This window comes from Halopseudomonas salegens (genome assembly GCF_900105655.1).
Lineage (GTDB): Bacteria > Pseudomonadota > Gammaproteobacteria > Pseudomonadales > Pseudomonadaceae > Halopseudomonas > Halopseudomonas salegens.
Genome location: NZ_LT629787.1, coordinates 516,800 through 746,267 on the forward strand (window position 1 = coordinate 516,800; position 229,468 = coordinate 746,267).

The 229,468-nt window shown below is 58.0% G+C and carries 219 protein-coding genes, 2 pseudogenes and 1 riboswitch (2 of these 222 cut by a window edge); of the genes and pseudogenes, 140 read left to right on the forward strand and 81 right to left on the reverse strand.

The window, feature by feature from the left end:
- Positions 1–609, reverse strand: partial view of an NCS2 family permease gene (locus BLU07_RS02230; protein WP_092383717.1) — the 5' end (the start) only. The gene continues 684 nt to the left of window position 1, outside the view; 609 of the gene's 1,293 nt are visible here — the first part of the coding sequence; its start codon is at positions 607–609; the stop codon falls past the left edge of the window.
- Between the two features lie 160 nt (positions 610–769).
- On the opposite strand from BLU07_RS02230, the gene BLU07_RS02235 reads away from it, so the two are divergent.
- From BLU07_RS02235 to cgtA, 5 genes are all read left to right on the forward strand, one after another.
- Entirely contained in the window at positions 770–1,378 is a 609-nt protein-coding gene (locus BLU07_RS02235; RefSeq protein WP_092383719.1) for an FKBP-type peptidyl-prolyl cis-trans isomerase, read from the forward strand.
- A 121-nt stretch (positions 1,379–1,499) separates the two neighbouring features.
- Positions 1,500–2,468: a polyprenyl synthetase family protein gene (locus BLU07_RS02240; protein ID WP_092383721.1), complete on the forward strand. Its 969-nt coding sequence runs from the start codon at positions 1,500–1,502 to the stop codon at positions 2,466–2,468.
- Between the two features lie 195 nt (positions 2,469–2,663).
- Positions 2,664–2,975: a 50S ribosomal protein L21 gene (rplU, locus tag BLU07_RS02245; protein WP_092383723.1), complete on the forward strand. Its 312-nt coding sequence runs from the start codon at positions 2,664–2,666 to the stop codon at positions 2,973–2,975.
- Positions 2,976–2,998: 23 nt separating this feature from the next.
- Positions 2,999–3,256, forward strand: a complete 258-nt coding sequence (gene rpmA / locus BLU07_RS02250) for a 50S ribosomal protein L27 (protein WP_092383725.1) — start codon at positions 2,999–3,001, stop codon at positions 3,254–3,256.
- 132 nt (positions 3,257–3,388) lie between these two features.
- Positions 3,389–4,609 carry an Obg family GTPase CgtA gene (gene cgtA, locus BLU07_RS02255; protein ID WP_092383727.1) on the forward strand — a complete coding sequence of 407 codons (1,221 nt, stop codon included), beginning with the start codon at positions 3,389–3,391 and terminating at the stop codon, positions 4,607–4,609.
- Positions 4,610–4,686: 77 nt separating this feature from the next.
- Here the strand turns inward: cgtA and BLU07_RS02260 are convergent, their stop codons facing one another.
- Positions 4,687–5,967, reverse strand: a complete 1,281-nt coding sequence (locus tag BLU07_RS02260) for an HlyC/CorC family transporter (protein ID WP_092383729.1) — start codon at positions 5,965–5,967, stop codon at positions 4,687–4,689.
- A gap of 31 nt (positions 5,968–5,998) precedes the next feature.
- Entirely contained in the window at positions 5,999–6,799 is an 801-nt protein-coding gene (locus BLU07_RS02265) for a cytochrome C assembly family protein (protein WP_092383731.1), read from the reverse strand.
- A 154-nt stretch (positions 6,800–6,953) separates the two neighbouring features.
- On the opposite strand from BLU07_RS02265, the gene ffh reads away from it, so the two are divergent.
- The 6 genes from ffh (at position 6,954) to ispH (ending at position 11,515) form a co-directional block, all read left to right on the forward strand.
- Positions 6,954–8,366 carry a signal recognition particle protein gene (gene ffh / locus BLU07_RS02270; protein WP_092383733.1) on the forward strand — a complete coding sequence of 471 codons (1,413 nt, stop codon included), beginning with the start codon at positions 6,954–6,956 and terminating at the stop codon, positions 8,364–8,366.
- Between the two features lie 154 nt (positions 8,367–8,520).
- Positions 8,521–8,769, forward strand: a complete 249-nt coding sequence (gene rpsP, locus BLU07_RS02275; protein ID WP_092383735.1) for a 30S ribosomal protein S16 — start codon at positions 8,521–8,523, stop codon at positions 8,767–8,769.
- A 1-nt stretch (position 8,770) separates the two neighbouring features.
- The gene (gene rimM, locus BLU07_RS02280; protein WP_092383737.1) at positions 8,771–9,313 is read left to right on the forward strand and encodes a ribosome maturation factor RimM; all 543 of its coding nucleotides are present in this window, start codon (positions 8,771–8,773) and stop codon (positions 9,311–9,313) included.
- A gap of 3 nt (positions 9,314–9,316) precedes the next feature.
- Entirely contained in the window at positions 9,317–10,066 is a 750-nt protein-coding gene (trmD, locus tag BLU07_RS02285; protein WP_092383739.1) for a tRNA (guanosine(37)-N1)-methyltransferase TrmD, read from the forward strand.
- A 32-nt stretch (positions 10,067–10,098) separates the two neighbouring features.
- The gene (gene rplS / locus BLU07_RS02290; protein WP_092383742.1) at positions 10,099–10,446 is read left to right on the forward strand and encodes a 50S ribosomal protein L19; all 348 of its coding nucleotides are present in this window, start codon (positions 10,099–10,101) and stop codon (positions 10,444–10,446) included.
- Positions 10,447–10,558: 112 nt separating this feature from the next.
- Positions 10,559–11,515, forward strand: a complete 957-nt coding sequence (gene ispH, locus BLU07_RS02295; RefSeq protein WP_092383745.1) for a 4-hydroxy-3-methylbut-2-enyl diphosphate reductase — start codon at positions 10,559–10,561, stop codon at positions 11,513–11,515.
- A 259-nt stretch (positions 11,516–11,774) separates the two neighbouring features.
- Here ispH and umuC read toward each other — a convergent pair whose 3' ends face one another.
- The 5 genes from umuC to BLU07_RS02315 form a co-directional block, all read right to left on the reverse strand.
- The gene (umuC, locus tag BLU07_RS02300) at positions 11,775–13,046 is read right to left on the reverse strand and encodes a translesion error-prone DNA polymerase V subunit UmuC (RefSeq protein WP_092383747.1); all 1,272 of its coding nucleotides are present in this window, start codon (positions 13,044–13,046) and stop codon (positions 11,775–11,777) included.
- 6 nt (positions 13,047–13,052) lie between these two features.
- Positions 13,053–13,484, reverse strand: a complete 432-nt coding sequence (locus BLU07_RS02305; protein WP_092383749.1) for a LexA family protein — start codon at positions 13,482–13,484, stop codon at positions 13,053–13,055.
- A 69-nt stretch (positions 13,485–13,553) separates the two neighbouring features.
- Entirely contained in the window at positions 13,554–14,414 is an 861-nt protein-coding gene (gene asd, locus BLU07_RS17700; protein WP_197675045.1) for an archaetidylserine decarboxylase, read from the reverse strand.
- A gap of 9 nt (positions 14,415–14,423) precedes the next feature.
- Positions 14,424–15,233, reverse strand: coding sequence for a rhodanese-like domain-containing protein (locus BLU07_RS17705; RefSeq protein ID WP_197675046.1), 810 nt, complete (start codon positions 15,231–15,233; stop codon positions 14,424–14,426).
- Between the two features lie 15 nt (positions 15,234–15,248).
- Positions 15,249–16,865, reverse strand: a complete 1,617-nt coding sequence (locus BLU07_RS02315) for a histidine kinase (RefSeq protein WP_157719060.1) — start codon at positions 16,863–16,865, stop codon at positions 15,249–15,251.
- Positions 16,866–16,990: 125 nt separating this feature from the next.
- Between BLU07_RS02315 and motA the strand changes: the two genes are divergently transcribed.
- A complete protein-coding gene (gene motA / locus BLU07_RS02320) occupies positions 16,991–17,845 on the forward strand; it encodes a flagellar motor stator protein MotA (protein WP_092383753.1) in 855 nt (284 codons plus the stop codon).
- A 3-nt stretch (positions 17,846–17,848) separates the two neighbouring features.
- Positions 17,849–18,826 carry a flagellar motor protein MotB gene (motB, locus tag BLU07_RS02325; RefSeq protein WP_092383755.1) on the forward strand — a complete coding sequence of 326 codons (978 nt, stop codon included), beginning with the start codon at positions 17,849–17,851 and terminating at the stop codon, positions 18,824–18,826.
- Between the two features lies 1 nt (position 18,827).
- Here the strand turns inward: motB and rsgA are convergent, their stop codons facing one another.
- Positions 18,828–19,862, reverse strand: coding sequence for a small ribosomal subunit biogenesis GTPase RsgA (gene rsgA / locus BLU07_RS02330; protein ID WP_092383757.1), 1,035 nt, complete (start codon positions 19,860–19,862; stop codon positions 18,828–18,830).
- An 82-nt stretch (positions 19,863–19,944) separates the two neighbouring features.
- Between rsgA and orn the strand changes: the two genes are divergently transcribed.
- Positions 19,945–20,487, forward strand: coding sequence for an oligoribonuclease (gene orn / locus BLU07_RS02335; protein ID WP_092383759.1), 543 nt, complete (start codon positions 19,945–19,947; stop codon positions 20,485–20,487).
- 47 nt (positions 20,488–20,534) lie between these two features.
- Here the strand turns inward: orn and BLU07_RS02340 are convergent, their stop codons facing one another.
- Positions 20,535–21,017 (reverse strand): asparaginase domain-containing protein, encoded by a 483-nt coding sequence (locus BLU07_RS02340; RefSeq protein WP_092383761.1) that lies wholly within the window; start codon positions 21,015–21,017, stop codon positions 20,535–20,537.
- Positions 21,018–21,040: 23 nt separating this feature from the next.
- Here BLU07_RS02340 and BLU07_RS02345 point away from each other — a divergent pair, with 23 nt between their 5' ends.
- From BLU07_RS02345 to BLU07_RS02365, 5 genes are all read left to right on the forward strand, one after another.
- The gene (locus BLU07_RS02345) at positions 21,041–21,421 is read left to right on the forward strand and encodes a GIY-YIG nuclease family protein (protein ID WP_092389520.1); all 381 of its coding nucleotides are present in this window, start codon (positions 21,041–21,043) and stop codon (positions 21,419–21,421) included.
- A complete protein-coding gene (locus tag BLU07_RS02350; RefSeq protein WP_092383763.1) occupies positions 21,418–22,353 on the forward strand; it encodes a glutathione S-transferase family protein in 936 nt (311 codons plus the stop codon). Before BLU07_RS02345 ends, BLU07_RS02350 begins: the two co-directional genes overlap by 4 nt.
- 71 nt (positions 22,354–22,424) lie before the next feature.
- Positions 22,425–23,360 carry an ABC transporter ATP-binding protein gene (locus BLU07_RS02355; RefSeq protein WP_092383765.1) on the forward strand — a complete coding sequence of 312 codons (936 nt, stop codon included), beginning with the start codon at positions 22,425–22,427 and terminating at the stop codon, positions 23,358–23,360.
- Positions 23,357–24,118 (forward strand): ABC transporter permease, encoded by a 762-nt coding sequence (locus BLU07_RS02360; RefSeq protein ID WP_092383767.1) that lies wholly within the window; start codon positions 23,357–23,359, stop codon positions 24,116–24,118. The genes BLU07_RS02355 and BLU07_RS02360 overlap by 4 nt, the downstream gene beginning before the upstream one ends.
- Before the next feature lie 71 nt (positions 24,119–24,189).
- Positions 24,190–24,675 carry a GNAT family N-acetyltransferase gene (locus BLU07_RS02365; RefSeq protein ID WP_092383769.1) on the forward strand — a complete coding sequence of 162 codons (486 nt, stop codon included), beginning with the start codon at positions 24,190–24,192 and terminating at the stop codon, positions 24,673–24,675.
- On the opposite strand, the gene yejK is transcribed toward BLU07_RS02365, so the two are convergent.
- The 6 genes from yejK to BLU07_RS02395 form a co-directional block, all read right to left on the reverse strand.
- Complete coding sequence (yejK, locus tag BLU07_RS02370) at positions 24,676–25,683, reverse strand: nucleoid-associated protein YejK (RefSeq protein WP_092383771.1); 1,008 nt, start codon at positions 25,681–25,683, stop codon at positions 24,676–24,678.
- A gap of 78 nt (positions 25,684–25,761) precedes the next feature.
- On the reverse strand, positions 25,762–27,588 hold the full coding sequence (locus BLU07_RS02375; RefSeq protein ID WP_092383773.1) for an SLC13 family permease: 1,827 nt from the start codon (positions 27,586–27,588) through the stop codon (positions 25,762–25,764).
- 24 nt (positions 27,589–27,612) lie between these two features.
- On the reverse strand, positions 27,613–30,462 hold the full coding sequence (locus BLU07_RS02380) for a valine--tRNA ligase (protein ID WP_092383775.1): 2,850 nt from the start codon (positions 30,460–30,462) through the stop codon (positions 27,613–27,615).
- A 104-nt stretch (positions 30,463–30,566) separates the two neighbouring features.
- Positions 30,567–31,094, reverse strand: a complete 528-nt coding sequence (locus tag BLU07_RS02385) for a hypothetical protein (RefSeq protein WP_092383777.1) — start codon at positions 31,092–31,094, stop codon at positions 30,567–30,569.
- A gap of 3 nt (positions 31,095–31,097) precedes the next feature.
- Entirely contained in the window at positions 31,098–31,529 is a 432-nt protein-coding gene (locus tag BLU07_RS02390) for a DNA polymerase III subunit chi (protein WP_092383779.1), read from the reverse strand.
- A gap of 78 nt (positions 31,530–31,607) precedes the next feature.
- A complete protein-coding gene (locus BLU07_RS02395; RefSeq protein ID WP_092383781.1) occupies positions 31,608–33,101 on the reverse strand; it encodes a leucyl aminopeptidase in 1,494 nt (497 codons plus the stop codon).
- 170 nt (positions 33,102–33,271) lie between these two features.
- On the opposite strand from BLU07_RS02395, the gene lptF reads away from it, so the two are divergent.
- From lptF to BLU07_RS02415, 4 genes are all read left to right on the forward strand, one after another.
- A complete protein-coding gene (gene lptF / locus BLU07_RS02400) occupies positions 33,272–34,378 on the forward strand; it encodes an LPS export ABC transporter permease LptF (protein ID WP_092383783.1) in 1,107 nt (368 codons plus the stop codon).
- Positions 34,365–35,429, forward strand: coding sequence for an LPS export ABC transporter permease LptG (gene lptG / locus BLU07_RS02405; protein ID WP_092383786.1), 1,065 nt, complete (start codon positions 34,365–34,367; stop codon positions 35,427–35,429). Before lptF ends, lptG begins: the two co-directional genes overlap by 14 nt.
- 77 nt (positions 35,430–35,506) lie before the next feature.
- Positions 35,507–35,723, forward strand: a riboswitch (cobalamin riboswitch).
- A 120-nt stretch (positions 35,724–35,843) separates the two neighbouring features.
- The gene (locus BLU07_RS02410; RefSeq protein ID WP_092383788.1) at positions 35,844–38,609 is read left to right on the forward strand and encodes a ribonucleoside-diphosphate reductase subunit alpha; all 2,766 of its coding nucleotides are present in this window, start codon (positions 35,844–35,846) and stop codon (positions 38,607–38,609) included.
- A 180-nt stretch (positions 38,610–38,789) separates the two neighbouring features.
- A complete protein-coding gene (locus BLU07_RS02415) occupies positions 38,790–39,839 on the forward strand; it encodes a ribonucleotide-diphosphate reductase subunit beta (protein ID WP_092383790.1) in 1,050 nt (349 codons plus the stop codon).
- Between the two features lie 22 nt (positions 39,840–39,861).
- On the opposite strand, the gene ppnN is transcribed toward BLU07_RS02415, so the two are convergent.
- The 7 genes from ppnN to folE all read right to left on the reverse strand — a co-directional run bounded on the left by ppnN (position 39,862) and on the right by folE (position 44,618).
- Positions 39,862–41,232, reverse strand: a complete 1,371-nt coding sequence (ppnN, locus tag BLU07_RS02420; protein WP_092383792.1) for a nucleotide 5'-monophosphate nucleosidase PpnN — start codon at positions 41,230–41,232, stop codon at positions 39,862–39,864.
- An 88-nt stretch (positions 41,233–41,320) separates the two neighbouring features.
- A complete protein-coding gene (locus BLU07_RS02425; protein WP_092383794.1) occupies positions 41,321–41,959 on the reverse strand; it encodes a TIGR04211 family SH3 domain-containing protein in 639 nt (212 codons plus the stop codon).
- A gap of 219 nt (positions 41,960–42,178) precedes the next feature.
- Positions 42,179–42,673, reverse strand: a complete 495-nt coding sequence (locus tag BLU07_RS02430; RefSeq protein ID WP_092383796.1) for an RDD family protein — start codon at positions 42,671–42,673, stop codon at positions 42,179–42,181.
- A gap of 3 nt (positions 42,674–42,676) precedes the next feature.
- Positions 42,677–43,012 carry a HopJ type III effector protein gene (locus tag BLU07_RS02435; protein WP_092383798.1) on the reverse strand — a complete coding sequence of 112 codons (336 nt, stop codon included), beginning with the start codon at positions 43,010–43,012 and terminating at the stop codon, positions 42,677–42,679.
- Positions 43,009–43,302, reverse strand: coding sequence for a DUF1244 domain-containing protein (locus BLU07_RS02440; protein WP_092383801.1), 294 nt, complete (start codon positions 43,300–43,302; stop codon positions 43,009–43,011). Before BLU07_RS02440 ends, BLU07_RS02435 begins: the two co-directional genes overlap by 4 nt.
- A 74-nt stretch (positions 43,303–43,376) precedes the next feature.
- Positions 43,377–44,054, reverse strand: a complete 678-nt coding sequence (locus tag BLU07_RS02445; RefSeq protein ID WP_092383804.1) for an SDR family NAD(P)-dependent oxidoreductase — start codon at positions 44,052–44,054, stop codon at positions 43,377–43,379.
- A gap of 9 nt (positions 44,055–44,063) precedes the next feature.
- Positions 44,064–44,618 (reverse strand): GTP cyclohydrolase I FolE, encoded by a 555-nt coding sequence (gene folE / locus BLU07_RS02450; RefSeq protein WP_092383807.1) that lies wholly within the window; start codon positions 44,616–44,618, stop codon positions 44,064–44,066.
- A 257-nt stretch (positions 44,619–44,875) separates the two neighbouring features.
- Between folE and BLU07_RS02455 the strand changes: the two genes are divergently transcribed.
- A complete protein-coding gene (locus tag BLU07_RS02455) occupies positions 44,876–45,163 on the forward strand; it encodes a hypothetical protein (RefSeq protein ID WP_092383810.1) in 288 nt (95 codons plus the stop codon).
- Positions 45,164–45,169: 6 nt separating this feature from the next.
- Here BLU07_RS02455 and BLU07_RS02460 read toward each other — a convergent pair whose 3' ends face one another.
- Complete coding sequence (locus tag BLU07_RS02460; protein ID WP_092383813.1) at positions 45,170–45,598, reverse strand: thiol-disulfide oxidoreductase DCC family protein; 429 nt, start codon at positions 45,596–45,598, stop codon at positions 45,170–45,172.
- A 101-nt stretch (positions 45,599–45,699) separates the two neighbouring features.
- On the opposite strand from BLU07_RS02460, the gene BLU07_RS02465 reads away from it, so the two are divergent.
- Positions 45,700–46,662: a MerR family transcriptional regulator gene (locus BLU07_RS02465; RefSeq protein WP_092383816.1), complete on the forward strand. Its 963-nt coding sequence runs from the start codon at positions 45,700–45,702 to the stop codon at positions 46,660–46,662.
- Between the two features lie 206 nt (positions 46,663–46,868).
- On the opposite strand, the gene BLU07_RS02470 is transcribed toward BLU07_RS02465, so the two are convergent.
- Complete coding sequence (locus tag BLU07_RS02470) at positions 46,869–47,312, reverse strand: PAS domain-containing protein (RefSeq protein ID WP_092383819.1); 444 nt, start codon at positions 47,310–47,312, stop codon at positions 46,869–46,871.
- Positions 47,313–47,449: 137 nt separating this feature from the next.
- Here BLU07_RS02470 and BLU07_RS02475 point away from each other — a divergent pair, with 137 nt between their 5' ends.
- The gene (locus tag BLU07_RS02475) at positions 47,450–47,902 is read left to right on the forward strand and encodes a flavodoxin domain-containing protein (RefSeq protein ID WP_092383822.1); all 453 of its coding nucleotides are present in this window, start codon (positions 47,450–47,452) and stop codon (positions 47,900–47,902) included.
- Here BLU07_RS02475 and BLU07_RS02480 read toward each other — a convergent pair whose 3' ends face one another.
- Positions 47,903–48,625 carry a Crp/Fnr family transcriptional regulator gene (locus BLU07_RS02480; RefSeq protein WP_172830085.1) on the reverse strand — a complete coding sequence of 241 codons (723 nt, stop codon included), beginning with the start codon at positions 48,623–48,625 and terminating at the stop codon, positions 47,903–47,905.
- Between the two features lie 139 nt (positions 48,626–48,764).
- On the opposite strand from BLU07_RS02480, the gene BLU07_RS02485 reads away from it, so the two are divergent.
- Together BLU07_RS02485 and BLU07_RS02490 are read left to right on the forward strand one after the other, a co-directional pair.
- Positions 48,765–49,538, forward strand: a complete 774-nt coding sequence (locus tag BLU07_RS02485) for a class II aldolase/adducin family protein (protein ID WP_092383828.1) — start codon at positions 48,765–48,767, stop codon at positions 49,536–49,538.
- Between the two features lie 5 nt (positions 49,539–49,543).
- Positions 49,544–50,443, forward strand: a complete 900-nt coding sequence (locus BLU07_RS02490; protein ID WP_092389522.1) for an alpha/beta fold hydrolase — start codon at positions 49,544–49,546, stop codon at positions 50,441–50,443.
- Here BLU07_RS02490 and yaaA read toward each other — a convergent pair.
- The 9 genes and pseudogenes from yaaA to BLU07_RS02535 form a co-directional block, all read right to left on the reverse strand.
- Positions 50,431–51,207, reverse strand: a complete 777-nt coding sequence (gene yaaA / locus BLU07_RS02495; RefSeq protein ID WP_092383831.1) for a peroxide stress protein YaaA — start codon at positions 51,205–51,207, stop codon at positions 50,431–50,433. The genes BLU07_RS02490 and yaaA overlap by 13 nt on opposite strands.
- A gap of 158 nt (positions 51,208–51,365) precedes the next feature.
- Complete coding sequence (locus BLU07_RS02500; protein WP_092383834.1) at positions 51,366–52,748, reverse strand: PhoH family protein; 1,383 nt, start codon at positions 52,746–52,748, stop codon at positions 51,366–51,368.
- Between the two features lie 621 nt (positions 52,749–53,369).
- A pseudogene (gene rhlB / locus BLU07_RS02505) lies at positions 53,370–54,794 on the reverse strand (ATP-dependent RNA helicase RhlB); the annotation flags it as partial.
- Between the two features lie 96 nt (positions 54,795–54,890).
- Positions 54,891–55,550: an alpha/beta hydrolase gene (locus BLU07_RS02510; RefSeq protein WP_092383840.1), complete on the reverse strand. Its 660-nt coding sequence runs from the start codon at positions 55,548–55,550 to the stop codon at positions 54,891–54,893.
- A 104-nt stretch (positions 55,551–55,654) separates the two neighbouring features.
- Complete coding sequence (efpL, locus tag BLU07_RS02515) at positions 55,655–56,221, reverse strand: elongation factor P-like protein EfpL (protein ID WP_092383843.1); 567 nt, start codon at positions 56,219–56,221, stop codon at positions 55,655–55,657.
- Between the two features lie 151 nt (positions 56,222–56,372).
- On the reverse strand, positions 56,373–59,654 hold the full coding sequence (gene mscK / locus BLU07_RS02520) for a mechanosensitive channel MscK (protein WP_092383845.1): 3,282 nt from the start codon (positions 59,652–59,654) through the stop codon (positions 56,373–56,375).
- 121 nt (positions 59,655–59,775) lie between these two features.
- Positions 59,776–61,578: an acyl-CoA dehydrogenase gene (locus BLU07_RS02525; protein WP_092389524.1), complete on the reverse strand. Its 1,803-nt coding sequence runs from the start codon at positions 61,576–61,578 to the stop codon at positions 59,776–59,778.
- 86 nt (positions 61,579–61,664) lie between these two features.
- Entirely contained in the window at positions 61,665–62,642 is a 978-nt protein-coding gene (locus BLU07_RS02530) for a serine/threonine protein kinase (RefSeq protein ID WP_092383847.1), read from the reverse strand.
- A gap of 76 nt (positions 62,643–62,718) precedes the next feature.
- On the reverse strand, positions 62,719–63,456 hold the full coding sequence (locus BLU07_RS02535; RefSeq protein WP_407920088.1) for a ComF family protein: 738 nt from the start codon (positions 63,454–63,456) through the stop codon (positions 62,719–62,721).
- A gap of 44 nt (positions 63,457–63,500) precedes the next feature.
- Here BLU07_RS02535 and bioB point away from each other — a divergent pair, with 44 nt between their 5' ends.
- The 8 genes from bioB to BLU07_RS02575 all read left to right on the forward strand — a co-directional run bounded on the left by bioB (position 63,501) and on the right by BLU07_RS02575 (position 71,473).
- Complete coding sequence (bioB, locus tag BLU07_RS02540; protein WP_407920089.1) at positions 63,501–64,601, forward strand: biotin synthase BioB; 1,101 nt, start codon at positions 63,501–63,503, stop codon at positions 64,599–64,601.
- A 121-nt stretch (positions 64,602–64,722) separates the two neighbouring features.
- Positions 64,723–65,898 carry an 8-amino-7-oxononanoate synthase gene (bioF, locus tag BLU07_RS02545; RefSeq protein ID WP_092383851.1) on the forward strand — a complete coding sequence of 392 codons (1,176 nt, stop codon included), beginning with the start codon at positions 64,723–64,725 and terminating at the stop codon, positions 65,896–65,898.
- A complete protein-coding gene (locus tag BLU07_RS02550) occupies positions 65,891–66,622 on the forward strand; it encodes an alpha/beta fold hydrolase (RefSeq protein ID WP_092383853.1) in 732 nt (243 codons plus the stop codon). The genes bioF and BLU07_RS02550 overlap by 8 nt, the downstream gene beginning before the upstream one ends.
- A complete protein-coding gene (gene bioC, locus BLU07_RS02555; protein ID WP_092383855.1) occupies positions 66,615–67,403 on the forward strand; it encodes a malonyl-ACP O-methyltransferase BioC in 789 nt (262 codons plus the stop codon). Before BLU07_RS02550 ends, bioC begins: the two co-directional genes overlap by 8 nt.
- A 14-nt stretch (positions 67,404–67,417) precedes the next feature.
- Positions 67,418–68,113 (forward strand): dethiobiotin synthase, encoded by a 696-nt coding sequence (gene bioD / locus BLU07_RS02560; protein WP_092389528.1) that lies wholly within the window; start codon positions 67,418–67,420, stop codon positions 68,111–68,113.
- A 63-nt stretch (positions 68,114–68,176) separates the two neighbouring features.
- A complete protein-coding gene (locus BLU07_RS02565; RefSeq protein WP_092383857.1) occupies positions 68,177–68,488 on the forward strand; it encodes a hypothetical protein in 312 nt (103 codons plus the stop codon).
- A gap of 46 nt (positions 68,489–68,534) precedes the next feature.
- Entirely contained in the window at positions 68,535–69,374 is an 840-nt protein-coding gene (locus tag BLU07_RS02570) for a putative metalloprotease CJM1_0395 family protein (protein ID WP_092383859.1), read from the forward strand.
- Between the two features lie 296 nt (positions 69,375–69,670).
- The gene (locus tag BLU07_RS02575) at positions 69,671–71,473 is read left to right on the forward strand and encodes a phenylacyl-CoA dehydrogenase (protein ID WP_092389530.1); all 1,803 of its coding nucleotides are present in this window, start codon (positions 69,671–69,673) and stop codon (positions 71,471–71,473) included.
- 53 nt (positions 71,474–71,526) lie between these two features.
- On the opposite strand, the gene yjgA is transcribed toward BLU07_RS02575, so the two are convergent.
- Positions 71,527–72,045 carry a ribosome biogenesis factor YjgA gene (gene yjgA / locus BLU07_RS02580; protein WP_092389532.1) on the reverse strand — a complete coding sequence of 173 codons (519 nt, stop codon included), beginning with the start codon at positions 72,043–72,045 and terminating at the stop codon, positions 71,527–71,529.
- 115 nt (positions 72,046–72,160) lie between these two features.
- On the opposite strand from yjgA, the gene pmbA reads away from it, so the two are divergent.
- Both pmbA and BLU07_RS02590 read left to right on the forward strand, forming a co-directional pair.
- A complete protein-coding gene (pmbA, locus tag BLU07_RS02585) occupies positions 72,161–73,522 on the forward strand; it encodes a metalloprotease PmbA (protein WP_092383861.1) in 1,362 nt (453 codons plus the stop codon).
- A 45-nt stretch (positions 73,523–73,567) separates the two neighbouring features.
- The gene (locus tag BLU07_RS02590) at positions 73,568–74,041 is read left to right on the forward strand and encodes a DUF4124 domain-containing protein (RefSeq protein ID WP_092383863.1); all 474 of its coding nucleotides are present in this window, start codon (positions 73,568–73,570) and stop codon (positions 74,039–74,041) included.
- 29 nt (positions 74,042–74,070) lie between these two features.
- On the opposite strand, the gene BLU07_RS02595 is transcribed toward BLU07_RS02590, so the two are convergent.
- The 10 genes from BLU07_RS02595 to BLU07_RS02640 form a co-directional block, all read right to left on the reverse strand.
- Positions 74,071–74,343, reverse strand: coding sequence for an HPr family phosphocarrier protein (locus BLU07_RS02595; RefSeq protein WP_092383865.1), 273 nt, complete (start codon positions 74,341–74,343; stop codon positions 74,071–74,073).
- 6 nt (positions 74,344–74,349) lie between these two features.
- A complete protein-coding gene (gene rapZ / locus BLU07_RS02600) occupies positions 74,350–75,204 on the reverse strand; it encodes an RNase adapter RapZ (protein WP_092383867.1) in 855 nt (284 codons plus the stop codon).
- Positions 75,205–75,209: 5 nt separating this feature from the next.
- A complete protein-coding gene (ptsN, locus tag BLU07_RS02605; protein WP_092383869.1) occupies positions 75,210–75,668 on the reverse strand; it encodes a PTS IIA-like nitrogen regulatory protein PtsN in 459 nt (152 codons plus the stop codon).
- An 18-nt stretch (positions 75,669–75,686) separates the two neighbouring features.
- Positions 75,687–75,995 (reverse strand): ribosome hibernation-promoting factor, HPF/YfiA family, encoded by a 309-nt coding sequence (gene hpf / locus BLU07_RS02610; protein ID WP_092383871.1) that lies wholly within the window; start codon positions 75,993–75,995, stop codon positions 75,687–75,689.
- Positions 75,996–76,068: 73 nt separating this feature from the next.
- Complete coding sequence (locus BLU07_RS02615) at positions 76,069–77,583, reverse strand: RNA polymerase factor sigma-54 (RefSeq protein WP_092383873.1); 1,515 nt, start codon at positions 77,581–77,583, stop codon at positions 76,069–76,071.
- 131 nt (positions 77,584–77,714) lie between these two features.
- Positions 77,715–78,440: an LPS export ABC transporter ATP-binding protein gene (gene lptB / locus BLU07_RS02620; protein ID WP_092383875.1), complete on the reverse strand. Its 726-nt coding sequence runs from the start codon at positions 78,438–78,440 to the stop codon at positions 77,715–77,717.
- A gap of 2 nt (positions 78,441–78,442) precedes the next feature.
- Entirely contained in the window at positions 78,443–78,955 is a 513-nt protein-coding gene (gene lptA, locus BLU07_RS02625) for a lipopolysaccharide transport periplasmic protein LptA (protein WP_092383877.1), read from the reverse strand.
- Positions 78,942–79,517, reverse strand: a complete 576-nt coding sequence (gene lptC / locus BLU07_RS02630; RefSeq protein ID WP_092383879.1) for an LPS export ABC transporter periplasmic protein LptC — start codon at positions 79,515–79,517, stop codon at positions 78,942–78,944. Before lptC ends, lptA begins: the two co-directional genes overlap by 14 nt.
- 2 nt (positions 79,518–79,519) lie before the next feature.
- Entirely contained in the window at positions 79,520–80,047 is a 528-nt protein-coding gene (locus BLU07_RS02635; RefSeq protein ID WP_092383881.1) for a KdsC family phosphatase, read from the reverse strand.
- Positions 80,044–81,027 carry a KpsF/GutQ family sugar-phosphate isomerase gene (locus BLU07_RS02640; protein WP_092383883.1) on the reverse strand — a complete coding sequence of 328 codons (984 nt, stop codon included), beginning with the start codon at positions 81,025–81,027 and terminating at the stop codon, positions 80,044–80,046. The genes BLU07_RS02635 and BLU07_RS02640 overlap by 4 nt, the downstream gene beginning before the upstream one ends.
- A 169-nt stretch (positions 81,028–81,196) precedes the next feature.
- On the opposite strand from BLU07_RS02640, the gene BLU07_RS02645 reads away from it, so the two are divergent.
- From BLU07_RS02645 to argJ, 10 genes are read left to right on the forward strand one after another with little or no spacing between them, the layout of a single operon-like run.
- A complete protein-coding gene (locus BLU07_RS02645) occupies positions 81,197–82,015 on the forward strand; it encodes an ATP-binding cassette domain-containing protein (RefSeq protein ID WP_092383885.1) in 819 nt (272 codons plus the stop codon).
- A gap of 5 nt (positions 82,016–82,020) precedes the next feature.
- Complete coding sequence (mlaE, locus tag BLU07_RS02650; protein ID WP_092389534.1) at positions 82,021–82,794, forward strand: lipid asymmetry maintenance ABC transporter permease subunit MlaE; 774 nt, start codon at positions 82,021–82,023, stop codon at positions 82,792–82,794.
- Positions 82,795–82,811: 17 nt separating this feature from the next.
- Positions 82,812–83,273, forward strand: a complete 462-nt coding sequence (gene mlaD, locus BLU07_RS02655; RefSeq protein ID WP_092383887.1) for an outer membrane lipid asymmetry maintenance protein MlaD — start codon at positions 82,812–82,814, stop codon at positions 83,271–83,273.
- A 13-nt stretch (positions 83,274–83,286) separates the two neighbouring features.
- Positions 83,287–83,934: an MlaC/ttg2D family ABC transporter substrate-binding protein gene (locus tag BLU07_RS02660; RefSeq protein ID WP_157719062.1), complete on the forward strand. Its 648-nt coding sequence runs from the start codon at positions 83,287–83,289 to the stop codon at positions 83,932–83,934.
- The gene (locus BLU07_RS02665; RefSeq protein ID WP_092383891.1) at positions 83,931–84,263 is read left to right on the forward strand and encodes an STAS domain-containing protein; all 333 of its coding nucleotides are present in this window, start codon (positions 83,931–83,933) and stop codon (positions 84,261–84,263) included. The genes BLU07_RS02660 and BLU07_RS02665 overlap by 4 nt, the downstream gene beginning before the upstream one ends.
- Complete coding sequence (locus BLU07_RS02670) at positions 84,264–84,503, forward strand: BolA family protein (protein ID WP_092383893.1); 240 nt, start codon at positions 84,264–84,266, stop codon at positions 84,501–84,503.
- 24 nt (positions 84,504–84,527) lie between these two features.
- Complete coding sequence (murA, locus tag BLU07_RS02675) at positions 84,528–85,793, forward strand: UDP-N-acetylglucosamine 1-carboxyvinyltransferase (RefSeq protein WP_092383895.1); 1,266 nt, start codon at positions 84,528–84,530, stop codon at positions 85,791–85,793.
- Positions 85,794–85,802: 9 nt separating this feature from the next.
- Entirely contained in the window at positions 85,803–86,447 is a 645-nt protein-coding gene (gene hisG / locus BLU07_RS02680; RefSeq protein ID WP_092383897.1) for an ATP phosphoribosyltransferase, read from the forward strand.
- Between the two features lie 33 nt (positions 86,448–86,480).
- Entirely contained in the window at positions 86,481–87,794 is a 1,314-nt protein-coding gene (hisD, locus tag BLU07_RS02685; RefSeq protein WP_092383899.1) for a histidinol dehydrogenase, read from the forward strand.
- Positions 87,795–87,837: 43 nt separating this feature from the next.
- The gene (argJ, locus tag BLU07_RS02690; RefSeq protein ID WP_092383901.1) at positions 87,838–89,055 is read left to right on the forward strand and encodes a bifunctional glutamate N-acetyltransferase/amino-acid acetyltransferase ArgJ; all 1,218 of its coding nucleotides are present in this window, start codon (positions 87,838–87,840) and stop codon (positions 89,053–89,055) included.
- Between the two features lie 153 nt (positions 89,056–89,208).
- On the opposite strand, the gene BLU07_RS02695 is transcribed toward argJ, so the two are convergent.
- Complete coding sequence (locus BLU07_RS02695) at positions 89,209–89,739, reverse strand: GspH/FimT family pseudopilin (protein WP_092383903.1); 531 nt, start codon at positions 89,737–89,739, stop codon at positions 89,209–89,211.
- 221 nt (positions 89,740–89,960) lie between these two features.
- On the opposite strand from BLU07_RS02695, the gene BLU07_RS02700 reads away from it, so the two are divergent.
- Genes BLU07_RS02700 through BLU07_RS17945 form a run of 6 tightly spaced genes read left to right on the forward strand, consistent with a single transcriptional unit; the run spans position 89,961 to position 95,918 of the window.
- Positions 89,961–90,443: a GspH/FimT family pseudopilin gene (locus BLU07_RS02700; protein WP_092389536.1), complete on the forward strand. Its 483-nt coding sequence runs from the start codon at positions 89,961–89,963 to the stop codon at positions 90,441–90,443.
- 2 nt (positions 90,444–90,445) lie between these two features.
- A complete protein-coding gene (gene pilV, locus BLU07_RS02705) occupies positions 90,446–90,937 on the forward strand; it encodes a type IV pilus modification protein PilV (protein WP_092383905.1) in 492 nt (163 codons plus the stop codon).
- On the forward strand, positions 90,934–91,734 hold the full coding sequence (locus BLU07_RS02710) for a PilW family protein (protein WP_092383907.1): 801 nt from the start codon (positions 90,934–90,936) through the stop codon (positions 91,732–91,734). The genes pilV and BLU07_RS02710 overlap by 4 nt, the downstream gene beginning before the upstream one ends.
- 2 nt (positions 91,735–91,736) lie before the next feature.
- Positions 91,737–92,258 (forward strand): pilus assembly PilX family protein, encoded by a 522-nt coding sequence (locus BLU07_RS02715; protein WP_092383909.1) that lies wholly within the window; start codon positions 91,737–91,739, stop codon positions 92,256–92,258.
- 16 nt (positions 92,259–92,274) lie between these two features.
- Positions 92,275–95,499 (forward strand): PilC/PilY family type IV pilus protein, encoded by a 3,225-nt coding sequence (locus tag BLU07_RS02720; RefSeq protein ID WP_157719063.1) that lies wholly within the window; start codon positions 92,275–92,277, stop codon positions 95,497–95,499.
- Positions 95,500–95,504: 5 nt separating this feature from the next.
- Entirely contained in the window at positions 95,505–95,918 is a 414-nt protein-coding gene (locus BLU07_RS17945; protein WP_092389538.1) for a type IV pilin protein, read from the forward strand.
- Between the two features lie 56 nt (positions 95,919–95,974).
- Here the strand turns inward: BLU07_RS17945 and BLU07_RS02730 are convergent, their stop codons facing one another.
- Positions 95,975–98,353: a DUF6351 family protein gene (locus BLU07_RS02730; protein ID WP_197675048.1), complete on the reverse strand. Its 2,379-nt coding sequence runs from the start codon at positions 98,351–98,353 to the stop codon at positions 95,975–95,977.
- 85 nt (positions 98,354–98,438) lie between these two features.
- Here BLU07_RS02730 and BLU07_RS02735 point away from each other — a divergent pair, with 85 nt between their 5' ends.
- Positions 98,439–98,759 (forward strand): NGG1p interacting factor NIF3, encoded by a 321-nt coding sequence (locus BLU07_RS02735; RefSeq protein WP_092383913.1) that lies wholly within the window; start codon positions 98,439–98,441, stop codon positions 98,757–98,759.
- Between the two features lie 51 nt (positions 98,760–98,810).
- Here BLU07_RS02735 and BLU07_RS02740 read toward each other — a convergent pair whose 3' ends face one another.
- The 3 genes from BLU07_RS02740 to BLU07_RS02750 form a co-directional block, all read right to left on the reverse strand.
- On the reverse strand, positions 98,811–99,806 hold the full coding sequence (locus tag BLU07_RS02740; protein WP_092383915.1) for a cytochrome-c peroxidase: 996 nt from the start codon (positions 99,804–99,806) through the stop codon (positions 98,811–98,813).
- A gap of 82 nt (positions 99,807–99,888) precedes the next feature.
- Positions 99,889–100,398, reverse strand: coding sequence for a L,D-transpeptidase family protein (locus BLU07_RS02745; protein ID WP_092383917.1), 510 nt, complete (start codon positions 100,396–100,398; stop codon positions 99,889–99,891).
- Positions 100,395–100,949 carry an NUDIX hydrolase gene (locus BLU07_RS02750; protein WP_092383919.1) on the reverse strand — a complete coding sequence of 185 codons (555 nt, stop codon included), beginning with the start codon at positions 100,947–100,949 and terminating at the stop codon, positions 100,395–100,397. The genes BLU07_RS02745 and BLU07_RS02750 overlap by 4 nt, the downstream gene beginning before the upstream one ends.
- 128 nt (positions 100,950–101,077) lie before the next feature.
- Here BLU07_RS02750 and BLU07_RS02755 point away from each other — a divergent pair, with 128 nt between their 5' ends.
- From BLU07_RS02755 to proB, 6 genes are all read left to right on the forward strand, one after another.
- Complete coding sequence (locus tag BLU07_RS02755) at positions 101,078–101,668, forward strand: CoA pyrophosphatase (protein ID WP_092383921.1); 591 nt, start codon at positions 101,078–101,080, stop codon at positions 101,666–101,668.
- 9 nt (positions 101,669–101,677) lie between these two features.
- On the forward strand, positions 101,678–102,202 hold the full coding sequence (locus tag BLU07_RS02760; protein WP_092383923.1) for a gamma carbonic anhydrase family protein: 525 nt from the start codon (positions 101,678–101,680) through the stop codon (positions 102,200–102,202).
- A gap of 2 nt (positions 102,203–102,204) precedes the next feature.
- Positions 102,205–102,405, forward strand: a complete 201-nt coding sequence (locus BLU07_RS02765; RefSeq protein ID WP_092383925.1) for a DUF1289 domain-containing protein — start codon at positions 102,205–102,207, stop codon at positions 102,403–102,405.
- The gene (gene purT, locus BLU07_RS02770) at positions 102,402–103,586 is read left to right on the forward strand and encodes a formate-dependent phosphoribosylglycinamide formyltransferase (RefSeq protein WP_092383927.1); all 1,185 of its coding nucleotides are present in this window, start codon (positions 102,402–102,404) and stop codon (positions 103,584–103,586) included. Before BLU07_RS02765 ends, purT begins: the two co-directional genes overlap by 4 nt.
- A gap of 29 nt (positions 103,587–103,615) precedes the next feature.
- Positions 103,616–104,311: an SGNH/GDSL hydrolase family protein gene (locus tag BLU07_RS02775; RefSeq protein WP_231701674.1), complete on the forward strand. Its 696-nt coding sequence runs from the start codon at positions 103,616–103,618 to the stop codon at positions 104,309–104,311.
- Positions 104,312–104,428: 117 nt separating this feature from the next.
- Complete coding sequence (gene proB, locus BLU07_RS02780) at positions 104,429–105,547, forward strand: glutamate 5-kinase (protein WP_092383931.1); 1,119 nt, start codon at positions 104,429–104,431, stop codon at positions 105,545–105,547.
- 89 nt (positions 105,548–105,636) lie between these two features.
- On the opposite strand, the gene rpsT is transcribed toward proB, so the two are convergent.
- Positions 105,637–105,909, reverse strand: coding sequence for a 30S ribosomal protein S20 (gene rpsT / locus BLU07_RS02785; RefSeq protein WP_092383933.1), 273 nt, complete (start codon positions 105,907–105,909; stop codon positions 105,637–105,639).
- A gap of 195 nt (positions 105,910–106,104) precedes the next feature.
- Here rpsT and murJ point away from each other — a divergent pair, with 195 nt between their 5' ends.
- From murJ to BLU07_RS02835, 10 genes are all read left to right on the forward strand, one after another.
- Complete coding sequence (gene murJ / locus BLU07_RS02790) at positions 106,105–107,673, forward strand: murein biosynthesis integral membrane protein MurJ (protein ID WP_092383935.1); 1,569 nt, start codon at positions 106,105–106,107, stop codon at positions 107,671–107,673.
- 90 nt (positions 107,674–107,763) lie between these two features.
- Complete coding sequence (ribF, locus tag BLU07_RS02795; RefSeq protein WP_092383937.1) at positions 107,764–108,696, forward strand: bifunctional riboflavin kinase/FAD synthetase; 933 nt, start codon at positions 107,764–107,766, stop codon at positions 108,694–108,696.
- A gap of 36 nt (positions 108,697–108,732) precedes the next feature.
- On the forward strand, positions 108,733–111,558 hold the full coding sequence (gene ileS / locus BLU07_RS02800; protein WP_092383939.1) for an isoleucine--tRNA ligase: 2,826 nt from the start codon (positions 108,733–108,735) through the stop codon (positions 111,556–111,558).
- Positions 111,551–112,048: a signal peptidase II gene (lspA, locus tag BLU07_RS02805; RefSeq protein ID WP_092383941.1), complete on the forward strand. Its 498-nt coding sequence runs from the start codon at positions 111,551–111,553 to the stop codon at positions 112,046–112,048. Before ileS ends, lspA begins: the two co-directional genes overlap by 8 nt.
- Before the next feature lie 55 nt (positions 112,049–112,103).
- Positions 112,104–112,535: an FKBP-type peptidyl-prolyl cis-trans isomerase gene (fkpB, locus tag BLU07_RS02810; protein WP_092383943.1), complete on the forward strand. Its 432-nt coding sequence runs from the start codon at positions 112,104–112,106 to the stop codon at positions 112,533–112,535.
- Between the two features lie 9 nt (positions 112,536–112,544).
- Positions 112,545–113,456 carry a site-specific tyrosine recombinase XerD gene (gene xerD / locus BLU07_RS02815; RefSeq protein WP_092383945.1) on the forward strand — a complete coding sequence of 304 codons (912 nt, stop codon included), beginning with the start codon at positions 112,545–112,547 and terminating at the stop codon, positions 113,454–113,456.
- 49 nt (positions 113,457–113,505) lie between these two features.
- Positions 113,506–114,240, forward strand: a complete 735-nt coding sequence (gene dsbC / locus BLU07_RS02820) for a bifunctional protein-disulfide isomerase/oxidoreductase DsbC (protein ID WP_157719065.1) — start codon at positions 113,506–113,508, stop codon at positions 114,238–114,240.
- 45 nt (positions 114,241–114,285) lie between these two features.
- Complete coding sequence (locus tag BLU07_RS02825) at positions 114,286–115,590, forward strand: homoserine dehydrogenase (RefSeq protein WP_092383949.1); 1,305 nt, start codon at positions 114,286–114,288, stop codon at positions 115,588–115,590.
- A 96-nt stretch (positions 115,591–115,686) separates the two neighbouring features.
- Positions 115,687–117,096 carry a threonine synthase gene (thrC, locus tag BLU07_RS02830; protein ID WP_092383951.1) on the forward strand — a complete coding sequence of 470 codons (1,410 nt, stop codon included), beginning with the start codon at positions 115,687–115,689 and terminating at the stop codon, positions 117,094–117,096.
- 171 nt (positions 117,097–117,267) lie between these two features.
- Positions 117,268–118,557: a pyridoxal phosphate-dependent aminotransferase gene (locus BLU07_RS02835; RefSeq protein ID WP_092383953.1), complete on the forward strand. Its 1,290-nt coding sequence runs from the start codon at positions 117,268–117,270 to the stop codon at positions 118,555–118,557.
- A 13-nt stretch (positions 118,558–118,570) separates the two neighbouring features.
- Here BLU07_RS02835 and BLU07_RS02840 read toward each other — a convergent pair whose 3' ends face one another.
- Complete coding sequence (locus BLU07_RS02840) at positions 118,571–119,677, reverse strand: DUF2855 family protein (protein WP_092383955.1); 1,107 nt, start codon at positions 119,675–119,677, stop codon at positions 118,571–118,573.
- 106 nt (positions 119,678–119,783) lie between these two features.
- The gene (locus BLU07_RS02845; RefSeq protein WP_092383957.1) at positions 119,784–120,698 is read right to left on the reverse strand and encodes a DMT family transporter; all 915 of its coding nucleotides are present in this window, start codon (positions 120,696–120,698) and stop codon (positions 119,784–119,786) included.
- A 96-nt stretch (positions 120,699–120,794) separates the two neighbouring features.
- Between BLU07_RS02845 and BLU07_RS02850 the strand changes: the two genes are divergently transcribed.
- From BLU07_RS02850 to BLU07_RS02915, 14 genes and pseudogenes are all read left to right on the forward strand, one after another.
- Entirely contained in the window at positions 120,795–121,751 is a 957-nt protein-coding gene (locus BLU07_RS02850; RefSeq protein ID WP_092383959.1) for a LysR family transcriptional regulator, read from the forward strand.
- 67 nt (positions 121,752–121,818) lie between these two features.
- Positions 121,819–123,189 (forward strand): membrane-bound lytic murein transglycosylase MltF, encoded by a 1,371-nt coding sequence (mltF, locus tag BLU07_RS02855; RefSeq protein ID WP_092383961.1) that lies wholly within the window; start codon positions 121,819–121,821, stop codon positions 123,187–123,189.
- A 50-nt stretch (positions 123,190–123,239) separates the two neighbouring features.
- Positions 123,240–123,902, forward strand: coding sequence for a PIN domain-containing protein (locus tag BLU07_RS02860; RefSeq protein WP_197675049.1), 663 nt, complete (start codon positions 123,240–123,242; stop codon positions 123,900–123,902).
- A gap of 301 nt (positions 123,903–124,203) precedes the next feature.
- On the forward strand, positions 124,204–125,829 hold the full coding sequence (locus BLU07_RS02865) for a wax ester/triacylglycerol synthase family O-acyltransferase (protein WP_157719066.1): 1,626 nt from the start codon (positions 124,204–124,206) through the stop codon (positions 125,827–125,829).
- Between the two features lie 57 nt (positions 125,830–125,886).
- Positions 125,887–127,344, forward strand: coding sequence for a DUF3336 domain-containing protein (locus tag BLU07_RS02870; protein ID WP_092383965.1), 1,458 nt, complete (start codon positions 125,887–125,889; stop codon positions 127,342–127,344).
- Positions 127,345–127,416: 72 nt separating this feature from the next.
- A complete protein-coding gene (locus BLU07_RS02875; protein WP_197675050.1) occupies positions 127,417–128,262 on the forward strand; it encodes a uroporphyrinogen-III synthase in 846 nt (281 codons plus the stop codon).
- Positions 128,263–128,325: 63 nt separating this feature from the next.
- Positions 128,326–130,755 (forward strand): Lon protease family protein, encoded by a 2,430-nt coding sequence (locus BLU07_RS02880; protein ID WP_092383969.1) that lies wholly within the window; start codon positions 128,326–128,328, stop codon positions 130,753–130,755.
- Positions 130,756–131,355: 600 nt separating this feature from the next.
- Positions 131,356–132,183: a GIY-YIG nuclease family protein gene (locus tag BLU07_RS02885; protein WP_092383971.1), complete on the forward strand. Its 828-nt coding sequence runs from the start codon at positions 131,356–131,358 to the stop codon at positions 132,181–132,183.
- Positions 132,180–133,721: a cryptochrome/photolyase family protein gene (locus BLU07_RS02890; RefSeq protein ID WP_092383973.1), complete on the forward strand. Its 1,542-nt coding sequence runs from the start codon at positions 132,180–132,182 to the stop codon at positions 133,719–133,721. Before BLU07_RS02885 ends, BLU07_RS02890 begins: the two co-directional genes overlap by 4 nt.
- Positions 133,721–133,870, forward strand: coding sequence for a DUF2256 domain-containing protein (locus BLU07_RS02895; protein WP_197675104.1), 150 nt, complete (start codon positions 133,721–133,723; stop codon positions 133,868–133,870). Before BLU07_RS02890 ends, BLU07_RS02895 begins: the two co-directional genes overlap by 1 nt.
- A gap of 221 nt (positions 133,871–134,091) precedes the next feature.
- A pseudogene (locus tag BLU07_RS02900) lies at positions 134,092–134,976 on the forward strand (ATP-binding cassette domain-containing protein); the annotation flags it as partial.
- The gene (locus BLU07_RS02905) at positions 134,973–135,707 is read left to right on the forward strand and encodes an ABC transporter permease subunit (RefSeq protein ID WP_092383979.1); all 735 of its coding nucleotides are present in this window, start codon (positions 134,973–134,975) and stop codon (positions 135,705–135,707) included. The pseudogene BLU07_RS02900 and the gene BLU07_RS02905, both read left to right, overlap by 4 nt.
- Before the next feature lie 18 nt (positions 135,708–135,725).
- A complete protein-coding gene (locus BLU07_RS02910) occupies positions 135,726–137,567 on the forward strand; it encodes a GldG family protein (protein ID WP_092383981.1) in 1,842 nt (613 codons plus the stop codon).
- A gap of 10 nt (positions 137,568–137,577) precedes the next feature.
- The gene (locus BLU07_RS02915) at positions 137,578–138,549 is read left to right on the forward strand and encodes a DUF4340 domain-containing protein (protein WP_092383983.1); all 972 of its coding nucleotides are present in this window, start codon (positions 137,578–137,580) and stop codon (positions 138,547–138,549) included.
- Between the two features lie 46 nt (positions 138,550–138,595).
- Here BLU07_RS02915 and BLU07_RS02920 read toward each other — a convergent pair whose 3' ends face one another.
- The 5 genes from BLU07_RS02920 to BLU07_RS02940 are packed head-to-tail and all read right to left on the reverse strand — an operon-like array spanning position 138,596 to position 142,636.
- Positions 138,596–138,967, reverse strand: coding sequence for a hypothetical protein (locus BLU07_RS02920; RefSeq protein WP_092383985.1), 372 nt, complete (start codon positions 138,965–138,967; stop codon positions 138,596–138,598).
- 10 nt (positions 138,968–138,977) lie between these two features.
- On the reverse strand, positions 138,978–139,781 hold the full coding sequence (locus BLU07_RS02925) for a putative RNA methyltransferase (protein ID WP_092383987.1): 804 nt from the start codon (positions 139,779–139,781) through the stop codon (positions 138,978–138,980).
- The gene (dapE, locus tag BLU07_RS02930) at positions 139,781–140,917 is read right to left on the reverse strand and encodes a succinyl-diaminopimelate desuccinylase (protein WP_092383989.1); all 1,137 of its coding nucleotides are present in this window, start codon (positions 140,915–140,917) and stop codon (positions 139,781–139,783) included. Before dapE ends, BLU07_RS02925 begins: the two co-directional genes overlap by 1 nt.
- Before the next feature lie 55 nt (positions 140,918–140,972).
- Positions 140,973–141,914 carry a 23S rRNA (adenine(1618)-N(6))-methyltransferase RlmF gene (gene rlmF, locus BLU07_RS02935; RefSeq protein WP_092383991.1) on the reverse strand — a complete coding sequence of 314 codons (942 nt, stop codon included), beginning with the start codon at positions 141,912–141,914 and terminating at the stop codon, positions 140,973–140,975.
- Positions 141,914–142,636 carry a spermidine synthase gene (locus BLU07_RS02940; RefSeq protein ID WP_092389543.1) on the reverse strand — a complete coding sequence of 241 codons (723 nt, stop codon included), beginning with the start codon at positions 142,634–142,636 and terminating at the stop codon, positions 141,914–141,916. Before BLU07_RS02940 ends, rlmF begins: the two co-directional genes overlap by 1 nt.
- A gap of 398 nt (positions 142,637–143,034) precedes the next feature.
- Between BLU07_RS02940 and tcdA the strand changes: the two genes are divergently transcribed.
- Entirely contained in the window at positions 143,035–143,823 is a 789-nt protein-coding gene (tcdA, locus tag BLU07_RS02945; protein WP_092383993.1) for a tRNA cyclic N6-threonylcarbamoyladenosine(37) synthase TcdA, read from the forward strand.
- 135 nt (positions 143,824–143,958) lie between these two features.
- Here tcdA and dapD read toward each other — a convergent pair whose 3' ends face one another.
- Genes dapD through map form a run of 5 tightly spaced genes read right to left on the reverse strand, consistent with a single transcriptional unit; the run spans position 143,959 to position 150,072 of the window.
- Positions 143,959–144,993 (reverse strand): 2,3,4,5-tetrahydropyridine-2,6-dicarboxylate N-succinyltransferase, encoded by a 1,035-nt coding sequence (gene dapD / locus BLU07_RS02950; RefSeq protein ID WP_092383995.1) that lies wholly within the window; start codon positions 144,991–144,993, stop codon positions 143,959–143,961.
- A 21-nt stretch (positions 144,994–145,014) separates the two neighbouring features.
- The gene (locus tag BLU07_RS02955) at positions 145,015–145,359 is read right to left on the reverse strand and encodes an ArsC family reductase (RefSeq protein WP_092383997.1); all 345 of its coding nucleotides are present in this window, start codon (positions 145,357–145,359) and stop codon (positions 145,015–145,017) included.
- 2 nt (positions 145,360–145,361) lie between these two features.
- Positions 145,362–146,558, reverse strand: coding sequence for a succinyldiaminopimelate transaminase (dapC, locus tag BLU07_RS02960; RefSeq protein ID WP_092383999.1), 1,197 nt, complete (start codon positions 146,556–146,558; stop codon positions 145,362–145,364).
- Between the two features lie 10 nt (positions 146,559–146,568).
- Entirely contained in the window at positions 146,569–149,265 is a 2,697-nt protein-coding gene (locus BLU07_RS02965) for a [protein-PII] uridylyltransferase (protein WP_092384001.1), read from the reverse strand.
- An 18-nt stretch (positions 149,266–149,283) separates the two neighbouring features.
- The gene (gene map, locus BLU07_RS02970) at positions 149,284–150,072 is read right to left on the reverse strand and encodes a type I methionyl aminopeptidase (RefSeq protein WP_092384003.1); all 789 of its coding nucleotides are present in this window, start codon (positions 150,070–150,072) and stop codon (positions 149,284–149,286) included.
- Positions 150,073–150,397: 325 nt separating this feature from the next.
- Here map and rpsB point away from each other — a divergent pair, with 325 nt between their 5' ends.
- The 23 genes from rpsB to ispD all read left to right on the forward strand — a co-directional run bounded on the left by rpsB (position 150,398) and on the right by ispD (position 175,957).
- Positions 150,398–151,141: a 30S ribosomal protein S2 gene (rpsB, locus tag BLU07_RS02975; protein WP_092384005.1), complete on the forward strand. Its 744-nt coding sequence runs from the start codon at positions 150,398–150,400 to the stop codon at positions 151,139–151,141.
- Between the two features lie 138 nt (positions 151,142–151,279).
- Positions 151,280–152,149: a translation elongation factor Ts gene (tsf, locus tag BLU07_RS02980; RefSeq protein ID WP_092384007.1), complete on the forward strand. Its 870-nt coding sequence runs from the start codon at positions 151,280–151,282 to the stop codon at positions 152,147–152,149.
- A gap of 188 nt (positions 152,150–152,337) precedes the next feature.
- Positions 152,338–153,072: a UMP kinase gene (gene pyrH / locus BLU07_RS02985; protein ID WP_092384009.1), complete on the forward strand. Its 735-nt coding sequence runs from the start codon at positions 152,338–152,340 to the stop codon at positions 153,070–153,072.
- Between the two features lie 6 nt (positions 153,073–153,078).
- A complete protein-coding gene (frr, locus tag BLU07_RS02990; protein ID WP_092384011.1) occupies positions 153,079–153,636 on the forward strand; it encodes a ribosome recycling factor in 558 nt (185 codons plus the stop codon).
- A gap of 21 nt (positions 153,637–153,657) precedes the next feature.
- Positions 153,658–154,410 carry a polyprenyl diphosphate synthase gene (gene uppS, locus BLU07_RS02995; protein ID WP_092384013.1) on the forward strand — a complete coding sequence of 251 codons (753 nt, stop codon included), beginning with the start codon at positions 153,658–153,660 and terminating at the stop codon, positions 154,408–154,410.
- A gap of 8 nt (positions 154,411–154,418) precedes the next feature.
- Complete coding sequence (locus tag BLU07_RS03000) at positions 154,419–155,234, forward strand: phosphatidate cytidylyltransferase (RefSeq protein WP_092384015.1); 816 nt, start codon at positions 154,419–154,421, stop codon at positions 155,232–155,234.
- The gene (gene ispC / locus BLU07_RS03005; protein WP_092384017.1) at positions 155,231–156,415 is read left to right on the forward strand and encodes a 1-deoxy-D-xylulose-5-phosphate reductoisomerase; all 1,185 of its coding nucleotides are present in this window, start codon (positions 155,231–155,233) and stop codon (positions 156,413–156,415) included. The genes BLU07_RS03000 and ispC overlap by 4 nt, the downstream gene beginning before the upstream one ends.
- 42 nt (positions 156,416–156,457) lie before the next feature.
- The gene (rseP, locus tag BLU07_RS03010) at positions 156,458–157,819 is read left to right on the forward strand and encodes a sigma E protease regulator RseP (protein ID WP_092384019.1); all 1,362 of its coding nucleotides are present in this window, start codon (positions 156,458–156,460) and stop codon (positions 157,817–157,819) included.
- Between the two features lie 84 nt (positions 157,820–157,903).
- Positions 157,904–160,297, forward strand: coding sequence for an outer membrane protein assembly factor BamA (gene bamA / locus BLU07_RS03015; protein WP_092384021.1), 2,394 nt, complete (start codon positions 157,904–157,906; stop codon positions 160,295–160,297).
- Positions 160,298–160,342: 45 nt separating this feature from the next.
- Positions 160,343–160,849, forward strand: a complete 507-nt coding sequence (locus BLU07_RS03020; protein ID WP_092384023.1) for an OmpH family outer membrane protein — start codon at positions 160,343–160,345, stop codon at positions 160,847–160,849.
- A 7-nt stretch (positions 160,850–160,856) separates the two neighbouring features.
- Complete coding sequence (lpxD, locus tag BLU07_RS03025) at positions 160,857–161,918, forward strand: UDP-3-O-(3-hydroxymyristoyl)glucosamine N-acyltransferase (RefSeq protein WP_092384025.1); 1,062 nt, start codon at positions 160,857–160,859, stop codon at positions 161,916–161,918.
- Positions 161,919–161,967: 49 nt separating this feature from the next.
- A complete protein-coding gene (fabZ, locus tag BLU07_RS03030) occupies positions 161,968–162,405 on the forward strand; it encodes a 3-hydroxyacyl-ACP dehydratase FabZ (protein ID WP_092384027.1) in 438 nt (145 codons plus the stop codon).
- Complete coding sequence (gene lpxA, locus BLU07_RS03035; protein ID WP_092384029.1) at positions 162,402–163,178, forward strand: acyl-ACP--UDP-N-acetylglucosamine O-acyltransferase; 777 nt, start codon at positions 162,402–162,404, stop codon at positions 163,176–163,178. The genes fabZ and lpxA overlap by 4 nt, the downstream gene beginning before the upstream one ends.
- A gap of 2 nt (positions 163,179–163,180) precedes the next feature.
- On the forward strand, positions 163,181–164,347 hold the full coding sequence (gene lpxB, locus BLU07_RS03040) for a lipid-A-disaccharide synthase (RefSeq protein WP_092384031.1): 1,167 nt from the start codon (positions 163,181–163,183) through the stop codon (positions 164,345–164,347).
- Positions 164,344–164,952, forward strand: a complete 609-nt coding sequence (gene rnhB / locus BLU07_RS03045) for a ribonuclease HII (protein ID WP_092384033.1) — start codon at positions 164,344–164,346, stop codon at positions 164,950–164,952. Before lpxB ends, rnhB begins: the two co-directional genes overlap by 4 nt.
- A gap of 91 nt (positions 164,953–165,043) precedes the next feature.
- Positions 165,044–168,568, forward strand: coding sequence for a DNA polymerase III subunit alpha (gene dnaE / locus BLU07_RS03050; RefSeq protein WP_092384035.1), 3,525 nt, complete (start codon positions 165,044–165,046; stop codon positions 168,566–168,568).
- 164 nt (positions 168,569–168,732) lie between these two features.
- The gene (gene accA, locus BLU07_RS03055) at positions 168,733–169,689 is read left to right on the forward strand and encodes an acetyl-CoA carboxylase carboxyl transferase subunit alpha (protein WP_092384037.1); all 957 of its coding nucleotides are present in this window, start codon (positions 168,733–168,735) and stop codon (positions 169,687–169,689) included.
- 3 nt (positions 169,690–169,692) lie between these two features.
- A complete protein-coding gene (gene tilS, locus BLU07_RS03060; RefSeq protein WP_092384039.1) occupies positions 169,693–171,036 on the forward strand; it encodes a tRNA lysidine(34) synthetase TilS in 1,344 nt (447 codons plus the stop codon).
- Between the two features lie 121 nt (positions 171,037–171,157).
- Positions 171,158–172,789, forward strand: a complete 1,632-nt coding sequence (locus tag BLU07_RS03065) for a CTP synthase (protein WP_092384041.1) — start codon at positions 171,158–171,160, stop codon at positions 172,787–172,789.
- 9 nt (positions 172,790–172,798) lie between these two features.
- A complete protein-coding gene (gene kdsA / locus BLU07_RS03070; protein ID WP_092384043.1) occupies positions 172,799–173,644 on the forward strand; it encodes a 3-deoxy-8-phosphooctulonate synthase in 846 nt (281 codons plus the stop codon).
- A 52-nt stretch (positions 173,645–173,696) separates the two neighbouring features.
- The gene (gene eno / locus BLU07_RS03075; protein WP_092384045.1) at positions 173,697–174,986 is read left to right on the forward strand and encodes a phosphopyruvate hydratase; all 1,290 of its coding nucleotides are present in this window, start codon (positions 173,697–173,699) and stop codon (positions 174,984–174,986) included.
- Between the two features lie 12 nt (positions 174,987–174,998).
- Positions 174,999–175,271, forward strand: coding sequence for a septum formation initiator family protein (locus tag BLU07_RS03080; RefSeq protein ID WP_092384047.1), 273 nt, complete (start codon positions 174,999–175,001; stop codon positions 175,269–175,271).
- Positions 175,268–175,957, forward strand: a complete 690-nt coding sequence (ispD, locus tag BLU07_RS03085) for a 2-C-methyl-D-erythritol 4-phosphate cytidylyltransferase (protein ID WP_092384049.1) — start codon at positions 175,268–175,270, stop codon at positions 175,955–175,957. Before BLU07_RS03080 ends, ispD begins: the two co-directional genes overlap by 4 nt.
- Positions 175,958–175,984: 27 nt before the next feature.
- Here the strand turns inward: ispD and BLU07_RS03090 are convergent, their stop codons facing one another.
- Genes BLU07_RS03090 through ygfZ form a run of 5 tightly spaced genes read right to left on the reverse strand, consistent with a single transcriptional unit; the run spans position 175,985 to position 179,641 of the window.
- Positions 175,985–176,950, reverse strand: coding sequence for a Nudix family hydrolase (locus BLU07_RS03090; RefSeq protein WP_092384051.1), 966 nt, complete (start codon positions 176,948–176,950; stop codon positions 175,985–175,987).
- Complete coding sequence (gene yacG, locus BLU07_RS03095) at positions 176,947–177,138, reverse strand: DNA gyrase inhibitor YacG (RefSeq protein WP_092384053.1); 192 nt, start codon at positions 177,136–177,138, stop codon at positions 176,947–176,949. The genes BLU07_RS03090 and yacG overlap by 4 nt, the downstream gene beginning before the upstream one ends.
- Positions 177,135–177,767, reverse strand: a complete 633-nt coding sequence (coaE, locus tag BLU07_RS03100; RefSeq protein ID WP_092384055.1) for a dephospho-CoA kinase — start codon at positions 177,765–177,767, stop codon at positions 177,135–177,137. The genes yacG and coaE overlap by 4 nt, the downstream gene beginning before the upstream one ends.
- Before the next feature lie 6 nt (positions 177,768–177,773).
- Positions 177,774–178,607: an HDOD domain-containing protein gene (locus BLU07_RS03105; RefSeq protein WP_092384057.1), complete on the reverse strand. Its 834-nt coding sequence runs from the start codon at positions 178,605–178,607 to the stop codon at positions 177,774–177,776.
- 23 nt (positions 178,608–178,630) lie between these two features.
- Positions 178,631–179,641, reverse strand: coding sequence for a CAF17-like 4Fe-4S cluster assembly/insertion protein YgfZ (ygfZ, locus tag BLU07_RS03110; RefSeq protein ID WP_092384059.1), 1,011 nt, complete (start codon positions 179,639–179,641; stop codon positions 178,631–178,633).
- Positions 179,642–179,766: 125 nt separating this feature from the next.
- Between ygfZ and BLU07_RS03115 the strand changes: the two genes are divergently transcribed.
- Both BLU07_RS03115 and BLU07_RS03120 read left to right on the forward strand, forming a co-directional pair.
- Positions 179,767–180,024, forward strand: a complete 258-nt coding sequence (locus tag BLU07_RS03115; protein ID WP_092384061.1) for an FAD assembly factor SdhE — start codon at positions 179,767–179,769, stop codon at positions 180,022–180,024.
- Positions 180,008–180,460 (forward strand): hypothetical protein, encoded by a 453-nt coding sequence (locus BLU07_RS03120; RefSeq protein WP_092384063.1) that lies wholly within the window; start codon positions 180,008–180,010, stop codon positions 180,458–180,460. Before BLU07_RS03115 ends, BLU07_RS03120 begins: the two co-directional genes overlap by 17 nt.
- Here BLU07_RS03120 and nadB read toward each other — a convergent pair.
- Positions 180,429–182,042, reverse strand: coding sequence for an L-aspartate oxidase (gene nadB / locus BLU07_RS03125; protein WP_092384065.1), 1,614 nt, complete (start codon positions 182,040–182,042; stop codon positions 180,429–180,431). The genes BLU07_RS03120 and nadB overlap by 32 nt on opposite strands.
- A 400-nt stretch (positions 182,043–182,442) precedes the next feature.
- On the opposite strand from nadB, the gene rpoE reads away from it, so the two are divergent.
- From rpoE to acpS, 13 genes are all read left to right on the forward strand, one after another.
- Positions 182,443–183,018, forward strand: a complete 576-nt coding sequence (gene rpoE / locus BLU07_RS03130) for an RNA polymerase sigma factor RpoE (protein ID WP_092384067.1) — start codon at positions 182,443–182,445, stop codon at positions 183,016–183,018.
- Between the two features lie 54 nt (positions 183,019–183,072).
- Positions 183,073–183,684 carry a sigma-E factor negative regulatory protein gene (locus BLU07_RS03135; protein WP_092384069.1) on the forward strand — a complete coding sequence of 204 codons (612 nt, stop codon included), beginning with the start codon at positions 183,073–183,075 and terminating at the stop codon, positions 183,682–183,684.
- A complete protein-coding gene (locus tag BLU07_RS03140) occupies positions 183,684–184,622 on the forward strand; it encodes a MucB/RseB C-terminal domain-containing protein (protein ID WP_092384071.1) in 939 nt (312 codons plus the stop codon). Before BLU07_RS03135 ends, BLU07_RS03140 begins: the two co-directional genes overlap by 1 nt.
- Positions 184,619–185,095, forward strand: coding sequence for a SoxR reducing system RseC family protein (locus BLU07_RS03145; protein WP_092384073.1), 477 nt, complete (start codon positions 184,619–184,621; stop codon positions 185,093–185,095). Before BLU07_RS03140 ends, BLU07_RS03145 begins: the two co-directional genes overlap by 4 nt.
- Before the next feature lie 16 nt (positions 185,096–185,111).
- Positions 185,112–186,533, forward strand: a complete 1,422-nt coding sequence (locus BLU07_RS03150; RefSeq protein WP_092389545.1) for a DegQ family serine endoprotease — start codon at positions 185,112–185,114, stop codon at positions 186,531–186,533.
- A 191-nt stretch (positions 186,534–186,724) separates the two neighbouring features.
- Positions 186,725–188,524: a translation elongation factor 4 gene (gene lepA, locus BLU07_RS03155; protein ID WP_092384075.1), complete on the forward strand. Its 1,800-nt coding sequence runs from the start codon at positions 186,725–186,727 to the stop codon at positions 188,522–188,524.
- A 17-nt stretch (positions 188,525–188,541) separates the two neighbouring features.
- Positions 188,542–189,420: a signal peptidase I gene (gene lepB / locus BLU07_RS03160; protein ID WP_092384077.1), complete on the forward strand. Its 879-nt coding sequence runs from the start codon at positions 188,542–188,544 to the stop codon at positions 189,418–189,420.
- Between the two features lie 73 nt (positions 189,421–189,493).
- Positions 189,494–189,871, forward strand: coding sequence for a DUF4845 domain-containing protein (locus BLU07_RS03165; protein WP_157719067.1), 378 nt, complete (start codon positions 189,494–189,496; stop codon positions 189,869–189,871).
- Positions 189,868–190,557: a ribonuclease III gene (gene rnc, locus BLU07_RS03170; RefSeq protein ID WP_092384082.1), complete on the forward strand. Its 690-nt coding sequence runs from the start codon at positions 189,868–189,870 to the stop codon at positions 190,555–190,557. The genes BLU07_RS03165 and rnc overlap by 4 nt, the downstream gene beginning before the upstream one ends.
- A complete protein-coding gene (gene era, locus BLU07_RS03175) occupies positions 190,550–191,452 on the forward strand; it encodes a GTPase Era (protein WP_092384084.1) in 903 nt (300 codons plus the stop codon). The genes rnc and era overlap by 8 nt, the downstream gene beginning before the upstream one ends.
- A gap of 2 nt (positions 191,453–191,454) precedes the next feature.
- Complete coding sequence (recO, locus tag BLU07_RS03180; RefSeq protein WP_092384086.1) at positions 191,455–192,165, forward strand: DNA repair protein RecO; 711 nt, start codon at positions 191,455–191,457, stop codon at positions 192,163–192,165.
- Positions 192,158–192,892: a pyridoxine 5'-phosphate synthase gene (gene pdxJ, locus BLU07_RS03185; RefSeq protein WP_092384088.1), complete on the forward strand. Its 735-nt coding sequence runs from the start codon at positions 192,158–192,160 to the stop codon at positions 192,890–192,892. Before recO ends, pdxJ begins: the two co-directional genes overlap by 8 nt.
- The gene (gene acpS, locus BLU07_RS03190) at positions 192,889–193,269 is read left to right on the forward strand and encodes a holo-ACP synthase (RefSeq protein WP_092384090.1); all 381 of its coding nucleotides are present in this window, start codon (positions 192,889–192,891) and stop codon (positions 193,267–193,269) included. The genes pdxJ and acpS overlap by 4 nt, the downstream gene beginning before the upstream one ends.
- Here acpS and BLU07_RS03195 read toward each other — a convergent pair.
- Positions 193,258–196,041 carry a response regulator gene (locus BLU07_RS03195; protein WP_092384092.1) on the reverse strand — a complete coding sequence of 928 codons (2,784 nt, stop codon included), beginning with the start codon at positions 196,039–196,041 and terminating at the stop codon, positions 193,258–193,260. The genes acpS and BLU07_RS03195 overlap by 12 nt on opposite strands.
- A gap of 112 nt (positions 196,042–196,153) precedes the next feature.
- On the opposite strand from BLU07_RS03195, the gene cysM reads away from it, so the two are divergent.
- The 4 genes from cysM to mazG are packed head-to-tail and all read left to right on the forward strand — an operon-like array spanning position 196,154 to position 201,490.
- On the forward strand, positions 196,154–197,056 hold the full coding sequence (cysM, locus tag BLU07_RS03200; protein ID WP_092384094.1) for a cysteine synthase CysM: 903 nt from the start codon (positions 196,154–196,156) through the stop codon (positions 197,054–197,056).
- Entirely contained in the window at positions 197,053–198,426 is a 1,374-nt protein-coding gene (rlmD, locus tag BLU07_RS03205) for a 23S rRNA (uracil(1939)-C(5))-methyltransferase RlmD (RefSeq protein ID WP_092384096.1), read from the forward strand. The genes cysM and rlmD overlap by 4 nt, the downstream gene beginning before the upstream one ends.
- Positions 198,426–200,672: a GTP diphosphokinase gene (gene relA / locus BLU07_RS03210; protein WP_092384098.1), complete on the forward strand. Its 2,247-nt coding sequence runs from the start codon at positions 198,426–198,428 to the stop codon at positions 200,670–200,672. The genes rlmD and relA overlap by 1 nt, the downstream gene beginning before the upstream one ends.
- The gene (gene mazG / locus BLU07_RS03215; protein WP_092384100.1) at positions 200,669–201,490 is read left to right on the forward strand and encodes a nucleoside triphosphate pyrophosphohydrolase; all 822 of its coding nucleotides are present in this window, start codon (positions 200,669–200,671) and stop codon (positions 201,488–201,490) included. Before relA ends, mazG begins: the two co-directional genes overlap by 4 nt.
- Positions 201,491–201,512: 22 nt before the next feature.
- Here mazG and BLU07_RS03220 read toward each other — a convergent pair whose 3' ends face one another.
- Positions 201,513–201,860, reverse strand: coding sequence for a pilin assembly protein (locus tag BLU07_RS03220; protein WP_092384102.1), 348 nt, complete (start codon positions 201,858–201,860; stop codon positions 201,513–201,515).
- Positions 201,861–202,013: 153 nt separating this feature from the next.
- Here BLU07_RS03220 and ppc point away from each other — a divergent pair, with 153 nt between their 5' ends.
- The 4 genes from ppc to BLU07_RS03240 all read left to right on the forward strand — a co-directional run bounded on the left by ppc (position 202,014) and on the right by BLU07_RS03240 (position 206,664).
- A complete protein-coding gene (ppc, locus tag BLU07_RS03225) occupies positions 202,014–204,650 on the forward strand; it encodes a phosphoenolpyruvate carboxylase (RefSeq protein ID WP_092384104.1) in 2,637 nt (878 codons plus the stop codon).
- Between the two features lie 209 nt (positions 204,651–204,859).
- Positions 204,860–205,507, forward strand: a complete 648-nt coding sequence (adk, locus tag BLU07_RS03230; RefSeq protein ID WP_092384106.1) for an adenylate kinase — start codon at positions 204,860–204,862, stop codon at positions 205,505–205,507.
- A 10-nt stretch (positions 205,508–205,517) separates the two neighbouring features.
- Positions 205,518–206,189 (forward strand): tRNA (adenosine(37)-N6)-threonylcarbamoyltransferase complex dimerization subunit type 1 TsaB, encoded by a 672-nt coding sequence (gene tsaB / locus BLU07_RS03235; protein ID WP_092384108.1) that lies wholly within the window; start codon positions 205,518–205,520, stop codon positions 206,187–206,189.
- Positions 206,190–206,340: 151 nt separating this feature from the next.
- On the forward strand, positions 206,341–206,664 hold the full coding sequence (locus BLU07_RS03240) for a hypothetical protein (RefSeq protein ID WP_092384110.1): 324 nt from the start codon (positions 206,341–206,343) through the stop codon (positions 206,662–206,664).
- On the opposite strand, the gene BLU07_RS03245 is transcribed toward BLU07_RS03240, so the two are convergent.
- The gene (locus tag BLU07_RS03245; RefSeq protein ID WP_092384112.1) at positions 206,655–207,491 is read right to left on the reverse strand and encodes a hypothetical protein; all 837 of its coding nucleotides are present in this window, start codon (positions 207,489–207,491) and stop codon (positions 206,655–206,657) included. The two genes, BLU07_RS03240 and BLU07_RS03245, sit on opposite strands and share 10 nt — an antisense overlap.
- A gap of 91 nt (positions 207,492–207,582) precedes the next feature.
- On the opposite strand from BLU07_RS03245, the gene BLU07_RS03250 reads away from it, so the two are divergent.
- The gene (locus BLU07_RS03250) at positions 207,583–208,365 is read left to right on the forward strand and encodes a class I SAM-dependent methyltransferase (RefSeq protein WP_231701675.1); all 783 of its coding nucleotides are present in this window, start codon (positions 207,583–207,585) and stop codon (positions 208,363–208,365) included.
- A gap of 2 nt (positions 208,366–208,367) precedes the next feature.
- Here the strand turns inward: BLU07_RS03250 and BLU07_RS03255 are convergent, their stop codons facing one another.
- From BLU07_RS03255 to BLU07_RS03265, 3 genes are read right to left on the reverse strand one after another with little or no spacing between them, the layout of a single operon-like run.
- A complete protein-coding gene (locus BLU07_RS03255; RefSeq protein WP_092384114.1) occupies positions 208,368–209,477 on the reverse strand; it encodes a methyltransferase in 1,110 nt (369 codons plus the stop codon).
- A complete protein-coding gene (pap, locus tag BLU07_RS03260; RefSeq protein ID WP_157719068.1) occupies positions 209,474–210,925 on the reverse strand; it encodes a polyphosphate:AMP phosphotransferase in 1,452 nt (483 codons plus the stop codon). The genes BLU07_RS03255 and pap overlap by 4 nt, the downstream gene beginning before the upstream one ends.
- Before the next feature lie 7 nt (positions 210,926–210,932).
- Positions 210,933–211,697: an EAL domain-containing protein gene (locus tag BLU07_RS03265; protein ID WP_197675052.1), complete on the reverse strand. Its 765-nt coding sequence runs from the start codon at positions 211,695–211,697 to the stop codon at positions 210,933–210,935.
- Positions 211,698–211,907: 210 nt separating this feature from the next.
- Between BLU07_RS03265 and BLU07_RS03270 the strand changes: the two genes are divergently transcribed.
- The 3 genes from BLU07_RS03270 (at position 211,908) to radA (ending at position 215,204) form a co-directional block, all read left to right on the forward strand.
- The gene (locus tag BLU07_RS03270) at positions 211,908–213,191 is read left to right on the forward strand and encodes a glycosyltransferase family 4 protein (RefSeq protein ID WP_231701676.1); all 1,284 of its coding nucleotides are present in this window, start codon (positions 211,908–211,910) and stop codon (positions 213,189–213,191) included.
- Positions 213,160–213,717 carry a phosphatase PAP2 family protein gene (locus BLU07_RS03275; protein ID WP_092384120.1) on the forward strand — a complete coding sequence of 186 codons (558 nt, stop codon included), beginning with the start codon at positions 213,160–213,162 and terminating at the stop codon, positions 213,715–213,717. The genes BLU07_RS03270 and BLU07_RS03275 overlap by 32 nt, the downstream gene beginning before the upstream one ends.
- 116 nt (positions 213,718–213,833) lie before the next feature.
- Positions 213,834–215,204 (forward strand): DNA repair protein RadA, encoded by a 1,371-nt coding sequence (radA, locus tag BLU07_RS03280; protein ID WP_092384122.1) that lies wholly within the window; start codon positions 213,834–213,836, stop codon positions 215,202–215,204.
- A 139-nt stretch (positions 215,205–215,343) separates the two neighbouring features.
- Here the strand turns inward: radA and BLU07_RS03285 are convergent, their stop codons facing one another.
- From BLU07_RS03285 to ettA, 3 genes are all read right to left on the reverse strand, one after another.
- Positions 215,344–215,700, reverse strand: coding sequence for a PilZ domain-containing protein (locus BLU07_RS03285; RefSeq protein ID WP_092384124.1), 357 nt, complete (start codon positions 215,698–215,700; stop codon positions 215,344–215,346).
- A gap of 91 nt (positions 215,701–215,791) precedes the next feature.
- The gene (gene gdhA, locus BLU07_RS03290; RefSeq protein ID WP_092384126.1) at positions 215,792–217,132 is read right to left on the reverse strand and encodes an NADP-specific glutamate dehydrogenase; all 1,341 of its coding nucleotides are present in this window, start codon (positions 217,130–217,132) and stop codon (positions 215,792–215,794) included.
- Positions 217,133–217,376: 244 nt separating this feature from the next.
- Positions 217,377–219,041, reverse strand: a complete 1,665-nt coding sequence (ettA, locus tag BLU07_RS03295) for an energy-dependent translational throttle protein EttA (protein WP_092384128.1) — start codon at positions 219,039–219,041, stop codon at positions 217,377–217,379.
- Positions 219,042–219,654: 613 nt separating this feature from the next.
- On the opposite strand from ettA, the gene BLU07_RS03300 reads away from it, so the two are divergent.
- The 3 genes from BLU07_RS03300 (at position 219,655) to BLU07_RS03310 (ending at position 225,010) form a co-directional block, all read left to right on the forward strand.
- Positions 219,655–222,720 carry a bifunctional diguanylate cyclase/phosphodiesterase gene (locus BLU07_RS03300; RefSeq protein ID WP_172830086.1) on the forward strand — a complete coding sequence of 1,022 codons (3,066 nt, stop codon included), beginning with the start codon at positions 219,655–219,657 and terminating at the stop codon, positions 222,718–222,720.
- Positions 222,721–222,853: 133 nt separating this feature from the next.
- A complete protein-coding gene (glyA, locus tag BLU07_RS03305; RefSeq protein ID WP_092384133.1) occupies positions 222,854–224,110 on the forward strand; it encodes a serine hydroxymethyltransferase in 1,257 nt (418 codons plus the stop codon).
- A 159-nt stretch (positions 224,111–224,269) separates the two neighbouring features.
- Complete coding sequence (locus BLU07_RS03310) at positions 224,270–225,010, forward strand: substrate-binding periplasmic protein (protein WP_092384135.1); 741 nt, start codon at positions 224,270–224,272, stop codon at positions 225,008–225,010.
- Positions 225,011–225,047: 37 nt separating this feature from the next.
- Here the strand turns inward: BLU07_RS03310 and mqo are convergent, their stop codons facing one another.
- Complete coding sequence (gene mqo, locus BLU07_RS03315; protein ID WP_092384137.1) at positions 225,048–226,535, reverse strand: malate dehydrogenase (quinone); 1,488 nt, start codon at positions 226,533–226,535, stop codon at positions 225,048–225,050.
- A gap of 376 nt (positions 226,536–226,911) precedes the next feature.
- Between mqo and thiO the strand changes: the two genes are divergently transcribed.
- Positions 226,912–228,012 carry a glycine oxidase ThiO gene (gene thiO, locus BLU07_RS03320; RefSeq protein ID WP_092384139.1) on the forward strand — a complete coding sequence of 367 codons (1,101 nt, stop codon included), beginning with the start codon at positions 226,912–226,914 and terminating at the stop codon, positions 228,010–228,012.
- Between the two features lie 115 nt (positions 228,013–228,127).
- Here the strand turns inward: thiO and BLU07_RS03325 are convergent, their stop codons facing one another.
- Positions 228,128–229,468: the 3' portion of a sigma-54-dependent transcriptional regulator gene (locus tag BLU07_RS03325; protein ID WP_092384141.1), read on the reverse strand. Its footprint extends 6 nt past the window's final position; the window shows 1,341 of its 1,347 coding nt (coding positions 7–1,347); its start codon lies off the right edge, out of view — the gene reads right to left on this strand; the stop codon is at positions 228,128–228,130.

Below are 229,468 nucleotides of genomic sequence, written 5' to 3' on the forward strand. Positions count from 1 at the left end.
GGCGGTGACCACCAGAATGCCGATCATGACCGCGCCGGTGACGCGTTTGAAGGCCAGTGCCACGATCAGCACAAAGCCCAGTGCAGCCAGAATGGGTGCGGGCTGGGTCATATCACCCAGGCCGACCATGGTGGCATCGTGGGGCACGACAATACCGGCGTTTTTCAGCGCGATCAGCGCGAGAAACAGGCCGATACCGGCGGCAATGGCCGAGCGCAAGGGCATGGGGATACTGTTGATGATCCACTCGCGGATCTTGAACACGCTGAGCAGGAAAAACAGAAAGCCGGAGAGAAAGACGGCGCCCAGCGCGACTTCCCAGCTGTAACCCATGGAGCCTACGACGGTGTAGCTGAAGAAGGCATTCAGCCCCATGCCCGGGGCCAGGGCAATCGGGTAGTTGGCCCACAGCCCCATGATCAGGGTACCCAGTGCGGCGGCCAGGCAGGTGGCGACAAAGGCGGCGCCTGGATCAATGCCGGCATCGGCCATCATCGCCGGGTTGACGAAGATGATATAGGCCATGGTCAGGAAGGTGGTCAGGCCGGCAATGATCTCGGTCTTGATGTTGGTGCCGTTCGCGCTGAGTTGAAAAAGTCGTTCCAGCATCGGGATAGCCTGCGGCAAATGGGAGGGGAAAACCGGCGATTTTAACGCAAAATGCCGCTCGAAGGGGAGTGTGTTGCGGTTTTTGTCGTGCGCCGGGGTGGGCAAACGCGGCCGCACTGTGGCAGGCTTGTTGACCTATTTTCCCAGGAGGCCTTGCCTTATGAGCTTTGAAACCGAATCCCAGCGCGTCAGTTACGGCATTGGCCGTCAGATGGGCGACCAGCTGGCCAGCAGCAATATTCCCGATCTGGATCTTGATGGTGTTGCTGCCGGCCTGCGCGATGCCTTCAATCAGTTGCCCAGCCAGGTGGCTGAAGCTGACTTGCAAGCGGCTTTCCAGAGCTTGCAGGCAAAAATGCAGGCGCAGGCTGATCAGGCAGCCGGCGCCATGCGTCAGGCAGGCGAAGAATTTCTTGCCGAAAACGCCAAGCGTGAGGGTGTGGTCACCCTGGCTTCCGGGTTGCAGTACGAAGTGATCAATGCCGGTACCGGCGCCACGCCGAGTGCCAGCTCCACGGTACAGACGCATTATGAAGGCACGCTGATCAACGGTGACGTATTTGATTCTTCCTACAAGCGTGGCCAACCGGCTGAGTTCCCGGTAGGTGGCGTAATCGCTGGCTGGACAGAGGCACTGCAGTTGATGCAGGAAGGGGCCAAGTGGCGTCTGTTTATCCCGTCCGATCTGGCCTATGGCGAGCGGGCTGCCGGCAGTATTCCGCCGCACAGCACCCTGGTGTTTGATATCGAGCTGCTCAAGGTCCTCTGAATCCGGCTTGAGCGATATCCCTGCACTCCGCCCTGCGGCGGGGTGCAGGCGTCTTCTGATTCTTGACAGCGCGAGGCCTGCCACCTAGCATGCCGCCAACCTTTCTGAAAATGTGCTGTCAATGTCCACCCTGCCTTTCTATGCTCCTGTTAGCGATGACTTTGAAGCCGTCAACGCACTGATTCTGCGGCAATTGCACTCGCGGGTGCCTTTGGTCGAAAAAATCGGCGAATACATCATCAGTGCCGGTGGCAAACGCCTGCGCCCGCTGGTGGTCTTGCTGGCTGCGCGGGCCTGTGGTGAAGAAACCGGTCGACAGCACAGTCTGGCAGCGATCATCGAATTCCTGCATACCGCGACCCTGCTGCACGATGATGTGGTGGATACCTCCGACATGCGACGTGGCCGCTCTACCGCCAATGCCCTGTGGGGTAACGCGCCCAGTGTGCTGGTGGGTGATTTTCTTTACTCGCGTTCATTCGAGATGATGGTGGCGCTGGGGTCGATGGGTGTGATGCAGATTCTGTCGCGGGCAACCAATGTGATCGCCGAAGGTGAAGTGCTGCAGCTGTCCAAGGTGCGTGATGCGAGCACGGATGAGGCAACCTATATGGAAGTCATCCGCAGCAAGACAGCCATGCTGTTTGAGGCCTCCAGCCATAGTGCGGCGGTGCTCGCCGGTGCTGCCGATCCGGTCGCCGAGGCGCTGCGCGTCTATGGTGATGCCCTCGGGGTGGCCTTCCAGTTGATTGATGACGTGCTGGATTATCGCGGCGATGCCGATGCCATGGGCAAGAATGTGGGTGATGACCTGGCCGAAGGCAAGCCGACCCTGCCGCTGATCTATACCATGCGCGAAGGCACTGCCGAGCAGGCGCAACTGGTGCGCACCGCAATCCAGAAGGGTGGCAGCGAGCAGATCGTTGCGGTCCAGGCCGCGGTCAGGGACTCGGGTGCGCTGGACTACACCGAAGGGTTGGCGCGTGAGCAGGTCGAGCGGGCAATTGCTGCGCTGGATGTGCTGCCGGTGTCGCCCTATCGCGAGGCCCTGGAGCAATTGGCCCGTTTTGCCATTGAGCGTCAGTACTGAGCGGCTTTTGCCGCTTTTACGCTTGCGTCAGCGGTCGTGAAAGGCTAGAATCCTCGCCCCTGAAAAACCGATTTACAGCATCCCTGTTTTGACAATGGCAAGGTAGGGCCCGATGGGCGGGTTCACTTGCAGCCATGCCGGCCACTAAATATTATACCCAAGCGCCGGGTGAGCAGGATTACGGAGAAAGCAAACATGTACGCAGTGATTGTTACCGGTGGCAAGCAGTACAAGGTCGCTGAAGGTGAATACCTTCGCGTAGAGAAACTGGAAGCCGAAACCGGTTCCAGCATTGAATTCGATAAAGTGCTGCTGGTTGGCAACGGCGATGACATCAAGATCGGTGTTCCGGTTGTCGATGGCGCCAAAGTTACTGCCGAAGTGACCGAGCACGGTCGCGGCGACAAGGTCCGCATCATCAAGTTCCGTCGTCGCAAGCACCACATGAAGCGTCAGGGCCACCGTCAGTGGTTCACCGAAATCAAGATTACCGGCATTTCAGCCTAAGCCGATTCTGGAGGTACTTACTCATGGCACACAAAAAAGCAGGCGGTTCCACACGTAACGGCCGCGATTCAGAATCCAAACGCCTTGGTGTGAAAATGTTTGGTGGCCAGGCGGTCAACGCCGGCAATATCATCGTTCGTCAGCGTGGCACTCAGTTCCACCCCGGCAAGAATGTTGGTATCGGCAAGGATCACACCTTGTTTGCCAAGGCAGAAGGCGTGATCAAGTTTGAAGTCAAGGGCAAGTTCGGTCGCCGCTACGTGAACATCGTAGCCGCCTAAGCGCCGCCTTGTACGAAAAGCCCTGTCATACGACGGGGCTTTTTTGTTTGTGAGTGGTGGGCCTTGGGGCCGATTCGGCGCTAATCTGACAGTGTCCAGAACCTTAACCCATCCCGCGAGGGAGGGAGAACGATGAAATTTGTTGATGAAGTATCCATTACGGTCAAGGCCGGTGATGGTGGTAACGGATGCATGAGCTTCCGTCGGGAAAAGTTTATTCCCAAGGGCGGCCCGGATGGCGGCGATGGCGGTGATGGCGGTTCCATCTATCTGGAAGCTGACAGCAACCTGAATACCCTGGTGGACTACCGCTATACCCGCCGTTTCAACGCCAGGCGCGGTGAAAACGGCCGTGGCAGCGACTGTACCGGCGCCAAGGGTGAAGACATGGTGCTCAAGGTGCCGGTCGGCACGACCGTGGTCGATGCCGGTACCCAGGAAATCATTGGTGATCTGACCAAAGAGGGCCAGCGCCTGCTGGTTGCCCAGGGTGGTTTTCATGGTCTGGGCAACACCCGTTTCAAATCCAGCGTCAACCGCGCGCCCCGGCAGACCTCTCAGGGCAGCCTGGGTGAGCAGCGTGATCTCAAGCTGGAAATGAAAGTGCTCGCCGATGTTGGCCTGCTCGGCTTGCCCAACGCCGGCAAGAGTACGCTGATCCGCGCCGTTTCCGCGGCCAAGCCCAAGGTGGCGGATTATCCCTTTACCACCATGGTGCCCAACCTGGGTGTGGTGGACGTGGGGCGGTTGCGCAGTTTCGTGATTGCCGATATTCCCGGTGTGATCGAAGGGGCGGCTGAAGGCGCCGGTCTGGGTACGCGCTTTCTCAAGCATTTGTCGCGTACTCGCCTGTTATTGCACCTGGTGGATATGGCGCCGCTGGATCAGTCCGATCCGGTCGAGGCGGTGGAAACCATCGTGCATGAGCTGGGCAAGTTCAGCCCGGCGCTGACCATGCGTGAGCGCTGGCTGGTGCTGAACAAGTGTGATCAGTTGCTGGAGGACGAGCAGCAGACGATTCTCGATGATGTGGTTGAGCGCCTGGAATGGGAAGGGCCGGTATTCGTGATTTCGGCGGCTGATCGTCAGGGTACCGAAGAGCTGGCCAAGGCAGTGATGAACTGGCTGGAAGAGCGTCAACGGCGCATTGCCGAAGATGAAGATTATGCGGCTGAAGTCGTTACCCTTGATCAGCAGGTCGAGGATGAGGCGCGCGCGCATCTGCAGTTGCTCGATGATCGCCGTGCCCTGCGCAAGCAAGGTCTGCTCAAGGACGATGCTGATGACGACGACTTCGACGATGAAGATGATGACGGCGACGAGGACGGTCCGGAAGTTATCTACGTGCGCTAACCTGTCAGTTACCCTGGCGATGCCGCCGGGGTGCTTTGACGGGTAACTTGCCCGGGCAGCCTGTTCGGCTGCCCGGGTCAGGCTTGCTGGATATGGGCCTTGTCGAGGCTGGTCCAGATGCGCACATTCTTCACCATATTGTCCTTGGTTTGCAGTATTTCCATGCGGTAAGGGCCAATACTCAGGCAAACGCTGGTTTCCGGAATATGCTCCAGATGTTCTGTGATCAGACCGTTTAGCGTTTTGGGGCCATCTTCGGGCAGCGTCCATTGCAATTGGCGGTTGATGTCGCGTATCGATGTTGCAGCATCGATGACATAGCTACCATCTTTCTGAGGGTGTACATCTGGGCTCAGCAGCATCATGTCGGTGGTAAATTCGCCAACGATCTCTTCCAGGATGTCTTCCAGGGTTACCAGGCCGATCACGTCGCCATATTCATCAACCACAATGGCAATTCGCCGCTTCTGCTTCTGAAAGTTGAACAGTTGGGTATGCAGCGGGGTGCTTTCCGGAATGAAGTAGGGTTCGCGGCATGCGCCGATCAGTGCGTCTCTGGTCAGATTGTCGCGACTCAGCAAGCGGGCAATCGAGCGCATGTGCACGATGCCGGTAATATGGTTGATGTCACCGCGATACACGGGCAAACGGGTATGGTGGCAGTTGTGCAGTTGAGTGAGAATGCTCGACATCTCGTCTTCCAGATCGATACCCACCGCTTCGTTGCGCGGGATCATGATGTCGTTGACGGTGATCTTTTCCAGATCGAGGATGCCCAGCAGCATGCTCTGCCGGCTGCGGGTTATGCTCAGGCCAGCCTCACGCACAACGGTACGCAGCTCCTCGGTGCTTAACTGGTCGTCACCCTTGTCGGCCGGGTCGACGCCGAGCAGGCGCAGCAGAACGTTACTGATCACATTGCTCAACCACACCACCGGGTACAAGGCACGTTGCAGGATGATCAGGATCATGCTGGCAGGGAAGGCAATGCGTTCGGGGCGCAGGGCGGCAAAGGTTTTGGGTGTTATTTCCCCGAAGATCAGGATAACAATGGTCAGCGCGATGGTGGCAATGGCAATGCCCGCGTCACCCCAGATGCGAACGGCCAGAAGAGTCGCCAGCGAGGCGGCAAGAATGTTGACGATATTGTTGCCGACCAGAATGGTGCCAAGCAGGCGATCAGGGCGCTCAAGCAGCTTCACGGAGCGCTTGGCGGCACGATGTCCTTCCTTGCTCAGGTGTTTGAGCCGGTAGCGATTCAGGCTCATCATGCTGGTTTCCGAACTGGAAAAGAAGGCTGACAGCACAATCAGTAGCGCCAGAAAGCCGAGCAGAAAACCCGTAGAAGCTTCGTTCACAGCAATGCCTCATTGGCAGTAGAGGTGGACATCAGAATGGCAGCAGGAATTCGCGGACCAGCTTGCTGCCGAAGTAGGCCAGCATGAGTAACAGGAAGCCGGCCAGTGTCCAGCGGATGGCATTGCTGCCGCGCCAGCCACGGAAATGCCGGCCCCAGAGCAGAATGCTGAATACCACCCAGGCAAGGCATGAGAGCAGCGTTTTGTGGGCCACTTCCTGTGCCAGCATGCTGTCGAGAAAGACAAAGCCGGAGATCAGTGCCAGCGTCAGCAGCAGCACACCACAGAGGAGAAACTGGAACAGCAGGCGCTCCATGGTTTGCAGTGGCGGAAAGGTCCGGATCAGGCGGGTTGGATGCTTGTGCTTGAGCTGGTAGTTCTGCACTGCCAGTAAAACCGCCTGGAAAGCGGCAATGGTGAGAATGCCGTAGGCCAGGATCGACAGCAATATGTGCACCAGCAAGCCTGGTTGGCCGGCAATCAATGTGGTTGCCTGGTCGCTTTGAAGACTGGCCAACAACACCGTAACCAATGCCATGGGGTAGAGTCCGAGCAGTAGAGTGGTCACAGGGGCACGCATGCTGGAAACCAGGGTCACGGCAATCACCAGCCAGGCAATCAGTGACGCGGCATTGAAAAAGCCCAGTGCAAGGCCGTGTGCCGTCAGCAGCTGCAAATACAGGCTGGCGGCATGCGGCAGCAGGGCGATCAGGCCGAGCCCGCGCAACAGGTCAACCCTGACTGGCTGACGGTTGCGCAAGCAATGGATATGGTAGAGCAAGCCACTCAAGTAGAGAGCGGCGGCCAACAAGCTGGGAATGAGGGCTGTCATACGTCCTTGCGCGTTACTGGCAACAAAGTAGCAGTGTGGCACAAGCGCGACGCTGGATAAAGCGTCTCGCTGTTATCCCTGAGGGCATCACGGTATACTTTGTGGCTGATTCGCTTCCACCCCTGCCGGGTGTCAGAAGCCAAGGAGAGTTGTGATGTTCGAAAATCTTACCGATCGCCTGTCACACAGCCTTAGCGGCGTGACCGGCCGGGCCAAGCTGACTGAAGACAATATCAGGGATACCCTGCGCGAAGTGCGTATGGCGCTGCTGGAGGCTGATGTTGCCTTGCCGGTGGTCAAGACTTTTGTCGATCAGGTTCGTGATCGTGCGGTAGGGCAGGAAGTCTCGCGCAGCCTGTCGCCGGGGCAGGTCTTCGTCAAGATCATCAAGGCCGAGCTGGAAGCTATCATGGGCGAGGCTGAGGGCCTCAATCTGGCGGTCAAGCCACCGGCCGTCATCCTCATGGCTGGCTTGCAGGGTGCGGGTAAAACCACCAGTGTCGCCAAACTGGCGAAAACCCTGCGTGAGCGTGAGAAGAAAAAGGTCATGGTGGTCAGTGCCGACGTTTATCGTCCGGCAGCCATCAAGCAGCTGGAAACCCTGGCAACAGAAGTCGGTGTTACCTTCTTTCCGTCTGACCTGAGCCAGAAGCCGGTCGCCATCGTCGAGGCGGCGCTGGCCGAGGCGCGCAGCCGCTACATGGATGTGCTGATTGTCGACACCGCTGGTCGTCTGCATATCGATGCCGACATGATGGGCGAGATCAAACAGGTTCACGCGGCGGTCAATCCGGCGGAAACCCTGTTTGTGGTCGATGCCATGACGGGTCAGGACGCGGCCAATACCGCGCAGGCGTTCAATGAGGCGTTACCCCTGACCGGGGTAATTCTCACCAAGGTTGACGGTGACGCGCGCGGTGGTGCTGCCTTGTCGGTCCGGCAGATTACCGGCAAGCCGATCAAGTTCCTCGGTGTCGGCGAAAAAATCGACGCACTCGAGCCTTTCCATCCTGACCGTATTGCTTCGCGCATTCTCGGCATGGGTGACGTGCTCAGCCTGATCGAGCAGGCCGAGCAAAAGCTGGACAAGGACAAAGCCGAAAAACTGGCCAAGAAGCTGAAGAAAGGCAAGGGCTTTGATCTGGAAGATTTTCGCGACCAGTTGCAACAGATGCGCGGCATGGGCGGTCTTGGTTCGATGATGGACAAGCTGCCGATGATGGGCAAGATGAACCCGGGGCAGATGGAAACGGCCCAAAGTGCCGCGGAGCAGCAGTTCACGCGGATGGAAGCGATCATCAACTCGATGACCCCGGCCGAGCGACGCAATCCGGATATTATCAGTGGTTCGCGCAAGCGCCGGATTGCGGCTGGCTCGGGTACCCAGATCCAGGATATTGGCCGCGTCATCAAGCAGCACAAGCAGATGCAGAAAATGATGAAGAAGGTCAGCGGCAAGGGCGGTATGGCCAAGCTGATGCGCGGTATGGGTGGCTCCGGCGGGCCTGGTGGTATGGGTGGCCCGGGTGGTATGTTGCCGCCGGGCGGCGGTATGCCCAGGTTCTGACGGTATCCCGTACGGTGCACGGGAAAAAAGAGTTTTCAATGGCCGCAATATTCCGTAGAATACGCGACCTTTCGGGTACGAGGCCTGCTGCGTTGTAGCGCCCGGCCTGTATTGAACATTTGAGCGTTATACAAACACAGGAAACGATGTCCACATGGTAACCATTCGTCTTGCTCGTGGTGGCTCCAAGAAGCGCCCCTTTTATCACCTGACAGTCGCCAACAGCCGCAATGCCCGTGATGGCCGCTTTGTTGAGCGCGTAGGCTTTTTCAACCCGATCGCCAACGGTGGTGAAATCCGCCTGTCAGTGAATCAGGAGCGGGTTGATTACTGGCTGAGCCAGGGCGCCCAACCGTCTGAGCGTGTTGCAGCCTTGCTGAAGGACAACCAGGCTTCTGCCTGAGATGGCCGTTGATCCGGTAGCGGAGTCGCAACCGCTGACAGTGATGGGCGAGATAGTTGCGGTGCACGGTATTCGTGGCGCCGTCAAGATCTACTCACACACTGATCCGCTCGACAGTCTGCTGGATTACACCGGTTGGGTGCTGCGCCAGGGCGCGCACCAACATGCAGTAAAAGTGGTCAGTGGTCGCTTGCAAGGACGTGTTCTCATCGTCCAGCTCAAAGGCATCAGTGATCGCAACCAGGCGCTGGAACTGGTCGGCCATGAGGTCTGTGTGCCATCGACCAGTCTGCCTGACCTGGAGCCAGGTGAGTACTACTGGCATCAGTTGCAGGGTTTGCAGGTGTTCACCCTGGCCGGGGAGTTGCTCGGTGTGGTGGATCACTTGCTGGAAACCGGCGCCAATGACGTGCTGGTGGTCAAGCCTTGCGCGGGTAGTCTCGATCAACGTGAGCGCTTGCTGCCCTATCTTCCGGAAGACTTCATCCGCGAGATTGATCTGGTAGCGGGTCGCATGCAGGTTGACTGGGATCCGGAGTTTTAACAGGTGTGGGCCGGCATTGTCAGCCTGTTTCCGGAGATGTTTTCGGCTCTGACCGAGCATGGTGTAACCGGACGGGCAGTCCGTCGCGGACAGTTGCAGGTAAGCTTCGGCAACCCGCGTGACTTTACCCATGACAAGCATCGCACGGTGGATGACCGACCCTTTGGTGGTGGTCCCGGCATGCTGATGAAGGTCGAGCCTCTGCAGCAGGCATTAAGTGCCATGCAGGAGCAGGCACCAGCCGGCACCCGGGTGATTTACCTGTCACCCCAGGGCCAGCCGCTGACTCAGGCCAAGGCGCAGTCATTGGCCGGGTTGCCGGGTATGATCCTGCTCTGCGGACGTTATGAAGGGATTGATGAACGGATCATCGAAACCTGTGTTGATGAAGAGATTTCCATCGGTGATTACGTATTGTCCGGTGGCGAGTTGGGTGCCATGGTCCTGCTGGACACGGTTACCCGGCTGATTCCCGGGGTACTGGGGCATGCTGCATCGGCTGAAGAGGATTCCTTTTCAGAGGGGTTGCTGGATTGCCCGCATTACACTCGGCCTGAAGAGTTTGCCGAGCAGCGCGTTCCGGAGGTGCTGCTCAGTGGTAATCATGAACGTATCCGGCGCTGGCGTCTCAAGCAGTCACTGGGCAGAACCTGGCAACGCCGGCCAGAGTTGCTCGACCGACTGAATCTGAGCGAAGAACAGCAACAGCTGTTGGCGGAATTTATCCGCGAGCAGGAAACCGATAACCATTGAAGCAAGTCCGGCGGCTTGTGCAGGAGTGTGTAATGTCCAATATTATTGCCCAGATCGAAGCTGAACAGATGAGCAAGGAAATCCCGGCTTTTTCCCCGGGTGACACCATCGTCATTCAGGTAAAAGTAAAGGAAGGTGATCGTCAGCGCCTGCAGGCCTTTGAAGGCGTGGTTATCGGTAAGCGTAACCGTGGTCTGAACTCGGCTTTCACTGTGCGCAAGATCTCCAGCGGTGTTGGCGTTGAGCGTACTTTCCAGACCTACTCGCCGCTGATTGACAGCATCAGCGTCAAGCGTCGTGGTGATGTACGCAAAGCCAAGCTGTACTATCTGCGTGCCCTGTCCGGCAAGGCAGCCCGCATCAAGGAAAAACTCAACTGAGTTTATCCCGGTGTTACAAAAAAGCAGCCTGCGGGCTGCTTTTTTGTTGGCTGCAGCAGTTAAACATGGATAATACCCGAGTAATTCACTCCGTTTTGAGCCGAGGCTGAGCATGCAGATCAAACTGGCCAATCCCCGTGGTTTCTGTGCCGGGGTTGATCGCGCTATCGAGATCGTCAACCGGGCGCTGGACGTGTTCGGTCCGCCCATCTATGTGCGCCACGAAGTGGTACACAACAAGTTCGTGGTTGAGGATCTGCGTAGCCGGGGGGCAATCTTTGTCGAGGAAATCGATCAGGTGCCGGATGACGTTATCGTGATCTTCAGCGCACACGGGGTCTCCCAGGCAGTACGCCAGCAGGCGGCTGATCGCGGACTCAAGGTGTTCGATGCTACCTGTCCGCTGGTGACCAAGGTGCATATGGAAGTGGCGCGATACAGTCGCGATGGCCGCGAATGTATTCTTATCGGCCATGCCGGACACCCGGAAGTGGAAGGCACCATGGGCCAGTATGATGCCAGCAATGGCGGGGCCATTTACCTGGTTGAAGATGAAGCCGATGTGGCCAGCTTGCAGGTGCGGCATCCCGAGCGACTGGCCTTCGTGACCCAGACTACCTTGTCCATGGACGATACCGCACGGGTCATTGATGCCCTGCGGGCACGTTTTCCGTCAATCAATGGGCCGCGCAAGGATGATATCTGCTATGCCACGCAGAATCGTCAGGATGCGGTCAAGCAATTGGCCGCTGACTGTGATCTGGTGTTGGTGGTCGGTAGCCCGAACAGTTCCAATTCCAACCGTCTGCGCGAGCTGTCCGAGCGTATGGATACACCGGCTTACCTGATTGATGGCGCCGGTGAGATCCAGCGTGACTGGTTGCAGGGCGTGAACACTATCGGCGTCACCGCCGGTGCTTCGGCGCCGGATGTGCTGGTGCGCGAGGTGATCCAGCATTTGCACAGCTGGGGAGCGAGCGGTGCGGAAGAGCTGGCTGGGCAGGAAGAGAATATCGTTTTCAGTATGCCCAAGGAATTGAGGTTGGTGGATGCGAGTGAGGTTCATTAAATTATTGGCTTTGTGTGAATGTGTCAGCCATTAATGCAGCGTGTTTGGGGAAGCACTGATTAAGTCGGCTCCGTGTTTCAGCCCGGTTGTCGCTGACCGGTTCTGGACACGCCGTAAACCCTTCCCTGGGGGCTCGTAGATGCCATCCCTGGCATCTAACGATCCAGAACCGGTCAGCGACAACCAGGCTGCCAAAGATGTGTGCTGTTAATCAGTGCTTCCCACCCGGCTCCAGCGCATTAGCTTTTGGGATCTTCTTCTACCGCGCTCGCGGCAAATCCTTCCACTGCGTGGTATACGCAGGGCTTTTGAAGGCCTGTCGCATGCGCCAGGCCGGATTGGCGGGTAGTCGGCCGATGCGGATGCTGCCGCGACCCTGGTAGTGGTTGATCCTGTCCATCACCGCCATCAACTCGTCGCTGCCGCGTCTTGGCTGTGGCTTGAACAGGTCCGGAGTGTATTGGCCCGGTTCGATCAGTTCCATCAGTATCACCCCCGCTTTGGCGTAACCGGTACCCGGGCGGTAGATCTGCCTGAGTCCGTGCAGCGCCTGTTGCACCAGGTCACGGGTGTCGGCGGTGGGGTAGGGCAGCTCCAGGGTGATCTGCTGGCGCTGGGCCTGGGCGCCGTCGTAAGCACCGGTGCGGATAAACAGGTGCAGTACCTGACACAGGCTCTGTTGTGCGCGAAGTTTCTCTGCTGCGCGCGAGGTGTAGAGGGTAATAGCCTCGGCCAGACCGGCCTGTTGGTATACCCGACTGGAAAAGGAGCGGGTACTGGCGATCATTTTCTTTCGTTCAGGACCATCTTCCAGGGGAAAGCAGGCTTCACCGGCCAGTTCCCGGGCGGTGCGTTGCAGTACACTGTTGAAGCTGCGCTTGAGCAGGCGCTGATCATGGCTGGCCAGGTCACCGGCCTGTTCGATGCCGAGCAAGCGCAGGCGTTGGGATAATCGCCGGCCGACTCCCCAGACCTGTTCCACCGGCGCCAGTGCGAGTAGCTTGCGCTGGCGTATCGGGTCGCGCAAGTCGACTACGCCACCGGTTTGCGGCCAACGTTTGCTGGCCCAGTTGGCCAGTTTGGCCAGTGTCTTGCTCGGCGCCAGGCCGATACTGACCGGGATGCCGGTATGTTGCAGCACCTGCGCCTTGAGTTCGACAGCCCAGTGTTGCAGGTCATGTTCCTCGCCCAAACCGCTGATATCGAGAAAGCTTTCATCGATCGAGTAGCGCTCAATCGCTGGCACCGTCGCAGCCAGGGTATTCATCACGCGGTCCGACAGGTCGGCATAGAGGGCATAGTTGGAACTGAAGACTTCAATGCCGTGGCTGCGGATGGCGTCCTGAACCTGGAATAGCGGCACGCCCATGGCGATGCCCAGGGCCTTGGCTTCGTCGCTGCGACTGACCACGCAGCCATCATTGTTGCTCAACACCACAATCGGGCGCTGGCGCAGGTCGGGACGAAACAGGCGCTCGCAACTGACATAGAAGTTGTTGCAGTCCACCAGGGCGTACAGCGGTTTACCCATGGCGACTCAACGGAAGCGGTGCTTGTGCAGGCTGTGGGTGACCACGCCCCAGACTTCCAGCGCGCCGGCTTGCTGCAGGCGCAGTGGCGGGAAGCGTGGATTGGCTGGCATCAGTACCGGCAGGCCAGCCTCATAGGTCAGTGTCTTGACGGTGAATTCGTTATCTATGCAAGCAATGATGACATCACCGGGCAAGGCACGCACGGCCCGGTCTACCACCAGAATATCGCCATCGTAGATGCCGGTGCCCTGCATGCTGTCGCCCTGGGCGCGGAGCAAAAAGGTATGTGCGGCCTGGGCATTGACCAGTTGGTCGAGTGACAGCGCGGCGTCGCGGTGGTCATCCGCCGGGCTGGGAAAGCCGGCAGCTACCCCGTGCGAAAACAGGGGCAGGCGCAGTCGGCTGGCGGGGGTGGGGCCAAGCAGGGTGGCAGACATGACGAACCTATCCGTTACTGTTTAAATATACAGTAAAGATAAGTCGTCATTGCCTGCGGGTCAAGTTGCTTATGCGGGTTTGCTGCGCCGTTGGCCGAGTTTTTCACCCATGCTGACGCCGCTGCCGGCCACCAGATGACTGGCCCAGTCGACCTGCTGCGGGCCGAACAGCACGATGGCGGTGGAACCGAGTTTGAAGCGGCCCATTTCAGCGCCGTGGCCGAGCTGTGGCGCGGTCTGGCCATAGTGCTGGGCCTGCAGTCGCCTGCGTGGCGGCGCGACCAGTCCGGCCCAGACGGTTTCCACTGAGGCAACGATCATGGCACCGACCAGCACCACGGCCATGGGGCCGGCTTCGGTGTCGAACAGGCAGACTACGCGCTCGTTGCGGGCAAACAGCTCGGGAACATTTTCTGCGGTGGTCTGGTTGACTGAAAACAGCTTGCCCGGCACGTAGATCATATCCGTCAGGGTGCCGGCCAGCGGCATGTGTACACGGTGGTAGTCCTTGGGTGACAGGTAAACGGTGGCAAACTGGCCACCCTGGAAGGGCGCGGCATGTTCGGGGTTGCCGCCCAGCAGTTCGAGCAGGCTGAAGCTTTGCCCCTTGGCCTGGAAAATTCGTCCGTGTTCGATGGTGCCCAGTTGGCTGATGCTGCCATCAGCCGGGCAAAGTACGCTGTCGGCCCCGCTGTCCAGGGGGCGGGCGTCATCTTTCAAGGCGCGGGTAAAAAAGTCATTGAAGCAGGCGTAGGTGGTCGGGTCGGGTTCGGCTGCTTCGCTCATGTCGACCTGATAACGCTTGATGAACCAGTTGATAAAGGGTTGCTTTACCCAGTTCCAGCGGCATTCAGCCAGTGCGCCAGCAGCACGTGACAGTAATTGCTGGGGTAACAGATATTGCAGGATGATGAATAAACGCTCGCGCATGACGCTTCCTTAAACTTCTACTGGGGTGTCAGGGTGGTTGCCCCATTCCGACCAGGAGCCGGCATAGGCCTTGACTCTGGGGTAGCCGAGCAGGCGGGCTGCCAGATAGGTAAAACCGGAACGGTGGTGGGTCTGGCAATGGGTGACGACTTGCTTGTCCGGGGTGATGCCCTGGGCGGCCAGCCATTCGGCCATATCGGTACGCAGACGCAGGCCACGGGCCGGATCCATGCCCTGAGTCCACTCACAGTTGATCGCACCGGGGATATGTCCGCCTTTTTTCGCCAGCACCTTGTCACCCTGGTATTCGGCGGGGGAACGGGCGTCCCAGATCACCCGGTCCGGGTTGTCCAGATCACTGAGCAGTTCGTCCACGCTGATGGTCGGGGCCGAGCTGATGATCAGTTCGGGCTGGCTGGCAGGGACATGTTGTACCTGGGTTTCCAGTGCCAGGCCGTCGGTTTGCCAGGCTTTGAGACCACCATTCAGGTAGCTGTAATGCGCATGGCCGATGCTGTCGAGCAGCCAGATAAAACGACCGGCCCAACCACCCCCTTCATCGTCATAGACCACATAATGCAGTTCCGGATGATGACCGATGTCGGCGAACAGTGCGGTCAGACTGGCCTTGTCGGGCAAGTGACCGGGTGTGGGCGGCGGTGATTGCAGCCGTTTGGGGCTGATGTGGACGGCGCCGGGGATATGTCCGGCCAGGTACTGTTCATCACTGCTCAGGTCGAGGATGCGCACCTGCGGTGTGTCAAGACGAGTGACCAGGTACTCGGGTTCGAGTAGCAATGGCAGTCGTGGTTCAGCCATGAGAATCTCCGGAGTTCAAGCCTGACGCTTGGATGAGAAAGTGACCAGTGCCTGGCTCAGGCACGCGGCAGTTTTGTGCAGTGCTTGCAGGCGTTTGCCGCTGAGCAGTCGGCCGCCGCTGTGTACTACCAGCAATCCGATCAGCCGGTCATTGGACAGCAGTGGCAAGAGATGGGCCGGTTGGTTGGCCAGCAGGGTTTTCAGGCTGGCGGGCAAGCGGTTGCTCAGTTGCTGCTGGGCCTGCGGGTCCAGATCCAGGCATGGACTGCTGCGCAGCCAGTCCCAGTTATTCTGTCGGGCATTGCCCAGTTCAGCGCCCAGGCAGCGCCGGTCGTTGTCAGTGTGCTGGGCGGCAGTTATCACCAGTTGCTGTTTGCGGCCATTGTACAGCGCCACCCAGCAGGCGGGTATGCCAAGTCCCTGGTGCAGCGCCAGCAGGCCACTATTGAGCAGGCTGGGCAGGTCCTTGAATGGGCTGGGAACCTGCTCGAGCAAGATACACTGGCGGCGCCACAGCGCCGCATCCGCCCCGGGAGTGCCCGCGGCGACTGGCTTGGCCGTGCCTTTCCGGGCTGGTGCTTTACTGGCGGCGGGTGTGCGGGCCGTCAGCGGGCCGAAGCTGGTTGGTTGGCGGCAGGTATTCGGTGGCCAGAGCAGGGCCTGGGCCGGCAACCAGAGACCGGGCTGCGCCGAATGATTATCCTGGGCGCTGCTGACGGCATGCTGATGGCTGGCAGTTTGTGCTTCAGCCAGGCTGCAACCCAGGTAAAGCGCAGTGAATTGCTGCCAGCGCAGGGTATGCTGGGCATACCAGTCATGGTGCGCGCCTACGGCAATGCCATTGGCCATCAACAGGCTGTTGTCGGGGCGGGTCAGCCAGCGCAACAGACGCGTGTCGGCATCCAGCGCCATTTGCTGGTCATGCGGATGTTCGCTGTCACGGGCAATATGCAGTGCCTTGACCATCAGACGTCGGCTGTCGATCAAGGAACGGTAGCCCTGTCGGATCCACAGTGGCAGGTTCCAGTCTTCAACCAGCTGCTGGGACAGCTTGAGCAGTTGCTCGCTGCCGAGCAGTTGAGTGGGTGGCCGGCCCTTTCCGGCGTTGGCGCCCAGGTGCCAGGCTTCCCATTCGCGGAACAGCTCGGGATGGCGATACACCAGGACCCAGCTGGGCGACATGAACAACAGGCAGGCCAGGGCCAGTTCCTGCCACAGGCGCGCCATGCGTTGACCAAAGAGTCCCCGAGCCTGGGTCAGGGCATGTTCACTGATACTCAGCATCTGTCGGAACCCGAGCGGCTGTTCAGCCAGGGGTTGCAGCGGCAACTCCCTGAGCAGTTGCCCGATACGCTGAGTGCCGAGCAGATTGCAGGCCTGTTCCAGGTTGAGTACATCGCCATCGCGTCGGCGCACAGCTTCGCCGGCAGCGCGGCAAATGGTCAGCGCGGCTACCGGCACTTGCAGTATGCTGTTGGATAGCTCGGTAAAGCTGAGCATATTGTCGTCCAGGCGCTTGATCAGCCGGTCGCGTTGCTGTTGATCAATTGGCAGGCGCACAGCACTCAGGATTCGGCTCATCTGGCCGATAGAAGGGGCATTGGCTGTTTGCTGGGCTTGATCTGGGCGCATGTGGCTAAAGGGCTTTATACTGAGTCGGCAAAGCTGACTATAACGCGAATAAACGGGTTTTGCTGCCTGAGACGCCAGCCGTGTATGTGGCCAGGCATTCTTCGAGTGAATGGATTACGGATATTATGCTGAAAATTGCTGGTTTCATTACCGTTATTGTCTGTGTTTTGGGGGGGTTTACGTTGTCAGGGGGGCATCTTGCTGCGCTCTGGCACCCGTTTGAGATCCTGATTATTGGCGGTGCTGCTACCGGCGCTTTTATGGTTGCCAACAGTATGGCAGTCGTGAAAAAGACGCTGAAAAAAGTCCCCATCATCATTTTTGGCCATCGTTTCAATAAGCCCTTCTATCTTGATGTGCTTGGCTTGCTCTATGAAATTCTGAACAAGAGCCGGCGTGAGGGCATGATGGCGATTGAGGTGGATCTTGAGGAGCCTGAACAGAGTCCGATTTTCAGCAAGTATCCTGCGATAATGAAAGATTCGCACATGGTTTCCTTCATTTGCGACTATTTGCGCATCATGGCCAGCGGCAATATGGCTCCACACGAGCTGGAAGCGCTGTTCGACGTGGAAATTTCCAGCCTGACCGAAGAACTCAATGAGCCGGCACATGCGGTGACACGGGTGTCTGATGCCTTGCCAGGGTTTGGTATTGTCGCGGCGGTGCTGGGTATCGTGATTACCATGAGCATTCTGGGTGACGCGGACAATACCCAGATCGGCCAGAAGGTGGCGACTGCGCTGGTCGGCACCTTTCTCGGTATCTGGGCGGCTTATGGTTTTGTCGGGCCTTTTGCTGCAGCCATGACGCATGAGGCAGCGGAAGAGGCCAACACCTACGAGTCGATCAAGATGTGTCTGGTTGCCAGCGCACAGGGATTACCACCGGCCCTGGCGGTCGAATTCGGGCGCAAGGCGTTGCTACCCGAGCATCGACCCAGCTTCAGCGAACTGGAAGAATCGGTCAAGGGGCGCTAAGCGGTGGACAACACACAGCCGATCATCGTCAAGCGCATCAGTCGCAAAGCCGATGGGCACCACGGAGGGTCGTGGAAAATCGCCTTTGCCGACTTTGCCGTCGCCATGATGGCATTTTTTCTGGTGATGTGGCTGCTGACAACGGCAGATGAAACCCAGTTGCAGATGATTTCCGGCTATTTCAATGACCCGATCAACTTTGATACCAGCGGCAGTCCTTTTGTCATTGATCTGGGTGGCACACCGGAAATGGGCCCTGAGCAAAGTATTCGTGATCAGGAGGCGACCAGTCTGGATGCGGAAACCATAGAATCTCTCGCGGAACAGCTGGAGCGCATGGAGCTGGATTTGCTCTTGCAGGAATTGCAGAACCGAATCGATACCGAGCCGGTATTGCAAAGGTTTCGTGAGCAGATTCTGCTGGAGATTACCGCGGACGGCTTGCGTATCCAGATCGTTGATGCCGAGAACCGGCCGATGTTTACCAGTGGCAGCGCACGTTTGCAGGACTATTTCGAGGAAATTCTGCTCGCGCTTAGCGACACAATCGCCAAGGTGGAAAACAAGATCAGTATCAGCGGGCATACCGACGCCCAGCCGTTTACCGTTCGCCGTGATTACGGGAATTGGGAGCTGTCTGCTGATCGTGCCAATGCCGCTCGTCGTACCCTGCTGGCTGCTGGCTATCCGCAAGAGCAGATTGCCCGAGTGGTTGGCTATGCTGACTCAGCGCCCTTTGATGCCGATAATCCGCTGAACCCGATCAACCGTCGTATCGAAATCGTGGTGCTGAACAAGCGTGCCGAACGCATGATGGTTGATTCGACACGGGGCGACATGCAGCCAGTGCCGGAGGAACAAACACAAGATCAGCCTGACGAGCCCACAGCGGAGCCCGAGTCGGTTCCGGCCGCCCCCGAACCTGAGCCGCCGGCAAATCTGTTCGAGGATGCGGGTTCACTGGAACGCCTGCGCGAATAACTCAGTAGCTGTCGTGTTCACCCAGGCTGGAGAGAATATGTCGGTAGCTGTCCATTCGCGCCTGACTGATCTTGCCCTCATTGACGGCCCCCAGCAGTGCGCAGCCGGGTTCGTGCAGATGCTGGCAGTCGCGGAAACGACAATAGCCGAGCAAGGGACGAAACTCGATAAAGCCATACAGCAGGTCATCATGGCTGATGTGCGTCAGGCCAAACTCGCGAATACCGGGCGAATCAATCAGGTCGCCCCCGGCAGGGAAGTGAAACAGGCGCGCTGTGGTGGTGGTATGCGTGCCTTTGCCGGTGCTGTCGGACAGAGCCCCGACGCGCAGGTCAGTGCCGGGCAGCAAGGCATTGATCAAGGATGATTTACCCACCCCCGATTGCCCGACAAAGACACTGATCTGGTCACGCAGGCGCGCCTGCAGCTGGTCCAGACCCTCGCCGGCGCTGGCTGACAGGCGCAACACCGGGTAGCCCAGTGCCTGATAGCTGTCCAGCCAACCCAGCAACTCGGCGTCCCGTTCGGGGTCGAGTAGATCCGCTTTGTTCATGACCAGCAAGGGCGCCAGTCCAGCTTGCTCCGCGGCCACCAGATAGCGGTCGATCAGCACACTGTAAGGGGTTGGCAGGGGAGCAAAGACAATGACCAGCAGATCGACATTGGCTGCGACCGGCTTGAGTTGACCGCGCATATCCGGACGGCACAGCTCGGAGCTGCGCGGCAGCTGGGCAACGATCACACCGCCCTGCAGGTTGTCGGCCCGCCAGACCACTCGGTCGCCTGTCACCAGCGCTGGCAGATTTGCCCGGCGGTGACAACGGCGGACCTCGCCGGCCAGTTCGCCCTGGGTGCATTCGACATCAACCTGCACGCCGAAATGGGCAATCACCAGGCCTTCCTGCTCCGGGCCGAGATCACTGGCACCGAGTTGCTCTTCGGCCTTTTCCGCACGTTTGTTCGCGCGCTCGGCACGTTCGTCCTGGATTTTCTGGATGCGCCAATTCTGGCGCCGGGTCAGATGTCGCTTGGCCATGGCAGATCGCTTGCTGGGAATGGCCGCAGTGTAGCACTCTTGCCGCTATACTGTCGGACTCTTCACCTGTTTTGGAGCACGCATGCAAGATGCCAATAATCTGATCTGGATCGATCTGGAAATGACCGGCCTGGATCCGGACAATGATGTGATCATCGAGATTGCCACCGTGGTGACTGATGCCAACCTCAACGAGTTGGCTGTGGGTCCGGTGCTGGCGATCAACCAGCCGGCGGTGGTGATGCAAGGGATGGATGAGTGGAATACCCGCCAGCATGGTCAATCGGGACTCACCCAGCGTGTACTGGATAGCCGCATTACGCTGGCTGAAGCCGAGCGTCAGACGCTGGAATTTTTGCGCGAATGGGTGCCGGAGCGGGTGTCACCCATGTGCGGCAACAGCATTTGCCAGGATCGGCGTTTCCTCCATCGTGGCATGCCACTGCTGGAGAAGTATTTCCACTACCGGCATATCGATGTCTCAACATTGAAAGAACTGGTTGCTCGCTGGGCCCCGGAACTCAAGAAGGGCGTCAAGAAAAGCAGCAGTCATCTGGCGCTGGATGATATCCGCGATTCGATCAGTGAGCTGCAGTATTACCGCGAGCACTTTATCAAGGTCTGATGCATTCGGCCGGTGACCTCAAGTGTCGGCGTGTTTGAACAAAGGTTTTATTTGGACTCAAACACCCCGGCAATCCGGTTTTTGGCCACTCCGTCAGCAGCAAAAATGCGCCCGCTCATGGCAATCCAGACGCCATCAGGGCAGGTATTCAATGCCCCCACCGCCAGGCCCAGGTTGAACGGGGCATCGCTGTCACGAAAGCGTGCGGGCTGCATGGCCCCGGTGAGAACGATCACCTTGTCTTCAATATCTGCCAGCGTTGCTGCGGTGACCGTCATGGTATCGGTGCCATGGGTAATCAGGATATGCCGGTGCGGGCAGGCGCTGACGGCCGCGTGAATCAGATCGCGATCGGCATCGTTCAGCTCCAGGCTGTCCTTCTTGACCAGTGACTGCAGGGCAAAGTCGCCATTGATGCGCGCCTGCTGCAGCAATTCGCCAGCCTGGGGTTCGCCGATCTGGTAATCACTCAAGGCATCAAAATAGACCTTGTCGAAGGTGCCGCCAGTGGTGAAAATCTGTATAAACATCTATGACTCCCGCAATCCTGAGCATGCCTTTGTCGTCCTGCAAGCATACTGCCGAACCCCCTGTCGCTGCACCTGTCTGGTGGGTCTATATGGTGCGTGCCGCCAACGGGCACCTGTACACGGGCATCAGCACTGATCCGCAGCGGCGCTTCGAGCAGCACCGCAATGGCCGTGGCGCCCGCTTTTTCAACCGCAGCCCGGCGCAGGCGCTGGTCTGGCAACGGCGCTGCACTGACCACGGATCTGCCCTGCGCGAGGAAATCGCCATCAAGCGTCTCAAGCGTGCTGCCAAGGAGCGACTGATCAGTCAGTTCGATGCGACACTATCAGTAACGGCGAATAGCTGTGCAGCCGGGCAAGCAACGACTAAGCTGGGCGCAAATAACACGGAGACCCCCTCATGAGTGATCTGATTCTGCACCATTACCCGCAATCGCCTTTTGCTGAAAAAGCCCGCCTGATGCTGGGTTTCAAGGGGTTGTCCTGGCATTCGGTGATGATTCCGCCGGTCATGCCGAAGCCTGACCTGACCGCGCTGACCGGCGGTTACCGGAAAACACCGGTGATGCAGGTGGGGTGTGATATCTATTGCGATACCGCGCTGATTGCCCGCCGCCTGGAGCACGAGAAGGCCATGCCGGCGCTGTTCCCGGAAGGCCGTGAAGCGGCTGCCAGCGGGTTGGCGCAATTTGCCGATCAGGTGCTGTTCCAGCATGCCGTTGCCATCAACTTCCAACCCAAGGGTCTGGCCGAGCGTTTCGGCAGTTTGCCGGAAGCGGTCGCCAAGGCTTTTGTCGCTGATCGTCAGGCACTGTTTGCCGGTGGTACCGCTACCCGTCTGGAAACTGAGGTGGCGCTGTCGCAGTGGCCCAGCCTGCTTGGCCGGCTGGAGACCCAGCTGGATCGCGATGGCGATTTCCTGCTGGGTGATACCCCAAGTGTTGCGGACTTTGCCTACTACCACCCACTGTGGTTTGTTGCCAGCAACAAGGCGGTGGCTGAAGCGCTGGACCCTTACCCGGCAGTACAGGCCTGGATGCGTCGCATGGCTGATGTGGGGCATGGTGCGCATAGCGAGATGAGCGGTGAAGAAGCGCTGCGCATCGCCCGCGAAAGCGATCCCGAGCCGTTGCCGGATACGCCTTTTGCCAGCCCGGGCGATTTCAGCAAAGGCCAGACGGTCAGCGTCAGTGCGGTGGATTACGGGACTGACCCGGTGACCGGCAGCCTGGTGCATGAGGACGCCGATGAAATCATTATCGAGCGTACGGATGAACGTGCCGGTACTGTGCGGGTGCACTTTCCGCGCTTCGGCTTCAGAGTCGTGGCGGGCTGACCTGTCAGCGCCCGCCCGGAGTATCCGGTGCGGGCGCGCCTGCCTGATGGCATTCCCCTGATGGAGACACCGTGGACCCCATTATCCAGATCAGTGGCCTGAGCAAGACCTACGAGTCCGGTTTTCAGGCCCTGAAACAGCTTGATCTGAGCATTCGCCGCGGAGAGATCCTCGCCTTGCTCGGCCCCAACGGTGCGGGCAAGACGACGCTGATCAGTATCATCTGCGGCCTGGTCAATGCCAGCAGCGGGCAGGTACTGGTCGACGGTCACGACACTGTGCGTGACTACCGCGCCGCGCGGCAGCTGATTGGTCTGGTGCCGCAAGAGCTGACCAACAACATGTTCGATACCGTCTGGGCGACCCTCAAGCTCAGCCGCGGCCTGTTCGGCAAGCGACCGGATGCGGTCCATCTGGAGCGTGTGTTGCGTGACCTGTCGCTGTGGGACAAGCGTGACGAGCGCATCATGCACCTGTCCGGTGGCATGAAAAGGCGGGTGTTGATTGCCAAGGCGCTGGCGCATGAACCCGACGTGCTCTTTCTGGATGAACCGACTGCCGGGGTGGATGTCGAGCTGCGGCGCGACATGTGGGCCCTGGTGCGGCGATTACGTGATCAGGGTGTCACCATCATTCTGACCACGCACTACATTGAAGAGGCCGAAGAAATGGCCGATCGCATCGGTGTCATCCGTCAGGGTGAACTGATGCTGGTGGAAGACAAGCAAGTGCTGATGCAGCGGCTCGGTAGCAAGCAGCTGAGCGTTCATCTGCAGCAGCCATTGCGCGAGATTCCCACCGCATTGGCAGATTTACCGCTGAGCCTGACGGATGCGGGTTACCAGCTGGTCTACACCTATGACGCCCATGCCGAGCGCAGCGGCATTGCAACCCTGTTGCGCCTGCTGGGCGATGCAGGTATCGAGTACAAGGATCTGCATTCCAGTCAGAGTTCGCTGGAGGATATCTTTGTCGAGCTGGTGCACGGCGAGCAGGAGCCGACATGAACGGATTGGGTATCTGGGCGATCTACACCTTCGAGCTGGCACGCTTGCGCCGGACCCTCTGGCAGAGCATTGCCTCGCCGGTGATTTCCACCACCCTCTATTTCGTGGTGTTCGGCGCAGCTATCGGTGCACGCATGACCGACGTCAATGGCATTGGTTACGGCGCCTTTCTGGTACCGGGCCTGATCATGCTGATGCTGCTGAATGAAAGCATTTCCAACGCGTCTTTCGGAATCTATATGCCGAAGTTCACCGGGACCATCTACGAGGTGCTCTCGGCGCCGATATCCCCGGCGGAGATCGTCATTGGCTACGTCGGCGCGGCCGCCACCAAGTCAGTACTGCTCGGCATTCTGGTATTGGTGACCGCACGCTTGTTCGTGCCCTACGAGGTGCAGCACCCGGTGTGGATGCTCGGCTTTCTGGTGCTCACCGCAGTGACCTTCAGCCTGTTTGGTTTTATCATCGGCATCTGGGCGGACGGCTTCGAGAAGCTGCAGATCATCCCGCTGATGATCGTCACTCCGCTGACCTTCCTCGGTGGCAGCTTTTACTCGATCAGCATGCTGCCACCCTTCTGGCAGAAGGTCAGTCTGTTCAACCCGGTGGTCTATCTGATCAGTGGTTTTCGCTGGAGTTTCTATGGCAGTGCCGATGTGCACATCGCCGTCAGCGTCGGCATGACCCTGGTCTTTCTTGCCGTCTGCCTGTTGCTGGTCTGGTGGATCTTCCGTACCGGTTACAAGCTCAAGCCCTGAGCCAAGGTCGCCAGGTTAGCGTGCACAGCCCCGGCGGCGCTATACTGCCTGTTTTGCCGAGACGTTCTGCCATGTCGATCACTATCCTGCGCGCCGATTACCGTAACCCCGAGCATGCCACGGCCATTGCCGAATTGCTGGATGCCTACGCCCGCGACCCTATGGGCGGCGCTGAGCCGCTGCCTGCGGTCGTCAAGGAAACCCTGGTGCCGCGCCTGGCTGAACTGCCCCATGCGTTCAGTGTGCTGGCGTATGCGGGCGAGCAGCCGGTGGGGCTGGTCAATTGCCTGATGGGCTTTTCCACCTTTGTCGCTCAACCGCTGGTGAACATTCACGATGTGGCGGTGCTGCCGGACTATCGTGGCCAGAGCATCAGCCAGTTGATGTTGGCCGAGGTGGAAAAGATTGCGCGTGAGCGCGGCTGTTGCAAGCTGACCTTGGAAGTACTGGAAGGGAATGTGCCGGCGCAGAAGGCCTATGCAAAGCTGGGCTTTGCCGGGTACGAACTGGACCCGGCGATGGGCCGGGCCATGTTTTGGCAAAAAAAACTGAATTAATCAGCGGCGCTTGTTGCGCAGCTGCTGCACCAGCCCTTTCGGTGGGTGTTTGATCACGAGGGCGTCGCCGCCTTCATCGTATTCCACCCGTTCACCGAGCAGGTGGGCTTCAAAGCTGATGGATAGCCCGTCCGCCTTGCCGTAAAAACGCATGAAGTTGTTCATGGTTTTCTTGTCCGGTGGGATTTCCGGTGACAGGCCGTAATCCTTGTTGCGGATGTAATCATAGAAAGCGCGCGGCTGTTCTTCATCAATCAGGCCGGACAGCTCTTCCAGCGCGACCTTCTCACCCTGACGGGCCTGGCCATTGACGTAGCCGCCCATTGCTTTGCTTTTGGTCTTGATGTCGTCGCCCGGCATGTCGGCTTCGCCGACGTAATCCTGAAATGCCTGTAGCAGGGTGTTGGTTTCGGTTTCCGGATTCGGCCCTTCCTGGCAACCGATAAAGTCACGGAAGTAATCCGACACCCGCTTGCCACTGCGCCCGCGAATAAAGGAAATGTACTGTTTGGAGGCGCTGTTCTGTTTCCATTCGGTCAGGTTGATGCGGGCCGCCATGTTCAGGCTGCCCAGATCCAGATGGCGGGCACTGGCCACATCCAGCTGGTCGGTCACGGTTACACCTTCGGTATGATGCAACAGGGCAATGATCAGGAAGGCGGTCATGCCCTGGCGGTAGCGAATGAACAGTACATGGCCACCGAGGGCCAGATTTGAAGCTTCCATCAGGGTTTTCAGCTGTTCACTGGCCTGGGCAGAAAAGCTGACGAAATCCAGTTCCTGATCGAGCAGTTGCTGCAGCCAGCCACTGAAGGGGTAGGCGCCGCTTTCCTCGTGGAAATACCCCCAGGCCTTGTTCGGCTTGCTGTTGTACGCCTCGATCAGACCGGCGAGCAGTTGTTCCAGCGCGTCGGAGTTGGCCAGCTCAGCCTCACGCAAGGTCAGGCTGGCGGGCTGGCCATCCGGCTTCTTGTGAATCTGGTGAACGATGCTGTTGTCGATGGGCATAGTGAGTCCGCTGCGCGTGTGTTCAATATCGGGCTGAGCAAGGTACTCCAGATGCTGGCGACTGGCAATTGCTGTGGTTTAAAGCGGAAACAGCAAAGGTACCAGCAGCACGGTCACCACCAATACGAGCAAGGTAAAGGGAATGCCGATGCGCATGAAGTCGGTAAATTTATACCCGCCGGGGTCAAGTACCAGGGTGTTTACCGGTGAGGATACCGGTGCCATGAAGGCTGCCGAGGCGGCCAGCGCCACGGTCATGGCGAAGGGGTAGGGCGAGGCATCTACCGCCTGGGCGGTGGCAATGGCTACCGGAGCCATCAGCACGGCAGTGGCGGTATTGGAAATAAACATCCCGATCAGTGCGGTGGCGGCAAAGAGCACGGCCAGCAGCGTACGCGGCCCGGCATTACCAAAACTGTCCAGCAGAACACTGACGGCCAGATCGATCCCGCCGGTTTCTTCCAGCGCCAGGGCAAAGGGCAGCATGCCGATGATCAGTAACAGGCTTGACCAGTGAATCGACTTGTAGGCCGAGTCCATGGTGATGCAGCCAAACACCCCCATCAACAGGCAACCGATCAATGCCGCCATCAGGTTGGGCACCAGGCCACTGACCATCAATATGACCATGATGCCCAGACTGAGCAGGGCAAAGGGGGCCTTGTCCTTGGCCGGAGCAACTTCGTCGATTTCAGCCGGCAGGTTGAACAGCATGAAATCACGCGTCTGACCATACAACTGGTTGATATCTTCCCAGGTGCCGGCCACCAGCAGGGTATCCGCCGATTTGAGCGGTTCGTCAACCAGCAGCCCCGGTAGTGCCTTGCCTTGGCGCCTCAGTCCGACCACGTTGAGGCGGTATCGGCTGCGGAAATTCAATTCCTGGATGGTTTTGCCCGGCAGGGCGGACTCCGGTGGCAGGGCGACTTCGGCCAGGCCCATTTGCTGGGCGTAAATGCGGTAATAGGAAATCGGCAGTGGGCGGGGTTCCAGGCCCAGTTCCTCGTAGGCACCTGCCAGCGCAATCGCCGGGCTGGCCAGATCGATCAGCAAGGTATCCCCGGCACGAATCCGGCTGTGCTTGGTGGCCATCTCCAATACCCGACGGAATTTGCGTGGATGCTCTATGGCAATCACATTGATACCGTACTGCTGACGCAACTCCAGTTCATTCAGTGGGCGATTGACCAACGGCGAGTCGGCCAGCACCAGCAGGCGGCGTTCCCTGACTGTCAGCCCGTAGGCATCGGCCAGGTCGGACAGGGTGTCGCGTTCACCCGCAGGTGCAGCCGGTTTGGAGCCGCCTAGCCAGCGTCGGGCAAACAGCATGTAGATGATGCCCAGAGTCAGGATCACCAGACCAATCGGCGTGAAACTGAAGAAGGAAAATCCGTCGATGCCGCTGCGTGCCAGTTCCGCGCTGACCACCATGTTCGGTGGTGTGGCGACCAGGGTCAGGGTGCCGCCAATCAGGCCGGCAAAGCTGAGCGGCATCATCAGATGTGACGGTGAGCTCTGCATGCGCTTGGCAATGGTCAGCACGATAGGGATGAAGATTGCGACCACCCCGGTGGAGCTCATTATCGAGCTGAGCAGGGCAACCGAGGCCATCAGGAACACCAGTAGGCGGATTTCACTGGTCGCGGCATGTTTGACGATCAGATCACCCATTTGATAGGCAATCCCCGTGCGCACAAGGCCGTGGCCGATAATAAACAGACTGGCAATCAACAGCACTGCCTGGTTACTGAAGCCGGCGATACTCTGTTGCAGCGTAATGATGCCGGTCAGCGGCAGACCAATGATTACCAGCAGGGCGACCACGTCCATGCGTGGTCGTCCGCGGATAAACAGGCTCATGCTGATTGCCAGCATGAGCAGGACCAGTGCCAGTTCCGGATTCATCTGGGCAGTCTAGTCCAGTTTGGCTCAGAGGTCGGCGATATGCGCACGCTGCTCACTTAGCTGGGTCAGTGCTTTTTCTGCCTCAGCCAATTTGCCGCGCTCCTTGTCGATGACAGCGGCTGGAGCCTTGTCGACGAAGCCGGGATTGCTCAGCTTGCCGCCAATGCGCTTGACCTCACCCTGCAAGCGGCCAATTTCCTTGTCCAGGCGCGCCAGTTCGGCGGTCTTGTCGATCAGCCCGGCCATGGGGACCAGTACTTCCAGTTCGCCAACCAGCGCGGTGGCAGACAGGGGCGCTTCCTCGCCGTCTGCCAGCACGCGGACGCTCTCCAGCTTGGCCAGCTTTTTCAGGAAAGTGTCATTCTCCTGCAGGCGACGCACATCTTCGCTGCCCGCCTTGCGCAGAAGTACTTCCAATGCCTTGCCCGGCGCCACATTCATCTCGCCACGGATATTTCGCACGCCAAGGATCAGTACCTTGAGCCATTCGATATCGCCTTCGGCAGCCGCATCAATGCGGCTGTCATCGGTTTCCGGCCAGGGCTGCAACATGATGGTCGGGCCATTTTTGCCGGCCAGGGGAGCGATCTTCTGCCAGATTTCTTCGGTGATAAAGGGCATGAAGGGGTGCGCCAGGCGCAACGCCGCTTCGAGTACCCGTACCAGGGTACGGCGGGTACCGCGCAGGCGCTCGGCGGGGGCGTTTTCATCCCAGAGCACCGGCTTGGACAGTTCGAGGTACCAATCACAATACTGGTTCCAGATGAATTCGTAGAGCGCGGTGGCGGCCAGGTCGAAGCGGAACTGGTCGAGCTGACGCGTCACTTCAGCTTCGGTGCGCTGCAGCTGCGAGATAATCCAGCGGTCTGCCAGGGTCAGTTCGACGGCTTCATCATTGACCCCGGTATCCTGGTCTTCGCACTGCATCATCACATAACGTGCAGCATTCCAGATCTTGTTGCAGAAGTTGCGGTAGCCTTCCACGCGGCCCATGTCGAACTTGATGTCGCGGCCGGTGGAGGCCAGCGAGCAGTTGGTAAAGCGCAAGGCGTCGGTGCCGTAGGCGGCGATGCCGTCGGGGAATTCGGCGCGGGTCTGCTTCTCGATCTTTTCCGCCAGCTTGGGCTGCATCATGCCGCTGGTGCGTTTCTTCACCAAGGCTTCCAGATCAATACCATCGATGATATCCAGCGGATCAAGCACGTTGCCCTTGGACTTGGACATCTTCTGGCCCTGGCCATCACGTACCAGACCATGCACATACACGGTCTTGAACGGTACCTGGGCACTGCCGTCATCATGCTTCATCAGGTGCATGGTCAGCATGATCATGCGTGCGACCCAGAAGAAGATGATGTCGAAGCCGGTGACCAGCACGTCAGTCGGGTGGAAGGTGTCCAATGCCTTGGTTTTTTCCGGCCAGCCAAGGGTGGAGAAGGTCCACAGGCCGGAGCTGAACCAGGTGTCCAGTACGTCGTCGTCCTGACGCAATGGGGTATCACCGAGATTATGTTTGGCGCGCACTTCGGCTTCATCACGACCGACATAAACCTTGCCGGACTCGTCATACCAGGCCGGAATACGGTGGCCCCACCACAGCTGGCGGGAGATACACCAGTCCTGGATGTCACGCATCCAGCTGAAATACATGTTTTCGTATTGCCTGGGCACAAACTCGATGCGGCCGTCTTCCACGGCAGCGATGGCGGGTTCGGCCAGGGGTTTGGTCGAGACGTACCATTGGTCGGTCAGCCAGGGTTCGATTACTACGCCGGAGCGGTCGCCCTTGGGCACCTTGAGTGCGTGAGGTTCGATGCTTTCCAGCAGGCCGGCAGCCTCGAAGTCCACCACGATTTGCTTGCGCGCCTCGAAACGGTCGAGCCCGGCATAAGCGGCAGGCAGGCTGGCGTCGAGCTCGCTGTTGACGCTGCCGTCAATATTGAATACTTGCGCCTTGGCCAGTACGGCGGCGTCCTTGTCCAGCACATTGATCAGCGGCAGGGTGTGACGCTTGCCGACTTCATAGTCGTTGAAGTCATGCGCCGGGGTGATTTTCACACAGCCGGTGCCGAATTCCGGGTCACAGTAGTCATCGGCAACAATCGGAATGCGTCGGCCTACCAGTGGCAGCTCGATACACTTGCCGATCAGTGACTGATAGCGTTCATCGTCCGGGTTTACCGCCACCGCACTGTCACCCAGCATGGTTTCCGGGCGGGTGGTGGCGACGACCAGATAGTCTTTGCCTTCGGCCGTTTTTTCGCCATCCGCCAGCGGGTAACGCAGGTTCCACAGCGAGCCGGTTTCGTCATGGTTTTCCACTTCCAGATCGGAAATGGCGGTGTGCAGCTTCGGGTCCCAGTTGACCAGGCGTTTGCCACGGTAGATCAGGCCGTCTTCATGCAGGCGCACAAAGGCTTCCTTGACCGCTTCCGACATGCTGTCGTCCATGGTGAAGCGTTCGCGGCTCCAGTCGACCGAGCTGCCGAGGCGGCGGATCTGGCGGGTAATGGTGCCGCCGGATTCTTCCTTCCATTCCCAGACCTTGTCGAGAAACTTCTCGCGGCCCAGGTCATGGCGGTTGATGCCTTGAGCGCCCAGCTGGCGTTCCACCACCATCTGGGTGGCAATGCCGGCGTGGTCGGTACCGGGTTGCCACAAGGTATTGCGGCCCTGCATGCGGCGGAAACGGATCAGTGCATCCATGATCGCATTGTTGAAGCCATGGCCCATGTGCAGGCTGCCGGTCACATTGGGTGGCGGCAGGGCAATGGTGTAGGACTCGCCGGAGCCCTGAGGGGCAAAATAGTTGTTTTGCTCCCAGTTCTGGTACCAGGAAGTTTCAATGGCGTGCGGCTGATAGGTCTTTTCCATGGGTGCTCTGGCTGTCCGGTTGGTCGGGCGGCGATTGCCGGGCGACGATTATCGCAGAAAAACGGCCATTATAACGGGCTGAGGGCGTGCCGGCACCCGCTGTCTTAGCGGGTTTTTTGCAGGTGCTCGTGAACGATCTGTTCCAGGCGCTTGCGCAGGCGACTTTGCAGCTCTTGTTCCAGACTGGGGAGCATTTCGTTGAGCAATTCCTGCATGATCAGTTGTGCTTCAGTCTGCAGGCGCGAAGTCAGGCGCAGCTGCTCGGCATCTGCCTTGCTGGCCAGGCTTTCCAGTTGTGGACCAAGCAGACGGTCGAGCTGCTGGCGCTCGGCAGCCAGCTTGGCCAGCGAGTCGTAAGGCAGGAAAGGGTTGTGCGGTTTTCCTCTGCCTGGCTGGTCCGCAGCAGGTAAAGGCTCAAGGCTCGGTTGTTCGTCGACGATGTCCTGCAACAAGGGGATATCCAGTTGGGCTTCGGTAGGCACTACTGGATCGGACGGTGTTGCGGGTTTTACAGGGCGAGAGGCAGGTGGAGTGGGCGTATCATCGGCGTGCGGGTCCTCATCCAGCAGGTTGCGGATGGACTCGAGGTCTTCCAGCAATTTAGAGGGTGCCGAACGATCGCGCTCTGCCATGATTCATTCCGCCGTCCTTATCGGGTGAGTCTGCAAAGCATAGCCTTTATCGCGATAAAAGCGAAAACGTTCGCGCGCGGGCAAGCGCACTGGATCATGCTCGATGACGATTTCTGCCAGGCGACGGAAGCGGCTGAAAAAAGCCGGCTGCTGATCACTCAGGTTGATCAGCAGGTCATGCTGCAGCCCGGGGTCGTCAGCACAGCTGCAGACCACCGGGTTGCGACTATCCCGCGGGTCGCTGCCATGGGGCAAAAAAGCGTCGGCCCGAAAACGCCAGAGCAAGCCGTCCAGCTCTGTGACCTGATCTTCATCACTGCAATGCAGATAGACCTGATGCCCTTTACTCCACGCCTTGTAGGCCAAACGGCAGGCATAATCCAGCCGCGCCAGTGGAGCGGCGCTGGAAAGCAGGTAGAAGTCAATACGGGTCATGGCAATCTTGTTCAGTTGGCAACCGTTGACAGGGCATGCCGGCAATGGGCGACGTGACGCCAATTGCCGGTCTCAGGCTCAGGCCTCGATCTGGTCCAGCAGATACTGCACCAGCATGGGTACCGGGCGGCCGGTCGCGCCTTTGTCCTTGCCGCCACTGGTCCAGGCGGTGCCGGCAATATCCAGGTGCGCCCAGGGATAGGCCTTGGCAAAACGCGACAGGAAGCAAGCGGCTGTGATGGTGCCGGCCTTGGGGCCGCCGATATTGGCGATGTCGGCAAAGGGGCTGTCCAGCTGTTCCTGGTATTCGTCATACAGGGGCAATTGCCAGGCCCGGTCATTGGCCTGCACGCCGGCTTTCAGCAGTTGCTGAATCAGGGCTTCATTATTGCCCAGCAGTCCCGTGGTATGGGCGCCCAGAGCAACTACACAGGCACCCGTCAGGGTAGCAATATCGACCACACTGGCCGGCTTGAAGCGTTCGGCATAGGTCAAGGCATCGCACAGCACCAGACGGCCTTCGGCATCGGTATTGAGAACTTCAATAGTCTGGCCGGACATGCTGGTGACAATGTCGCCGGGTTTGGTCGCGGTGCCGCTGGGCATATTCTCTGCGGCGGCAACCAGAACGACCAGGTTGATCGGCAGTTTCAGGCTGACAACGGCTTTCATGACGCCGAATACAGTGGCGGCGCCGCACATGTCGTATTTCATTTCGTCCATGTTGGGCGCAGGTTTCAGGCTGATGCCGCCGGTATCGAAGGTTATGCCCTTGCCAATCATGACATGCGGCTGTTGCTTGGCCTTGCCACCGTTATAGCTGAAGCGGATCAACTTGGCGGGCTCGGCACTGCCGTTGGAGACTGACAGCAGCGAGCCCATGCCCAGTGCTTTCATGTCTTTTTCTTCCAGCACTTCAACGTCGAGTTCCTTGTGCGCCTTGCCCATCGCCTTGGCTTCTTTCGCCAGGTAGGTCGGCGTGCACACATTAGCCGGCAGGTTGCCCAGGGTACGGGTCAGGTCCATGCCGGCGGCAATCGCCTGGCCATGCTCGACAGCCAGTTGCAGTGGCTGGGTGTCAGCCTTCTCTTCCGCCCACAAAAAACACTTCTTCAGCTTCGGCTTGTCGGCTTTCTTGCTCTTGAACTGGTCGAACTGATACAGCTCGGCAGCAATGGTTTCAACGATCAGGCGAGAGCTGGCGTAGGCATCGCGACCGCTGACATTCAGGGCGCTGAGCGTCAGCACAGCATCGCCGGCACCTCGGTCCTTGAGGGTGCTGATGGTTTTTTGCACCAGCTTGCGCAGGCCGCGCTCATTCAATTCGTCGGCCTTGCCGGCACCGATCAGCAGTACGCGCTGCGCGCTGATACCGGCCAGGCCGAACAGCATGAGGGTTTGCCCGGCCTTGCCGCTGATGTCACCATGCTTGATGGCGGCACTGATCTGGCCATTGCAGGACTGATCCAGTTCGGCCACCGGGCCGGTGAGTTGGCGGCTGTCGTGAATGGCTACGACCAGGCAGCCAGTCTTGATCGTTTCCAGCTTGCCGTGCTTGACGTTGAACTCCATGGTGCTCCCCGAGACAAAACGATTGGTTTGACTGATAATACGCCCCACAGCGTTGCAAGTGTGGCGCGGCTGTCGACAAAATCTGTTGAAAAACCTTTCCAGCTGCGGTGGTCTTTCAGGTCATGCCAGCATTCTGGCCTATTATCACCGCTTGAGCCAAGGACCCGATCGTGATTGTTTTTCGCTACCTTAACCGCGAAATCCTGCAAACCCTGCTAGCCGTCAGCGGGATCCTGCTGCTGATCATCATGAGCGGGCGCTTTATCAAATATCTTGCCCAGGCCGCCGCCGGCCAGCTGGATGCCAGCATCCTGTTTCTGATCATGGGCTATCGCCTGCCGGACTTCCTGGTGCTGATTCTGCCCCTGGGCATGTTTATCGGCATTCTGCTGGCATACGGGCGCATGCATCTGGACAGCGAAATGACCGTGCTGTCCGCCACCGGTATCAGCGAGCGCAAGATTCTGCTGTATACCCAGGGCGCAGCGGTGCTGGTCATGCTTTGTGTCGGCGTGCTCAGCTTCCTGTTGGCACCTGCTGGCGTTTACAAAACCCAGCAAGTGTTCAATGAGCAGGATGCCATGACCGAGTTTGATACCCTGGTGGCCGGTCGTTTCCAGTCGATTGGTCGTAATGCGCAACGGGTGACCTATGCTGGCGGATTGAGCGATGACCGCACCGAGTTGCAGGATGTATTCATCGCCGAGCGTCAGGGCAGTGGTGCCGATGCCCGTATTGGTGTACTCGTTGCCGAGTCCGGAAGGCAGCAAATGAACCCGGATGGCAGCCGTTATCTGATCTTGTTCGACGGTTACCGATATGACGGTCGCCCCGGCGCGGCTGATTTTCGTACCATTGGCTATCAGAGCTATGGTGTGCTCTTGCCCCGCCCCGAGGTGGTGACTGAGGTTACCGACCGTGAAGCGTTGCCCACGCTGAGTCTGTTCGGTAGCGATGATCTTCGCCTGCAGGCCGAGCTGCAGTGGCGCATAGCGATACCGCTGCTGGTGCCCATCGTTGCGTTTTTTGCCGTTCCGCTGGCGCGGGTCAATCCCCGGCAAGGACGCTATCTCAAACTGTTGCCGGCGATTCTGCTGTACATGAGCTACCTGGCATTACTGATTACCGCACGGAGTTGGCTGGAAGAAGGCCGAACCCCGGCCTGGATTGGATTGTGGTGGGTGCATGCCCTGTTCCTCTGTGTGGGGCTGGTACTCAACCGACAGGCCTTCTGGCAGCCCCGTGCCGGCAAGGAGGTCAGTCATGCGCCGGCTTGATCGCTACATTGGCAGGGCGGTGCTGTTCAGCATTCTGGTTGTATCCATGATTATCCTCGGGCTGGATGTCCTTTTTGCCTTCATCAATGAACTCGATACCCTGCAAGGCAACTATGGTTTGTCTGAAGCCATAGGTTATGTCCTGTTGACTGCCCCTCGACGCCTGTACGACATGCTGCCGCTGGCTGCCTTGATCGGCTGCCTGGTAGGTCTGGGTACGCTGGCGGGCAATTCCGAATTGACCGTTATGCGTGCTGCCGGGGTGTCCTTGACGCGCATCACGGTGGCTGTGATGAAACCCTTGCTGGTGCTGATGCTGGCCGGTGTGCTGATTGGTGAGTATGTGGCTCCCTTCAGTGAAAACCTGGCCGAAAGCCGCCGCGCTGTTGCGCAAAGCAGCGGTGAAGCGATCAGTTCATCCCGTGGGCTGTGGCACCGCGAAGGCAATGATTTTATTCATATCAATGCGGTGCAGCCGAATGGGGTTCTGCATGGTGTGACCCGGTACCGCTTTGATGACCAGCGTGACTTGCTGGAAACCAGCTTTGCCCGACGGGCCACTGTGCAAACGGAAGGTTGGCGGCTAGAAGAAGTTGAAAGCACCCTTTTTCAGGCGGATGGGCGGACTGAGGCGGTGGTCAGCGAAGAGCAGGTGTGGGCGCTTGAGCTGACACCGGAACTGTTGCGCGTGGTCGTGCTGGATCCCGATGTGCTACCGATAAGTGGTCTCTGGCAGTACCAGCGCTACCTGGCGGAACAGGGGCTGAACAATAGTCTGTACTGGCTGTCTTTCTGGAAGAGATTATTCCAGCCGTTGGCGACAATTGCCCTGGTTTTCGTCGCCATTTCCTTTGTTTTTGGCCCCTTGCGCTCGGTTACGCTGGGTCAGCGGGTGTTTACCGGTGTACTGGTCGGTTTCAGCTTCCAGATTCTGCAGGATTTGCTGGGGCCATCCAGTCTTGTATTCGGCTTTTCGCCACTGATTGCCGTGCTCTTGCCGATCATTGGTTTGCTGCTGATGGGCGCTTGGCTGATGCGGCGCGCGGGCTGAAGCGCGCTTTCCGCGCCAATCGGAAAGTGTGTGCAGGACAGGTTTATTGTTGACTTGTATCCATCGTTTTATCTGTATATAGTGATTTCAATCTTGGTTATCTACCACATATAGTGATCATTCGCTGATCAGGTGGTAGAGGGAATCCGGTGAGAATCCGGAACTGACGCGCAGCGGTATAGGGGAACGCGTGTGGCAGCATGACACTGGCGTAGGCCGGGAAGTCGCCACACAAGGCCGAATCACTGATTCACGCCCCTGAGTCCGAAGACCTGCCAGGAGGAGAAGCTACGGCTTCTGAACTGCACCTTCGCGATTCAAGGTGAGCAGCGTGAGCCTCCCGGTACCGTGCCCGGGTGCGCACCTGTTTACGCGAAGGCAATGGAATTCAACGCGTATACAGGAAAAATTATCATGTCTGCTTCCGCTCTTGCTGCTGCTCCACCTTCCGCCGCAGCCGATACCCATACCCTGCAAGTGATCAAACGCAATGGCACCCTGGTGGGTTTCAATGCGTCCAAGATCAGTGTTGCCGTGACCAAAGCCTTTCTTGCCGTACAGGGGGATCAGGCGGCAGGGTCGGTGGCGCTGAATACGGCTGTGCGCGAGGTGACCGAGCAGGTTGTCCAGGCGATTGGCCGGCGCTTGCAGGCGGGCGGCAAGGTGCATATCGAAGACATTCAGGACCAGGTTGAGCTGGCGCTGATGCGCGCGGGTGAGCAAAAGGTTGCCCGCGCCTACGTACTTTACCGTGAAGAGCAGTCACGCAAGCGTGCGGTTGATGCGCCGATGGAAGCGCATCCGCACCTGACGGTGAAAAAGGCCGATGGCAGCTCGGCGCCGCTGGATCTGGGCCTGATGAAGCTGCAGGTGGAGCAGGCCGCGACCGGTTTGCAGGGCATTGATTCGGCTTCATTGCTCGAGGACGCGCTGCGTAATCTGTATGACGGCATTGAAGAAACCGAAGTGCTGGAAGCGCTGATCATGACGGCGCGCAGCCGCATCGAGCAGGAGCCGGATTACAGTCAGGTCACCGCGCGTTTGTTGCTCGAGCAACTGCGTCTGGAAGCCGCACTGGCGCTGGGTTTGCCGCAGAATCAGAGTCTGGCTGAGCTGTATCCGCAGGCATTGGCTGCCTTTGTTGATGCCGGCGTTGGTTACGAATTGCTGGATGAGGCCATGCTCGGTTTCGATCTGCCGCGTCTGGCCGAGGCGCTGCGCCCCGAGCGCGACCTGCAGTTTGGCTTCCTCGGTTTGCAGACCCTGTATGACCGGTATTTCCTGCACTGGAACGAGGCTCGGCTGGAGCTGCCGCAGGTGTTCTTTATGCGTGTGGCCATGGGCTTGTCGCTGCGCGAAGACGATCCCAATGCGCGCGCTATCGAGTTTTACAACCTGCTGTCGAGCTTTGATTACATGGCCTCGACGCCAACGCTGTTCAACAGTGGAACACGGCATTCGCAGCTGTCGTCCTGTTACCTGACCACCGTGCAGGATGATCTGGAAGGCATTTACGGTGCGATCAAGGACAACGCACTGCTGTCAAAATGGGCGGGTGGTCTGGGTAATGACTGGACGCCCGTGCGTGCCCTGGGTTCACACATCAAGGGTACCAATGGCCAGAGTCAGGGCATTGTGCCTTTCCTCAAGGTGGTCAACGACACAGCCGTGGCGGTGAACCAGGGTGGCAAGCGCAAGGGTGCGGTCTGTGCCTACCTGGAAAGTTGGCACATGGATATCGAGGAATTCCTCGAGCTGCGCAAGAACACCGGTGACGAGCGCCGCCGTACCCATGACATGAATACCGCCAACTGGGTGCCGGACCTGCTGCTGGAGCGGGTGCGTGATGACCGCGAATGGACCCTGTTCTCACCCAGTGACGCACCGGATCTGCATGACCTTTACGGCAACGCCTTCCGCACCCGTTACGAGCATTACGAGGCGCAGGCGGCAGCGGGCAAGATCAAGCTGTTCAAGCAGATCCCGGCCAAGCAGTTGTGGCGCAAGATGCTCACCGTGCTGTTTGAAACCGGTCACCCGTGGATCACTTTCAAGGACCCGTGCAACCTGCGTTCGCCGCAGCAGCACACTGGCGTGGTGCACAGCTCCAACCTGTGTACGGAAATCACCCTGAACACCAGCGCTGAAGAAATTGCCGTGTGCAACCTGGGCTCGGTCAATCTGGCCGCGCATATCCGTGACGGCAAGCTGGATGTCGAGCGGCTGGAGCGCACCGTCAACACCGCCGTACGCATGCTGGATAACGTCATCGACATCAACTTCTACGCCGTACCCCAGGCGCGTAACGCCAACCTGCGTCACCGCCCGGTCGGTCTGGGTCTGATGGGCTTTCAGGATGCCTTGTATCAGTTGGGACTGCCTTATGCCTGTGCCGAAGCGGTCGAGTTTGCCGACACCAGCATGGAGCAGTTGAGCTATTTCGCCATTCGCGCCTCGGCGCAACTGGCCGCTGAGCGCGGCGCTTATGCAAGCTACGAAGGTTCCTTGTGGCAACAGTGCATTCTGCCGATTGACTCGGTTGGCCTGCTGCAGGAAAACCGCCGCCCCGGCGAGTTGGTCACTGATCAGCAAAGCCACCTGGACTGGGCGCCGGTACGCGAACTGGTGGCCCGTCACGGCATGCGCAACAGCAACGTGATGGCGATTGCACCGACTGCGACCATTTCCAATATCGTCGGTGTTTCCCAGTCCATCGAGCCGGCGTATCAGAACCTGTTCGTCAAATCCAACCTGTCCGGCGAATTCACCGTGGTCAATCCGTCACTGGTGCATGATCTCAAGGCAGTCGACCTGTGGGACAAGGTCATGGTCAACGACCTCAAGTTCTATGACGGCAGCGTGCAGCAGATTGAACGCATGCCGGAAGAGCTCAAGGCGCGCTATGCCACCGCCTTCGAAATCGACGCTCGCTGGCTGGTGGAAGCCGCAGCGCGCCGGCAGAAATGGCTGGATCAGGCGCAGAGCCTCAACCTGTATATGGCCGAACCAAGTGGCAAGAAGCTCGACGCGCTCTACCAGCTGGCCTGGGAACGCGGCCTGAAAACCACCTATTACCTGCGCTCGCTGGGCGCTACCGGCGCCGAAAAGTCCGCCCCGGTTGCGGCACCGCAGCCGCAGGTGTGCTCGATTGATAACCCGGATTGTGAGGCGTGTCAGTAGCGGGGCAGGCGCTCACGCCGGACAGGATTTATACGTTCCCTCTCCCCTTGTGGGAGAGGGTTAGGGAGAGGGGGAGGTGCTTGAGCGAAAGCTCGGTTTTTTCTGCCCCCCCCTCACCCCCAACCCCTCTCCCGCAAAGGGGAGAGGGGAGCTAGCTAAGACAATTTGCGAGGAACAGTTATGCTCAACTGGGACGATGAACCCAAGCAAGCAGCAAGTACCAGCGGCCCCGCGCCGGTCAATGTGAATGACAAGCGGGTGATCAACGGCAATACCGACATCAACCAGCTGGCGCCCTTCAAGTATCCCTGGGCCTGGGAATACTTCATGAACGCCAACAAGAACCACTGGACGCCCCTGGACGTCAACATGGCCCAGGACGTTCATGACTATCACCACCGCCTGAACCCGGCGGAAAAGCACGTCTATGAAAACGTCCTCGCCTACCTGACCACCTCGGACATCCTCGCCATGCGCAATATCGGCCTGGCGGTGATGGAAAAGATGAGTGCGCCGGAGCTGCAGATCTATCAGGCGCGTCAGGTGTATGAAGAAGCGCTGCACACCTGGACCTACCAGCACTGCATCGAAACCCTGAATCTGGACCAGAGCGAAATCTACAATCGCTACCGCGTGGTGCCGGAAATCAACGGCAAGATCCAGATGGCCAACCGCCGCCTGGACGCGGCCATGCGTCCGAACATGAACCTGCGAAACCGTGATGATCTGGAAGAGTTCATCATGTCTTACCTGTTCTTCGCCGCCGTGTTCGAGGGCTGCTGGTTCTACAACGGCTTCAGCCCGATCTTTGCCCTGCAGCGGCGCGGCCTGATGCGCGGCACCGGCGAGCAGTTGCAGTACATTCTGCGCGACGAAGCCATGCACTTCTCCTTCGGTCTGAAAGTGGTCAATCAGATTCTGGAAGAGGAAAATGTCACCCTCGACCCGAAAGCTGTCAGCGAGATGTGGGAAGAATCCGAAGCAGCAGAAACCACCTACGCCAATTACATCCTGCGTGACCCGATTCTTGGCTATTCGGCGGAATACCACAGTGAACAGTTCCGCTTTGTTGCCAATCGTCGTGCTCGGACCGTGGGCATGCCGGAGCCTTATCCGGGTGCGCGCAATGTCTCACCCTGGCTGGACGAGCAGGCGACCATGCGCAAGGAAAAGAACTTCTTCGAAACCCGGGTCATCGAGTATCAGACCGGCGCCCAGCTGGAGTGGTAAGCCGGGCGCGCTCCGGGTGCTGTCAGCTGACTACCTGATAGCAGGGTTCGTAGGCCATGCCGCTTGGCAGCTTCATCCGCTGCTGGGCGACAAAGGCCTGGAGTAGCGCATCCAGTGGCTCCATAATGCTCTGCTCGCCGCGAATCTGGTACGGGCCGTGCTGCTCGATCATACGGATACCGCGGTCCTTGACGTTACCGGTGACAATGCCGGAAAAAGCCCGGCGCAGATTGGCCGCCAGCTCGTGCTTGGGCAGGCTGGTGCTGAGCTGCAGGCTGGCCATGTTGGCATGGGTCGGATCAAAGGGTAGCTGGAACTCGCTGGCAATTTTCAGTCGCCAGTTGAAATGGAAGGCGTCACGCTGCTCGCGGCGGAACTCCTTCACTTTCTGCAGGCCCTGGTTCATTGCCCGGGCTACCGCACTGGGGTCGTCGATGATTACCTGGTAGCGCGCCTGAGCTTCGGCCCCCAGGGTCGCGGCAACGAATTCGTGTATTTGCTCCAGGTAGGCTGCCGCGCCGACCGGGCCGGTGAGAATCACCGGAAAGGGCAGGTCGGCATTGTCCGGATGCAACAGAATACCCAGCAGATATAGGAATTCTTCGGCAGTGCCGACCCCGCCGGGGAAAATGATGATGCCGTGGCCAACGCGGACAAAAGCTTCCAGGCGCTTTTCGATATCCGGCATGATGACCAGTTCATTGACGATCGGGTTAGGTGCTTCGGCGGCAATGATGCCGGGTTCACTCAGGCCCAGATAACGGCCTTCGGTAATACGCTGTTTGGCGTGGGCGATGGTGGCGCCTTTCATCGGGCCTTTCATTACCCCCGGACCACAGCCAGTGCAGATATCCAGCCCACGCAGACCGAGCTCGTGGCCGACCTTCTTGCTGTACTTGTATTCCGCCTGATTGATCGAATGGCCACCCCAGCACACGACCATGTTTGGCTCAACGCCCGGGCGCAGGGTGCGTGCGTTGCGTAGCAGGTGAAAGACATACTCGGTGATGCCCTGGGAATTATCCGGAATGGTGCGGGGACGGCCTGCGTCGCTGTCGCTGTAGACGATATCGCGCAAGGCACTGAACAGCATTTCCCGTGTGCTGGCAATCATCTCGCCATCGACAAAAGCATCGCCCGGGGCGTTGATCATTTCCAGGCAGACGCCACGATCCTGTTGATGAATGCGCACATCAAAGTCGGCGTGGGCTTCGAGGATGGTCTTGGCGTTATCGATCTGCACCCCGGTATTGAGAATGGCCAGAGCGCATTGCCTGAACAGGCGATAGGTGCGGCCAGAGCCGACTTCACTGAGTTGTTGTACTTCCAGTTGCGACAGGGTTTCCAGACTACCTTTGGGGTAGACGGTGGTATTCAGGGTATTGCCTGGCATGGGTGGTTTCCGGCCAATGGGTGATGGCTTATTTTAACATTGCTGTTACCCGATAGTATGACGCCGGCTGGACCGGCGCCACTGGCATTCACACCCAGACGTCACTGCTGCGTTTCTTGCGGCGTGTCAGTGAGGGCAGAATCAAACCGACCAGCAAGCCTGCGCCGGCAATGCCGCCACCATAAAGCATGTAGCGCAGCAGGGCTTCCTGACTTTCATCACCGAGCCTGGCTTGTGCGCTGCGCAGTTCCGACTGGGCGTCGGTCAATTGGTCGTTCAGTGTCAGGCGTTGCGCTTCCAGTTCATCGATCAGCACTTTTCGCGATTCGAGGGTTTCCTGCATGCCCTGTACGCGCAACTCCCAGCTCTCGTTGATACTGTTGAGTTCAGTGCTCAACTCAGCCAGTTCTGCTTCCAATTGCGGGATGCGCTCGGCCTGGCCGGGCACATCCTGCAAATCGGCGTCGGGAATCCAGACCGTGCTGCCGGACTCCGTACGTATCTGGGCGTAGTTGCCCTGACGGGTAATCAGCGTGACCTGGTCGCCGGAGCGCAAGGCACCAACGATCCGGTGGCCATCGGTCGGGCCGCTGCGCACATAGGTATTCAGGCTGTCACTGACCCAGCGGGCATTGTTGGCGGGTTCATCAGCCTGGGCCGGCGCAAGCATAAGGGCGCTCAGGGTAAACGGGAGAACAGACGCAAGAGTGGCACGGAATGAAGTCATTATGTTGGGTCGCAATCAGGTTTCGGTGGTCGTCGATACCGGTGTCGGCGCATGTGGTTCAGCCAACTGACCACGTGTTTATGGGCAAGTTCATTGCCCCGGGGTTGCTGGCTGACTGGCAGCATTATGCGGGCATGTGGCGCTGAGGGCAAAAGTGGCACTTTGCGAGTAAAAAAAACTGTTCTGATCCAGCCGCGCTGAAAGGCCGCTGTGGACCGCTCAGCGCCAGAGATCTTTCGGCAGCGTGACCAGTTGCGTATTCGAGGCAATGTCTTGCCAGGTACGCGACTGTTTATCGAACAACATCCACCACAAGCCCAGGCCACCGCAGGCAAGGGCGAAAAAGCCAACCACAAAACGCAGCAAGGCTTGCTTCCAGGTGATCGAGTTGCCGTTCAGCTGCTGTGCGCGCACGCGCCAGGCCTGCATACCCAGCGTCTGACCTTTCAATGTCCACATCCAGGCCAGATATCCGAACAGGCTCAGCAATACGATGACAGCCAGCAAGGGGTCCCGGTCCAGGGCACCGGCCTCGGACAGGGCTCGCAGGCGCTCACCTCCATATATCTGACGCAGGATAACCTGCTGGTAAAACAACGTCAGACACATGACCAACGCAATGCCGAGCAGCCAGTCGTAGAGTAGTACACCGAACCGGCGCGTCAGGGTGGTGGCAGGGAATTCACCGCTGGGCTGTAATTGTTTGACTGTCATGAATCAGACCCGGATAAGCGGACTATGGGTGAATCTCACCTGGCTCAGGCCGTGTTGCATCAGGGCTCGGATATTGCCATGTTTATTGCCGTGTGGATCTGCAAGCACGGACTGGTAGTGCTCGGCAAAACATTGAAGAGCCTGTTGATTACTCAGTTCCAGGTCCAGCGCCAAGGCCAGTACCTTGCACGACCCCTGATTCTGCTCGGCGGTATTGTGCAGCGGACCATTATCGAAAGCACTGGGAGTGAAGGCATAGTGCTGTTCAATAAAGCTCAGGGTATCGGCAAAGGTGTGCCCGGGTTGGCCGAGTCGGGCAATAAAGGTCGCGGGTGTCATGGTTGTTTCGCATTCTCGAAGGCTGCCAGCTGCTCTGGCGTCGCCTCTTTCTGGTATTTTTCTTTCCACACGCTGTAAGGCATGCCGTAAATGGCTTCGCGGGCTTCATCGGGACTGACATCAATCTCGAGATCATCCGCTGCGGCCTTGTACCACTTGGCCAGGCAGTTGCGACAAAAACCGGCCAGAGTCATGAGTTCGATGTTCTGGACATCCTTGCGGCTATTCAGGTGCGCCAGCAGGGTGCGGAAGGCGGCAGCTTCCAGTTCGGTGCGTTCTTGCTCGGTCATGATCCACTCCGTTTGCTATGGGCTGGGCGGATTTTAGCAGAACCCCGGCTGATCACAGCAGTCTTCAGTGAATATCACCTGACGTGCCGGCCACCATTGACCACTATATTGGAGCCAGTGACAAAATCAGCCCGTAACAGGTAGTCGACAGTGGTGATGACTGGTTCGGCTTTGGGTTCGTACTGGATTTTGGATTTCTTGATGGTTTTCGCCTGATAGCTTTCGTCACTGCCTTCCTTCAGGTAGAGCAAGCCAGGGGAAATTGCGTTCACGCGTACCGTCTCCGGGAACAGTTTGGCAAACGACAATGTGGTATTGAGCAGGGCGGTTTTTGCTGCGGCATAACCGACATGATTCTTGCTGCCACGGGTCGCGGTGTCATCACAGATGTTGATGATATCGAAGCGCGGGGCCCGGGTAATCAGCTCGCTCAGGCCGAGATTGATCTTGATCGGGGTCGCCACATGCAGGGCCAGCATGGCGTCGATGTTGTCCTCAAGATCATCCAGCCATAATGAGGCATTGTGTATGATGGCGCGCAGGTTCGGGTGCTCTTGCCGGATATGGCTGATCAAGGCGTCGACATCGGCACTGCGGGTCAGATCTGCGCTGCGGTAATCTACTCCGGGGATTGGCTCGCATGGCGGGCGCCGCGACACCCCGACTATCTGATAGCCCGACTGTTGCAGGTGCAGTGCCAGATCATGGCCGACGCGTTTACTGCATCCGGTGATGAGAATGGACTCTGTCATCAGACTGGATCAACTGATCAGTTGCAAAAATTCTTGCCGTGTATTCACCGACTCGCGGAACATGCCGAGCATGACCGAGGTGCGCATCAGTGAATTCTGTTTCTGCACCCCGCGCATCATCATGCACATGTGTTTCGCTTCAATGATCACGGCAACCCCCTTGGCATTGGTGACCGACTGTACGGCATTGGCGATTTGCAGCGTCAGGTTTTCCTGAATCTGCAGCCGGCGGGCATACATGTCGACAATACGCGCGACTTTTGACAGGCCGACAACCTTGCCTTGGGGCAGGTAGGCAACGTGCGCCTTGCCGATAAACGGCAGCATGTGATGCTCGCACATTGAATAGAGTTCAATATCCTGGACGATGACCATCTCGTCGTTATCTGAATCGAACAGCGCACCGTTGACGATTTCTTCCAGCGTTTGCTGGTAACCATGGCAGAGAAACTGCATCGCCTTGGCCGCCCGCTTGGGCGTGTCTTTGAGTCCACCGCGCTCCGGGTCTTCGCCCAGGTTGCACAAAATCTGGTGGTAGTTGTCAGTCAATTTTTCCAGGCTCATGCTGATCTCGTCATGGGTATCAATTGAGGGCGACAATGCTAGCACGCTTTGGAAAATCGAGGGCGAGCCAACATCGTGTGGAATCAGGTTCAGGCCATGGCCAGCACTATCGGGGTACCGCTGGCAAGATAGCGGTGGTCACGACCTGAACACAGGTTATACTATGTACAAGACTTGTGCAGCAGTTGTTTGCTGTAAAAGTATTGTGCTGGATATGTCAGCGCGTCTGGCTATTGGCTATTACCGCAGGAGGAGTCATGCAGTTGTCCCAGCTGAAGAGCATCCGGCAAGCGCAGGCAGGAGCTGCCGTGGAGATCGTCAGTCATAGCTGTATGAGTGGCTTTCTGGCTCGTTTACGCCTGGATAGCGGCAAGCACATCATCCTGCATGATCGCAGCGGCAAGCCCAGGGTCTGGCTGGCGCTGGATCAACTAAAGCGTGATTTGCGGCGCCAGGGCATTACCTCTACCGAGCTGCACCTGTGCGTCGCTCAGGACGAAGTCATTCGCCAGCCGGGTATGCCGACCCAGGCCTGGGACAGCTGAAAGCGGCTATTCGACTTTGTCCCGTTTGATCGCGCACTGGTCACTGCCACAGCGTTCTTCCGTTGGCATCGGAATGAGCCTGGCCAGCCCGGGACGCAAGCGGCAGAAACCCCGGTAGGTCGCTTGCCACAGTGGCCGAGCCCAGCGCCAGCGTAACGGACGTACCAGCCAGCCAAGGCCGACGGCTCGATAGCTCCAGTAGGTGGCATCGATGCCGGTAACCAGCTGCTGATCGGCAAACCGGGCATGCAGACAATCCAGCATTGCTTGCCGGCTGCGGCCGGGCAGGGGAGATGTGGCCGGGTTGCTGATGTCAACAAGTTGCAAACGATCGTCCGCTTTGCGTCGTCGAAACATGCGGATTTCACGCACGCACAAAGGACACTCACCGTCGTAATACAAGGTCAATGGCCAATCAGGTTTGAATGCCGCCATAGTCGTGTCCTCATGTAACAAAGTTCTGTACAATACCGGTACAATCTAGGGTGTTGCCTGCCACAGGTAAAGTCACACGTTTGCAGGGTGCGTAAGTAAATATGACCGATGACAACCAGGACGAATTCGCGCCGACCGGCGATCTGCTGGATGATGCCGATCTGTTTCCGATTCGTGAGGTGTCGCGCATGACCGGGGTCAATCCGGTGACCTTGCGTGCCTGGGAGCGGCGATATGGTCTGTTGACGCCACATCGGACCGAGAGTGGCCATCGACTGTATTCCATGGCCGACGTCGAACGGGTACGTGCCGTTATGGCCTGGATCGAGCGTGGGGTAGCCGTCAGCAAGGTGGCTACCATTATTGATCGAACGCCGCGTCCGGAAAGCATGCCGCGCCCTCTGGCCAGCCCACCTGCGGACGTGCCCCAGGGGTCGGAAATGGACGCCTGGCAAAATCGACTGGCCCAGGCCGCGAATGACGGTAATTTGCGTCAGATCGACAGCATATATGGCCAGTTGCACGCGAGTTTTCCGCTGGCAGTCGTGATCTGCGAGGTTCTGCGGCCGGTTTGGAAGCGTTTGCGTGGCAAGAGCGGTAGCCAGCCTGGTGTTGCCTGGTTACTGCTTGACAGCTTTCTGACCGCACGTCTGACGCAGCGCGCCAGCTATATGGCCGGTCATCGACACGTCTTGCTGGTCAACCTGTCTGGCCCCCAGCAGCCATTTGACCTGCTTTGTGCTGCCAGCCTGATTACCGCAACGGAGACCGATGTGGTCTGTCTGCGTGAAGCACCCGCGCTGCTGGACCTGGCCGTGCTGGCTGAGCGCACTGATGCGGCAGCCGTCATTCTGTTCAGTGACCGAGCGCAGGATAATGACATGCTGGGCAAACAGTTACCCCGTCTGGAACAGACCCTGGCATGCCCGCTGGTTATGCTGGGTGATTGCTGTGAAGCAAATGAGTCGGCACTTGAGCAGGCGGGATTGCATGTACTGGGTGAGGTGTCCAGCGCCTTGCCACGACGGCTGTCGGCCTTGCTGGCCGGGCGGTTGGACCATTAAGACATATCTTGTTGCCAGGTTGGGCGCTAAAATCTATTCCTAAACTGTACAAAAGCAGCCTTTCTGTATACTGTTTGTATATGGTCTTGGTCTGTTCCAAGACCGCTTCTGAGATATGACTGCGCACTCCGGTAGCCGCCTTCCCCTTTGGGCTGCCGGAGCTTTTTAACTCAGGTGTCCTGTTTCACCCGCCCCTTTGGCTCCCATCAGCTGGAGCCGTCTTTGCTCTGCTTCAGGAGTCGTAATTCTTCCTGCAGTTCATCGACCCGTTGCTGGGCTTCTACTTGCTCGGTGACGTCTTTCTGAATGCCGATGAAGTAGGTCAGTTGGTCTGTTTCATTGTGCACCGGAGTGATTGACAGCTCGTTCCAGAACATCGAACCGTCCTTGCGGTAATTGCGCAAGACCTGTCGACAGGGTTTGCCGGCCTTGACTGCTTCGCGAATGGCGTGCAGGCCGGGCTGGTCACGGTCGTCCATTTGCAGGAAGCGGCAGTCCTGATAGAGGATTTCCTCTGAGCTATAGCCGGTCAGGTCCTCGAAGGCCTTGTTGACGTAGATCAGGATGTTGTCATCACCTTCCTGTTCAGCAACAACGATGCCGTCATTCGATGCGTTGACGACAAGTTGCAGTAATTTGGCATTGATCATTGCAACAGCATTCCCCCTGAGTTAGATACACATTCTATCGTATAAGTCCGGACTGTCTAGGGAAGCGCCTCTCCGGGCTGCAAAATTCGCTACATGCGGCATAATGCCGGGCAAATCACAGTAGCAGGAGGCGAATCATGCGCTTGACCCTTTTGACCGGTACCGTATCCGGCACCGCCGACATGGTGGCAGATGCCGCTGAAAGTCGTTTGATCGAGGCCGGTGTGCAGACCACGCGGCTGAGCGGGGCCAATGTGGAAGAATTTCTTGCCAGTGCGCCAGAGGCCATTCTGGTGGTCACTGCGACCACTGGCATGGGGGAAGTGCCTGATGATTTGCTGCCCTTGCAGCTGGAACTGAATGACCGCTTTCCGTTGCTGACCGGCATACCTTTCGGGGTCATCGGTCTGGGTGACTCATCTTACGACGACACCTTTTGCCAGGGTGGTCGCGATATGCGCGAATTGCTGCTTGAGCTGCAAGCACGCGAAGCACTGCCAATGCTGGAGCTGGATGCCAGTGAAACCGTCAATCAGGATGAAGATGCCGAGCCCTGGGTCGCCGAGTTTCTGAAAGCGCTGGGGCGCTGATTACCAGTCGGCAGGAAGCTCGCCACCGGCCATGCGGTTCAGTGCCGGCTCATCGAGAATAACGATCTGCCCGTAACGTACTCGCAGCCAGTCAGCCTGTTCCATGCGTTTGAGCAGTTTGTTGACGCTCTGGCGCGAGCTGTTGAGCATCAATCCAAGTGACTCCTGGGACAATTGCACTGCCAGGTGGTTGCCGTCCGGCTCGGTCTGGCCATAGTTGTGGGCATGCATCAGCAGGCGTTTGACCAGGCGAGCGGGCAAGGGCAGCAGGGCGCTGTCTTCCTGCACGGCGAAGGTCACCCGCAGGCGGCGGCAGAGCAGGCGCATGAACAGGGGATAGAGTTCAGGATGGCGGTCAAGGAGTTGCTGGAAGTTTTGTCGTGAGAGAAACAGCAGCTCAGTGGGGCCACTGGCGTGAGTATCATGCGAACGGGGCAGGCCGTCTATCAGGGATATCTCGCCAAACCAGCTCCCCGGGCTGAGAATCGCCAACACAGCCTCGCGCCCATCCAGACCGATATTACTGATACGTGCCGCACCACTGACCACGCCGTAGAGGCCATCCGGCAAATCGCCTTTGGCGTAGACGCACTCGCCGTCACCCAGGTGCCGGTGCCGCACCTGAGCACGTATATCGCTGATCACGCTGGCAGGCAGCTCGCTGAACCAGCGGTTCTTTCCCAGCAATCTGGCCAGTGATGGATCATCACTGTTGCTCGACACTGTAAGATTCGAGACAGTCCGCTTCGCAGTCACCGTCTAGACTCCCTGAATGACTTGATCACGACAGTATGCCCCAAGTAATGTAGATGTCGATGATCAGCATACCTACAACAATATTGATCGCTTGAGGAGTTGCCTTATGAATGTCGCACAGAAATTGCCGGAAACCAGTGTCAAGGATCAGGTCAGTGCCGATGAATGGCAGGCCCGAGTCGATTTGGCTGCCTGCTATCGATTGGTTGCGATGTATGGCTGGGACGACGTGGTGTTTACCCATATTTCGGCCAAGATCCCGGGCACTGAAGAATTTCTGATCAATCCCTATGGCTTGATGTTCGAGGAAATTACCGCCTCCAGCCTGGTCAAGATTGATTTGCAGGGCAACGTGCTGATGGATACGCCGTACCAGATCAATCCGGCCGGGTTTACCATTCATAGTGCGGTGCATGAAGCGCGCCATGACGTTGCCTGTGTATTGCATACGCATACCAATGCGGGTGTTGCAGTATCCGCTCAGAAAGAGGGTTTGCTGCCAATATCCCAGCAAGCACTTTTTGTGCTCTGCAGCCTGTCCTATCACGATTACGAGGGTGTTGCCCTGCGTGAGGACGAAAAGGTGCGCTTGCAGGGTGATCTGGGCAACACCATGAGCATGATTCTGCGCAATCATGGCTTGATGACCTGCGGCCGCAGTATCCCCGAGGCTTTTTCGAATATGTACATTCTGCAGCGGACCTGTGAAATCCAGGTGCAGGCACAGGCAGGCGGTGGTGAGCTGATTCCGATTCCCCAGCAGATCCTCGACGGCGCCAGAGAAAGCATGCGCAAGGTCACCCATGGCTCTGGAGCCAATCTTGCCTGGCCGGCGTTAATGCGCAAGATTCAGCGCGTCAATCCAGGCTTCGACCAGTGAGTGAGATGCTCCGGGGTATCGCGTTGTCCGATTGGCAGGCCCGGGCGAAAACCTTTGAGTACCGGGGGCAGACTGTTTGCTACTGGACAGCAGGTCAGGGTGAGCCTCTGCTGCTGATCCATGGCTTCCCGACCGCTGCCTGGGACTGGCACTATCTTTGGGATGCTCTGGCTGAACGTTATCTGGTGATTGCCTGTGACATGGTCGGCTTCGGTTTCTCGGCCAAACCGCAGGAATACGATTACAGCCTGCAGGATCAGGCTGATTTGCAACAGGCCTTGCTGGCCCACCTGGGTGTACGGCGTTGCCATGTGTTGGCGCATGATTATGGTGACAGCGTGGCGCAGGAATTGCTGTCGCGTGATCTGGAAGGGCCGCAGTGGCTGGATTCCATGTGTTTTCTCAATGGTGGCCTGTTCCCGGAAACGCACCATCCGGTATTGATGCAGCAAATGCTGCTATCACCCCTGGGTTTCTTTTTCGGGCGTTTGACCAGTCGGCCGCGACTGGCCAGATCGATGCGCCAGGTTTTCGGTGCCGAGACCCAGCCAGCGGATGTGGAACTGGAAGCTTTCTGGCAGCTGATTGCGCATGACAATGGCCCGTCAGTCATGCACAAGTTGATTCGCTATATCCCCGAACGACGGGTATATCGCGAACGCTGGGTCAGTGCCATGCAACAGACCGAGGTGCCCATGCGTGTAATTGATGGTGCTGACGATCCGGTATCCGGAGCGCATATGGTCGCTCGCTATCGCGAACTGGTGCCCGAGGCGGATGTGGTTATGCTGGAAGATATCGGACATTATCCGCAGATCGAGGCACCCCGTCAGGTTCTGGATGCCTATCTGGAATTCCATGATGGCCTGAGGGCGAGTGAGCGGTCAGTGGCTCAGGCCGGTTGATCGCGCAGGAACACCAGCTTGTCGGGTGACGAGCTGGTGGCATCGTAGTAGTAGCCATCCAGATTGAAATCCTTCAAACCTTCCGGGTCACGCAGGCGCTCCTTGATCACGTAGCGGGCCATCAGCCCACGGGCTTTTTTCGCGTAGAAGCTGATGATCTTGTATTGACCGTTTTTCTGATCTTTGAACACGGTATCGATCACCCGCGCTTTCAGCGCCTTGGGTTTGACCGCGCCGAAGTATTCCTGCGAGGCCAGGTTCAGCAGCACATCATCGCCCTGGGCAGCCAGGTCCTGGTTCAGCCATTCACTGATACGCTCACCCCAGAACTGGTACAGGTCCTTGCCGCGCGGATTGGCCAGACGAGTGCCCATTTCCAGTCGGTAGGGTTGCATCAGGTCGAGGGGCCGCAACAGGCCGTAAAGACCCGACAACATGCGCAAGTGGTCCTGCGCAAAGGCAAAATCATCGGCATCGAAGCTTTCCGCATCCAGCCCGGTATAGACATCACCCTTGAAGGCCAGCAAGGCCTGCTTGCTGTTCTTCGGCGTCGGCGTGGGCTCCCAGCTGCCATAGCGGGCAACATTCAGGCTGGCCAGCTTGTCCGACAGCTTCATGAGGTTGGCGATATCCTGCGGTGATTGTTCACGCAGTACGTCGATCAGCTGTTCGCTGTGCTCGAGAAAACGCGGCTCGGTGGCTTTGTCGATAACCGGCGGGGTGTCGTAATCCAGCGTTTTGGCTGGGGAAATGACCAGCAACATGGCATACCTCCATTCAACAGTAGCGCCATTATGCCGCAAGTCAGGCTTGATCGGATGTATGGGGGTGATAGATCGGGGTAATGGATGTGGTTGACCGCCAGCCCTGGCCCAACTGCTCGGGTCGGGCTGGCGCTGGCGGTGAATGGAAGGTGGGTGGTTTAGAGGTGGCTTTCGGCGTACTCCGCGAGTATCGAGCGCGGTACGCCCTGCAGGTGAATGTGCACGCCGTGGGGGAAGTCCTTGAAGCATTCGGTCAGGTAAGTGAGGCCGGAGCTGGTGGCGTTCAGATAGGGCGTATCTATCTGCGCGAGGTTGCCCAGGCAGACCACTTTCGAGCCGCTGCCGGCGCGGGTGATGATGGTCTTGATCTGGTGCGGAGTCAGGTTCTGGCTTTCGTCGATCAGGATGAAACTTTGCTGAAAGCTGCGGCCACGGATGTAGTTCATGGATTTGAACTGCAAGGGAACGCGGTCGAGGATGTAATCGACGCTGCTGCGGCTGCATTCATCGTCCATGTGCAGGGCTTCCAGGTTGTCGGTGATGGCGCCCAGCCAGGGTTCCATTTTTTCTGCCTCGGTACCTGGCAGAAACCCGATATCTTCATCCAGGCCCTGGGTGCTGCGAGTGGCGATAATGCGTCGATAGGTCTTGCTGACCATGGTCTGCTCGATGGCAGCGGCCAGGGCCAGAATGGTTTTCCCCGAACCGGCGGCGCCGGTCAGGTTGACCAGGTGAATGTCAGGGTCAAGCAATGCGTACATGGCCAGGGCCTGAAAGATGTCCCGGGGTTTCAGCCCCCAGGCCTGTTGGTGCAACAGGGGTTCCTGATGCAGGTCGCGCAGTTCGATGTGTTTGCCATCAATCTGTTTGACCCAGCCAACAAAGCCCTGCTCATCAATGATGAAGTCATTCACATGCAGGGGTGGCAAGCCTTCCTGGCGTTGCAGCCGATGACAGGTCTGGCCATTGAGTTGCGTTGTGTCTACCCGGTTGACGGCATCCCAGAATGAGCCGGGCACCTGATGATAGCCCTGGGCGAGCAGAGAAATGTCATCGAGCAGTTGGTCGGTGTGGTAGTCCTCGGCATCGATGCCGCAGGCACGCGCCTTGAGGCGCATATTGATGTCTTTGGAGACCAGCACGATGCGACCATCAGGGTAGCGGTTCTGTAGCTGGCATAGCTGGTTGATGATCTTGTTGTCGTTGAGGTCGTTGGGCAGGCAGTGCGCGGGGAGCGGGGCTTTGTCCATCAGAATGGCGAGGCTGCCATTGAAACCCAGTTTGTCGCGGTTGATGGGGACGCCTTGTTCTACCTGATCGGGTGGGGCGTCGGCGAGGGTTTTGTCAATCAGGCGGATGGCCTGGCGACAGTCGGCGGCGGTACTGGATTTGCCGGATTTGAGTTTGTCGAGTTCTTCGAGGACGGTCATCGGGATGATGACCTGGTGTTCTTCAAAATTGAGTAAGGCGTTGGGGTCGTGGATAAGGACGTTGGTGTCGAGTACGTAAAAGGTTGGTCGTGTGGCTCCGCACGCTTCCATAGGCCTGGTACCTCGCAAGGTCGATTGCTCCTGGCGGCACAGCGCTGTCATGCCGCCTGCTACGGTGCGCCCGAACCTGGTCTGTGCAGGTTGATTGGCGCGCCGTTAACCCGGTTTTAACCCAGCATTGATGTCATTCACAAGCATTAAAAAGAGAATTTCGTAACCCGACGAATGACCCTGTGCGGCAACAAAAAAAGCGCGTTATAGTGGAAGGCCGAGTTAGTGATGTTTGTCTGTCGAGTGCGGTGTGTTGCAGCATTGCCGGCCACCTGCCCCAGACACGCTACAAGCACATCCCTGGGGCTCGACGATGCCCGCAGAAAATTGCTCCTGCATTTTCTGCGCTTCCGCCATCCCTGGCGGTCGCCTGGCATCTAACGGTCCAGAGCCAGTCAGCAGCAAACAGGCCCCAGAGACATGTGCAATTAATCAGTATTTCCTGGGTAATATTCCTGCCAGCGTACTTTTGCTGTCCTTCCCCGAACTGAGCGCTTACCGCCGTGGTCGGCCACCGCCGCCATCACGACGCCCGCTGGCGCGTTTGCGGTTGCGTGCGGCCGCATCGGCCTGTTCCGCTTCATTGGCGTCACTGGCCGCTCTCTGCTCGGCTGTTTGCTGGCGCTGGGGCAGAGGTTTCAGATAGCGTTCTTCCGGCGGAATGCACTCCAGCTTTCCGCCCAGGAGTTCCTCGATTGGCGGGATCTGGAAGGCATCGTCTTCGCCGGCAAAGCTGATCGAGGTGCCTTTGGCACCGGCACGACCGGTACGGCCGATACGGTGAACGTAATCTTCCGGGTCCTCCGGCAGGGTAAAGTTGATGACGTGGCTGATGCCGTCGATATGAATACCGCGTCCGGCGACATCGGTTGCTACCAGCACGCGGAGTTTTCCGCTTTTGAAGTTGTCCAGGGTTCGCACGCGCTTGTTCTGCGGTACATCGCCAGACAGCTGCGCGGCATCGATGCCATGACGGACCAGGCGTTCCTGAATGCGGCGCACTTCATCCTTGCGGTTGGCGAACACCATTACCCGTTCCAGATCCAGTTGAGTGACCAGGTTGAACAGTAGCTTGAACTTGTCGCTGCCGCTGACGGCATAGACCAGTTGGGTAACATTTTCCGAGGCAGGGCGCTCGGGTTCGATCTCGACAATGGCCGGATTGACTGTCCATTGGCGTGACAGGTTCATCACGTCGTCACTGAAGGTGGCAGAGAACAGCAGGGTCTGGCGATCCCCTTTGCGTGGGGTCTGGCGAATGATCTGGCGTACCTGGGGAATAAAGCCCATGTCGAGCATGCGATCGGCTTCATCGAGGACCAGAATCTCGATCAGGTCGAGGTGCACTTCGCCGCGGTTGCAGAAGTCGAGCAGTCGGCCGGGTGTCGCGACCAGGATGTCGCAGTAGCGCTGTTCCAGTTGGCGCAGCTGCTTGTCGATATCCATGCCGCCGACAAAGGTCATGACGTTGAGATTGCAATGCTTGGTCAGGCCTTCGGCGTCATTGGCAATCTGCATCACCAACTCACGGGTGGGGGCAATAATCAGCGCCCGTGGCTCACCCATATAGCGTTCATCCGGCGCCGGGGTGTCGAGCAACTGGGTGATGGTTGAAATCAGGAAGGCGGCGGTCTTGCCAGTGCCGGTCTGGGCGCGACCGATGGCGTCCTGGCCAATCAGGGTTTTGCCCAGTACTTCGGCCTGAATAGGCGTGCAGTAGCTGAACCCCTGATCGTGAATGGCGCGCATCAGGCTGTCAGCCAGCGGGAAGTCGTGGAAGCGGGTTTTACCTTCAGCCGGTGGTACCTGGAAGTCATTCAGACTCCAGGGTTTCTCGACAGCGGCTTCAGGCCGCTTGCGCGGATGGCGCTTGGGTTTGATCGCGGGTGGGGGGGCGTCGGCCTGCTTTGCTGCAGGCTCGCCGGGTTTTTTCTGCGCCGGTTTGCGTGGGCTGGCGGCGTATTCTCTGGCCAGCAGTTGCTCCAGTGTTTCTTCTTCCAGGGGTTCCCCGGGTTTGTTGAACAGTTTCTTCAGTGCTTTCAGCACAGGCTTCTCTCGGCAGTTGACCAGTAAAATTATTTTGCCAGTGTACTGGAGGCGCGTGCCAACTCCAAGCGCTGCAGCTGCCGTGATTGCTGGGCTTCAGATATCCAGTTGTTGATTGATCCACAGGCGGATATCGTTGATTTCCGCCGGGCAGACTTCATGCGCCATGGCATATTCATGCCAGCTGACCCGATGACCAACTGCCTGCAGCCGTTCGAAAGCTTCGCGACCCATGCTTGGGCGGACCATGTCATCATGTCGCCCGTGGGCAAAAAAGATATCCAGTGCTGGTGGGTTGTTGTTGTCTTCGAGCAGGGTGTCCAGTGTCGGGCCATAGGTGGACAGCGCCATCAGGCCACCAAGTGGCCACTGATTCTCTGCTGCGGCGTGCAGTACGACGGCACCACCCTGGGAGAAACCGGCAAGGATGATGCGGTTCAAGGCGATGCCATCAGCCAATTGAGCTTCTACCAGGTCTTTGATGCTGTCGGCAGCGCTTTGCATATGCTCGTGGTTGATGGCGCGGGCCGGTGACATGCCGAGGATGTCATACCAGCAGGGCATGGGGAGGCCGCCGTTGATGGTCACCGGACGGGAGGGAGCCTGCGGAAAAATGAATCGCACGCTATGGTTGGCCGGCAGGCCAAGCATTTCCACAACGGGCACAAAGTCGAAACAGTCAGCTCCCAGACCATGCAGCCAGATGACACAGGCGGTAGCTGGACGGTTGGGTTCGATAATGTGCGGGGTGGTCATGGGCGCTCCTGTTGTTGCAGCGGCAAGCCGCAAGCGGTAATCAGCAAATGTTGTCAGTCGCCATTTTAACCCGTTTTAGCCTTCGCTTGCAGCTTGCAGTGGTTTCACGCGCGGGACATGAATTTTCCGCTGTCGGTATTGATGCGAACGACTTCACCGGTTTCCAGGTATTCGGGTATCTGAATTTCCAGTCCACTGGCGAAAGTAGCCGTTTTGGTCCGCGCGCTGGCGGAGGAGCCTTTGATCGCCGGCGGGGTTTCGATAATGGGCATTTCTACCACCGCAGGCAGTTCGATGCCGACCAGGTTGCCTTCGACGATCAGGCCATACAGGCCCTCGATGCCGTCGTGCAGGTAGGGCAGTGGTTCTTCGACCTGCTCTGCGCTCAGGGTAAATTGGGCGAAGTCTTCGTTGTCCATGAAGGTGAAGCCTTCGCTGTCCTGATAGAGGAACTGGATAGCGCGCTTCTGGAAGTCGATAGGGGTAAGAAAGTCATCGCCGGTGAGGCTCTGGTCGAGTTTCTGCTTGGTCTGCACGTGGTTGAAACGCACTTTATACAGGGTGGTACCACTGCGTGAAGACGGGCTCTTGACGTCGATGTTGGAAACAATATAAGGCTGGCCATTGATCTGGATGATATGACCTTTTTTCAGTTCGGCAGCTTTCGGCATTGCGGGCGCTCGTTAAAGGGTGATGGCGCGTATTTTCCTGTGCGGTGGGGGATGCTGGCAAGCGTTATACGATCAGCAGTGCGCGCAATGCCGGATGATGAATCCACGGAATCCAGTCGGGGTTGTCACTCTGAGCCTTGGCAGGCAGCTATTAAACCTTGCGACTCTCAATCAGCTTCTCTACCCCATCGCTGTTGCGCAGATAGACATCCAGCTGACGGAACGCAATTTCGATGCCGTTTTCGCGGAACAGACGGTCAACTTCGCGATTGATTTCGTCGATTGAGGGGTTGCGATCACCCAGTTGGCCGACGTGGTAGCGTAGTTCATGATCGAGTGTGCTTTCACCGAAATTGAGGAACAGTACTTCGGGCTCCGGATCAGCGAGCACGCGTTCATTGGCGTGAGTGATCTGCAGCAGCAGCTGTTTGATTTTCGCCAGGTCCGAGTTGTAGGCGACACCGAGCTTCAGGATGACGCGAGTCACGGTATCGGACAGCGACCAATTGACCAGATGGCTGGTGACAAAGGTTTTGTTCGGGACAATGATTTCCTTGCGATCAAAGTCGCTGATGGTGGTGGCGCGGATGCGGATGCGGTTGACCGTTCCGGACAGATTCCCGATGGTGACTACATCACCAATGCGGATCGGGCGCTCGAACAGCAGGATGATGCCGGAGACGAAGTTGGCAAAAATCTCCTGCAAGCCGAAGCCAAGACCGACGCTGAGGGCGGCTACCAGCCATTGCAGCTTGTCCCAACTGACGCCCAACGTCGACAGACCGACGATAATGCCGATGCTGACGATAACGTAGCTGAGCAGGGTAGTGATGGCATAGCTGCTGCCCTGCTGCAGTTTGAGCTTGGACAGCAGCAGGATTTCCAGCAGGCCGGGCAGGTTGCGCGCCAGAGTAATGGTAAGCACGACAATGATCAGGGCGCCAAGAACGTCGGCAACGCTGATCGGCACCATGTTGGGAAATTCGGCACTGCCGCTGTTGTATTGCCACAGGGTGAAGCTGTTGAGGTAAGTGGCAGCACTGAGCAGATCGGACCAGATCAGGTAAACCACTACACCGAAGACCAGCATCAGGCTGAGCTTGGCCAGGCGCAGGGATTGCTGGTTGATCTGTTGCAGGTCCATTTTAGGTACTTCGACGGCCATGTCCTGGTCCGTCTGATCGTTGGCTTGGCTGTTTTCCCGCTTGCTCAGGGCGCGCTGGTAAGCCAGTCGCCGTCCGGCGACGTTCAGGTTGCGCACTGCAGTACCGTCGAGCAGCAGCCAGAGGACGATGACATACAGGGTGTCGATAAAGCGATCAGCCAGCTTGATGGCGGTGTAGTGATACCCCCAGAAACTCATGCCGGCGAGAATGACCGGGGTCAGGGCAAGTGCCAGGGTCGCGATCGAGTGAATTACCCGTGAACTGTACAGTGGTTTGGTGCGTCGCATCAGGTTGCCAAGCAGCCCTCCCAGTACCAGCAGGCAACTGATCATCAGCAGGCGGCCGATAGCGTCGGCATCCAGCACTTCAGGGCTGTGTTCCCCCAGCGCGACGATGACAACCAGAGGCAACAGGATAAAGGCGGTGTGCTTGGTTAGCCGGTGCAAGCGGGAGACGCGGTCGGCTTCCCAGCGAAAATGCCGTTCGGCAATTCCCTGATTATCAAATACCCGGTAAAGCAGATGCAGCACCAGCCAGGCAAGGGCGGCATACAAGGCGGCGATGCCGAATGCAGGTATTGCTTTACCGTCATGGCGCATCAACAGCAGGCCGCAACCAGCCAGCAATAATGGAATAATGCTGACGCGGAACAGGGTCAGCAGCAGTGCCAAAGGGGTATGCCGGGTAGTGTCGCGGCGAAAATGACCGACATCGGCATGCAGGGTTTGCAGCTTGCTGTTGATTCTCGGGCGTGCCAGCAAATAAATAGCCAGCAGCAAGCCAAGGCCGATCAGACCTGGCCATTGTTTGATCAGGTGTGGCGGGATCTGACGCAGATGAGTCAGGGGTTGTAGCTGTTCCCATTGCTGGCTGAGCTGTTGAGGCAGGGATTGCAGCCAGTTGCGATCAATCGGCCGGCTGCTGGCGACCCAGAACAGCTGGTCATCGATAGTGCGCTGCAAATCACTGCTGAGTTGCTGCAATTGCCGCTGACTGATCTGCAGGGTAATCGCCTGGCTGAGCAGGTTGTTGATATTGGTGCCCAGTTGCTCGACCAGCTGTACCCGGTTGGTGATCATCACTTCAAGATCGTTGCGCAGTTGTTCCTGCTGGGCTGCAGGCAGGCGATCGAGCAAGCGCTGCAGGTAGGCTTCAGGGTGGGTCAGTTCTTCTCGCAGTTGGTTCAGCTCGAACTGACGCAGGCGCAAGTCAGCAATCCGGTCGGGTAGGCCATGATCAACGTCCACGCGTGGCAAGGTGCGTTTTTGCTGGTGCAGGATGCGTGACAGCAACAGGCTGCCTTCCAGTACGCTGATCTGCTGTTCCAGCGCCCGATCCACCTGGGTCAGGCTGTCAATCTGTTGCCGGGTCTGGATGTTCTTGCGCGTCAGTTCGCTGATCTGGGTGGTCGCGCGCAGCAGGCTTTCACTCAGTTGGCGGTTCAGGCTGCCCTGTTCGCGCAGTAATTGGTGGTCACTCGACTCGGCGGCCAGGCTGACATCGTCAACAGCTTGCTCGGAAGCGCTCAAGCGCTTGTCATGAATCACGTCCTGCAGCACCTGAATATCCATGTCGATCACTGCGGTTTGCTGATTGAGCAAGTCACGCTCATGGCTGGCCAGTTCCTGGAGCACATTATTGGCATTCAGGCGTTGGCGCATCAGTTCGTTGGCTCGTTGCAGACTGGCGGTTTCGGCGCGCAGCATAGCGATGCGCGCATCACGCACAAGGCTGGCCGGCTGGCGTTGCAGGCTGCGAATCTGCTCGCTGATGGCCTGTTCGCGGGTCTGGTTGGCACTGACATTGGCCTGAGTGCGCTCCGGACGGGTCTGAGCGCCGATCAGCTCACTGTTGATGCGGGTCAGCTCGTTTTGCCAGGCAAACATGCGCGCGACTTTTTCGCTGAGTTGGTCTTCCAGCTCACTCAGTGGAAGATTCTCCAGCTGTTGGCGCAGGGTATCGGCTTCGATCACGCTGATCTGGTCGATTTGTCGGCGCGTGGCGCTCATGCGTGCAGGCGCTTCATCCAGTTGTTCATCCAGCTCGGCCTGCTCTTTGTCGAGTTGTTGCTGGCGCTGCAGATGACTCAGAGTGCTTTGATAGATTTCCTGCAGCTCACGTCGTTCCGCCTCGCTGCCTCCACTCTCGGTTAATGCCTCGAGCTGGTCGCGCACAGTATTGATGGCCGTATCCAGTTCGCTTTGTGCGAGCGCCGGCAGGCTGAGGCTGAAGCACAGGAAGAGCAAGAAGACGCGCAGCAGGGGCATGGCAGGTTTCCACAGAAATTACTCTGTGCAGGTTAGTCGTAGCGGGCAGGGATGGGAAGGGGGAGGCGCTGTGGTGTGAAGGATGCGGTAGCGAGCGGGGTGCTCGCTACCGCAATCGGGATCAGAACCAGCTGTCCTGCATATCCATGCAGGTCGGGTCCAGAGACTCCAGCAGATCCAGCGCGGGGTGACAGCTTGGAACTTCCCAGGTCAGGAAGTAACGGGCTGCCTGCAGTTTGCCGCGATAGAAATCGGCATCCGCCGGGTTGCCCTTGTCCAGGCCTTCCTGCGCCTTGACGGCTTGTTCCAGCCAGCGCCAGCCGATGACCATGTGGCCAAAGGTGTTCAGGTAGAGCGCGGAATTGGCCAGCGCTTCGTTGATCTTGCCCTGGCCCAGATTGCCGAGCAGGGTCATGGTCACCTTGCCCAGGCGCGCATGCAGTTTTTCCAGCGGTTCGCGCAGTTGGTTCAGGCTGTCATGGTCGCGGGCGCGGCCACAGGTGTCCTGAATCAAGGCCGACAGCTGCTTCAGTGCGCTGCCGTTGTTCATCACGACCTTGCGACCCAGCAGGTCCAGTGACTGGATGCCGTTGGTGCCTTCATGGATCGGGTTCAGGCGGTTTTCCCGGTAGTACTGCTCGACCGGGTACTCGCGGGTATAGCCGGCACCACCAAGAATCTGGATCGCCAGTTCGTTGGCCTTGAGGCAGTAATCCGACGGCCAGGCCTTGACGATCGGGGTCAGCAGATCAAGCAGTTCAAGCGCTGTTTTGCGCTCTTCTTCTGTCGGCAGGGTCTCGGTGTCGTCAAACAGGCGGGCAGCGTACAGACCGAGGTCATAGCCACCTTCGACATAGGCTTTCTGCGTCAGCAGCATGCGCTTGACGTCAGTGTGCTCGATGATCGAGACCTGCGGGCTGCTCGGGTCCTTGCCATCGGGCAGGCGACCTTGCGGGCGGTTGCGCGCATAGTCCAGTGAATACTGGTAACCCGCATTGCCGAGCATGACCGCGCCCATGCCAACGCCAATGCGCGCCTCGTTCATCATCTGGAACATGTAGTTCAGGCCGTTGTGCGGCTTGCCCACCAGATAACCGACACAGTTACCTTTCTCACCGAAGTTCAGAGCGGTGGAGGTGGTGCCGCGCCAGCCCATCTTGTGGAACAGGCCAGCCAGGGCAACGTCGTTGCGCTGGCCCAGGCTGCCGTCATCGTTGACCAGGAACTTGGGCACGATAAACAGGCTGATACCCTTCACGCCGGCAGGAGCGTCGGGCAGTTTGGCCAGCACCATGTGCACGATATTTTCCGACAGCGGGTGATCGCCACCGGAGATATAGATCTTGTTGCCTTTCAGGCGGTAGCTGCCGTCATCAGCCGGTTCGGCCTTGGTACGGATATCCGACAGCGAGGAGCCGGCATCGGGTTCGGTCAGCGCCATGGTGCCGAAGAAGCGGCCTTCAATCATCGGCTGCAGGAAGCGCTGCTTCTGTTCGTCACTGCCGAAGTTTTCGATCAGGTTGGCCGCGCCCATGGTCAGCATGGGATAGGACGAGGTGGCAATGTTGGCCGCCTGGAATTGGGTAAAGCAGGCCTGTGACAGCAGGGTGGGCAACTGCATGCCGCCCTGTTCGAAGCTGCGCGTGGCATTCAGGAAGCCGGCTTCAAGGAAAGCCTCGACGGCGGGCTTGACCTCGGGGATGAGCTCGGCTGCACCGTCAACGAACTTGGGCTCGTTCTCGTCGCTTTTGCGGTTGTGCGGCAGAAAGAATTTTTCCGCGATGGTGCGCGCGGTCTCGATCGAGGCGTCGAAGGTTTCCCGGTTGTGCTCGGCGAAACGTTCGCGCTGGGTCAGGGCTTCTGCATCCAGCACTTCGTAGAGTTCGAAGGCCAGGTTGCGGGCATCAGGCAGGATATTGGACATGGTGATTACCTCGAATTTGATCGCCGGCATTGTATGCGCTCGCGGCGTGACTGGAAACGGCCATTGATGACCGTTATGTAACCAGATCAGAAGGTGCGCAGCGCGGGTTCATCCAGTGCGGCGCGTTGTTCGCGCAGGGTCAGCACCTGATCAGCCCAGTAACGCTCGCTGGCAAACCAGGGGAAATGCCGCGGAAAGGCCGGGTCTGTCCAACGCCGTGCCAGCCAGGCACTGTAATGGACCAGTCGCAGGCTGCGCAGGGATTCGATCAACGGCAGCTGGCGCGGGTCGAAGTCGTGAAATTCGTTATAACCATCCACCAGTTCGGCCAGCTGCCCCTGGCGCTGGTCGCGTTCACCGGAGAGCATCATCCACAGATCCTGGATCGCCGGGCCCATGCGGCAGTCATCCATATCCACCATATACAGCAGCTCGTCACGCCAGAGCAGGTTGCCGACATGCAGGTCACCATGCAGGCGGATGGGCTGAAACGGGTGTTGCAGCCAGCGAACGTCAATTTCAGCGAGCAGGTCGCGGGCCACGGAAAAATAGGCCGGGCGCAGGTTCTCCGGCACGCAACCGGCCTGTTCCAGCCAGTCGACACTGGCATGGCCAAAGCTGGCCGGGTCCAGGGTCGGACGGTGCTCAAAGGGGCGCATGGCCCCGACGGCATGCAGGCGACCGAGCAAGCGGCCAAGCATCAGCAGGTGGTCAGGGTTGTCGAATTCCGGTGCGCGGCCACCAAAACGCTTGAACAGGGTGAAACGAAAGCCGGCATGCTCGAACAGGGTTTCGTTATCGATCTGCATGGGGGGAATCACCGGGATTTCGCGCTCGGCCAGCTCGATCGAAAACTGGTGCTCCTCGCGAATCGCGGCATCGCTCCAGCGGTCGGGGCGGTAGAATTTGGCGATCAGGGGTTGCCCGCCTTCAATGCCGATCTGGAATACCCGGTTCTCGTAGCTGTTCAGCGTCAGCGTGCGCGCGTCGCTGAGAAAACCCAGCGACTCTACCGCATCCAGCACGGTATCCGGGGTCAGGGCAGCAAAGGGGTGATCGGACATGGGGCAACTCCAGCAAGACTCGACCCGCAAGCTTCAAGCCTTCGGCGGTTGGCTGCAAGGATTTTGTTGCCCGGGGTCAGGGCGTGCGGGCCAGTGCCCAGATGCTGATACTGGCGGCACCGGCCTTCAACAGCGTGCGGCTGACTTCATTGGCGGTGGCGCCGGTAGTGACCACATCATCAAGGACAGCCAGGTGAAGGCCATGGATCTGTTCCGGCTGAGGGCAATGAAAAGCGTCTTGCAGGTTGCGCCGGCGTTCATTGGCGCTAAGGCCCTGTTGTGCTGGCGTGCTTTGGCGACGAAGCAGGCTGTGACGGTCAAGCTGGATGCCGAGCGCTCGGGCTACCGGGCGGGCCAGTTCAAAGGCCTGGTTGTAGCCGCGCTGGGCCTGACGTTGGCGATGCAGTGGCATCGGCAGCAGTCTCTCGGGCAAGGCCTGGTCATACTCGTTGTGGTGATGCTGTATTGCTTGTATCAGGGCGGGCACCAGCAGGCGGCCGGAGGCCAGTTGATTGTGATACTTAAAAGCCGGGATCAGACTGTCGAGTGGAAAACGGTAGGTGAAAGGTGCAATTACCTGCCGGAAGGCCGGTGGTTGCTGCAGGCATTGGCCACACAGGGTGCCGGGGGATGTGTCATGCAGTGGGAGTGCGCATTGTGCGCAGTGGCTGCCCAGCCAGGGCAGTTCAGCCTGACAGGCGCTACATATATCACTGTGGCTGTCACTGGGGCCAAGGCATAACTGGCAGTGGCGGGAAAACACAGTCAGCGCCTGATTAAAAAGTGATCTAATGTAAACCTGTCGGATTTGCATCGGTTGACAGCCTCCATGCCGCCGTTATCATTTGAAACATTGCCATGTTGCCGGCCACGTACTGCCGCAACCTATCCATCCAGCCAAGGATTTTCTGCATGACCGCTTCCGTAACCCGTCACGACTGGACCCCCGCCGAGGTATTGGCCCTGTTTGAGCAACCCTTCAACGATCTGTTGTTCCAGGCACAAACAGTACACCGGCAGCATTTTGATGCCAATCGGGTGCAGGTGTCGACCCTGTTGTCGATCAAGACCGGCGCCTGTCCGGAAGATTGCAAATACTGTCCCCAGTCCGGCCACTACAACACCGGGCTGGACAAGGAAAAACTGCTGGAAGTGCAGAAAGTACTGGATGAAGCCGCTGCCGCCAAAGCCATCGGTGCGACCCGTTTCTGTATGGGCGCGGCCTGGAAGCACCCGTCGGACAAGGATATGCCCTACGTGCTGGAAATGGTCAAAGGCGTGCGCAAGCTGGGTCTGGAAACCTGCATGACCCTGGGCAAGCTGACCAAGGAGCAGACTGCTGCGCTGGCCGATGCCGGGTTGGACTATTACAACCACAACCTGGATACCTCGCCGGAGTTCTACGGCAACATCATTACCACGCGCACCTATGGTGACCGTCTGGAAACCCTGGCCTACGTGCGGGACGCCGGGATGAAAATCTGTTCCGGTGGCATTCTCGGCATGGGCGAAAGCCTGCGTGACCGTGCCGGTCTGCTGATTCAGCTGGCGAACCTGCCGGAGCATCCGGAAAGCGTGCCGATCAATATGCTGGTCAAGGTCAAGGGCACACCGCTGGAGAACGAGGAGGATGTGGATCCTTTCGACTTCATTCGTACCCTGGCGGTCGCTCGTATCATGATGCCGAAATCCCACGTGCGCCTGTCTGCCGGGCGCGAGCAGATGAACGAGCAAACCCAGTCACTGGCCTTCTTTGCCGGTGCCAACTCGATTTTCTATGGTGAGCGCTTGCTGACGACCGGCAACCCGCAAGCGGAGAAAGACATGCGCCTGTTCGAACGCCTCGGCATCAAGCCGGAAGAGCGTGAAGAGCACGATGATGAAGTGCACCAGGCGGCCATTGAGCAGGCTTTGGTGGAGCAGCGCGAGAGTGAGCTGTTTGTGAATGCAGCGGGCTGAACCCCGCTGCAGCGGCCAGCTTCAGGCAATCAGCTGCACGCTGGCCGCAACCGCTGTGACGATGCAGTAAATCCACCCGCACGACTTGGGCGTCATGTCTTGCCGTCGCCTTGAGGCCCCTATGCCCTTTGATCTCTCCTCACGCCTGGCCGAGCGCCGCGCTGCCCATTTATATCGCCAACGCCCCTTGCTGGAGTCGCCGCAAGGGGTGCGGGTGATGGTTGATGGGCAGCCGTTATTGGCCTTCTGCAACAATGACTATCTCGGTCTGGCCAATCATCCCAAGGTGGTTGAGGCCTTTACCCAGGGCGCACAGCGTTGGGGTGTTGGTGGTGGTGCTTCGCACCTGGTGATTGGCCATAGTGGCGCGCATCACCAGCTGGAAGAGGCGCTGGCGGCGTTTACCGGTCGGCCGCGTGCCTTGTTGTTGTCCAGTGGCTACATGGCCAACCTGGGCACGGTCACTGCGCTGGTCGGGCAGGGCGATACGGTATTGCAGGACCGGCTGAATCACGCCTCGCTGCTCGATGCCGGCCTGCTCAGCGGCGCGCGCTTCTCGCGGTATCTGCATAACGATCCCGAGAGCCTGGGCAGTCGCCTGGCCAAGACCAGCGGCAATACCCTGGTGGTGACTGACGGCGTGTTCAGTATGGATGGCGACCTGGCGCGCTTGCCCGAGCTCTGTGCGCGGGCCAAAGCGGCAGGTGCCTGGGTGATGGTGGATGATGCCCATGGCTTTGGTTGTCTGGGCCCGCAGGGCGGCGGCATTGTTGAGCATTATGGCCTCGGCAGCGAGGATGTGCCGGTGCTGATCGGTACCCTGGGCAAGGCCTTTGGCACCAGTGGCGCCTTTGTCGCCGGTAGTGAAGAACTGATTGAAACTCTGATCCAGTTTGCGCGGCCCTATATCTACACCACCAGCCAGTCGCCAGCACTGGCCTGGGCAACGCTGACCAGTCTGCAATTGCTGCGGGATGAAAACTGGCGACGCGAGCATCTGCAGCACCTGATTGCGCGCCTGCGCCAGGGCATCCAGTCCCTGGGCCTGCAGCTGATGGACAGCCCGACACCGATCCAGCCGGTGCTGGTCGGCTCCAGCGCCCGCGCCCTGATGATGTCAGCCGCGTTGCGTGAGCAGGGTATTCTGGTCACCGCGATCCGCCCACCCACGGTACCCAAAGGCACTGCCCGCTTGCGCATAACCCTGTCTGCCGAGCACAGCCTGGCCGATGTCGACCACTTATTGACCGCGCTCGAACAAGCCAATCGGCGCGTCAGCGGAGCGTTACATGACTGATGTGAGTACTGCCGACATGACCCTGCTGCCGGGTTGGGCACTGGATGCCGCCAGCCTGCAGCCACTGCGGCAGGCGCTGTCGGAGACACTGCCGAGCGCGCAGATTGATCTGGCCAACCTGCCGGCCCTGCGCATGGCCGAGTTGGAGCCCGGTTTGAGCCAGTGGGCCGAACAGTTGCGACCGGGTGTTCTGGTGGGTTGGTCCCTGGGCGGTATGCTGGCTTTGCAATTGCAGCGACGCTTTCCCGAGCGCTTTCCGGCAGTGGTCACCCTGGCCAGCAATGCCTGTTTCGTGCAGCGCAAGGACTGGTCTGCGGCGATGCCGGCGGCGACCTGGAAGACCTTTTACGCAGACTTTTGCGACCAGCCGGAGAAAACCCTGAAGCGCTTCGCCCTGCTGGTGACCCAGGGCAGTGAGGATGCACGTGCCCTGGCCCGGGCTCTGCCCTGGGACAGGCACACTACCGAACAACGGCTGCATTTGCTGGCCTTGCTGGGCGTGCTGGATAACCGCGCCTTTCTGGCCCGTGCCAATGCGCCGGTATTGCATTGTCTCGGCGCTGGCGATGCGCTGGTGCCAGCCGCTGCGGCTGAAGGCCTGCAAGCCCTGGCTCCCTCAGCGCGTATTCGCCAGCACCCTGAGGCCAGTCATGCGCTGGCGCTGGAGCAGCCGGCCTGGGTCGCTGAGCAGATTGCGACTTTTCTGGAGTCGCTGCATGAGTGAGGCGGTAATCGACAAACGCCAAGTGGCAGCATCCTTCAGCCGTGCGGCCTCCAGCTATGATCAGGCGGCAGCTTTTCAGCGTCAGGTCGGCGATGATCTGCTGGCGGTGCTGCCTGCCATGCAGCCACGTCATGTGGTGGATCTGGGCAGTGGCACCGGGTTTTTTACCCGTGCCTTGCACGCGCGTTATGCGGCACAGGTATTTGGCCTTGATCTGGCTGAAGGCATGGTGCGCCTGGCGCGGCAGCAACCGCCGGCCGTGCAGGGCTGGGCGGTGGCCGATGCCGAGCACCTGCCACTGCGCAGCGCTAGCCTGGATTTGCTGTTTTCCAGCCTGGCGGTGCAATGGTGCCCACGGCTGGATCAGGTATTGGCGGAAGCCCGTCGTGTTCTGCGCCCCGGCGGCTACCTGGCTTTTACCACCCTGGTCGATGGCTCGCTGCACGAGCTGCGCCAGGCCTGGCAGGCGGTAGATGGTTTTGTGCATGTGAACCGCTTTATGCCGGCGGCTGACCTGCAAGCGTTACTGACTGACAGCGGCCTGCGCATCCAGCATTGTCAGGTGCAGCCGTACGTCTTGCAGTACCAGCAGCTGAGTGAGCTGACCCGCGAGCTCAAGGCGTTGGGCGCCAACAACAGAAATCCGGGGCGCCCCGGTGGCCTGACTGGGCGCGCACGCTTGCGTGCCCTGACGCAGGCTTATGAGCGTTTTCGGCAGGCTGACGGGACCTTACCGGCAACCTATCAGGTAGCGCAGGTGATCCTGCAGGTGCAGGAGTGAACGAGGAAATGACGATGGCACAGGTGTTTTTTGTTACCGGAACAGATACTGAAATCGGCAAAACCACTATTGCTGCGGGCTTCTTGCACGCGGCGCGACAACAGGAATTGACGACGGCGGCGGTCAAGCCGGTCGCTGCCGGTTGCGAGCGAACCGCTGAGGGTTTGCGCAATGATGATGCCCTGACCCTGCAGGCGGAATGTCAGCCTGCGCTGGCCTACGACCTGATCAACCCGGTAGCACTCGAAGCGGCCATTGCCCCGCACATTGCAGCGGCTGAATCCGGGGTAACCCTGACAGCGGCTGCTTTGCTGGCCGGTTGTCAGCCGGTATTGCAGCAGCAGGCAGACCTGACCCTGATCGAGGGAGCCGGCGGCTGGCTGGTACCCCTGAGCGGCAGTGAAACCCTGGCTGACCTGGCAATTGCTTTGCAGTTACCGGTGATTCTGGTCGTCGGCATGCGCCTGGGTTGCATCAATCACGCCCTGTTGACGGCCAAGGCGATCCGGGACAGCGGTTTGCATCTGGCTGGCTGGGTCGCCAATCAGATTGATCCGCAGATGAGCCGGCCGCAAGAGAACCTGGCGACCTTGCAACAATTGATGTCAGCCCCTTGCCTGGGCGTGGTGCCCAGCCTGGCAAACGCCAGTGCTGCAGCGGTTGCCGGGCACCTGAAACTGAGCGACCTGCAGTCACATCAAACTGACTGACGGTCGTGCAAAAATTAACCAGATATGCCATTATCAGTGTAAATCCCACATCAGGAGGTTGTTATGCCTTCAGTTGATCTTGTTTCCAGTGGACTGGCCACCGTACGTCAGGGCCAGAGCCGCATGACCAGCGCCGCCAGCGATATTGCCCGGGCCGGCCAGCAGCCCGATCCGGCGCAACAGCAGCAAGCTCTGAGTCAGGTTGGCAATGGCCAGCAGGCTCCAGCAGCTGCGCCTTTGGAAACCAGCCGACCGGTCAACCTGGTCGATAGCCTGGTTGAATTGCAACAGGGTCGTCAGGAAGCCGAAGCCGGCGCTTCCGTTATTGATACGGCCGATGAGGTGCTGGGCACCCTGTTGGACGTTAGTGCTTGAACATGACGGCTGGTACTGACCAGCCGTTGCCATTGAGCTGAAACCCATGCTGCTTTCTGCCGCGCTCAGCGGTGCAGTTACTCCTCCTTCCTATACCGCCAGGCAACCTGATTTGCCGAGCGTCTCCCCGCGTGTTCCCGATGCCGCCGTCAGCGCTGTTGGCGTTTCTGGTCAGGCGGTCAGTAATCGGCAAGCCATATCGCCCGCTGGTGTCGGCACGTCGTCCGCCTCCTCACCGCCAACCAATACAGAGCGCGAGGGGGATGGTGATGCCGAGGCTGCGCGTGCCGCTGAACTGGAACAACGTGCGGCGTCTGCCGAAGCTGAAATGCAGCGTTTGTTGCAGCAGGAAATCCGTACCCTGGCCCAGCGTGACCGAGAAGTACGTGCCCATGAACAGTCGCACCTCGCCGTGGGTGGGCAGTATGCCGGCCCGGTAAGCTATGACTTTCAACGTGGCCCGGATGGTCGCCAATATGCGGTAGGTGGCTCGGTAGCGATCGATGTGTCTCCGGTTGCGAACAATCCGGAAGCCACGTTGCAAAAAATGCAGCAGGTGCAGCGTGCTGCGCTCGCGCCTGCGGAGCCTTCGCCGCAAGACCTTGCGGTTGCCGCTCAAGCGGCACAGCAAGCTGCAGCGTCCCGCGCCGAGCTGGCACAGGAAAGCCTGTCCACTGACGCTGACGATGAGGACGACAGTGCCAGTGCGGTGTCGGGTAATGCGGATGCTGACGATGAAGGTGTGACAGCGGGTGAGTCCTCCAGTGAAAGCGCGGCAGCCGACAGAGTCGATGACTCCACCCTGCGCAGTCGTTCCGCTCTTGCGAGCTATCAATCCGCTGAGCAGGGTGCCAACCTGTCTTCGTTACTGGATCTTCGCGCCTGATTGCTGACTGACACGCCTGACATGAGCGGTGATTGAGTCTGCAAGTCTGCTATCTGAGTGTATTCGACTCCTCTTTATTCGCTGGCCGGATGCCGGCGCTGCGGTTGATTTCCTGCAGCGGATGCCTGCTGTCGCTGAAACAATTTTCCTTGCCTGCTGAAGGGGAAAAAGGGTTGACATGGGTGCTCCATAAACGTATGTTTCAAACGTCTGTTTGAATTGCCCGATGAAGGGCAACCTTAACGTGCAGCCAACGGCTGCTCTTGAACACCGATAACACCATTGAGGTCAGCACCATGCCAGACTACAAAGCTCCCCTTCGTGATATCCGCTTTGTACGCGACGAACTGTTGGGTTACGAAGAACATTACCAGAGCCTGGGTTTTGAAGACGCTTCACCGGATATGGTCAATGCCATCCTGGAAGAAGGCGCCAAGTTCTGTGAGCAGGTCATTGCCCCGCTGAACCGTGTTGGCGATACCGAAGGTTGCACCTGGTCCCCCGAGGGCGTGAAAACTCCCACCGGTTTCAAAGAGGCCTACCAGCAATATGTTGAAGGTGGCTGGCCGAGCCTGGCGCACAACCCGGATCACGGCGGCCAGGGTCTGCCCGAGTCACTGGGTCTGGCGATCAGCGAAATGGTTGGTCAGGCCAACTGGTCCTGGGGTATGTACCCCGGCCTGTCACACGGCTGCATGAACACTCTGGATACCCACGGCAGTGACGAGCAGAAGCACACCTTCCTGCCCAAGCTGGTATCTGGCGAGTGGACTGGCACCATGTGTCTGACAGAGCCGCATTGCGGTACCGATCTGGGCATGCTGCGCACCAAGGCAGAGCCGCAGGCCGATGGCAGCTACAAGGTATCCGGCACCAAGATCTTTATCTCCTCTGGCGAGCACGACATGTCAGAGAACATCATTCACATCGTGCTGGCCCGCCTGCCCGATGCACCGGCCGGTACCAAAGGTATCTCGCTGTTCATCGTACCCAAGTTCGTGGTCAATGCTGACGGCGAGAAGGGCGAGCGCAACGGTGTGCATTGTGGTTCGCTCGAGCACAAGATGGGCATCCACGGTAACGCCACTTGTGTGATGAACTTTGACGACGCTACCGGTTATCTGATCGGTGAGCCGAACAAGGGTCTGAACGCCATGTTCACCTTTATGAATACCGCCCGTCTGGGTACTGCGCTGCAGGGCCTGGCCCACGGCGAAGTCGCCTTCCAGGGTGGCATCAAGTATGCCCGCGAGCGCCTGCAAATGCGTTCACTGACCGGTAACAAGGCCCCTGAAAAGCCGGCTGATCCGATCATTGTGCACCCTGACGTACGTCGCATGCTGTTGACCATGAAAGCCTTCAATGAAGGCAACCGTGCCATGGTTTACTTCACCGCCAAGCAGGTGGATATCCTGAAGAACAGCCAGGACGAAGAGCAGAAGAAAGCCGCTGAAGCCATGCTGGCCTTCCTGACGCCGATCGCCAAGGCCTTCATGACCGAAGTCGGTTTTGAAGCAGCCAACCACGGTGTACAGATCTATGGTGGCCATGGCTTTATTGCCGAGTGGGGCATGGAGCAGAACGTGCGTGATGCGCGTATTGCCATGCTGTACGAAGGCACCACCGGTATTCAGGCCCTCGACCTGCTGGGTCGCAAGGTACTGATGACCCAGGGCGAAGCACTGAAAGTCTTTACCAAGGTCGTGCACAAGTTCTGCCAGACCAACGAAGGCAACGAGAACATTCAGGAATTCGTTGCGCCGTTGAACCAGCTGAACAAGGAATGGGGCGAGCTGACCATGAAGATTGGCATGGCCGCGATGAAAGACCGCGAAATGGTCGGCGCGGCTGCAGTTGATTACTGCATGTACTCCGGTTATGCCTGCCTGGCTTACTTCTGGGCTGACATGGCTCGCGTTGCCAGCGAAAAACTGGCTGCCGGTACCAGCGACGAGGCTTTCTACAAGGCCAAGCTGCAGACTGCGCGCTTCTACTTCCAGCGCATCCTGCCGCGTACCCGCATGCATGTAGACGCTATCCTCTCAGGTGCGGATAACCTGATGGATATGGCTGAAGAGGACTTTGCTCTGGGCTTCTAAGCCAGTGCGATAACAAAAACCCCGGTCACTGACCGGGGTTTTTTGCGTCTGGCTCAATCGTTTTCGACGATTTCGCGGATGCGTTTGAAAATCTTGCGCGAAGCGGCGGGTGGCTTGTTTTCCGCCGCTTCTTTGGTAGCCTGACGAATCAGCTGCCGCAAGGTCTGACGGTCATCTGCAGCCTGCGGGTAGGACGCGATAAAGGCTTCCAGCTCATCCGGTTTGCCACTGACCAGCCGATCGCGCCAGCGCTCCAGTTGATGGAAGTACTCGGCATGCGCCTGGCTGCTGCTGTCCATGCGTTCGATCAGCGCGCGAATGCTGTCGATGTCTTCATCGCGCACCAGTTTGCCGACAAAACTCAGATGCCGTTTCAGCGCACCACGTGCGGTGTGGCGCGGGGCTTCTTCCAGCGCCAGGCGCAGCTTGGGCTTGAGGTTGAGCTTGTCCAGCTGCTCGGGCTTGAGTTCGGTCAGGCGCTGGCCCAACTCACGCAGCTCGTGCAGCTCACGTTTTATCTGGGATTTGCTGGGGCCTTCGTCAAGCTGTTCTTCATCTTCAAAGTCTGTCATCGTCAACCTTTTGCGCGAATCAATAGCGGTTGCCGCCATGATACCGTGCTGCCGCAACGCTGTCCGCAAACCGGGTCGCAGTAGGTTAAACTGTCGCACCACCAGAGGAGAACCCATGAGCCAGAACCCGACATCACCCAGCCAAAGCCCGGAACAATTGCGCAGTGAACTGGAGCAGCGGGTCGACTTTATCCTGCAGGAAGCCAGCAAACAGGGGGCAAGTGCCTGTGAGGTTGGTGTCAGCCACAATACCGGGCTGTCAGTGGGGGTGCGACAGGGTGAAGTGGAGACAGTCGAGTTCAATCGCGATCAGGGGTTTGCCATCAGTCTGTATGTTGGTCAGCGCAAGGGGTCGGCGAGCACCTCGGATACCTCGGATGAAGCAATTCGTACCACGGTGTCGGCTGCCTTGGCGATTGCCCGTCATGCCTCAGAAGACCCCTATGCCGGGCTGGCGGATGCGGCGCTGATGGCCAGGTCCAGTGAGCTGCCGGATCTGGATCTGTATCACCCCTGGGAACTGAATGCAGAAAAGGCTATTGAGCGCGCGCTGGCCTGTGAAGCCGCCGCGCTGGCTAAAGATGCACGCCTGACCAGTGACAGCGCCAATGTCAGCACTCAGCAGGGTTGCCGGGTTTATGGCAACAGTCATGGCTTTATCGGCAGCGCGATTGGTACCCGCCACAGCGCTTCGGCAGTATTGATTGCTGCCGACGAGCAGGGTATGCAGCGTGATTATTGGTACAGCATTGATCGTCGTGCCGACCGCTTGAGCAGTGCCGAGGCCCTTGGCGAGCGGGCTGCAGAACGTACCCTGGCGCGCCTGGGTGCGCGTAGCGTGAAAACCGCCAAGGTGCCGGTGCTGTTCGCTGCCGACCAGGCTGCGGGTTTGCTGGGTCAGTTGATGGGTGCGATTGCTGGTGGCTCGGTCTACCGTGAATCCACCTTCCTGCTGGATGCCATGGGCCAGCCGATATTTCCGGACTGGGTCACCATTGATGAGCGTCCGCATCTACCTCAGGCCCTTGGCAGTGCGGCCTTTGATGGTGAGGGGCTGGCAACCCGGGCCAAGTCATTTGTCGATCAGGGTGTGCTGCAAAGCTGGATGCTCAGCAGTTATTCCGGGCGCAAACTTGGCCTACCCAGCACCGCCAATGCGGGCGGGGTGCATAACCTGCATATCACGACCAATGCTGGCAATCTCGATAGCTTGCTGAAAGAGATGGGCACGGGGCTGCTGGTGACCGAGATGATGGGGCAGGGCGTAAATATGGTCACCGGCGATTATTCGCGCGGGGCCGGTGGTTTCTGGGTAGAGAATGGCGAGATCGCCTATCCGGTCAAAGAGATTACCGTGGCCGGCAACATGCGCGACATGTTCACGCAATTGCGTTGTGTGGGTAGTGACACCGAACGCCGTGGCAATTACCTGACCGGCAGCTGGCTGGTCGATGGCATGACCGTTGGTGGAGCCTGACAAACGCGGTTTTGCACGGAAGCAACGACAGGCAGGAGGCCTGACATGAAAAACGCTACACTGGGCGTCACCCTGACCTTGATTGTGGTTGCACAAGTGCAGGCTCAGCCTGTGTACCAGTGCACCGGGCCAAACGGCGAAAAGGTATTCAGTCAAATTGCCTGTCCGGACGGCTCGGCGGGTACCGAAGTCACTGTCCACAACCCTCCCCCCAGCGGTGATGGTGAACTGATACCCTGGGGGACGCCACAGGTTCAATCGAAGCCTGATACTGAGCCCCGAGCACGGGTGACCGTGGTTGGCGAGCAAAGAACATGTGACATTGACCTGTCAGCTCAGGAAATCCGGACAGCCATGGTCAAAAAGGAGGTTGTCGTTGGCATGACGACCGCCGAGGTCAAACGGGCGTTGGGTCAGCCGCTTGCCATCAACAGGAGTTCTCGAGGCGATGACCAGTGGGTGTACCCGGGCATTTACCTCTACATAGACAAGGATGGTTGCCTTGTCTCATGGAACTGACTGTATATCGGGCTGGCAAGGGTGAACCCTTACTCACCCTCGCCAAAATAATCGTTGATCAATGCTTGCAGATCATCCAGCGCCTGTTCGGCGTGTTCGCCTTCACAGCAGATGCACACCTCGGTGCCTTTACTGGCGGCGAGCATCATGACCTGCATGATGCTTTTGCCGTCGACCAGGCTGTTGGCACATTTTCCGACCTGCACCTGGCAGTCATGTTGTTGCGCGACGGCAACGAATTTGGCTGCAGCGCGGGCGTGCAGGCCGAGTTTGTTGATAATGGTAAGAGTACGGGTCGGCATGGGGTTTCAATGTAGGTCGCGATGGCGAAGCAGCAGGTTTTTGGTGTGTGAAGCGAGTTCCCTGACCAGACGTTCGGCAATATAGACCGAACGGTGGTGGCCGCCCGTGCAGCCGATGGCGACAGTCATATAGCTGCGTTCACCGGCGGCGTAGCGGGGTAGCCACTTGCGCAGGAACTGGTAGATGTCCTGGTACATATCCTCGACCTCAGGCAGCGCATCCAGATAGGTACGGATTTCCTCGTCACGCCCGGAAAATGGACGTAGTTCCGGTTTCCAATAAGGATTGGGCAGGCAACGAACATCGAATACCAGGTCCGCATCGACCGGTACGCCACGCTTGAAGCCAAAGGATTGCACCTGAATGGAAACGCCCTGGCCCTGATTGGTCAGCAAGCGTTGTTTAAGCTCGTCACGGAGCTGATAAAGCGTCAGGTGGCTGGTGTCTACTTTCAGGCTGGCCAGGTCGATGATGGGTGCCAGCAGTTCCAGCTCCTGAGCGATGGCTTCAGGCAGTGACAGATTTTCATCGGTTAACGGGTGCTTGCGCCGGGTTTCGGAGAATCGCTTGATCAATACTTCGTCTGTGGCGGCAAGAAACAGCACGTCGCATTGAATACCTGAGGCACGCACCTGCCGCAGTAGCTCGGGAAATCGCGCCAGATCACTGGGCAGATTGCGAGCATCAATGCTGACGGCTACCTTGGGCAGCTGTGTATGGTGATTCTTGGCCTGATTCGCCAGTTCCGGCAGCAGGCCAGCGGGCAGGTTGTCGATACAGTAAAAGCCGTTGTCTTCCAGCAGGTGCAGCGCAGTGCTCTTGCCCGAACCGGAACGACCACTGACGACCACCAGACGCATGTCGCCTAGTCTCCGCTGCCGGCGTCAACCATGACCTGATAGAGGTCTTCGGCATTCGCGGCTTTGCGCAGGGCGGCCCGCAGAGTGGGTTGGTCCAGCCGTTCGGCCAGCATCTTGAGAATCTGCAGGTGCTCTTCGGTGGCTTCCTCCGGGACCAGCAAAACAAATATCAGGTCAACCGGTTCACCATCAAGGGCATCGAAGTCGATTTTGCCATCCAGTTGCAGCAGTGCGCCAACCGCTTTACTGCAGCCGGACAGGCGACAGTGGGGGATGGCGATACCATGTCCAAAGCCGGTAGAGCCGAGTTTTTCCCGGGCAATCAGGCTTTCGTAAATGGCGTCAGCATCAAGGCTGGTGTGCTGGGCAACCAGTTTCCCGGTCAGCTCCAGCACGCGTTTTTTGGAAACGCCCTGAACACCGGCAAAGGTACGATCAGGGCTGAGGATTTGTGATATTTGCATGGGGTATGCGTTCAGGCCTTAGCGCGCATGGGCGCCTTGTTGGCGGTCAATGGTCTTTTCCTTGTGCTTGATCAGTTGGCGATCGAGCTTGTCGGTCAAGAGGTCAATAGCAGCGTACATGTCTTCATGGTCAGCGTTGGCAACAACTTCGCCACCGGCAATGTGCAGTTTGGCTTCCGCCTTCTGACGCAGCTTTTCCACTTCCAGGGTAACTTGCACGTTGGTGATCTTGTCGAAATGGCGCTCCAGGCGGGCCATTTTTTCGGTAATGTAGTCGCGCAGGGCGTCAGTAACATCAAGCTGGTGACCGCTGATATTTAGTTGCATAGAGTGCCTCCTGATTGGCGTTTTTGCTGTGGGCAACGCATTGCCCGGTGCTGCACTGCAAATCGGGGCTGGCTTAAACCAGCCGCTTGCGTTCACTCGATGGGGCGATATTGAGCGACTCGCGGTATTTGGCGATGGTGCGCCTGGCCACATGAATTCCCTGTTCTTCCAGTAAACCAGCGATCTTGCTGTCACTCAATGGTTTCTTTGGGTTTTCTGTCGCCACCAGTTTCTTGATCAGGGCACGAATGGCGGTAGACGAGAATTCACCCCCTTCACTGGTGCTGACATGGCTGGAGAAAAAGTACTTCAATTCGAAGATGCCACGGGGCGTATGCATGAATTTCTGCGTGGTTACACGGGAAATGGTTGACTCGTGCATGCCCACGGCTTCGGCAATATCGTGCAGTACCAGCGGCTTCATCGCTTCTTCACCCTGCTCGAGGAAGTCTCGCTGATGCTCGACGATCTGGCTGGCCACTTTCATCAGGGTTTCATTTCGGCTCTGCAGGCTCTTGATGAACCAGCGCGCTTCCTGCAAGTGGTTGCGCAGGTAAGTGTTGTCGCTACTGCTGTCGGCACGGCGAACCATGGCAGCGTATTGGCCGTTGACGCGTACCTTGGGTACTGCCTCCTGATTCAACTCAACCACCCAGCGGTCTTTTTCCCGGCGCACGATGACATCCGGGATCACGTATTCTGCTTCGCCTGAGGCAATTTCGCTGCCGGGGCGGGGATTCAGCGTCTGGATCAGGTTGATGACGTCACGTAGCTGCTCTTCCTTCATCCGCGTGCGGCGCATCAGGGTCGTGAAATCACGGCTACCCAGCAGCTCCAGGTGATCCTTGACCAGGCGCAGGGCCTGCTCCAGCAGGGGAGTGTCGGCTGGCAACTGGCGCAATTGCAGACTCAGGCATTCGCTCAGACTGCGTGCGCCAACACCGACGGGCTCGAATTGCTGGATCCGGTGCAGGACCATTTCCACTTCATCGGCTTCGATGTCCAGCATGGGGTCGAAGGACTCCAGAATGTCTTCCAGACTTTCTTCCAGATATCCGTCAGCACTGATCGCATCAATCAGCGACTCGGCAATCAGGCGGTCGGTATCCGACAGGGGGATCAGGTTGAGCTGCCACTCCAGGTGGCTTTGCAGGGTTTCACCGGTGCCGGTACGCGAGGTGTAATCCCACTCCTCATCATCCTGGTTCGGCAATGAGCTGGCCGAGGTCTGGTAGACATCTTCCCATTGGGTATCTACCGGCAGGTCGGTAGGGATTTCGTCAAACTTGCCTTCCGGTGCGTCAGCATTCGGTTGCCGTGATTCAAACTCAACCGGATCGGGCAAGGTAACGGCCGGAGCCTCTTCACCATTGTCATGATCGCCGCCTTCACTCTGCTCATTTTTACCGGCAGCGGTATAGTCGTCGTCGCCGTCGTCGGCCATTTCCAGCATCGGATTGACTTCCAGCGCTTCCTGGACCTCCTGTTGCAAGTCCAGGCTGGATAGCTGTAGCAGTCGGATGGCTTGCTGCAGCTGCGGCGTCATGGTCAGCTGCTGCCCCATCTTGAGGACGAGTGAGGCTTTCATCGGTGGGTGTTCAACCTTGGCTGCAAAATGTTTCTACCTGTGTCATAGCATGCCTGAAATCAAGGCGCTTTTACATAGCTGCGCCGGCTTGCAGGTTGCTGGAATGAAGCGGAACAGGGCGGATGCGCTGGTCACAGGCGGAAGCTGTGGCCAAGGTATACATCACGCACTACCTGACTGGCGAGCACATCGTCGGCTGAGCCCTCGGCAATGATGACCCCATCGTTGAGGATGTAGGCCTTGTCACAGATATCAAGCGTTTCGCGTACGTTGTGATCGGTTATCAGCACACCGATACCCTTGTCCTTGAGATGCTCAATGATTTGTTTGATGTCGTTGACTGAAATCGGATCGACACCGGCAAAGGGTTCATCCAGCAGGATGAAGCGTGGCTCGGTAGCCAGCGCGCGTGCAATTTCTGCCCGCCGGCGCTCACCACCGGACAGGCTCATGCCCAATGTGTTGGCCAGATGATGTATGTGAAATTCGCGCAGCAGTGATTCCAGTTTGCCTTTGCGACCCTCGCGGTTGAGATCCTTGCGGGTCTCCAGAATCGCCATGATATTCTCCGCGACGGTCAGCTTGCGGAAGATCGAGGCTTCTTGTGGCAAATAGCCGATACCCGCCCGTGCCCGCCCATGCATCGGCAGTGCGGTAATATCCCGACCATCAATAGTGATCTTGCCTTGATCGGCTTTGACCAGGCCGACAACCATGTAGAAACAGGTGGTCTTGCCGGCGCCGTTGGGGCCAAGCAGGCCGACCACGTCTCCGCTGCTGATGCCAATGGATGCATCACGGACGACTTGTCGCCCTTTGTAGGCTTTGGCCAGGTGCTGGGCTTCGAGGGTGGCCATGATCAGTTTTCACCATCGCGATTGCGTGGCTGGATGGTGATCTCGATGCGTTGATCACTGCCGTTGGCGCCGTCCCGTTGACCGGCATCTACCACGCGGCGGTTGATATCGTAGGTGATCAGGTCGCCGCTGAACGTATCCCCTGCCTGATCCAGATGGCTGCGTTCTATCAACACCACGCGCTGGGCGTCGGCATGATATTCAATGGTTTGCGCGCGGGCGTTGATCTCACCGCGCCCGTCTGGCGGGTCCTGTCGCCAGGTTGCTGGGCTACCGGTCGAAACCAGCTTGCTGACCTCGCCATTGCTGTCCATGGACAGCGTCACCTGGCTGCCGGTGAGACGCATACTGCCTTGGGTCACGATAACGTCACCACGATATACAGCACTATTGCGGGCATCATCGAGCGTGGCACTGTCTGCCTGGATATTGATTGGCTGCTGGCTGTCAACTGCCAGCACAATCGGGCTGGCTAGCAAACAGGTAGCCAGTAACAGAGTATTAATCGACCTCATGTCGGCCTCTTACCGTGGACAGCAGCTCTACACGGCTGTCATTGAGAAAAACCTGCATGCCGCGGGCGGTAGTTGCGCTCTCAGCATACTCAATTCTAACGTCCTCAGCGGTTTCCGCATAATCGCGCGCCGGGTGCAGCGTTAGTGCATCGGTCAGCAGGCGGCGTTGCTGGCCGTTGGGGAGGGTCTGCTCGATCACAACGTTGTCGGTCAGTTCGACCTGGTCACCTTCGGCACTGATCAGAGCACTGGCCGCCTGCAATTGCCAGGGGGGTTCTGGCTCTGGCCGGTACAACGTCAGCTCTGGCTGGCTCAGGCGACTCTGGCCAGTCGTCAGTTCATGGGTGGTACGCAGGCTCTGCAAGCGGTAGCTGGGCTGACCATCATCGTCGCGCACCAGTGTCCAGGCCGGGCCGATGATGAAATCGGGTTGCCCGGAGTCGCTGATGACCAGGGTGGGCACAAAGCTGGCCGGGCGGATATTCCAGTAGCCGACGGCCAGTGCCAGGGCAAGAATCAATATGCCGATGACGCCGGTGACGAGGTAGCGGGGCAGGCGCATGGTCACAGGTATGCAGCCTGTGCCGCATTCAGCGTGCCCTGGGCGCGCATGATGAATTCGCAGAACTCGCGGGCGGCGCCGGCACCACCACTGGCGGCGGTTACGCCATGGGCATGCTGACGAACAAAGGCGTCAGCATTGGCTACCGCCAGGCCCAGACCTACCCGGCGCATTACCGGGAGGTCCGGCAGGTCATCGCCGAGGAAAGCAATTTCTTCCAGCTCGACGCGAACACTCTGGCGCAGCTCGTCGAGGGCATTGAGTTTGTCTTCGCGGCCCTGAATCAGATGACGAATACCCAGATTGGCGGCGCGGCGCTCAACCAGCGGTGACTGGCGACCACTGATAATGGCAACTTCGACGCCGCTGTTGATCAGCATTTTGATGCCGTGCCCGTCAAGGGTGTTGAACGATTTGAATTCTGTGCCGTCAGGCATGAAGTACAAGCGGCCATCAGTCAGTACGCCATCAACATCAAAGACAGCCAGGCGGATGGCGGCGGCGCGTTGTTGTAACTGGGCCTGGTTCATACCACCCCCGCGCGCAGCAGATCATGCATGTTCAGTGCTCCTACCGGTTTGCCGTCAGGGTCGACCACAAAGAGCCCGCTGATTTTACCGTCATCCATGATTTTCAGCGCTTCTGCCGCGAGAGCACCCTGGTGGACTGTTTTGCAGCGCCGGGTCATCAGGGTGTCGATACGCACTTGATGAATATCGATTGGCTGGTCCAGGGTACGACGCAGGTCGCCGTCGGTAAAGATTCCGGCCAGGCTGCCGTCGGCGGTCAGAATGCCGGTCAGGCCGAGCCCCTTGCGCGTCATTTCCAGCAAGGCATCGCGCAGGGATGTGTCGGTGCTGACCAGCGGCATCCGCTCGCCGGCATGCATGATGTCGTCGACCAGCAAGAGTAGTCGCCGTCCCAGGCTGCCGCCGGGGTGTGAAAAGGCAAAGTCTTCAGCACTGAACCCCCGGGCTTCCAGCAAACCGATAGCCAATGCATCACCCATCACCAGAGCAGTGGTGGTGCTGGAGGTGGGTGCCAGGTTGAGTGGGCAGGCTTCCTGTTCGACACCCGTGTCGAGATTGGCGATAGCTGCCTTGGCCAGAGTCGATTCCGGGTTGCCGGTCAGACTGATCAAGGGGACGCCCAGACGCTTCAGTAGTGGCAGCAGGGTGACGACTTCGTTGGTATTGCCCGAGTTGGACAAAGCAATAACGACATCCTCTCGGGTAATCATCCCCATATCGCCGTGGCTGGCTTCGCCGGGATGGACAAAAAAAGCCGGTGAGCCGGTGCTGGCCAGGGTCGCCGCGAGTTTGTTGCCGATATGTCCGGATTTGCCCATGCCGGTCACAATAATTCGTCCGTTACAGGCCAGCAACGTCCTGCAGGCCCTTTCAAAGGCGGAGTCCAGACGATTCAGCAGACTGTTTACGGCATCTCTTTCCAGGCCGATGGTGCGCTGGGCAGAGGCAATGTAGTCAAAATCGGGTGTCGGTATCGGCATTACGGTCGCGTTCTGAAGCAATGTGCCGGGCAGTATACCCAGTAATCGGGGTTTTCTCATCCTGCAGTCATGTCTTGCAAGCAGTGCAGCTTGGGCGCAGACGGCCAAGCTGGTATATTAGCGCGTTCGTTACTGCGGTAACGCCAACTCGCACTCAGAGCCGTGTCCGATGACCGATGCAAACGACTACCTTGTAGAGCTGAATGATGTGACCTTCAAAAGGGGTAGTCACAGCATTTTTGATGGCGTCAATATTCGCATTCCTCGCGGCAAGGTCACGGGCATCATGGGGCCTTCAGGCTGTGGCAAGACCACCCTGCTACGTCTGGTGGGAGCCCAGCTGCGGCCACAGAGTGGTCAGGTACTGGTCAACGGGCAGAATATCCCTGATCTGGGACGCAAGGAATTGTTTGCCGCGCGTCAGCACATGGGCATGTTGTTTCAGAGCGGTGCGCTGTTTACTGATCTCAGTGTGTTCGAGAATGTGGCTTTCCCGTTGCGGGTGCACACCGATCTGCCGGAAGACATGATTCGCGACATCGTCATGCTCAAGCTGCAGGCAGTCGGCCTGCGGGGAGCCTGGAAACTGGCGCCGGATGAGCTGTCCGGTGGCATGAAGCGCCGCGTGGCTCTGGCTCGTGCAATTGCGCTGGATCCGCAACTGATGATGTATGACGAACCTTTCGTTGGGCAGGACCCGATTTCCATGGGAGTACTGGTGCGCCTGATTCGCTTGCTGAATGATGCGTTGAATCTGACCAGCATCGTCGTTTCGCATGATTTGGCAGAAACCGCCAGTATTGCCGACTACCTGTATGTGATCGGTGATGGTCAGGTGCTGGGTGAGGGGGAGCCGGAAGCATTGATGCAATCGGATAACCCGCGCATTCGTCAGTTCATGCAGGGTGAGCCGGATGGCCCCGTGCCCTTTCATTACCCGGCGAATGATTATATTGAAGACCTGCTCAAGGGAGAGCACAAATCGTGAGTGGCATGATGGATCGATTGGCTGCTCTCGGGCGCTTGGGGCTGGATGTGCTGGCTGCTATTGGCCGTGCCGGCATATTTTTGCTGCATGCCCTGGTCGGGCGTTCATCTTATGGCAGCAGTTTTTATCTGCTCTGTCGCCAGCTGTACTCTGTCGGTGTACTGTCGCTGCCGATTATCATTGTGTCAGGCCTGTTTATCGGTATGGTGCTTGCCTTGCAGGGCTATAACATCCTGGTTGATTTCGGATCGGAGTCCGCGGTGGGCCAGATGGTTGCCCTGACTATTCTGCGGGAATTGGGGCCGGTAGTTGCTGCGTTGCTGTTTGCCGGCCGTGCCGGCTCGGCGCTGACGGCAGAAATCGGTTTGATGAAAGCCACCGAACAGTTGTCCAGCCTGGAAATGATCGGTGTTGATCCGCTGAAATACGTCATTGCCCCGCGTCTGTGGGCCGGCTTTATTTCCTTGCCGCTGCTGACCGCGATATTCAGCGTGGTCGGCATCTGGGGCGGCGCCATGGTGGCCGTCGACTGGTTGGGCGTATACGCCGGCTCTTACTGGGGCAATATGCAGGCTTCGGTATCTTTTGGTCACGATGTAATGAACGGCATGGTCAAGGCATTGGTATTTGCCTTTGTCGTTACCTGGATTGCGGTATTCCAGGGATATGACTGCGAACCCACTTCCGAGGGCATCAGCCGGGCCACCACGCGCACTGTGGTTTACGCTTCGCTGGCTGTCCTCGGGCTGGACTTTATCCTGACGGCTTTGATGTTCTGATTGGCAAGGAAACTGACATGCGTACCCGTACTCTGGAACTGACAGTCGGCGTTTTCATCCTTATCGGGGTGTTGGCGCTGCTGGTGCTGGCCCTGCGCGTCAGTGGCCTGACCCTAAGCGCGCCGGGCAATACCTACACGGTAGTGGCTTATTTCGACAATGCGGCCGGACTCACGTCACGTGCCAAGGTTACCTTGTCTGGCGTTACCATCGGCCAGGTAGGGCAAGTGAGTTATGACCGCGATCGTTATTCGAGCCGGGTTGAACTGGTCATCAACAGTGAGGTCAACAACTTACCCACTGACAGCAGTGCGTCGATTCTGACTGCGGGTCTTCTGGGCGAAAAATACATTGGTTTGTCGATTGGTGGTGAAGAAGAGGTATTGAGCGACGGTGACGAGATTTATGACACCCAGTCTGCTCTGGTGCTGGAAGAAATGATTGGCCGGTTCCTGATGAACACGACCAGCTCGGACTGAATGGAGAATGCCCATGCGTAGCCTTATCAATTATTCGTTTGCTCTCTTGCTGCTGTTGCCTCTGTTTGCCCAGGCCGGGGCCAAATCAGCGCAAGCCGTGGTCGACGATACTGCCAGCCAGATCATGACCTTGCTTAACGAGAATCGGGATGCCTACCGGGATGACACCGACGCTCTGGTGAGAGATCTTAGTGATGTGCTGGACCCGGTGGTCGACTTTCAGGGCTTCGCGCGCAGCGTGATGACGGTGCGCTACAGCCGTAATGCATCGCAGGATCAGATCAATCGTTTCATTGACTCTTTCAAGAGCAATATCGCCGAGTTTTATGGCTCGGCCTTGCTGGAAGCCAATGGCGGCGAGTTGACTGTGCTTGAGCCTCGTGACCGGGACCAGCAAGGCCCGGATCGCACCATGGTGCACATGGATATCGTGTCGCCGAGCGGCGACAATTACCGCGCCTCCTATACCATGGTGAAGATCGATGGGCAGTGGAAAGTGCGCAACGTGGTCGTTGAAGGCTTCAATGTCGGTTTGTTGTTCCGCGACCTGTTTGCCCAGGCCATGCAGGACAAGGGCAATGATCTGGATGCGGTCATTGCCGACTGGGGCTCGGTGATTGCCGCGTCGCGTGAGGAAATCGAACAAGAGGTCGAGGAGTGAGCGCCGAACTTGTCCAGCAGTCAGATCTAATCAGCCTGCGAGGTGAAATCGATTTTGCCAATGCCAGGTCCCTGCAAGAGCAGCTGAGTGCTGCTGTTGCCCGGGCCGGCAATAATGTGCGCGTCGACCTGTCAGGCGTTGATCATGCCAATAGCGTTGGCTTATCCCTGCTGCTGAGCACGGCGCGGAACGCTGAAGCCAATGGCGTGACCCTTGGCTTCAGCGGCTTGCCGCAACAATTGCAAAGTATGGCCGCCGTCTGCGGTCTGGAAGACTGGCTGGTGGAAAACGCCGCCGCTGAACCCGCCGGGCAACAGGAGAATGTGTGAATGCATGCCGCTGAAGTCAAGCAACTGATCGAAGAGCAAGTACCCGATACCCAGGTTGAAGTCGATGGCGAAGGCTGCAACTTTCAGCTCTTCGTCATCAGTGACGAGGTGGCAGCCTTGTCTCCGGTCAAACGTCAGCAGGCCATCTACGCCGTGCTCAACGACGCCATTACCGACGGCCGCATACATGCGGTAACCATGAAATTCTTTACCCGCCAGGCGTGGGATAATCGCGCCTGAGAGCGCGCAGACCGAGATTCCGATATGGATAAACTGCTCATCACCGGCGGCCAGCGACTGGACGGCGAAGTACGTATTTCTGGTGCGAAGAATTCGGCTTTGCCGATTCTGGCGGCCACCCTGTTGGCTGATGATGCAGTGACCATCTGCAACCTGCCGCACCTGCATGACATCACTACCATGATCGAGCTGTTTGGCCGTATGGGCGTGCAGCCGGTGGTTGATGAGCGGCTGAATGTGGAAGTGGATCCGCGCTCCATCTCCACCCTGGTCGCCCCCTATGAACTGGTCAAGACCATGCGCGCCTCGATTCTGGTGCTGGGGCCCATGGTGGCGCATTTCGGTTATGCCGAAGTGGCTCTCCCCGGTGGCTGCGCCATCGGTTCGCGGCCGGTAGATCTGCATTTGCGTGGTCTTGAAGCCATGGGTGCGGAGATTGATGTTGATCAGGGCTACATCAAGGCGCGCGCGCCGGAAGGTGGCTTGCGTGGTGCGCACTTCTTCTTTGATACCGTCAGCGTGACCGGCACGGAGAATATCCTCATGGCCGCCACCCTGGCCAAGGGCAAAACCGTGCTGGAGAACGCCGCCCGTGAGCCGGAAGTGGTTGACCTGGCCCAGTGCCTGATCGCCATGGGTGCGAAAATCAAGGGTCATGGTACTGCGACCATCGAGATTGAAGGTGTCGAGCGTTTGCATGGTGCGCGTTATGCAGTGATGCCCGACCGGATTGAAACCGGCACTTTCCTGATCGCTGCAGCCATTACCGGGGGGCGGGTCAAATGCAAGGATACCGATCCGGCTACGCTGGAAGCGGTACTGCTCAAACTGGAAGAAGCTGGCGCGCTGATCGAAACGGGCAAGAACTGGATCAGTCTGGATATGAAGGGTCGTCGACCGCGGGCGGTTAATGTGCGGACCGCGCCATATCCCGCTTTCCCGACCGATATGCAGGCGCAGTTTGTAGCACTGAATGCGATTGCCGAAGGTACCGGTACCGTGATTGAAACCGTGTTCGAAAACCGTTTTATGCACGTGCAGGAACTGATCCGCATGGGGGCGCATATACAGGTTGAAGGCAACACTGCGGTGATCACCGGCGCCGACAAGCTCAAGGGCGCGCCGGTCATGGCGACCGATCTGCGGGCATCAGCCAGCCTGGTATTGGCTGCTCTGGTGGCTGAAGGCGACACCCTGGTTGATCGCATTTACCATATCGACCGTGGTTATGAATGTATTGAAGAGAAACTGCAGTTGCTGGGCGCCAGCATCCGCCGCGTTACGTCCTGAGAGGCCGACATGACCCAGACACTGACCATTGCCCTGTCCAAGGGGCGTATTCTTGATGACACGCTGCCGTTGCTGAAACTGGCCGGCATCGAGCCGACCGAGGACCTGGAAAAGAGCCGCAAGCTGATTTTCCCGACCACCGATCCGACTGTGCGGCTGTTGATCGTACGTGCCACCGATGTGCCGACCTATGTCGAGCAGGGGGCTGCCGACCTGGGCGTGGCAGGCAAAGATGTGCTGATGGAATACGGTAGCCAGGGCCTGTACGAGCCGCTGGATCTGAAGATTGCCATCTGCAAGCTGATGACCGCCGGCCCGCTGAATACGCCGGAACCGGGTGGCCGTCTCAAAGTTGCCACCAAATTTGTCAATGTCGCGCGTCGCTATTATGCCGAGCAGGGCCGTCAGGTAGAATTGATCAAGCTGTACGGCTCCATGGAGCTGGCACCGCTGGTCGGCCTGGCAGACAAGATCATCGATGTGGTGGATACCGGCAACACCCTGCGTGCCAATGGTCTGGAGCCGCAGGAACTGATTGCTGATATCAGCTCCCGGCTGGTGGTCAACAAGGCCTCGATGAAAATGAAGCACGCCCGCATCAAGACATTGATTGATGCCCTGGCCGCTGCGGTAGAACAGCGCAGCGCCGCCTGAAACCGATGTAGTCAACCTGAACAGGACCTGATCATGAACGCCAAGCCCGTCAAAATCGCCCGTTTGAACGCCAATCAGGCTGATTTCGACCAGCATCTGGACAAGTTGCTGGCCTGGGAAGGCGTATCGGATAAAGCCGTCAACGAGCGGGTGGAAGAGATCATTGCTGCCGTGCGCGCCAAGGGTGATGCGGCCCTGATTGAATACACCGCACGCTTTGATGCGCTGGATGTCGCCAGCATGGCCGATCTGACCCTGGATCGTGCACGCCTGGAACAGGCACTGGAGCGCATCAGCTCGGAGCAGCGGCAGGCGCTGGAAGTGTCCGCCGAACGCGTGCGCCTGTACCACGAAAAACAGCAGCAGCCATCCTGGCGGTATACCGAAGCCGACGGCACCGTCCTGGGTCAGCAAATCACCCCGCTGGACCGGGTCGGTATCTATGTGCCGGGTGGCAAGGCCTCTTATCCCTCATCGGTACTGATGAACGCTATTCCGGCCAAGGTCGCCGGTGTCCCTGAAGTCGTTATGGTAGTGCCGACCCCGCGCGGTGAAATCAACGAGCTGGTGCTGGCGGCTGCCTGTATTTCCGGGATCGACCGGGTATTTACCCTGGGTGGCGCGCAAGCCGTTGCTGCCTTGGCCTACGGCACCGAAACCGTACCGCGGGTGGACAAGATCGTTGGCCCCGGGAATATCTATGTAGCCACCGCCAAACGCGCGGTCTTTGGCCAGGTCGGTATCGATATGATTGCCGGCCCATCAGAGATTCTGGTGATCTGTGACGGCCAGACCGACCCGGACTGGATCGCCATGGACCTGTTTTCCCAGGCCGAACATGATGAGGATGCCCAGTCGATTCTGTTGTCGCCGGATCAGGCGTTTCTCGATGCCGTGCAGGCGAGTATTGACCGCCTGCTGGGCGAGATGGAGCGCGCCGACATGATGCGCATCTCCCTGGAGACGCGTGGCGCACTGATCAAGGTCGATAGCCTGGAACACGCCTGCGAGCTGAGCAATCGTATCGCACCGGAACACCTGGAGCTGTCCGTGGCTGACCCGGATGCCTTGCTGCCGCAGATTCGCCATGCCGGCGCCATCTTTATGGGCCGTTTCACTCCGGAAGCGCTGGGTGATTATTGCGCCGGGCCGAACCACGTGTTGCCAACCTCCGGTACAGCGCGTTTTTCCTCGCCGCTGGGTGTCTATGACTTCCAGAAGCGCTCGTCGATCATTTTCTGCTCGCCGGATGGCGCCTCTGAGCTGGGCAAGACCGCCTCTGTGATGGCCCGTGGCGAAAGTCTCACCGCCCACGCGCGCAGTGCCGAATACCGCATCAAGAACTGAATTATTGCGCTGCGCAGGCAGCTTATATTGCAAGGAGTTACCCATGGCAGTCGGACTTGGCCCCCTACCTGAAATGCGTCCCGTCCCTGGCTTGCGCCTGGGTATCGGCAGTGCCGGCATCAAGCGGGCAGGGCGCAAGGATGTCGTGGTCATGGAGTTGGCTCCCGAAGCCGTGGTTGCCGGCGTATTTACCACCAACGCCTTCTGCGCCGCCCCGGTCACCCTCTGCCAGCGCCGGCTGTCAGAGCACCCGCGTTATCTGCTGGTGAATACCGGCAACGCCAATGCCGGTACCGGCAAACCGGGTATGGCTGCTGCCGAGAAAACCTGCCATGCCCTTGCTGAGATGACCGGCGTCAAAGCCGAGCAGGTCCTGCCGTTCAGCACCGGCGTCATCGGTGAGCTGCTGCCTGCTGACAAGATCATTGCCGCCTTGCCTGAGGCATTGGCTGACCTGCGCCCGGACAACTGGCCTGCCGCTGCCAGCGGCATCATGACCACGGATACCCTGCCCAAGGGCAGCAGCCGTACTGTGCAGCTGGCCGGCACCACAGTCACCATCACCGGCATCTCCAAAGGCGCCGGCATGATTCGCCCCAATATGGCGACCATGCTCGGCTATATCGCCACCGACGCCCGTATCAGCCAGGCCTTGCTGCAGCACATGGTGAAAACGGGGGCTGACCAGTCGTTCAACCGCATCACCATTGATGGCGACACCAGTACCAACGACAGTTGCATGCTGATTGCCACCAACCAGGTGGATATGACCGAAATCACCGATGTCGACAGCGCCGAATACGCCGCACTGGCGCAGGCAATCAATGAGGTGATGCGGGAACTGGCGCAGTTCATCGTGCGTGACGGCGAGGGCGCGACCAAGTTCGTCACCATTCAGGTCAACGGCGGTGGTAACCGCGACGAGTGTCTGGATGTCGCCTACGCCGTCGCCCATTCACCCCTGATCAAGACAGCCCTGTTCGCCTCCGACCCCAACTGGGGGCGCATCCTCGCCGCTGTTGGCTATGCCGGCGTACCGGAACTGAATGTCGCGCTGATCGACGTCTACCTGGATGACGTCTGCATTACCCACCAGGGCAGCCGCGCCGACAGCTACACTGAAGATCAGGGTGCCCGCGTCATGCAGCAGGCAGAAATCGCCATCCGCATCGAGCTCAACCGCGGCGACTTTAGCGAAACCCTCTGGACCACCGACCTGTCCCACGAATACGTCCGCATCAACGCCGAATACCGCACTTAATAACGTATCCCTAAGCCCCCCCCCCTCTCCCCTCGCGGGAGAGGGGGGGCGGTCCGACGGGTCGTAGAGGGGGGGCAGGCTTTAAGCGAAGCACTGCTTCGCCCGCCCGAACGCACCGAACTTGCGAGGGGCCGAGGCCAAAGGTGGGCATCATTACCCCTCACAATACTCCCAACCAATCACCCCCCGCTCCACCCTTACCCGGCCAACCCGGTTAATCACCATCTTCACCCCGGGCCGGGTCAGATCCTGTGGACAAAAACGGAAGGTTCCCGCCTGAAAGCCACCATTCAGAAGCTGTGACTGGCCTAGTGCGTTATAACGTACATAGCGTGACAAGGGGGTGTTTGCCTTGATAGCAGAATTGCCGCTGCCTTCGTAGGCGCGCAACAGTGGCTCGTTCTTGTCCAGTTCGCCATTGTGGTTGCGATCAACAAATACGACCCAGCCGCGGTTCCAGTCTTGCGCGGTCAGCGGTGCAACGGTCAGCGTCTGGTTGCCGCGCACCGCCTCCTGGCGAGCAAAGCGCAAGGTGCGTAACAGTTCGCTGGCATCCGCATCCATGCGAGTGCGGTCGATGAGATTGCCAAACGCAGGCAGGGCGAGTACCAGTAGCACAGCAACAACAGCGAGCGCGACGACAAGTTCGATAAGGGTGAAACCCTTGCGGTGAAAAAAGATCATCCGTGATCTCCCGTCTGAGGATGGTTTAAGATCGAGGCTAACGTCAACAGGGGGCAAACGCTATATTCGCCGGGCGGGACTGTGACGGAGTTGACGTTTTATCACGCATATAGCGTGTCGTTGCGGCTCACCTAAGAGGCGAAATGGCAGCCGGTCAGCGCATTTTTACCGGCTATCTGCCGGGGCGAGCATTCACTAGCAGTGCGTTCTAGGATCAGTATATGAAAAAAGCGGAGATTTTCAGCATGCAGCGCATTCGGGGCTTCACCTTGCTTGAGTTGATGATAACGCTGGTGGTTGTGGCGGTTATCCTCGGTCTGGCTGTGCCATCCTTTCAGACGACGATCGCTAAGAATGCGGTGAAATCGGCCACGCGTGATCTGGTCGCCACACTGAATACGGCGCGAGCGCAGTCCATGAGTTCCCGCACTCCGGTCACGGTTACCCCTGAGAGCGGTGGTTGGAACAATGGCTGGACATTGGCGTACGGCTCGTCAGTCGAAAGTGGTGAAACCTATGTGCCGTCGAGCAAAGTCCGCATCAGCAGTTCAATTACTTCCCTGACCTTTCGTCCGCAGGGTGGGTTGTCCGCTCCGGCCAGCAGCCTGACTGTCTGCCACGCTGATTCCAGCATACCTGGCCGTAAAATCACGGTTTCCTTTCTCGGCCGGGTCAGTACTGAAGAAGTGACAACGGGGTGTTAACCATGAAGCGTACCAGTACCCGTCATGCCCAGCAGGGCGTTTCGATGATTGAAGTTCTAATTGCCATCGTCGTTCTGGCCGTAGGTGCGCTGGGCTTTGCCGGCGTCCAGGTGGTGGCCATGCAGAAATCCGAAAACGCCAATTATCGCAGCAATGCGATGCTGATAGCCCAGGATGCGGTTGAGCGTATGCAGGCAAATTCAGAGGATATAGATGGGGACGGATATTTGCAGGGCGCAATTGAGCTAGACGGTACTCCGGACCAAACCTGTGCCAGCAGCTGCGATATTGTTGATCTGGACACGCAGCAACTGGCTTGGTCTGCCAATCAGAGCTTGCCCAATGGTGAAATCATGATTGCTGAGTGCGCTTTCAATGGCTTGAATTGTGTCGTCCTGAGTTGGGGTGAACAGGATATTGATGCCTGTATGACCGCTGATGGAATCAATCTGTCTGACGACGCCAATTGTCTGGTGATGGAGTTCGGCCGATGAAACGTTCGCAAATGGGTCTTACCCTGATTGAGTTGATGATTGCTCTGTTGCTCGGTTTGCTGTTGAGTCTGGCGGCCGTGCAGCTGTTGCTGAGCAATCAGCGAACCTTTTCCCTCCAGGAAGCGGTTACCAGTGTGAATGAAGACGGTCAGATGGTGCTTCGCTATATTGCCGCTGATATTCGCAATGCGGGTCGTGGCAGCCAGATTGAAGGGTATATCCAGCCCGTGGTACTCAGCCTGTCAGCGGAAGATTCCGAAGGCGAGACGGTTACCTTTGAGTCCACAGATGGCGGCTCTGGTGGAAACGATACCCTGGTAGTCAGTTACCTCGGTAGCAGTGCCTGCCAGGGTGCAGACCTGACGGCAGGAGGTACCAAGCCCGAGGGAGAGGTGGTCGTCAATAGATACTATGTTTCTGATGGCAGTCTGTGGTGCTCCAGTCTCAAGCAGACCGGGCTGGGCGCGGGTAGTTACGAGTTGTTGACCCCGGGTTCAGTCGAGCTGATTTCCGGGGTGGAAAGCTTTCAGGTGCTTTACGGTGTTGATGGCGATGTAAACAATGAGATCGGTACGACAAAATTCGTTACAGCAACCAATCTTGTTGCCGCTGATTCAGTCGTGGCAATTCGTATCGGGCTGCTTTTGCGCAGCAATGATTCGAGTTTGACGGTACCCACTGACAGTCAGACATTGACCGTATTGGATGAAGATATTACTACCCCGAGTGACAGGTCCATCCGCAGGGTGTTCACGACCACAGCTCAGGTACGCAATGTTTACTGGGAGGGGATTTGACCATGCGGCACAAACCATATTCTGCAAACAACCAGCAAGGTGCTGTTCTGGTTGTAGCTTTGATTATTTTGTTGATGGTGTCTGTTCTGGGTCTGTCAGCCATGCGAGCCAGTATTTTCTCTTCCAAGGTTTCTACCGGTATACAGGCAGATACCATGACCTTTGATGCCGCCGAGTCTGCTGTAGCCATGAGCCTTAACAAGTTGCGCGGTTTCAATGATTCACAATTGGCTGCTGCCGTGTTGAACGGCCAGTCCATGGAGACATGCTTGCTGTCCGACGGCACCCTGAAAGAAACGGCTTGCGGGGATACGGACAAGATGGATTCACGTGAATTGCTGCGCGCTGGAAGCTACATGGTACATCGTAAAAATCGCTGTCGCATGGTTGCAGGTAGTGATGTGGAAGTCTATCGGGATTATGTGATCGATGTTCTGGGGGAAAGTGATATGCAGTCCTACGGAATTGAAAACAATCACCTGCAGGAAGCCCTTAAAGTGGGCTTGGACTGCATCGAGATCTGAAATTGAGGTAATGACTATGAAACTCATGACCCATATCATTCCTGCCGCCTTGATGACGATGGCGGTAGCAATTACCCCGTCCAGCCTGTTGGCAGAAGATATTGAAGTCTATTATTCCGAAGTATTGTCGGATGATTCGGTGAACAAGAATATCGCCAACGTGATGATCATGCTCGATACTTCGGGCTCCATGCGCAACTGCGAGGCCGGTAGTGGTTCGAACTGGTGTACGGGAAATGACTGGAGAGAGCGCCGAATCAATCTGTTGCATGAGGCCATGGAAGGTATCCTGGATGATGCCGACGAAAATGTGAAGATTGGTTTGGGGCGTTTTAACAGTGACAGTGATGGCGGCTATATCATGTTGCCAGTGATGACGGTCAACGAAAAAACCCGTTCGTTATATGACGATGCTCTGAGTTCGATCAACCCCAGTAGAGATACCCGATATCCAAGCGGTGGTATGCCCAGTGGCGGGACGCCGACCTCACTCGCCTATGAGGAAATGGCCCGGTACATGTTGGGTGGTAGTCGGGGTGAATGGTATGGCGCCGATGGCGGGCAGTTCTGTATAGAAGATGAATACGAAGAGCAGTGCACAACGGATGTTGAGTATTCAGATGGAGTAGAAGTCGACTCTTGTGATACGAATGAGCCCGGATGTAGCATCAATCTGGGTTCTTGGCAAAATCTTCCGGTTTCGCAAAGTTGCGACACCGGCGATGATAACTGTCGATTTTTCTGGAGTGGTTGGAGAAGCGGTTCGTGTCCATCAGGAGCTGTTCAATGTCAGTCATATTATGGGTGGTATCATAACCTTGGCATATATCAACAACGCTCCGTGACCTATACGCAAAGTGAAGTTCTTAACGAAGTCACTTATTGTGAAATGGTCAAAACCGGCGATTGTGCCGAATATGCTCAGATTGCCGATGGTTCCAGCTACAAATCGCCGATCGTTGAAGCCAATCAATGTGAGTCCAATCACATCATTCTGTTTACTGATGGCGCACCCTCGGGGGATGATCCGGGTGATGTTGACCTGGTTTCCTGCTCGGGTGGTTCTTACAACTGTCAGGTCAAAATTGCCAACTACCTGAATAGTGATAACAACTCGGCCAATCGACAGATCAAGACCCATAATATCGGTCTTTATATGGGAGATAGCACGCTAAATAATATGCAGAGCGTTTCATCTGCCGGTGGCGGTGCCACCTATAACTCTGATAATGCGGCCAGCCTGCTGTTGGCCTTCAAACAGACGCTCGATCTGATTGCAGATGAAGCCAATACCATGGTGTCGCCTGGTGTGGCCGTCAGCCAGAGTGAGCGCTTCCAGCATCTGGACGAGATGTATTTTTCCCTGTTCAAACCCCTTCAGAGCAGCTTTTGGCAGGGTAATCTCAAGCGGTATCGTGTTGATGTCAATGACGGTGAAGCCGATTTTTATGATGTCAACGGCAATAATGCCATGGATGGTGAGGTATTCTCACCCGATGCGCGAAGCTGGTGGAGCACGTCGGCCGATGGCGCAGACGTAGTAAAAGGTGGTGCCAGGGACCGTTTGCAAGCGACCTCCCGCCGCTTGTTTTATTCACCGTCGCCGGGTGGCACCCTGCGTCAGTTTGACCTGTCTGATTTCAGCAACAGTGATCTGCTGCTGCCGGCGGAGGCAACGGATGCAGTACGCGGGAACGTGGCCAATGAATTGATGAATATGTGGGGTGATCCACTTCATAGTCGACCGATCATGGTCAACTATGGTGGTGCTACCGTAGGTGAGGAGTTTGTCGAAGACAATGTGGTCTTCGTCTCCACCAATGCCGGTATGTTGCATGCGATCGACACCAGTAATGGTGACGAAAAATTTGCCTTCATGCCTCACGAAATCATCTCCAAAGCTTCCAGCTACACGGTGAATCGTCTGCCGCTGGCTTCGGGCAACAAGCGTCAGACCTATGGGTTGGATGGTACCTGGACGGCCTGGCGGCAACGGGGTGCTACGCTGGAAGATCCCCCTAGCAAGGTAATGATCTACGGTGGCATGCGCCGTGGCGGTAACCAGTATTATGCGCTGAATGTGACCAATGTCAGCAGCCCCACACTGGCGTGGCAGATCTCTGGTGGTACGGGTGACTTCAAGGATCTTGGCCAGACCTGGTCAACTCCCAAGGTTGCTCGATTCCCTGACGGGGCTGGTGGCAGTATTCCGGTGGTTATCTTTGGTGGTGGTTACAGCCCTGAAGATCACGATGATCACATGGGACGTCAGAGTCAGGATGCCAAAGGCAACGCTATCTATGTAGTCAATGCCGATACCGGCGAGCTGGTCTGGTCGGCGGGCGGTCGCAGTTCCAACGTGACAACGCACGTCAGCACCATGACCCATGCCATTCCGGGTAGTGTGGCAGTTGACCTGGATTCCAACGGGGTAGCCAATCACCTGTATTACGCTGATCTGGGTGGCCAGGTGTTCCGTGCAGATCTGGATACCTCGGCCGACAAGGCTCACAGTGTGACGCGATTGGCGGCCGTGGGCGGCACGGGTGCCAACCACCGTCGTTTCTTTGAGCAGCCCACTGTTGCTTATGTGCGTGACGGTGCCTCTTCGGCGCTCTTTGTTACCATGGTTTCCGGTTACCGTGCGCATCCTCTCGATGTGGCCACTCAGGAAGGCATCTTTGTCTTGCGTGACCAGGGACCCTTTGGCCGTTCAGCCGAAGCAGTTGCCAACATCGGCGACTTCAGTAACGTTGCCGGCGGTAGCCTGCCAGATTACACCAAGCGTGGCTGGTACTATCCGTTGAATCAATCGGAAGGTGAAAAAGGTCTTTCGTCACCGGCTGTCTTTGATTATGAAGTGTTGTTCACTACCTACGCGCCCAATGCTGACTCGGGCGTAGAGCGTGATCCCTGCTCAGTCAACTACGGTCAGTCCTATCTGCATCGGGTTGATCTGAAAACCGGACAAGGCGAGCGTTATGCGCTTGATCAGCCAGGTCTTCCGCCGGGTGTGACCGTACTCTTTGGCGAAGATGGTGATACCGCCATTGTTGTGGGCACCGAAGCTATTCCTGTTCCTCCTGCGTGCGAAGGTGATGATTGCCCAGAACCTGAGTGCCCTCCAGGTGAGAAGTGTGGCTTGGAAAGCTTACGTCATGGCCGCTGGATGCAGCTTACTCCAGATGCTGCCGGTGCCATCAAGTTGCCGGAAGATGAAGAAGAAGGGACGGGAGACTGATGATGATGTTCAGACCTGTATCACAGCAACGCAGCCGGGGTTTCACGCTGATCGAAGTGATGATTGTGGTGGTGATCGTGGGCATTCTGGCTGCGGTCGCTTACCCCTCTTATACCCGGTATATGCAGAGCACCCGTGCCGAGGAAGCCAAGGCAATGATTATGGATTATGTCAGCGCACTGGAAGGCTTCCGGGCCAAGAACTTTGCTTATCCTGCGGATAACAATGCAGCCAAAACGCTTGCGCCCGAACTCTATACCAGTGATTTCTATACGCCAAACTATACCCGTAACAGCCAGCATGATTTTACTATCACGGCGGCTCCCAAGGGGATGATGTCTGGTTGCCAGAGCATGCAGTACAGTTCGGGTGATGGTCTCAACCAGCACGGGAGTTGGGACGACGATAAACATTGCTGATTGGCTGCGTTAAATAAAAAACCCCGCCATTGCGCGGGGTTTTTTTTGGCTGAGGTTTACCAGGGTCTGCCCTGATCTGCCGCGTTGTAGTCACATACGCCATCCGGGAATATTTCGTTCAGCTCAGTGATCTGCGCCGGGCTGGGTTGCCAGCTGCCATAGGTGCCGTCATTCAGGGCGGAAGCGACTGGTTTCAGGCTGCACTTGAATATACTGCCTGCAATGGGTCCACCGGCGACCATGCGTGAGGTGGTGTAGGTCGGGAACTGCTGGGTGCAGCTGCCGTCCAGTTGATTGTCGATAATACCATTCCATACCCCCTCGCCAGCTTCGATCAGACTGCCATCACTATTGAAACAACTGTCAACAGCGGCGGCCGGGCGGTTCTCACCAATGCTGCGCTCGGGATTATTCTGGATATTGGTGACCCAGTCGTGCAGCACCTCAAGCGCTTCCCAGGTCTGATCGTGGGTATCGTTGGGGCGCGGACGGTTGGGGTCATTGGTATTGGTCGGCCGTGCGTCGGTAAACCAGATCACCTGACTGTCGCTGTTACCCATGCGGTTGATGATACGTTGGCGTGCGGAGAAAGACTGGTGGCTGTTGTGCATATCCAGCACCTCTTCCAGATAATGCCGCCAATCAATAACGGGAATATCCAGCTGCCCGTCGAACACCATGCCTGATTGGTAGGCAGCCTGAATGGCTTGCAGGTCACCTTGTGTCCGCGGAGCAGGTTCACCGTTGCCCGGGCTCAGCAGCATATTGGCACTGCTCCAGGGGTCAAAGCGTATCTGACCAGCCAGTACATCAGCCTCGGAGCCAAGGAAAGGAAAGCCTTCCTGTATCATGTCTTCAGGTTGCTTCCAGCCACCAACATAGCGGTTCAGGTGAAGGAATTCGCTGGCGCTGATGTTGCCCTCTTTAAGCGCTTGCAAGCCGTATTGCACACCAACATTGTCAAACAGGGTGCGCGGATTGCCGTTACCATCAACACCGTAGATGTTGCGCAAATCGTCGTAGTGGGTCCAGTTGACCCCGGCCATGATCTCCGCTGGCTGCATCTTCTCCTGATTGCGTGCCTGGCCGTAAAGTGGGTTCATCACCAGGGGTGTCAGGCCTCGCCAGGCCGGTACGCATTCGGTCATGCCGGGGGCGGATGAGTAACCGAGCATCTGCTTGGCACCAAAGAAGGGGTCGGGATAGTCATCAGTGGCATTCAGACCGACCAGAAGACTACGGTTTTCGGTGGTCTGCCAGCGAGGATTGCTGCGATCGGTGGCATCCATGTAATACTCAAGGAGCTCACAGTCACCGATGTGGATGGTCTGGGTCACCATGTCGGGATAGGAGTATTGTGGTACCCCCGCGTCTAGAAGGCCGGGGTGATTCTGTGCATAGACGTATTGCTGGATGCCGCCACCGGAGCCACCGATAGCCACGGTGTAGTCCGGCACGCCGAAACGTTTGATGAAGTGCTCCTTGGTCATCAGGGCTGTTTCGCCACCTACTTGCAGGTTGTAATGGGTACTGGTGCGCGTGCCGGTGGAGTAGATAACCGCATAGCCTTTGCCGAGGGCATTCGGTTCCAGCGCACGTCCACTGACGCGGCCCTGGGAGTGGCCAATGGCAACGCCCCCTTCGAAGTGAAACAGCAGGCGCCCGTTCCAGTTGTCGGTAGCGGTGTCCTCGGGGCTATCCCCCAGGTTGGCCAGAGTGGCAAAGCTGTAGATAAAGCGGTTAATGGTGCCGACCTCGCGGCGTACGATGAAATCAACGGTGCGCCCATCGGTCAGCGTGGTTGTGGCCATGTCGGCCGGGCGCGATCCATCACTGGGCAGTGGCTGGTAGCTTCCGCCAGTAGTGCGGTAGAGGAAGGATATCTCGGGCTGGATACTGCAATCCTTGCTGTAACCGATCAGATTGTCATCCGGGTCATACACGGGGTAGCCGCCTTCGTTGTTGTCCACCAATGGCTGAATACCAAGCTCTTCCAGCGTGCTGCAAACAAAGGGGTATTGCTGTGGACCGGAGAAAATCGGACCGGAAATCGGGTGATTGGTTACTGCCAGGTCGTGTAATTTGCCGAATGTTGTGTGGTGCAGTTCGAGCTGGTTGTCACCCGCATCGAGCCCGTCAATCAACACTTCCAGGCGACCATTGCGGGTGCGCAGTTGCACAGGTTCGATGATTTGATCATTGAGCCAAAACTCAAGATTATCCATTTCTGCATCAATTCGGGGTTGGTCGCCGGCGATACTCAGTAGCAGATTTCCGCCGGAAACCTGCTCAGCCGAGCTGGACAAGGCATTGAGTGTGAAGTCTGGCGGGGTGTCGGATGAAGAGCTGCTACCCCCTGAACTGAGACAGCCGCCGAGAGCCAGACTGGCGGCGCTGAGAATACCGGGTAGCACATAAAAGCGTAGATATGACATTACGGTTCCCTCGTTGTTGTTGTTGATATTGCTTATTGATGGTAGACCGTCTCAATAGGCTTGCAATAAAAACAGATGAGGCGATATGTATAAGTTATGCTTTTTCGTTCCCGAGTCCCATGTTGAGACAGTCAAGGAGGCTATCTTTGCGACGGGTGCCGGGCAGATAGGTGATTACGCGGGCTGCTGCTGGCAAGTGCTGGGTCAAGGACAGTTTCGGCCTCTGGCGGGCAGCCAGCCTTTTATAGGGCAGCAGGGAGAGTTGGAGCGGGTGATGGAGTATCGGGTTGAGTTGGTCTGCAGCGATGCAAGCATCAGGGCCGCAGTGGCCGCCTTGCGTGCGGCTCATCCCTATGAAGAGCCCGCATTTGATGTTATGGCGTTGGTGGATACCCGTCAGTGGTAAAGCGAGGAGAGGTTACCCGGCAGCAAAGCTGCCGGGTAATTCAGGCACAGCTCAATCGAAGGGACGTGGCCGTGGCGTGTCGTTGGTTGACGGTGGCAGATTGGGCAGAATGAAATCTGGCTGATCGCCGGTCAGGGTTTTGAGGAAGGCAGTCATGTTGTTGATGTCTTCGTCAGACAGTTTGCGACCGAGTTGCAGGCGGGCCATCACGTCCACAACCTTTTCCAGCTCCCAGTAAGCGCCATCGTGGAAGTAGGGGTAGGTCAGCTCGACGTTGCGCAGGGTAGGCACCTTGAAGTTGAAGCGGTCTGCATCTTCCCCGGTTATCGCGACACGGCCTTCGGCCGGGTTGTCGGTTACATAGGGCTCAACCACACCCATACGCTGGAACGACGTGCCACCTGCTGCCGGGCCGTTGTGGCAGGCAGTGCAACCGATGCTCTTGAAGGTTTCATAGCCGGCCAGTTCGTTGGCAGTCAGCGCATCATCGTCACCTTTCAGCCACTGGTCAAAGCGCGAGTTCGGTGTCACCAGGGTTTCCTCAAAGGCGGCGATCGCATCAGTGACTTGATCGATATCGATTTTTTCCGTGCCATAGATATCGGCAAACATCTGCCGGTATTCCGGAATGGACTGCAATACGTCAATCGTCAACAGGTGACTGAAGGCCATTTCCATCGGGTTCGCGATCGGTCCGCCGGCCTGTTCACGCAGGTCGGCAGCGCGGCCGTCCCAGAACTGGGCCACACTCATGCTCGAGTTGAGTACGGTCGGCGAGTTGATCGGCCCTTCCTGCCAGTTGTGGCCAATCGAGGTCGGCAGGTTGTCACTGCCACCACGGCTCAGATTGTGGCAGGAGTTGCAGGAAATAAAGCCGGAGGCGGACAAGCGTGGCTCGAAGAACAGTTTTTTGCCCAGTTCGACTTTCTCAGGTTCGGTTACTTCATGGGGTTCAATGGGTTGGATGGGTTCGGTACTGGCACGGTCTGCCCAGACGGGGGCAACCAGGCTGCCAGCCAACAGCAGGCTAATCAGTGGACTTTTCATTTTTGGCTCCTTGATGTAACGGTATGCTCCGTTCATTCAAGGCTAGTATCACTCAGGTGATCCTACCAAGACTTGACCTGTATCAAGGTCGAATTTCAACCAGGGTGCCATTGGGTACAAGATCCCAGAGTTCCTGCATGTCAGCATTGGGCAGGGCAATGCAGCCGTCGGTCCAGTCCAGGCCATGAAAGAACCACTCCGGGTAGTCTTCGTCAATGGGTGTGCCGTGGATCATGATCATGCCACCTGGATCGACGCCATTTTCGAAGGCGGTGGCGCGGTCCTTGAGGTTGGGGTAATCAATGTGCATGCTCAGGTTGAACTGGGCGCTGTGATGGCGCCAGTCGATAGTGTATAGGCCTTCAGGGGTTCGCTGATCGCCTAGTTGCTGCTTGTGTCCTTCGGGTTGTTTGCCCAGAGATACACGGTACTGGCGGATCACTGTTCCCTGGCTGATAACCTGCAGTTGGCGTTCATGCTTGAGAATCAGCACCTTGTCGATCGGCTCAGGATTTGCGGCCAGAGGCAGGCAGATACTCAGGAGTACCCCGATGAGGGCTGCCCGCAGGTAGCGGAGAGTCGGAGCAGTCATCTGATGGGGCGGTTTCCAGGTTGATAGGTGATGTCTTCCATACGGACAGGGTAGTGTTCCTGTTGTCGATCATCAAAGTACCGGCGCAGGGTTTTGCCAACGGTGGGAAAGGCCAGTTCGTTCCAGGGAATATCCGCTTCATCGAACAGCTGCACGTCCAGGCTTTCTTCGCCGGCGGAAAAATCCAGATCACTCAGCTGGGCGCGAAAAAACATATACACCTGATTGATGTGCGGCAGGTTGAACAGCATGTACAGCTGTTGCTGATGCACCCGCGCGCGGGCTTCTTCCCAGGTTTCGCGCAGCGCAGCCTGTTCCGTGGTTTCACCGTTCTCCATATAGCCGGCGGGTAGCGTCCAGAAGCCGTGGCGCGGTTCGATGGCTCGTTTGCACAGCAGGACCTGTTTTTCCCAGGTAACCAGGCAGCCGGCTACAATGCGCGGATTCTGGTAGTGCACGGTGTCGCAATGGTCACAGATATAGCGCTGGCGATCATCCCCTTGCGGGATGCGCGCGCTGACCGAGTTGCCGCAATGGCTGCAGAATTTCATGACGTATGTCGGGCCCTCGCATGGCTCTGTTTATAGTCGTACATCTTGCGACGCAATGAGGCTGTCGGCAACTGGTTATGGACCGGTGATCGTGACATCATTGCAAGAAATTATTTGAGGAAGCGCGCATGTTGGAGCAGATTCGCATGCGAGTGACGCAACACCAGCCGCGTCAGGTGGAAACCCAGGGTTTGCCGGAGGCTGGCGTGTTGATTCCGGTGACCTCTACGGCGCAACCGGAAATTATTCTGACCGTTCGCTCGCAGAAGTTGTCGACGCACTCCGGAGAGGTGGCCTTCCCTGGCGGCCGACGTGATCCCGGGGATGTCGACCTCTGTTACACCGCACTGCGTGAAACCCATGAGGAAATCGGTCTGGCTCCGGACCTGGTCGATGTGATCGGGCCTATGGGCAGTCTGGTCTCGCGTTTTGGTATCAAGGTCACGCCCTATGTGGGCGTGGTCCCGGAGCAGTGTGTGCTCTGTGCCAATGAACAGGAAATCGCGCATATTTTTCGTGTGCCGGTGGAGTTTTTCCTGGAAGACCGGCGCGAAATGACCCACCGTATCGATTATGAAGGGCGCAGTTGGTATGTGCCCAGCTACCGTTTTGAGGGTCACAAGATATGGGGGCTGACTGCCTTGATGTTGGTCGAGTTTGTCAATATCGCCTTTGATGCCGATATTCCCCTGCGCACCCCCTATGAGCTGGAACGCTGAGGAGTTGTTATGAAGTACCGTTTGGGAGACAGCCGTGTCGACATGGCTGATGATGCCTGGATTGCCGAAACCGCAGCCGTGATCGGCAAGGTGCGGCTGGATGCCGGCGCCAGTGTCTGGTTTGGCGCGGTTCTGCGCGGTGACAATGAGTTGATCCATATTGGCGAGCAGAGCAACGTGCAGGATGGTGCGGTCATGCACACGGATATGGGCTATCCACTGACCCTGGGCAAGGGTGTGACCGTGGGCCACAACGCTATGCTGCACGGTTGCACAGTGGGTGATTACAGCCTGATCGGGATCAACGCCGTCGTACTGAATGGTGCAAAAATCGGCAAGCACTGCATCATCGGGGCCAATGCCTTGATCCCGGAAGGCAAGGAAATTCCGGATGGCTCGCTGGTGATGGGGGCGCCGGGCAAGGTGGTGCGCGAGCTGAACGAGCAACAGAAAAAGCTGATTGAAGCGGGTGCCGCACATTATGTGCATAATGCCCAACGCTATCAGCGAGACCTGGTTCCGCAGGAGGATTGAGCATGGTGCGCTCGCCTTGTATCGCGGTTTGCAGTCTGGATGAGCAGGATATGTGTATCGGCTGCCAGCGTACCGGTGATGAAATTACCCGCTGGGGGCGCATGACCGATGACCAGCGACGTGCCGTGTTGACGCTGGTTGAACAGCGTGCCCGGGCACAGGGCCTGATGATGGATTCGTTGGGTCGCAAGGAGAGCAAATGAAAACGCAAATCGGCACTCCGATGAGTGCGACGGCAACCCGTGTCCTGCTGTTGGGCAGTGGTGAGCTGGGCAAGGAACTGGTCATCGAGTTGCAACGCTATGGCTGTGAGGTGATTGCTGTTGATCGCTATGCCAATGCGCCGGCGATGCAGGTTGCGCATCGCGGTCACGTAGTCAATATGCTGGATGGAAAGGCCCTGCGAGAGGTGATCGAGCTGGAGCAGCCGGACTATATCGTTCCGGAAATCGAGGCTATCGCCACGCCGACCCTGCTCGAGCTGGAGCGGGAGAGCTATCATGTGATCCCGACGGCGCGTGCCGCCTGGTTGACCATGGACCGTGAAGGCATTCGCCGTCTGGCTGCCGAAGAGCTGGCGTTGCCCACCTCACCCTACCGTTTTGCCGATACCCAGGGGGATTACCTGGCAGCGGTGGCTGCCATTGGTCTGCCTTGCGTGGTCAAGCCGGTAATGAGTTCGTCCGGCAAGGGACAGAGTTTGCTGAAAACCGAGGCGGATATACTGCCGGCCTGGGAGTATGCGCAGGCCGGGGGCCGCGCCGGGCAGGGGCGAGTCATCGTCGAGGGCTTTGTCGACTTTGATTATGAGATTACTCTGCTGACTGTGCGGCATATAGGGGGCACCGATTTCTGTGCGCCGATCGGTCACCGTCAGGCCGGCGGTGATTATCAGGAATCCTGGCAACCTCAGGCAATGAGCGAAGCGGCATTGGTCGAATCGCAGCGGATCGCGCGCAAAGTGACTGATGCCCTTGGTGGGCGTGGCCTGTTTGGCGTCGAGCTGTTCGTCAGGGGCGATCAGGTCTGGTTCAGTGAGGTTTCACCGCGACCGCACGATACCGGGATGGTTACCTTGATTTCCCAGGATTTATCCGAGTTCGCATTGCATGCCCGGGCCATCCTCGGTTTGCCGATTCCGGCGATACGTCAGTTGGGGCCGGCGGCTTCAGCGGTGATTCTGGTCAATGGCGAGTCACAGCAAGTCAATTTCGGTAATTTGCAGCAAGTGTTGAGTCAGCCGGATACCCAGTTGCGCCTGTTTGGCAAGCCGGAGGTCAGCGGCCAGCGGCGTATGGGTGTGGCCCTGGCCCTGGGCGAAACCATCGAAGCTGCACGCGACGTCGCCAGCCAGGCGGCGAATGCAGTGGAGATCAGCCTCTGAGCCGCTGGTGGTATCTGGCCGCGCCGGCTTTGCCGCTGTTATTGCCTCAGGCGCTCTGGGTCAAGCGGACTGCGTTGCGTTTGCCCGATGCCGCACCTCCCTGGCGGGGGCTGGTTGCATCGCCAGGGTCGGTTGCTGGAATCACCGAGCCGTTGCGTTTGCTGATCCTGGGTGAGTCCACGGTAGCCGGCGTCGGGGTAGCTGATCAGACGATGGCCTTGAGTGGTCAATTGGCGCAACACTGGTCGGCACAGCGGCAGCGTCCGGTGGAGTGGGTAGCCTGTGGTCGCAATGGAGCCCGGGCACGGGATTGTCTGCGTGACCTGCTGCCGGAAGTGGCCGGGCAGTATTGGGATATGGTGGTGATTGTGCTCGGGGTGAATGACACCACTCATCTGACCGGCCGCTCCCGATGGCGACGGGAAATACGCGCCTTGCTCGCCAGCTTTTCTGCTTGCAGTCAGCAACTGGTCCTCACTGCTGTACCACCGCTGGCTCACTTCCATGCTTTGCCGCAGCCTTTGCGTGGCTGGTTTGGTTTGCGTTCCGGATTGCTTGATCAGGACCTGCGTGCAGAGGCAGAGACTGCTGGCGCCGCGCATATTGCCTTTGATTTGCCGATGCAGTCGAGGTATCTGGCTGAAGACGGGTATCACCCTTCGGCGCAGGGCTATCAGCTCTGGGCCCGGGGCATCGTGCGGCAACTACCCATGACGGTGAAATAGTTCGTTGCAGCGTCTGGCAGGGCACTGCTTTCCTCATCATCAGCGTTACACCAATTGCTCTGATGCCCTACAATAGTCGGCCTTAAACCTCTTGTTGTCAGTTATGGAATCATCAGTATGCGTGAAAAGGTAACTAATGCCCGACGCTGGGTCGTCAAGATTGGCAGTGCGTTGCTGACTGGCGACGGACGTGGCCTGGATCAGCATGCCATGCGCATCTGGGTCGAGCAGCTGGTCGCCTTGCGCAACAGTGGGGCCGATCTGGTGCTGGTCTCATCCGGCGCTGTTGCTGCCGGCATGAGCCGGTTGGGCTGGGTCGAACGGCCGAAAACCATTCACGAATTGCAGGCTGCTGCGGCGATCGGCCAGATGGGGCTGGTACAGGCCTGGGAATCCAGTTTTCAGGCGCATGGGTTGGCGACTGCGCAGGTGCTGCTGACACATGATGATCTGTCTGACCGCAAGCGCTACCTGAACGCGCGCAGCACCCTGCGTGCGCTGCTGGATCTGGGAGTGATTCCGGTGGTCAACGAAAACGATACCGTGGTAACCGATGAAATTCGTTTCGGTGACAACGATACCCTGGGTGCCCTGGTAACCAACCTGGTCGAGGCCGACTTGCTGGTGATCCTGACCGACAGGGATGGCTTGTATACCGCTGACCCGGGCCGTGATCCAGATGCCGAGCTGATTGCTGAAGCCATGGCCGATGATGCCCGGCTGGATGCTATGGCTGGTGGGAGTGCCGGTGCGCTGGGGCGTGGAGGCATGCTGACCAAGTTGCGCGCCGCTCGCCTGGCGGCGCGCTCGGGTGCCGGTACGGTCATTGTTGGTGGTCGTATCGAGCGGGTGATTGACCGTCTGCAAGCCGGAGAAGCACTGGGGACTTTGCTGTTGCCGGAAAAAGGTCTGTTGGCTGCACGCAAGCAGTGGTTGGCCGGGCATTTGCAGATTCGCGGCCGTTTGCTGGTGGATGCCGGAGCCGTGCGTGCCCTGACCAGTGGTCGTCGCAGTTTGTTGCCAGTCGGTGTGACTGCGGTGGAAGGCAGCTTCCGCCGTGGTGAGATGGTGGCCTGTGTGGGGCCGGATGGGCGCGAAGTGGCGCGCGGGCTGGTCAATTACGGGATTCAGGATGCCCAGCGAATTATTGGTCAGCCGACAGAAACGATCAGCAGCATTCTTGGTTATATCGATGAACCTGAGCTGGTCCACCGCGACAATCTGGTCCTGCTGTGATTGAGCGGGCTGACTGAACAGGGCGGCCTGTTTCGGCAGACACAAAAAAACCGGCCAGGGCCGGTTTTTTTACGACAACTGCTACAACATCAAGCGGCTTCAGCCAGCGCCTTGATGTGTGCATTCAGGCGGCTCTTGTGGCGAGCGGCCTTGTTTTTGTCGAGAATGCCCTTGTCAGCCATGCGGTCGATGACCGGAACGGCTGCGGTATAGGCAGTCTTGGCTTGCTCGAGATCTTTGGCATCAATCGCCTTGATCACGTTCTTGATATAGGTACGGACCATGGAGCGCAGGCTGGCATTGTGGCTGCGGCGCTTCTCGGCCTGCTTGGCGCGTTTCTTGGCTTGAGGTGAGTTGGCCACCGTCGTGCTCCTCAGAAATACTGAATGAATAAGGGTCTAATAAGGCCGCGTACTATGCCGCCGGGCTTGGCGATTGTCAAGCCCGCTGCACGGTATAAAGCGGCGGATTCCGATTGCCGGTTATCAGGGCGCACAAGGGGTGCCTTGTAGCCCTGCATCGGGCTATTATCGCGGTTTTTGCCACGCGGATAAACCATGACGACAAGCACGCCTCCACCAGCAGCGGAACCCAGGGCACCCGGCCTGCTGCGTTCGGGCATGGTGGTCAGCATCATGACCCTGTTGTCACGGGTGCTGGGCATGGTGCGTGATGTGGTGGTGGCCAATTATTTTGGTTCCAAATCGGAAGCCGATGCCTTTTTTATCGCCTTCAAGATTCCCAATTTCCTGCGCCGGCTGTTCGCCGAGGGGGCCTTTGCCCAGGCCTTTGTGCCGGTGTTGTCGGAATACCGCACCAGGCGCAGCCTGGCCGAGGTCAAGCAGTTGGTCGACCGGGTGGCGGGTACGCTGGGGCTGAGTCTGGTGGCGATTACCGCGATAGGGGTGGCTGGTGCGCCGGTACTGATTACCCTGTTTGCGCCGGGGTTCCATGGCGATGCCTACAAGCTCGGTCTGGCCACCGATATGTTGCGCATCACCTTTCCCTACTTGCTGCTGATTTCGCTGACGGCCTTCTGTGGTTCGATTCTCAACAGCTATGGACGTTTTGCGGTGCCGGCTTTTACTCCGGTGCTACTTAATCTGTGCATGATTGGCGCCACTGTGCTGCTCAGTCCCTGGTTCGAACAGCCAATCATGGCCCTGGCATGGGGCGTATTTGTTGCCGGGGTGGCTCAGTTACTGTTCCAGGTGCCGTTTCTCTGGCGCATCCGGCTATTACCGGTGCCGCGCCCGAATCGGCATGATGAAGGCGTCAAACGCATCATGACCTTGATGGTGCCGGCCCTGTTTGCGGTGTCGGTCAGTCAGATCAATCTGCTGCTGGATACGGTACTGGCGTCCTTTCTGCAGACCGGCAGCATTTCCTGGCTGTATTACGCCGACCGTTTGTCCGAGCTGCCACTGGGGGCCTTCGGTATCGCCATTGGTACGGTGATCCTGCCGGCGCTGTCGCGCCAGCACGCCGGGGCTGATCCCAAGGCCTTTGCCGCTACCCTGGACTGGGCCATCCGTATGGTCCTGCTGATCGGGGTGCCGGCGGCGCTGGCGTTGTTGTTGCTGGCCGAACCCTTGATTGCCACGCTATTCCATTACGGTGCCATGACCGATCGCGATGTGTTGCAAGCGTCCGCTGCCTTGCGTGCCTACGCGGTGGGGGTCATGACCTTTATGCTGATCAAGGTACTGGCACCGGGTTACTTTGCCCGCCAGGATACCAAGACTCCGGTCAAGATCGCCGTTCTCTGCATGATCGCCAATATGGTCCTGAACCTGATCCTGATCTGGCCGCTGGCACACGCCGGTCTGGCGTTGGCGACCTCATTGTCGGCGCTGCTGAACGCCGGCCTGCTCTGGTGGGGGCTGCGCAAATCAGGCGTTTATCTGGCCCAGCCGGGCTGGGGGGTATTCGCTCTGCGTCTGCTGCTGGCCAGTCTGGCCATGGTGCTGGTGGTTTATTGGCTGGCGGCCGATGTCAGTCTATGGCTGCAGTGGGGTTGGCAGCAGCGGGTCGGGCAGATGAGTCTGCTGGTTCTGGCCGGTGCTGCTGCCTATGGCGCAGCTCTGCTGCTGGCTGGCCTGCGTCCGCGCCATCTGCGTAATTGATTCGGTTCCGACGCCGAAAGGCGCTGGTGGCTTGCCCGTCGCCCCATGAGGTATACTGCGGCGCTTCATACATCCATCACGACGAGCATTATGGAACTGGTCCGCGGCCTTCACAATCTGCGGCCCCGGCATCGGGGCTGTGTGGCAACCATCGGCAATTTTGACGGTGTGCATGCCGGCCATCAGGCCATCCTCAAGCGTTTGCGGGCACACTCCCGGCGCTTGGGCCTGCCCGGCTGCGTGGTGATTTTCGAACCACAGCCGCGCGAATATTTTGCCCCGCAGGCAGCTCCTCCGCGTCTGACCCGTCTGCGAGACAAGTTGGCCTTGCTTGAAGCCGAGGGGGTTGATCGCGTGCTCTGCCTGGCTTTCAACCACCGTTTGCGCAGCCTGAGCGCCGACGCTTTTGTCCAGCAGGTATTGCTGGATGGTCTCGGTGTCAAGCATCTGGAAGTGGGTGATGATTTCCGGTTTGGTTGCGATCGCTCGGGGGACTTTGCCTTTTTGCAGGACAGTGGTGCGCGCCATGGTTTCAGTCTTGAGGCGGCAAGTACCGTAGCTGATTGTGGCGAACGCATCAGCAGTAGCCGGGTGCGTCAGGTGCTGGCCGAAGGCGACTTCGAGCAGGCCGAACGGTTATTGGGGCGGCCCTTCAGCATCAGCGGCCGCGTGCTTTACGGCAAACAATTGGGCCGCACACTGGGTGCGCCGACGGCCAATGTGCAGCTCAAGCGCTTGCACGCCCCGTTGAGTGGTGTGTATCGGGTCAGCGCGGTGATCGATGGCAGTGGTGAGGCACTGAAGGGCGTCGCCAACATCGGTCGTCGCCCAAGCGTGGGTGACGACGGCCAGGCCCACCTGGAAGTTCACCTGTTTGATTTCAGCGGTGATCTTTACGGCCACCGACTGACTGTCTTTTTTCATGAGAAATTGCGTGACGAGCAGCACTTTGATTCGCTGGATGCCTTGAAGAAAGGGATCCAGAATGATTTTGCCAAAGCCCGCGCCCAGTGGGGCATTTAACTTACTTTTGCGTATTCACGTCTGGACTCAATCGATATGACCGATTACAAAGCGACACTGAATCTGCCAGCAACCGACTTTCCGATGAAGGCCGGTCTGCCAACGCGCGAGCCCGCTACCCTGCAGCGCCTGGATGGCCTGTATCAGCGAATTCGCGACGTCAGTCAGGGCCGCCCGCAATTTATTCTGCACGATGGCCCGCCCTACGCCAACGGCAGCATTCATATCGGTCATGCGGTCAACAAGATCATCAAGGATATGATCATTCGCTCCAAGACCCTGTCTGGCTTTGACGCGCCGTACGTGCCCGGCTGGGACTGCCATGGCCTGCCGATCGAACACAAGATCGAGACCACCCATGGCAAGCACCTGGAACCGGCCAGAACGCGGGAATTGAGTCGCAGTTATGCCGGCGAGCAGGTCGAGGGTCAGAAGGCGGACTTTATCCGCCTCGGCGTCCTGGGTGACTGGGACAGGCCCTACCGCACCATGGATTTCAGCAATGAAGCGGGAGAAATTCGCGCGCTGGGCAAGATGGTCGAGAAGGGTGTGGTGTTCAAGGGCCTGAAGCCGGTCAACTGGTGTTTCGACTGTGGTTCGGCGCTGGCCGAGGCGGAAGTCGAGTACGCCGACAAGCAGTCGCCGACCATTGATGTCGGCTTTTTCTGTGCCGAGCCGGAGAAGCTGGCGACTGCCTTTGGTCTGGATGCGCTGAGCAAGCCGACCCAGGCGGTGATCTGGACCACCACCCCGTGGACCATCCCGGCCAACCAGGCGCTGAATTTTCACCCGGAATTCGACTACGCGCTGGTGGATGTCGGTGATCGGGTGTTGCTGCTGGCTGAAGAGCTGGTGGACAGCTGCCTGCAGCGCTACGGTCGTGAAGGTCAGGTGTTGGCCACCACGACTGGCGATCAGCTGGAATGGATCAATTTCCGCCATCCTTTCTACGATCGCCTGTCACCGGTCTACCTGGCCGATTACGTCGAGCTGGGTGCCGGCACTGGTATCGTGCATTCGGCTCCTGCCTATGGTGAAGACGACTTTTACACCTGCAAGCGCTATGGCATGCACAACGACGAGATTCTCAATCCGGTGCAGGGCAATGGCGTCTATGCCGAGTCGCTGGAATTTTTCGGCGGCCAGTTCATCTGGAAGGCCAACCCCAACGTGGTAGCCAAACTGGATGAAGTCGACTGTCTGCTGGCACACGAACAGGTCAGCCACAGTTACATGCATTGCTGGCGGCACAAGACCCCAGTGATCTACCGCGCCACGGCGCAATGGTTTGTTGGTATGGATGTGCCGGTAGCCGGTGGCGAGACCTTGCGTGAGCGCGCGCTGAAGGCCATCGAAGACACCCACTTCGTACCCGACTGGGGCAAGCAACGTTTGCACAACATGATTGCCGGTCGCCCGGACTGGTGTATCTCGCGCCAGCGTAACTGGGGTGTGCCCATCCCGTTCTTCCTGCACAAGGAGAGTGGTGATCTGCACCCGCGCACCCTGGAGCTGCTCGAGCAGGTAGCGCAGAAAGTCGAGCAGCAGGGCATTGATGCCTGGTTCCAGCTGGATGCCGCCGGGCTGCTGGGTGACGAAGCGGCTGACTACGACAAGATCAGCGATACCCTGGATGTCTGGTTTGATTCCGGTACGACCCACTGGCACGTCATGCGTGGTTCACACCCGATGGGGCATGCCCAGGGTCCCTTGGCGGATCTGTATCTGGAAGGCTCTGACCAGCACCGCGGCTGGTTCCATTCGTCCTTGCTGACCGGTGCCGCGATCGACGGTCACGCGCCCTACAAGGGGCTGCTGACGCACGGTTTTGTGGTGGATGAAAATGGCCGCAAAATGTCCAAGTCGCTGGGCAATGTGATTGCTCCGCAGCAGGTTACCGACAGTCTGGGCGCCGACATTCTGCGCCTGTGGGTCGCCTCGTCGGATTATTCCGGTGAGATGGCGGTGTCCCAGCAGATTCTGCAGCGCAGTGCCGATGCTTACCGACGCATCCGCAATACCGCACGCTTCCTGCTCTCCAACCTGAACGGCTTTGACCCCAAAGAGCACTTGTTGCCGGCCGAGCAGATGCTGGATCTCGACCGCTGGGCCGTGGATTACACCTTGCGCCTGCAGCAGGAGATCAGCGAGGCTTACGACAGCTACCGGTTCTGGAACGTGTACCAGAAGATCCACAACTTCTGCGTGCAGGAGCTGGGTGGCTTCTATCTGGACATCATCAAGGATCGCCAGTACACCACCCAGGCCGATAGCGTCGCCCGCCGCTCCTGCCAGAGTGCGCTCTATCATATCGCCGAGGCGCTGGTGCGCTGGATTGCACCGATTCTGTCGTTTACTGCCGAAGAACTGTGGCAGTATCTGCCGGGTGAGCGTGACGAGTCGGTCATGTTGACCACCTGGTATCAGGGCCTGCATGCCCTGCCGGCAGATGCTGAACTCGGCCGGGATTTCTGGGATCAGGTGATTGCGGTAAAAACTGCCGTCAACAAGGAGCTGGAGAACCAGCGCAACGCCAAAGTGATTCGCGGCAATCTGCAAGCCGAGCTGGTGCTATTTGTGGATAGCGATTTGCAGGCGACCCTGGAGCGACTCGGCGATGAGCTGCGCTTTGTGCTGATTACCTCGGAGGCCACGCTGGCTCCCCTGGCCTCGGCACCAGCCGATGCGGTGACGACAGAACTGAATGGGCTCAAACTGCAGGTGATGAAATCCGGGCACACCAAGTGTGAACGCTGCTGGCATTTCCGTGCCGATGTCGGCAGCCATGCCGGCCATGAAACCATCTGTGGCCGCTGCGTGGACAACATCGAGGGTGCCGGTGAGGTACGCCGACATGCCTGAGGCGCTGCGTAGCCTAGCCTGGTTGTGGCTGTCTGCCGGCATTCTGGTGCTGGACCTGCTGACCAAGTGGCTGGCCGAAGCCTACTTGCTGCCTTACCAGCAGGTGCCGCTGATTGACGGTCTGTTCAGTCTGATGCTGGCTTACAACCCGGGTGCAGCTTTCAGTTTTCTGGCTGGTGCCGGGGGCTGGCAGCGCTGGTTTTTTTCCGCTGTAGCGGTGGTGGTCAGCATTGTACTGGTGATCTGGTTGGCCCGCCTGAGTCGAGACAAATGGGTTGAATCAATGGGGCTGGCCCTGATTCTCGGCGGTGCGCTGGGTAATTTGTATGATCGTGTTGTGCACGGTCAGGTGGTGGACTTCATTCTGGTACATTGGCAGCAAGACTGGTTTTTTCCGGCGTTCAATATTGCAGACAGCGCAATTACCGTCGGTGCCATTCTGTTGATTGCCGATATGTTCTGGCCACGCAAGGCTGCCAATACGGCATGATCCATCCGCCACGCGGTGCGTGGCCACTGTTCCACTCATTTGTCAGGTCCCGCGCATGAGCGAAAATCGCATCAATCAAGACAGTCAGGTTACCCTGCATTTCACCCTGAAGTTGCCCGATGGCGAGGTGGTCGACAGCACTCTGAACAAGCAGCCAGCCAGCTTCAAGGTCGGTGATGGCAGTCTGTTGCCTGGCTTCGAGCAAGCGCTTTATGGCCTCAAATCAGGTGACAAGCGCAGTTTCGAGATTGATCCGGAGCAGGGGTTCGGTCCCGGTAATCCGCAGAATATCCAGGTGATGCCGCGCGACAGTTTCAATGAGATGGAGCTGGAAACCGGTCTGCTGGTGATTTTCCAGGATGCCGCTGGCGGTGAGCTGCCGGGTCTGGTGAAGACAATTCACGACACCACGGTCGAGGTGGATTTCAATCATCCGCTGGCTGGCAAGGTAGTGACCTTTGAGGTCGAGATTATTGCCGTTGCCTGAGGCGCACCCATGCCAGCCACAACGCTACCTGTCAGTGAAATCGACCTGATCAGTCGTTATGTTGATTTGCTCTGGCTGGAAAAAGGCTTGTCTGCCCACAGCCTTGACGCTTATCGCAGTGACCTGAGCAAGTATGCGGGATATCTGGCAGCCCATGACAGTCACCTGCTGGCCGGCCGGCGGGAAGATTTGCTGACCTATTTGCAATGGCGTTTGCAGCAAGGTGTCAGTGCGCGTTCCACGGCGCGTGCCTTGTCGTGTTTGCGCGGCTTCTATCGTTATGCGCTACGTGAGGCGCTGATTATTGAAGACCCCTGCCGTGATGTGGCTATGCCGCAATTGGGGCGGGCCTTGCCGAAAGCACTCAGCGAGGCGGAGGTTGAGGCTTTATTGGCGGCCCCCAATTGTGATGATGCGCTGGGACTGCGTGATCGGTGCATGCTGGAAGTGCTGTACGCCTGTGGCCTGAGGGTCAGTGAGTTGGTTGGCTTGCGTCTGGATCAGCTGAATCTGCGTCAGGGGGTGGTCAGGGTTACCGGCAAAGGCAATAAAGAGCGACTGGTGCCATTGGGTGACGAAGCCCTTGATTGGCTGGCCCGGTATCTCCAGCATGCGCGTGACAGCCTGCTGGCCGGGTCGGGCGATGATATTGTCTTTCCGAGTCGACGCGGACAGCCGATGACAAGGCAAGCCTTTTGGCATCGGATCAAGCAGCATGCCAGTCATGCCGGAATCCTCAGTCCGCTTTCACCGCATACCTTGCGGCATGCCTTTGCCACCCATTTGATCAATCACGGGGCTGATTTGCGGGTGGTTCAGTTGCTATTGGGGCACAGCGACCTGTCTACCACACAGATCTATACCCATATCGCGCGTTTGCGCTTGCGCGAGTTGCATGCCAGCCATCATCCGCGTGGATGATGGTGCCGGCTTTCGTGTTAGACTCGGTCATCTTTCGGAGGAGTTTGCCATGCGTATTTCTACCCTGCTGGTCGCTTTGCTGAGTCTGGTATTCAGTAATGCCCAGGCGGATGTTGAAGAGGATATTACCAACAAACTTGGTCAGATAGCCCCAGATATGAGGGTATCCGAGATCAGCCCGGCGCCGATTGCCGGCTTGTATCAGGTGCTGCTGGAAGGGGGGGGAGTGCTCTATGTGAGTGCTGATGCGGGTCACCTGATCCAGGGGACCCTGTTTGACATCAGCGGCAACCAGCCCAGAAACCTGACTGCAGAGGCCGAGGCGGTGATTAACACGCAGGCCCTGGAAGCCCTGGATCAGGATCAGTTGGTGATTTTTGCGCCACAGGAACCCAAGACGCATGTGACCATTTTTACCGATGTTGATTGTGGTTACTGTCGCAAGCTGCATGAAGAAATTGACGAGCTGCAGGCACTGGGTATTGAAGTGCGATACGCTGCTTTTGTTCGCGCCGGGCTCGCGTCGCAAACGGCGGAGACCATGGAGTCCGTGTGGTGTGCCGATGATCGCCAGCAAGCCATGACCAAAGCCAAACGTGGCGAAGCCATCCCGATGGCTGAGTGCGACAACCCGCTGCAAGAACAGCTGGAGTTGGGCAAGCGATTGGGTGTGCGGGGGACGCCGGCTATTTTCTTCGCCAACGGCATCATGTTGCCGGGTTACAAGCCAGCCGAGACATTGGCAGCCGAAGCCATGGCGAATCAGGCGACGGCCGAAGAGTAAGCTAATAATCAAGACGATCAGCAGACGAACGTGGGGAGTCATTGCTTGAAACCGGTTAACGTAGGAATTTGTGGTCTGGGCACCGTCGGTGGCGGTACCTTCAACGTATTGCAACGCAACGCAGCAGAAATTGCTCGCCGTGCCGGGCGTGGAATTGAAGTCGGTCATATTGCTTCGCGGCATATCAACCCGGCCTGTGATGTGGGTGATACCCCGGTAACGGATGATGTGTTTGCTGTGGTCAACAACCCGGATATCGATATCATCGTCGAGTTGATTGGTGGTTATACCGTGGCCAGGGAAGTAGTCATGCAGGCTATCGCCAATGGCAAGCACGTGGTTACTGCCAACAAGGCGCTGATTGCTGTGCATGGCAATGAGATTTTTCAGGCAGCCAGTGACAAGGGCGTAATGGTGGCCTTTGAAGCCTCGGTTGCCGGTGGTATCCCCATCATCAAGGCAATCCGTGAAGGTCTGGCGGCCAATCAGATCGACTGGGTCGCGGGTATCATCAATGGTACGGGCAACTTCATTCTGACCGAAATGCGCGAGAAGGGCCGTACCTTTGATGACGTGTTGGCTGAAGCGCAGGCACTGGGCTACGCCGAAGCCGATCCAACCTTTGATGTTGAAGGTACCGATGCCGCGCACAAGCTGACCATTCTGGCCTCGATTGCCTTCGGTATTCCCTTGCAGTTCGACAAGGCGTATACCGAAGGCATTACCCGACTGACGACTGCTGACGTGAACTACGCCGAAACACTGGGTTATCGCATCAAGCATCTGGGTATTGCCCGGCGCACCGAGCAAGGTGTCGAGCTGCGCGTTCACCCGACGCTGATTCCGGCTGACCGCTTGCTGGCCAATGTGAACGGCGTGATGAACGCGGTCATGGTACAGGGCGATGCTGTCGGTCCGACGCTGTATTACGGTGCCGGCGCTGGTGCCGAGCCCACAGCGTCGGCGGTAGTGGCTGATATCTGTGATGTCGTGCGCACCCTGACCAGTGATCCGAACAACCGCGTACCGCACCTGGCATTCCAGGCCAATGCACTGTCGGATCATCCGGTATTGCCGGTCGATGAAGTGGATACTGCCTACTACCTGCGCTTGCAGGCACAGGATCAGCCGGGTGTACTGGCCAAGGTGGCGACCATTCTGTCCGAGCGGGGCATCAACATTGAGTCGATCATGCAAATGGAAGCAGAAGCCCAGGGTGGCCTGGTGCCGATGATTCTGTTGACGCACCGGGTCAAGGAAGCCTCGATGAATGTGGCGATCGCCGACATTGAAGATCTGGAAGATATTGCCGGACCCATCATGCGGATCCGGGTTGAACAACTCAATTAACATCAGCTGCAAGCCGCAAGGGCAAGTTTCAAGCCGGTCTATGGCCGCTTGCAGCTTGCAGCTTGCGACTTGAAGCTCAAACCGAAGGTTTGAGACATGCGTTATATCAGCACCCGTGGCCAGGCTCCGGCCCTGAATTTTGAAGATGTATTGCTGGCTGGTCTGGCCAGTGACGGTGGCCTCTATGTGCCGGAAAACCTGCCGCGTTTTACCCAGGAAGAGATTGCCTCCTGGGCCGGCTTGCCCTATCACGAGCTGGCCTTCAAGGTCATGCGCCCCTTTGTCACCGACTCCATCAGTGATGCCGATTTTCAGGCCATCCTCAAAGATACCTATGGCGTTTTTGCCCATCAGGCAGTAGCACCACTGCGTCAGTTGGACGGCAATGAATGGGTGCTGGAGCTCTTCCATGGCCCGACCCTGGCATTCAAGGACTTTGCCTTGCAGCTGCTGGGACGCTTGCTGGATCATTTCCTGCTCAAGCGCGGTGAGCGGGTGGTGATCATGGGGGCCACATCGGGTGATACCGGCTCGGCAGCCATCGAAGGCTGCAAGCATTGCGAAAACGTGGATATTTTCATTCTGCACCCGCACAACCGTGTGTCCGAAGTCCAGCGTCGGCAGATGACCACCATCCTCGGTGACAACATCCACAATATCGCCATCGATGGCAACTTCGATGACTGCCAGGAAATGGTCAAGGCCAGCTTTGCCGATCAGGGTTTCCTCAAGGGTACTCGCCTGGTCGCAGTCAACTCGATCAACTGGGCGCGCATCATGGCGCAGATCGTCTATTATTTTCATGCGGCCCTGCAGCTGGGTGGTCCGGCGCGGTCCATGGCGTTCTCGGTACCGACCGGCAACTTTGGCGACATCTTTGCCGGCTATCTGGCGCGCAATATGGGGCTGCCGATCAGTCAACTGGTTGTTGCCACCAACCGCAATGACATCCTGCACCGCTTCATGAGTGGCAACCAGTATGACAAGGACACGCTGCATCCGTCCCTGTCGCCCTCGATGGATATCATGGTGTCGTCCAACTTCGAGCGTTTGCTGTTTGATATGCATGGGCGCAATGGAGCCGTCGTGGCCGAGCTGATGGCGACCTTCAAGCAGACCGGCAAACTCAGTGTTGAGGATGAGCGCTGGACCGAAACGCGCAAACTCTTTGATTCACTGGCTGTCGATGATGATGCAACGTGCAGCACTATCGCTGAAGTCTTCCGTGATACCGGCGAGTTGCTCGATCCGCATACGGCTATCGGTGTGCGTGCTGCCCGTGAGTGTCGACGCAGCCCGAGTATTCCGATGATTACCCTCGGGACCGCCCATCCGGTCAAGTTTCCTGATGCCGTGCGTCAGGCTGCGGTTGGTGAAGAGCCAGCACTTCCGGCGCACCTGAGCGATCTGTTCGAGCGTCAGGAGAAATTTACCGTGCTGGATAATGAACTCCCGGCAGTGCAGGCATTCGTTGCCAAGCATGGTAATCGCGGCAAACCGCTGTAAGTCTTCAAAGGTCTTGCGTTAGCGTCCTGCGGTCGCGGTATGTCGTGACCGCAGGACTCTGTGTCAATGCACATATCCCTGCCCAACATCGCCCACCCCGGCATTCCAGAAAAGCCTGATCCCGTCGACTGGCCTATACTCGCGTCATCAACTCATTACCAGCGGGGCTCTATGGATCAGCAGCATTTCGCCATCAATCTCAATGTCCGTGGTATTCAGCCGTCGGCTACCCTGCGTATCAACGAGCTGAGCAATCAGCTACGCAGTGAAGGCCGCGACATCATCAAGCTCGGTTTGGGGCAGTCGCCTTTCCCGGTGCCCGAGCGCGTGGTCGATGCGCTAAAAACCCATGCCCATGAAAAGGATTACTTGCCGGTCAAAGGGCTCAAGGCATTGCGCGAGGCCATTGCCGGTTACATCAACCGCAGTGAGCGTATGCGTTGTGGCTGGGAAGATGTGCTCATCGGGCCCGGTTCCAAGGAGTTACTGTTCATCCTGCAACTGGCCTATTACGGCGATTTGCTGATTCCGCGTCCCAGCTGGGTGTCCTACGCGCCACAAGCACGGATTATCGGGCGCTCGGTGCATTGGCTGCCCACCCATGCTGACAACAACTGGCAACTGACAGCCGAAGAGCTGGATATCATTTGTCGCGATGATCCAACGCGGCCGCGCATCCTGATCCTGAATTACCCGTCGAACCCAACGGGCTGTACCTATACCGATGACCAGTTGTTGGCTCTTGCCCATGTGGCGCGCAAGTACCGGATTATTCTGCTCTCCGACGAAATCTACGGTGAAGTGCACTTTGCCGGCCAGCACAAGTCGATTGCCCGCTACTACCCCGAAGGCACCATTATCAGTACCGGTCTGAGCAAGTGGGCCGGGGCGGGAGGCTGGCGCCTGGGAACCTTTATCTTCCCGCCGCAACTACGTGCCTTGCAGGATGCCATGGCGATCATTGCCAGCGAAACCTTTACGGCCACCAGTGCGCCCATTCAGTACGCCGCGGTAGCGGCTTTTGACGGCGGCAGTGATATTGATGATTACCTGCTGCATTCGCGACGGGTGCTCAAGGTGATCGGAGAGTATCTGCACAGTCGCCTGATTGCCATGAATATTGAGGTGCAAAAGCCGGAGGGTGGTTTTTATCTGCTGCCGGATTTCGCAGCCTACCGCAGTGTGCTGGAAAAAGCGGATATCAAGACCAGTGCCTCGCTGTGTACGCGTTTGCTCGAGTCGACCGGTATCGCCATATTGCCCGGCAGTGATTTTGGCTTTAGCCCGGATCAGTTATTCGCCCGTCTGGCTTTCGTCGATTTTGATGGTGCTGCGGCATTGGCGCTGAGCGCAGAGGAGTACGCCGGGCGCGATCTGGATGAGGCTTTTGTGGCCAATGCTTGCCCACGGCTGACAAGAGCCATGGACAAACTGCAAGACTGGCTGAGCCGAGTGGGCTGAGCCGGGCTCTGGCTCATAGCTGCATGATCAGACCCTGTTGCGGATTGACGCGGCCAGCCAGGGTGTCCTGGTAGGCAGCGGCGATTGCTTCGGTGCCGGTGACCGTCTTGATCTCCATCCATTGCTCGACGGAGTGCACCAGGGGCGACCAGAGTGCGGCAAATTGCTGCATCAGCACGCCATTACCGGACTCCTTGGCCCGCTGCGCCCAGTAACCGGGGGCGAAGAAGACCTCGGGGGCTGGCCCCGGCAATTCCTTGCTGCCGCCACGCTGATCCCAGTGTGCCGCACCCACCAGTGAGCTGAAGTACAGGTTGTCGGCAAACTGTTGGTGGATCCTGCCCAGCACATCGCTGTTGCCGGCAAAGTCGACCACCACACTACGGCGCTGCGGATCCATCTGCTCGATCTCGTCATAGCCCACTACGTCATCGTAATACCCCAGCCCAGCGACAAAGTCGCGGTTGCCCGCCGAGGTCAACCCGACAATGCGTTGCGGCTTGTCGCGCTTGCCTTTCTGGTGGTGCAGCATAAAGGCCAGGCCCAGTGCGGTCTTGCTCGAGGCGCTGGTCAGGAGGATGTCATCGGCGTCGAAAAAGTCTTTGGCCGCCAGAAAGTCATCCAACAGGAAAGAGGTGATCAGCAGCGGGCGCAGCAGCATTTGCAGGGCTTCATGCTCGCGGCGGTAGGCCGGGTCGTTGGCGGTGAACTGATACTGGTTATAGGCCAGCGCCAAATGACTGCGATGCTCACTGATATCGACAAAGCTGCTGTCGGTAATCTGGCCTGGCTGGACTCTGAGCTGTTTGCTCATTGGCAGATAACCATAGACGCGGGTACCCACCTTGATCTCAGGGTGCCGCGATGCCGTCACATCGGCAAAGCCCCAGACCGGAATTTGCCCCCAGGGTGCCGGTGCTGGAAAGAAGTCCCAGTATTGAAAGCGCTTGCCCAGGGCTGCGTAAGTGATGTTGTTGGCGGTAAAGGAAAAGCGGTCCACTGCCAGCAAGGCCTCACCATCAGCCAGATCGGCTGCTGTCAGCAGGGGTTGCTCCAGCAGGTCGGTCTGTTGGATATCATCCTTATGGACTACAAAAACGGGATTGTTGTGCGCGCTCATGCCAAGGCTCCGAAACGGGTTTGCGTTCAGTCTAGCCTGCCGCACAAAGCAGCGTTGGTCTGCCTGCAATCAGCCGACAAATGCCATGTGATAACGCTTGCCGAGATCAGCTTGATGCGGACTGTTTGCGTACCGGGTGATAGCGGGTATCCGACAGGTGATGATTGGCGATGCGTACGCGTTTGCGGTGTTGCAAGCCAATCAGAATCAGTGGCAATACGATCATCAGGCTACCTGAGAGGAACCACAGATCCGGCACCTCGGCGAACCAGATCCAGCCTATCGCCACCGCCCACAACAGCCCGGTATATTCGGCGCTGGTAATCTGATTGGCGTCTACCTGACGATACGCCAGTAGCACGCTGATATTGTAGCCGAGGATAAATATCGCCGAGCCCAGGGCGCTGAACAAAACTCCCCAGCTCCATTGCGCGCCTTCCCAAAGCATCAATGCCGCGCACAGGGGCAGTATCATCAAATAATTCAGCACCAACTTGTGCACCGTTGACTGCTGCGCTGGCAGGCGACGAACCAGGACGGCGTTGATGGCCAGTGTCAGCGCAGTAGCCAGAGCGGCCAGTGCAGCCCAGGAAAAATCGACCGGCCGCAAAATGACCAGAATGCCGGCAAAACCGCTGAATACAGCAAGCAGGCTGAGTCCGGTCAAACGCTCTTTGAAGAACACGACAGACAGCAACATGACGATGATAGGAGCAGCATAGAACACCGCGTTGGCCGTTGCCAAAGGCAGATTGAGCAAGGCATATACCATGCACAGCATACCGATCAGATGCAGGTGCGCTCGGGAAAAGTGCAAGCTGGCTCCGGCGAACAAGTGCTTGCGATCAATGTGCCGGTAGAAGGGCAACAGCACGACCAGAGTGATCAGGCTGCGCAGGAAGACAAACTGAAAAATGGGTGCATCGGCTTCCAGTAGCTTGATCATTACATCGGAAACAAGTGCCAGTGCATTGCCAATGACCAACAAAAAAATAGCACTGTTGACCGTTTTTCCGGACATGATTCGACTCGCGACAATGGAACAGCTGGCGAGTGTAAAAGACTTTGAGTATTCGATAAAATGATGTTTATTTCTTAACTATTAGAAAATTAGATAATGAAATTGCCACCCCTGAAAGCCTTGCCCGTATTTGCCGCAGTAGCTCGTTGCAACAGCTTTTCGCGTGCCGCAGAAGAGCTGTCGGTAACCCAGAGTGCAGTCAGTCATCAGATCAAGCAGCTGGAAAACTATCTGGGAGAGTCACTGTTCGTTCGTACCGGTCGATACCTTCAGTTGACCGAGCAGGGAAGGCAGTATGCCGAAGCGATCGGCGCTGCTCTGCGTCAGATCGAGCAGGCCAGTGAACAACTGCGTGGACATGAGCGGGCACAAATTCGCCTCTCGGTATTCAGTTCCTTTGCCGTGCGCTGGTTGGTACCCCGCTTGCCTGACTTGCAGCAGGCCTATCCGCAACTGGATCTGGCGCTGGAGATGAGCAGCGAGATACCGGAATTGTCCGACCGGGTAGCAGATTGCTTTATCACCGTCCGGCCGGACTCCACGGCCTACAGTTACGACTTGCTGTATACCGAGCGCCTTTTCCCGGTTTGCAGCCAGCGTCTTTGGCAGCAGATATGCCAGCGAGTCGGGCTGGATCCGTTGTCGGCACATGCCGACAGCAATCAGTTGACCGCGCATGAATTGGCCGGCTTCCCGCTACTCTCTACACACAGTATCTATAATCGCGCAGCGGGAGACTGGCAGGCCTGGTTTGCCGCTGCCGGGCTGGTAATTCCGGCCGCTACCCGGCTGCAGCACTTCAGTCATATGCTGCTGGCACTGGAAGCTGCGCGTTACCATCAGGGTATCGCCCTGACCAACGATTACATGCTCAGTACACGAGCTGATTCAGCGGATTTTGTGCGTTTGCCGGCACACTTTGTGGTAACCGGCGATGTCTTCTATTTCGCCTGGAAGAGCAGTCGGAGACAGGAAGCGGGTATTCAATTGCTGCGTCGCTGGCTCAGCAAGGAAACTATCGAGTCAGGCTTGCGCAGTCATGCGATGACATGACTTCGCTTTGCAGTGGGCATAATCAGTGTGCTATCACTGGAGGCAAGCCCATAACAGCGAGACTGATATGCCAAGACTTTGCCTGCCGATTATTCTGTTGTTCCTGCTGCCCGGCTTGAATGCCTGCTCGGACTCGACGGCCCCGGCATTGGAGTCCCCAGGTGATTCAGGCATCCTCAAGGTCGTCAGCCGAAACAGCTCCACCACTTATTATCTGGACCGGCATGAACAGGCGATTGGCCCGGAATATCAGTTGGTGACTGACTTTGCTGCGGCGCAGGGATGGGACGTTGAGTGGACGCTGGTTGATTCTACTGCCGCCGTTCTGGCTACCCTCGAGGAAGGCCGAGTGCATCTGGCTGCCGCCGGCCTGACGCATTTGCCGGAACGTGACGAGCGTTTCCATCCCGGTGCGGTCCATACCCGGGTCAGCGAACAGCTGGTCTGCTCGCGCAGCTTGCGGCAGTTGCCGGACAGTCCGGCAGATATGGTCGGTCTGACAATACGGGTAACGGCAGAATCCAGTTACATTCAGACCCTGACTCGGCTGCAGGAAGCCGAGCCTGCCATGGAATTCGAAGCGGACAACGAGCGGACTACCGAAGTTCTGCTGGCGGACGTGGCCAGTGGCGAGGTGGATTGCACGGTAGCTGACTCCAATATCGTGCAGGTCATGCGCAGGCAGTTTCCGGCGCTGAGCATTGCCATGGACTTGCGCGAAGGTGAACAGCTGGGCTGGTATACCGCTCGCGGTCAGCGAAGCCTGGCTCGCCAGAGCCGTCGCTGGATCGACTCCGGTGACGGAGAGTTATCGGTAACCTTGATGCAGCAGCGTTACTACAACTACATCGGCGATTTTGATTTTGTCGACTTCCGGGCCCTGAATCGCCGGATTGCCGATCGACTGCCGCGGTATATGGATGTGTTTGTCAGTGCTGAAGAGCAGACCGGTATGCCGGCTGATCTGTTGGCTGCACTGGCATATCAGGAGTCGCACTGGGACCCTCAGGCGGTATCACCAACGGGCGTGCGCGGGATCATGATGTTGACGCAAAACACTGCCAGTGATGTAGGGGTCAGTAACCGCCTCGACCCTGAGCAATCAATCTTCGGGGGCGCGCGTTATCTGGCTGATCGACATGCTCGCTTGCCGGAGGATATCCCCGAGCCGGATCGTACCTTCCTGGCCCTGGCCAGCTACAACATTGGTCGCGGGCACCTGCTGGATGCACGCCAACTCGCCCGCGAGCTGGGCAAGGACCCTGACTCCTGGGTTGACATGCGACAAGTGCTGCCGCTCAAAGCTGACAAACGCTACTATCCTGATACCCGTTACGGCTATGCACGGGGTTATGAGCCGGTCCACTATGTGCAGCGCATCCGCAATTATCGTGATGTGATTGCTCCGGCTTTTACGGTATACACTCAGGCTGATTGAATCGCAGGCTTGCGGGCCTATTCAACCGCAAGTCCAGGACAGGAGTTCGTATGGGGGACATCAGTGAAGCCTCAGATAGCAGCGGGCATGCTACGGAGCATGAGACCAGCGTGCTGTTGCTGGATCTGGAAAATTGCCCCCATCATCTGAACCACCTGCCGAAAAGTCTGGAGCAATTTGATCGAGTAATCATCTGCTACGCTCAACGCGGTCCCAAGGTGCCGCTGGATTGGCTGGTGCCATTGTCCAAAGCCCTGCAGCAGGAGCGTTTGACCATTCACAAGATGGACCAGACCGGCAAGAACTCGGCTGACTTCGGCATCTGCTTTTTTGCCGGCTTGCTGGCGCAGGAGTTGCCGCTGGATACCCACTTCGTCATCGTTTCCAATGACGGCGACCTGGATCACGCTATTCAACTGCTGCACCGGATTGGCCGCTCAGCCGAGCGGGTTGGCTCCCAGAAGGTCGAACCGAACAGCGAGAGCGATGATGATCAGGCATTGGCACGCTACTGTCGGCACCTGACCACCTACCGCAAGAATCGTCCTGCGCGCGAAGATACCCTGCGCAACAGTATCCGCAACAAGTTCAAGGCCGATCCCGCGCTGGCCGGACGCCTGTATGAGGCCCTGGTTCGCGAAGGGGTGATCATCATTGACGGGGGACGGGTGCAATACAACGATGAGGCAATTGCTCGTTTGTTGCGCAACTAGCTCCTTCAATCGCCTGCCCCTTCCGATTCACGCTCCTGTTCTTCAGTTCACCTTCATCACCGGTAAATCCATTGCCCGGTCATGCGCGGTTGCGCACATTTCGTGCAAAGATGACCAGTAAGTTCTATACTACGTTTAATAAAAATATCTCCATCACAGGTTAAAGTCATACCTGTCTCTTTTCTGTCTTATACGCTATTTATGTATTGATTGATTACAGTCAACGTAGTTGTACGAAATAGCAACGACAATAATATCTGCCAATTTCCGCAACGCGTACTTTTCAGCGAGGGTCGACTCTGTGAAACAACTAACACCAATGGATTCGCAATTTTTCTACTTTGAAGCGCCCAACCAGCCGATGATGATTGGTAGCCTCTGGCTGTGTGATCAGACTACTGCACCCGATGGTCTGGTTAGGCACAAGGACATCCTGCAGTACATTTCTGACCGCCTGAATACCACGTCGTACTTTCGTCGCCGCCTCGAGCAGGCACCTTTCCAGCTGGACGACCCCTACTGGCTGCAGGATGAAAACTTTGACGTCGAGTATCACGTGCGCCATGTCGGTTTGCCGCAGCCGGGCGACTGGCGTCAGCTGTGTATCTTTACCGCGCGCACCATGTCGCGCAGCGTGGATATGGAGCGGGCACCCTGGGAAATTTATATTATCGAAGGGGTCAACAACGTCGAGGGCGTGCCGCCGGGCAGCTTTGCCGTATTGATCCGTTTTCACCATGCCTATGTTGACGGCAAGGCTGGCCTGGAGCTGACCACTGCGCTGTGGGAAGACACACCGGACCACGAATACGGTCGCCGTGATCTGGTTGAAGTTGCCGAACGTCCGCCGACTCGGCTGGAAATGTGGGCTCGTACTGCCCCGCGCATGATCGGTCAATCTTTCCGCAGCATGCGTGCCGGTATCGAGATCACGCGCAAGAGTTACGAGCTGGCCAAGCGCCTGCGCGGTGACGCTCGCCCGGAACAACGCCGTGTACCGAAGACTATTTTCAATACCACCATCAGTCCTCACCGCAGTTATGCCGGATACGAGCTGACCATTGCCGAGCTGAAACGGATGCGTCAGCTGTGTACCGGGTCCAGCCTGAACGATGTCATCATTTCCTTGATCGCCGGTGGCATGCGCCGCTATCTGAATGCCCATAATGCGCTGCCGAGCAATGAGTCACTGGTATCCATGTGCCCGGTGTCGATTCGCCCGGAAGACGCCCGTAAAGACGGCGGCAATCTGGTGTCCGCCATGTTTGTCGGTATCGGTACCGATATTGCCGACCCGGTTGAGCGCCTGAAAGCCGTTCAGCGCCGCACCCAGCACGGGATTCCGCTGGCCAAAGAGGTGCTCTGCGATCTGAATAATGCCTATGGTGATATGGTGCCTGCTTATATGCGCAATATGGGCGCTGCCCTGAGCAACAAGCTGCGTCTGGCGGGTAAATACCCGATGGTCAATACCATTATTACCAACGTGCCGGGTATTCCCGGCATGGTGCCGAAGTATTTTGCCGGGGCGACCATTCGGGCAGTTTCGCCCATCGTGCCTATCTCGGACGGTGTGGCGATCAGTCATGGTATTACCGGTATTTATGACCGCATCTGCATCGGTATTCTGGCGGATCGCAAAGTGGTACCGGATATGGATTTTTATGTCAGCTGCCTGGCGGAATCCACCCGTGAGTACCTGGCTGCAACCGAAGCGGTGGAAGAAGCCAAGGCCGCGGCGGCGAAAGAAGTGACTGCGGTAGTCGAGCCCAGCAGTGACAGCAAGTCAGGCAAGTCGACGGCCACTAAAACGACTACGCGCAAGGCCGCCAATACCGCTGACAAGCAGGCAGCAGAAAAGGCTGCCACTAAAGGGGATGACGCCGTGGTTGAAGCGGGTCGGCGCACGTCCGCCAATGGCGGCTGAAGTTTTGTCCGGGTGCTGAGTCCTCAGCACCCAGAGTCCAAGTAGTGGGGATAGCAGATGATCAAGTTGATGCAGCGAAACCAGGGCAAACGCCTGTTGAAAGAAATGGAGCAGGCCGAGAGCTATGAGGAGTGGGTAGAGCTGGCCGGTGCCTATGACCATGAAATGGGTCTGGATGAATGGAAACAGGATGACGCCTGTGAGAGCTATGACTACCGTGCCATTCGTCAGCGGCTGGATCAATTACGCGATCTGCGCTTTCGCCGGGACTATCCACAATTGTTGTTTATCCTTAATGAAGGTATTCACGGCAATCTGGGAGGCATGGGCAAGCCAGCGTTGTACAGCAAGGCAAAGCTGGGTACCAAGAACCTGATTACACGCTATATCGATGAGTTGTGCGGTGCTCTGCATGATCTCAATGAAGTGGATGAGAAGATCATCTCACTGGAGGAAAAACAGGATTTTTTCCAGCGCGCCAGCCACTGCTATGGTCGTTCTGCTCTGATGTTGAGTGGAGGAGCGGTACTCGGGTTTTTCCATGCCGGGGTGCTCAAGGCATTGTTTGATCGTGGCCTGTTGCCGGAAATCATTTCAGGCTCCAGTGCCGGCTCGATCCTTGCCGCGACAGCCTGTACCCATGCTGATGACGAGCTGAAAGAACGTTTGAATCTGGATAATCTGCACCATGAGGTCGACGAAGCCGAGCAGATTCGCCCGGTTTTGTCATTGCTTGGTAATGGCCGGCCAAATATGGATGCGGACAACCTGCGCGATTATTTGCAGCACATCGTTCCTGATCTGACCTTTCAGGAAGCCTTCGAACGAACCGGCCGCAAGCTCAACATCACGGTGACCGGACTCAGTCCGCGTCAGGCGCCGCGCCTTTTGAACGCCATTACTGCGCCCAATGTACTGGTACGCTCTGCAGTTATGGCGTCATGCGCCATTTATGGCATTTACCCGCCAGTAACCCTGATGTGCCGCAATGCGTCCGGTGAAACGGCGCCTTACCTGCCAGACGAGAAATGGATAGATGGTTCCTTCGCGGATGACCTTCCAGCCAAGCGGTTGGCCCGTTTGTATGGCGTCAATCACTTTATCTCCAGTATGACGAACCCCGCCGCGTTGGCGATTACCCCGGACCCTGACCGGCCGAGCAACCCGGTGCGCAGCGTACTCAATTTCCAGGGTCGACTGTTGAAGCTGGGGACAGCGGAAACTCTGCGCTTCAGCCGTCAACACGTTCGTATCAAGTCACCCATGCTGAGCCTGGTTCAACACCTGACCTATGGCATTCTGGCGCAGGAATATACTGCCGACATCAATATATTCCTGCGCAATCGTTGGGATCATCCGCTCCGATTGCTGGCACCACCCTCCCGCGAAGCCATGCATCGCTTGATTTATGAAGGTGAGCGCTCAACCTGGGACCGTATCGAGATGGTGCGCAACTGTACTGCTGTCAGCCGAACCCTGGATGGTATCCTGCATCAGCGCGGTTGGGAGGTCTGAGCAACACGGAACAGGGGCTTTCAACGGCGGCTTGGTGCGCGCGATAATGCCGTTTTTTATCAAGGAATGCCGATGACTGCCCCTTTGCCACTGCACGCCTGTCATATAGCTTTGCCGGAAAGTCGCGAGCTTGACCTGTTCGCCGATATGCTGATCAAGCGTGGCGCCCAGGTTCTGCGTTGCCCGTTGGTATCCATTCATGATGCGCCGGATCAAACGCCGGTGCGGCAATGGCTGCAGGAATTTATCGCCACTCCTCCGGATGATCTGGTTCTGCTGACCGGTGAGGGGTTGCGTCGTTTGCTCGCCGCTGCCGAGCGTGTGGACGAGTCCCTGCGAGACAGCTTTATTGCTGCTCTGGGCAAGGTACGCACAATTACCCGAGGCCCGAAACCGGGTGCTGCGCTGCGCAAGATTGGCCTGAAACCCGATCTGCTGGCAGACGAGCCGACCACTGCCGGAGTGATTGCAACGCTCAATCGGGAAGACCTCGGCGGACGGCAAGTAGCCGTGCAGCTATACGGCACCGACCCCAATCACACCCTGATCGATTTTCTGCACAAAGCCGGTGCGCGGGTACGCACAGTCGCTCCCTATGTGTATGCCGATGATGTGGAAGATGTCCAGGTCAGTGCTTTGATCCAGCGCTTGCAGGCAGGTGAGCTGAATGCAATGGCTTTTACCAGCGCCACTCAGGTACGCCGGTTGTTCCAGATTGCACGGCGCCAGCCTGAAGGTGAGCAAGGCCTGCGCAAGGCACTTGCCGCTCTCTGTGTGGCTGCAGTGGGTCCAGTCGTTGCTGATGAGCTCAGCGCTCGCGAGGTACAGGTCAATCTTATGCCGACCAGCAGCTTTTTTATGAAGCCTCTGGTGCGTGAGCTGGTCAAAGCCTTCAATCCATCGGCAGTTGATGATTGACCACAAGGGGCCGGCACAGCAACAATGCGGCTGACCTGACGTTTACTTACCCAAGGATGCTTGATGAGCACAGAGCCGGCCGCCCTGCAACTGACCCCTGACCAACTTACCATGCCGATCGATCTGCAAGCGCTCGGATTTACTACCACCGATGACCTTGAACCCTTTCGCGGAATACTTGGTCAGGAACGGGCGGTGGAAGCACTGCAGTTTGGTGTCGCCATGCATCGCCCGGGCTATAACGTGTTTGTCATGGGAGAGCCGGGTACTGGGCGCTTTTCTTACGTTACGCGTTATCTCAAGGCTGAAGCTAAACGCCAGGTGACGCCGCAGGACTGCGTATTCGTCAACAACTTCGATGAGCCACGTGAACCCAAAGTAATCAGTCTGGTGCCGGGCAGTGCCGATGACTTGATTGATGATATTACCCAGCTGGTCGACAATTTGCTGGCGACATTCCCGGCGGTGTTCGAGCATCCCGCTTATCAGCAGAAAAAGAGCTCCATTGATCGTGCCTTCAATCTGCGTTATGACCGGGCAATAGACTCGGTTGAACGCGTGGCACTGGAGAAAAGCATTGCCATATACCGGGATGCGCAGAATATTGCCTTTACCCCGATGAAAGATGGCAAGGCGCTGGATGAGGCGGATTTTTCCCAACTGCCAGAGAGCGAGCGCGAAACCTTTCATCAGGACATTTCCAGTCTTGAAGAAGTGCTCAACGAGGCGCTGTCCAGCCTGCCACAATGGAAGCGTGAATCCAGCAACCAGCTGCGTGAACTCAATGAAGTCACCATTTCCGAAGCGCTGGAGCCCTTGCTGGCGCCGCTGCTGGAAAAATACAGCGGTAATCAGGAAATCTGTGATTATTTACACGCGATGCAGCAGAATCTGCTGAAGACCGTGATTGATCAATTGGTCGAAGAGCGGGCCCTGGAGGCACGTCCGGATGCATACAAGAAGCAGATGCTGGTCGAGCAGTATTGCCCCAGTCTGATCGTTGGCCATCACAGTAGTGGCGGTGCCCCCGTAGTGCATGAACCGCATCCATCCTACGATAATCTGTTTGGCCGCATCGAATACAGTTCGGAGCAGGGTGCCCTGGTAACCAGCTACCGGCATATTCGTCCGGGTGCCTTGCACCGCGCCAACGGTGGTTATCTGGTACTGGAAGCGGAGAAGCTGCTTGGCGAACCTTTTGTCTGGGAAGCTCTGAAACGCGCGCTGCACTCACGCCAATTGAAAATGGAATCACCCTGGGCTGAACTTGGTCGTCTGACTACCGTGACGCTGACGCCGGAAGTGATACCACTTGATGTCAAAGTCGTGATCATTGGCTCGCGTCAGCTGTACTACACCCTGCAGGACCTGGATCCTGATTTTCAGGAAATGTTTCGTGTGCTGGTCGACTTTGATGAAGACCTGCCACGAACGCCGGACAGTATTGAAGGTATGGCGCAGTTACTCAAGACGCGCACCTCTGAAGAGGGGCTGGCGCCCTTGAGTGCTGCGGCCGTAGCGCGAGTGTTGACCTACAGTGCACGCCTGGCAGAGCACCAGCAGCGTCTGTCGGCGCGTATCAGTGACATCTTTCAACTGGTGGCTGAAGCCGATTTTTTGCGCCAGTTGGCTGCTGATCCATTGACCGATCTGGCGCATATAGAGCGTGCTCTGCAAGCAAAGGAAATGCGTACTGGCCGGGTCAGTGCGCGGATTCGGGAAGATATGCTGTCCGGAGTGATTCTGATCGATACTGCCGGGGCGGCCGTTGGCAAGTGTAATGGCCTGACTGTACTGGAAGTGGGTGACTCCGTGTTCGGCGTGCCTGCACGTATCAGTGCGACAGTGTATCCCGGTGGCAGCGGTATTGTAGATATCGAGCGTGAAGTCAGCCTGGGTCAGCCGATTCACTCCAAGGGGGTAATGATTCTGACCGGTTTTATGGGTAGCCGGTACGCTCAGCAATACCCATTGGAAATTTCCGCCAGCATCGCCCTGGAGCAATCCTATGGTTATGTGGATGGTGACAGTGCATCTTTGGGAGAGGTTTGTGCGCTGATCTCCGGCTTGTCGCGCACACCGCTGAAGCAGGAGTTCGCTATTACCGGTTCAATCAACCAGTTTGGCGAAGTGCAAGCCGTTGGTGGCGTGAATGAGAAAATTGAAGGTTTTTTCCGCCTGTGCGAGGCACGTGGGTTGACCGGGCAGCAAGGGGTGATCATTCCTCAGGCCAACGTGCCCAATCTGATGCTGGATAACTCGGTGCTGGATGCCGTCAAAGCAGGGCAGTTTGCAGTGTATGCCGTACAGCATGTCGATCAGGCACTCAGCTTGCTGTCGGGTGAAGAGGTCGGCACTCTGGATGAAAAGGGACATTTCCCTCCTTCTTCAGTCAATGGTCGCGTGGTGCAGCGTTTGTGCGAAATTGCCGAGCGTGATCGCGAAGATGATGAGGAAGGCAATGATAAAAATGAACGGAAGAAAACTGACTGATCAGCCACTGAGCATTGTGCGGCATTCGCCAGATTCCCGGCCTTGAGCCGGCCTTTCCCGATCTTTCGCACAGGGTTATCCACAGTTTTTGTGGATGACTCTCCTCTTATCAGCAAGTTCTTTTACTGTCAATCGCCTGCGCGGGTGGCAGGGATGAGTCTTCGTTCCGCGGAGTCTGACCGCCAGGAGCAGTGATGGTTGGCGGCGTTGTATAGCTTGTTGACAGTTAGCGTGCATGCTTGTAGGTGTATGGTCAGATAGGTTTTCAACCCATTGTTTTATATGAAATGTTTGCCCTCTTCTGGTGTTCGTTGCCTGGTGTGATAAATGGCCAGTGGCCATGACCTGGGAGCTCGCTGTTCTGACGCATTGCCTGCCTGATGCATGACTACCCATGTAGCTGGTTGGTTTTTGCACGAAATGCCTTGCGGCTTGATCTGCTTGGGCTGGCGTCTATTGCCAACCTGCTGCCCACAGACTTATCCACAGTTTTTGTGGATGTTGTGTGACAGGCAGTGAGTCCGGGATAAAGCCACGCAAAGTGTGTTTATTTGTTGTACCTGCATTGTACGAATAGTTATCGCTGTATATGCTCGTGCCATGACTACTTCTGTTTTCCCTGCTACCGCTCCCCCCGATGTTGCTGACTTGCCGGATAGCCCGGGGGTTTACCATTTCTATGCCGAACGCGGAGCGCTGCTCTATGTGGGTAAAAGCATCCATATCCGCCAGCGTGTGCGCAGCCATTTCCAGCAGGCCAAAACCGATGTGCGGCATGCGCGCCTGTGCCGTCAGGTGGCGCGGATCGAGGTGAGGCCAACAGCGGGAGAGTTGGGTGCCTTGCTGCTGGAGGCGCAGCAGGTCAAGGATCTAAAGCCGCTATACAACAAACGTCTTCGCCGCCAGCGTGGCTTGCTCAGCTGGCGATTGCAGGCATCCGGTGAGCTGGAACACGTTACCCGCCTGAACAGCAGCAAGGAAAGCCCCTTGTACGGTCTTTTTCGCAGCCGGCACCAGGCCCGAGAACGCCTGCGTGAAATGGCGCGGGAGCACGGCCTGTGTTTGCGTGTATTGGGGCTGGAAGCCGGGCAGGGCCGTTGTTTTGCCCAGCAATTGAACCGTTGCTGGGGTGCCTGCTGCGGGCTGGAATCTCTGTCCAGCCACCAGCAGCGCTTGCAGGCGGCACTGCTGCCTCTGCAGTTGGCAACCTGGGATTGGCCAGGAGCCATTGCATTGCCGGAGTCCGATCCGGTGCAGGGCATTCGCCAATGGCACGTGGTGCGTCAGTGGTGCCTGCTGGGCAGTACCGATCAGGCGAAGAGGTGCGCGGCGCTGGCGCTGGGCGGCGGTGACTTCGATCTGGATCTTTATCATATTCTCAGTGGCTGGTTGCAACGCCACCCGGAGCAACCTGTGGAGCTGCTATGAGCGTTCGCCGTTTGATCATGTTGCTGGGCGACCAACTCAGCCCGGATATGTCCAGCCTGCAGGGAGCCGACCCCAGGCAGGACCGGGTTCTGATGGCTGAGGTGATGGCTGAAGGCACCTATGTGCCGCATCACCCGCAGAAAATCGTCTTTATCCTGTCTGCCATGCGACACTTTGCGGCGGAACTGCGCGAGCAGGGCTTTACCGTGGATTACATCGAACTGGATGCCGCCGGCAACAGCGGTACCTTGCTGGGTGAGCTGGAACGCGCGCGTACAAAGCATCAACCGGAACAGATCGTGCTCACCGAGCCGGGTGAATGGCGACTGCTGGATGTCTTTCAGCAGCAGCAAGCCGATTGGCCGGAACTGGAACTGCGCGAAGACACGCGCTTTTATTGTGACCATGCGACCTTTGCGGACTGGGCCAAGGGTCGCAAGCAATTGCGCATGGAGTACTTCTACCGCCAGATGCGCCGGCAAAGCGGCTTGCTGATGGAGGATGATCAGCCTGCCGGTGGTGCCTGGAATTTTGATGCCGACAATCGCAAAGCCTTGCCGGCCGGCGAGCAGCCGCCGGCGCCACTGCAGCTGTCGGATGACCAGACGGTGTCTGCAGTCAAGCAACTGGTGGCTGAGCGTTTCCCGGAGCATTACGGCAGCCTTGAAGCCTTCAACTACCCGGTCACCCGCGCGGCAGCCGAACAGCTGTGGGCTTATTTTCTCAAGCATGCGCTGGCGCAGTTTGGCGATTATCAGGATGCCATGGCGACGGGTGAGCCCTTTCTCTATCACGCGCGTATCGCTGCTGCACTGAATATCGGGCTGCTCAGCCCGCAGCGGCTGTGCCTGGATGTACAGGCGGCCTGGCAAGCGGGGGAGGTGCCACTGAATGCCGCCGAGGGCTTTATTCGACAGATTCTCGGCTGGCGCGAGTACGTGCGCGGGATTTATTGGCGCTATATGCCCGAGTATGCCGAGCGCAATCATTTAGGTAACCAGCGAGATCTGCCGGAATTCTACTGGACCGGCAAAACCCGTATGCGCTGCATGCAGGCGGCAATCGACCAGACGCTGGAGCACGCCTATGCCCACCATATCCAGCGCCTGATGGTCACTGGCAACTTTGCCCTGCTCGCCGGTATTCAGCCCAAACAGATATGCGACTGGTATCTGGCCGTGTATATGGACGCCTTCGACTGGGTCGAACTGCCCAATACCCTGGGTATGGTGATGCACGCTGATGGCGGTCTGCTTGGCTCCAAGCCTTATTGTGCCAGTGGCCAGTACATCAGGCGCATGTCCAATTATTGTGGTGACTGTCACTACCGCGTCCAGGAGCAGACCGGGGCCAAAGCCTGCCCGTTCAATGCCCTGTATTGGCACTTCATCATGCGCCATGCCGAGGACTTCAGCGGCAATCCGCGCATGGCCATGATTTACCGCAACTTCAAGCGCATGGCACCGGCCAAACAGGACGCTCTGTGGGAGTGGGGTGAACAACTGCTGGCACGGTTGGACGCCGGTGATGCCTTGTGATCAGAAAGGGTGATCTGCCGCAGAAAACCTGCGCCAGCTGCGGTCGACCCTTTGCCTGGCGGCGCAAATGGGCGGCCTGCTGGGACGAGGTGCGCTATTGCTCTGAACGCTGCCGACGCCAGCGCAAATCGCGACCTGCAGAGACTTGAAAATTATCCCCTGAACCCCAATGATGGCCCCTGTTTGAGTGTCGAGTAGCCGCTTTTCGTGATGGAACTGTAGTGGCTAAAGGCGGTCAATCCAGCGTTGGCAAACAATAACCTGTATGCTTGCGCAACCAGTCGCACGGGGGTGTGGCTGAGACATACCATTGGGGAAATAGGCCATGATAAGCATAAACAGCCTGACCAAGCGCTTCGGTGAGTACACGGCAGTGGATAACCTGTCTTTTGATGTACACCCGGGCGAAGTTCTTGGCTTTCTCGGTCCGAACGGGGCCGGCAAATCCACCACCATGAAGATGCTCACCGGCTTTCTGACGCCGGACGGCGGCTCAGCCACAGTCTGTGGCTACGACATCCAGACGCAGATCCTGCAGGCCCAGAAAGAAATGGGCTACCTGCCTGAAGGTGCGCCTTGCTACGGCGATATGCGGGTACAGACATTCCTCGAATTCATTGCAGAAGTCCGTGGCTTCAGCGGTGCCGAGAAAAAGCAGCGTGTTGAGCGGGTAATCAGCCAGCTGGAGCTGGAGCGCGTGCGCGAGCAGAGCATTGAAACCCTGTCCAAGGGGTTCAAGCGCCGTGTCGGCCTGGCCCAGGCCATTCTGCATGACCCCAAGGTACTGATTCTCGACGAGCCGACCGATGGGCTGGATCCGAACCAGAAATACCAGGTGCGCAAGCTGATCAAGCAGCTCGCCGCCGACAGCAACAAGATCGTGGTGATCTCCACGCATATCCTCGAAGAAGTCAGCGCCGTATGCACCCGCGCGGTGGTCATTGGTCGCGGCAAGCTGTTGGCCAATGGTACCCCGGATGAGCTGGAAGCCATGTCGCGTTATCACCAGGCGGTCACCCTGAACCTGGAAAGCCCGGTGGATATCGAGCCGTTGAAAGGCCTGTCCGGTGTGGCCGATGTGGAAGTCCAGCGTGAGGGGCTGCAGCTGACCGTTGTCGCCGAACCCGGCCGGGTGATTTTCCCGGCGGTGGGCGAGCTGGCCAAACAGCAGAGCTGGCTGGTGCGCGAACTCTCGGTCGAGCGTGGCCGACTGGATGAAGTCTTCCGTCGACTGACCGCAGAGGAGGCCGCATGAACAATCTCGGCGCAATCTTCAAACGCGAGTTGGCGAGCTACTTCGCCACCCCGCTGGCCTTTATCTTTATCGTGATCTTTCTGGTGCTCTCTGCGGTGTTCACCTTTTATCTGGGTGGGTTCTACGAAAGCGGCCAGGCCGATCTGATCCCCTTCTTCAACTTCCACCCCTGGCTGTACCTGTTTCTGGTGCCGGCCGTGGCCATGCGCCTGTGGGCGGAAGAGCGCAAGTCGGGCACCATCGAACTGCTGATGACCCTGCCGGTCTCCCGGGTAGATATGGTTCTGGGCAAGTTCCTCGCTGCCTGGGTGTTTATCGGCATTGCCCTGGTGCTGACTTTCCCGATCATCATCACGGTCAATTACCTGGGGGATCCGGACAATGGCGCCATCTTTACCGGTTACCTGGGTAGCTGGTTGCTGGCCGGCAGTTATCTGGCCATTGGCTCGTGCATGTCGGCGTTGACCAAGAACCAGGTCATTGCCTTTATCGTCAGCGTCGTCGCCTGCTTTATCTTTATCGTCAGCGGCTTTCCGCTGCTGCTAGACCTGTTCAGCGGCTGGGCTCCCCAGATATTGCTGGACGCCGTTGCCTCGCTCAGTTTCCTGATCCGTTTTGAAGCCATCAGTAAAGGCGTGCTGGATCTGCGTGACCTGCTGTATTTCATCTCGTTGATGGCCGTGTGGCTGTTGGCAACCGCCATCGTTATCGATTTGAAGAAAGCCGACTGAGGCGAAGGAGACCGACCCATGAAACGATTGATGTATTCCGGCACCGGCTTGCTGGTGCTGCTGTTGGCCTTTCTTGCCTTCAACATGGCCACCAGCGTGTTGCTGCCCGGTGCGCGGCTCGACCTGACTGAAAAGAAGCTGTTCACCATTTCCGATGGCACCCGCCAGATTCTGCGTGATCTGGAGGAGCCAATTACCCTCAATTTCTTTTTTTCCGATGATGCCAGTCGCGACATGGTGATACTGCGCAACTATGCCCGCCGCGTGGAAGAGCTGCTGCGTGAATACGAGCGTGTTGCCGATGGCAAGCTGCGACTGCAGATTATCGACCCGGAACCCTTTTCCGAAGCAGAAGATCGCGCCGCCGAGTTCGGCCTGCAAGCCGTGCCTCTGGGGCAGACCGGCGAGCGGTTGTACTTTGGTCTGGCTGGTACCAATAACCTGGCCGAGCGTGAAGTTATCCCGTTTTTTGCCCTGGAACAGGAAGGCTTGCTGGAGTATGAGTTGAGTCGCCTGGTACACAGTCTGGCACAGGAATCCAAGCCCCAGATCGGCATGATCAGCGGCCTGCCGCTGGATGGCGGTATGGATCCGATGACTGGCCAGGGTCAGCCGCCCTGGGTCGCTTTCGAGCAGATTCGTCAGCAGTTCAGCATTCAGCCGCTGGAACATGACATGGACCAGGTGCCGGAAGAGGTTGAGGTGCTGTTGCTGGTTCACCCCAAGGGGCTGAGTGAATCGGCGCTGTTTGCGGTTGATCAGTTCGTGTTGCGCGGTGGCCGTTTGCTGGCCTATATCGACCCGGTAGCCGAAATGGATCAGAGCCAGGAAGCCATGATGGATGGTATGGCCGATGGGCGCGCCTCTGGCCTTGGCCCGCTTTTGGCCGCCTGGGGTGTGGATTACAACCTGGAGCAGGTGGTGGTCGATGAGGGACTGGGCATGTCGGTCAGCCGAGGTCGTGAACGCCCGCCGGCGCGGCATATCGGTTGGCTGGAGCTGGAAGCGGGCAACCTGGACCCTGATGACAGTATCACCGCTCCGTTGAGTCTGATGACCACGGGCACGGCCGGGGCGCTGATCCCGCAAGAGGGCGCGGCTACCCGCTTTACGCCGCTGATGTCGAGTAGCCCGAACAGTACTCTGGTCGGTTCTGATCGCTTCGCGCAACTGGAAGACCCGGAAACCCTGTTACGCGGCTTCCAGCCAGATGATCAGGTGTATCATTTCGCTGCACGCATTCAGGGCCCGGTGTCGACCGCTTACCCGGATGGTCTGGAAGGGCTGCAACCGGAGCGCACCGAAGCCGACAACATCAATGTGGTCGTCGTCGCTGATACCGACTTGTTGGCGGATCGCCTCTGGGTACAGGTTCAGGACTTTTTTGGTCAACGCATCCCGCAACCTTGGGCAGACAATGGTGGCTTTCTGGTCAATGCACTGGACAACCTTTCCGGTTCGGATGCATTGATCAGCGTACGTTCCCGCGGTGACTTCAGCCGGCCCTTTACCGTGGTGGAAGAACTGCAGCGCGATGCCGAGCGGCGTTTCCGGGCCAGTGAACAGCGCTTGCAGCAGCAGCTTGCGGAAACCGAGCGCCGTCTGGCTGAGTTGCAGCAGGGGCAAGACCCGACGCAGATGACGGATCTGACCGTGGAGCAGGAACAGGCGATTCAGGGGTTCATTGATGAGAAGCTGGAAATCCGTCGTCAGCTCCGGGACGTGCGTTTTCGTTTGAATGCGGACATCGAGCGTCTGGGTAACTGGCTGAAAATCATCAACATTGCCCTGGTGCCGGCATTGCTGACCCTGGGTGTGCTTGGCTGGTGGCTGATCGGTCGCCTGCGGCGCAAAGGATAAGGAGGTCGCCATGCGTAAAGCCATCATCATCGTCGGCCTGTTGGCGCTGGTGCTCTTCGTACTGGCGCTGCAACTGCGCGACCGTGATCACATCGCCGACTTTGACAGCCGGCCTTTGCTCAATGAAGAACGGTTGGCCATCCTTGCGGCATCCGGGCAGATACGTCTGCTGCGTGATGAGCGGGTGGTTACGCTGGTGCGCCGCGACGGTCTCTGGACTGTTGCCGAGCATGACTATTTCCCCGCTCAGCGAGAGCGCCTGGCAGCTTTGCTGCATGCCATGCGGGGCGCCCGTCTGCAGGAACCACAAACCGCTAACCCCGAACATCATTCGCGTTTGGGTGTGGATGACTCGGCTGCCGCTGGCGAGAACAGTTTCCGGGTCGATGTCAGTGGCACTGAGGGCGAGTTCGGCATCATCTACGGCAATGGCGTGGGTACTGGCCAATTGATTCGTTTTAGCGGAGAGGACCAGGTATGGCTGATCAATCGCGCTCTGGGCATGTCAACCAACAGCGCTGACTGGCTGGATCTGCAAGTCGCCGAACTGCCGATGACCTTTGCCCGGCAGGCAAAATGGCAGCATGCGGACGGGGAAACCCTGTTGCTGAACAAAGGCGAAAAGGGCGATTACAACTTCCGCCTCGAGGGTCTCGCAGAAGAGCAACAGTCGGGTAATGAGCGCTGGATGAATCAGATGGTGCTGGGCCTGGTCAGCCTTACTGCCCAGGATGTTCGTCCTCGCAGTGAGCTGGAACTGGATCAGCCGATGCTGACCATGACCGTCACTACCTGGGGCGGAGCCGAGCTTGAAGCCAGCCTGCATGAACTGAACGGCCGGCACTGGCTTTTGATCGATCGCTTCCAGCCCTCTGAGGATGAAGAGATTCTGGTCAATGCCGATCCGCGCTGGGCTTTCCAGCTGGGCCCGGGGCAAGTGGAGCAGCTGAACAAGCGCCGGGAAGATATCGTGCGGGATTAAAGGGCTTATCCCCTGGCTTGGTCCTGATCAGCTCAATAGTTGCTGATCAGGGCGAGGGCCAACTGAATTCTTCGGCGCCGTTGGCATTGACCTTTAGCCAGCGGTCGGCGTCGGCTTCGCCATCGGTTTCCTGCCAGGTACCGACCGAGCAGCGCACTTCATGACCAGTAGCCGCAAATACCGCTTGCGCGCATTCGGCATCCGTCGCCCAGGGGGTGTCCGGGCTGTCTAACCAGATCGAGGTCCATTTGCCAGCAGCCTTGGGGATGATCTGTACGGGTATGCACTCGCCGTTCAGCATCAGGTTGCCCTGGCGTTTGCCGGCGGGCAGTTGCAGCTGGCCCTGGGTACCCAGCCAGTCGAGCACGGCGGGTACATGATCTTCACGCAGGTAGATTTCAATATCCGGTTGGCGCACGGGTAGTCCCTCAGTGTCGTTGCAGCATGATCAGGTCCATGGCCACTTCCAGCCCCGGCACACCCTGTTCGATCAGTTGCGTTTGACGCTCCTGCTGGCTGCGAAAGCCATGCGGGGTCATGCCGATCAGGTTGGCCAGGTCAGTAGCACTCAGGGATAAAGGATAGCGCAGGGTTTGCTGGCTGACGACTGACAGATTCTCCGGCAGTTCCTTGATCAATGGCGGGGTCGGATGCACCTCGGGGTAAAGCCCCCGGCGCAAGGCGAGCAGATGATCACTGTGCGGGCCCACCAGCAGCAAACGGCCACCGGGCTTGAGTACAGTCAGGCAGGCATCCCATTGCCAGGGGCTGAACACACAGAGCAGGGCATCAACACTGTGTTCGGCAAAGGGCAGGCGGGCACTGGAGGCCACCAGCCAGCGCACGTCGCGATTGCGTTTACTGGCCTTGACCACTGCATTCTTGCTGATATCCAGGCCACCACTCTCCAGTGCGGGCAGGCTGCGGGCCAGGCGATCCAGGTAATAGCCTTCACCACAGCCGATATCCACCAGATTGCCCTCGGGCAGGTCTGCAAACAGACTGTTGATGGCATCACTGACCGGCTGGTAGTGCCCGGCATCGAGAAAGGCCTGGCGACAGGCGAGCATCTGTGGGGTGTCGCCCGGGTTGCGGCTGTTCTTGTGCTGCACCAGCAGCAGGTTCAGGTAACCCTGGCGGGCCTGATCATAGCTGTGGTTATTGTCGCAGCGCCATTGCCGCTCGTTTTGTTGCAGCGGCGCCTGGCAGTGAGGGCAAATCAATTGCAGCATCAGACCAGCAACCGGGTCAGGCTGGCCTGATAGATATCGGTCAGGGTATCCAGGTCAGCGGCGCTGATGTGTTCGTTGACCTGGTGGATGGTCGCATTGATCGGGCCGAGCTCGACCACCTGGGTCCCCATCGTGGCGATAAAGCGCCCGTCCGAGGTGCCGCCGGAGGTCGACGGTTGGGTATCGCGGCCGGTGACCTCGCGAATCGCGGCGGCAACGCCGTCGAGCAGATCGCCTGGCTCGGTCAGGAAGGGCAGGCCGGACAGCGTCCAGTCCAGCTCATAGTCCAGCCCGTGCTGGTCGAGCAGGGTGGTGACCCGTGCCTTGAGGCCATCCACCGTGGATTCGGTAGAAAAACGGAAGTTGATCAGTGCCACCAGTTCGCCCGGCACCACATTGGTGGCGCCGGTACCGCTGTTCAGGTTGGAGATCTGAAAGCTGGTCGGCGGAAAGTAGTCATTGCCGTTATCCCAGACTTCCGCCGCCAGCGCTGCCAGCGCAGGCGCTGCCAGATGAATCGGGTTGCGTGCCAGGTGCGGGTAGGCGACATGGCCTTGTTTGCCCTTGATGGTCAGGCGTGCGTTCAGCGAGCCGCGGCGACCGTTCTTGACCACATCACCCACCAACTCGGTACTGGAGGGTTCGCCGACAATGCACCAGTCGACCTTTTCCTGGCGCGCAACCAAGGTCTCTACCACTTTGACCGTGCCCTCGGTGGCTGGACCTTCTTCATCGCTGGTAATCAGGAAAGCGATCGAGCCTTTGTGCTGGGGGTGCTCGGCGACAAAACGCTCGACCGCAACCAGCATGGCGGCCAGGCTGCCTTTCATATCCGCTGCGCCGCGGCCATGCAGCATGCCGTCGATGATTTTGGGTGCAAAGGGCGGGTTATCCCAGCGCTCGACCGGGCCGGTGGGTACCACGTCGGTATGCCCGGCAAAGCAGAGCACAGGGCCGTCAGTCCCGCGACGGGCCCAGAGGTTGTCCACATCACCGAAACGCAGGTTTTCGATGACAAAGCCGATACTGGCCAGGCGTTCGGCCATCAGTTGCTGACAGCCGGCATCCTCCGGCGTGGTGGAATCACGGGAAATCAGCTCGCAGGCCAATGCCAGGGTCGGGGACAGATCGCTCATCGGAGTACTCGGTCATCAGGTGTAATCGGTCAATATGATAACAGATGGCAGCGGCTTACTCTGCCGCTTGCCAGCGTTTGCGCCGCCAGGCGCGACGCTGTTTCTTGTCCAGATACGTCCAGGCCAGCAAACGGCTGTGCTTGTTGCCCTGGGCCATATCGATCACGCGCAGGTCAGTGACGCCCTGCTTTTCCAGCTGTTGGCGCAGGGTTGGCAGGTTGGCGGCCTTGGATACCAGGGTGGTAAACCAGAACACCTGAGTGGCAAAGGCCTGGCTGTCGGCAATCAGCCGTTGCAGAAAGCCGGCTTCGCCACCCGGGCAGATCAGTTCATGCGACTGTCCGGCAAAGTTGAGCCCGGGGTCGCGTTTGCTTTCCCGCTTGCCCAGTTGTTGCCACTTTTTCTGGTTGGCTGCCCGGGCTGTGGCCTGGTCGGCGTGGAAGGGCGGATTGCACAGGGTGACATCGAACAGCTCATCGGGCTGGATCATGCCGCTGAACACCTGCGCCGGGTCGGCCTGCTTGCGCAGCGTTATGGTCGGTAAAAAGTCCGGGTTGGCGGTGAGGATGCGGCGCGCGTTATCCAGCGCCATCTGATCGGTATCGCTGGCAACAAAATGCCAGCCATAGGCGGCCTGGCCGATCAGCGGATAAATCAGGTTGGCACCGCAGCCGATATCCAGCCCGTATAACGCGTTGCCGGGCGGTAGTTGGCCGTCGTGGCTGGTGTTGAGCAGGTCGGCAATGGCATGAATGACATCGGCTCGCCCGGGTACCGGCGGGCAGAGGTAGCCCTCGGGAATATCCCAGGTGCTCAGGCCGTACTGGGTTTGCAGTAGCGCGCGGTTGAGTTCCTTGACCGCCACGGCATCGGCAAAGTCGATGGTCTGCTCGCCGCTGGGGTTGCGGGTCAGGTGCGGCTTGAGCGCCTTGTTGCGCGAGGTCAGTGCGGCAAAGTCATAGTGCCCCTGATGTTGGTTGCGCGGATGAAAGGGCATCAGGGTTGTACTCCGACATACACGGTGTTGGTGGATTCGCCGCTCTGGAACGGATTGTAAAAGGGCACCACATGGGCGTCGCAGGCGTTGAACAATTGCTGCATGACGGCCATGAATCCAGCATCAGGCGGGTCCTGGGACCAGAGCGCAAAAACGCCACCAGAACGCAGTTGCCGGGCCATCTTGCCGAGGCTGTCGACCGTATAGAAACTGGCGTTGGAGGCATGCAGCAGGGCGCGTGGCGAGTGGTCAATGTCGAGCAAGATGGCATCAAACTGGCGGCCGGGCGCTGCCGGATCAAAGCCGCCAGCAGGATCAACCGCCATATCGAAAAAGCTGCCATGGATATAGCGCGTGCGTGAGTCGGCGTTGAGCGTCTTGCCCAGCGGGACTTTTCCTTCACGGTGCCACTGGATCACGGTATCCAGATAATCGACGATCAGTAATTCGTTGACCCGCGGATCTTCCAGCGCAGCCACCGCCGTGTACCCCAGACCCAGACCACCAACCACCACACTCAAGGGCTCACCCGTGACTGCCGCCAGACCGAGCTTGCTCAGGGCGATTTCCGCCTCCGGGAACATGCTCGACATCAGGAACTCGTCGCCCAGCTTGACCTCATAGATATCCCGCTCACCCAGCGCTGGAATGGTCCTCCGCCGCAGCGAAATCTCGCCAATGGCCGAGGGTTGGCAATCAATTTCTTCAAACAAAAGGCCCATGCTGGCTCCGCAGTCAGTCGCAGCGGGCATTTTAGCACTTGCTGAGCGGAGACGGGTGGCTGGGAACCTCTGCAAAACTACCTGCGTTGTCGCAGCCGCGTTAAAAACAGCCTCGTGCGCGAGTCCGATCAAAATGCTCATTTACAACACGTAAACTGCGCTTTTTGATTGTTTTGCCTTGCTACGCCTGCCTCGGCTCTGGCTCCTGCTTCGCCCTAACTCCTGCATCCATGCAGTCGTCGCCTACGTTTTTCAAACATAGGTATAATTGCTCGATAGCTTTACCTGCATAACCATGACAGCTCAGGCTTTGCCCAGCTCAGACTAGCCCCTCTCCCCACTGCGGGAGAGGGGTTGGGGAGAGGGGGAAGCGGTCAGTCACATTCTCCGAGGCCCCAATGACCACAATCGATCCCCGCTTTGGCGGTATCGCCCGACTTTACGGCACTGATGGCCTGGCCACTTTGCAAGCCAGTCATATGCTGGTGGTCGGCATTGGCGGCGTGGGTTCCTGGGTGGTCGAAGCGTTGGCGCGCACCGTGGTGGGCAAGATCACCCTGATCGATATGGATGATATCTGTGTCACCAATACCAACCGGCAGTTACCGGCGATGACGGGGACTGTCGGGCGACTCAAGGTGGAGGTCATGGCAGAGCGGGTACGGGCGATCAACCCGGACTGCGAGGTCAATCCGGTAATGGACTTTGTCACCGAAGCGACCTTGCCGACTTATCTGGTGGGTGAGATCGACTGCGTGGTGGATTGCATCGACAGCGTGGCCGCGAAGGTAGCGCTGATTGCCTGGTGCAAAAGGCGCAAGATACCTTTGATTACGACCGGGGGCGCCGGCGGGCAGATAGACCCGACCCAGGTTGTAGTGGCTGATTTGTCGAAAACCGTGAATGACCCCCTCGCAGCCAAGGTGCGCTCGCAGCTGCGTCGCTCGCATAATTTTGCCCGCGCCGAGAGTAAACGGAGCTTTGGCGTGCCCTGCGTCTACTCCACCGAACAGCTGCGTTACCCGATGCCGGATGGCAGCGTGTGTCAGCAGAAGTCTTTTGTCGGCGAGGGGGTGAAGCTGGATTGTGCCGGCGGCTTTGGTGCTGTGACCATGGTCACGGCGACCTTTGGCATGGTGGCGGCGGCAGAGGCGGTGAAGCGGGTGTTGGGTAAGCGCAACAGTTGATTCTTTGCGGGCCCGGGGCATGGAACGTCACAGCCTGTGACTTCGCGATGACATTGAGGTGGAATTGAGAGTGGCTCATGGCCTCGAAACGCAGGGGCACGGCATGCCGTACCCCTGCGGAACCAGCGACCACACTCAGTTATGCGCGTGCAGCATTTCGTTGAGCTGGATGGCGCTCTTGTTGGTTTTGCATTCTATGGCACCGGTCTGCGAGTTACGGCGGAACAACAGGTCGCTCTGATTGGCCAGATCGCGGGCCTTGACCACTTCCACCAGTTTGTCGCTGTCATCGAGCAGGGCGATCTTGATGCCGGCGGTGATGTACAGACCCGCCTCTACGGTGCAACGGTCACCCAGCGGGATGCCGATACCGGCATTGGCACCGATCAGGCAGCCTTCGCCGACCGAAATCACGATATTGCCGCCACCGGACAGGGTGCCCATGGTCGAGCAACCACCACCCAGATCCGAGCCCTTGCCGACGAAGACGCCAGCCGAAATGCGCCCTTCGATCATGCTGGTGCCGTCAGTGCCGGCATTGAAGTTGATAAAGCCTTCGTGCATGACAGTGGTACCTTCGCCGACGTAAGCACCAAGACGTACCCGTGAGGTATCGGCAATACGCACGCCGCTGGGCACGACGTAATCGGTCAGCTTGGGGAATTTGTCGACGCTGTATACCACCAGAGCGTCACCCTTGAGACGGGCGCTCAATTGACGCTGGGGCAATTCGTTGATATCGATGGCGCCCTGGTTGGTCCAGGCAATATTCGGCAGCAAGGGAAAGATGCCAGCCAGCACCACGCCATGCGGCTTGACCAGGCGATGCGACAGCAGCTGCAACTTCAGGTAGGCCTCTGGGGTTGAGGTCGGCGCTTCATCAGTGGCCAGTACGGTCACAACCAGCGGGCGCTGACTGTCAGCCAGTTGCGCGACCAGCTCAGCGCTCTCTGCAAAGCCGGCTGTCTTGAGCGCCTGGCTCAGGGCGGCACACTGACTGGCCGCGAGATCCAGGGCCTGATTGCCGCCACTGTAGTTCAGCTGATCAGCGATGATCTTGACCAGCTTTTCGTCCGGGTTCAACAGCGGTTGCGGATAGTAGACTTCAAGCCAGTTTCCGGCGTTGTTCTGGGTGCCGACACCAATGGCCAGGCTGAAACATTCACTCATGGGTATTCCTTGAATTCTGAGTTAGTCAAAAACGGCGGCATACCACTCGGGCTTGAAGCCAACCAGTCGTTGGGAGCCGGTATCCAGCACCGGTCTTTTGATCATCGATGGCTGGGCCTGCATCAGGGCGATGGCCTTGGCCTGGTCGATGTTGTCCTTGTCGTCATCCGGCAGTTTGCGGAAGGTGGTGCCACGTTTGTTGAGCAGGGTTTCCCAGCCCTTTTCGTCACACCAGACGCGTAGCGTCTCGGCGTCGATGCCGGCCTGCTTGTAGTCATGAAACCGGTAATCGATCCCTTTTTCGTCCAGCCAGCTACGGGCCTTTTTCATCGTATCGCAGGCCTTGATGCCATACAGGGTGATCATGTTCAGAGCCTCCCGATAAGACGGCGGATACGCTGAGCTGCTTCGATGCAATCATCCAGCGGTGCGACCAGCGCCATACGCACACGGCCGGCGCCCGGATTATACCCATCCAGGTCGCGGGACAGGTAGCGGCCGGGTACCACGGCGACGTTTTCTTCTGCCAGCAGGCGACGGCAGAAGCTGTCGTCATCCATCGGCGTTTGCGGCCAGAGGTAGAAGCCGGCATCCGGGCGTTGCACATCCATCACGTCGCCGAGAATGTCCAGCACGGCGTCAAACTTGCTCTGGTAGAGCGCGCGGTTGGTCTCGACATGACTTTCGTCCTGCCAGGCGGCAATGCTGGCGCGCTGAGTCTGCACTGGCATGGCACAGCCATGATAGGTGCGGTATTGCAGGTAGGGTTTCAGCAGAGTGGCGTCACCGGCGACAAAGCCTGAGCGCAAGCCGGGCAGGTTGGAGCGCTTGGACAGGCTGTGAAACACCACGCAGCGTGCGTAGTCATGCCGGCCCATGGCGGCACAGGCCTGCAGCAGACCAATCGGGGCGGGTTGACCCGGACGATAGATTTCGCTGTAGCACTCGTCCGACGCGATGACGAAATCATAGTCATCGGCCAGCCGGATCAGCTGCTGCAAGGTGTCCTGCGGAATAACCGCGCCGGTGGGATTGCCCGGGGTACAGATAAACAACAGTTGGCAGCGCTGCCAGATACTCGCCGGTACCTGGTCAAAATCGGGAATGAAGCCATTGCTGGCATCGCAGGCCAGGTAATGCGGTTCGACCCCGGCCAGAAAGGCTGCCCCTTCATAGATCTGATAGAAGGGGTTGGGGCTGACTACCAGGCCTTGCGAGTCGCGTTCGATCAGCGCCTGGGTAAAGGAAAACAGCGCTTCGCGCGTACCGTTGACCGGAATAATGTGCTGCGCCGGATCCAGGCTGTCGGCGGGCAGGGCGAAGCGTTGTGTCAGCCAGTCAGCGATGCTCTGACGCAGCTCCGGGATGCCGGCGGTGGTCGGATAGACGGCGGCCTGATCGAGATTGCTTGCCAGTGCTTCGAGCACAAAGGGCGGTGACGGATGCTTGGGTTCTCCGATCGACAGCGAAATCGGACGCAGTTCGGGATTGGGCGTGATATCGGCAATCAGGGCGCGCAGCTTTTCAAAGGGATAGGGCTGCAGGCGCTGCAAATCATGGTTCATGGATAGCGTCTCAAAAAGTGATGGCCTGCGTGGCGTCAGTGTTGCTGCCAGCCTGACTGTCACTCAGGGTGGCGATAATCGTCTGTTGCAGCCGTTGGCAGAGTTCCGGATCGGATAGCGCCTGGTTATCGACATCGGTCAGCACGAAGACGTCATCCACGCGTTCACCGAGGGTGACGATCTTGGCATTCTGAATGCTGATGTCGAAATCCAGGAAAATGCGACCCATACGGGCGAGCAGGCCGGGACGGTCGGGGGCGCTCAGCTCAAGAATGGTGTGTTGTCCGGCCGGGTCGTTGAATATGGTGACCTCGGGTGGGAAGGCAAAGTGCTTGAGCTGGCGCGGTACCCGGCGTTGAATGATGTTCGGGTAATCATCCGGGTCGGACAGGGCTTCACTCAACCCCTGTTTGACCTGGCGGATACGTTCGGGGTTGTCGCCAATCGAGCTGCCATCGGCATCCAGCACAATATAGGTATCCAGGCTGAACTGGCTGGTCGAGGTAATGATGCGCGCATCCTGAATGCTCAGATTGAGCTGATCCATGGCGGCTACAGTGGCAGCAAACAGGTCGTGCTGGTCCGGAGTGTAGATAAATACCTGAGTGGCGCCTTCGAATTCACGTTGCGCGGTTTCCTTGATCAGCACTAAGGGACCCTGGTGATCCGGATGCTGGATGATCGCTTCGGTATGCCAGGCGACGTCGCTGGCGGTGTGGCGCAGGAAGTAATCTTCGCCCAGTTGCACCCAGAGCTCTTCCGCATCATCCTCATCAATACCACTTCGCACCAGAATATCCAGGGCCGCCTGTTGCGTCTGACGAACATGCTCTTCGCGATCCGGTGGGTTATCCAGACCACGGCGCAGGGCGCGCTTGGTTTCGGTATATAGCTGGCGAAGCAATGAAGCGCGCCAGGAGTTCCACAGGGTCGGGTTGGTCGCGTTGATGTCGGCGATGGTCAGTACATAGAGGTAATCCAGGCGCACCTGGTTGCCCATATGCAGGGCAAAATCATGGATCACTTGCGGGTCGGAAATATCCTTGCGTTGGGCAGTCGTCGACATCACCAGGTGATTCTCCACCAGCCAACTGATCAAGTGCGTATCCCAGGCGGGTAGATGGTGGCGCTTGCTGAATTCACGTGCGTCCACGGCACCCAGTTCGGAGTGGTCTCCTCCCCGGCCTTTGGCGATATCGTGATAGAGCCCGGCCATGTACAGCAGGTCGGGTTTGGGCAGGCGGCAGAAGATTTTCCATGCCAGCGGATAGCGCTCCTGATAATCCGGGCGGCCGAGTTTGCGCAGGTGCTTGATCAGGTTCAGCGTGTGCGCATCCACGGTATAAATGTGGAAGAGATCATGCTGCATCTGGCCAACAATCTTGCCGAACTCTGGCAAATAGCGGCCCAGAATACCGTAGCGGTTCATGCGGCGCAGATTGGCGTGAATGCCTTGCTGGCAACGGAATAATTCGACGAACAGGCTGGTATTGCGCAGATCGGCACGGAAGGCATCGTCAATCAGGTGGCGGTTGTCGCGCAATAAGCGAATGGTGTCTGCACGCACCCCGCGAATTTCCGGGTGCTGGGCCATCAGCAGGAAAATTTCCAGCAGAGCGAAGGGCGTTCGCCGGAATACCTGAGGATGGGTCACTTCAATATAGTGGTTGCGCACCTGGAAGCGGTTGTTGAGTGGCTGGATATCGGCCTGCTCCGAGTCACGCAACAGCATTTCCTCGAAGTGTTGCATCAACAGGTCATTCAGCTCGGAGAGTGACATGACGACACGGAAGTAGCGCTGCATGAAGCGCTCCAGCGCCATCTTGCTGTCAGTGTCTTCGAAGCCCAGCATCTTCGCAATGCTGCGCTGATGGTCAAACAGGAGGCGGTCTTCTGCCCGGCCAGCCAGAGTGTGCAAGGCAAAACGAACCTGCCAGAGAAAGCTCTGTCCAGCATCCAGCAGTGTGTATTCGGCTTCGTTGAGAAAGCCGCGCTCAACCAGTTCTCGCAGGTCGCTGGTACCGAAATGCCGCAGCGCAACCCAGGCAATGGTCTGGATATCGCGCAGGCCCCCGGGTGAGCTTTTGACGTTGGGTTCCAGATTGTATTCAGTGTCGTTGAACTTGCCATGGCGTGCATGCTGCTCGCTGCGCTTGGCGCGGAAAAATTCGGCATCACTCCACATATGCTCGGGACTGATGGCAGCAATCATTTGCTGGCGCAGGACTTCATCGCCGACCAGGGTGCGCGATTCCATCAGGTTGGTGATCACGGTGATGTCGGCGCGGGCCTCTTCGGCACACTCGGCGATATTGCGCACACTCTGCCCAACTTCCAGGCCGATGTCCCACAGCAGCATGAGAAACTGTTCGATGCAGTCACGATAGGGCTCAGATTCATCGCGCAGCAGAATCAGCAAGTCGATATCCGAATGCGGGTGCAGTTCGCCTCGGCCGTAACCCCCAACAGCCAGCAGGGCGATGCCGCTGTCATTGGCACAGCTGAGTTGACGCCAGGCCTGCTGCAGAATGTGGTCGGTAAACCAGGCGCGCTCATGGATCAGCTTGCGTATATCGCGGCCACCGTTGAAACGGGCCTGCAAGACGTTGTCAGCCTGGCGGATGGCTTTCTTGAATGCCGCGATGGGGCTGGTTTTCAGTGCCAGTTCGGCCTGGAACTGGCTGGGATCAAACAACTCGTTATCCACGGCAACAGCCCCTTGGGTTTACTGAAAGGTTTCTTCCTGGCGCTTGGTCAGGATCTCGTGGCCATCTGCGGTCACCAGGATGGTGTGCTCCCATTGGGCCGACAGCTTGCGATCCTTGGTAATGGCCGTCCAGCCATCACCCAGCAATCGCGTCTCTGCACGGCCCTGGTTGATCATGGGTTCAATGGTGAAGGTCATGCCTTCTTTCAATTCCATGCCGGTGCCTGCGCGGCCGTAGTGCACTACCTGGGGATCTTCATGAAATACCTTGCCGATGCCGTGGCCGCAATATTCGCGTACAACGCTGAAGCGGTTGGCATGCGCGTGGTCCTGGATTATCTGGCCGATATCGCCCAGGCGCGCCCCGGGGCGCACAACAGAAATACCTTTATACAGGCATTCCTGCGTCACCTTGGCCAGTCGCTGGGCCCACTCGGGTACCTCGCCGACCATGAACATCTTGCTGGTGTCGCCGTGGTAGCCGTCCTTGATGACGGTGACGTCGATATTCAGCATGTCGCCGTTCTTCAGCGGCTTGTCATTGGGTATGCCGTGGCAGACGACGTGATTCAGTGAGGTGCAAATTGACTTGGGGAAGGGCATCCGGCCTGGAGCGCCGCCATAGTTGAGCGGTGCTGGAATAGCACCTTGTTCATCAACAATATAATTATGACAAATGCGATCCAGTTCTTCCGTCGTGATGCCGGCCTTGACATGCTCGCCGATCATCTCCAGCACTTCGGCGGCCAGCCGGCCAGCTACGCGCATGCCGGCAATATCTTCCGCAGTCTTGATGCTCACGCTCATGTCGACACCTCTTTTCTGGGCTGTACCGGGGCACAGCAATAAAATCGTGCGGGCCTGGGGTGGCTGCATGCCACTGCCCGACAAAGCGCATCATTCTAACAGAGAACCCGCACTGCGAGCGACCCGCGGGCGGACAGCAGGGGCCGGATATGCTTTAATTTGTTGCGGCAATATGGTATAAAGCGCCGCGCCTGTGAGAGGTCGAGCAATCGGCCGCAGGTGAAAACTGAATCCGCACACATATCGACACGTTGCCCTGGGTGCCCTGCGGGGTTGGACAGCGGGATATGTGGAGGCTCAACCCGATAGACAATTTGGAGTTAACATGACTCAAGTCAACATGCGCGACATGCTGAAGGCCGGTGCGCACTTCGGCCACCAGACCCGTTACTGGAACCCGAAAATGGGCAAGTTCATTTTCGGTGCTCGCAACAAGATTCACATCATCAACCTGGAAAAAACCATGCCGATGTTCCACGAAGCCCTGGGCTTTGTGGAGAAAGTCGCTTCCGGTAAAAACAAGATCCTGTTTGTTGGCACCAAGCGTGCCGCCAGCAAGATCATTGCCGATGAAGCTACTCGTGCCGGTATGCCCTATGTTGATCACCGCTGGTTGGGCGGCATGCTGACCAACTACAAGACCATCCGCCAGTCCATCAAGCGTCTGCGTGACCTGGAAGTGCAGTCACAGGACGGTACCTTTACCAAGCTGACCAAGAAAGAAGCGCTGATGCGCACCCGTGATCTGGAAAAACTGGATCGTGGTCTGGGCGGTATCAAGGATATGGGCGGTCTGCCCGACGCCATGTTCGTTATCGATGTCGAGCACGAGCGCATCGCTATCACCGAGGCCAACAAGCTGGGTATTCCGGTTATTGGCATCGTTGATACCAACAGCAGCCCGGATGGCATTGATTATGTAATCCCGGGTAACGATGACGCTATCCGCGCCATCCGCCTGTATGCCGCTGCTGTTGCTGACGCGGTGTTGCGTGGCAAGAACAATGGTGGTGCCGGCGATGAGTTCGTCGAAGAAAGCGCCCCGGCTGCAGAAGCCTCGGAAGGCTGAGTGGTTATCGGCATGTGACTGCCGGTACAAAAAGGGGGCTATGCCCCCTTTTTGCAATGTATTGAGTGCACAATTTTACCCCGCCATGCCCTGACGCGTCGGGCGTGGACAAGATCAAGCTATTTAGAGGATATGTTCATGGCACAGGTTACTGCAGCAATGGTCAAGGAACTGCGCGAGCGCACCGGTCAGGGCATGATGGAGTGCAAGAAAGCGTTGGTTGCTTCCGAGGGTGACATCGAGAAAGCAATTGATGACATGCGTGCTTCCGGCGCCATCAAGGCAGCCAAGAAAGCCGGTAATATCGCCGCCGAAGGCGCCATCGCTGCCAAGGTGTCGGCTGATGGCAAAACCGGCATGATCATCGAAGTCAACTCGCAGACTGACTTCCTCGCTCTGCAGGACGATTTCAAAGGCTTCGTCGCCGCTTCACTGGATAAGGCTTTCGAGGCAGGGTACACCGACGCCGCGCCATTGATCGAGGCGCAAGAGCCAGCCCGCGAGGCCCTGGTTGCCAAGACCGGCGAAAACGTCAATATCCGTCGTCTGACGCGCGTTGAAGGTGATGTGGTGGGTGCTTACCTGCATGGCCATCGCATCGGTGTCCTGGTGACCCTGAAAGGCGGTGACGAAGAGTTGGCCCGTGATATTGCCATGCACGTTGCTGCCAGCAATCCGCAATTCCTCGACCCCAGCCAGGTATCGGAAGATGCCGTCGCCAAGGAAAAGGAAATCTTCATGCAGTTGAATGCTGACAAGATCAAGGGCAAGCCACCGGAAATCGTTGAGAAGATGGTCAGCGGCCGGATTCAGAAGTTCCTCGCCGAGGGTAGTCTGGTTGAGCAGGCTTTCGTCAAGGACGATAGCCTCAAAGTCGGTGAGCTGGCGAAAAAAGCCGGTGCTGAAATCGTTTCCTTTGTCCGTTATGAAGTGGGTGAAGGTATCGAGAAAGCGGCTGATGACTTTGCAGCTGAAGTAGCTGCTCAGGTTGCTGCGGCCAAGAAGTAAACAGCCTGTGTCCAGACTCCATGAGCCTGCACGTCAGGACATGACAGGTTGAAGTTGAACGGGAGGCTTTTCGCGCAAGCGGAAAGCCTCTTTTGTAATAAAGCTGAAAAATTGAACATCGCATCGGTTATGCTGTCCTGTACGGTGTTGGTTGTTCCCATCACTCCGCATTCATAAGAGAGTCGCAAATGGCCCAGATACCCAGCAGTCGTCAGCCCAAGTACAAACGGATTTTGCTCAAACTCAGCGGCGAGGCCCTGATGGGCACCGAAGCCTTCGGGATTGATCCCAAAGTACTGGATCGGATGTCACTGGAAATCGGCCAGTTGGTGGGTATCGGCGTCCAGGTTGGCCTGGTGATCGGTGGCGGTAATCTGTTTCGTGGTGCGGCGCTGCATTCGGCCGGTATGGACCGGGTAACCGGTGATCATATGGGTATGTTGGCTACGGTAATGAATGCGCTGGCCATGCGTGACTCGCTGGAACGCTCGAACATACAGACTCGCGTGATGTCTGCCATCACCATGGAAGGGGTCACCGAGCATTATGATCGTCGCAAGGCTCTGCGCTACCTGGGCGGTGGTGACGTGGTAATATTTTCCGCGGGCACGGGCAACCCATTTTTCACGACTGACACGGCCGCCTGCCTGCGAGCGATTGAGGTGGATGCCGACGTCGTCCTGAAAGCGACCAAGGTAGATGGGGTGTATAATGCCGATCCGATGAAAGATCCGGATGCCGTGCGTTTTGATCGCCTGAGCTATGACCAGGTGTTGGACCTCAAGCTGGAAGTCATGGACCTGACTGCCATTTGCCTGATCCGCGACCACCAGATGCCGTTGCGGGTCTTTAACATGAATAAACCCGGTGCACTGCTGAATGCAGTGGTCGGCAGTGCCGAAGGCACATTGATCGAGGGCTGAGCAAGAATGATCAACGATATCAAGAAAGACGCGCAGGAGCGCATGAAAAAATCCATTGAATCCCTGGAGCATGCCTTCAACAAGATTCGCACGGGTCGCGCCCACCCCAGCATCCTTGACAGCGTGATGGTGTCCTATTACGGGTCTGACACGCCCTTGCGCCAGGTCGCCAATGTCAATGTCGAAGACTCTCGTACACTGGCCTTGACCGTGTTCGACAAAAGCATGATCCAGGCTGTGGAAAAGGCCATCATGACCTCGGACCTGGGGCTCAATCCGGCGACTGCAGGGACAACCATTCGCGTGCCCATGCCGGCGCTGACCGAAGAAACCCGCAAAGGCTATACCAAGCAGGCGCGAAGCGAAGCGGAAAATGCCCGCGTGGCGATCCGCAATATCCGTCGTGATGCCTTGAGTACACTGAAAGACTTGCAAAAAGAAAAGGAAATCAGCGAAGACGAAGAACACCGCGCCGCTGACGAGATTCAGAAGCTGACTGACAAGTATGTCGCTGAAGTCGATAAGGCGCTGGTCACCAAGGAAGCGGACCTGATGTCTGTCTGACATCAGTTACCCGGGGAGTTTATGAAGGCTATTGCTACCAGGGCGCGCCCGAGCGGGGTGCCGCGTCATGTTGCCATTATTATGGATGGAAACAATCGCTGGGCGCGCAAGCGTCTGTTGCCCGGTGTGGCCGGGCACAAGGCGGGAGTTGATTCGGTGCGTGCGGCGATTGAGGTCTGTGGCAATGCCGGGGTAGAAGTGCTTACCCTGTTTGCATTTTCCAGTGAGAACTGGGCCCGCCCCCAGGAAGAAGTCAGTGCCTTGATGGAGTTGTTTCTCAGTGCACTGCGTCGGGAGGTTCGCAAACTGCAGGAAAACGGCATCCGTTTGCAGATCATTGGGGAGCGCCAGCGTTTCACGACCGATTTGCAGCAGGCCATGGCGGAAGCCGAGGCCAAGACCGCGGCGGGTGACCGCATGACGTTGGTGGTGGCTGCCAATTATGGCGGTCAATGGGATATCGCTCAGGCCTGCAGGCGCCTGGCAGAGCAGGTGTCGACGGGCAACCTGGCTGTCGGGCAAATCGATGCCCAGCGAGTCGGATCCGCATTGAGTACGGCCGACTGGCCGTTGCCGGATCTGTGCATACGCACGGGTGGCGAGCGTCGAGTCAGCAATTTCATGCTCTGGCAGTTGGCCTACGCCGAGCTGTATTTTTCCGATCTTTTCTGGCCCGACTTCAAGCAGGATGCCATGCAGGCGGCGTTGGCTGATTTCGCGTCACGGCAACGCCGCTTCGGCAAAACCAGCGAACAGGTCGCTGCCGAGTCATAGGACCCAGCATGCTCAAGCAACGCATCATCACCGGGGTAATCCTCGCACCCGTCGCAGTCGCTGGAGTGGTTTTTCTCCAGGGTCTCTGGTTTGCCCTGTTCATTGGTCTGGTGGTCACTCTGGGTGCCTGGGAGTGGGCCCGGCTGTCTGGTGAGAGCGGCCAGAAAGGCAGAATAATCTATGCGGTGGCGGTGGCTATCCTGATGGTCGGCCTGTATCGGGATAGCTGGGCCTTGCCCTGGCTTATGCTGCCGGCAGTGACCTGGTGGCTGTTCGCAGCCGGCCTGGTGCTTCGCTATCCGGCATCAAAGCCTTTGATGCAAGGGCAGCTGCTGTGTCAGCTCTATGGTCTGCTGGTGCTGCTGCCGGCCTGGTACGGCCTGGTCTGGTTGCATGGCCAGCCGCATGGGCTGCGGCTGATTCTGGTGCTGGTGGTCATGGTCTGGGCCGCCGATATCGGTGCCTACTTTGCCGGCAAGGGTTTTGGCAAACGCAAGCTGATGCCTGCAGTCAGTCCCGGCAAGACACTTGAGGGTTTGCTGGGGGGGGTGGTGCTGACGGAGTTGCTGGTTCTGGCGCTGCTGTTGACCCTGAGCTGGGAGCTGCAGGCAATTGTACTGGCCATGCTGGGCACCTTGCTGGTTGTGCTGTTTTCCGTATTGGGTGACTTGAGCGAAAGCCTGTTCAAGCGTGAGCAAGGTGTCAAGGACAGCAGTAACCTGTTGCCCGGGCACGGTGGCGTGCTGGATCGGATCGACAGTCTGACGGCGGCGATTCCGGTGTTTGCCCTTGGCTGGTGGCTGATCGGGAGTCTACTCGGGTGACGCGCAAGCAAGTCACGGTGCTCGGTGCAACGGGTTCGATTGGTGTCAGCACGCTGGATGTGCTTGCTCGCCACGCCGAGTCCTACGCAGTATTTGCCCTGACCGGGCACAGTCGCATGGAGGCCCTGTATGAACAGTGCCTGGCGCATCGCCCTGTCTACGCTGTCGTGGCCAACGCCCGGCAGGCGCAGGCCTTGCAGGAGCGCTTGCGTGATGCCGGTATATCGACCCGGGTGCAGCATGGTGATGACGCCCTGGCCGCGGTTGCCGCTGATGAGCGGGTTGATGTGGTCATGGCTGCCATTGTCGGGGCTGCAGGCCTGGTGCCAACGCTGGCGGCAGCACGTGCCGGCAAGCGTGTGCTCCTGGCGAACAAGGAAGCGCTGGTCATGTCCGGAGCCTTGTTCATGAATGCGGTGCGCGACTCGGGTGCAGAGCTGTTACCGATTGACAGTGAGCACAACGCGATTTTCCAGTGCCTGCCTGCGGATTACCACAAGGGGATGTCGAGCAGTGGGGTGCGACGTATCCTGTTGACCGCTTCCGGTGGTCCTTTCCGTGAAATGCCGCTCGAGCTGTTGTCCCGGGTTACCCCAGAGCAGGCTTGTGCTCATCCCAACTGGTCAATGGGGCAAAAAATTTCCGTCGACTCGGCCAGCCTGATGAACAAGGGGCTGGAATTGATTGAAGCCTGCTGGCTGTTTGCTGCGCGACCTGACCAGGTCGAAGTGGTCGTGCACCCGCAAAGTGTCGTGCATTCAATGGTAGATTACGTTGACGGATCGGTACTGGCCCAATTGGGTAATCCGGATATGCGCACGCCAATTGCCCATGCGCTGGCCTGGCCGCAGCGGATCGACTCCGGGGTGTCGGCGCTGGATCTGTTGGCAACCGGGCGTCTGGAGTTCGAATCGCCGGATGTGCGGCGTTTCCCCTGTTTGAGCCTGGCGCGTCAGGCCGCTGAAGTCGGCGGTACCGCCTGTGCCATGCTGAATGCAGCCAATGAAGTAGCCGTTGCGGCCTTTCTGCAACAGCGCATTGGTTTTACCGACATCCCTGTTATCATTGAACAGGTAATGAACTGCCTGCCGAGTGCACAGGTCATAGATTTGGAACACATCATGTATGCCGATCATCAAGCTCGGCAATGTGCCTTCGACTGGTTGGCGCAGCACGCTTGAGTGCTGCCTGGTAACTGGTCGGACTTTCCTGTGAGGGGCTGAATGGATCTGCTGTTTACCTTGCTGGCAACTGTAGTAGCGCTCGGTTTGCTGGTCACAATCCACGAATACGGTCACTTCTGGGTGGCTCGGCGTTGTGGCGTCAAGGTATTGCGGTTTTCCATCGGCTTTGGCTCTGCCCTGTGCCGTTGGCATGACAAGCGTGGCACCGAGTACGTGATCGCCGCCATACCGCTGGGTGGTTACGTCAAGATGCTGGACGAGCGCGAAGGCGAGGTGGCTGACGAAGAGCTCGATCAGGCGTTCAACCGCAAGGACGTCAAACAGCGAATTGCCATCGTTGCCGCCGGCCCGGTGGCCAATTTTCTGCTGGCGATCGTGGCATTCTGGATTGTTGCCGTCGTCGGAGTGACGACGTTGGCGCCGGTGCTTGGCCCCGTCGTCGACGACAGTGCTGCCGCACGCGCAGGCTTGCAGTCGGGGCTGGAAATCACCCATGTCAATGGCCGGGCAACGCGCAGTTGGCACGAAGTCAACCTGCAACTGGTGCGCCGTCTCGGGGAAACCGGTGAACTGGAAATCAGCGCCCGCCCTGACAGCTCCAGTGACTCTCGGACTTATATTCTGCAACTGGATGACTGGTTGCGTGGCGCGGATCAGCCCGATCCTATCGCCGAGCTCGGTTTGAGCCCGTGGCAGCCGGCGGTAGCCCCGGTTGTTGGTCAGTTGAGCGAGGATGGTGCAGCCGAACAGGCCGGATTGCAGGTGGGTGACCGTATTGTTGCGATCAATGGCGAATCAGTCTCTGACTGGGTCTCGGAGGTGGTGCCGGCGATTCAGGCCAGTGCCAATCAGCCGCTGGTCATGGCCGTTGAGCGAGAAGGTCGCCGCCTGTCCCTGCAGCTCAGGCCGGATGGGCGTGAAGTCAACGGCGAGCTGCAAGGCTTTATCGGCGCCGGGGTGGCCGCTTTTGAATGGCCCGAGCACATGGTTCGCAGCATAAGTTATAACCCGTTGATTGCAGTGCCGGTCGCCGTTCGCCAGACCTGGGACATGACGGTGCTGACCCTGGACTCGATTCGCAAGATGTTCACGGGCCTGGTCTCGGCAAAAAACTTGAGTGGCCCGATAACCATTGCTAAAGTGGCGGGCGATTCGGCCAAGTCAGGGCTTGAGACCTTTCTCAGCTTTATCGCCTACCTGAGTATCAGTCTGGGCGTGCTGAACCTGCTACCTGTTCCAGTGCTGGATGGGGGGCATCTGGTGTATTACTTTGCCGAATGGATACGCGGTAAGCCAGTGCCCGAGCGGATACAGATCTGGGGGTTTCAGATTGGCCTGACCCTGATTCTGGGCATTATGGCATTTGCCATTTTCAATGACATCAGCCGCCTTGGCGGCTGATTGACAGGCCAGCAATACCGACACGATCCGAGCCGACGCCAGAGGGCGCGGCATGCTAATAACCAGTCAGTCAGAACGGAATTCATGAAATCTTACCTCTTGCCCGCGCTTTTGCTGACCCTCTTCGCGCCAGCGGTCTTCGCCGATGCTTTTCAGATCAATGATATTCGCGTCAACGGTTTGCAACGGGTGTCTGCTGGCAGTGTGTTCAGTGCCCTGCCATTGAATATTGGTGATGAGGCAGACGAGCGTGCTTTGGTCGAGGCCTCGCGCTCCCTGTTTCAGACGGGTTTCTTTCAGGATATTCAGCTCGGCCGTGAAGGTGACGTGCTGGTTATCCGCGTTGTCGAGCGGCCGGCCATTGCCAGTATCGAGCTGGAAGGCAACAAGGCCATCGAGTCGGAAGATTTGCTGACCGGTCTGCGTTCGGCGGGCCTGGCTGAAGGTGAGATTTTCCAGCAAGCGACCCTGGAAGGGGTGCGCAATGAGCTGTTGCGCCAATATGTCGGTCAGGGTCGATATTCAGCTGATATCGAGGCCCAGGTGATTCCTGAGCCGCGCAATCGGGTGGCGCTGAAAATCACCATTGATGAAGGTGAAATGGCACGTATTGCCGATATCAATGTTGTCGGCAACACGGTCTACAGCAACAAGGAACTGACCAACCTGTTTGAATTGAAGACCAGCCGACGCTGGCTGAAGTTCCTGCGCAGCAGCGATCGTTATTCAAGAGAGAAGCTGTCGGGTGATCTTGAACGTCTGCGTTCTTTTTACCTTGATCGCGGCTATATCAACATGGCTATTGCCTCGACCCAGGTATCCATTACTCCGGACAAGAAAGAAGTCTACATTACCGTCAACATTGAAGAAGGTGATCGTTACACGGTAAATGATGTCTCCCTCGCCGGTGATCTGGTAGTAGGCGAGCAGGACATCCGTAACTTGCTGCTGATAGCGCCGGGTCAGATATTCTCGCGCCAGGTACTGACCTCTACCTCGGATTTGATCAGTCGCCGCCTGGGTAACGAGGGCTATACCTTTGCCAATGTCAACGGCATCCCCGAGGTCAACGAAGAGGACAAGACCGTCGAGGTGACTTTCTATGTTGATCCGGGCAAGCGCGCCTATGTCAACCGCATCAATTTCCGCGGCAACACCAAGACAGATGACGAGGTACTGCGCCGCGAGATGCGACAAATGGAAGGCGGTTGGGCATCTACACACCTGATCGATGCCTCCAAGGTCCGCCTGGAACGCCTGGGCTTTTTCCGTGAAGTCGATGTGGAAACCAACCAGGTACCTGGTAGCGATGACCTGGTTGACGTCAACTACACGGTGGAAGAGCAGCCTTCCGGGTCGGTGACCGCCAGCCTTGGCTTCGCCCAGGGTACTGGTCTGATTCTGGGTGGGTCGATCAGCCAGAACAACTTCTTTGGTACCGGTAACCGGGTTAACTTCAGTGCCACCCGATCTGAATACCAGACAGCGCTGTCTTTCGGATTCCTCGACCCTTACTTTACAGTGGACGGGGTCAGCCTGGGCTACAATGCCTTTTACCGCGCGACCGATTATGATCGCCTGAATGTGGATGTTTCCAGCTACGCTGTTGATTCCTTTGGTGGCGGCTTCAATATCGGCTACCCGATGACAGAGAACTCGCGCTTGTCTTTCGGCTTGTCACTGCAGCACGACGAGATCAAGACCGGACGCTATACCGTGTTGGAGATTCAGGATTTTCTGCGTGAGGAAGGTGAGAAGCACCTTACCTACCGATTCAATGCTGGCTGGTCCCACTCAACGCTCAATCGCGGTGTGTTTCCTGATCGTGGCAGTTCACAATCCCTCAATTTTGCGGTGACTCTGCCGGGTAGTGACCTCGAGTTTTATACCCTTGACTATCGTGGTCAGCGTTTCTTCCCGCTCACCCAGGATCTTACCCTGCGCTTGCATACCGATCTGGGATTCGGTGGCCGGATGGGCAACACCAGCCGACTTCCCTTCTATGAGCACTATTATGCCGGCGGTATCGGTTCGGTGCGTGGCTTCCGTGATAATACGCTGGGTCCCCGCAGCACACCGAGTCGCAGCAATGATGATGATCCTCGCTTCCCGCCGGGTACTCTGACAGATCCGGATCAGGACCCTTTGCCCTTCGGTGGTAACGTGAAGATTACCGGTGGTGTCGAGTTGCTGTTTCCCTTGCCTTTCATAGCGGACCAGCGCTCCTTGCGCACCGTGGTCTTTATTGACGCGGGCAACGTGTACGATACCTATTGCACCAATGAAGTACTGGTCAATGGTGATGAGAACAGCGGTTGTGGTGATCTTGATCTGGGCGAGTTGCGTTACAGTGCGGGTCTTGGACTGAACTGGCTGACTGCTCTGGGCCCGCTTGGTTTCAGTCTGGGTACGGCGCTGAATGATCAGTCAGGTGATAGCACACAGTTTTTCCAGTTTACATTGGGTCAGTCGTTCTGATCCGGGGTCGCCTTACAAATACAAAACCAGCAGGAGTGATGTTAAGTGCGAAATTTGTTTAAAACCATTGCCTTGGTAGCCCTTGTCGGGGTGACCTTGCCCGCCGCTGCCGAAATGAAAATTGCGGTTATCAACTACGAGCGCGCCGTCATGGAGTCTGACGCGGCCAAGCGACATTCCGCCGAGATGGAAGAGCGTCTGGGCAGCCAGGTGCAGCGCCTGCAAAACCTTGAGCGCGAGATGCGTCGTTTGCAGGAGCGTGGTCAGGCTGAACGTGATCGCCTGGAACAGGACGAGCTGGAAAAGCTCGAACTGGAATTCCGTCAGCGTGCCCGTGAGCGTGAACAGCAGGCCCAGCAACTGCAGGAAGCCAAGCAGGCGGCTGATCGGCAGATGCTGGAACAGCTGCAGCCGCGCCTCAATTCGGTGATTGAAACCATCATCGATAGCAATGATTACGATCTGGTGCTGGATGCCAGCGCAGTTGTGCACGTTACCCCTGATCGCGATATTACCAATCAGGTAATCGAGCGTCTGAACAGTTCGCGTTGAAGCGTTCATGAGTCAGCCTGACACGCTTACCCTCATCCAATTGGCCGAGCGTCTGGACGCTCGGTTACAGGGTGATGGCAATCAGCGCATTAGTGGCCTGGCGACTTTGCAGCAAGCAGAGCCGCAGGATTTGAGTTTTCTGGCCAACAGTCAGTACCGCAAATACCTTGCCGACACTCGGGCCGGCGCGGTGTTGCTGCGCGAAAGTGATGCTGCAGGCTTTGGGGGTAACGCCCTGATTGTTGCAGATCCCTACCTGACCTATGCGCGCCTGTCGCATCATTTTGATCGCAAGCCTAAAGCAGCGGCTGGCATTCACCCGACAGCGGTGATTGCCGCCAGCGCCCATATTGACCCGACGGCGAGTATCGGAGCCGGGGTCGTGATTGAGGATGGGGTGGTGATTGCAGCGCGTGTGATGGTCGGTGCGCAGAGCTTTGTCGGTGCCCGTTCGCATATAGGGGAGGAGGGCTGGCTGGCTCCCCGGGTCACGCTTTATCATGATGTGCAGATCGGCAAGCGCGTCAGCATTCAATCCGGGGCGGTAATCGGTTCGGAAGGCTTCGGTTTTGCCAATAATCAGGGACAGTGGGAGAAAATTGCCCAGATTGGAGGGGTCCTGATCGGTGATGATGTCGATATCGGCGCCAATACCACCATCGATCGCGGGGCGCTGTCCGACACTGTTATTGCCAATGGCGTCAAGCTGGACAATCAGATCCAGATTGCCCACAACGTACACGTCGGTGAGCATACCGCCATGGCCGCCTGTGTGGGTATTTCCGGCAGCACGCGGATCGGCAGACATTGCACCATCGCCGGTGGTGTGGGCATGGTCGGACATATTGAAGTCTGTGATCACGCCTTTGTCACGGGTATGACCATGGTCACCCGCTCGATTACCGAGCCGGGTGCCTATTCATCCGGTACCGCCATGCAAACGGTCGCGGACTGGAGAAAGAGCGCAGCCCGATTGCGCCAGTTGGATGGCTTGTTCAAGCGGGTCCAGCAACTCGAGAAACAACTGGCTGACGTGACTTCGTCGGCTGCGGACTCATCAGACGCTTGAACCCGCCTACGGGCTCATCCAAACCTTTTGCGCAAGGCCTGCTAAGAACATGGACATTAACGAAATAAAACAGTTTCTACCCCACCGATATCCCTTTCTGTTGGTGGATCGGGTATCCGAGCTGGATCTGGAGGCCAAACGCATACATGCCTACAAGAATGTCTCGGTCAACGAGCCATTTTTCAACGGACATTTTCCGCAGCACCCGATCATGCCCGGTGTCCTGATTATCGAGGCCATGGCCCAGGCGGCAGGTCTGCTCGGGTTCAAGATGATGAATGTGAAACCGGAAGATGGCACCCTGTATTACTTCGTCGGTTCCGACAAGCTGCGTTTTCGTCAGCCGGTGGTGCCCGGTGACCAGCTTCAGTTGGAAGCCCAGTATCTGAGTGATCGGCGAGGTATCTGGAAATTTGCCTGTCGCGCCAGTGTTGACGGCAAAGAAGCCTGTTCAGCCGAAATCGTTTGTGCGGAACGCAAGATATGAGTCGAATTCATCCCCAGGCGATCGTTGATCCCGGCGCCCGACTGGCTGATGATGTCGACGTTGGGCCCTGGACTCTGATTGGCCCGGATGTAGAGATTGGTTCCGGCACGGTTATTGGCCCCCATGTGGTCATCAAGGGGCCGACCCGAATCGGCCAACGCAACCGCATTTTCCAGTTTGCTTCGGTAGGCGAAGACTGTCAGGACAAAAAATACAACGGTGAACCGACCCGGCTCGAGATCGGTGACGACAACGTTATCCGTGAAGGCTGCACCCTGCACCGCGGTACGGTGCAAGATCAGGCTGTGACCCGGATTGGGCACCGCAATTTACTGATGGCATACGTGCATGTTGCCCATGATTGCGTGCTTGGCAACGACATTATCATGGCCAACAACGCGACGATCGCTGGTCACGTGCAAGTGGCTGACGGTGCGATCCTGGGTGGTTATACAACCGTTCATCAATTTTGCCAGATTGGTCCCTGGTCGATGAGTGCTGCAAACAGTGCAGTGTTCAAGGATATTCCAGCCTATGTCATGGTTGGGGGCAATCCGGCCAGCGCGCACGGCATGAACTTCGAGGGTATGCGTCGACGGGGTTACAGTCCAGAGCTGGTTGCCGCGCTAAGGCGTGCCTACAAGGTGGTTTATCGGCAGGGCCTGACTTTGCAGCAAGCCTTGCAGGAGTTGCAGGCCAGCGCTGAAGAATATGCCGAAATCGCGGTTTACCGCGATTCCATTATCGCCTCGACGCGCGGCATCACGCGCTGACCATGCAAGCTTCCGAGCGGCCGCTGTGCGTTGCCCTGGTGGCTGGCGAGGCCTCCGGTGACACGCTGGGCGCTGGTCTGATCAAGGCGCTGCGCGAACGCTTCCCCAACGCTCGTTTTATCGGTATCGGCGGGCCGCGCATGCAGTCTGCCGGACTGGTGTCACAGGTGCCCATGGAGCGGCTGTCGGTTATGGGGCTGGTTGAGGTCCTGGGCCGTTTGCGCGAGTTACTGCGTATTCGCCGTGAACTGGTCGATTTTCTCCGTCAGGAAAAGCCGGATGTATTTATCGGCATCGACGCGCCGGATTTTACTCTGGGCGTGGAGCGGCGTCTGCGTGATGCAGGGATTGCGACTGTGCATTATGTCAGTCCGTCAGTGTGGGCCTGGCGCGAGAAGCGCGTACTGGGTATCAAACAATCAACTGACCTGATGCTCACGCTGTTTCCTTTTGAACAGGCGGTCTACCAGCAACATGGTGTCATGGTGCGCTGTGTCGGGCATACTCTGGCCGATGAGATTCCATTGCAGCCTGACCGTGAGGCGGCGCGAAGAAAATTGGGGCTGGATACCGAGGCAAGGGTGCTGGCGCTCATGCCCGGCAGTCGCAATGGTGAGCTCCGCAAGCTGGGGCGGTTGTTTCTGGACACTGCGAACTGGTGTTTGCAGCGTGATCCCGGTCTGCGGTTCGTACTGCCCTGCGCCAATGCTGAACGCCGTCTGCAGATGGAAGCGATTCTGGCCGAAAGTGGCCTGACCTTGCCGCTGACCCTGCTTGATGGTCAGGCCCATGAGGCGTTGGCGTCCTGTGATGCCGTCTTGATTGCTTCGGGAACCGCTACTCTGGAGGCCATGCTGTTCAAACGGCCGATGGTGGTGGCATACCGGATGGCCGGATTGACCTTCAAAATTCTCAGTCGGCTGGTCAAGGTTGAGTATGTGGCCTTGCCCAATCTTCTCGCCGGGCGAGAAGTGGCACCCGAGTTTCTCCAGGATGCGGCTACACCCGAAGCGATGGGGGCTGCGTTACTGGAACGCCTGCAAGCCACTGACACCCGGGAGCAGGTAATGGCCGATTACCTTCGTTTGCACCAAATGCTGCGGCGTGATGCTGATCAGGCGGCGGCTGATGCCGTAACTGAACTCTTGATTGCCCGGGGGCGGGCATGAACCAGTTGGCAATGGAGTGGAGTTTGGCGGCAACGGATGATGAGCGGGTGGCTGGAGTGGATGAAGTGGGGCGCGGCCCCCTCTGTGGTGCGGTAGTTACCGCTGCGGTCATTCTCGATCCGCAAAGGCCGGTTGCAGGCTTGCAGGATTCGAAGAAACTCACGGAAAAGCGTCGTGAGGCTCTGTTTCCCCTGATTCAACAAAATGCCTTGGCCTGGTGTATTGCCCGTGCAGAGGTAGAAGAAATCGATCAGTTGAACATCCTTCACGCGACCATGCTGGCAATGCAGCGGGCTGTTGCAGGTTTGTCGGTTCGCCCGGATCGGGTACTGATAGATGGCAACCGTTGCCCCCCATTGCCGATGCCCGCAGAGGCGGTTATCAAGGGTGATAGCCGGGTTCCGGCGATTGCAGCAGCCTCTATTCTGGCCAAGGTGGCGCGGGATCGGGAGATGCAGATTCTGGATCGGGAGTACCCCGGTTACGGTATCGCCGGGCACAAGGGCTATCCTACGCCGGTGCACTTGCAGGCCCTGGAAATATTGGGTCCGACACCGATCCATCGGCGCTCATTCGGGCCGGTGCGCCGCTTGCTCGGCATTTGAGTCCAATGCCGGCAGCGCGCCCGGCTGGTGTCAAATTGTGAGCGGCATGGGTACAATCGATAGCCTTGATTCATCCGAAGACAGGAATCCCATGTCCGCTACTTTTGTCCATCTGCGCGTCCACAGCGAATACTCCCTGGTTGATGGGCTGGTCAAGGTAAAACCCTTGATCAAGGCGGTAGCAGAGGCAGGAATGCCGGCGGTAGCAGTGACCGACCAGGGCAATATGTGCAGCCTGGTCAAATTCTATCGTGGTGCCATGGGCGCCGGCCTGAAGCCGATTTCCGGTGTCGATGTCTGGCTGCGTGGGCTGGAGGATGACAGCCAGCTGACGCGCATGACCCTGCTGTCGATGAATGACCGTGGTTATCGCAACCTGACCGAGCTGATTTCCCGTGGTTTTACCGAAGGCCAGCGCAACGGCCTGGCCACCTTGCAGCGGGAATGGATTGCGGATGCCTCTGAGGGACTGATTGCCTTGTCCGGAGCCAAGGAGGGGGAAATCGGTCTGGCTTTGCTGTCGTCCAACCCGCAATTGGCCGATGAATTGCTGGCCTGGTGGATGCAGGCTTTTCCTGATCGCTTCTATCTTGAGTTGCAACGCACAGCCCGGCCCAACGATGAAGAGCATGTGCATGCTGCCGTTGCCCTTGCCGCGCGAACGGGTTGCCCGGTGGTGGCGACCAATGATGTACGTTTCCTCAAGCGAGAGGATTACGAAGCCCATGAAACCCGGGTCTGTATTGGTGAGGGGCGAGCGCTGGACGATCCACGTCGGGTTCGTCAGTACAGTGAAGAGCAATACCTGAAGACTCCGGCAGAAATGGCCGAGCTGTTTGCCGACTTGCCGGTAGCGCTGGAAAACAGTGTCGAGATCGCCAGACGCTGCAATATCAATGTACAGCTGGGTACCTATTTCCTGCCTGATTTCCCGATTCCCGAGGGCATGACCCTGGAGGAGTTCTTCAAGAAGGTCTCTTTCGAGGGCCTGGAAGAGCGCCTCAAGGTCGTGTTGCCGGCGGATACCCCGGATTACGAACAGAAGCGTCAGGTGTATGTCGACCGGCTCAATTTCGAGCTCGATATCATCAACCAGATGGGCTTTCCCGGCTACTTCCTGATCGTTATGGACTTTATCAAGTGGGCCAAGCAGAACGGCGTACCCGTCGGGCCGGGCCGGGGCTCCGGGGCCGGTTCGCTGGTCGCCTATTCGCTGCTGATTACCGACCTTGATCCGTTGCAGTACGACCTGCTGTTCGAGCGCTTCCTCAATCCGGAACGGGTATCGATGCCCGACTTTGATGTCGACTTCTGCATGGAAGGCCGTGACCGGGTGATCGACTATGTGGCTGAGACTTACGGCCGTAATGCGGTGTCCCAGATCATTACCTTCGGCACCATGGCGGCCAAGGCGGTTGTCCGTGATGTGGCACGGGTGCAGGGCAAGTCCTACGGGCTGGCGGACAAGCTGTCGAAGATGATCCCGTTCGAAGTCGGCATGACCCTGGCCAAGGCCTTCGAACAGGAAGAGCCGCTGCGTGAATTCCTCGCGGCTGACGAGGAGGCGCAGGAAATCTGGGACATGGCGCTGAAACTGGAAGGCATTACCCGTAATGTTGGCAAGCATGCCGGCGGGGTGGTGATTGCGCCGACCAAGCTGACTGACTTCGCGCCGCTGTATTGTGACGAGTCGGGCGGCGGCCTGGTGACCCAGTTTGACAAGGATGATGTCGAGTCCGCAGGCCTGGTCAAGTTTGACTTCCTCGGGCTGCGTACCCTGACCATTATCAAGTGGGCGCTGGAGACCATCAACCGGACGCGGGCCGAGCAGGATGAAGCACCGCTGAATATCGACTTCATTCCGCTGGATGATGCGCCGACCTATCGCATGCTGCAGAAAGCGGAAACCACTGCCGTTTTCCAGCTGGAATCGCGCGGCATGAAGGAGCTGATCAAGAAGCTCAAGCCGGATTGTCTGGAAGATCTGATCGCACTGGTCGCGCTGTTTCGTCCGGGCCCGTTGCAGTCAGGCATGGTCGATGACTTTATCAATCGCAAACATGGTCGTGAAGTCGTTTCCTACCCACACCCTAACTATCAGTACGACGGGCTCAAGCCTGTACTGGCGCCGACTTACGGCATCATCCTGTATCAGGAACAGGTGATGCAGATTGCTCAGGTCATGGCCGGTTACACCCTGGGTGGTGCCGACATGCTGCGCCGCGCCATGGGCAAGAAAAAGCCCGAGGAAATGGCCAAGCAACGGGCGGTTTTCCTGGATGGCTGTGAGAATAATGGAATTGACGCTGAGCTGGCAGGTAATATCTTTGATCTGGTGGAAAAGTTTGCCGGTTACGGGTTCAACAAGTCGCACTCGGCGGCCTATGGCCTGGTTTCCTACCAGACCGCCTGGCTCAAGGCGCATTACCCGGCACCCTTTATGGCTGCGGTGCTCTCGGCAGATATGCACAACACCGACAAGGTGGTGACGCTGATTGAGGAATGTCGCAGCATGAAGCTGCGCATCAAGGCCCCGAACGTCAATGTGTCGGAGTACAAGTTTACCGTTGATGAGGCGGGTGACGTGGTCTATGGCCTGGGCGCGATCAAGGGCGTCGGGGAAGGTCCGGTGGAAACGATCGTGGAAACCCGTCAGGCCGGCGGACCATACGAGAACCTGTTCGACTTTTGCGCCCGGGTTGACCTCAAGCGAATCAACAAGCGGGTGATGGAAGCCTTGATCCGCAGTGGCGCACTGGATTCGCTGGGTCCTTTCTTTGCTACCGAGCAGGACGCCTATCTGGAACAGATCGACCGCAACCGCGCGACCCTGATGGCGGCGATGGAAGAGGCCATGGCATCTGCCGAGCAGACCGCGAAAAGTGCCGATAGCGGGCATGATGACCTGTTTGGTGACCTGCTGGGCCCGTCTACTGAACGGGATGTGTATGAAAGTTATCGCAAGGTGCGTGAGTGGAATTTCAAGGATCGTCTGCGCGGAGAGAAAGATACGCTGGGTCTTTACCTGACTGGCCATCCGATTGACGAATATGAACAGGAGGTGCGCCGCTTTGCACGGCAACGCATTCTCGACCTCAAACCATCGCGCGACAGCCAGACCATTGCCGGCCTGGTATTTGATCTTCGGGTTATGAAGAACAAGCGGGGGGACAAGGTTGGTTTTGTGACTCTGGATGACCGTTCGGCACGGATTGAAGCTTCTCTGTTTGCCGAAGCATTCCAGGCTGCACAGGCGTTGCTGCAAAAAGATGCCTTGCTGGTTGTCGAAGGGGAAGTGGCCGTGGATGACTTTTCCGGCGGTCTGCGGATGCGGGCCAAGCGCGTCATGAGCCTGGAGGAGGCGCGTTCCAGTCTGCTTGACAGTGTGCGGATCAAGCTGGACAGCGTGCGTCACGGGCCGGATTGTCTGCAACACATGGCGGGACTGCTCAAGCAATATCAGGGTAATTGTGCGGTAAGTATTGACCTGCAACACCCGGATGCTACAGCCGAGTTGCGCCTTGGCGACGAGTGGCGGGTCGAACCGGCAGATGAATTGGTGCAACATCTGCGTGACCAACTGGGCAAAGACTGCGTCTCCTTGCAATACCGCTAGGCGGAGTCTTGTGGTATTGCGAGCTTGAAGCAGCAAGCTAACAAGCCAGCTCATAACCGCTTGCCGCCAGTTGCGGGTAGCGTGCAGCTCACAGCGCTGGTGCGCTGTGTTAGGCTATGGAAAACAACTTTTAGGACGTCAGCAGACGTGGATAATGGACGCTTATGAGCAGAAGCCAGAAATACCTGGAATTTGAACAGCCAATTGCCGATCTGCAGGCCAAGATTGAAGAGCTGCGTTTGGTCGGTAGCGACAACTCGATCAATATCAGCGAAGAGATCAACAAGCTGCAGGAAAAGAGCAAGTCGCTGACCGAGAACATCTTCGGCAGCCTGAGCAGCTGGCAGATTGCCCAGCTTGCGCGCCACCCGCAGCGCCCCTACACCCTGGATTACGTCAAACATATATTCACCGACTTTGAAGAGCTGCACGGCGATCGACATTTTGCCGACGATGCCGCCATTGTTGGTGGCCTGGCCCGTCTCGAGGGGCGCCCGGTGATGGTGATCGGGCATCAGAAAGGTCGCGACGTCAAAGAGAAAGTCCGTCGCAACTTTGGCATGCCGAAGCCGGAAGGTTATCGCAAGGCGTGCCGACTGATGGAAATGGCCCAGCGCTTCAAACTCCCGATTCTGACCTTTATCGATACGCCTGGCGCTTATCCGGGTATTGATGCCGAAGAGCGTGGCCAGAGCGAAGCTATCGCGTGGAATCTGCAAGTCATGTCGCGGTTGAAAACACCGATAATCGCTACCGTGATTGGTGAAGGTGGCTCCGGCGGGGCCTTGGCAATTGGCGTCTGCGACCGTTTGATGATGCTGCAATACTCCACCTACTCGGTGATATCACCGGAAGGCTGTGCCTCGATTCTGTGGAAGAAGTCAGAAAAGGCCAGCGATGCGGCTGAAGCCATGGGGATGACTGCACCACGTCTGAAGGAGTTGGGTCTGGTTGATAACCTGATTCCCGAGCCGCTTGGTGGTGCCCATCGAGATCCGGTTAAAACCGCCGATACCATCAAGAAGCAACTCCTGGCCGAACTGGACAAGCTGCAGGCCAAGTCTGATGACGAGTTGCTCGACAGCCGCTACCAGCGCTTGATGGCCTTCGGTATCAAGTAATTCATGGCTATGCCGCCCTTCAGTCCCGAGGCGCTGCTTGCGGCTCTCGGGCCGGTGCGGCAAGCTCCGGCGCTATGGCTTGCCTTGTCTGGTGGTGCCGATTCCATGGCTTTGCTGCAAGCGCTGGGTGACGTGCGCGAACAGCTGCCCCCGCTCAAGGCAATTCATATCCATCATGGCCTGCATGCTGACGCTGATAAATGGGCGGCTGTCTGTAACCGCGCTTGTGCCGAGCGCGGCATTCCATTTCACTGTCAGCGGATAACGCTGACGGCTGACAGCAATATCGAGCAGGCGGCACGAGATGCCCGTTATCAGGTATTTGCCCGGCTGCTTGGCGCTGACGAGGTCATGCTGTTGGCTCAGCATCAGGATGATCAGGTAGAAACCCTGTCTTTGCGTTTGCTGCGAGGTACCGGGCTGCGAGGCTTGGCCGGTATGCCACAGCGTCGTCCTCTGGGGTGCGGAGAGCTGTTTCGGCCATTGCTGAACTATCGCCGGGCTGACTTGCAGCACTGGCTGCGCACCCGCAATCTGACCTGGGTTGAAGACCCCGCTAACAGTGACCCGCGTTTTGCCCGTAGCTGGTTGCGACACCAGGCGCTGCCAATGCTGACCCGGAAATGGCCGCAAGCGCCTGGCAGTCTGTTGCGCCTGGCCGGCCATGCAGCTGAAGCCAATCAATTGCTGGATGAGCTGGCAGCGGAGGATGAAGCTGCGGTTCGGAGTGTGTCCACTGATCCCTGGTTACGGAGCTTTGCTGCGCTGGATCTGGCGGGTGTTCAGCGTTTGACCCCACCCCGCCAGCGCAATGTGCTGCGGTACTGGTTGCTGCAGTATGGCTGTCGGCTACCGGATCAACGCCACTTGCAGGGATTGCAGGCCCAGTTGTTGTCAGCGCAAGACCGTCAACCTCACTGGCAGCTGCCGGATGCCCGATTGGAGATATCCCGGGGAAGTATATGGTTGCTGCCAGCGTCTGGTATCCCGGCAGGTGAAGCAGAGCCGTTGCTGGATCAGGCGCAAATGCGGCTGGCGGCGGGCAATGGCCGGTTGCATCAATCCAGTGCCCGGGATTCTTTGCCATGGCCTGGTGACTGGCAGCTTCGTTATCGTCAGGGTGGAGAACTGGTGCAGTTGCCTGGCCGGCCGCAAAAAAGCCTCAAGGCATTGTTGCAGGAGGCGCAGCTACCCGCCTGGCTTCGGCCAGCGATCCCCCTGATTTACTGTGACGGACAATTGGTCAGTATTGGCGGCCGTTGGCACACAGCCGAATACTGCAACCGTATCCGGCATTGCGCCTGGTCCCTTGTCTGGGAACCCCTGGTTGGCTGCCTTGAGGATTGAGCAAACCCCGGGCCTCTGGTATCCTGACTTCCCATCTTGACGAGACTTTGGGAAGCCATCCCCAAGCCTCCCTTCGATTCCCTGCGGCGCTGCCGCCTAACAGTTCAATCACGGGTTTTTCATGACGCGCTACATCTTCGTCACGGGTGGTGTTGTATCTTCTTTGGGCAAGGGCATCGCCTCGGCATCGCTGGCGGCGATCCTTGAAGCGCGGGGCCTCAAGGTCACCATGCTCAAGCTTGACCCCTATATCAACGTCGACCCCGGCACCATGAGTCCCTTCCAGCATGGTGAGGTGTTTGTCACCCATGATGGCGCGGAAACCGACCTCGACCTGGGTCACTACGAGCGCTTTATCAGCTCGACCATGAGTCGCTCGAACAACTTCACCACCGGCCGGGTGTATGAAGATGTGCTGCGCAAGGAGCGCCGGGGTGATTATCTCGGTGCAACCATCCAGGTCATCCCGCATATTACCGATGAGATCAAGAGTCGCATCATCAAGGGTGCCGGCGACGCCGACGTGGCCCTGGTGGAAATCGGCGGTACCGTGGGTGATATCGAATCCCAGCCCTTCCTCGAAGCCATCCGTCAGTTGCGTGTGGAAGTAGGCGCCAAGCGTGCCATGCTGATGCACCTGACCCTGGTGCCTTACATTGCGACGGCGGGCGAGACCAAGACCAAGCCGACCCAGCACTCGGTGAAAGAGCTGCGCTCCATCGGCTTGCAGCCTGATGTGCTCATCTGCCGCTCCGATCATCCGATTGACCTGTCGTCACGGCGCAAGATTGCGCTGTTCACCAACGTGGAAGAACGCGCGGTTATCGGTCTGGAAGATGTCGATACCATCTACAAGATCCCCGGTGTTTTGCATGCGCAAGGGCTGGATGATTTTGTCATCGAGCGCTTCGGCCTGGATTGCGGTGGGGCCGATCTGAGTGAGTGGGATCGGGTCGTCGATGCCAAACTCAACCCCGAGCATGAAGTAACCATCGCCATGGTCGGCAAATATATGGAGCTGCTGGATGCCTACAAATCGCTGATTGAAGCACTCAGCCATGCCGGTATCCAGAGTCGCACCAAGGTCAATTTGCGCTACATCGATTCGGAAGATATTGAAAATCAGGGCACCGGACTGCTCAAGGACGTCGATGCCATCCTGGTCCCCGGTGGCTTTGGTCAGCGCGGCGTGGAAGGCAAGATTGCCACTGTGCGTTATGCCCGTGAAAACAGGATTCCCTATCTGGGTATCTGTCTTGGCATGCAGGTGGCAGTCATTGAGTATGCTCGCAGTCAGCTCGGCTGGGAGGATGCCAACTCCACCGAATTCGACAAGACCAGTGGGCATCCGGTGATTGGTCTGATCACTGAATGGCAGACGGCAACCGGCTCCAAAGAACAACGTAGTGAAGACTCTGACCTGGGTGGCACCATGCGCCTGGGGGGGCAAGAGTGTGCGCTGGAGCCGGGCTCCAAAGCCCATGATTGCTATGCAAAGGATGTCATTGTCGAGCGCCATCGTCATCGCTACGAAGTCAACAATGTGCTGCTGCCCGAGTTGCAGGCAGCCGGACTCAAGGTGTCGGGTCGTTCGGTGGATGGTGCCCTGGTGGAGGTTGTGGAAGTGGCTGACCACCCCTGGTTTGTCGCCTGTCAGTTCCACCCTGAATTCACCTCGACCCCGCGTTATGGTCACCCGTTGTTCAGTGGTTTCGTCAATGCGGCGTTGGCCCAGCACAATAAGCCCAATTGAGGTCAACGCATGCAACAGAAGACCGTCCAAGTCGGCAATATTGAAATCGCCAACGATCGGCCAATGGTGCTGTTCGGTGGCATGAATGTGCTGGAATCGCGAGATATGGCTTTGCGCATTTGCGAGACCTATGTCGACGTTACCGCCAGGCTGGGCATGCCCTATGTATTCAAGGCGAGCTTCGACAAGGCCAATCGCTCGTCGATCAGTTCCTATCGTGGCCCCGGGCTGGATGAAGGGTTGAAGATCTTTGAAGAGATCAAGCAGACCTTCGGTGTGCCGGTAATTACCGATGTCCACGAACCGCATCAAGCTGCCCCGGTAGCCGAGGTCTGTGACATTATTCAGCTGCCGGCGTTTCTGTCGCGGCAGACCGACCTGGTGGTGGCAATGGCCAAAACCGGTGCGGTGATCAATATCAAGAAAGCCCAGTTCCTGGCCCCGCAGGAAATGCAGCATATCCTGCGCAAGTGTGAAGACGCCGGCAATGACCGCTTGATCCTGTGTGAGCGTGGAACCAGTTTTGGCTACAACAACCTGGTGGTGGATATGCTCGGCTTCGGCATCATGAAGCAGATGGGCCATCCGGTGTTCTTCGATGTGACCCATGCCCTGCAAATGCCCGGCGGGCGTGCCGATTCCGCCGGTGGACGTCGCGCCCAGGTGACGGATCTGGCCAAGGCCGGCATCAGCCAGAACCTGGCCGGCCTGTTCCTCGAAGCGCACCCCGACCCGGACAACGCCAAGTGTGATGGTCCTTGTGCCCTGCGGCTGGACAAGCTGGAACCCTTCCTGACCCAGCTGAAAACGCTGGACGATCTGGTCAAGGGTTTCCCTACGCTGGAAACCGCCTGACACCCCTATCCTGAATTCGACTGACCGTTATTGAATGGAGCAAGCAGCAACCATGGCAAAGATTATTGATATCAAGGGCCGCGAAGTTCTCGACTCGCGCGGCAACCCCACTGTTGAAGCTGACGTGATTGTCGAAGGCAATATTCTTGGCAGCGCCTGCGCTCCCTCCGGTGCCTCTACAGGCTCGCGTGAAGCCCTTGAGCTGCGTGATGGTGACAAGAGCCGCTATATGGGCAAGGGCGTGCTCAAGGCAGTCGCCAATATCAATGGCCCGATCCGTGAGTTGCTGGTGGGTCGCGATGCGACTGATCAGCGTGGCCTGGACCAGGCGATGATCGAGCTGGACGCCACCGAAAACAAGGCCAAGCTGGGCGCCAACGCTATTCTTGCCGTCTCTCTGGCCGCCGCCAAGGCTGCCGCCCAGGCCAAAGGCGTGCCGCTGTATGCACACATCGCCGAGCTGAACGGCACCCCGGGTGTGTACTCCATGCCGGTCCCCATGATGAACATCATCAACGGTGGCGAGCATGCTGACAATAACGTCGACATTCAGGAGTTCATGGTGCAGCCGGTTGGCGCCAAGACCTTTGCCGACGCCCTGCGCATGGGGGCGGAAATCTTCCATCACCTGAAAGCCGTGCTCAAGGCCCGTGGCCTGAGCACCGCCGTCGGTGATGAGGGTGGTTTTGCTCCCAACCTGGCGTCCAATGAAGATGCTCTGGCTGCCATTGCCGAAGCCGTTGCCAATGCCGGCTATACCCTGGGTGATGACGTGACCCTGGCACTCGATTGCGCTTCCAGCGAGTTCTACAAGGATGGCAAATACGATCTGGCTGGTGAAGGTCAGGTATTCGATGCTGCCGGTTTTGCCGACTACCTGGCGGGCCTGAGTGAGCGCTATCCGATCATCTCGATTGAAGATGGTATGGATGAGTCCGACTGGGCCGGCTGGAAAGTACTGACCGACAAGATCGGCGACAAGGTGCAGCTGGTGGGTGACGATCTGTTTGTAACCAACACCAAAATCCTCAAGCGCGGCATCGACGAGAAGATCGGCAACTCGATCCTGATCAAATTCAACCAGATCGGTTCCCTGACCGAAACCCTGGAAGCCATCCAGATGGCCAAGGCCGCCGGCTTCACCGCCGTTATCTCGCACCGCTCCGGCGAAACCGAAGACAGCACCATTGCTGATCTTGCCGTCGGCACCGCTGCCGGTCAGATCAAGACCGGCTCCCTGTGCCGCTCGGATCGCGTGTCCAAGTACAACCAGCTGCTGCGTATTGAAGAGCAACTGGCGGGCAAGGCGCCGTACAAGGGTCGTGCTGAATTCCGTGGCTAATCAGGCCTCCACATGAAATGGCTCTGGATCATTACTCTCGCCCTCCTGCTTGGCCTGCAATATCGCCTGTGGGTCGGCGAGGGCAGTCTGGGGCATGTTGCTCAACTGAAGCAGCAGATTCAGGAGCAGGAGCGCGAAAACCGCCGGCTGGCAGAGCGAAATCGTACGCTCACCGCCGAGGTGATCGAGCTCAAACAGGGGCTTGAAACCATCGAGGAGCGAGCTCGACAGGAGTTGGGGCTGATCAAGGATGGCGAAGTGCTGATTCAACTGAGTGGCGAATGACGGTGCCGACACCATTCTGGGTCGTTATTCCGGCAGCGGGTATCGGTCAGCGCATGCAGGCGGACAGGCCCAAGCAATATCTGCCACTGAAGGGCAGGGCGTTGATCGAGCACACGCTGGACTGTTTCCTCGGCCATCCCGATTTATGTGGGCTGATGGTTTGTCTGGCTGACCAGGATGCCTGGTGGGAACAGCTTCCTTGTGCCGCTGATGGCCGCATCCAGCGCTGCAGGGGGGGCCGTGAACGGGCAGATTCAGTGCTTAATGGCTTGCAGGCCTTGCAACAGCAAGGTGCCCGGGCTAACGATTGGGTATTGGTGCATGACGCCGCCAGACCCAATTTGCTCCGTTCTGATCTCGACAAGCTGCTGCAGCACCTGGCCGCTGATCCGGTTGGTGGTCTGTTGGCAGTACCTGTGCGTGATACCCTCAAGCAGGTTGGTACCGATGGCCGAGTGCAGAGTACCCCTGATCGCAGCCGCTTCTGGCAAGCTTACACACCGCAGATGTTCCGTCTGGGGGACCTGCAGCAGGCCTTGAGTTCTGCGCTGGCGGCTGGTGTCAGTATCACTGACGAAGCATCAGCCATCGAGTGGGCAGGTAAGCGGCCGCGCTTGGTCGAAGGGCGTGCCGACAACATCAAGGTAACCCGTCCTGAGGACCTGGAATGGCTGGCTCGGCACTGAGCCGGTGATAGCCCATGGGGCTATCTTTCAATTGGCCGATGGCCAGAGTCCGCGAATTGCAGCTATTCCCTGGGCGCCGTGCTGGAAAGCCAGGGAGCAGTCAGCAGGTTTCAGACCGCCCAGCAAGTAGACAGGCATATTGACGCCCTTGAGCAGCTCGGCCGCAGCGGTCCATCCAATGGGCGTGGCTTGTGCATGTGAGGCGGTTGGCAGTAGCGGTGAAAGGGTTGCAAAGTCCAGTCCCAGTTGTTCCGCCATGCCAAGTTCCTCGGCATTATGGCAGGATGCGGCAATTGGCCCTTCACAGCGTGCAAGCAGGGCAGTACCTGATTCGGGGTTTGCGGCCATGTGTGTCAGCTGGCGGGCGGTCAGATGCCATCCACACCCGGGCAATGACAATGGCTGCGGGCCCTTGAGCATGAAAGTAACCTGATCGCCAAAACGGGCGACCAGCTGCTCGCTGGCTTGCCGGTATGTCTGCTCTGACCATTGGGTCTGACGAATCTGGATCAGGCGCTGCCCGCTATCAATTGCCCGTTCGATAGCAGGGACAAGATCGACAATACTGTGCAGATCCGGGGTGATCAGGTAACACTCGGGTAAACGGGCGGCGTTGACGATAGGCACATTGGCCGCAGGCAGTGGATATTGCGCCAATTCCTGTTGGTTGACCCAGCGCACGGGTTGTCCTTCGGCACCATGGGGTTCCCCGCTGAAAGCTTCAACCAACCAGACATCCAGACGTATCTGCTTGTCCGGGTAGTCGTGGCTAATGTCCAGCAACGGGCGTGCTTGTGACACCTGAATGCCCAGTTCTTCATGCAGCTCACGGCACAGACCGGCATAGGGTGATTCACCCTGCTCCAGCTTGCCGCCGGGGAATTCCCAGAGGCCACCCTGATGTGCATGTTCGGGTCTGCGGGCGAGCAGGATCTGCTGTTGATGGTTGCGGATTACCGCCGCCACGACATGGATGCGCTGAGCGCGACTCATTGTTTCGGGAAGTCCTCGGAGAAAAGCTCGTCTTCCTGGTCGTCAGTGCCGTTGATGACGTGCTCCTCCGCGGCCCAGGCGCCCAGATCGATCAGGCGGCAGCGAGGCGAACAGAAAGGCCGGTCCGGAAAGTTGGTATCCCAGCTCACTGGCGCCTTGCAGGTAGGGCATTCGACCGTCAGGGTCATGTGCTGGCTCCTTGTGCGAGGGTAAGGTAATGCCTGTGCAGTGTATCCACCTGTGCATGCAGGGCAGCAAGGTCACGGTCGTTCACGATGACGTCATGCGCATGGCGCAGGCGCTCCTCTCGTTCTGCCTGAGCCTGCATGATGGCCTTGACCTGGGCTTCCGGCACTTGGTCGCGCTGCATCGTGCGACTGATCTGAATGGCCTCCGGGGCATCAATAACCAGAATTCGTCGGACCAGATTGCGTTGCGTCGACTCCACCAACAAAGGAGATACCAGCAATGCATAGGCTGACTTGCTGGCAGCCAGATCGGCTGCAATCTCATCTCTGATCAGCGGGTGCAGGAGCTGCTCAAGCCATTTACGCTCCGCCGGGTCTGCAAAGACGAGGCGACGTAACTCTGCACGATTCAACGCACCTGAGTTGTCCAGAACATGTTGACCAAAGCGATCGACAATTCGGTGCAATGCCGGTCGACCGGGCTCTACGACAACACGGGATTTGTGATCGGCATCGACGACATGGATTCCGTGCGCTTGGGCAAAACGGTCAGCCGCTGCACTTTTGCCGCTACCAATGCCGCCAGTGAGACCAATAATGAAGGGCAATGCTGGGTGTGTTTCTGTCATTCACGTTCAGCCAAGCAGCTTCATCGCTGCTTCCATCTCGGCGGACAAATCCTCGTCCTCTTCTTCCTGGTCGGTTTCCAGACCCAGTTTGGCAAAGGCCGGAACCTCGCTCCAGTCCATGCTGGCCAGCGGGTGGTCGCTGCCTGACAGGCTTTGCAGCAGGGCAACCTGTACGATATCAGCGTAATCAATCTCGGGTGCGCTGCGATAGAAATCCAGGTGCAGGGTGGGAATGTGGCGCAGCGGCGCAGGGAAGTCCCAGGCTTCGAGAATCCGGTCGCCAATAGTGGCGTGGATGCTGTCAATGATGCTGTCCAGGGTCTGTGGGTCGGCGAGCAGCTCGTCGTGTTCTTCGGCATAGCTGAGAATCGGCAGCACGCCGATCTGGTGTACCAGGCCGGCGAGGGTTGCCTGGTCAGGTTTTAGCTTGGTGTAATGGCGACACAGCACATGGCTGATTCCGGCAACTTCGATGCTGCGATTCCAGACCGCACGCATTTTCTGGTCAATCAATTCAGACGTGGCCTGAAACATCTGTTGCATGGCCAAGCCTGTGGCCAGGTTGGCGGTGTAGGTGATACCGAGCCGGCTGACCGCCATACTCAGATCAGTGATCTCGTTGCGGGTCCGGAGCAGGGGGCTGTTGACCACCTTGATCAGGCGCGCGCTCAAGGCTGCGTCGGTACTGATTTCCTTGACCAGGTGGGGAATGCTGACATCAGGGTCTTCTGCTGCCTCACGCACACGCAGAGCCACTTCCGGCAGAGTGGGTAGAACCAGTTGGTCCTTTTTCAACAGTTCCAGCAGCTCATCTTGCACGCGTTGGGCCAGGTCAGTCATGGATGCTCCCTTGTGCCGCCGGTTCAGGCCGGGCGGGCTTCACTTTCCAGTTTGTACGGCAGATCAGCCAGGGTCAGCAGTGGCCCGTCGCAATCAGCCAGACTCAATTCCCCTGATTGTGCCGCATCTGTTTGCACTACTGCCAGTATTTCCACCATTTTCTCACTGCGTGCAGCCATAACCACCTCGCCAACGCTGCGCCCTGAACTACGATCGACAATCTCGGCTGCAGGGGGCGGGCAATGCGTTCCGGTCAGTAAAAGCCGGAACATGCGCCGTTTGAGCTTGCCCAGATACTGCATGCGGGCAACGATTTCCTGGCCGGTATAACAGCCCTTTTTGAAACTGACTCCACCCAGGGCCTGAAGGTTGAGCATTTGCGGGATGAAGTGTTCAAATGTCGGCCCGCTGACCCAGCCCACACCGGCGCGTACCTGGTACAGCAACCACTGGTTCAGGTGGGCAGGTTCGGCGTGCTCGAGCAGGCAGTTGATTTGATCTGCGGCGTGATCGCGGGGCAACCAGAGCTCGGCAGCCGCTGCCGCCAGTCGAATGACCAACCCGCCAGACTGGCGGCTGATCTCATTGTCGGCCTCTGGCCAGGCAAGGTTCAGCGCTGCCAGTGCTGGCGTGATCTGGTCACCCCAAAGAGCCAGGCGTAACCAGTCAGCACTGACATCATTGATCTCGGCCTTGAAAAAAGCGGCATACTTGTTCAGGTCGGCCAGTTGCGCCGGAACCAGCGCCTTGTCCAGGCTGAGCAGATAGCCATCGGCGCTATCGTGGAGCAGGCGGAAGCTGGATTGCATGCGGCCTTTGGGGTTGCAGCGAGCACCAAGGGTGCTCAATCGGGCGGGCAGTTGTTTGACGTCGCAGGTCAATTGGCCTTGCATGAAGCGTTCGCTGTCCGGGCCTTTTACCTGTAACACGGCTTCACGGGCAAGCAGGCTGACAGCGGTGGCCGGCAGGGCAAGCTCATCAGTGCAGGTCAGGCGGCTGTGCAGGGCGGGGCTGTTTTCAATCTCGTCGCTCATGGTGAAGCTGGCTCGTTATGGGTGGTTACAGGATGTACGGTGACCGACTCCGCAGAGGCATTGGTTACGGTTATACTAGTATTTGAGTGCAAATACTGCGGTTTCAACCCTGGGCGGAGAATTAGATGTCGGCTGATGATATTGAACTGAAGCGATTGTTTTGGCACAGCCGGCGCGGCATGCTTGAGCTGGATGTCTTGCTGGTGCCTTTCCTGCAAGAAGCTTATTCAGCCCTGGCTAAAGAGGATCAGGCCCGTTACCGTCAACTGTTGGAGTGTGAGGATCAGGACATGTTTGGCTGGTTCATGCAAAGGTCCGAGCCGGAAGATCCAGATCTCAAACGCATTGTCAGGATAATACTCGATCGTGTCCAACCCGACTGAACCACTGCTGTTACAACGCCAGCCCTCGCGCTGGTTGGGTGCCTTGCTGTTGCTGGCCACCTTGCTGGGGTGCCTGGCGCTGTATCGCAGCAATCTGCCGCTGGCGACTGCCATGCTCGGCATGCTCGTCTTGCTGGGCATTTGTCGCTGGCTGTGGCCGCGACAGGTCAGTCTGCGACATGCCCACTCGGTCACGGGCCTGCGTTTTGACAGCCAGGGCTGGCACGTTTTGCGTCGCGATGGCAGTGAAACCAGCGCCAACTTGCTGGGCGATACCTTTGTCAGTGCACTGCTGACCGTGGTGCGCCTGCGTGAACCGGGCCGCTGGTGGTCGCTGAGTGTGGTTCTGCCTGCTGACGCCGCTTCGGAAGATGCACTGCGTCGACTGCGTCTTCGCTTGCGTTTCAGTCGTCAGCGTTGGGTGGCCGCAGAATAGTATCTTCGGCCAAAGGCAGCAGATCAGGATGATCCAGCGTGTAGTGCAGGCCCCGGCTTTCCCGGCGCTGCATGGCCGAGCAGATGATCAGGTCCGCCACCAGGGCCAGGTTGCGCAGTTCAAGCAAGTCGCGGGTCACCCGGTAGTTGCTGTAGAACTCGTGAATCTCTCCCAATAACAGATCAACCCGGTGCTTGGCCCGCTGCAGCCGTTTATTGGTGCGCACGATGCCTACGTAGTCCCACATGAAGCGCCGCAGCTCATCCCAGTTGTGCGAAATGATGACGTCTTCGTCCGAGTCGGTGACCTGGCTTTCGTCCCATTGGGGTAATTGCTCGGGCATCGTCACTGAGCCGACCTTGTCGCTAATGTCGCGGCTGGCGCTGCGGCCGTAAACAATGCACTCGAGCAAAGAATTGCTGGCCATGCGATTGGCACCGTGCAAACCGGTGAAACTGGTTTCCCCGATCGCATACAGGCCGGCTACATCGGTATGTCCGGCACTATCGACCACAACACCGCCACAGGTATAGTGCGCTGCCGGGACAACCGGAATGGGTTCACGGGTAATGTCGATACCAAAGCTCAGACAGCGCTCGTACACGGTCGGAAAATGCTGACGAATGAACTCGGCCGGTTTGTGGCTGATATCGAGGTATACGCAGTCCAGGCCCAGGCGTTTCATTTCATGGTCAATGGCGCGGGCGACAATATCGCGCGGTGCCAGCTCGGCGCGAGAGTCAAAGCGTGGCATGAAGCGCTGGCCATTGGGTAATTTGAGCAATGCGCCTTCACCACGCAGCGCTTCGGTAACCAGAAAGCTTTTTGCTTTGGGGTGATAGAGACAGGTGGGGTGGAACTGGTTGAATTCCATATTGGCCACCCGGCAACCGGCGCGCCAGGCCATGGCAATTCCGTCGCCAGAGGCGCTGTCCGGATTGCTGGTGTACAGATACACTTTGCTGGCGCCACCGGTAGCCAGCACGGTAAAGCGTGCGGCAAAGGTTTCCACATGCCCGCTCTGGCGGTTCAGGATATAGGCACCCAGGCAGCGCTGGCCGTTGAGGCCAAGCTTGCTGCTGGTAATCAGGTCAACGGCCACCCGGTCTTCCAGCAGGTCGATGCCCGGATGGGCGACTGCTTTGGCGAACAGCGTGTTGAAGATGGCAGCGCCGGTGGCATCGGCGGCGTGAATGATACGTCGGTGGCTGTGTCCGCCTTCGCGCGTCAGGTGAAAATCTTCACTTTCGCTGCCATCGGCAAGACGATCACGGGTGAAAGGCACCCCCTGATCAATCAACCAGCCTATGGCTGCCTTGCTGTCACCGACAATCTGGCGCACGGCTTTTTCATGGCACAAGCCGCCACCGGCGTCCAGGGTGTCCTGGACGTGCGCATCCACGGTGTCGTTGTCGTCCAGCACCGCAGCGACGCCGCCTTGAGCCCAGTATGTCGAGCCTTCTGACAGTTTGCCCTTGCTCAGAACCGCCACTCGCAAACTGTCGGCCAGCTCCAGCGCCAGGGTCAAACCGGCGGCTCCGCTGCCAATTACCAGAACATCATACTCATGGCGCATTGTCATAATGGAGTTGGCTGCCCGTTCCGTATTCGCTTGTTGTCGTCAGATTGCGCGAGTATATCTGACCACTGGGCGCGCGTACTATCTTTCAGTGGTCGCCAAAGATGACGGAAAGGGTTGCCTTGCTGCCTGAAAAGTTTGTCGTCGGGGTATGCTGAGGCTGCTTTATCGGCGTGTGAGTTGTTATCATTTGCTGCCGGAGTCGGCTTTGCGGATATTTTTGCGCAGGCTGACGCCGATCCGGAGTCATTGAATCGAATGCTGGTCCGTGGAACTTTCAGAGCGTTACGCGCTCCCATAAAGGAACCAGCGCAAGGGGAGAACTTTTGTCTAGATTGTGGGTCTATCACAGCAGGATGTTGGTGCGATTACAGTCGGCCCACGTTGTTGAGGTTTTGCCGCGATGAATGCCCAGGACGACCAGCAGCTGGTCGAGCGGGTCCAGCGTGGTGACAAGCGCGCCTTTGACCTCCTTGTACTGAAATATCAGCACAAGATCCTGGCACTGGTGACGCGCTTTGTGCATGACAGCCATGAGGCACAGGATGTGGCTCAGGAAGCATTTATCAAGGCGTATCGTGCGCTACCCAATTTTCGTGGCGATAGCGCTTTTTACACCTGGCTGTACCGGATTGCGATCAATACAGCCAAGAATTATCTGGTCGCCCGCGGGCGGCGGCCGCCAGATTCGGATATTGCCGCGGATGAAGCGGAATATCATGAGGGTGACAGTGCGTTGAAGGACTTGCACTCCCCGGAACGTGAGCTGTTGCGTGATGAAATTGAGCAGGTGGTCAATCGTACCCTGCAACAACTGCCGGATGATTTGCGTACCGCGTTGACCTTGCGTGAATTCGAAGGTTTGAGTTATGAAGACATTGCCAGTGTCATGGGTTGCCCGGTGGGCACCGTCAGGTCACGTATCTTCAGGGCACGTGAGGCAATAGACAAGGCGTTGCAACCCTTGATGGAAACATGAGCAGGTTGCAAGCACCAGCAGCAGAGGCCCCAAGGGCATAGCAGAGGTATAGCGATGAAGAGCGAAACCATGCAGGAATCATTGTCCGCCGTAATGGATGGTGAAGCTGATGAACTGGAGTTGCGCCGTTTTCTTCAGGCCACCGAGCAGGATTCCGCATTGCGTGAACGCTGGCGACGGTATCAACTGGCGCGTGCGGCCCTGCATGCAGAGGCTTGCCAGCCTCGAGTGGATCTGTCGGCTGGTATCGCTGCCGCGCTCGCCGATGAACCTGTTGTGAGTCGCCCGTCTTCTGCCCGTCGCTGGATGGCGTCAGGTCTGGGACGAGCTGCTGTAGCGGCTTCTGTGACTCTGGCGGTGCTGGTCGGGGTGCGCATGACAACCCTCGATTCTTCCGTCGACACCACAACGCCGCTGGCGGATGTTGGTGATGCTGCGCAAGAATGGTCACCGGCTCCGGTTTCCGGTGTGGGCGGCAGCGCCATGTTGACCGGTTTCCCTCGCCCCACGCAGGGCCAGATGGATCAGCCTCAGGTACAATCCCCGACTGCCTGGCATGAGCAGCGTATTGGTAGTTATCTGCGGCAACACGCCGAGCACGGCGCTGGTTTCAATATGCCCCACGTGTTGCCCTACGCCCGGGCTGCCAGCCTGGAAGGTCGCTGATGCCGTCATTTGTGCGCCGTTGTAGTGGTGGTCTGCTGGTTTTGTTGCTGGTGGCGCCACTGGCGCTGGCTGAAGAAGCGCGCGACTGGCTGCAGCGGATGACCTCTGCCAGCCAGCAGCATGGCTATCAGGGTTCCTTTGTCTATGAGCGCGCGGGACATTTCACGACTCATCATATCTGGCGTCAGGTAACTGATCAGGGCGTCGTCGAGCGCATGGTGCGCACCGATGGCCCAGCGCATGAATGGCTGCGGCAGAACGGCATGCTGGTATGCGCCAGCTCACTGGAGGTGGCGAGTAGTATCGGTACTGGCAGCCGGGTGAACGAACAGACTGCGCTACTGCACAATTGGTATGTGTTGCAGGTTCTGGGGCAGACTCGGGTGGCAGCTCGTCCGGCGGTGGTTGTTTCGTTGCAGCCCCGTGATGCTTTCCGCTATGCCTATGAACTGTATCTGGATAGTGAAACCGGTTTATTGCTCAAATCCCTGTTGATCAATGAGCGCGACACCTTGATGGAGCGATTCCAGTTCACTACGCTGGATTACTCGCCACTCGATCCGTCTGCCCTGGAGCCTGGCAGCACCTGTCTGCCACTTCTGGAAACCCGGGCTCACGCCCCCGAGCAGCCTGTGGCTGTGTCGGCAGGCTGGCTGCCACCCGGGTTCACTCTGGCTTATGAACATGCCAGCCCGGGTGATGACAATGGCTTGTTGACTCAGGTCTACACGGATGGGCTTGCTCGTTTCAGCATCTTTATCGAGCCTCTGTTGCAACAGGATCAGGCTGATGATCTCAGAGCCCAGCTTGGCCCAACTGTTGCCGTCAGCCGTACCGTGCAAACTCCTCAGAATGATTATCTGGCTACCGTAGTGGGTGAGTTGCCGGCGGCAGCGGCGGAACGAATAGCCAATGCTCTGGAAGGTGGGATGCCGTGATTGAGGAACGGGGTAGGGTGCTGAGTGTCGAGGCGGATGCGGTCTGGGTCGAGACGATGCGCCAGAGTACCTGTGGTAGCTGCCAGGCCCGCGCGGGTTGTGGGTCGGCCCTGTTGCAGAAGGTCGGCATTGGCAATCGCTTGGGGTTTATTCGGGTGAGCACCGACCGATCCTTGCAAGTGGGCGATCAGGTCACTATCGGTGTGCCGGAACAGGCCGTGGTCATGAGCTCGTTGTTGATGTATCTGCTGCCGCTGGTGTTGATGTTTGCTGCCGGGTTGCTGTTGCAAGAGGCCGGGTTGGGTGAGCCGCTGGTTATCCTGGGTGCCTTCTCGGGTCTGATTGCCGGTTTCGCTGTTGCGCGGGCCTGGGCCGGGCGGCGGGGAAGCAAGGCGTTGTTGCAGCCGCTGGTGCTGACTGGGCCGCTGCCTGATGGCCCGCAAACTGTCGAATTGAATTCTTGTCGTGATTGAAAAGGAGTGGGGGATGATGTCTGTGCAACGCTGGTTGACTGTGACTGTCACGCTGTTACTGCTGAGTTGGCAGAGTGCCGTGCTGGCGCGGGCCAATTTGCCGGATTTTACCGATCTGGTTGAAGATGCCTCCCCGGCGGTGGTTAATATCAGTACCCGTCAGACGGCGCCGCAGGCTGTCAACGGACTTCCCGGCATGCCGGACATGGAGGGGTTGCCGCCGATCTTTCGTGAGTTCTTTGAGCGTGGCATTCCGCAGGAGCGTGCTCCGCGCCAGCGTCAGGCACCGCAGTCACTGGGTTCGGGCTTTATTATCTCGAAAGATGGTTACGTGTTGACCAATAATCACGTAGTGGCTGATGCTGATGAAATCTTTGTGCGACTGGATGATCGGCGAGAGTTGACCGCTGAGTTGGTGGGTGCTGACCCACGCTCGGATCTGGCACTGTTGAAAATCGAGACTGATGATGATCTCCCGGTGGTGCGAATTGGCAAGTCAGCCGATCTCAAGCCCGGTGAGTGGGTGTTGGCGATTGGTTCTCCGTTCGGCTTTGACTATTCGGTAACTGCCGGTGTTGTCAGCGCCAAGGGACGCAGTCTGCCGAACGAAAATTATGTGCCCTTCATCCAGACCGATGTCGCGATCAATCCTGGCAATTCCGGTGGCCCGTTGTTCAATCTGGATGGTGAAGTGGTTGGTATCAATTCTCAGATCTTTACCCGTTCCGGGGGGTTCATGGGTCTATCCTTCGCCATTCCGATAGATGTTGCCATGGATGTCGTCGCGCAGATCAAGGATCAGGGGAGTGTGCAGCGTGGCTGGCTTGGCGTGGTGATTCAGGAGGTCAACAAGGATCTGGCCGAATCCTTCGGTCTGCCACGCCCGGCGGGCGCACTGATTGCGCAGATCATGCCGGACGGCCCTGCAGACACGGGCGGGCTGCAAGTGGGTGACGTGATTCTCAGCTTCAATGGTGAAGACATCGACATGTCATCGGATCTACCGCATGCCGTCGGGCGTCTTCGCCCGGGGACTGAAGCCAGTTTGGTGGTCATGCGCGAAAAACGCCGACGCACCATCACACTTGAAGTGGGCGCACTGCCGGAAGACGGTGCGGCTGCGGCACCAGCCAGCGCACCGCAAAGCCAGGAAGCTGAAGATAATCGCCTGGGTATCAGTGTTGCCGAGCTGACAGACGAGCAAAAACGTAACCTGGATGTGCGTGCCGGGGTGGTCGTGCGTCAGGTCCGTCCGGGCGCCGGTGCCATGGTGGGGCTGCGCAACGGTGATATCATCACCAACCTGAACAACAAGCTGATTGACTCGATCGAAACCTTCGAAACGGTGACCCGGGAGCTGCCGAGCAATCGCTCTGTCTCCATGCGGGTGATTCGCCAGGGCCGGGCCAGTTACATCACCTTCCGTCTGGCTGACTGAGAACGTCCCCACCAGCAAAAGTACCGGGCTTTTGCTGGTGGGTGCCATGGCACCCATTCGTCAGATCAGGTACACTCGCGGGCTGTTTTCGGGGCAATTCCCCGTGTTCTTGCCTGCTGGCTGTGCCAGTCGCGCCTCCGTGGCTTGCGGCGGTCTGCCCATCCGGCGACTCATCTCTGGAAAAGACTGCTGTGAGTGACCTGAGCCTTATTCGTAATTTCTCCATTATCGCCCACATTGACCACGGTAAATCGACCCTGGCAGATCGTTTTATTCAGGTCTGTGGTGGCCTGACTGAGCGGGAGATGGCTGAGCAGGTCCTGGATTCCATGGATCTGGAACGCGAGCGTGGCATTACCATCAAGGCGCACAGCGTTACCCTGTACTATCCGGCCAAAGATGGCAAAACCTACCAGCTCAACTTTATCGATACGCCCGGTCACGTTGATTTTCATTATGAAGTCAGCCGCTCGCTGTCGGCTTGCGAGGGCGCTCTGCTGGTGGTGGATGCCGCGCAGGGAGTAGAAGCGCAATCGGTTGCCAACTGCTACACCGCTATTGAGCAAGGCCTCGAAGTCATGCCGGTGCTGAACAAGATTGACCTGCCGCAGGCCGATCCGGAACGGGTAAAGGGCGAAATTGAAAGTGTTATCGGGATTGACGCCACCGACGCTGTCGAGTGCAGTGCCAAGAGTGGGCTCGGTGTTGAAGATGTGCTGGAGCGGCTGGTTGCAGTTATTCCTCCGCCGACTGGCGATATTGAAGCGCCGTTGCAGGCGTTGATCATCGATTCCTGGTTTGACAACTATCTCGGTGTCGTGTCGCTGGTTCGCATCCGTCAGGGTCGCATCAAGAAAGGTGACAAGGTGTTGGTCAAGTCAACCGGCAAACAACACCAGGTGGACAGCGTCGGCGTTTTCAACCCCAAGCACACTTCCACGGTTGACCTGAAAGCTGGTGAAGTCGGCTTTATTATCGCCGGTATCAAGGATATTCATGGTGCACCGGTGGGCGACACTCTGACGCTGGCTGCGACGCCCGATGTCGATCCCTTGCCGGGTTTTCAGCGGGTCAAGCCGCAAGTCTATGCCGGTCTTTTCCCGGTCAGTTCGGATGACTTTGAAGACTTTCGTGAAGCCCTGCAAAAGTTGACGCTGAATGACGCGGCGTTGCAGTTCGAGCCGGAAAGTTCGGATGCGCTGGGCTTTGGCTTCCGTATTGGTTTCCTGGGCATGTTGCACATGGAAATCATTCAGGAGCGGCTCGAGCGTGAATACGATCTGGATCTGATCACTACGGCGCCAACAGTGGTGTTTGAGGTGGTAAAGAAAGATGGCGAAGTCATTTATGTGGATAACCCTTCGTACCTGCCTGACCCCTCCATGATCGAAGAGATGCGCGAGCCCATCGTGCAGGCCAATATTCTGGTGCCACAGGATCATCTTGGCAGCGTGATTACCCTGTGTGTGGAAAAACGTGGCGTGCAGCGCGACATGGTTTTTCTGGGCAGTCAGGTTCAGGTTATCTATGACCTGCCGATGAATGAAGTAGTGCTGGATTTTTTTGATCGGCTGAAATCAGTCAGTCGGGGTTATGCCTCGCTGGATTACAGTTTTGATCGCTTCCAGATGGCCAAGCTGGTGCGGCTGGACGTACTCATCAACAGCGAGAAAGTGGACGCTCTGGCGCTGATTGTGCATCGAGACAATGCAGCCGGCAAAGGCCGGCAACTGGTCGAGAAAATGAAAGAGCTGATTCCGCGGCAAATGTTTGATGTCGCTATTCAGGCTGCCATTGGAGGTCAGGTTGTCGCGCGCTCCACGGTCAAGGCGCTGCGCAAGAACGTAACGGCAAAATGTTACGGCGGTGATGCCAGTCGGAAGAAAAAACTGCTGGAAAAACAGAAAGCGGGCAAGAAGCGCATGAAGCAGGTGGGGAGTGTCGAGATTCCCCAGGAAGCCTTCCTCGCCGTACTCAAGGTTGATAACTAGGAAGGCAAAGTCCGGTCATGCACATTGATTTTCCCCTGATTCTGGTACTGGCAGTCGCCATCACTGGCGCTTTGGCGTTGCTCGATCGTCTCTGGTTGGCGCGCCGCCGCGCCAAAGCGGTTGAGCGTTATGAACAATCCGTGGATACAGTAGATCCGCGAACTCGCGAGCGCCTGGTCAAAGAGCCGCTGGCCATCGAATATGCTAAATCATTCTTTCCGGTGCTGGCCATTGTTCTGGTTTTGCGCTCCTTTCTGGTGGAGCCCTTTCAGATTCCCTCCGGATCAATGAAACCTACACTGGAAGTGGGCGATTTTATCCTGGTCAATAAGTTCGCCTATGGCATTCGCCTGCCGGTATTGAATACCAAGATCATTTCTGTCGATGACCCCCAGCGCGGTGAAGTGATGGTGTTCCGATATCCCAATAATCCGCGAATCAACTATATTAAGCGGGTAATCGGCATGCCAGGGGATCATGTGGTCTATGCTGACAAACAGTTCTATATCAACGGTGAGCGTATCGAACAGTCAATGATCGAGCGCCGGTCGGATGACGAGATCCCACTGGGGCATCCGTTGCGCGCTGCGGCTCAGGTTGAGATACGTGAGGAATATCTGGGCGACCAGGATCACCGGATTCGCCTCAAGCAGTTGTCACCGGCTGCGGACAAGCAGGAATGGAGGGTGCCTGAAGGGCACTATTTCATGGTTGGGGATAACCGCGACAACTCCAACGATAGCCGTTACTGGAGCTCTCCGGATATTCCTGAACCCTTGTGGGGTATGGTGCCTGACAACTATATTGTCGGTAAGGCTTTTGTCGTGTGGATGCACTGGCCGTCGCCCAAACTGAGTAATTTGCCCAGTTTCTCGACGGTATCGAGAATTAACTGAGCTATGGATACCACCCTGGCCTGGTTTGGGGCAGGGTTTTCAGAATACCAACAACGGACGTAACGAGGTTATCATGCGCCAATCTCAGAAAGGCATGTCGTTTTTTGGCTGGCTAGCCATCATTTCCCTGATCATCTTTGCTCTGGTCATCGTGATGAAACTGGCTCCGATCTACATGGACCACTTTTCACTGCGCAATATCATAACCTCGGTCAATGATGATCCAACACTGGAGATCAACTCATTGCGGGATATGCACCGGCATGTAGAGCGCGGTATGCAGATCAACAGCATTCGCGATATTGATGCCAGTGAAGCAATTGAGATCACCACCAGTGGTACCAACACCTACACGGTGGTGCTCAAATACGAAGTACGTTCGCCACTGCTTCAGACCGTGGACCTGCTGGTCCATTTCGATGAAACCCATATTGTCAGACCTATAAAGTGAGTAACAGGCTAGACCGACTTGAACGCAAGATAGGCTATACCTTCAGTGATCAGTCGCTGTTGACGCTGGCCCTGACCCACCGGAGCCTGGGTGGACGCAATAATGAGCGACTCGAGTTCCTGGGGGATTCGGTACTCAATTTTGTTGCCGCCGAGGCCTTGTTCGAGCGCTTTCCCGAAGCCCGCGAGGGCCAGTTGTCGCGCTTGCGTGCTCGTCTGGTCAAAGGGGTGACACTGGCTGAACTCGCCAAGGGCTTTGAGCTGGGTGACTTTCTCCGGCTGGGGTCGGGTGAGCTGAAAAGTGGTGGCTTTCGGCGTGAATCGATTCTGGCCGACACCACTGAAGCGATCATTGGTGCCATTTATCTGGATAGTGGCATGGATGCGGCGAGGGAGCGGGTTCTGTATTGGTTGACCGGGCATATCGATAGCCTGACGCTGGTTGACAATAACAAGGACGCCAAGACCCGTTTGCAGGAGTACCTTCAGTCGCGGCACTGCGAATTGCCGCGCTATGAAGTAATCGAAAGCAGTGGCGAGGCTCACTGCCGCAGCTTCAAGGTGGACTGTCGAATCAGTCTGCTTGATGAACCTACCTTTGGCGCGGGCAATAGCCGGCGTATGGCTGAACAACAAGCGGCCCAGCAGGCACTGATTGCCCTGGGTGCGGAGAAAGTTGATGACTGAAGCGGTATCACGTTGTGGCTATGTCGCCATTGTTGGCCGGCCCAATGTGGGCAAGTCGACATTGCTCAACCATATTCTTGGCCAGAAACTGGCGATTACCTCGCGCAAGCCGCAAACCACGCGGCACACGTTGCTCGGGATCAAGACCGAAGGCGTCGTTCAGGCAATCTACGTTGATACTCCCGGTCTGCACAAGGATAACGAGAAAGCCCTCAACCGCTTCATGAACAAGAGTGCCAGTCAGGCGCTGCGCGATGTCGATGTGGTGCTTTTTGTGGTTGACCGGCTGCGCTGGACCGATGAAGACGACATGGTGCTCGAGCGTGTGCGCCATGTGCAGTGTCCGGTACTGCTGGTGGTCAACAAGGTTGATCGACTGGATGACAAAAAGCAGTTACTGCCGCACCTGGAATGGCTGACTACCCAGCTGCCGGATGCTGAGGTGGTGCCGGTGTCTGCGCTGCAGGGTCGTAATATTGAGCACCTGGAAAGCCTGATTGCCGAGCGTTTGCCGCAGAGCGAGCATTTTTATCCGGACGATCAACTGACTGATCGCAGTTCACGTTTTCTTGCCGCTGAGCTGATTCGTGAAAAAGTCATGCGCCAGTTAGGTGCCGAGATCCCCTATCAGGTCACCGTGGAAATCGAGCAGTTCAAGCAGGAAGGCAAGATTCTGCATATTCATGCGTTGATTCTGGTTGAACGCGAGGGTCAGAAGAAAATCATCATTGGTGATGGTGGTGACCGGATGAAGAAAATCGGCCAGGAAGCGCGTCTGGACATGCAAAAGCTGTTCGGCAGCAAGATCATGCTCAATATGTGGGTCAAGGTGAAGCGAGGCTGGTCGGACGACGAGCGTGCCTTGAGCTCTCTGGGTTACACCTTCGATCGCTGATTATGGCTCAGGCCAATGCATTGATTCCGGCCTATGTTCTTCACAGCCGCCCTTACCGCGACAGCAGCGCGCTGGTTGATCTGCTGACCCTGCAGCAGGGCCGCCAACGGGTGGTCTGGCGTGGTGCGCGCGGTGGTCGCAAGGGAAGCCTGACACCGCAACCCTTTCAGCCGCTGTTGCTCAGCTTGACGGGGCGTGGTGAATTGAAAACCCTGCAGCAGGCGGAGCGAGCCGGCTCGCTACCTGGCCTGCAGGGCAATGCCCTGTTCAGCGGGCTGTACCTGAATGAGCTGCTTGCACGTCTGCTATTGACGGATGAACCCCAACCCTTGATCTTTGCGGGTTACCAGAGCGCGATTCAAGGTTTGGCGGAGCAGCAGTCACTGGAACCGCTGTTGCGCCGCTTTGAGTGGCTGTTACTCAATGAGCTGGGCTATGGCTTCAGTCTGCAGCAGGATGCCAATGGGCAACCGCTGCAGGCTGAATATCATTATCAATGGCAGGCCGAGCATGGTTTGCTGCCAGTGCAAGGCGGCCAACCGGGTATTCCGGGTGCCACGCTGCTGGCCATGGCCGCTGACGATTGGTCTGCGGCCGACACTCTGCGCTGGGGCAAACGTCTGATGCGGCAGGCTCTGGCCGTCCATCTGGGTGATAAACCTTTGCACAGCCGTCAACTATTTACTGCCACCAAGGAAATCGACCATGACTGACAGAGTCTTGCTGGGGGTCAATATTGACCATATTGCTACCGTGCGTCAGGCCCGGGGCACCCGTTACCCCGATCCGGTCCAGGCGGCTATCGAGGCGGAGCAGGCTGGTGCCGACGGGATCACCGTGCATCTGCGTGAGGATCGCCGGCACATCCAGGAACGGGATGTGCGACTGCTTGCCGAGGTATTGCAGACCCGGATGAATCTGGAGTTGGCAGTGACGGATGCGATGCTGGCCTTTGCCGCCGAGATTCGGCCGGCGCATGTTTGCCTGGTGCCGGAAAAGCGCGAGGAGCTGACTACCGAAGGTGGGCTGGATATCATTGGTAACCAGGCCCGGGTGCAGGCAGCCGTGGAGCAGTTGACGGAGCTGGGCAGCGAAGTGTCGCTGTTTATCGATCCGGACCTGGCGCAGATCGACATGGCGCGGCGCCTGGGGGCCCCTGTGATTGAGCTGCATACCGGGCATTATGCCGACACCAGCGGGACTGAGCAGGCCGCCGCGCTCAAGAGTATTCGTCATGCAGCAGCCCATGCGCGCAAGTTGGGTCTGGTGGTGAACGCCGGTCATGGGCTGCATTATCACAATGTCGAACCGATTGCGGCCATTGATGGCATGCATGAACTGAATATCGGTCACGCGATAATTGCCCGTGCACTTTTTTCCGGCCTGGCGAGCGCGGTACGAGACATGCGTAGCCTGATTCAGGCGGCTCAGCAGCGATGATCCGGGGAATTGGGACTGATCTGGTTCGGGTTGAGCGAATTGAAGCCGTGTTGGCGCGCCAGGGTGAGCGCTTTGCCCGGCGTATTCTGACCCCGGACGAGTTTACCCGCTTTGCCTCGCATGGCCAGCCGGGGCGCTTTCTGGCCAAGCGTTTTGCTGCCAAGGAAGCCATTCTCAAGGCACTGGGGACGGGTCTCGCCGCAGGCATGTCCTGGCAACAGCTGCAGATTGATCGTGATGCTGCCGGTGCACCTCTGGTACGACTCAATGGTACAGCGGCTGCCCACCTGGCAGCAGGGGGCGGTGGACGCATGTTGTTGTCACTCAGCGACGAACGCGAGCAGGCCCTGGCTTTTGCTGTCTGGTCACAGGAATGAGGTTTCCGTGGCCGCTTGTTGCAGGCGTCGGATAGCCGCCAGCAATTCGCGTACAGCCAGATTGGCTGGCTCATCATTCTTCAGCAGGGTTTCCGTCTGCAGGCAGTGCTGGCGTAAATCCGGAACACCACAATAACGGCTGGCTCCATGCAGTCGGTGAATGCGTTCGAGCAAATGCTCGGGGTCATTATTGGTCAGGGCATGGCTGATTTCAGAATATTCCTGATCCAGTGAAGCCAGCAGCATGGCCAGCATGTCACGGGCCAGTTCCGGTTTGCCAGCCGCCAGGCGCAGCCCTTCACGGGGATCAAGAACTGAACTTTCATTGCGCGCGCCGGATGCTGCTGCGGTGTGGGTTATGAGGATATCCGCAGCACTGTCCGAGAACTGTTGGCCGGTCCATTTCTGGATGCATTGCAGCAATTGCTCGGGATTGGTCGGTTTGCTCAGATAATCGTTCATTCCGCACTTGAGCAGCTGCCGCCGTTCGTGGGCCAGGGCATGCGCGGTGAGGGCAATGACCGGTACGGGTTCCAGCCCTGCCTGCTCTTCGCGAAGACGCAGTTCAGCAGTGGTTTGTGGGCCATCCATGCCGGGCATTTGTACATCCATGAAGATGATGTCCACTGGCTGTTCCTTGCTTATTTGCAGCGCTTCTTCACCTCCCCCTGCCGCCAATACGCGCGCGCCCAGTTCATCCAGAAAAGTGGTTACCAGCTTGAGGTTGGCTGGATTGTCATCCACGCAAAGCACCCGGATGCCAGCCAGTGGCATATTGCGTTCGGTTCGTCTGACGCCCGGCTGCGGGCCGTTAAGTAGCTGATTGCAGGCCTGATGCAGCTTGCGCAGACAGATAGGCTTGGCCAGCACTTGCAAACGATCGGCCGGCCAGTTCTCCAGGTCATCAAAGTGTTCCTGGGTATGGGTCATCAACAGGCAGCGGCAACGGTCATCCTGAATCCAGCGCTGAATCTGGCCATTCACCTCGGCGCTGGAGGCATTGTGTTGCTGGCTGGAAACCAGTGTCAGCAAGGGTGTTCCCGGCGGTTGTTGCAGCAGTCGCTGCTGCAGGGCCGACAAATCGTCGAGAACCAACACCGTGCAGCCAAGGTCTTCCAGGTTGTGCAGCAAGGCCTGGCGAGTCAGCTCATGCGGTTCCACCAGGGCGACTTCGGTGCCGGTCCATGGCGCAATGGGCAGGTCATCCGTTGCCTGGTCGGCAATGTTCAAGCGCACCGTCAGCCAGAATTCCGAGCCCTGGCCAGGCTCGCTGTTGAGGCCGATCTCCCCATGCATCTGCTCTACCAGACGTTTGGCAATCACCAGGCCCAACCCGGTGCCGCTGACTTGCCGTGAAGCCGAGTTGTCAGCCTGACTGAATGCCTGGAACAGCGATTTCTGCTGGCTCTGGCTGAGACCAATGCCGGTATCGGTAATGCTGATGCGCAGTACCACCTGGCTGCCATCCTGCTGTTCCAGCATGGTACGCACGCACACCGAGCCCTTGCCGGTAAACTTGATGGCATTGCTGAGCAGGTTGGCAAGAATCTGCTTGAGCCTTAACGGATCGCCGGACAGGCCCAGGGGGGTGTCACGGTAGATAATGCTGACCAGTTCGAGGTCCTTTTGATGGGCGCCGGGGGCCAGCATGGTGAGGGTGTCCTGAATCAGGTCACGCAAATTGAAGGCAAGATTGTCGAGTACCAGCTTGCCGGCTTCGATCTTGGAGAAATCCAGTATCTCGTTGATGATTGACAGCAGATTGTCGGCGGACTTCTCGATGGTGCCGAGGTAGTCCTTTTGCCGGGGATTAAGCTGAGTGCGCTGCAACAGATTGGTAAAACCGAGAATGCCATTCAGCGGGGTGCGTAACTCATGACTCATATTGGCCAGGAACTCGGATTTGACCCGACTCGCTTCCTGCGCTGTCTTGCGTGCCAGATCGAGTTCAATATTCTGGATCTCGATGGTTTCCAGTGTCTGGCGCAGATCCTCCGTAGCCTGATCAATGTTCTGTTGAAGCTCGCCCTGAGCGCTGTAGAGCGCCTTGGCCATGGTATTGATGCCTTGTGCAAGATCATCCATTTCGCGGCTACCCTGAGTGGGCAAGCGGACGTCCAGTTGACCTTCGCTCAGCTTGCGGACCGCATGGTTCACTGCGCTCAAGGGAGCGGTAATGCGTCGGGTCAGGGTGTAGGCCAACAGGCTGGCCAGGCTTAAACCGAACAGGCATAGCAGCAGGGTCGTCAGTAATGTCTGATAACCAAGCAAGCGGGTGTTGCCGTGGCTGAGCTCCAGCTCAAGCCAGCCGAGCAGCTCATCCACCTCGAACACCTGGCTCTGATTGTTCAGTAGCTCCGGGCTGGCCAGCAAGGGCAGCAGAAAACGGCTGCTGTACTGCCCGCTGTGAATCTGCAGCCCGGTGCCCTGACCCAGATGGCTGAGAGTCACCGGCTCATCGGTGGGCTGCATGAGTGGACCGGCATGCTGCAAGCTTTGCATGTCACGGTCATGCAGGCTGACAGCACGCACATCAGTGCGGTTCAGTACACCATCCAGATAGGGCTGAACGGATTCTGGTTCGCCGACCAGCAAGGCCCGTGTAGCAGGGCGCTGCAAATACTCAATGCCAAGCAGGCCGCGCTCCATCAGTTGCTCGTCCAGCTGCTTCAGGTATTGCCAGCTGAAATAGCTGCCGAGACTGAGGACCAGCAGGCCGGCAGGAATCAGAGTGATCAGCAGTATGCGGGCTTTCAAACCGGTATTGTTCATCCGTGTATCCTGAGGGTTACGCCCTGAGCATTAATTATCGGTATCATAGGCGTACTGATATAAAAGCACAGCATGCCACGGATGTAACCGTGGTGGCACAAGCAGGTGGCACATGAACACTGACTTCCCAACCATTGCCGACTTTATCGGCAACACTCCGCTGGTTCGTTTGCAACGGATGCCGGGCAATACCACCAATACCATCCTGGTCAAACTCGAGGGTAACAATCCCGCTGGTTCGGTCAAGGACCGCCCGGCCATGTCGATGATCGAACGGGCCGAGCAACGTGGCCAGATCAAACCCGGTGATACGCTGATCGAGGCAACCTCGGGCAATACCGGTATTGCGCTTGCCATGGCTGCCGCGATCAAGGGTTACCGCATGATTCTGATCATGCCGGACAATATGAGCAGTGAACGCAAGGCGGCGATGAGCGCCTATGGTGCCGAGCTGATTCTGGTCAGCAAAGAGGACAGCATGGAAGGTGCCCGTGATCTGGCGCTCAAGATGCAGAGTGACGGCAAGGGCATCGTTCTGGACCAGTTCGGTAACCTGGATAATCCGGAAGCGCATTATCGCAGTACTGGTCCGGAAATCTGGCGCGATACCCAGGGACGGATTACCCATTTCATCAGTTCCATGGGCACTACAGGGACCATAATGGGTACTTCCCGGTACCTCAAGGAGCAGAACCCGGCGATCGAGATCATCGGCCTGCAACCGGTTGAAGGCGCTGCTATTCCGGGTATCCGGCGCTGGCCAGAAGCCTACCTGCCGAGCATCTTTGACGCCAGCCGGGTGGACCGGGTGGTGGATATGGGACAGCAGGAAGCGGAAGACACCATGCGCCGTCTGGCTCGTGAGGAAGGTATATTTTGTGGTGTTTCATCCGGCGGCTCGGTGGCTGCAGCACTGCGTCTGAGTGCCGAGGTCGAGCACGCGGTGATTGTTGCCATCATCTGTGATCGTGGTGATCGCTACCTGTCTACCGGAATTTACGACCTGCCGGCATGAATAGACCACGCAAGCGTTCACGGCAGTCAAGTGCGCCGGCAGCCGAGATTGGCCAGCGCCTCAAGCTGAGCCTGGAGCGGTTGAGTCATGACGGGCGTGGTATCGGTCACTGGCAGGGCCGCACCGTTTTCGTTGAAGGTGGCCTGCCGGGCGAACATGTCGAGGCGCGGGTGGTACGGGCGCGCAGCAAGCTGGTCGAGGCGCGTCTGGAACGGCTGGAGAATGGCAGTGAGCAGCGTCAGCAGCCGCAATGCCAGCATGCCAGCCTGTGCGGTGGCTGCAGTCTGCAGCACATGTCGCCAGACCAGCAGTTGGCGTTCAAACAGGCGGCGCTGGCGCAACAGTTGCGTCATTTCGCCGGCGTCCAGCCAGAGAGCTGGGTCAGCCCCCTGCGGGGAGAAACCTATGGCTACCGTCAACGGACGCGCATCGCACTGCACTACGGGGTAAAAACCGATACCCTGACAGTGGGTTTTCGACAGCGTGCCAGCAACGAGCTGGTGGCGCTAAGGGAGTGCCCGGTGCTGGCGCCAGTCCTGCAGCCTTTGGCCGAAGGCTTGTCCGCTGTGCTGAACCGTCTGCAAGGGTGCGCCCATTTGGGGCATGTGGACCTGATTGCCAGCGCGGACCGGCCGGTTTTTCTGCTCCGCCATCTGCGCCCTCTGTCTGCAGCTGATCAGCAGTTGCTGGCGGCCTTTGCCGCAGAGCAGGGGGCCGATTGCTGGTTGCAGCCAGGCGGAGTGGAAACTGCCGCACCCATGCAGGCCACTACCCCGACCCTGCTGACCTACAGGCTGAGCGGTCAGGCATTGTCGTTGTACTTCGCGCCGGGTGACTTTACCCAGGTCAATGCCGAGATCAATCAGGCAATGGTCACTCAGGCCATGGAGTGGTTGCAGCCGCAGCCGGGTGAGCAGATTCTCGATCTGTATTGTGGGCTGGGTAACTTTTCCCTGCCGCTGGCCCGGGCCGGAGCGCGGGTAACCGGGATTGAAGGCAGTGACGCCATGGTGGCTCGGGCCACCGCCAATGCCGCAGAAAATAATCTGGATGCAGTGCACTTTCTGTCGGCTGATCTGTCCAAACCGCTTGATGCCGACTGGTTGCAACAATCCTGGTCGGCAGCTTTGCTGGATCCGCCGCGTGACGGGGCGGAGCAGGTGGTGCAAGCCCTGGCAGCTCTGGAGGTGCCGCGGATTTTGTATGTCTCCTGCAATCCGGCCACACTGGCTCGTGATGCCGGTCTGCTGGCCAGTGCCGGATACCAGTTGCAGCAGGCGGGGATCATGGATATGTTCCCGCAGACCGCCCATATCGAGTCCATGGCACTTTTTGTGTTCCATGGCAGAAAAAACAGGAAGCGGCAGTAATGGTACAAGTTCGCGCAGATCACCCGACCAGACAGGATGGTAGTGTTGATATCGATGCCTGGCTGGATCGCATCCAGTCTCGTGTCCCCTTGACCTCGCCGGCAGTGCTGCACGAGGCTTGTGAATGGGCGCGCGAGCTGGAGCAGGCAGCGATTGCCGCCGAGAACATCTGGTCGGAGACCGCCAGCAGTTATCTGACCGGGCTGGAAATGGCCGAGATTCTCACCGACCTGAAACTGGATCAGGATTCGCTGGTGGCTGCAGTCATCTATCGTGCGGTTCGAGAACGGAAAACCGACTTGCTGGAAGTTGAACGTCGCTTTGGTCCCGTGGTGTCAGGCCTGGTCGATGGGGTGCAACGCATGGCTGCCATCAGCGTGTCGCAGAATTCTGCGCGAGCCAACGCCTTCAGCCCGCAAACCCAGGTAGAAAACCTGCGCAAGATGCTGGTCACCATGGTCGATGATGTGCGTGTGGCACTGATCAAGCTGGCCGAGCGTACCTGTGCCATCCGTGCCGTTAAAAATGCCCCTACCGAGAAACGCTACCGGGTTGCCCGTGAGGTGTTTGATATCTATGCGCCGCTGGCCCATCGGCTGGGCATAGGGCACATCAAATGGGAGCTGGAAGATCTGTCCTTCCGTTACATCGAGCCTGAGCAATACAAACAGATTGCCCGTTTGCTGGATGAGCGCCGGCTGGATCGCCAGGAGTACATCGACAGTGTGATGTCGCAATTGCGCGGTGCACTGGAGGAAGCGGGGGTCGAGGCGGACATTACGGGTCGGGCCAAGCACATCTATTCCATCTGGCGCAAAATGCAGCGCAAAGGTATTGATTTCAGTCAGGTTTATGACGTGCGTGCGGTGCGTATCCTGGTGCCCCGGGTGCCGGATTGCTACACCTCGCTGGGTATCGTGCACGGTCTGTGGCGGCATATTCCCAATGAGTTCGATGATTACATCGCCAATCCCAAGGAAAACGGTTATCGCTCCCTGCATACAGCGGTGGTCGGGCCTGAAGGCAAGGTGCTTGAGGTGCAGATTCGCACCCGCTTCATGCATGAAGAGGCGGAGCTGGGCGTGTGCGCCCACTGGCGTTACAAGGGCACCGATGTTGATACGGCGTCCAATGCCTATGAAGACAAGATAGCCTGGTTGCGTCAGGTGCTCGAATGGCACGAAGAAATGGGTGATATCGGAGGCCTGGCCGATGAGCTGCGGGTCGATTTCGAGCCGGACCGCATTTATCTGTTTACTCCGGATGGTCATGTACTGGATGTGCCCAAAGGGGCCACACCGCTGGATTTTGCCTACCGCATACATACCGAGATCGGGCACAGCTGCCGGGGTGCCAAGGTTAACGGCCGTATCGTACCGCTGAACTATATTCTGCAGACGGGTGAGCAGGTAGAAATCATCACCGGGAAGAAAACCGGCCCCAGTCGTGACTGGCTCAATTCCAACCTGGGTTACGTGAATACTTCGCGGGCGCGGGCCAAGATCCAGAGCTGGTTCAAGCAGCAGGCCCGAGAGCAGAACGTGCAGGCTGGCAAGCTGATGCTGGAGCGCGAACTGACACGGCTGGCGCTCAATGGCGCCGATTATGCCCAACTGATTGATCGCCTGCATATTCGCAGCCAGGAAGACCTCTTTGCTGCTGTGGGCGCCGGTGATCTGCGTCTGGCGCACGTCGCCAATGTGGCGCAACAGCTGGTTGAGCCGGATCGCCAGAGTGAGCAACTGGAGCTGATCCCGCGCCGACCGACCCGTCAGGGTCCACGCAGTGATGTCTTCATTCAGGGCGTGGGCAACCTGATGACCCAGCTGGCCGGCTGTTGCCAGCCTGTACCCGGCGATCCGATTATCGGCTACATCACCCTGGGACGTGGCGTGACCGTACATCGGGCGGATTGCGCCAATGCCATCCTGCTGCAGGACCGCGATTCCGAGCGCTTGATCGAGGTCAGCTGGGGCAAGGAGCCGGTGCAGACCTACCCGGTGGAAATCTATATCAAGGCCTATGATCGGGCCGGCCTGTTGCGCGATGTGTCGCAGTTGCTGGCCAATGAAAAGCTCAATGTGCTGGAAGTCAGTACCCGTACCAACCGTGACGACAACTATGCAGTGATGTTGCTCACGGTAGAGATTCCCAATCTGGACCTGCTTGGTCGCTTGCTCGGTCGTATCAACCAGCTACCCAATGTGATTGAAACCCGGCGCAACCGCCAGGAAGGTGGGGCATGAACTATCGGTTGGAAGACCTGCGCTATCTGATGGCGCGTCTGCGTGATCCACAGCACGGCTGTCCCTGGGACCTGGAACAGGATTTTGCCAGCATAGTGCCGCATACCCTGGAAGAGGCTTACGAAGTTGCCGACGCCATCGCTGAAGCCGATTACCCGCAGTTGGCCGATGAGCTGGGTGATTTGCTGTTTCAGGTGATTTACTACGCGCAACTGGCGGAAGAAGCTGGCCATTTTGACTGGGCGCGAATTGTTGACGGCATCACCCGCAAATTGGTGCGTCGTCATCCTCATGTGTTTCCCGATGGCAACCTGCACACCCCGGCGGGCAGCACAGCCCCGCTGGCTGCCGATCAGGTCAAGGCGCGTTGGGAGCAAATCAAGGCCGAGGAACGTGCAGCCAAAACGGCAACCCCCGAGCAATTATCGTTGCTGGATGATGTGCCGCGAGCGCTGCCGGCCCTGACTCGAGCACAAAAACTGCAGAAGCGGGCCGCTCAATCCGGCTTCGACTGGCCGGACAGCAAGGGCGCGTTGGACAAGCTGCAGGAAGAAGTGGCCGAGGTACAGGCAGCGGTTGTCAGTGGTGATCAGGCCGCAGTGGTCACTGAGATCGGTGATTTGCTGTTCAGTGTGGTTAACCTGGCCCGACATCTCAAGGTGGATGCCGAGACCTCGCTGCGCGGCGGCAACGAAAAATTCGAGCGCCGTTTCCGCTATATCGAACAGCAGCTGCAGGCCAGCGACAAGCCGCTGGCCGAGTGTCGTCTGGTGGAGCTGGATGCCCTCTGGGAACAGGCCAAGCGACAGGGGCTGTAGCTTGTCGGTGCATTCAAACGGGTTACTGACCGGCAGTGCCGTCTTCCTGATCCAGCATGGCCTGCAGGTGCTGGCGACTCAACTCCAGGTAGCGTGGCGTTGGTCCGGCATCTTCGTACATCGGGTCGCCCTGTTCATCTTCGGCGATTACCTCGCTGCCCTGGCGGTAAGGCAGGCTGGCTTCCAGCTCTTCCAGCGCAGCACTCAATAAATCGGTAATCAGGTCTTCGGCCCGACGCTTCGGATACATTTCTTCCAGCGCCGCCAGCCGTGCGGCATCTTCCAGCGGCAAGTGGACCGCATAGGTGTTGCGGGTTACGCGGCCCTTGGCGTGGCGCTCCCATTCTCGGGTCAAATCACGGATTTTCATGTTTCTCCCTTGATGTCTGTGTCATCGCTTGTGGCGATAGCGTCAGCTTAGAACATTTGTCACCCTTGACAACATCGGCCAGTCACAAGGAGGGCTTGTCAGCCAGCCAGCGGGACCGCATGCTGTAGCCTGAACTGGTGAAGGAGACAGGCAATGACCGATATTGATGTCCGTTTGCGCGAAGACGTGCATGACTTGGGCGAGCTGCTCGGGCAGACCATTCGTCAGCACATGGGCGACGATTTTTTTCACCGTATTGAAGCCATTCGGCGCGGCGCCAAGCAGGGCCGACGCGCCGATCAGGCTCAGTTGCAAGCTTTGCGCGAACTCTTGCATGAGGTGCCGGATAACCTGCTCCTTCCGGTCTGTCGGGCATTCAACCAGTTCCTCAATCTGGCCAATATCGCCGAGCAGTATCACCGCATTCGTCGTCGCCGACCCGATGAGGGAGAAAGTTTCGAGCAGCGCTGTCTGCCCGAACTGTTTGCCCGTTTGCAGCAGGCGGAGATAGCTCCGGAAGCCATTGCCGCGCACGTGGCGGCGCTGGATATTGAACTGGTATTGACCGCCCACCCGACCGAAGTCACCCGGCGCACCCTGATCCAGAAATATGATGCCATCGCCATGGCTCTGGCTACCCGTGATCACGATGACCTGTCGGTTCATGAACAGGCTGAAGTGCGCTCCGAGTTGGCCCGGCTGATCAGCGAGGCCTGGCATACCGACGAGATTCGCCGTAGCCGGCCGACCCCGGTGGATGAGGCCAAGTGGGGCTTTGCTGTTATCGAACACTCTCTCTGGCAGGCGCTGCCGCGCTTTTTGCGTCAGCTGGATAGCGATCTGCAAGCCAGTTGCGGGCAGCAGCTGGACAGTACCGCTGCACCGGTACGCATGGCTTCCTGGATGGGTGGTGACCGGGACGGCAATCCGAATGTAACCGCGCCGGTCACCCGTGAGGTCTTGCTGCTGGGTCGCTGGATGGCTGCCGATCTGTATTTGCGGGATATTGAGCAGTTGACCCGGGAGCTTTCCATGCAGGCGGCGAGTGCGGAACTGCTGGCGCATACCGGCGAGGTCGATGAGCCCTATCGAGAATTGCTCAAAGGGTTGCGTCAGCGTCTGCTAACGACCCGTGACTGGGCAGCCGCTGCGGTTCAGGCGCCAACCAGCGAGCCTGACGCCTTGTTGCGCAGCGCCGACGAATTGCGTGCCCCATTGCAGCTCTGCTACGACTCATTGCAGGGCTGTGGCATGCAGCAGATAGCTGATGGCCCGTTGCTGGATACTCTGCGCCGCGTCAATGCTTTCGGGCTCGGGCTGGTTCGGCTGGATATACGGCAGGATGCTGGTCGCCATCGCGAGGCGTTGAGCGAGCTGACCCGATATCTGCAACTGGGTGACTACCTGGAGTGGGATGAAGAGGAAAAACGCGTTTTTCTGTTGCGCGAACTGGATAATCCGCGTCCATTGTTGCCTGCGCGTTGGCAACCCGGTGCTGATACTGCCGAAGTCTTGGCAACCTGCGCTACCGTTGCTGAGCAGCCCCAGGAGTTACTGGGTGCTTACGTGATTTCCATGGCTGCCGAAGTCTCTGATGTGTTGGCGGTCAAGTTGTTGCTCAAGGCCAGCGGCGTGGCCTGGCCGATGCGGGTGGTACCGCTGTTTGAAACCCTGGCCGATCTGCAACATGCCGCGACGGTGATTGATCAGTTGTTGTCATTGCCCGGCTACCGCGCACTGGTGGGGGATGTGCAGGAAGTGATGATTGGCTATTCCGATTCGGCCAAGGATGCGGGTACCCTCGCGGCTGGCTGGGCGCAGTATCGTGCCCAGGAGGCTCTGGTCGCAGTCGCCCGTGAGCAGGGTGTGCGCTTGCGTTTGTTCCATGGTCGTGGCGGTACCGTCGGTCGTGGCGGCGCCCCGGCGCATATGGCGATTCTGTCGCAACCACCGGGCTCGGTGAATGGTCAGCTGCGCGTGACCGAGCAGGGCGAGATGATTCGCTTCAAATTCGGCCTGCCGGGTATCGCGGTACAAAGCCTGCAGCTGTATACCAGCGCCGTGCTGGAAGCCACCCTGTTACCGCCACCGGCCCCGCAACAGGCCTGGCGCGACATGATGCAGGCGCTGGCTGAGCGCTCCGTGCAGGTCTATCGCGGCGTGGTGCGTGACGAACCCCAGTTTGTCGAGTATTTTCGCCAGGCCACCCCTGAGCAGGAGCTGGGCCGTTTGCCGCTGGGCAGTCGTCCGGCCAAGCGCAAGGCACAGGGCGGCATCGAGACTCTGCGGGCAATTCCATGGATTTTTGCTTGGACCCAGACGCGTCTGATGTTGCCGGCGTGGCTGGGCGCCGGTCAGGCCATCAGCGAGCAGCTGGAACAGGATAAAGGCGCATTGTTGCGCGACATGATGACGCACTGGCCGTTCTTTTTTGCCCGCGTCGAGATGCTGGAAATGGTGTTGTCCAAGGCAGATGCGACCATTTCACGCTTCTACGAGCAACGTTTGGCCGAGCCGGCATTATGGCCGCTGGGTGAGCGATTGCGCGAGGCTCTGCAGCAGGCCATCGAGGTCGTGCTGGAGTTGCGCGAAACCGATACCTTGCTGGCGCACAACCCCGGGCTCGCTGAATCCGTGGCCATCCGCAACCCTTACACGGATCCGCTGCATCTGTTGCAGGCCGAGTTGATGGCCCGCACCCGCCAGCAGGCCGACCTCGACCCCGAACTGGAGCGCGCGCTGCTGGTCACGGTAGCGGGTATTGCGGCCGGCATGCGCAACACCGGCTGACCCACAGGTCAGCCCCGTCGGCTCTGGCTCCTGAGCGACCATGGTCTGGCTTGTGCCGGTCGGTAAGTGCGTGTATGTTGAACGCCCTTTTTTGGAAACACTGATTAAGTTGGCGGCCCTTGCGGTTGTGCCCATTTAGTCAGTGCGTCCTGTGGCCTTCCTGGCCCGGGTGTCAGACACGAGAATTTCAGACTATCAAGGAGTTAAGCATGCGATTGATCCTGTTGGGCGCTCCCGGCGCGGGCAAGGGCACCCAGGCCCAGTTCATTTGTGAACATTATGCCATTCCGCAGATTTCCACCGGTGATATGCTGCGCGCCGCCGTCAAGGCCGGTAGCGAGCTGGGCCAGCAGGTCAAGGAAGTAATGGATAGTGGTGGCCTGGTGTCGGATGAACTGATTATCGGTCTGATCAAGGACCGCATCGCCCAGCCGGATTGTGCCAACGGTTTTCTGTTTGACGGCTTCCCGCGCACCATCCCGCAGGCGCAAGCCCTGGTTGATGCCAATATCGTACTGGATCATGTGCTGGAAATTGCCGTTGACGACGAAGAAATCGTATCGCGCATGGCAGGGCGTCGTGTACATCCGGGTTCCGGTCGCGTTTATCACATCGAACATAATCCGCCCAAGGTCGCCGGTAAAGACGATGTCACCGGTGAAGACCTGATCCAGCGCGAAGATGACCAGGAAGACACTGTCCGCAAGCGTCTGGCGCTGTATCACAGCCAGACCAAGCCCCTGGTCGACTTTTACCAGCAACTGGCTGCCAGTCAGGGCACACCCAAGTGCTCGCGGGTGGAAGGTGTGGGTAGCGTCAAGGACATTACCGCCAAGGTGATGCAGGCGCTGAGCTGAAGGCATAACCATGACCACTCTGTTGGCGCTGGATACGGCGACCGAAGCCTGTTCCGCGGCGTTGTTGCATAAAGGCCAGGTCTATTCGCGGCTGGTGGAAGCCCCACGCGAACACGCCCAGCGCTTGTTGCCAATGATTGATGAGCTGCTGGCCGAAGCGGGGATTGGTCTGTCTGATATCGATGCCCTGGCCTTTGGGCGTGGCCCCGGTGCCTTCACCGGGGTGCGGATTGCGACCGGAATGGTACAGGGATTGGCGTTGGCGCTGGATAAACCGGTGCTTCCCGTCTCCAATCTGGCCATGCTGGCCCAGCAGGCCTGGCGTTTGTACGGCAGCGAGCATGTTTGCGCCGCCATTGATGCCCGTATGGATGAGGTCTACTGGGGGTGTTACCAGCTGCAGGGCGAGACTATGCAGTTGCACGGCATGGAACGGGTTTCTGCGCCGGAACAGGTCAGCCTGGCAGAGGGTATGTCCGACCCGTCGGGTGCCGGCACTGGCTGGCAATACGCCGATCGGTTGGCGGTCCAGGTCAACCAGAGCTGGCCACAAATGCTGCCCAACGCCGAGGACTTGCTCAGTCTTGCTTTGGTCGACTGGGAAGCGGGTAAAGGGGTTGACGCTGCAGCTGCGCAACCGGTGTATTTGCGGGATCAGGTTGCAACGCCCAAGGGTGGTTAGAAAGGACTGGTTGATCAGATAGCGTGCATTGCCAGCCTCCGTCAGCAATGTGGACCTGATCAGTACTTTCTCTGGCCCTGAAAGCTGAAAGGCAGATTGCCAAGCTTTTGCTTACCCGCTAATCTGACGGAACTGTGTTGGAGACTGACTCATGCGGGTAGACGGTTTCAACCCCTACAATACGCTGCCAGATCGTGGCAATCGCCCGGTGGCCCCAGTGGCCCCCGGCGAAAGTGTGCGCGCGGGTCAGGCTGCAACCGCCGTAGAGACGTCACCCAGCAAAGCGCTGACGCCCCGTTCAGTCACTGCCAGCACCGCCAACGCAGAATATATCCCGGCCCGGCGTGACAGCAGCATGCCCAGCCAGACCTTTTCCGGCCCCGGCAGTCAGGCCATGGCTGCCTACCAATCCACCGCCAGCATGCCGGTGGAAGAGACCCCCGAAGGGATTTACGGTATCGACCTCTACGCGTAGTTGCGTGCTGCCAACAGCACATCGGCAGCAATACGCTCGCTACCATCATTCATGGTCATTTTGCCCAACTGGGAAATGCGGTCATAGCGGTTCAGGGCTATCTCGTGGTTCCGATAGTCCAGGCTCACACTATGAATTCCGGCGTCTCGCAGACTACCGAGCTGTTGGCTGCCATCTATACGAAAACGCAATAATTGCAGCTGCTCGAAGACCTGGTCCTGCTGATCAATTCGTCCATCACCGTTGTCATCAAGGCGCGCCAATTCGGCAAATCCATGGGCGGCCCCGTGCTGGTCGCCAAAGAGTTCTCGGCCATCGTCAATCCTGCCGTTGGTGTTGCGATCGAGTGCCAGCAGATAGTTTTCTCCCGTTGGTACGCTGATCTGTTGCAAGCGGCCATCGGCACTGAGGTCAAAGCTGACTCCGTGTTCCAGGCCGCTGGTGGTGATTGGGCCTCCGTCCAGGTTCAATATCAGTGGGTCAACCACTTCAGGCTCACGGTCTCCAATGTCGATCTCCAGGCTGCGTTGTTCAATACTGAGCAGCACGGCGTCGACATCCGTTGTCAGTGGCGCCGTGTTCGTCACAGTGGCGACTGATTCAGGGGGTGGCGAGTCTGTTTGGGGCGGAGTGGGTGACGGTGGAAGCGCGTCATTGCTATTGATCTTGAAGGTGCGACGCAGAATCTGGTAATTCAGACTCTGCTCTTTTGCTTGCTGCAGCCGAAGATCCAGGTCATCAACAGCTTGCTCCGCAGCAGCTCCGCCTGAAGGAGCTGCCGGGCGGGAAGCCGGGGTGGTGCCGTGGGGCGGCAGTTGATCCAACATAGGTTACACTCGCGGGCAACAGGGTTGTTGTAAGGCTATCGGCCTGAAAGACAATAACTTGATCAACTTTTGAGCATTTAGATGGATGACAATGGCAGATGACATGCCTGTTGCAGTGATCACATGCACCCAGCCTGCCTGTCAGGCGCAGGCTGAAAAGCTGGCACAGGCTCTGGGCTTGCCACTGCAGCAATTACCAACCGGTCTTTATTTGCAGGTAGCCGCTGACGGGCTGAGCTTGCACGATGCGGACAACCCTCAGCAAGGTGGTGTACGGGTGGACTTTGTTACGGGTAGCCAGGCTCACCGGCGCCAGTTTGGCGGGGGTGCCGGGCAAATGGTGGCGCGTGCAGTGGGGTGCCGAGGCGGGGTACGTCCCCATGTGCTGGATGCTACCGCCGGCCTGGGCCGTGATGCATTCGTACTTGCCAGTCTGGGCTGTGAGGTGACCTTGATCGAGCGTCAGCCCGTTATCGCAACCTTGTTGGCCGATGGTCTTGATCGCGCTCGAATGGCGGGTGGTGAAGTCGCCGAGATTGTTGCACGCATGACGCTGATCTGTGGTGATGCCATCGACCTGATCGACGACTGGCAGGGCGAACCCCCGCAGGTCATCCATCTGGATCCAATGTTCCCGCAGCGTGATAAATCGGCTTTGGTGAAAAAGGAAATGCGCCTGTTCAAGCCGCTGGCAGGTAGTGACGAGGATGCACCGCAATTACTGGCTGCCGCCCTGCAGCTGGCCAGCCATCGCGTGGTGGTCAAACGACCGCGCAAAGCGCCCGAGCTGGCTGGGCGACCGCCCAGCTCCGCATTGAGTGGTCAGTCCAGCCGTTACGATATCTATGGCATTCGCGCGCTGAACAAGCCCTGAGTTCAGGCGCGGGCGGCGAGCACGACAAATTTTGGATGCGCGGCAACTTGCTCAACCCGGCTGAAATTGCGCTTCAGGGTGTTGTGATAGCCCAGATGCCGGTTGCCAACCACCAGCAGGCAGCCATCCGGGTTGAGTGCGCGGCGGCTGCCGGCAAACAAGCGCCGCGCAATGACATCGCCGATCACTTGCTGTTGGTGGAAAGGCGGGTTGCACAGGATCCAGTCAGCAGGCATGCCTTGCCATTGCTGAAGACCGTCACGCACCTGAAAATCTGCTTCACGCTGACCAAAGGCCTGGCGGAAATTATGCTCGGCGCAGGCCACGGCAGCCCAGGACTCATCGACAAAGGTCAGCTTCGCCTGCGGGCTGTGCCAGGCGGCCATGATGCCCAGGGCGCCATTGCCACAACCGAGGTCAATGATATGACTGTCGCCAGCGCCTTGCGGAATCTGCGGCAAGAGTACCCGGGTGCCGATATCCAGACGTTCACGGGAAAATACGCCGGGGAAGTTCTCCAGCCCAAAAGGTGTGCCTTCCAGGGTATAGCAGCTGTTCTGTTTCGGGGCTGAGGGGGTCAGCTCCGGGTCCAGTGTGGCTGTCAGCAGGCGTGCTTTTTTCCACGCCAATGAAGCCTGGTAAGGGCCGATATATTGAGCCAACAGATCGCCAGCTGAGGGTGGCAAATGTTTCAGCATGGCGCCGGCCATCACCTGGGCGCCAGGTGCCAGCAGGGGGCGTAGTTGATACAACTGCTGTTCCAGCAGGGCCAGGCTTTTCGGAATGCGCAGCAACACCCGCTGATAGGTGCCTTGCGGCAGTTGCTGGCTGTTGAAGAAATGGATCCCGGTTGGCTCGAGCTGATTCGCCAGCAGATTATTTTGCAACGCCTGCCAGGCCAGCCATGAATCGCCCCAGGTGTGTGGGTTGCAAGCATGCAGGGCGCAAGCCAGGGCACCAAAGCTGTCATTGATTATCAATGGCGAGGTGTCGGTGGGGGCCAGCGTCAGTTGTTGGAGTAGATAGCGGTCGGCAGCATCAGCGGCCACCAGGGTCCCGCTGCGATCTTCCGGATAGCGCTGCAGTGTCAGGTTGTCGAGGGTATGGGTCATTGCTTTTTGCCGCGCTCCAGCCTTTGTTCCAGTTGCTCGCAGACAATTTTAAGTGCCTCGACACGGGCGTGGCGCTTGTCTTCTGACGAGAGCAGATACCAGGGTGCGTGCCTGGTGCTGGTATGCGCCACCATATCATTCACGGCCTGTTCATAGGCTGGCCATTTCTCGCGGTTGCGCCAGTCTTCATCAGTCAGTTTGTAGCGCTTGACACTTGATTTCTCGCGCGCCTTGAAGCGACGCAATTGTTCTTCCTCGGTGATCGCCAGCCAGAACTTTATTACCAGGGTGCCGGATTGATGCAATTGCTGTTCAAAGTCGTTGATTTCCTGATAGGCCTGTTGCCAGCGTGTTGCCGGGCAAAAGCCTTCTACCCGTTCGACCAGTACGCGGCCGTAGTGGCTGCGATCAAAAATGACCACATTGCCCGGCGCCGGAATGCGTTTCCAGAAACGCAGCAGGTAGGGTTGAGTGGCTTCTTCTGCGGTGGGCGCTGCGGTACCATGCACCCGCAGGTGACGAGGGTCCAGACATTGAGTAATGCGTCTTATGGTGCCGCCCTTGCCCGCAGCATCACTGCCTTCAAACACCAGTAGCAGGCTGTGACGATTGAAACGCGGGTGCCGTACCAGTTCGCGTAGACGGGCTTGCCAGGTCTCCAGCTGTTCCTTGTAATCATCCTTGCTCAGGCGGGCACTGTAATCCAGCTCCTGCAGTACCCGGTGGGTCGCACCCGGCCAATCGGACACTGGTGGCTGGCTCTCCTGAGTGTCGGCTTCAAGGCGTTGCTGCAGGGTATCAAGGATGATTTCAGCGACGCGAATATCCCGGTAATTTTCATCACTGCTTTGTACCCTGATCCAGGGCGCTGCCTCGGTCGAGGTCAGGTGCTCCATGCGTTGAGCAGCATCGCGTACCTGGTCATAGTCGGCGGCGCTGAAATCACCCCACTCGCGCATCGCCACGGTTTGTTTGAAGGTGTCCGCGCTGGGCTTTTTGCTCGTATCCGGTCCGGTAAGATGCAGCCAGAGTTTGACAATGCTGACGCCCTCGCGCGTGAGCAGGGTCTCGAAGCGGACAATTTCTTCCATAGCTGACTGGAAGTGGGCTTCACTGATCTGCCCGCGGCTGAAACGCATCAATGGTTGGTGGTACCAGGAACCCAGATAGAAGCCCAGTTCACCCGAGGGCGGCAGGGTACGCCAGTAGCGCCACAAGCGGGGCATACGTTTTTCAATACCGGCAGGCAGGTTGAACGCTCGGGTATTCAAACGGCGGGTATCGAGCCAGCCATAAAAGGTGTAGATGAGTTCGGCTTTGCCGGCAAAATCGTTACCGCTGATCAGAATGAGAACCGGGCCACCTTGCTGGCGTTTGAGCTCGAACTGGGCATCCAGTAGAGCCTCTTTGAGTTCTTCGCTGCGCTGTTTATAGGTTTTTTTGTCCAATGACTGCTCAGGCATAAGCTGGCCAGTTGACCTCGGGCAGATGTTTGAAGCCGGGCTTGGCAAGCAGGTACCCCTGAAACAGGTTGACGCCCAGGTTGTTGAGAAGATCCAGTTCGGCCCTGGTTTCAACACCTTCGGCGATCACGTCGATCTCCAGGGTTTTGCAAACGCCGAGAATGCCCTGAACGATGGCCTGGCGAACCTTGTCCTGATTGATGTCACGCACCAGTGCCATATCCAGTTTGATGATATCGGGCTGAAACTCGGCCAGCAGATTAAGCCCGGAATAGCCGGCACCAAAATCATCGATTGCGGTCTTGAAACCCTGACGCTTGTATTCGGTCATGATGCTTTTCAGGTGATTCTTGTCGACCAGTTCTTCGTTCTCTGTGATTTCAAAGATCAGACGATTGGTCGGGAAGTTGAACTGGCGTGCTGCCTCGAGGGTAGCCCGTATGCAGGTTGCTGCCTGATATACCGCGTTGGGCAAGAAATTGATGCTGATAAAGCAGGGCACGTTCAACTCGGCAGCCAGCTTGACTGCGGTAACCCGGCAGGTCTGGTCAAAGGCATAGCGGTTGGTTTCGTTGACCCGTGAGAGAATGCTGCCTGCACCGCTCCCATCGGTACCGCGCACCAGGGCTTCATAGGCAAATATACTGCGGTCGCGCAGGTCAACGATGGGCTGGAAAGCCATGGTAATGTCGAAGTCAAGGCCTTCACCATCGCGGCAGGCATTACACGGCGGCACAGTCGGGTTGTCACGATTCATGCAGTTAATTCCTTGGCACAATGTGTTTCAGTATAGAAGGTTTAGCCGGGCTTGTATCAGCTGTCGACCTGCTATGGACATGATTACATTTTGCTATTGTGATTTCAGTCTGCTTGGTGGTGTGGCTTTTGGCCATTACCCAGGGTCATTGTCTCCAGACTAACATCTATCTGTCATCCGTGTGTCATGCGGCATTTGCATAGTGAGTCTATGAAAACGCCCATGACCTTTACCGCTCTTTCCCGGTTGCCAACTCAGCCAGAGCTGGCAACACCGTCGGCCAGCGGCGTCGGGGAATCGATTCGTCAGCAACATCTCGTTATCGTGACTGAAACCTTTGCTCCCGAGATCAATGGCGTTGCTCACACATTGTTGCAGTTGTGTCGGGGTTTGCTGGCACAGGGGTACCGGGTATCGGTTATTCGGCCAGAGCAAGCGATTGACCGGCAGTTGCCGGGCCATGCCGTTGATCAGGGCTGGTGTCATGATCAACTACTGGTGTCTGGAGTACCTTTGCCGGGCTATCGTGATCTGAAGTTTGGTCTGGCCAGTCGATGGCACTTGCAACGCTGGCTGAGTGAACGCTCGGTCGATGCCGTCTATGTGGCCACACAGGGGCCGCTCGGCCTGGCGGCTGTGCGCGCTGCCAGGCATTTGCAAGTCCGGGTGTGCTCAGGATTTCACACCAATTTCCATAGTTATACGCATCATTATCGGGTGGGGTTTCTGGATCTCTGGCTGCGTCGTTACTGCCGCTGGTTCCATAATCAGACTGCTCTGACCCTGGTGCCGTCTCGGCAGAGTGCGGTGCAACTGGAGACCATGGGTATCGATCCCTGTGCACTCTGGAGTCGTGGTGTGAATTGTCAGTTGTTTGATCCGCAGCGTCGTGACCCTGCTTTGCGAGCCGAATGGGGCGTGGGTGCAGATATGCCGGTCTTGTTGTATGTCGGTCGCCTGGCTGCAGAGAAGAACCTGCCACTGGCGCTGCGCAGTTATGCCCAGGTGAAGATGCGTTATCCGGCGGCACGCCTGATTCTGGTGGGTGACGGTCCCTTGCGCGCTGAGTTGGCACGTGATTACCCGGATGTGGTCTTTGCCGGGGTACAACGTGGCGATGATCTGGCCCGTTATTACGCCAGTGCAGATATTTTTCTCTTTCCCAGCCTGACCGACACCTTTGGCAATGTCGTTCTCGAGGCCATGGCCAGCGGTCTGGCGGTTGTTGCTTACGACATGGCTGCGGCACACGAGCATCTGCGGCAGGCCCACAATGGCCTGACCATGCCTGCCGGTGACGAAGCGGGATTTGTCGCGGCAGCCGAGCGTCTGTACCGCGAAACCGAACTCTGTCGGCGTCTGCGTCAGCAAGCCCGGCATGATGCCTTGACGCTTGGCTGGGCACAGCAGGTCAGCCGTTTTACCCAATTGCTGCTCAACTCATCGCAGGAGGTAAGCCGCTATGGCGACAAGTCGCGTGACACGCTGGTTTGAACGGGTTGATCAGCGCGAGTTTGTGTGGTGCCAGACGGTCAATCAGGCGCTGCGTTGTTCCTGGTTGTATGGATACTTTCGCTGGGTCAGTCGCCTGGGTGATGGCTGGTTGTGGTATGCCCTGATTCTCGCGTTGCCCTGGCTGGTTCCTGAGGGTGGCATGGGTGTGGCGCTGCTGCTGGCCAGCTGCGGAATCAGTTGCACCTTGGTGTACAAGCTGCTCAAACGCTGGCTGATCCGCGAACGACCCTTTATTTCCTTTCCGGTGATAGATTGCGGTATTCCACCCCTGGATCGTTACAGCTTTCCCTCCGGGCACACGCTGCATGCTGTCTGTTTTACTGTGCTGTTGGCCCTGACATTGCCTGGACTGGCCTTGCTGGTATTGCCCTTTACTCTCAGTGTTGCAGCCTCACGGGTGGTGCTGGGGCTGCATTACCCCAGTGATGTACTGGCTGGCGCGATTATCGGCAGTGGCCTGGGTCTGCTTGGCTACGCGGTGTTAGCCGAGATATTGCTGGGTTGAACCGGCAAGTGCTTTCACTCGGCGCCGCCCATAAGATTGTTCCATTGACCCGGTGATAGTAGTCTGCTGTTTTTCGCGACCATGGTGGTTGCCCAAGACGGAGACTCGACGCCCCGATGGCCAAAGCAAAGCGACTCTATGGCTGCACAGAATGTGGTGCCACCTTTACCAAGTGGGCCGGTCAGTGTGGTGAGTGCAAGGCCTGGAACTCCCTGGTCGAGACCGTGATCGACACTACACCGACTGGCGGTAGCTCTGCACGTGTGAGCAATTGGGCCGGGCAGCAGGCCGAGGTGAAAACCCTGGCGGAAGTCTCCAGTGTCGAGGTTCCACGTCAGGCCAGCGGCTCTTCCGAGCTGGATCGCGTACTGGGTGGGGGGTTGGTGCCGGGCTCCGTGGTGCTGATTGGTGGCGACCCGGGTATCGGCAAATCAACCATTCTGTTGCAGACCCTGTGTCGTCTGGCCCAGGACATTCCGGCGCTGTATATCACCGGTGAAGAGTCTCAGCAGCAAGTAGCCATGCGAGCGCGCCGCTTGAGTCTGCCGGAAGATCGACTGCGGGTGATGACCGAAACCTGCATCGAGAGCATTATCGCTACCGCGCAACGGGAAAAGCCTGCGGTTATGGTGGTTGATTCGATCCAGACCATATTTACCGAACAACTGCAGTCGGCTCCTGGCGGCGTCGCGCAGGTGCGAGAAAGTGCGGCCCTGCTGGTGCGTTTTGCCAAACAAAGCAATACGGCGATCTTTCTCGTTGGTCATGTGACCAAGGAAGGTGCCCTGGCCGGCCCGCGGGTGCTCGAGCATATGGTTGATACCGTGCTCTATTTCGAAGGCGAGGCTGATGGCCGCTTACGCATGTTGCGGGCGGTGAAAAACCGTTTTGGTGCGATCAACGAGCTGGGTGTGTTCGCCATGACCGACAAGGGACTGAAGGAAGTGGCCAACCCTTCGGCGATTTTTCTCTCGCGCTACGAAGCACCCATCCCTGGCAGCGTGGTGATGTCGACCTGGGAAGGCTCGCGGCCGATGCTGGTAGAAGTGCAGGCCCTGGTGGATAGCAGTCACCTGGGCAATCCGCGCCGGGTCACCCTGGGCCTGGACCAGAACCGCCTGGCCATGTTGCTTGCTGTACTGCACCGTCATGGTGGTGTGGCCACCTATGATCAGGACGTGTTTGTCAACGTAGTGGGCGGAGTCAAGGTGCTGGAGACCGCCGCTGACCTGGCGTTGATTGCCGCCGTGATGTCGAGCCTGCGCAACCGCCCCTTGCCAATGGATCTGATGGTGTTTGGAGAGCTGGGGTTGTCAGGTGAGGTACGCCCGGTACCCAGCGGCCAGGAACGCCTTAAGGAAGCTGCCAAGCATGGCTTTACCCGCGCCATCGTGCCCAAGGCCAACGCCCCCAAGGACTCACCCAAGGGCATGACGGTGATCGGGGTTACCCGGTTGGATGAGGCGTTGAATGCGGTGTTCGATTGAAAAGGAAAAGACCCTTGAGGTTTGAAGCCGGAAGCTTGAAGCCTGATATTGGCGTGGGTTGATGGGCCAGGGCTGCAGTTCTGGGCGATGTCTGTTTCTGGCATTGCACCCAGGCATGATTTTCCAGCCTTCAGCGGGTTTAGATGAGGGCGCCCAGCTCTCTCTCCAACAGGTTTTCGTCGCCCAGATTGAGCGCCACCAGCCGGCGCAGGTGGCTGATGGAATCCAGATCGATGTGTTCGCACTGAAAGCCAAGCAGGCCTTCCTCGGCATGTGCCAGGCGCACTTCCATGCGTATCTGGCTGCCTTCGGCCAGCTCGATAATGGCAATAAATGGCTGTTGGCGGCGACTCTGCTCCCAGTTATCCGGTTGCAGTACCAGCAAGCCGCGCAGGGAAACATCTACCAGTCGCACCGGCAGTTGCCAGTCATCCTGTTGCAGGTAAGTCGCCGCATCAAAGGGGATGCGTGTGAAGCGGCGTCTGTCATCGCTCATGGTCAATCTCCAACATCAGGCAGTATCTACCTGAACTATAGCGGGTATTTGGCCCGGCGCGTATCTACCGGGCGCTTGGTTTTGCAAGAAATCAGACTATACCCTGGGCCAGCATGGCGTCGGCCACCTTGACGAAACCGGCAATATTGGCGCCTTTGACGTAGTTGATAAAACCATCATCCTGCTTGCCATAGCGTTCACAGGCGGCGTGGATGGACTGCATAATGGCATGCAGCTTTTCGTCAACCTCGCCATCGGTCCACGCCAGGCGCATGGCATTCTGGCTCATTTCCAGGCCGCTGACGGCTACGCCGCCAGCGTTGGCCGCCTTGCCGGGAGCAAACAGAATGCGGGCCGCGAGAAAGACGTCGACCGCTTTCAGGGTCGAAGGCATATTGGCTCCTTCGGCAACGCAGATGCAGCCATTGTTGACCAGCGTTTCCGCATCGGATTCGTTCAGTTCGTTCTGGGTTGCGCAGGGCAGGGCGACATCACAAGGCAAGTGCCATGGCGTCTGTTTGGCAAAGAACTCCAGGTTGAGCTCCCCGGCAATTTCTTCCAGGCGCCCGCGCCGCTCGTTTTTCAGTGCCATAACCTGATTCCAGTGTTCCATGCTGAAGCCATCCGGGTTGTACAGAGTGCCGCCAGAATCGGAAAAGGAAATCACCAAACCGCCCAGATCCATGACCTTGAGCGCAGCATACTGTGCGACATTGCCTGAGCCGGAAATGGTCACCCGTTTGCCGGCAAAGCTGTCATTTCGTTCCTTGAGCATTTCTTCGGCAAAGTACACAGTGCCATAGCCGGTGGCTTCCGGGCGGATCAGGCTGCCGCCATAGCTGATGCCCTTGCCGGTCAACACCGAGGTAAATTCATTGCGGATGCGTTTGTACTGGCCATACATGAAGCCGATTTCGCGTGCGCCAACGCCAATGTCACCGGCCGGCACGTCGAGGTCGGCTCCAATGTGGCGTGACAGCTCGGTCATGAACGCCTGACAGAAACGCATGACTTCGCCATCGCTCTTGCCTTTGGGGTCAAAATCCGACCCGCCCTTGCCGCCACCCATGGGCAAGGTGGTCAGTGCATTCTTGAATACCTGCTCAAAAGCGAGAAACTTGAGTACGCCGAGATTGACTGACGGGTGGAAGCGCAAACCGCCCTTGTAAGGACCAATGGCACTGTTCATCTGCACCCGATAACCACGGTTTACGTGCACCTGGCCTTGATCATCCACCCAGGATACGCGAAACATGATCACGCGTTCAGGTTCGACAAGACGTTCAATGATGCCGCTATTCAGGTATTTCGGGTTGGCTTGCAGAAAGGGCCACAAGCTGGCCAGAACTTCCTCGGCAGCTTGGTGGAACTCAGGTTGATCCGGGTCACGCAGCTTCAGGTGAGCCAGACAGGCGCCAAGGGTATCAGTCATGATCAGGAATCTCTTTGGGCATAATTGAGTCGAAAGGGCGCAACTCTAGCAGAGCGCGCCATGCTTCGAAATAGTGCTGCACGGAAACTCAGCGCACGTTTCCGGTGCATTTCTGCCTGTTCCTGTGGCTCTGGACCTTTTATCGCTGGTGTTTGCATGGCTTCAGCAACACCATGGCAATGCACCAATCAGGTGCTTGTGAGGCCTGACACCCTGTCATGCAGGCAAGGTGCCAGTTTATCCTTCACGCCAGTTTCTTGTAGCGGACCCGGTGTGGCTGGGCTGCCGCCTCCCCCAGACGTTTTTTGCGATCAGCCTCGAACTCGGTGTAGTTGCCTTCGAAGAAAACTACCTGAGCATCATCCTCATAGGACAGGATATGCGTGGCAATGCGATCAAGGAACCAGCGATCGTGCGAAATCACGATGGCCGAGCCGGGGAAGTCGAGCAGGGCTTCCTCCAGTGCTCGCAGAGTTTCCACGTCGAGATCGTTGGACGGCTCGTCGAGCAGCAGCACGTTGGCACCCTGTTTCAGCGTCAGTGCGAGGTGCAGGCGTCCGCGCTCACCACCGGACAGCTCCTTGACGAATTTCTGCTGGTCGCCGCCCTTGAAGTTGAAGCGTCCGACATAGCCGCGCGAGGGCACTTCATAGTTGCCGATCTTGATCATGTCGAAGCCATCGGACACTTGCTCCCACACGGTCTTGTTGCCGTCCAGGCTGTCACGGCTCTGATCGACGCTGGCAATCTGCACACTGTCGCCAATCTCGATGCTGCCGCTGTCCGGTTGTTCCTTGCCGGTCAGCATGCGGAACAGGGTGGATTTACCCGCGCCGTTACCACCAATGACGCCGATGATTGCGCCCTTGGGCACGCTGAGGCTGAGATTGTCGATCAGTTGGCGGTCGCCATAGCCCTTGCTGACATTGTGCAGCTCGATGACCTTGTCACCCAGGCGCGGGCCGGCCGGGATATAGATTTCATTGGTTTCACTGCGCTTCTGGAATTCCTGGGACTGCAGCTCCTCAAAACGCTGCATGCGTGCCTTGGACTTGGACTGGCGGCCCTTGGCGCCCTGGCGCACCCATTCCAGTTCGGCTTTCATTGCCTTGGCATGTGAGGCTTCCTGCTTGGCTTCCTGGCTCAGGCGAGCGGCCTTGGATTCCAGCCACTGGGAGTAATTGCCTTCAAAGGGAATGCCCATGCCGCGGTCCAGCTCGAGAATCCAGCCGGCGACATTGTCGAGGAAATAGCGGTCGTGGGTAATGGCGACCACGGTACCGCTGAAATCGTGCAGGAAGCGCTCAAGCCAGGCGACCGAATCGGCATCCAGGTGGTTGGTTGGTTCGTCCAGCAGCAGCATGTCAGGGGCTGACAGCAACAGGCGGCACAAGGCGACGCGGCGCTTTTCACCACCGGACAGGTGACCGATTTCCGCATCCCAGGCCGGCAGGCGCAGGGCGTCGGCGGCGACTTCCAGTTGCCGTTCCAGGTTATGCCCGTCGGAGGCCTGCAGAATGGCTTCCAGCTTGGCCTGTTCGGCAGCCAGAGCATCAAAGTCGGCATCCGGCTCGGCATAGGCGGCATACACGGCATCCAGGCGTTCCTGAGCATCCTTGATCTCGCTGACGGCTTCTTCCACGATATCACGTACGGTCTTGTTCGGATCCAGCTCAGGCTCCTGTGGCAGGTAGCCGACCTTGATGCCCGGCATCGGGCGTGCTTCGCCGTCGATCTCGGTATCGACCCCGGCCATGATGCGCAGCAGGGTGGATTTACCGGCCCCATTCAGACCCAATACGCCGATTTTGGCGCCGGGGAAAAATGACAGGGAAATATCCTTGAGAATCTGACGCTTCGGGGGCACGACCTTGCTTACCCGGTGCATGCTGTATACGTATTGAGCCATGGCTTGAACCTGTGGAGATAGAACGTGGAAACAGTGCGTTGGCCCGCTTGGCATGGGCCAACAATTGCGGGCAAGGCTAGCTTAACTGAGGCTGCAGAGCAAACGCCTGCAGCAGGGCTGGCATGACAGATCATGCCCGCGGCCAATGCGCTTGTCGATTAACTGCCGGTGCTGGTGTGGCGTATAGTCGTTATCGTCGGCCAAGCCGGCCAAGGGGCCTTGTTTCAACCAGGCGGGCGCGCGGATTTTTATCCCCGGTGCGGCACTTCTATCCGCAGGAACAAGGCCCGATGGATGCCCTTGCTTTGCCCTTGAGAATACGCCGCTTCGGGTGTCACTATGATGCCAAGTCAATGGATACTGTTAAGCTATTGAGCGACGGTTCAACCTCGCAGAGAACAAAGCGTTAAGCCATGAGTCAACAGTGTAGGCTGAGTTCGGTACTGACTGATGTTGAACGTAAAGGCTGACATCGCTGTTCAGCGGGCTTGAGCCCTGAGATATATGACGGCAAAATGCAATCATCATCCTTGAGAGGCGACGCGCTTGCACAACAACCATAATAATGTGTGCTCCAGCTTGTCAGGCATTTCTGCGGCCAACGGGAGTGACCGTGGATAGTCTGAGCCTTTCCCTGATTGTGTTGCTTGCGGGCAGCCTGCTGACCCTGTGGCTGCTCGAGTCTCGCCGGCGTCGTCTTGCTCGTCGCCTGGCTTATCAGCAGCGGCGTTTTGATAATGTATTCAATGGCGTTGGTTTGTCGTTGTTTCTGTTCGATCTGTCGGCTTTGCCGCCATTTCTGCAGCGTAACGGTATTGCGGACCAGAAGGCATTGGATGACTGGTTGACGGGCAACCCGCTGCGGCAGCATGAGCTGGTTCAGCAGGTGCAGATCATTGATGCCAATCCCCTGGCTTTGCAGTTGTTCGGAGCAAGCTCGGTCGCCGACCTGCAGCGTCTCATGCAACGGGATCCTGATTTACGCAAAACGGGTGCCCGTTACCAACTGATACTCGCCGTGCTGGAACAGCGGCCACTGCTTGAGCTCAATACTATCGTGCAACGTCTGGATGGAGCGATTCGCTACGTCTGGATGGTGATGCGTTTGCCCGCCCGGGTCAGTGACTACCGCGCGGTTCCCTTGAGTCTTTCTGACATTACTGAGCGGCGCAAGGCTGAAAAGGCGATCAAGGAACGTGAGCGCTTTTGGGCCAGTGTGGTCAAAGCGGTACCCGATGTGGTCTTTGTCCGCGACGTGCGTAACAATCAATTCAGTTTCAGTAATCGCCCTCTGGCGGAAGTGTTGGGGTACAGCGAGGAGGAAATTGCCCGGTTGCCCCCGAATTACCGCGACGACATGCTGCACCCGGATGATCTGGAGTACATGCAAGCCAATCGCAACATGCTGCATACCCTGGTTGCTGATCAGGTATTGGAATGGCGCGTTCGCTGGCAGCACAAAACCGAAGGCTGGCACTGGTTCAATCTGCGCGCCCGGGTGTTGTCCCGCTTCAGTGATGGTCGAGTAAAGCAGGTGATTGGCGTCGTCCGCGATGTGACTCAACAAACCCGCGATAACGAGCGTCTGGAGGCAAGTGAGCAGCGCTATCGGTTACTGGCGGAAAATATTACCGATGTAATCTGGTCGACTGATCCGCACTTCCAATTGGATTACATCAGCCCTTCGGTAGTGCATCAGCTGGGCTACCAGCCCGAACAGTTGATTCGTGAAGGCTTTGTCAGTGTGGTGGCGGATGAGCGCTACAGGTTGTTCATGGCCGATCTGTTGCGTGAGCTTGCGCCCCAGGTCAAAGATGCCAAGGCGTCGCTCCGTTTGCGTCAAGAAGGCATGCGCCGGCAAATCACTTTCGACTGCATTCGGGCCGATGGACACAAATGCCCGATCGAGATGCGCATCAGTCTTATGTGGGGGCCTTTGGGTGAGTTTCTGGGCCTGCTTGGCATTGCCCGGGATATCAGTGAGCAACGGCGCACCGAAAACCGTTTGCGCATGGCGGCGACCGTGTTCGAAAACACCACGGGTGCCATTGTGGTGACTGATCCGGCGGGATATATCGTGCAGGTAAATGCCAACTTCACCCAGATTACCGGCTACTCGGCAGAGGATGTCATCGATCAGCAGCCGGATATGTTTATCGTCGATGAGTATTCCCCGGGTTTCTATCGCAACCTGCAGCAAACCTTGTTGAAAGAAGGGCGCTGGGAGGGTGAAGTCTGGTATCGCCGGCGTTCGGGGGAGGCATTCCCGTCCTGGAGCGGGATCAACGCAGTGTACGATCATGAAGGTGATCTGGTCAGTTATGTCAGCTTTTTTGTCGATGTCAGTGAGCGCAAGGCGAGTGAAGCGCGGATCGAAAGTCTTGCCTACTATGATCCGTTAACCGGTCTGCCCAACCGGACATTATTCCAGGACCGTATCAATTCAGCACTGCAACTGGCTGCCCGTCGGCAGGAGTGGGTGGTGGTGCTGTTCATGGATCTGGATCGCTTCAAGCCGATCAATGACACCCTCGGTCATGCCGCTGGCGATGTGATGCTCAAGCAGGTGGCGCAACGTTTGCGTCAGTGCGTGCGTGAGAGCGATACCGTGGCACGGATGGGTGGTGATGAATTTACCCTCTTGCTGAGCGGCATTCGCGGGCGCGAAGAGGCCATGTCGACCAGCGTGCATGTGGCTGAAAAAGTCCTTGCAGCACTGACACCGGCTTTCATTCTGCAGGAGCGGGAATTTTTCATCAGTGCCAGCATTGGTATCGCGCTCTATCCCCAGGATGATCAGGATGCCGAAAGCCTGCTCAAGCACGCTGATACGGCTATGTACCATGCCAAGGATATCGGCAAAAACAATTTCCAGTTCTTCCAGCGGGACATGAATGATCGCGCACTGGAGCGTCTGGCGCTGGAAAATGACCTGCGACGGGCTTTGCTCGACAATGCGTTCACTTTGCATTACCAGCCACAATTTGATTGCCTGGAAGGGCGGCTGGTGGGTGCCGAGGCCTTGTTGCGCTGGCAGCACCCGCAACGTGGCGCGGTATCACCGGCGGTGTTCGTACCGATTGCCGAAGAGATCGGGTTGATTGGCGCCTTGGGGGATTGGGTACTGGATACTGCCTGCCGGCAGCTGGCCGACTGGCATGCGGCGGGGCAGAAGCTTCCGCGTCTGGCCATCAATCTTTCAGGCCGTCAGTTTATTGAGGGCGGGCTGGTGGAGCAGGTGGCTGCTGCCTTGCAACGGCACGCGATCAATCCGCAGTGGATCGAACTGGAACTGACTGAAAGCATACTGCTGGACGATGTTGTGGGCACTATGCGTACCCTGCGGCGGCTCAATGCCCTGGGCGTCAGTATTGCGGTGGATGACTTTGGTACCGGCTACTCATCTCTGAGCTACCTCAAGGATTTTCCGATCGACACCCTGAAAATTGACCGCAGTTTCATTGCGCCGATCGATCAGGACGGGGCCGATGCCCGTCTGGTGGAGGCCATCATTGCGCTCGGGCGCAGTCTGCGATTGCGGGTGATTGCCGAAGGTGTGGAAACCCAGGCCCAGTTACAGCGCCTTTGCGAGCTGGATTGTGATGAAGTGCAAGGCTTCTATCTCGGTCATCCATTGCCTGCCGAGCGTTTTTTTGCTGTGGCCTTGTCCGGCCCGTAAGCGGCGGTTGCCAGCAGTACTTATCGGCTTGCAACAAACTCATGGTCAAGTGGCGTGCTTTTCATGTGCCAGTTGCGCCCCGATGAGGTAAAATGCGGCCTCTTTTTCGAACGTCCTAGCAGGGGGCCGAGTCATGTTTAGCCGTTCCAACGATATTGCCGCCGTCGATGCCGAACTCTGGGCTGCCATGCAGCAGGAAGTCAAGCGTCAGGAAGCCCACATCGAGCTGATCGCATCCGAGAACTATACCAGTCCGGCGATCATGCAGGCGCAGGGATCGGTGCTGACCAACAAGTATGCCGAAGGTTACCCGGGCAAGCGCTACTATGGCGGTTGCGAATACGTTGATGTGGCCGAGCAACTGGCTATCGATCGTGCCAAGCAACTGTTTGGTGCCGATTACGCCAATGTACAACCGCACGCCGGTTCGCAAGCCAATGCCGCTGTCTTTCAGGCGCTGCTGACGCCGGGCGACACCGTACTGGGCATGAGCCTGGCCCACGGTGGTCACCTGACTCATGGCGCTACGGTCAACTTTTCCGGCAAGCATTACCATGCGGTGCAATATGGCATCAACACGGAAACCGGCCTGATCGATTATGACGAGATCGAGGCGCTGGCGCTGGAGCACAAGCCGAAGATGATCATCGCTGGCTTCTCCGCCTACTCCCAGGTGCTCGATTTCCCGCGTTTCCGCGCGATTGCCGACAAGGTGGGTGCCTACCTGCTGGTGGATATGGCCCACGTAGCCGGTCTGGTTGCAGCTGGCGTGTATCCCAACCCGGTGCCGCACGCTGACGTGGTGACCACGACCACGCACAAGACACTGCGCGGCCCGCGTGGTGGCCTGATTCTGGCCCGTGCCAATGAAACGCTGGAGAAGAAACTGAATTCGGCAGTTTTTCCCGGTGGCCAGGGTGGCCCCTTGATGCATGTGATCGCGGCCAAGGCCATCTGCTTCAAGGATGCCATGACGCCCGAGTTCAAGGCTTACCAGCAGCAGGTAGTGAAAAACGCCCAGGCCATGGCTGCCGTGTTTATCGAGCGCGGCTTTGATGTGATTTCCGGTGGCACCGAGAACCACTTGTTCCTGCTCTCGTTGATCAAACAGGACATCACCGGCAAAGACGCCGATGCCGCCCTGGGTCGGGCGCATATTACGGTGAACAAGAACGCTGTGCCGAACGATCCGCGCTCGCCTTTTGTGACCTCAGGCCTGCGTATCGGTACGCCTGCGGTAACTACCCGCGGTTTCAATGCTCAGGACTGCGCCGATCTGGCTGGCTGGATCTGCGACATTCTCGACAATATGGGCGATGACAGTGTGATCGACAGGGTGCGTGGTCAGGTGGAAGCCATCTGTGCCCGTCATCCGGTATATGTCGACTGATTGTTTCCCCACCTCCCCTGCGTCGCCCGGCGCAGGGGGTCTTCGGCGCCGCTGACCGGCCTCGTCAGGTTTTCTCTGTTGCACACTTTGCCGGCTTATCACCGGGCTACTATGCTTACACTTGTGGATGAGCAGCTGAATCCTGAAGAGTGAGCATGCATGCAAGTATTAGGCAGTTTCTTGCTGGTTCTGGTTGTGTGGCTGACAACAACACCTTTGGTTATGGCCACTGAACCCGTCCGCTTGGGTTTTCTGTTGTTCCCCGGCTACTCGGAGCTGGATGCCGAGCATCGTCCGGTTGGCAGCATGGTCAGTACGCTGGAGTTGATCGTGACTACGGCGGGTTACTCTTTTCACAGTCAGGTTCTACCGGTAGCCCGCCTGCGGCGTGGATTGCGCAGTGGTCAGATAGATATCTGGCCTGGACTGCTTGAAGGCTCTGATCTGGAGCCTTTCGTCATCGAGTCAGACGAGCATCTGGGGCTGGTAGGCATCAATCTGTACCATCGACCGGGACAGGCGCCACCGCTGTGGCCAGACAGCCTGCGTGGCCGGCAGGTCATTCTTGTTACCAATTTTGCCTACACCGACGCACTGCTGCGCACCTTGAACAACCCGGCACTGAACATTCGGCTGCATCGCAGCAGCAGTCATACCGGTGCGCTACAGATGTTGATGATGGGGCGTGGTGACTATTTGCTGAATTATCGCAGTCAGGTGATTCCGGCGAGCAGGCGTCTGGGTATCGAGCCGCCACCGAATATTCTGGTCACCGAGCGCCCTCTGCGCCTGGTGATTTCACGCGAGAGGGATGATTATCTGGAGCTGCGTGAGCGCCTGGATGCGGCGATTGCCGAGCTGCGAGCGGCAGGGGTAAATCTGGATCAGACGATGCGTTGAAAGCCCGGTCAGTTACTTGACCGGGCCTGACTGTTGGCTAATCACGCTGCAATTGCAAAGTACGCAAAGTACGTTCACGCACTTCATCCAGAAGCGCGCCATCCTTGACCAGTGATTGCCCGTAAGACGGAATCAGGTCGCGGATACGGCTTTGCCATTCGCTACTCTGCAAGCGGTCGCTGAAACAGCGTTCAAGCACGTCGATCATGGCCTGAACCGCTGTCGAGGCCCCGGGTGAGGCACCGAGCAGCGCGGCCAGGGTGCCATCTTTGGCGGCAACGATTTCAGTACCGAATTCCAGTTTTCCATGGCCCTGGGCATTTTTCTTGATGATCTGCACGCGCATGCCGGCATCCTGCAGCCGCCAGTTCTCTTCTCTGGCTTCGGGGAAATAGTTGCGCAGAGACGCCACCCGGTCCTTGTGCGACTGGAATGACTCGCCAATGAGGTAGCGGGTCAGGTCCATGTTGTCACGGCCGACGCCAAGCATCGGCTTGACGTTGTAGCGTTTGACCGAGGAAAACAGATCGAAAAATGAGCCTTGCTTGAGGAATTTCGTGGTGAAGCCGGCAAAGGGGCCAAAGAGCAGGGCGGGTTTGCCATTGATGATACGGGTATCAAGATGCGGTACCGACATCGGTGGGGCACCGACGGGTGCCTTGCCGTAGACCTTGGAGCGATGCTGCTTGACGACATCTTCCTGCTGACAGACCAGCCACTGACCGCTGACCGGGAAGCCGCCATAACCACGGCTTTCATCAATGTTGGATTTTTGCAGCAGTGGGAGGGAGCCGCCCCCGGCACCAAGGAAAACGAAATCGGCCTCGAATTTTTTCTCTTCGCCGCTGTTTTCGTCTTCAACTTCTACCCGCCAGAAACCCTTGCGGCTCTTGCGCAGGGTGGTGACCGAGTGTTTGAGGTGCAAATCGAAATTCGGCTGCTCTTGCAACCAACTGATCATGCTGCGGGTCAGTGAGCCGAAATCGACATCCGAGCCATAGGCAACCCGGGTTGCTGCGACTGGTTTTCCATCGTTGCGGTTCTGCATGACCAGAGGCATCCACTCAGCCAACTGGTCAGCAGAGTCGCTGAACACCATATCCTTGAACAGGTGGTGTTGACTCAACAATTGATGACGCTGACGCAGGAATTCGACGTCTTTCTCTCCCCACACGAAGCTGAGGTGCGGCGTCGGGTTGATGAACTTTTTCGGGCTCGGCAGGATATTCTGTTCGACCAGGCTGGACCAGAACTGCAGAGTGACTTCAAAGGAAGCATTGATAGCCAGAGCACGGTCAATGGCAATACTGCCATCGTCGGCCTGAGGCGTGTAATTGAGTTCGCAGTAGCCAGCATGACCGGTACCCGCATTGTTCCAGCCGTCGGTGCTTTCGTGGGCGACATGATCGAGCCGCTCTACGAGGACAATACGCATTTCCGGGTCCAGCTGCTTCAGCAGCATGCCCAGCGTGGCGCTCATTACGCCGCCACCAACCAGCAGTACATCAACTTTTTTTGCCGTCATTTACATGTCGCCTCTTGGGGGTAAAGGTAAAAGGCATCTGATGACTTGCCGACAGTCTGATGGCTGACGCGCGGGGATATGATGCGGTCCCGCTCCATATTGCCTGGTGGGCGATGTTCGAGAGTTTCCCATGGCGGCTGCAGCAGCCAGAGGAAAGGCGCGGCCTTGCAGAGCTGTGACCTTGAGTCGCGGAAAAAAGCCGTCTCAGGGTCGGTAGCACAGTTCAGATGGGCGTATCATACCGGTTTATTGATTGCGGCGACAGGTTGAGAACGGTCGACATTGGTCGATGCCGAGCAACTGACGCGCGAGTGCCATCGTGGGGTAAGCCTGACAGACGCAAGATTGCCTGTTGCTACATTATAGGGGGAGGGGTATGCAAAGCTGTATCGTGATTGGCGGCGGTATCATCGGTGGTCTCACCGCACTCAATCTGTTGCAGCAGGGGGTATCGGTAACCCTGTTGGAGCGTCAGGAATTTGGTCGTGAGTCTTCATGGGCGGGTGGTGGAATTGTTTCACCGCTTTACCCATGGCGCTATCCGGCAGCAATCAGCGCATTGGCCTATTGGTCGCAGGGCTTTTATCCTCAGTTGGCGCAGGAGTTGTTCGCCGCCACAGGGTTGGACCCGGAAGTCAGCAGTACCGGCCTGCTCTGGCTGGATCACGCGGAAAGCGAGCAGGCGCTGGCCTGGGCGCAAGCGCAGCAGCAGCCTCTGGATCAGTTGTCGGCAACCCAGGTATATCAGCGGGTGCCGCAGTTGGCACCGGGTTTTACCCAGGCGTTATGGCAGGCCGATCTGGGTAATGTTCGCAACCCGCGTTTACTTGCAGCGCTCAAGGCACGGTTACTGCAATTCGCCGATTTTTCTCTGCACGAGCACACACCTGTGCTGGGTTTGCAGCAGGCCAATGGACGCGTTTGCGGAGTGCAGTCAGCCGAGGGCGAGATACTGGCTGATGCGGTGGTTCTGGCGGCAGGGGCATGGAGTGGGGATCTGTTGGCGCAGGCGGGTTGGCAGCTGCCGGTGCAGCCGGTCAAGGGTCAGATGTTGTTGTACAAGGCCGCCCCCGGCTGGTTATCGACCATGGTGTTGTATCAGGGGCGCTATGCAATACCGCGCCGTGATGGTCATATCCTGGTTGGCAGTACCCTTGAATATGCCGGTTATGACAAAACCACCACTGCCGAAGCGGCCATCAGCCTGGAGGCTTCGGCAGCCAGACTCTTGCCTGATTTGGCCGAGCAGCGTCCGGTGATGCAGTGGGCAGGATTGCGTCCGGGATCGACGGATGGCATCCCGGCGATTGGTGCAGTCGATCAGTTACCCGGCCTGTGGCTGAATACTGGTCATTTCCGCAATGGTCTGGTGCTGGCTCCGGCGGCCTGTCGTTTGCTGGTCGATCTGATGCTGCAACAGCCGCCGATTATTGCGCCCGAGCCTTATGCAGCGGCACGCCAGCTGCAGCCACTCTAGGGAGCCTCTGAAAAACGTAGGCGAGGCAGGTGCAGCAAGGCAAAAACAGCCGAAAAAGCGCAGTTTACGCGTGGTGAATGAGCATTTTGAGGCTCCCTAGTGTTTCAGAGACTTCCTAGTCATCCAGGCCCAGCTTTTTCAGCCGGTAGCGCAATGAACGAAAGGTCAGCCCCAGGCGTTTGGCAGCAGCGGTCTTGTTCCAGCGGGTTTCTTCCAGGGCATGTTCCAGCGCCTTGCGCTCGATATTGTCGAGGTAGTCTTCCAGTGAGTCGATCTGGTCCAGCCCTGCAGCTGCTTTGTCCGGGCTGGCGCTGGTGCCGCTGAGCTGAATATCGTCGGCATTTATGCAGTCACTTTCACACAGGGTATAAGCGCGCTCGAGAATGTTTTCCAGCTCACGCACATTGCCGGGGAAACGGTAATTGAGTAATCGCTCGCGGGCTTCGACGCTGAGCTCGGGCTGACTGTCGTGGCTGCGCTCGGCCAGGCGCTGCAGGATACGCGTGGCCAACAGCGGGATATCTTCGCGACGTTCTCGCAGCGGTGGGACTTTCAGTTCGATGACATTGATGCGATAGAACAGATCCTGACGAAAGTTGCCGGCGGCGACTTCAGCCGCCAGATCGCGGTGAGTGGCGCACAGCAGGCGCACGTCGACACTCTCTTCCTGTTGTGTGCCGACCGGACGCACGGCCTTTTCCTGAATTGCACGGAGCAGTTTTACCTGCATCGCCAGTGGCAGGTCGGCGACCTCATCCAGAAACAGAGTGCCGCCGCTGGCCGCCTGAAACAGCCCGGGCTTGTCTGCCACTGCGCCGGTAAAACTGCCCTTGCGGTGACCAAAGAACTCGCTCTCCATCAACTCTGCCGGTATCGCCCCACAATTGACCGGGACAAAGGGCTGTTCACTGCGCGGCCCTAACTGATGAATTCGCCGGGCGACCAACTCCTTGCCGCTGCCTGATTCGCCACTGATATAAAGAGGCGCCTGGCTGCGCGACAGTTTGCCGATTTGTCGCCGCAGACGGGCGATCGGCTCGGATTCACCGAGGATAGGGTCGTCGATATCCGGTTGACTGGTAGCGGGTGAGGTAACCTGCAAGCGCAGCGCATGGTTGACCAGTTCGCGTAGCCGCTGCAGGTCGACCGGCTTGGTCAGAAAATCAAAGGCCCCGGCCTTGAGCGCGTTGATGGCGGTATCAAGGCTGCCATAGGCGGTAATCATGGCAACCGGTGTTTGAGGGTAGTGCTGCTGGATATGCTTGACGATCTGCAAGCCGTCACCGTCTGGCAGCCGCATATCGGTCAGGCAGATGGCGAAGCTCTCGGTCTTGAGCAATGCCAGTGCTTCGCCCTGGTTTTTAGCCTTGCGGGCGTCCACCTGCATGCGTCCCAGAGTCAGCTCGAGTAACTCCAGTATGTCCGGCTCATCATCAATCAGCAGTGCGAGGGGTTT

Coding starts and splice junctions, on each gene's coding strand:
- tsaB (WP_092384108.1), top strand. CDS start 205,518: ATGACCACTCTGTTGGCGCTGGATACGGCGACCGAAGCCTGTTCCGCG.
- BLU07_RS03065 (WP_092384041.1), top strand. CDS start 171,158: ATGACGCGCTACATCTTCGTCACGGGTGGTGTTGTATCTTCTTTGGGC.
- BLU07_RS02615 (WP_092383873.1), bottom strand. CDS start 77,583: ATGAAAGCCTCACTCGTCCTCAAGATGGGGCAGCAGCTGACCATGACG.
- BLU07_RS02730 (WP_197675048.1), bottom strand. CDS start 98,353: ATGTCATATCTACGCTTTTATGTGCTACCCGGTATTCTCAGCGCCGCC.
- bioB (WP_407920089.1), top strand. CDS start 63,501: ATGTTGCCGGCCACGTACTGCCGCAACCTATCCATCCAGCCAAGGATT.
- BLU07_RS02590 (WP_092383863.1), top strand. CDS start 73,568: ATGAAAAACGCTACACTGGGCGTCACCCTGACCTTGATTGTGGTTGCA.
- proB (WP_092383931.1), top strand. CDS start 104,429: ATGCGTGAAAAGGTAACTAATGCCCGACGCTGGGTCGTCAAGATTGGC.
- murA (WP_092383895.1), top strand. CDS start 84,528: ATGGATAAACTGCTCATCACCGGCGGCCAGCGACTGGACGGCGAAGTA.
- lptA (WP_092383877.1), bottom strand. CDS start 78,955: ATGAGGTCGATTAATACTCTGTTACTGGCTACCTGTTTGCTAGCCAGC.
- ispD (WP_092384049.1), top strand. CDS start 175,268: ATGACGGTGCCGACACCATTCTGGGTCGTTATTCCGGCAGCGGGTATC.
- BLU07_RS02710 (WP_092383907.1), top strand. CDS start 90,934: ATGAAACGTTCGCAAATGGGTCTTACCCTGATTGAGTTGATGATTGCT.
- frr (WP_092384011.1), top strand. CDS start 153,079: ATGATCAACGATATCAAGAAAGACGCGCAGGAGCGCATGAAAAAATCC.
- BLU07_RS02755 (WP_092383921.1), top strand. CDS start 101,078: ATGTTGGAGCAGATTCGCATGCGAGTGACGCAACACCAGCCGCGTCAG.
- BLU07_RS02380 (WP_092383775.1), bottom strand. CDS start 30,462: ATGGAAAAGACCTATCAGCCGCACGCCATTGAAACTTCCTGGTACCAG.
- BLU07_RS02715 (WP_092383909.1), top strand. CDS start 91,737: ATGCGGCACAAACCATATTCTGCAAACAACCAGCAAGGTGCTGTTCTG.
- rsgA (WP_092383757.1), bottom strand. CDS start 19,862: ATGGCCAAGCGACATCTGACCCGGCGCCAGAATTGGCGCATCCAGAAA.
- BLU07_RS02695 (WP_092383903.1), bottom strand. CDS start 89,739: ATGATCTTTTTTCACCGCAAGGGTTTCACCCTTATCGAACTTGTCGTC.
- yjgA (WP_092389532.1), bottom strand. CDS start 72,045: ATGACAGACTTTGAAGATGAAGAACAGCTTGACGAAGGCCCCAGCAAA.
- lptC (WP_092383879.1), bottom strand. CDS start 79,517: ATGCGCCTGCCCCGCTACCTCGTCACCGGCGTCATCGGCATATTGATT.
- orn (WP_092383759.1), top strand. CDS start 19,945: ATGCAAGATGCCAATAATCTGATCTGGATCGATCTGGAAATGACCGGC.
- BLU07_RS02840 (WP_092383955.1), bottom strand. CDS start 119,677: ATGAGCGCGCACAACAATCCCGTTTTTGTAGTCCATAAGGATGATATC.
- BLU07_RS02765 (WP_092383925.1), top strand. CDS start 102,205: ATGGTGCGCTCGCCTTGTATCGCGGTTTGCAGTCTGGATGAGCAGGAT.
- BLU07_RS02365 (WP_092383769.1), top strand. CDS start 24,190: ATGTCGATCACTATCCTGCGCGCCGATTACCGTAACCCCGAGCATGCC.
- BLU07_RS03220 (WP_092384102.1), bottom strand. CDS start 201,860: ATGAAAATCCGTGATTTGACCCGAGAATGGGAGCGCCACGCCAAGGGC.
- nadB (WP_092384065.1), bottom strand. CDS start 182,042: ATGACAATGCGCCATGAGTATGATGTTCTGGTAATTGGCAGCGGAGCC.
- BLU07_RS03285 (WP_092384124.1), bottom strand. CDS start 215,700: ATGAGCGATGACAGACGCCGCTTCACACGCATCCCCTTTGATGCGGCG.
- BLU07_RS02910 (WP_092383981.1), top strand. CDS start 135,726: ATGAAACGATTGATGTATTCCGGCACCGGCTTGCTGGTGCTGCTGTTG.
- BLU07_RS02720 (WP_157719063.1), top strand. CDS start 92,275: ATGAAACTCATGACCCATATCATTCCTGCCGCCTTGATGACGATGGCG.
- BLU07_RS02425 (WP_092383794.1), bottom strand. CDS start 41,959: ATGACTTCATTCCGTGCCACTCTTGCGTCTGTTCTCCCGTTTACCCTG.
- BLU07_RS02235 (WP_092383719.1), top strand. CDS start 770: ATGAGCTTTGAAACCGAATCCCAGCGCGTCAGTTACGGCATTGGCCGT.
- BLU07_RS02535 (WP_407920088.1), bottom strand. CDS start 63,456: ATGCAAATCCGACAGGTTTACATTAGATCACTTTTTAATCAGGCGCTG.
- rpsB (WP_092384005.1), top strand. CDS start 150,398: ATGACTCAAGTCAACATGCGCGACATGCTGAAGGCCGGTGCGCACTTC.
- adk (WP_092384106.1), top strand. CDS start 204,860: ATGCGATTGATCCTGTTGGGCGCTCCCGGCGCGGGCAAGGGCACCCAG.
- BLU07_RS02455 (WP_092383810.1), top strand. CDS start 44,876: ATGCAGTTGTCCCAGCTGAAGAGCATCCGGCAAGCGCAGGCAGGAGCT.
- argJ (WP_092383901.1), top strand. CDS start 87,838: ATGGCAGTCGGACTTGGCCCCCTACCTGAAATGCGTCCCGTCCCTGGC.
- era (WP_092384084.1), top strand. CDS start 190,550: ATGACTGAAGCGGTATCACGTTGTGGCTATGTCGCCATTGTTGGCCGG.
- ileS (WP_092383939.1), top strand. CDS start 108,733: ATGACCGATTACAAAGCGACACTGAATCTGCCAGCAACCGACTTTCCG.
- ptsN (WP_092383869.1), bottom strand. CDS start 75,668: ATGCAAATATCACAAATCCTCAGCCCTGATCGTACCTTTGCCGGTGTT.
- BLU07_RS02395 (WP_092383781.1), bottom strand. CDS start 33,101: ATGGAGTTCAACGTCAAGCACGGCAAGCTGGAAACGATCAAGACTGGC.
- BLU07_RS02740 (WP_092383915.1), bottom strand. CDS start 99,806: ATGAAAAGTCCACTGATTAGCCTGCTGTTGGCTGGCAGCCTGGTTGCC.
- cysM (WP_092384094.1), top strand. CDS start 196,154: ATGAACACTGACTTCCCAACCATTGCCGACTTTATCGGCAACACTCCG.
- BLU07_RS02640 (WP_092383883.1), bottom strand. CDS start 81,027: ATGCCGATACCGACACCCGATTTTGACTACATTGCCTCTGCCCAGCGC.
- BLU07_RS02750 (WP_092383919.1), bottom strand. CDS start 100,949: ATGAAATTCTGCAGCCATTGCGGCAACTCGGTCAGCGCGCGCATCCCG.
- BLU07_RS02940 (WP_092389543.1), bottom strand. CDS start 142,636: ATGGGCCTTTTGTTTGAAGAAATTGATTGCCAACCCTCGGCCATTGGC.
- BLU07_RS03195 (WP_092384092.1), bottom strand. CDS start 196,041: ATGAACAATACCGGTTTGAAAGCCCGCATACTGCTGATCACTCTGATT.
- ffh (WP_092383733.1), top strand. CDS start 6,954: ATGTTCGAAAATCTTACCGATCGCCTGTCACACAGCCTTAGCGGCGTG.
- ribF (WP_092383937.1), top strand. CDS start 107,764: ATGGAACTGGTCCGCGGCCTTCACAATCTGCGGCCCCGGCATCGGGGC.
- pmbA (WP_092383861.1), top strand. CDS start 72,161: ATGAGCCAGAACCCGACATCACCCAGCCAAAGCCCGGAACAATTGCGC.
- BLU07_RS02875 (WP_197675050.1), top strand. CDS start 127,417: ATGACTGCCCCTTTGCCACTGCACGCCTGTCATATAGCTTTGCCGGAA.
- BLU07_RS02415 (WP_092383790.1), top strand. CDS start 38,790: ATGCTCAACTGGGACGATGAACCCAAGCAAGCAGCAAGTACCAGCGGC.
- yejK (WP_092383771.1), bottom strand. CDS start 25,683: ATGCCCATCGACAACAGCATCGTTCACCAGATTCACAAGAAGCCGGAT.
- lpxB (WP_092384031.1), top strand. CDS start 163,181: ATGCAAGCTTCCGAGCGGCCGCTGTGCGTTGCCCTGGTGGCTGGCGAG.
- acpS (WP_092384090.1), top strand. CDS start 192,889: ATGATCCGGGGAATTGGGACTGATCTGGTTCGGGTTGAGCGAATTGAA.
- BLU07_RS03150 (WP_092389545.1), top strand. CDS start 185,112: ATGTCTGTGCAACGCTGGTTGACTGTGACTGTCACGCTGTTACTGCTG.
- BLU07_RS02430 (WP_092383796.1), bottom strand. CDS start 42,673: ATGACAGTCAAACAATTACAGCCCAGCGGTGAATTCCCTGCCACCACC.
- BLU07_RS02645 (WP_092383885.1), top strand. CDS start 81,197: ATGACCGATGCAAACGACTACCTTGTAGAGCTGAATGATGTGACCTTC.
- BLU07_RS02390 (WP_092383779.1), bottom strand. CDS start 31,529: ATGACCCGTATTGACTTCTACCTGCTTTCCAGCGCCGCTCCACTGGCG.
- BLU07_RS02670 (WP_092383893.1), top strand. CDS start 84,264: ATGCATGCCGCTGAAGTCAAGCAACTGATCGAAGAGCAAGTACCCGAT.
- BLU07_RS02880 (WP_092383969.1), top strand. CDS start 128,326: ATGAGCACAGAGCCGGCCGCCCTGCAACTGACCCCTGACCAACTTACC.
- purT (WP_092383927.1), top strand. CDS start 102,402: ATGAAAACGCAAATCGGCACTCCGATGAGTGCGACGGCAACCCGTGTC.
- BLU07_RS02525 (WP_092389524.1), bottom strand. CDS start 61,578: ATGTCCAATATCCTGCCTGATGCCCGCAACCTGGCCTTCGAACTCTAC.
- BLU07_RS02530 (WP_092383847.1), bottom strand. CDS start 62,642: ATGTCCGATCACCCCTTTGCTGCCCTGACCCCGGATACCGTGCTGGAT.
- eno (WP_092384045.1), top strand. CDS start 173,697: ATGGCAAAGATTATTGATATCAAGGGCCGCGAAGTTCTCGACTCGCGC.
- rapZ (WP_092383867.1), bottom strand. CDS start 75,204: ATGCGTCTGGTGGTCGTCAGTGGTCGTTCCGGTTCGGGCAAGAGCACT.
- BLU07_RS02700 (WP_092389536.1), top strand. CDS start 89,961: ATGAAAAAAGCGGAGATTTTCAGCATGCAGCGCATTCGGGGCTTCACC.
- BLU07_RS02440 (WP_092383801.1), bottom strand. CDS start 43,302: ATGACCGAGCAAGAACGCACCGAACTGGAAGCTGCCGCCTTCCGCACC.
- bioC (WP_092383855.1), top strand. CDS start 66,615: ATGAGTGAGGCGGTAATCGACAAACGCCAAGTGGCAGCATCCTTCAGC.
- BLU07_RS02305 (WP_092383749.1), bottom strand. CDS start 13,484: ATGTCTGCCACCCTGCTTGGCCCCACCCCCGCCAGCCGACTGCGCCTG.
- ispH (WP_092383745.1), top strand. CDS start 10,559: ATGCAGATCAAACTGGCCAATCCCCGTGGTTTCTGTGCCGGGGTTGAT.
- BLU07_RS02850 (WP_092383959.1), top strand. CDS start 120,795: ATGAAATTGCCACCCCTGAAAGCCTTGCCCGTATTTGCCGCAGTAGCT.
- pdxJ (WP_092384088.1), top strand. CDS start 192,158: ATGACTGACAGAGTCTTGCTGGGGGTCAATATTGACCATATTGCTACC.
- rpoE (WP_092384067.1), top strand. CDS start 182,443: ATGAATGCCCAGGACGACCAGCAGCTGGTCGAGCGGGTCCAGCGTGGT.
- BLU07_RS17945 (WP_092389538.1), top strand. CDS start 95,505: ATGTTCAGACCTGTATCACAGCAACGCAGCCGGGGTTTCACGCTGATC.
- BLU07_RS02485 (WP_092383828.1), top strand. CDS start 48,765: ATGAATGTCGCACAGAAATTGCCGGAAACCAGTGTCAAGGATCAGGTC.
- BLU07_RS02955 (WP_092383997.1), bottom strand. CDS start 145,359: ATGATCACCCTGTATGGCATCAAGGCCTGCGATACGATGAAAAAGGCC.
- BLU07_RS03310 (WP_092384135.1), top strand. CDS start 224,270: ATGCAAGTATTAGGCAGTTTCTTGCTGGTTCTGGTTGTGTGGCTGACA.
- rimM (WP_092383737.1), top strand. CDS start 8,771: ATGGCCGTTGATCCGGTAGCGGAGTCGCAACCGCTGACAGTGATGGGC.
- folE (WP_092383807.1), bottom strand. CDS start 44,618: ATGAGCCTGGAAAAATTGACTGACAACTACCACCAGATTTTGTGCAAC.
- uppS (WP_092384013.1), top strand. CDS start 153,658: ATGAAGGCTATTGCTACCAGGGCGCGCCCGAGCGGGGTGCCGCGTCAT.
- recO (WP_092384086.1), top strand. CDS start 191,455: ATGGCTCAGGCCAATGCATTGATTCCGGCCTATGTTCTTCACAGCCGC.
- rplS (WP_092383742.1), top strand. CDS start 10,099: ATGTCCAATATTATTGCCCAGATCGAAGCTGAACAGATGAGCAAGGAA.
- bioD (WP_092389528.1), top strand. CDS start 67,418: ATGGCACAGGTGTTTTTTGTTACCGGAACAGATACTGAAATCGGCAAA.
- mlaE (WP_092389534.1), top strand. CDS start 82,021: ATGATGGATCGATTGGCTGCTCTCGGGCGCTTGGGGCTGGATGTGCTG.
- dapC (WP_092383999.1), bottom strand. CDS start 146,558: ATGAACCATGATTTGCAGCGCCTGCAGCCCTATCCCTTTGAAAAGCTG.
- rseP (WP_092384019.1), top strand. CDS start 156,458: ATGGATCTGCTGTTTACCTTGCTGGCAACTGTAGTAGCGCTCGGTTTG.
- BLU07_RS02845 (WP_092383957.1), bottom strand. CDS start 120,698: ATGTCCGGAAAAACGGTCAACAGTGCTATTTTTTTGTTGGTCATTGGC.
- pyrH (WP_092384009.1), top strand. CDS start 152,338: ATGGCCCAGATACCCAGCAGTCGTCAGCCCAAGTACAAACGGATTTTG.
- yaaA (WP_092383831.1), bottom strand. CDS start 51,207: ATGTTGCTGGTCATTTCCCCAGCCAAAACGCTGGATTACGACACCCCG.
- pilV (WP_092383905.1), top strand. CDS start 90,446: ATGAAGCGTACCAGTACCCGTCATGCCCAGCAGGGCGTTTCGATGATT.
- lepB (WP_092384077.1), top strand. CDS start 188,542: ATGCACATTGATTTTCCCCTGATTCTGGTACTGGCAGTCGCCATCACT.
- cgtA (WP_092383727.1), top strand. CDS start 3,389: ATGAAATTTGTTGATGAAGTATCCATTACGGTCAAGGCCGGTGATGGT.
- BLU07_RS02265 (WP_092383731.1), bottom strand. CDS start 6,799: ATGACAGCCCTCATTCCCAGCTTGTTGGCCGCCGCTCTCTACTTGAGT.
- BLU07_RS02570 (WP_092383859.1), top strand. CDS start 68,535: ATGCTGCTTTCTGCCGCGCTCAGCGGTGCAGTTACTCCTCCTTCCTAT.
- BLU07_RS02550 (WP_092383853.1), top strand. CDS start 65,891: ATGACTGATGTGAGTACTGCCGACATGACCCTGCTGCCGGGTTGGGCA.
- BLU07_RS02445 (WP_092383804.1), bottom strand. CDS start 44,054: ATGACAGAGTCCATTCTCATCACCGGATGCAGTAAACGCGTCGGCCAT.
- tsf (WP_092384007.1), top strand. CDS start 151,280: ATGGCACAGGTTACTGCAGCAATGGTCAAGGAACTGCGCGAGCGCACC.
- hpf (WP_092383871.1), bottom strand. CDS start 75,995: ATGCAACTAAATATCAGCGGTCACCAGCTTGATGTTACTGACGCCCTG.
- BLU07_RS02595 (WP_092383865.1), bottom strand. CDS start 74,343: ATGCCGACCCGTACTCTTACCATTATCAACAAACTCGGCCTGCACGCC.
- dapD (WP_092383995.1), bottom strand. CDS start 144,993: ATGAGTGAATGTTTCAGCCTGGCCATTGGTGTCGGCACCCAGAACAAC.
- ppc (WP_092384104.1), top strand. CDS start 202,014: ATGACCGATATTGATGTCCGTTTGCGCGAAGACGTGCATGACTTGGGC.
- thrC (WP_092383951.1), top strand. CDS start 115,687: ATGCGTTATATCAGCACCCGTGGCCAGGCTCCGGCCCTGAATTTTGAA.
- BLU07_RS02835 (WP_092383953.1), top strand. CDS start 117,268: ATGGATCAGCAGCATTTCGCCATCAATCTCAATGTCCGTGGTATTCAG.
- dnaE (WP_092384035.1), top strand. CDS start 165,044: ATGTCCGCTACTTTTGTCCATCTGCGCGTCCACAGCGAATACTCCCTG.
- BLU07_RS03080 (WP_092384047.1), top strand. CDS start 174,999: ATGAAATGGCTCTGGATCATTACTCTCGCCCTCCTGCTTGGCCTGCAA.
- BLU07_RS02745 (WP_092383917.1), bottom strand. CDS start 100,398: ATGACTGCTCCGACTCTCCGCTACCTGCGGGCAGCCCTCATCGGGGTA.
- map (WP_092384003.1), bottom strand. CDS start 150,072: ATGAGCGTGAGCATCAAGACTGCGGAAGATATTGCCGGCATGCGCGTA.
- fabZ (WP_092384027.1), top strand. CDS start 161,968: ATGGACATTAACGAAATAAAACAGTTTCTACCCCACCGATATCCCTTT.
- hisD (WP_092383899.1), top strand. CDS start 86,481: ATGAACGCCAAGCCCGTCAAAATCGCCCGTTTGAACGCCAATCAGGCT.
- BLU07_RS02905 (WP_092383979.1), top strand. CDS start 134,973: ATGAACAATCTCGGCGCAATCTTCAAACGCGAGTTGGCGAGCTACTTC.
- lspA (WP_092383941.1), top strand. CDS start 111,551: ATGCCTGAGGCGCTGCGTAGCCTAGCCTGGTTGTGGCTGTCTGCCGGC.
- motA (WP_092383753.1), top strand. CDS start 16,991: ATGCTGAAAATTGCTGGTTTCATTACCGTTATTGTCTGTGTTTTGGGG.
- BLU07_RS02350 (WP_092383763.1), top strand. CDS start 21,418: ATGAGTGATCTGATTCTGCACCATTACCCGCAATCGCCTTTTGCTGAA.
- dsbC (WP_157719065.1), top strand. CDS start 113,506: ATGCGTATTTCTACCCTGCTGGTCGCTTTGCTGAGTCTGGTATTCAGT.
- BLU07_RS02885 (WP_092383971.1), top strand. CDS start 131,356: ATGACTACTTCTGTTTTCCCTGCTACCGCTCCCCCCGATGTTGCTGAC.
- BLU07_RS03255 (WP_092384114.1), bottom strand. CDS start 209,477: ATGACCCATACCCTCGACAACCTGACACTGCAGCGCTATCCGGAAGAT.
- BLU07_RS03090 (WP_092384051.1), bottom strand. CDS start 176,950: ATGAGTCGCGCTCAGCGCATCCATGTCGTGGCGGCGGTAATCCGCAAC.
- yacG (WP_092384053.1), bottom strand. CDS start 177,138: ATGACCCTGACGGTCGAATGCCCTACCTGCAAGGCGCCAGTGAGCTGG.
- fkpB (WP_092383943.1), top strand. CDS start 112,104: ATGAGCGAAAATCGCATCAATCAAGACAGTCAGGTTACCCTGCATTTC.
- BLU07_RS03115 (WP_092384061.1), top strand. CDS start 179,767: ATGTCGGCTGATGATATTGAACTGAAGCGATTGTTTTGGCACAGCCGG.
- tcdA (WP_092383993.1), top strand. CDS start 143,035: ATGACCACAATCGATCCCCGCTTTGGCGGTATCGCCCGACTTTACGGC.
- efpL (WP_092383843.1), bottom strand. CDS start 56,221: ATGCCGAAAGCTGCCGAACTGAAAAAAGGTCATATCATCCAGATCAAT.
- BLU07_RS03240 (WP_092384110.1), top strand. CDS start 206,341: ATGCGGGTAGACGGTTTCAACCCCTACAATACGCTGCCAGATCGTGGC.
- coaE (WP_092384055.1), bottom strand. CDS start 177,767: ATGACAGAAACACACCCAGCATTGCCCTTCATTATTGGTCTCACTGGC.
- BLU07_RS02915 (WP_092383983.1), top strand. CDS start 137,578: ATGCGTAAAGCCATCATCATCGTCGGCCTGTTGGCGCTGGTGCTCTTC.
- mlaD (WP_092383887.1), top strand. CDS start 82,812: ATGCGTACCCGTACTCTGGAACTGACAGTCGGCGTTTTCATCCTTATC.
- gdhA (WP_092384126.1), bottom strand. CDS start 217,132: ATGACTGATACCCTTGGCGCCTGTCTGGCTCACCTGAAGCTGCGTGAC.
- BLU07_RS02385 (WP_092383777.1), bottom strand. CDS start 31,094: ATGGCAGAGCGCGATCGTTCGGCACCCTCTAAATTGCTGGAAGACCTC.
- BLU07_RS03105 (WP_092384057.1), bottom strand. CDS start 178,607: ATGACTGACCTGGCCCAACGCGTGCAAGATGAGCTGCTGGAACTGTTG.
- lptB (WP_092383875.1), bottom strand. CDS start 78,440: ATGGCCACCCTCGAAGCCCAGCACCTGGCCAAAGCCTACAAAGGGCGA.
- BLU07_RS03245 (WP_092384112.1), bottom strand. CDS start 207,491: ATGTTGGATCAACTGCCGCCCCACGGCACCACCCCGGCTTCCCGCCCG.
- BLU07_RS02870 (WP_092383965.1), top strand. CDS start 125,887: ATGATCAAGTTGATGCAGCGAAACCAGGGCAAACGCCTGTTGAAAGAA.
- BLU07_RS02660 (WP_157719062.1), top strand. CDS start 83,287: ATGCGTAGCCTTATCAATTATTCGTTTGCTCTCTTGCTGCTGTTGCCT.
- BLU07_RS03135 (WP_092384069.1), top strand. CDS start 183,073: ATGAAGAGCGAAACCATGCAGGAATCATTGTCCGCCGTAATGGATGGT.
- BLU07_RS02470 (WP_092383819.1), bottom strand. CDS start 47,312: ATGATCAATGCCAAATTACTGCAACTTGTCGTCAACGCATCGAATGAC.
- BLU07_RS02575 (WP_092389530.1), top strand. CDS start 69,671: ATGCCAGACTACAAAGCTCCCCTTCGTGATATCCGCTTTGTACGCGAC.
- rplU (WP_092383723.1), top strand. CDS start 2,664: ATGTACGCAGTGATTGTTACCGGTGGCAAGCAGTACAAGGTCGCTGAA.
- BLU07_RS02565 (WP_092383857.1), top strand. CDS start 68,177: ATGCCTTCAGTTGATCTTGTTTCCAGTGGACTGGCCACCGTACGTCAG.
- mqo (WP_092384137.1), bottom strand. CDS start 226,535: ATGACGGCAAAAAAAGTTGATGTACTGCTGGTTGGTGGCGGCGTAATG.
- mazG (WP_092384100.1), top strand. CDS start 200,669: ATGAACTATCGGTTGGAAGACCTGCGCTATCTGATGGCGCGTCTGCGT.
- BLU07_RS02240 (WP_092383721.1), top strand. CDS start 1,500: ATGTCCACCCTGCCTTTCTATGCTCCTGTTAGCGATGACTTTGAAGCC.
- umuC (WP_092383747.1), bottom strand. CDS start 13,046: ATGGGTAAACCGCTGTACGCCCTGGTGGACTGCAACAACTTCTATGTC.
- mltF (WP_092383961.1), top strand. CDS start 121,819: ATGCCAAGACTTTGCCTGCCGATTATTCTGTTGTTCCTGCTGCCCGGC.
- bioF (WP_092383851.1), top strand. CDS start 64,723: ATGCCCTTTGATCTCTCCTCACGCCTGGCCGAGCGCCGCGCTGCCCAT.
- rpsP (WP_092383735.1), top strand. CDS start 8,521: ATGGTAACCATTCGTCTTGCTCGTGGTGGCTCCAAGAAGCGCCCCTTT.
- BLU07_RS03140 (WP_092384071.1), top strand. CDS start 183,684: ATGCCGTCATTTGTGCGCCGTTGTAGTGGTGGTCTGCTGGTTTTGTTG.
- BLU07_RS02345 (WP_092389520.1), top strand. CDS start 21,041: ATGCCTTTGTCGTCCTGCAAGCATACTGCCGAACCCCCTGTCGCTGCA.
- glyA (WP_092384133.1), top strand. CDS start 222,854: ATGTTTAGCCGTTCCAACGATATTGCCGCCGTCGATGCCGAACTCTGG.
- ppnN (WP_092383792.1), bottom strand. CDS start 41,232: ATGCCAGGCAATACCCTGAATACCACCGTCTACCCCAAAGGTAGTCTG.
- asd (WP_197675045.1), bottom strand. CDS start 14,414: ATGCGCGAGCGTTTATTCATCATCCTGCAATATCTGTTACCCCAGCAA.
- BLU07_RS03265 (WP_197675052.1), bottom strand. CDS start 211,697: ATGAATCGTGACAACCCGACTGTGCCGCCGTGTAATGCCTGCCGCGAT.
- dapE (WP_092383989.1), bottom strand. CDS start 140,917: ATGAGCGATCTGTCCCCGACCCTGGCATTGGCCTGCGAGCTGATTTCC.
- rlmF (WP_092383991.1), bottom strand. CDS start 141,914: ATGCCCTTTCATCCGCGCAACCAACATCAGGGGCACTATGACTTTGCC.
- bamA (WP_092384021.1), top strand. CDS start 157,904: ATGAAATCTTACCTCTTGCCCGCGCTTTTGCTGACCCTCTTCGCGCCA.
- BLU07_RS02315 (WP_157719060.1), bottom strand. CDS start 16,865: ATGCGCCCAGATCAAGCCCAGCAAACAGCCAATGCCCCTTCTATCGGC.
- BLU07_RS02860 (WP_197675049.1), top strand. CDS start 123,240: ATGGGGGACATCAGTGAAGCCTCAGATAGCAGCGGGCATGCTACGGAG.
- BLU07_RS02375 (WP_092383773.1), bottom strand. CDS start 27,588: ATGAATCCGGAACTGGCACTGGTCCTGCTCATGCTGGCAATCAGCATG.
- BLU07_RS03250 (WP_231701675.1), top strand. CDS start 207,583: ATGGCAGATGACATGCCTGTTGCAGTGATCACATGCACCCAGCCTGCC.
- relA (WP_092384098.1), top strand. CDS start 198,426: ATGGTACAAGTTCGCGCAGATCACCCGACCAGACAGGATGGTAGTGTT.
- murJ (WP_092383935.1), top strand. CDS start 106,105: ATGACGACAAGCACGCCTCCACCAGCAGCGGAACCCAGGGCACCCGGC.
- BLU07_RS02435 (WP_092383798.1), bottom strand. CDS start 43,012: ATGACACCCGCGACCTTTATTGCCCGACTCGGCCAACCCGGGCACACC.
- hisG (WP_092383897.1), top strand. CDS start 85,803: ATGACCCAGACACTGACCATTGCCCTGTCCAAGGGGCGTATTCTTGAT.
- BLU07_RS02500 (WP_092383834.1), bottom strand. CDS start 52,748: ATGGAAGCGTGCGGAGCCACACGACCAACCTTTTACGTACTCGACACC.
- BLU07_RS02735 (WP_092383913.1), top strand. CDS start 98,439: ATGTATAAGTTATGCTTTTTCGTTCCCGAGTCCCATGTTGAGACAGTC.
- BLU07_RS03275 (WP_092384120.1), top strand. CDS start 213,160: ATGGCGACAAGTCGCGTGACACGCTGGTTTGAACGGGTTGATCAGCGC.
- BLU07_RS02475 (WP_092383822.1), top strand. CDS start 47,450: ATGCGCTTGACCCTTTTGACCGGTACCGTATCCGGCACCGCCGACATG.
- BLU07_RS02340 (WP_092383761.1), bottom strand. CDS start 21,017: ATGTTTATACAGATTTTCACCACTGGCGGCACCTTCGACAAGGTCTAT.
- rnhB (WP_092384033.1), top strand. CDS start 164,344: ATGAACCAGTTGGCAATGGAGTGGAGTTTGGCGGCAACGGATGATGAG.
- BLU07_RS03270 (WP_231701676.1), top strand. CDS start 211,908: ATGAAAACGCCCATGACCTTTACCGCTCTTTCCCGGTTGCCAACTCAG.
- BLU07_RS02510 (WP_092383840.1), bottom strand. CDS start 55,550: ATGACCACCCCGCACATTATCGAACCCAACCGTCCAGCTACCGCCTGT.
- accA (WP_092384037.1), top strand. CDS start 168,733: ATGAGCAGAAGCCAGAAATACCTGGAATTTGAACAGCCAATTGCCGAT.
- BLU07_RS02490 (WP_092389522.1), top strand. CDS start 49,544: ATGCTCCGGGGTATCGCGTTGTCCGATTGGCAGGCCCGGGCGAAAACC.
- BLU07_RS02460 (WP_092383813.1), bottom strand. CDS start 45,598: ATGGCGGCATTCAAACCTGATTGGCCATTGACCTTGTATTACGACGGT.
- BLU07_RS03165 (WP_157719067.1), top strand. CDS start 189,494: ATGCGCCAATCTCAGAAAGGCATGTCGTTTTTTGGCTGGCTAGCCATC.
- BLU07_RS02410 (WP_092383788.1), top strand. CDS start 35,844: ATGTCTGCTTCCGCTCTTGCTGCTGCTCCACCTTCCGCCGCAGCCGAT.
- BLU07_RS02925 (WP_092383987.1), bottom strand. CDS start 139,781: ATGCTGCAATTGATTTGCCCTCACTGCCAGGCGCCGCTGCAACAAAAC.
- xerD (WP_092383945.1), top strand. CDS start 112,545: ATGCCAGCCACAACGCTACCTGTCAGTGAAATCGACCTGATCAGTCGT.
- rpmA (WP_092383725.1), top strand. CDS start 2,999: ATGGCACACAAAAAAGCAGGCGGTTCCACACGTAACGGCCGCGATTCA.
- radA (WP_092384122.1), top strand. CDS start 213,834: ATGGCCAAAGCAAAGCGACTCTATGGCTGCACAGAATGTGGTGCCACC.
- tilS (WP_092384039.1), top strand. CDS start 169,693: ATGGCTATGCCGCCCTTCAGTCCCGAGGCGCTGCTTGCGGCTCTCGGG.
- BLU07_RS02465 (WP_092383816.1), top strand. CDS start 45,700: ATGACCGATGACAACCAGGACGAATTCGCGCCGACCGGCGATCTGCTG.
- BLU07_RS17705 (WP_197675046.1), bottom strand. CDS start 15,233: ATGGCTGAACCACGACTGCCATTGCTACTCGAACCCGAGTACCTGGTC.
- lptG (WP_092383786.1), top strand. CDS start 34,365: ATGCGCCGGCTTGATCGCTACATTGGCAGGGCGGTGCTGTTCAGCATT.
- thiO (WP_092384139.1), top strand. CDS start 226,912: ATGCAAAGCTGTATCGTGATTGGCGGCGGTATCATCGGTGGTCTCACC.
- kdsA (WP_092384043.1), top strand. CDS start 172,799: ATGCAACAGAAGACCGTCCAAGTCGGCAATATTGAAATCGCCAACGAT.
- lpxA (WP_092384029.1), top strand. CDS start 162,402: ATGAGTCGAATTCATCCCCAGGCGATCGTTGATCCCGGCGCCCGACTG.
- BLU07_RS02760 (WP_092383923.1), top strand. CDS start 101,678: ATGAAGTACCGTTTGGGAGACAGCCGTGTCGACATGGCTGATGATGCC.
- rlmD (WP_092384096.1), top strand. CDS start 197,053: ATGAATAGACCACGCAAGCGTTCACGGCAGTCAAGTGCGCCGGCAGCC.
- BLU07_RS02635 (WP_092383881.1), bottom strand. CDS start 80,047: ATGAACCAGGCCCAGTTACAACAACGCGCCGCCGCCATCCGCCTGGCT.
- ettA (WP_092384128.1), bottom strand. CDS start 219,041: ATGGCTCAATACGTATACAGCATGCACCGGGTAAGCAAGGTCGTGCCC.
- BLU07_RS02890 (WP_092383973.1), top strand. CDS start 132,180: ATGAGCGTTCGCCGTTTGATCATGTTGCTGGGCGACCAACTCAGCCCG.
- BLU07_RS02360 (WP_092383767.1), top strand. CDS start 23,357: ATGAACGGATTGGGTATCTGGGCGATCTACACCTTCGAGCTGGCACGC.
- ygfZ (WP_092384059.1), bottom strand. CDS start 179,641: ATGAGCGACGAGATTGAAAACAGCCCCGCCCTGCACAGCCGCCTGACC.
- BLU07_RS03000 (WP_092384015.1), top strand. CDS start 154,419: ATGCTCAAGCAACGCATCATCACCGGGGTAATCCTCGCACCCGTCGCA.
- lpxD (WP_092384025.1), top strand. CDS start 160,857: ATGAGTCAGCCTGACACGCTTACCCTCATCCAATTGGCCGAGCGTCTG.
- mscK (WP_092383845.1), bottom strand. CDS start 59,654: ATGCCCCTGCTGCGCGTCTTCTTGCTCTTCCTGTGCTTCAGCCTCAGC.